This window comes from Butyrivibrio sp. NC2007 (assembly GCF_000421405.1).
In the GTDB taxonomy this organism is placed as follows: Bacteria; Bacillota; Clostridia; order Lachnospirales; family Lachnospiraceae; genus Butyrivibrio.
The window spans coordinates 1-230,686 of the sequence record NZ_ATWY01000002.1; the positions used below are offsets into that span (position 1 = coordinate 1).

The following is a 230,686-nucleotide window of genomic DNA, read 5'->3' on the forward strand; positions in this document are numbered from 1 at the left end:
AATCAGACAATTTGCACTTTCAATTTGAAGAAAATTTGACTAAATCAGCTGAAATCCATCACCTGAGTCACTCAAGCATCATTAGAAGCTCCAAAAAGAGTGACTAACGTAGGAAATTATTGATGGTTTAGTCAAAAATTTAAAATATTCCAATTTATGCCTTATAGAAGAAAAAATATAGCTATAGGGCATACATTTTGGTGCCAGTGAAGGTTTTCCATACGCAATGTATGCCTTTGATAGATAAAACGAGCTACTTAAGGCATACAAATGCAAATCAAAGATCAATAATATTAGAAAAAATATGCCTTCAGAAAACAAAAACACCTTGTTAAGGCATATTTCTAAATTCCGCCCCGCGCTTTGTCATCGTACATAATCCTGGAATTTATATTCGTTACGAGTTCATAAGAAATTCTATCGTCCGTTTACATACATCTGCCATAGTTTCATCTGATGGTAAATGCTTGCTATCTATCTCTATTGTAGTAATCGGTCCAGCAAAGATTTCTCTGGCCTTTCCGAATACTCTGCCTGCCGGAAAAAAGATATCCTTTTCCGACGCGATAATCAGAAGTGGAGCCTTAAACGATATCATTTCGCTCTTCTTATATTCCCTGGGTGGTCTCATTTCCATCTTGTATGAGGACATCATGATATCGAAGAATTCTCTCCATACCGGATCCCCTTTTCCACCCATAGACTCAATCACTGCATCAAGTGTTTTCACGGAAGGCCTAAAATAGTATTTCATAAACGGAACGACCATTTTGCCCATCATAGGCAGTACCGAGCCATGTGCTATTCCTGACGGAACCAGAAGCAATGCGCTTCTGACATTCTCCGGATACATCTTGGCAAATGAAAGAAACATAGCTGAACTGTAGGAAGATACAACAAAGGATATTCGTTCTTCTTTGTAATGATCCAGCACTTCCTTGATCCACTGCCCATACTCATCCTTCTTGCTGCTTATGTTCCTATACGGATCACTTTTCCCTGGCATCCCGATTACATCCGGTGCAATGATACAGTATTCCTCCAGCAACGGAAGAAACAGTTTCAGATTCAACGTTGTGATCCCGTTTCCGCCATGTATTGTACATATCCTTGGCTTTTCAGGATCACCAACGAGAAGGCAATGGGTTTTGCCGAATGATGTATCAAAATAATCTTCCAAATATGGTACATCAAGAGATGCAAGGGTCTTATCGTAGAACCCATGCATCTTCTTCATGCTGTCTTCATTTTTATACACGAACTTTCCAGTCTTCCCATTGCTCATACTGTCCATTCTGTCCAATCTATGTGATTGTACTTCATTACTTCATCAGCCTTTTTCATTCCGATCTTCTCATAAAAACCTACAGCATCCTCATTGGCAATCAGATATACGGCTATATCCTTTTCACCACCGGCAATTTCATGTGCAGTCTTCATGAGCCTTGTGGCGATGCCTTGCCTCTCATAATTCCTGTCTACACCAAGGTCTGTCACATACAACCAATAGCAGAAATCTGTAAGTCCAAACAAAGCCCCAACAATAAGCCCTTCATCATTACGCGCAATCAGACTGATGGAAACATTCTTAACAAGCTTCCTGATTCGTTCTTCAAAACGCTCTTTTGGATATTGTGACCCCAAATCGGTTCTCTTTAAAAAATCAACATATTCTTCAGCAGTAATGCGTTCTTCCGTAATATGAATCTCATCTTTTTTCATTAAATATCTGTTTCCGTCATCACGAAAAACCTTATAGCCAAGCCTTTCATATAATCGAATTGCTTCAGTATTAGATTTTTCAACATGAAAAAGAATATGTTGTATACCAATTTCTTGTGCATAGGCCTCTGCATCGTGGATCAAAGAACTGCCGATACCTTGACTGCGATATTTCTCTGTGACAGATAAATCATCAAGGTAAACATAATCCATTTCATCCTCCCGATGAACTTCCACAGCTAAATATGCAACAACCTCATTATCTTCAGCTACAAAAAGCACATCCTCTCCATTTGTCCAGTATCTGTCCAAATAGCCGGATTCGTAGCCCTCCACATCTTCTGTATGATAAATTGTCTTTAGCATCTCTATAAACAATTCACGAATTCTCTGTTCATCTTCCGGAATTGCTTTCCTGATCCTATACCCCATTTTCCCTCCTGCGATAGTAAGCTTTACTGGATCACCCCAGCAGCATACGCATTAATACTGTTCCTTCATTGTTCTCAAGTTCCTCAAAACCCATCTTCTTGTAAAGAGCATAACCTATGCTCATAACTTCTGGTTTTGTAGTAAATCTAACCTCTTTGAAATGAAGTTTTCTGCATTTATCGAGCATTGCATTAAGCATATGCCTTGCAAATCCATTCCCTCTATATTCGGGTTTTATATACAATCTCTTCGCCTCGGCACTATCATTATCTATCTTCTTAATGGCAATTGTTGCAACAGGCTCATTATCTTCATAGCCCAGTAATAATGCGCCATCTTTATAAAAGCCTTCCAGATCCGATAGCTCTTTATCAAGTGAAACGAAACATGCTTCCGCTCCTTTTATTTTTGAATATTCAAGGATCAGCTCTTTTGCTGCCTCATAATTATCACATTCTCTTATTTCAATCATCTCTCCACCTTCTATTAAAACCGGATAATTCATTATTTAAAGTTCATGATAATAAGGACAGATATTCTCATAATGTCCATCCTTCATTCGAAAACCTCCCGGTATGGTTCCGAGCTGCAAAAAGCCCAGGCGCTCATACAGGTGCCTTGCATGGATATTACTTTCAACGACTGCATTAAATTGAAGGATACGAAATCCAAGTTCTTTTCCTTTCTTCAGGCAGTCCAAAACCAATTGCTCTCCAATATGTCTGCCACGTGCATCTGACGATACAGCATAGCTTGCATTACAAATATGCCCACATCTGCCAACATTATTCGGATGCAGTATATATAAGCCAACTATCCGGCCATCATCTTCTGTTACACCGGTATAGCTCTGTGAGTCAAAGAACTCTTTTCCTGAGGCAGAATCAAGGAATTCTTCCTGTGGAAATGCTATTCCATCTTCGACAACCTCATTCCAGATGTCTATCATCTGCTGAAGGTCTTTTTCATCATATTTCCGAATTATCATTTAAATGCACCTCGTTAGTATTTGTTCAATTTATCGTTCTATCCTTTTCCCCTTCAGGAAATCCATTCTGACAAAAGCCTTTCCATTAGGAAGCGGAATCCTTGCTTGAAATTTGGCAAATTTGCAAAAATGACTAGAATAGAGTATTTTGCATGCTTTAGTCACTTGAATCAGTCTTTTTTCAACTTCAAACTAATGAAAAAATGACTAAGTCAACCGAAACCTATCACTATAGTCACTTAAGCATCATAAGAATGTTCAAAAAGAGTGACTAAATAGCAGAATCATCGATGGTTTAGTCAAAATATTGTTCACGAACTCAGTAATATGCATTTCTGTATCGTTCATATGATAGAATACCCTTCAGCCTCCAATATACTTAACGCCCTGTCAAAGTTTTCTTCTTTTACCAGAACATAATCGGTGTTGTAAGTTGATACAGCAAAAATGCTAATCTTATGGTCTGCAAGGATCCCGGATATTTTAGCCAGTATACCAACCAGTGAAAAATCCAGTGTTCCCTGAATGCGAAATCCTCTCCATCCATCATCGCGTTCTATCGTATCTGACGGAGTATTTTCCGTAACGCACACCAGCGACAGTTCTTCATCTGTCTTACCGATGAAATAGATCTCTGCATCCATATCTATGTCAGATATATCTTTCACTTTACAAACAGTTAATCTATGCGGAATTTTCTTGAGTTCCATTTTCTTCCCCCATCAGCTTCATTGGTTCTTTAAGCGCCAAATCACTTCCCAACCTCTTTTTTAGCCCTTTCCATGGCCTCTATAACTTTGTCGCAAAAGAGGTCGAATTCAGGATCTTCCTCATATTCATCAGGATGTGCAAGAACATAGTCAAGAGCCATGCGAACGCCTTTGTGGAAAGGAATATTTGTTGTCATCTGAGGTACGAGCCTTTTCAGCTTCGAATTATCAAAGACGACAGAGACTGCCTTATCGCCAAGGAGTCCACCTCTGAAATCATATCCAAAGCCCTCTCCCACATCGCTCAAAAACTCTGAAGACACATGATAGGGTTTAAGCTCTACGCCCAGAGCATCAGCAATTGTCTTGTATATTTGATCCCATGTCAGTATCTCATCTCCGGTGATTTGGAATGCTTCACCGATTGCATGCCTGTTACCCATAAGGCCTGTAAAGCCGATGGCAAAGTCGCTGTTAAATGTGAGCGCCCAAAGAGATGATCCGTCGCCCTGAATAATGACAGGTTTTCCTTCCTGCATACGTCTTATTACCTGGTAGAAGCCTTTGTTGCCATGAACTCCCAGCGGAATGTGTCTCTCATCATAGGTATGGCTGGGCCTTACTATGGTTACAGGAAAACCTTCTTCTCGATATTTCTTTAAAAGAAATTCTTCACAGGCGATCTTGTTTCTCGAATACTCCCAGTATGGATTAGCAAGGGTAGTCCCTTCTGTTATCACATAAGAAGCCGCCGGTTTATTGTATGCCGAAGCTGAACTTATGAAGATATACTGATCTGTCTTTTTGTTGAAAAGTCTGTAATCGCGCTCCACTGCTGCCACATCAAATGCAATAAAGTCGCTCACAACATCAAATGTCATGCCCTCAAGTTTACGGCTTACATCTTCTTCATCATTTATGTCCGCAGTTATCTGCTTAACCGACGCAGGAACTTCGCTCTTCCTGTTTCCCCTGTTTAAAAGATATACCTCCCACTGAGGATCCTGTGCCAGTCTCTTAACTATTCCCATGCTTATTGTGCCTGTTCCGCCGATAAAAAGAGCTCTCATGTTATTCCCTCCGTTTGCTTTAATTAACTATACCCACTAGCATTCCTGCTAAAACACAACCTGAACCAAAAACATGTATAACACTGTTCCGACAACTACGCTTAAGATGGAATTTCTTTTCCACAAATACGACCCAATTACAACAGCCATAGCTATGATCTCAGGAAGTGCATGTGGCGCTGAGGTAAAAGAAATATCCCTAAGGCAATACACAATAAGAAGCCCCATGGCCGTGTACGGTACTGTCCTTCCCAAGTACATGATGTAATCAGGAACCTTCTCTCCTCTCCCGAATATAAGCACAGGAACTATCCTTGTAGCCAGGGTTACAAGTCCCATGATCACGATAATTATCAATGCATGTCTGTAATCAACCATTGTGCACCTCCTCCGGCTCAATCTTCCCCCTTGCCAGTGTCAGTGTTCCAATGATTATGATCATCGCCGGAATCAGGAAAATATCTGTTCCAAATATTATCCTGCAAAGAAGTGTAGCCCCAAGTCCCAGTATTGCCGGAATGTGGTTCTTGGCATCAAGCCACTGCTGAACAAATACTGTTGTGAAAAGAGCTGTCATCGAAAAATCAATTCCCGTCGAATCAAAGTTTAAATATGTTCCCATCACTCCGCCAAGGAAAGAACCAATAACCCATGATGACTGATCAAAAAGTGTAACAAGAAGTCTGTGTCCGCTTCTGTTAACGCCTTCAGGACATGCATCGCTGCTAAGCATCGCATAAGTCTCATCACAGAGCGCATAGTATAAATACCATTTTCTTTTTCCTTCCCTACGGTATCTTCCAATCATAGATATGCTGAAAAAGGCATGTCTTGCAGATACCATAAAAGCTGTTAACGCAGCCATGATAAAAGAGCCTGCGCCAAGCACTGATACGCTTACGAACTGAACGGTTCCACTGAATATGACAATGCCCGACAGCACAGACCACAGAGGTCCGAAGCCGTGCTTTTCCATGAGTATCCCATATCCGCTTCCCAGCACCAGGAAGGTTACCATTATGGGAAAAGAGGTCTTCAGCGCTGCCTTAACTTCCTTCCCCGTTATTCTAAATTCCTCAGTTTCCATGTGATCATTCACTCTCCGATTTCATTCTCTTTTATAAACTGATCAAGAATTTCAGCAGCATCTCCTATGATTTCCGGACATGGACGTTTCTTGTAGTACTCTGCTGTCCTTGCTTCCGGAACAGGTACGTCGTGTCGCACATTAAGCCCCAAAAGTTCTCTGCACACAATCGATCCGTGTTGCTCCTCAAATCTATGAGCAAGCTCCTGTATCCTCGCGTAGTGATCTGCTTTCACCTGTCCTGTCTCCGGTCCATCATAACCGTATAACAATCCTGCCACCATGAACATTCCGCTGACAGATCCGCAAACCTCTCTCAGTCTTCCCATTCCGCCGCCGAAGGATGACGACATTTTCAAAAGACTTTTCTCATCAATATCAAGCAAATCCGCAAAAGCCAAAACAATTGACTGCGAGCAGTTATATCCCTTCATGAAATTAGCCATTGCTGCTTCTCTTCTTGTCATACCAAAATCTCCTGAATAAACCCTGTATTTACTGCTTTCCATAAAAAAACAGCTTACTTCATTATACACAATCTAAATTGACATTGTACCGCCTATTTGGTACAACAAAGCAATAGGGTATATACAGGAGAAAAGTATGAAAAAAAGAAGCGCCAGCTTAAGACGCATACTAATAACCCCGGAACGTTTCATTCCGGTGAGTTTTCTTATAACGATCATCATAGGAACACTTCTTCTCATGCTTCCTATATCAAGTGCTTCAGGAAAAGAGACAGGTGTTTTGACTGCACTGTTTACCGCGACAACATCCGTTTGTGTCACGGGACTTGTAGTTGTTGACACTTACGCGCATTGGAGTTTCTTCGGCCAGCTTGTAATTCTTTTACTTGTTCAGATTGGAGGACTTGGAGTAGTATCTGTAGGCTCCATGCTTCTTCTTGTAAGTAAAAAGAAATTCTCCCTTGGCGACAGGGTTCTTTTGGGCGATGCTCTCAATGTAGATCTGAATCATGGTCTTTTAGGCTTCCTTATCCGAATATTCAAAGGAGTCTTTACCGTAGAAGGTATCGCTGCAGTTCTTTACGCAGTCATGTTCATTCCCAGATACGGCTTTGGAAAAGGTCTCTGGTCCGCAATATTCCAGTCAGTTTCAGCCTTCTGTAACGCAGGTATGGATGTTGTCGGTCCAAACAGCATGATAGAATTCAGGGACTCCTATTTCCTGATGAGTCTCACAATGCTGCTTATCATACTTGGTGGACTTGGCTTCGTTGTATGGTTTGACGTTATCGACGGCATCAAAAAGGGAATCAAAAATCATCTCAGTCCTATTGTGACCTTAAGACATCTGCCCGAGCACACAAAACTGGTGCTGTGGGCGACCATAATCCTTATACTGACAGGAACCGGCGTTGTTCTGGCTGCTGAATACAACAATCCCGAAACCATAGGCAACATGAGCCTGTCTTACAAGATTTTGAACAGTATGTTCCAGTCAGTCACCTTCAGAACCGCAGGATTTGCATCCGTGCCTCAGGAGAGCCTGACAGAAATCTCCTGTTCCATCGGCTACATCCTCATGTTCATAGGTGGCTCACCTGTCGGAACAGCAGGCGGTGTAAAGACCGTTACAGCTTTCCTTGTTCTTATGAACGCCTTCTCTTACATAGGTGGCAAACAAGAAACAGTCGTATTCCACAGAAAAGTCTCAACTGAGCTTATGCGAAAGGCTGCTGCAATCGTAACCGTCAGTTTATCATTTGTAATCCTTATGACGCTGCTGCTTCTTGCCTGCGAAGACATTCCGCTGACTGATGCTCTGTACGAGATCACAAGTGCCCTCGGAACAGTAGGACTTACAAGAGGCTTAACGCCGCACCTTGGCGACTACTCAAGAATAATCGTTATCATTTCAATGTATCTTGGAAGGATCGGTCCTATCTCAATGGCATTTTTCTTTGCCAGAGAGGCAGGGATCAAAAATAGGATCAGTCATTCCGAAGGAATGTTTTACGTAGGTTAGGAGGAATAATCATGGGAAAATCAGTTGCAGTACTTGGACTTGGAAAATACGGAAAAAGCCTTGCAGAAAATCTTTATATGATGGGCGCCGATGTGCTTGCCGTTGATAAAGATAAAGAGCTTATCAATGAATTTGCAGGAAAATGCACTTCCGCAGTGTGTGCAAACCTTGAGAACGAAGACGAGGTGGAAGCCCTGGGCCTTAAGAACATGGATATAGTTGTCTGTGCCACAGGTAACCTTGCTGCTGCCATTATGAGCGTTGCAGTTGCAAAAGAAAAAGGCGTTCCCCTTATAGTTGCAAAAACCTCCTCAGACAGGATGTCATCTATTCTACTTAAGATCGGTGTAGATAAGATTCTTGATCCCGAGGGAGAAGGTGGTATGCGCTCTGCTCGTATCCTGCTTTCAAAGTCCTTTAAGGATTTCCTTGAAATCGACAGCAACATGTATATTGTTGAGATGTATGTAAAAGATGAGTGGGTTGGCAAAAACCTGATTGAACTGGGACTTCGCCAAAAGCACAGGATGAATGTCATTGCTGTTCGCAAAAAGGACCAGAAATGGGGCTTCAGCTCACCCGACGAACCACTTGAAAGAGATATGGTTCTCCTTATCGCCATGGAGAAAAAGGATGTAAATAAGTGGCACTGATCATATCAGTTGCCACTTTTTTCTTACTCTTCATCCCTGATCTTATCAAGTGCATCGCCTATAATCTTATCGTCATGTAAAAAAACAAGCCTTGTTCCCACCCAGGTACCGGCATAGATAATGACATAGATCACGGAAGTTAAGATAAATCCGAAGGTTCCGCGATACCAGTAAAAGAGATATCCAAATCCCATAATAAGCGCATATAGCAAGATGAAATGCGCTATGAGCTTAATATAGTATTTAACCGGTGCCCCATCTTTATCATCACCTGCATCAGACAAAAGAAATACTGTTACCAGGCTGCAAAAGAAGCTCGCAAGCACGATAGATCCCGGAATGTACCATGGAAATCCCGTATCTGTACCTCTGAAGGCCAAAAGCCCCAGAACACTTATATAACACAGGACCATGAAGCTGACCATCATTGTCTGTTCAAAAATAAGCTTTAGTTTATTCATACTTATAACCCCAATTTCTTCTTAAGTTCTTTTACATAACTCCTTGAGATGACCACCACTTCTCCGTTAAGAAGCTCGGCACGCATCCTGGCGTTGCTCTCCGTCTTAACGCTTCTTATCTTACGGAGATTGCAGATCATTGACTTGGAGCACCGAAAGAACCTGAAGTCAAGATTCTGCTCGATCTCATAGAGTCTGCACCTCATATCAAGGCACGCATCCTTGGTATAAGCAAAACACTTGTCATCAACGCTTTCAAAATAATAGATCTGGGATAATCTGCAAGGAACTTTCTCACCATCCCGGTAGCCTACTAATATCTGTTCCCCGTTTTCCAAAAGTCCTATTGCAGTGTCGATGGAAGATGTGCGCTCGTATGCATTTATTACTGCACCTTCGCTCTCCTCCTGCGAAATCTTATTGAATGTTACCCTCAAAACTTTTCCCCTTTACTTTCTGCCAAAAATAGCAGGATATACCACTCTCAAAACCCCAATAAATATGACTGTACTAATTATCACGTAAATCCAGGTCAGATTCAATGTCCAAATTTCACCACCTACTACAGTGTTATATGAAAAAATATCAATCATAGCTTTCATGAAAGCGCCATTATCAAGTCCGCCGATGCACTCGTCCATGTGACGAAGGATCCCACCTGTGAGGTAGTTTCTGATAAGTACTGTGATTCCTGTTGCAGGAACAAGATTGCATACATTCTGAATTCCCTTGTTAAACTGTGAAAGAGGCATGTAAGCTCCGATCACAAAACCTGATACTGCTGATAAGATTCCCATGAAAGCACCGCAGGTACCCATGCTCTTAAAGAACATCATAACTACCATGAATACAGATGTTGATGATACTGTTCCAAGGAAAACTGCGCCAACAAGCTTAGCAATATCAAGTGCTGTCAGATACATATCTCCGCTCATGCTAAGGATTCCGATTCCAACTGCCAGAACTACCATTGCCTGCATGAAAGCTGAAATAACTGCTGCGCAGAAGTAAGAAAGAATAATCACAAATCTCTTAACAGGTGTTGAAAGCATATCCAGATCAACTCTGTCCTCTCTGTCCCTGACTATGATCTCAAGTGCATTGTAAGGAATGGTTATAAGAGCTGAGCTGATGATACCTGTAAGAAGAAGTCCGTTAACAAACTGCTCCATGTCTTTTGCTGCTACCAGGTTCTCAAGCCCTGTTGCTGCATCCTTAAGGGATGACAGAAGGCTGTTCTTTAAGAAAAGAATGTAAAGAAGAAGTATGATCATTGGTGTGAGCATTGAGAAAAACAGTGTTCCTTTATCTGTAAAGAATACCAGCATATTTCTTTTTGTAAGTCCTAAGAATCCTCTAAGTTTAGCCATTTACGTTCACCATTTCCTTTCCTGTAAGTGTTAAGAATACGTCGTCCATTGTGCCTTTTATAATTTCAAAATCCTTGATAATTCCTTTGTTCTTCCAGATAAATTCTGTAATACCTTCGTTCATGGAGATGTTGTAGTGATCAACTTCATATCTGAACTTTGAGCTTCCTGCATGCTGTATCAGCTTGCTGCTCTCTTCACTCTCATCGGTGTACCATATAAGCTTTTTGCTTGTGTATCTGCTCTTAAGCTCTGCCGGTGTTCCCTCTGCAATTATGTTCCCCTTGTCCATGATCACCACGTTTTCTGCTTCCGCTGTCTCCTCCATGTAATGTGTTGTGAGGAAGATTGTGAGGTTATCATGTTTTCTCAGGTAATTGATGTAGTCCCAGACCATCTTTCTTGACATCGGATCCAGTCCGGTAGTGGGCTCATCCAGGAACAGAATGCTCGGTTTGTGTAAAAGAGCTCTCGCAATATCTATTCGTCTCTTCTGACCACCTGAGAGCTTCTCGTATTTCCTGTTCCAGATATCTCCAAGATTGAACTCTTCCCAAAGACCTTCAAGCCTTTTCATGATCTCTTTCTTGTCGTATCCGTAATATGCTCCTCTGGTCATGAGATTCTGTTTAACTGTAAGCTTTCCGTCCAGTACTGAGTTCTGAAATACGATTCCGATCTCTTTCCTTATATTGTCATCATCCTTTCCAAGTTCATGTCCCATCACGTATGCGTTTCCGCTTGTCTTTGGAAGGATGGTGCTCAGCATATTTATTGTTGTTGACTTTCCAGCTCCGTTCTCTCCAAGGAATGCGAAGAGCTCGCCCTGATTAACTGAGAAGGATATATTATTTACTGCTGTGAAGTCACCATATTTCTTTTGGAGGTTATTTACTTCGATTGCCTTTTTCATTTCGTTCCCCTTTTCTTTATTTGTTGTTTCCTTGCTTCTGAACTGATAATACATGATCTTTCGCACAAAAAAAGCGCAACTGCGGTGAGTTGCACTTTTCATTCGGTGAAATGCAAAAGCTATTCAATTTTTATATCAGCCGTAGTGTTTGGTGGAACGACTATGTCATATTTGTACTTGCCATCTTCCTGAAGGCTCCATGCGCATGACACAGTTCCGTATATGCTGTCATAGCTAAAGGATGCTCGTGTGAAATGTCCTCCGGGCCTTGGTGCAATGACAAAATGATTTTCTCCATCCACCTTAACGCCGCACATCTCAGAGAATATCCATTCGCAGACTGCTCCCTTTGAATAGTGATTAAGAGATGCTATTCCGCCGCCAAGTCCATTGTCAGATGTGGGTCCGTTCCAGTCTTCCCAGATAGTGGTTGCTCCGATCTTCGGCATATAGAGCCATCCCGGTTTTTCTTCATTTTCCAGAAGCTTATATGCGAAGCTTAAATCAATCTGCTGAAGAACATACAGAATAAGGGGCGTTGATAAAAAGCCTGTTCCGACTCTCCAGCCGTATTCATCAAGGGCCTTTATTAGTCTTCTCTTAGCATACCCTTTCTGGGTCTCATTCAAAAGATCAAAGTACAGCGGGCGAACAAGGCGAGCCTGTCTGTTTGTATCAAGAGAGAACTCACTGTTTTCAATCAGCTCCTGATAAGCTCTCTTGCAGCCTTCAGAATACTCCTGATACTCCTTTGCATCCTGCTCTTTTCCAAGAGCCTTTGCAATCTCACTCATAAGCCCTAAAACATAACTTGTGTATGCTGTTGCTTCTTCAGGTTTGGATTTTGAAAAGTCTTTAAAAGACGATTTGTGAACATCGGAAGGCTCTGCCCATTCGCCGTAATGTTGTCCTACATTGTAGAGATATTTACTGTTTTCCTTTGATATCTTGACTTTCTCAGACATAAGAGCTGAGCGCTTACCAAGGCGTCCGATAGCGAATGATGCGTACTTTTTCATGTTGTCATAGTACTTTTCAATAAAAGAAATATCGCCGTATTTCTTCCACAGTCTGTAGGGGATCATGACACCCGCATCAGCCCAGCCTACAGAACCGTCCATGGATTTCATGTAAAAGTCCGTTCCGCCCTCAGGTGCTATCTGTGTAAAAGCGCCGTTCTTACGCTGAAGGTCACAAAGATCTTTTTCATACTTATCAGCAAAAGGTGCATAGTTCACCATATAGCTTGCTGTATTTACAAATATCTGAGCATCTCCGGACCAGCCATGACGCTCTCTTGTAGGGCAGTCTGTAGGAAGATCGGCAGAGTTGTTCTTAAGAGACCAAAGAGTATTCTCAACGAACTTATTAAGAAGTTCATTTGAACTGTCAAAAGAGAATGTGGTCTCAAAATCGGAATAAACAGCAATAGCTGTAATATCCTCCGGACGTATCTCCACATCACCTTCAACAAGGATATATTGGAATCCGAAAATTGCAAATCTGGTCTTGTAATAGTTATCTCCATCTTTACAGAAATACTCAATCTGCTGAAGCGGAGTCACAAAGTCCTTCTTTACACACTGGATATTAGCCTGGGTAAACTCTCCGTTCTCATCGAGCTTTTCTCCAAATCTCATAAAGATTCTCTGGCCAGCTTTTGCGTTCACTTTAAACTCGATATATCCGGCAATATTTTGTCCGAAGTCAAAGACCTTTTTGCCCCCGGGAGTAATGATGAGTTTTGGGTTTGTAAATCTTTCATGCTCAGTAAGAGCAAAGTTGTCTGAAGCGGTTGGAATCACATTATGCTTTGCAGCCTTTGCTTTTTTCCACACCGCTTTCGAAAAGTCTTCTCTTGTGGCATCGAAAATCTCACCGTCTTTGTTGTCGGCAAATCTGATTGGGCCGTCATTTGTCCATTCAAATTTTTCATCAGAGCAGAGTCTCTTTTTGCTTCCATCAGAAAAATAGACCTCAATCTGTACAAGAAGTTTTGTCTCATTGCCATAGAAGTTCTTTAGTCCCCAGGCTCCGACACTTCCTCTGTACCATCCATCAGCCAGCATAAAAAACAGATCATTGATGCCGGTCCTTATCATAGAGGTAATATCAACTGTCTGGTACTGAACTCTTTTTCTGTAATCTGTGTGTCCCGGTGCAAGGCAGAAGTTTCCGATCTTTTTACCATTTAACTGACCTTCATACAGACCACAGGCAGACATATACGCTCTGGCCTTTTTTACCTCTTTTCCGGATTCCACATTAAAGCTCATTCTGAAGCAGTCTACAGGGTATCTCATCTTTCTTTTTACAAAATAATTACCTGTAATCCATGTAGCCTTCCAGTCGCTCTCATCAATAAGCCCAAGCTCAAAAGTAGCTTCTTCGCTTGGCTCTCCCTTATTGCCTTCTTCATCCCAAAGCTCAACGCTCCAGTTTATTCTCTGTCTGCTCTTTAAGTCTTCTCCACCCCAGGGAATAAGATGCATCCTTGAGGAATCTGTCTTCTCTGAGTCCCATACAACATTTCCGTCATCATCTTTTGCTATGATCCTGTATGCTGTCTGCTCTTTGCCACCCTCGCAGACCCAGCTAAGTCTTGGTCTTGTGTAATCTATTCCGATAGGATTGGTTAAGTACTCTGTTTTTAGTCTGATTGCTTTCATAGCTTACCTTCACTCTGCACTATAGAATTCATCGATAGTTCTTATCAGTCTGCTTGCGTTAATTTCAAGCTGTTTTCTTGAAAGTGTGCCATCCTTAAGTGCTGTAAGAACTCTCTCATAGTCTTTCTTTGTTCCCGGCATAAACAGCTCTCCGCCGGCCTTAGCTACTTCATTAGAAAGAGCGTTGCGATAAACAGACTTTTTACTTGTCATAACCTCCATTACCCAGTCTGTCATCACTATTCCCTTAAATCCGAATTCAGCTCTGAGGACATCCTCTATAAGTCCTCTGTGCTCGGAAGTATGTGTGCCATTGAGCAGGTTGTAGCTGGTCATGACTGCCTTGGGCTGAGATTTCCTGACGCAGATATCAAAGCCCCTGAGGTATATCTCTCTCATTGCTCTTTCGCTCACCTGAGAGTTATTGCAGTAGCGATTAGTCTCTGCATTATTGGCAGCGTAGTGTTTTATTGTAGTACCGCATCCCTTGTGCTTTTGCACGCCTCTGGTTATGGCTGCTGCCACTTCACCTGATACAAGCGGATCTTCCGAATAGTATTCAAAGTTTCTTCCGCAAAGGATGCTTCTGTGGATGTTAAGAGCAGGTGCAAGCCAGAGATGTACTCCAAACCTCTCCATCTCCTCTCCGACAATATCTCCAAGTGCCTCTGCCAGTTCTGTATTAAAGCTCTGAGCGATAGCTGTACCGATAGGGATCATGGTTGCCGAATGCTCTTTAATAACGGCATTCTTTGGAACTTTCTTTCCGCCCACGATCAGCTTAGCTATAAAAGCTGTTACCGGCCCCATCATCTCAAGCATGCTCTCAGGCATCATACCGTTATTTCCGGCAGAATACTGATTTCCGCCATCTTCGTAATACTTAAGTGAAATCCTGATCCCCGCAGGGCCATCGGCCATGATAAGAGGCTTTATTCCTTTACTCACAAGTTGTGATGTTGTTTCACCCGCAGCTCCTGCAAGATGTGTCGCAGCATTGCCGATAATACTGAGTCCTTTTGCATTCGGATCAAAGTTTCCAATCTGCATGTAAGAAAGCTCTTCATCCGTCAGGTTCTTTATCCTTGGGTCTACAGGTGCCTCGTTGTCAAAAGAGACTTCTCTTTTCTCAAAGTCATCGGCAGTAAGTGTGATGGCTGTGATACCTTCAGGAATTGATTCCGGCTTAAAATGCTCAGACTTTATGTCTGTAAAGTCAGGCTTTCCAAGACAATTCCTGGTCTTTAGAGTTGTAACCGTTTCTTCCAAAGTAGCAACTGCAGCAATTTTTGTATCCACTGAGCTGTTGCCTACCCTGATCACATATCTGCCCTTCTCAAGAACATAGCTTTCAGATTCCTCATCATAGGAAGCAAAATCAGAAAGCCTGAATGATATCTCAAGCTTACATTCTGATCCGCTATCAAGAAGCGAAGTCTTAGCATAGCCTACTAGCTGCTGATATGGCTGATCAAGCTTATCCTCAGGGACTGAGAGATAAAGCTGCACAACCTCTTTTCCGGCGCAGCTTCCTGTATTCTTGACAAGCACCTCACATGTAAAGGTATCCTTCTTAGCCTTTACGCCCAATACCTTAGTCTCAAATGTTGTATAAGACAGCCCAAATCCAAACGGGAACAGAGATGTCTTTTTAAAGGTATCAAAGTAGCGATAGCCCACATAAATACCCTCTTTGTAGCGATTATCATTCCAGTCGCCAAAGGTTCCCTCCGCCGAATACTCTTTAAATTCCGCCCAGGTTGTTGTGAGCTTACCTGAAGGATTCTGTTTTCCAAGAAGGATATCCGCAAGTATAGCTCCGCAGTCAGTTCCAAGCTGGGATAAAAGGAGGATGTCTTTTACCTCCATTACAGGTGAAAGATCTACTACACCTCCGACATTTAAAACAAGTATGAACCTGTCATACATTTTATTCAGAAGAAGGATGTCACGGATCTCAGACTTTGACAGCTTTACATCGCCTTCTAAAACCTCTCTGTCGCTTCCCTCTCCGGAATTTCTGCTGACAACATATACGGCTGTATCGCATACCTTTGTGATCTCAAGATTGTGGTCAGGCTCCTTCATGGTCTTACCCATGGAATACATGATCGCATTCTCATGCTTTGCCTTTGCCTGCGCCTTAAGTTCCTTAAAGAACTGCTTTTTTGCCTGCTTTCTTACCTCATCATAGGCATCAAGCCAGCTCTTTGAAGCGATAATGAATCCTGCCCGTTCAAGTCCCTGCTCTATTGTGAAAGTCTCTTTTGAATTAACCTCTCCCGAACCTGTACCGCCCTTTATGGTGTAGCGAAGTCCGGCGCCGTAAGCTGCAATCTTACCTGATTTTTCTAAAGGAAACTGTCCGCTCTTTTTAAGAAGAACTGTGCACTCCGCTGCATTACTGAGTACAAATGATAATCTGCCTTCGCCTTTTCTTTCCATAGTTATCTCCTTACTTTCTTGCAGCTATCTCTTTCTGAATTTCGGGAAGTCTTTTTTCCAGATCAAATCGCATAGCAAAAGCAAACAATACGATGAACAGAATAAGAGGAATATAGATGCTGAATGTATATATAGCCTGAATAACAGCAGGTGAAACAGTTGTTGCAAGCCCGTCGTAAGCTGCAAGGCCAAGGCACCATCCAATTATTGAAGCGCCGATACCCGATCCAACCTTATTACCAAAGCTGCATGCGCTCTGGGCTGTAGCAACCATTCTTCTGCCATACTTATATTCATTATAATCAATAGCCATGGCAGACATAACCCCCATGAGGCACATCATTGGAATGTTTGCGAAAGTGCCAAAACATGAAAGAGTGGTGTTATAAATAAAATGAGTAGGGTTAAAGAGTCTTAAAGCTGTGCCGATTGCTCCGATCAGGAATGAAACTCTGAGTGTCTTTGTAACTCCGAGTTTTTTAGACATCGGACCAACAGCTACAAAACCAAGGATAGTAGGTATCATGCCGATTGCGCCCTGAATAGCAACCAGGTTATCGTCACCGTATATCCACTTGCAGTAATATGTTCCTGACGCACCACTTATTCCATAAGAGATATTAGCGCAGAAATTCATGATCAGGATCATTACCCAGTACTTGTTTCCAAAAAGAGATTTGAGCGCTTCTCCAAAAGGTACCGGAATCTCATCATCATGTATATCTTCAGCCTGTACTCCCTCGCCGACTGCTGTTTCTTTTGCCTTCAGGTAACAAATGATAAGAGCAAGTGCAATAAACAGTCCGAAGACAGCGCCCATCTTGATCCATGCACTCTGATTACCGCCAAGAGCATTGGTGATAGGAATTACAGCTACTGCAATTATCATGCCCGATACATATCCGGAAGCTGCTCTCCATATTCCCATGGTTCCTCGCTCTTCCTGGCTGTTGGTTCTGACAACCAGTATAGATGAATACGGTATGCATATGGCTGTATAAATAACTGCTGAGAGCAAAACATTTGTTATAAGCAGGTATCCAATCTGCATTGTCTCTCCCCAGCCTTTTGGAACCGTAAAGAGAGAAATGATAACAAGAGCAGCAGGTATTGCCATCCTCAGTATCCATGGTCTGTACTTCTCTTTTCCGGGGGCTGTATGATCAACAATGTTCCCCATAAAAATATCTGTAAATGCATCGATCACCTTACAAATAAGAAGCATTGTTGCTATTGCACCGGCAGCAATTCCCACCTTATCTGTGTAAAAGTATGTGAGCTGACCAACAAGTCCGGAAATAATGTTCAGCGAAAACTGTCCCAAACTATCAGCAAAATAGTCACCGGTACGCATAACTTTCTGTACACCATATTTGTCCAACCCTAATGGTTTCTTTGACATAATTTTTTCCTCCGTTTTACATAAATAGCTCTTATGTTGACATTATAAGATTGGAGATAATAGAATTATTGTAGATATGTGAATATTATTGTAACTATGTTGCAAATTTGATTGTGCGGTAAATATATGAAAAACAATATCAAATACGTTATAAACACATTGCAGATAATCTATAACTCCACATTTATGCCGATCCACTTATTTGAGAACGGTAAGTGCATCAGCTCAATGCCGGTTTCCGAACTTCCTGAGGATTTTATAATCACATACAGAAACAGTCTCGTTCTGGGCAAAAAATCTTTACATTATTTTTCTACAAAAGAATTCTTACTTGTGGGAATTATAAAAAGTGATACAAATGATCTGGATATCGTTATGGGTCCTGTATCCACTACAGCTTTGTCTGAAGCAGACATTGACTCGCTGATAGCAAGCTACTCTCTGCCGGTTGATTACAAAGAACAGATTCGGGATTTTTACGACAGGACTCCTCGTTTTACCATGTCGCAGTTTCTGAATATAATGACTCTTATCAATAAAGAATTAAATGGAAATATAATCGATGTTTTCGAGTATTTTGGTTTTACCGATAAGGCAAAAAAACAGAGCGTCGGAAAACATCATTCCCACGCTCTCATAGAAAACAAAGAACAGTCGCAGTTCCACGACACCTATTTTTTTGAGCAGCAATACTATGGCTACATAGAAAGAGGAGACCTTGACGGTCTTCAGCATTTCATTCAGCAAGTACCCTCTTTTACAGAAGGACGTACCTCAAACGATTCACTGCGTCAGGCAAAAAACATTTTCATTTCGACCACTGCAATAATAACCCGTCGGGCAATAGCCGGCGGTCTTGATATCGAAACAGCTTATCAGCTTTCCGATTCCTATATCCAGGAGGCTGAAAAAATGTCCGATCAGGCTTCAATCCTGGCTCTAAACGCAACTGCTGCAATTGACTTTACAAGCCGCGTGGCAGAAGCCAGGATACCAAAAGGCATGCCCGAGGACATCTATCTCGCAATCCAGTTTATTGCAAACCACGTTAATCAAAACATTTCAGTTGAAGATATTGCTAAGCATTTAAACATGGACAGAACCACCCTGTCCAAAAAGTTTAAAAGAGCACTTGGCTTTAATATCAGCTCTTACATCATGCGACGTAAACTGGAAGAAGCAAAGAGTCTTCTCACCTACACTGACAAGACCATCAGCGAGATCAGTGAGTATCTATGCTTCTCTACACAGAGTTACTTTCAGAACGTTTTTAAAGCCAAATACGGCATGACGCCAAAGGAATACAGGAAGAATCAGAAGAAATAATTCCGCTCATAACAGCTTATCTTCTCGCGCTTGCTGCCATACGGTGATAGGTATGACGTATGCCACGTATACTGATGCTGTAGGCCATGATGTTCTTAGGCGCAGCAATACCGGGATGACCGCTGTCTCCAATGTGGTGAATATCGGTTCCTGTCTGTTTGCACATAAGAGCAATCTGTTTGATGGTCTCCTCGTCAGTGCCCTCCTGGCTGGTTCCGATGGCAGTCATGGAGAGTCTACCCTTTTTGTGGATGTAGCTTACTCTCTCCCTTGCCCATTCCACAGTGATTCCCGGAACAGTTCCGGGCGCAGGAAGAAGAATTATATCCGCACCTGCCTCAGCAAAGGCATCGATGTCTTCCATAGTCAGGATTGCATCGGCACCCTCTGTGATGATGCCTGCAGCATGCATCTTGCCGGAGGCGATGATAATATCATCTCCGACAGCTTCTTTTATCTCTCTGATGGCATTAAGAATTCCCTCGTTGGTTACACCGATACCCGGGTTACCGGTTATGAGGATCATGTTGACTCCCATGTCTCTTGCACGAACAGCATTCTCCGCATTTGCTATGCGCCCTTTTGTAAGAGCCCAGGGGTTGTCAGAGCCTTCAATGATCTTGCCCGGCTCCAGATTGATAGCAAGCGGAAGTCCGGTCAGCTCTTTTATCAGGCGCGCCGTATCCTGGGGCTCATGCTCAGGAATCCCCTTAACATCAGGGTTCCAGACATCAAAGATATTGCAGAGAATAAAGTCTGAACCAAAAGCTGCACAGAGCTCGGCATTGGATACGTCCTCGCACTGAGGTGTAAACATGCCGATACACTCGGTCATAAGAGTCCTTCCCTCACTCTCAGCTATAGCGCTAAGGAGATCTTTTTTACCCATCTTCTCAAAATCACTTGCAAAGCTGTTTAAGATTCTTTTACCCATAATCCATACCCTCACGAATCGCTTATCTGGTCAGATCTTTGACCCATTTATATTTCCTTAGTCTTATCATAACCCACGGAATCTTGCCCACTTCATCAAGGCAGGTGCAGGCGTAAACGGCAAGTGGTGACCAGTGGAATACAAATGCTCCGCACAGCGCCAGAGGAATAGCTATCATCCACATGCTCACTATAAGACTGTAGAGGTCAAATATTGTATCTCCTCCGCCATCAAGAACTCCGTTGATAGTAACTGTGTTGACACATCTTCCGATCATGTAAAAAGACATGATGACCATCATCCAGACAAGATATCCACGGGCTTTGTCAGTAAGAATAACCCCATTAACAACAAGAGGCGTTACGGCCAGGACTATTCCCATGGAAATAAAGCCTATAACAAAAGAAATCTTCGTGAGCCTGATTCCGTATTTTTTGCCCTGTTCAAGGCGACCGGCGCCAAGCTCGTTACCTACAATGATCCCCGCTGCGCTTCCTATACCGTTGCACATGCAGCACACAAGGTCTCTTACTACTGCAGCCACAGAATTGGCAGCTGCTGCGTCAACTCCCATGTGTCCCATGATTGCCGTATATGATGTAAAGCCTACTCCCCAGCACAGGCCACCACCCATAAGAGGCAGACACTGCCTGAAGAAGTCCTTCACAAGCCCACTCGATATACTGAACATACGGCCAAGTGCCGGCCTTATATAGGTATTCTTCGTAGATACTAAAAGACATATAGCCAGCTCTATCACTCTGGCTATTGTGGTCGCAAGCGCTGCTCCCTTGGCTTCCATTGCAGGAATGCCAAAGAGTCCAAAGATGAGAATTGCATTAAATATGATGTTAATTACAACCGCTGCTGAACTGATAAGTGCTCCGGCCTTTACATTCTCGGTGACCTTCATGATAGTAAGATAACACTGGGAAACTCCGGTTATAAGGTACGACCAGCCGGCTATCCTAAGATATGAACTACCGATGGCAATAAGTTCCTTATCTCCTGCAAATATTGACATCAGCATCCCGGGACAAAACTCGCAAAAGGCAAAGAACAGAACTGATACCATTCCGCAGAACATCAGCATCAGGTCAAATATATCTTCCAGTGTCCTCTTATTGCCCTTGCCCCAGTACTGCGCTCCCAGAATTGCTCCTGCTGCCGTTGCTGCTGAGAGGAACATATTCTGGACAAACTGGATCTGCGTCGCAAGAGAAACTGCCGTCATCTGCGCCTGGGCAACTCGTCCAAGCATAAGGGCATCACAAGCTGCCACCAGCGCCAGCATCAGACTCTGAAGGGCAATTGGCAACGATATTCTTATTAGATTTCTGTAAAATGATCTATTGTCATTCATACTAGCTTTATTCCCATCATAGAGCATATCCGATGAGAAGGCGAAGCACGTTCTCAGCACCGTCCCTGTGGCTTCTCTCATAGCCGTGAGAAGCATAAACACCTGCTCCGATAAGGCCGTGCTTAAGATCAACTCCGGATCTTAAGGTTGCCTCAACGTCACTTCCGTAGTGAGGGTAGATGTCAACCGCATAGTCGGCACCGCTCTCTTTGGCAGCTGTCACAAGACCTTTTACGATGTCGTAGCTGTAAGGGCCACCACTGTCCTTAGCGCAGATTGATACCTGCTTCTCAGTACATGTAAGTCCATCCCCTACACATCCCATATCTACTGAGATTGCCTCAGTGCAGCCTTCCGGAACGCTTCCGCTTCCGCCATGTCCAACCTCTTCAAATACTGTGATATGAGCATAAAGAGCTCTCTTTGGAGTGACCTTTTTATCCTTGATATATTTGGCAAGTCCAAGAAGAATTCCTACGCTGAGCTTGTCATCCAGGAATCTTGATTTGATATATCCTGACTTAGTTACTCTCACATTTGGCTCAAAGCATACGATATCGCCAACGGAGATTCCAAGCTTCTCCGTATCCTCTTTCTTCTTCACATCTTCATCAAGAACAACCTCACAGTTCTCCCAGGTTCTCTTGGTATCATCATACTCGCCGTTTACATGAATCGAGGCGTTATTTAGCTGGAATGTGCCCTCGTAGATTCCGTCAAACTTGGTAACAACCCTGACATTCTCTGTCTCTGCATTGTTGGGGTTCATTCCGCCAAGATTGGTAAGCTGAAGCCTTCCGTTATCTTTGATGGTAGCAACCATTCCGCCAAGGGTATCTGTATGAGCTTCAAGGAGAAGTCCGTTCTTTTTATCCTTCCCTGTAAGGTCAACTATAATGCCTCCCTTATTTGTGGTCTTTGTCTTAAATCCAAGGCTCTCGAATTCCTTTTTTACCCAGGCTGCAGCTTCCTTAGTGTACCCTGTAGGTGAGTCGATATTTAACAGCTCTGTTGTCTTGTCAACAATAAAATCCGTATATTTGTTAAGCACTATCTTTTTCATTTCAATTCTCCGTTTCATTTATACTTTGATCAAATGTTTGATCATACGTCACGTAAGTACATTCTACACCAGTTTGGTGCTAATATAGAATAAGAATATTTCATTTAGGAGGGTCATATGGGAAGAAATCACGAAGTCGTTACAAGTCATCCGCTTTTGGACTCTCAGGGCGAACTTACAGAGCCCGGCTGGTCCAGATCTCTTTTGCAAAAATATGACAGATCGGCTATAAAAGCCCCTAAGTGGCGCATCAAAGAATGGGACTACTATCTGGTCCTCTCCGATAAATTCGCCGGAGCATTCACTATCTCCGATGACGGATACATCGGTCTTCAGTCCGTGTCTCTCCTTACATTTGGAGATAAGCCCAAGGAGCACACCGAGACCATCCTAAATACTTTCCCCATGGGAAAGCTTTCTCTTCCGTCGTCCTCGGAAAGCGGCATTACGGAATATAAAGATGACCGCCTGCAGATGAAGTTTGAAGCACTTGACGGCAAAAGGCATATCACTTGCCACTTCGATAACTTCTATAAGGGAAACGCCTTTGAGTGCAATATATATCTCGAGCAGCCAAAGATGGATTCAATGGTAATCGCAACACCCTGGGATAAAAAACACTGTTTAACTACAATCAGAAGATCAATTGCATGAGAGCCTCGGGCTATATGAGCTATGGCGGCCATAGATATACCTTCAACCCGGCCACGGATTTTGGAACTCTGGACTGGGGCCGTGGCGTCTGGACCTATGACAACACCTGGAACTGGGGTTCAGGTAACTGCGATGTAAACGGAAAAGCTTTTGGTTTTAATATAGGTTATGGTTTCGGCAACACAAAAGCCGCCACAGAAAACATCATTTTCTATGACGGCGTTGCTCATAAACTGGATGATATCACTTTCCATATCCCGGAAAGCTCATATATGGATCCCTGGAAGTTCACATCTTCCGACGGTCGTTTTGAGATGGATTTCGTTCCCGTCCTGGACAGGGCTGCATGTCTTGACTATAAGGTAATAGTCTCAGACCAGCATCAGGTATTCGGAAGACTGACCGGTACAGCAATCCTTGATAACGGCGAAAAAATCCATGTAAAAGACATGATGTGCTTCGCAGAGAAAGTCCACAACAGATATTAATACTCTCATGCCTTAACAGCCCATCTGAGCTTGGTGGATTTACTCCTGGGGTTTATCCTCTGCTCTTCGGCTGAAGGTCTTGTGACGTCCTCTGAGATCTCGCTGTATATTCCTTCTTTGTAAAGTGCCTTAAAAGACTTCTTGACCAGCCTGTCCTCTCCCGAGTGGAATGTCAGGATGGCTACTCTTGCGCCGGGATTTAGAATACCCGGAAGCTTTTCAAGGAATGAATAGAGCACCTCAAATTCGCTGTTTACATCTATTCTGAGGGCCTGGAAAACTCTCGCACAGCTCTTTTTGACAGCGTCCTTTTTCTCCTCCTTAGGGACCTTCCAAAGGGCAGATTCTATAGCTCCTCTCAGGGCTGTTGTCGTATCCATGGCATCGCCCTTTTTCATTAGTGAAAAGACCTTGTCGGCAATCTCTTCAGCATAGGGCTCGTCAGAGTTTTCTATAAGCATACCAACAAACTCATCCCTGGTGATATTGTGAAGTCTCTCTGCAGCAGACTCTCCGTGCTCAGGATCAAGCCGAAGATCAAGAGGGCCATCAATCTTATATGAAAAGCCCCTCTTGGGATCATCTATCTGCATAGAAGAAACGCCAAGGTCAGCCAGAACAAAGTCAAATTTGCCGGTCTCTTCGCAAACTTTATCTATATTGGCGAAATTGATGAGCCTGAACTTAAATATGTCCTCATCAAAGCCTGCATCCCTAAGTCTCTCCACAGTCTTTTTAGACTCTATCGGATCCACGTCAAGGCCATATACACAACCGCTTCCCTTAAGTTCTTCAAGCATCTTCCTGGTATGTCCGCCATAACCAAGAGTACAGTCAAGCCCCTGCTCACCGGGCTCAATCTTAAGAACCTCCAGGATCTCTTTTACCATAATGGAAATGTGCATTCCTGCAGGAGTTGAGCCCTTGGAAATAACATGTGCCACTGTATCGGCATACTTCTCAGGGTTCTGCTCTTTATACTTTTCTTCAAATTTTTTCGGGTACTTCCCCGAGTAATGAACTCTTCTTTTATGCTTTTCTTCCATTGTCCCATTCATCCAAAAAGCCCCCTTGGTTATCTGCCAAGGAGGCCTTATTCTCTATTATTCGTTTCCAAACAGATCTCTTGTATAAACCTTGTCCACAACATCCTTAAGCTCATCTGTGAGGCGATTTGCGATGATGAAATCACACTCTTTCTTGAACTTATCAAGGTCTCTTTCTACTTTTGAATTGAAGAAATCGTCATCCTTAAGAGTTGGCTCATAAACCACACACTCGATGCCTCTTGACTTGATTCGCTTCATGATGCCCTGGATGGCTGACTGTCTGAAGTTATCAGAGCCGGCCTTCATGGTAAGCCTGTATACTCCAACCTTATTGGGGTGAAGGGCCCAGACTCTGTCGGCGATGAAGTCTTTCCTTGTCCTGTTGGCATCAACGATGGCTGTAATGAGGTTGTTGGGAACATCCTCATAGTTGGCAAGGAGCTGTTTGGTATCCTTGGGCAGGCAATATCCGCCATATCCAAAGGATGGATTGTTATAAAAGTCTCCTACTCTCGGGTCAAGACATACACCCTGGATGATGTTCCTGGTGTTAAGGCCTCTGACCTCAGCGTAGGTATCAAGCTCATTAAAGAAGGATACACGGAGCGCTAAATAAGTATTGGCAAAGAGCTTAACGGACTCAGCCTCAGTGCTGTTCATAAAAAGAACATCCACCTTCTCTTTAAGTGCTCCCTGCTTAAGAAGGTCTGCAAACATGTGAGCCTTCTCATCAGCTTCCTCGCTCTGTGTGTTGTATCCCACAATTATCCTTGATGGATAAAGGTTATCATACAGTGCATGTCCCTCTCTTAAAAACTCGGGAGAGAACATGATGTGATTTGTGTGATAGGTCTCTGCGAGTTCCTCTGTATATCCTACAGGTATAGTAGACTTGATTATGATGTAAGCATCAGGATTCTCTTTTCTGACCTGATCAACTACGCTTAAAACCGAAGAGGTATCAAAGTAGTTGAGTTTCTCATCGTAGTTGGTAGGAGTTGAAATGATTACAAAGTCTGCATCCTCATAGGCTTCTGAAGCATTGAGTGTCGCATGGAGTCTTAAATCCTTGGTTGAGAGATACTCCTCAATCTCCTTATCTACGATCGGAGAAATCCTTTTGTTGATCATGTCGACCTTCTCAGGTATGACATCTACTGCAGTTACATCATTAAACTGCGATAAAAGAACTGAATTGGACATTCCTACATATCCGGTTCCCACTACTGCTATTTTCATGAATTATTTTCCTGTTCCTTTAACTGGTCTTCTACGGTCTCATAGACCTCAATTCTCATCTTGTCTGAGTCAGGCATTCCGATAAATATTCCGCCGTACTGGAAAACATCGTCAACCTTGGCAGCTCTGACAATCTGGACAAACACATGAAGAACTTCCTTAGTCCAAAGAGTAAGGTTAGCCTCATAGTTATTGCCAATAGTAAGCTGGGCATCAGTCGAAAATCCCAGACCGTCTCTCGAACAGTCATGGATCTCAATCTGCGCTGTCTGTGCCTCGTCGTTACCTCCGAGTTTTTTTAGAATGATCTCACCTGTAAGCTGACGTCTTCTGTGTTTTCTCTTTTCTTCCATTGTGCACCCCCGTGGTTTGAAGAATTGATAGTAACCTAGCTTCTTTTATTTTATCACAATTATGGCTCTAATGCTCTTTATCATAGAAAAAGCAAGCGTCACCAAAGGAAAAGAATCTGTATCTCTCCTTTATTGCTTCCTCATATGCTGAAAGTACGTGCTCTCTGCCTGCCAGTGCTGAAACCAGCATAACAAGTGTAGACTCGGGAAGATGGAAATTGGTGATAAGGCAGTCTGTAACCTTAAACTTATATCCCGGGTAGATAAAGATTGAGGTATCATCGGACTTTTCTGTAAGTTTTCCGTTCTCATCCGCAGCACTCTCAATGGTTCTGCAGCTGGTGGTGCCAACACAGATAACTCTGTGGCCGGACTCTTTTGCCCTGTTGATCTTCTCTGCAGCTTCTGCAGTTACCTGATACCACTCGGAATGCATTATGTGTTCTTTGACATTGGTAACCTTAACGGGTCTGAAGGTGCCAAGACCTACGTGAAGAGTTACAAATGCAAGATCTACACCCTTATCCTGAATCTTCTGAAGGAGCTCATTTGTAAAATGAAGTCCTGCTGTAGGAGCTGCTGCCGAGCCGTCATACTTGGCATAGACAGTCTGGTACATGTTCTTGTCCTGAAGCTTGTGTGTGATATATGGAGGAAGTGGCATCTCGCCAAGTTTATCCAAGACCTCTTCCCATATTCCTTCGTAAAAGAACTTTACCAGTCGGTTACCGTCTTCCACAACCTCAGTTATCTCAGCTGTGAGGATACCGTCGCCAAAACTTACTCTTGCTCCCGGACGGAGCTTTTTGCCCGGCTTAACAAGGCACTCCCAGAGATCTGCTCCCCTTCTCTTAAGAAGCAGTATCTCCACTGCAGCACCTGTCTCTTCCTTTACACCAAGGAGCCTTGCAGGGATAACCTTGGTATTATTAAGTACAAGGCAGTCCCCGGGCTCTAAATAGTTTATTATCTCACTGAACACATGGTGCTCTACTTCTCCGGTCTTTTTGTCCACTGTAAGAAGCCTGCACTCATCTCTTCTTAAAAGAGGATCCTGTGCTATAAGCTCCTGTGGAAGGTCGAAGTAGTAGTCCGCTGTGCTCAGTCCAATTTCTTTGTTTTCACTCATTATTTTCTATATTACTCGTTTCTAAAATCAATGTTCTGAAGGAATGATACATATCCTCTGTATGCTTCGTAAAGGTCAGCCTTGCTGATTGCCTCCCATGGTGCGTGCATGTTGAGAACTGCAACACCGGCATCAATAACGTTCATGCCATAGAGAGCAAGGATGTAAGCGATGGTTCCGCCTCCGCCGACATCAACCTTACCAAGCTCAGCTGTCTGATAAACGATCTTGTCCTTCTCGTAAGCCTTTCTGATCTCTGCGATGAACTCAGCGTTTGCATCGTTAGAACCTGACTTACCGCGGGATCCTGTGAACTTGCTAAATACCAGTCCGCCTCCGAGGTAAGAAGCATTCTTTTTCTCAAAGCATGATGCGTAGCTTGGATCAAAGCCTGCGTTAACATCAGATGAAAGCATGCATGAGTTTGCAAGACATCTTCTGAGTGCAAGGTCATTGTAACCTTCTTTTGTAAGGTTCATAAGCTCAGCAACAGCGTTCTCAAAGAATCTTGATCTCATACCTGTTGCGCCGACAGATCCGATCTCCTCCTTGTCAACAAGGATGCAGCAGGATGTTCTCTTTACATTTTTTACATCAAGGATGGCTCTCATTGAAGGATAAGCACATACTCTGTCATCATGGCCATAGCCAAGGATCATTGATCTGTCAAATCCCGCATCTCTAGCCTTTCCTGCAGGAACGATCTCGAGCTCTGCTGAGATGAAATCATCCTCTGTGATTCCGTAAAGGTCGTTGAGGATTGCTACGATTCCGCGCTTAACTGCACCTGAAACCTTACCGCTCTCTTCTTTTTCAGCCTTCTCTGCATCGATTGCATACTGCTCGCCTGCTGAAAGCTTGGTATTCTTCTTGGCTGCCTTTTCCTTCTCGTCCTTCTCGATAACAAATGGTCTGTTACCTACGATAAGGTCAAGAGCTTCACCTTCGATAACGTTGGAAGCCTTCTTTGCCATCTGGTCCTGTGCAAGGTGAATAAGAAGATCTGAAACGAAAAATACAGGATCATCCTCATCCTCACCGACATTAAGCTGAACAGTTGTACCGTCAGTCTTAACGATAACGCCGTGGATTGCGAGAGGCATTGCAACATACTGATATTTCTTGATGCCACCATAGTAGTGTGTATCAAGGTAAGCAATACTGCTGTCCTCATAAAGAGGATTCTGTTTAACATCAAGTCTTGGTGAATCGATGTGAGCACCAAGGATGTTCATACCTGCTTCCATTGGATCTGATCCGATCTGGAACATGGCGATTGACTTGTTCATCCATACGGAGTAAACCTTATCGCCTTTCTTAAGTTTGGTCTTTCCACCGATGAGAGTATTCAGTTCTCTGTAGCCTGCTGCCTCGATCTCATTGACGATGGTATCGATAGCTTCTCTCTCAGTCTTGGAATTATCAAGGAATACCTTGTACTGGTCGGCAAACTTATCAACAGCCTTGAGCTGAGTAGCATTATAAGTTGTCCATGCGTTTATTCTATTCATAAAAACTCCTTTCGAATTAAAAATAGTCATTGCTAACTAGAGCAATGACTATTTTAACACCTGTTTTAGTTTCAATCAAATCAGGTACGGATTTCAATTCCCATGGTGAATGAAAGCTTTCTGAGCATCTTATCAACATAGCCGTTAATAGCCTCATCTGTAAGCTCTTCATCCTTAGGAGTGAAAGTAATTGTGAAGGCCATACTCTTCTTGGTAGGAGGAATTGGAAGTCCCTCATATACGTCAAAGAGCTTAACGTCTGTCACATACTTGCATGAGACGTAGATAGCATCCTCAACCTCTCCGCAGGTAACTGTCTTATCCATGATAAGAGCAAGGTCACGCTTAACGGTAGCAAACTTTGAAAGTGGCTCAAATACAGGGGTCTTGCCATAATACTTGTCAAGGAGTGAGAGATCGATCTCACAGATATAAGCAGGAATTCTCATATCAGTCTCATCCTGGATCTCGTAAGTGATCTGGCCAAGGTATCCAACCTCTTCTCCCTCGCAAAGGATCTTTGCAGTTCTGTATGGATGAAGGAATGTCTTTGTAGCCTGCTCATACTTAAAGCTTATGTGAAGAGTATTGGCAACATTCTCAGCAAGGCCCTTTAATGTGAAGATATCCTCTCCCTCTCCGAAGATACCAATGCAAAGTGTAGCCTTCTCATCGGGATATTCTGTAAGTGGAAGTGACTTTGGAACAAATTTGTTACCAAGCTCAAACAGTCTTCCCTCAAGAGTACCCTTCTTCTGGTTTCTTGCTATAGCGTGGATCATCTGAGCTGCAAGAGTTGTTCTCATGATTGAGAGATCTTCATTTATAGGATTAAGGATCCTGATGGCATTTCTCTCAGGTGCATTTTCTTCAAATCCAAGAAGATCAAGGTCGCTTGGTGAGAAGAATGAGTAGTGCATGCACTCATATGCTCCCTGAGCACAAAGAGCTCTCTTGATCCTGAGCTCAGTCTTCTGTCTTAAGTTTCTGCCACCTACTGTAACATTACAATCCTTAAGGAATGTAGCCTTAACGTGGTCATATCCATACATACGGATAAGCTCTTCTGCGATATCCGGATAATCTTCCATATCCTCACGATATGCAGGAATCTTGATAGTGAGCTCATCTCCGTTAATAACAGGCTCAAAGCTTAAGTTTGTAAGGATTCTCTTGATCTCATCAGTAGGGACTTCAATACCGAGAACTCCGTTTACTTTTGCGATGGAAGCCTTCATCTCTTTCTTCTCAAGGCTGTTTCCGGTATTGATATCAACGTGAGTCTTGGATACCTTACCTGCTCCAAGCTGTTCAATAAGGTGAAGAGCTCTCTTCATTGCGATAACAGTTGTATATTCGTAAACGCCCTTTGCAAAAGCAGCTGATGAATCAGAAGACTGACCCAGTGCCCTAGAGCTCTTACGGATATTGTCACGCATAAACTTGGCAGCCTCAAAAGTAACTGTAGTTGTTGTATCACGGATCTCTGAGTTAAGACCTCCCATGATACCTGCAAGAGCTACAGGCTTAGCACCGTCGCATATTACAAGATTGTCAGTTGTGAGCTCAAACTCGTTCTCATCAAGAGTTACAATCTTCTCACCCTGCTTAGCACGTCTTACAACGATCTTATTTCCCTCAAGGAAGTTACCGTCAAAAGCATGCATAGGCTGTCCAAGCTCTCTCATAATATAGTTTGTAATATCAACGATATTATTGATCGCGTTATTGCCTACCATGGCAAGTCTTCTCTTCATCCAAAGAGGGCTATCGCCAAGTTTTACATCATATACATAGTGTCCGATATATCTTGGGCAAAGATCGGGATCTTCTACGGTTACGCTAAATCCCTCATTTTCTACGTCTGTCTCTGTGTAAGATAGGTCAATCTCTTTTAAAGGCTTATCAAGTGCTGCAGCAACTTCTCTTGCAAGACCGTAGATACTCTGACAGTCAGGTCTGTTTGCTGTGATTGAAACGTCAAAGATCCAGTCATCAAGGCCAAGGATAGGCTTAACATCAGCGCCAACCTCTGTATCCTCAGGGAAAACAAGAAGTCCGTTGTAGCCGGCTCCGGGATACATATCCTCGTTAACGCCGAGCTCAACGCCTGAGCAGAGCATACCCTCTGAATCGTAGCCGCGAAGTTTGCCCTTCTTAATTGTAGCAACACCGATAACTGTCACATGGTCTCTCTCGGTCTCAATAACTGTAGCACCAACAAGAGCCAGAGGATACTTTCCTCCTGCCTGAACGTTGTCTGCTCCGCAGCATACCTGGAAAGTTCCATGCTCACCTGCATTTACTGTACATACATGAAGATGAGTCTCGGGAATAGGCTCGCAGGTCTCTACCTGTCCAACTACAACCTTGGATATGTCTTTTCCTACTTCCCAGCACTCTTCAACCTCGAATCCACAGTCGAAAAGCTTCTTCTCAAGTTCTTTTGGTTCAATATCTATATCAACAAAATCTTTAAGCCAACTTAAAGGTACTAACATTTTCGGTTTCCTCCTAAATTATTCGTAGTGATCAATCTGCTTAAGGACATCAAGGTCTGACTCATATAAAAGCTTGATGTTGTTGATGCCGTATTTGAGCATTGTTGCACGCTCGATACCGATACCGAAAGCAAATCCGCTGTACTCTTCTGAATCAATTCCGCAGTTTTCCAAAACCTTCTTGTTAACTACGCCGGCTCCGAGAACCTCGATCCAGCCTGTACCCTTACAGAGGTTACATCCCTTACCGCCACATGCAAAGCAGCTGCAGTCAACCTCAACAGACGGCTCTGTAAATGGGAAGTATGAAGGACGAAGTCTTGTTGTTGTTCCCTCACCGAAAATCTTCTGAGCAAAGGTCTCCAAAGCACCCTTAAGGTCACAGAGTGTAACATTCTTGTCTACTACAAGGCCTTCCATCTGTGAGAACATAGGTGAATGAGTTGCATCATCATCTGAACGGAAAACCTTACCGGGAGATAATATCTTGATCGGAGGCTTCTTGTTCTCCATAACATGGATCTGACCTGATGAAGTCTGTGTTCTTAAGAGGAACTCAGGGCTTAAGTAGAATGTATCCTGCATATCTCTTGCAGGGTGATCGGCAGGTGTATTAAGAGCTGTGAAATTGTAATAGTCATTCTCAATCTCAGTACCCTCATAAATTTCAAACCCCATTCCTGCAAATATGTCGATGAGAGTCTCTCTCATCTGTGTTACAGGATGAAGATTGCCCTGATAACGCATCTTGGCAGGCATTGTTACGTCCTGCTTCTCTCTCTCATATCTTGCCTTAAGCTCTTTCTCTTTCATCTTCTTGTCAAGCTCATCGAACTGAGCAAGAGCCCACTGCTTAAGTTCATTAACGTTTTTGCCGTATTCTGCACGATCCTCTGCGGCAATATTCTTCATCTCCTTCATAAGAGCTGAGATCTTACCGGTCTTGTTGTCCAAAAAGCTCTTTCTAAGCTCATATACAAGCTTGGAGCTGTCCAGCTTTTCGGAATTAGCCTTGATTTCTTCACGAATCGCTTCAATTTGCTGTTGTAATGCGCTGTTTTCCAAATTTCCTTCCTCCTGAAAAATAATGTACACTCTACACAAAAGAAAATCCCTTGTGTAGCGTAAATCTACACAAGGGACGAATTGATCGCGGTACCACCCTTATTCCTGACTAAAAGTCAGACACTCATTTTAAAGGTATGCTCCGGTGCGAAATTTCCAATATATCCTGATCTTATGGAGCTTCCAGCCGATGACTCCAATTCTCTGTAAGAAGAATATATCTTCTCGGGCTATCGCCCACACCTTCATTGCATATAAATATTTAACTTAAACTATTTTATTTTGCAAAAGAGTTTTTGTCAATCCTTCTTACTTTTCTTGCTAGATATCCCACAATAATGTTATTATAAGCTAGATGTTAACATTCATTCGGAGGAGTAACTTACTATGGATTACGTTTTAAGCTGTTGTTCTACTGCTGATCTTACAGCAGAGCATTTTAAAGAAAGAGATATCAGCTACGTCTGCTTCCATTTCAATATCGACGGAAAAGATTATCCTGATGACTTGGGCGTATCTTATCCCTTCAAGGATTTCTATGATGCCATGGCCAAGGGTGCAATGACCAAGACTTCACAGGTTAGTGTTGGCGAATATGTAGACTACTTCGAGGAAATCCTCAAGCAGGGAAAAGACATACTTCACCTCACTTTAAGCTCAGGAATATCCGGAACTCTTAACTCAGCAACTATTGCAAGAGACCAGCTCAGAGAAAAGTATCCCGACAGAAAGCTCTATGTTGTGGATTCTCTCGCAGCATCAGCTGGATACGGACTTGTAATGAACAAGCTCGCAGACCTTCGTGATAGCGGAATGAACATTGATGAACTCTATGAGTGGATCATCGAGCACAGACTTGAATGCCAGCACTGGTTCTTTGTTACAGATCTTACCTATCTCGTAAGAGGCGGTCGTGTTTCCAAGGCAGCCGGCCTTATCGGCGGAGCCCTTAAGATATGTCCTCTTCTCAACGTTGATTATCAGGGAAGACTTATCGTTCGTTCCAAACTTCGTGGAATCAACGCAGTCATGAAGGCTCAGGTAGCCAAGATGGAAGAACTTGCCGAGAACGGCCTTGACTATGATGGAGACTGCTACATTTCAAACTCAGATTGCTACGAAGAAGCAAGAGCTGTTGCAGACCTTATTGAGTCCAAGTTCCACAACTTAAAGGGCAAGGTTAAGATTGTGAGCATCGGAACCACAATCGGAAGCCATACAGGTCCCGGAACAGTTGCACTGTTCTTCTGGGGCAGCAAGAGAGTCGACTGACGAATAGCAAAATAAAACGCTGACTGATAGTTTTCAGTCAGCGTTATTTTTATTCATCATATACGCCCTTTTGAAGTCTCTTTTCAAAGTCCTTTTTGGGCATCGGGTTGTCGTATAAGAATCCCTGAACCACATGACAGCCTATATTCTTAAGGAGCTGGGTCTGATCAGGTCTCTCCACTCCCTCTGTCACCACATCTATTCCAAGTTCATTGGCCATGGTAACAATATTCCTAAGGACTATCTCATCACTGGAATTAAGCTCTTCATTGTTGATAAAAGACCTGTCGATCTTAATCACAGATACAGGGAAATCCCTTAGAGTCGACAGAGATGAATAGCCTGTTCCGAAATCATCGATAGCAGTTGCTATTTCGCCCTCTTTGAGCCTTGAAAGGAAGTTCGTCATAAGAACTCGCTCATCCTCACTGGCAGTCTCTGTGACCTCAATTTCGATATATTTCCTGTCTATACCATAGCTGTCAATGGTATCCATGATCTCTTTTGCCAGATCCTTAAAGCCAAGGTCTCTTCTGGAAAAATTAACAGAGATAGGCACCGGTGATATTCCATTGTCCTGCCACTCTTTAATGTACTCACAAGTCTTTTTCAGAACGTAGAGGTCAAGAGATGCTACCATGCCCTCCTGTTCCAAAATAGGCACAAATTCTGTCGGATAAAGAACTATTCCGTTGCAGAACCATCTTGCCAAAGACTCGGCTCCCACAATCCTGCCGGTCTCTGTATCAACCTTGGGCTGAAGATAGATTCTGAACTCATCGTTGGCAAGAGCTTCCTCATATCTGTCCTCAATCTGCTTCTGACGGTATATTCTGGTACTCATTGCCTTATTTACAAATACATAGGGTTTATTAGCCACATTCTTGGCATAATTGCAGGCCATGCTGGCTCTTGATATTACCTGGCCGGGGCCCTTCATTGATTCATCAATGGCATATACTCCGGTGACTGCAGAGATGTTAATCTCATCTTCTCTGTCGTTTTTAATTCCAATAACCGGAATTGATGAAACATACTTCAAAAAGCTCTTGGTTCTATCTTTCTTGATAAGAGCAGTAAAATTATCTCCTCCGAAATGAGCGATTATCTCGCCGGGCTCTATAAACTCATTGAGCTTCTTCGCATAGCGCTTCATGATTTCATCGCCCTCTTGTATTCCGTATCTCCTGCTTATAAGGCCAAAGCTCTTGAGATTGAGGAAAAATGCGTCATACTGAAGGATCTCTCCTGAGGCAAACTTTTCTCCGACAAAGGCAAGAAAGCCTCCGGAATTGGGAAGCCCTGTCAGATACTGAGTAAATGCGCTGTTCTTAACAATGCTTATTAAAAGAAATCTCTCCATGTGGAAAGACAAGACGTCCATTATCAGCGAAAAATTCTTGTATTCCGCGTCATTAAGTCTCCTGCCGCCTGAAAGATAGACATAATAAGTAACTGTCCTATCTCCTGCCATACTGCTCTTGAACATATAGTCAGGCTCTTCTTTTTCAATTGTAGGGCCAAATAACGGGATGACGGTGTCAGGCTCTCCGGCCTTATCCGAAGTGGGCTTAAAAGAAACAACGGAAACAATAGAACGAAGTGAGTATTCCTTAGACAAATCAGCCAGCGCGCTGGGAGTTATTTCAGGAGTCACTTCTTCCTCAGATAGTATTTGAACAAAATTTTCAAAGCTTTTTTCAAATGACATCAGATTGTCCCGCCCAATAGAGAATATATACACATAATAACACAAAAAAAAAAGACTGTGCAATAATGCACAGCCTTTTTCGTATAGTAAAAATTATTTCTTGTTAACAAGATCCTTAAGAGCCTTACCAGCCTTGAACTTAGGTGCTACAGAAGCAGGAATCTTGATAGCAGCGCCAGTCTGAGGATTCTTACCTGTTCTAGCAGCTCTCTTAGTTGTCTCGAATGTGCCGAAGCCAACAAGCTGAACCTTACCCTTTTTCTTGAGCTCCTTTGTTACAGTGTCTGTGAAAGCGTTCAGTGCTGCAGCCGCATCCTTCTTAGAAAGTCCAGCTTCCTTTGCGATTGCATCGATAAGTTCTGTCTTATTCATTTGGTTTCCCTCCAAAAAAGAAATTATTTACTACATTGCCTATTCTACTATAGTTTTGTACACATAACAAGTTTTTATGTGATTTTGTTCAGAAAAATCAAGTAATTCAGCTTACAGAATGTCCTGGAAGCCAGGTCTGTAGAGGTGTCTCGGAATACCATCAACCATAATAGGTCCTACATCACCCTGAATAAGCGGTCTTACATAGGTAATAAACTCGTTAGTTACATATGTGCCGTCCTTGTTGATCCAATCTCTCGGAACTGTTCTCTCGTCGTTAGCGATCTTGTGAACATCCTTAACCTCAGTTCCTGCCTGATAAGGATCATCTGAAAGTCTCTCGATAACAACCATCTTGCCGCTGTCGCCTTCGTCAGCTGCCTTCATAGCTGCACCACCGACCTCATAAGCCTCAAGGATATCTACACGTGAAGCACAGTGGCTTGCTGCTCTCTGAAGTGTTGAAAGCTCGATAGGACGAGTCTTGCATCCGCACTCCTTGGAAACAACTTCGCAGAGGTATCTTGCTGTACCTGTAAGCTGCTTGTGTCCGAAAGCATCAACATAATCAATGCTGTTTCCGAGCTCACTTACATACTTGCCGTCCTTAGTTCTGATACCCTCAGATACTGCTACAACAACAGATGCCTTGCTCTTTAAGAGACCTTTGATCTTCTTGATGAACGCATCCATATCAAATGGCAGCTCAGGAAGATAGATTGCATCAGGTCCGTCACAGTCCTCGCCCTTTGCAAGAGCTGTAGCGCCTGTAAGCCATCCTGCGTTTCTTCCCATAACCTCAACGATGATAACCTGTCCACTGGTTGTCTCAAGTGACCAGCTGTCTCTGATGATCTCTTTTACAGAAGTACCGATGTACTTAGCTGCTGAGCCGTATCCGGGTGTGTGGTCTGTAAGAGCCAGATCGTTATCAATTGTCTTAGGGCAGCCTACAAATCTGATGTTAGATCCTGAAATGATGGCATAATCTGAAAGCTTCTTGATGGTATCCATTGAATCGTTACCACCGATGTAGATGAAGCAGTCAATCTGAAGCTTATCGAGAATCTCAAATATCTTCTCGTAGATCTCTTTGCTCTCAAAAATCTCAGGAAGCTTAAATCTGCATGATCCAAGATATGCTGAAGGTGTTCTCTTCAAAAGCTCAATATCAAGACCTGACTGAATATGATCAGAAAGATCAACATATCTGCCTTCCATAAGCCCCTGAACACCGTGGATCATTCCATATACCTTCTTGTATCCACGGTCAATCGCAGTCCTGTATACTCCTGCCAGCGATGAATTGATTGCCGCTGTAGGGCCTCCCGACTGTCCAACGATTACGTTACGTTTTGCCTTGTGTACCATTAACTCCTGTCCCCTTTCAAAATATAGTTGCTAAAAAACCTTATCTAATATTATATTCGATTAAACGTTTACTGTCACGAAAAATCAGCGAAGTTTGAAGTCCATTACCACAGGATTATGATCACTGCATACAAACCCGAGATCATCTGTGTAAACCTGCTCTACTTCAATGTTTTTCGAGACGATATAACCGTCAATCACATAATATTGGAATTCACTGTAATCCTTGCTCGGTGCATCAGCAAGTACCTTGTCCAGCGATCTGCATGTAGGCACGCCGGAATCGGTCAGAAACTTAAAATCATCCCCATACTCTGAAACATCTATAGATCCGGCCTGCCAGACTCCATCAAGAGCAGCATACTTGCTTATATCCACATTTGAAAAAGTCTGATTAAAGTCACCGCCGGCTATAACGTAGTTACCCTTCTCCACTTCATCCATAAGGACCTGTTTAAGACGCTTTGTCTGGGCAATCTTACCTTCTCCTGAATCATAGGCCTCCAGATGAAGATTTATCAAAACCAGCTCCTTGTCACTTCCCTCCACCGGGAATCTCATAACTTCAAGGCCTCTCTTTAAATTAAAGGTCCTGAGCGGCCATTTGAACGGACAAGGAAGTGCAAGACGATCAGCCTCAGCCATCTGGAACTTACTAAATGCCACAAGTCCGCTGTGGACCTTGCCTATAGGCGGCATTGGAAGTGGAACAAAACTAACCTTAAAGTTATAGGCAAAAATATTATTCCCGCCAAACACATCTGCTGATGAATGTTCCATCAGATACTGTGGCTCATTTATAAAATACGATCTTGCTGCACTGAGGTCAGTTTCCTGGGTTATTAAGATATCGGGTGCTATCTTATCCACTTCAGCTGCGATATCATCCAGATTCTTTTTTACCCTCTCCTCGTCGGCAGAATATACCATCTTACCGCCATCCATAAAAAAATCTGCATTGTCACCAAGAGCTCCGTACCCCACATTCCAGCTCATAACACGAATGCTCTTTCCCTTTGTAGGATGCGCTGTAGCCTCTCCGGCTACTTCCAGAGGCTCTACCTCACCCGGCCTGTACTCATCAACGGTAAGATAAGCCACCACTGTAACTGCAACAAGCGCTACCAGCAAAAGAATAATTCCAATGGCCTTTAATACCTTCTTCATAATTTTCTCCATACATAAAAGGAGCTTCTTATCGAAGCTCCCGGTTCTTTAGTGGTTTTTTTAGAAATCCTCTTCTTCGATAGCAAGTTTCCTGCCCTGGGACTTACCAATGCTGTATGCGATTGAAGCTATTACTATCACTGATACTGTAGCTACAACGCAGCCAATAAAGAGTTTTCTCTTTCCATCATCAAGGCCTTCCCAGAAGTCCATCACTTTGTCTATCTTTTCCTTGGCAAATTCAATTGCACCATCGATAAAATTCATTACATAGTCCATAATATACCCCCTTTATTGATTCAATATGTAGTAATCCCATATACGTTCTCTACAATTTATTGTACCGCTTTGCCTGTCTCTGCTCAAGTTTTTTTATAACAAAATCTTTCCAGGTAAAATCAATAATTGCCGCAAAAGGAATAGCTAAAAGAATACCGCCAACACCAAAGAGTCTTCCGCCTAGTACGATGGCTATCAGTATCATAAGAGCCGATACGCCGAGACTTCCGCCAAAGAGCTTGGGCTTTATTATGTATCCGTCCAGAGTCTGAAGTATTACGGTAAATATCAAAAACCACAGCGCATACCATGGTTCTACCAGTACCAGAACAAAGGCGCCGATAAGAGCTCCGACGATAGGACCAAAAGTTGGTGCCAGGTTAGTAACTCCTACAATCACAGAAATAAGAGCTGCATAAGGCATTCTCATTATCACCATAAACAGGAAGTTTACTACTCCAACGATGAGACCGTCTATAACATCAACACTGATATATCTGATAAGGATGACATTGCATCTGTCCAAAAACTCCGTTGCCTTGGTAAAGGATTCCGGCTTCATGATCAGAGCCATAAACCTTCCAACCCCGCCTGTGATTCTGCGCTTATCCAAAAGGAAATAAACCGCAAGAATGAAGGCAATCACCAGATCAAATACACCTCTTCCGACATTTGCCGTACCACCTACAAAGGATTCCATGTTGTCCGAGAAGTATGAGCTTATCTTTTCAAGGATGCGATCACCAAAATTAGCCAAAGATGCAAAATCGAGGCCGAAAAATCCCTTGGATCCTGACTCAAACCTTCTTAGGAACTCCTGAAGTGTACTTACATAGGTATCCATATTTGAAACCAGCGTTGCAACGCTGTCCACAAGCTGAGGAATAAGTGCCACAAACAATAGAACGATGCAGAGCACAAGCACTATCAGTGCACAGATACAGGACAGCGACCATCTTGTCTTCTCACTCTTTAATTTATGGAAAACCTTCCTGTCAAAAAAGTTCGCCAGTGGATTGATGACATACGCAACTATAATTCCGGAGATAATAGGTCTGAGGAAAGAAAAGAAAGACCCCAGTGCGCCAAACAGATCTCCCAGATGTGCGAGTATCATAAACAGAATCACCGCACTACAGGTAGCAACCGTGTATGCAAACCACTTTTTCTTTTTCCACTTTCCAAACTTCATTATGCCGTCTCCTTTTTTAGCCAAACTCGTTGTATTTTCTTGGTTTACGAAGCTGTCTTGTGCTCTTTTTCTTAGCCTTCTCCCTGACTTTCCTCTGGTGATGATCATCATATAAAACCTTCACCGCCGGATGGAAGAATCTGTTTATAAAAGCCCCTATAAGAAAGATCGAGATACAGAAGTACAGCCAGATCATCATGATCAGCGGAGTTGCAATACTTCCGTAAACCGAGAAGTATCCTGACATATTTACATATATTGAGAAGAGCCATGAAAAGAGATACCACACCACAGCCGAAAATATAGCTCCCGGAAGCTGATAAACAAAGGTCATCTTGGCACTGGGAACAAAGGTGTAGATCAGGGCAAAGAAAAAGGTCGACACTGCGATAACCACTAAAAATTTGAGATACGACGATAATGAAATAACAAACATTATGCTTGGGAAGTGGCTTACTGCAATGTTTCTCACAACTCTCTCAAATACCATTATAAGCAGCATAACAAGCATGATCGCTATCATTGCCAGTGTATAAAGTGCTGCGATAAATCTGAGGTGGAAATAGTTTCTGCGCTCCTCTACATCGTAGATACAGTTAAGTCCTCTTATGATGGAGAGCATACCAAGGGCACCTGACCAGATGGTAGCAAGAGCTGATATAGAAAAAACTGCCACTGACTGTTCATAGGCTTCATCAATGAGCTTAAGAATAATACCATCCGCAAAATCAGGAGTTATGTCTGTAAGCGCCTTGACAAGATCCGCCTCAGTAACAGCGGTATATGGCAGTGTGGAAGAAATCAGAATGAGCAGGGGAACGATGGAGATGATAAAGAAATACGCACAGCTTCCGGCGAAGGCAGCGATATTCTTTTTTTGCATCTTGTACGCAAAATCTTTTCCCAAAGATATAAGCGCAGCCTTTACATCCATACACTTTCCCTCACGATAGTAGCCACATTGAAAAAGCAGCCACCGAAATGACTGCTTTTATAGTCTAAAGCATTCCCAAAATGCCGTTTCCTGTTATTTGACTCCTAGCTAACGCCAGGTGGGTTACCGCAACCTGAATTCCTGCCTTCCTCTCCCGTAGCTTGTCTGCGTATACGCAGGGCCGAAGGCGTGGCAATCAAACAGGTAATGTAGGAGTCCCGTTTAAAGTAACTGTAGGTTCAAATTACACAGGAGGTGTCGGACATCCCAGGAGAGCTTATAGCTTTGCTCTAACTTTATTATACGCCCAAGGCGCTTATTTTCAAGGGATTTGGCGTTTTTTTACACTCTTTTTACAATTAAATTTCCCTTGTTGCTTCCCTGAGCCAGTTGAGGATTTTAGGGTCTTTTATAAGGGGACTTACTCTCTTGTAAACCTCTGCATGATAGTCATTAAAGGCCTTGATGTCTCTTGGCTCCATGTACTTTTTATCAATAGCTTCACGGTCGATAGGCACATAAGTAAGATGTGCAAAATGAAGGAACTGTCCGTACTCATTTGCATCTCCCTTAACTACTTCCAGAATGTTCTCAATTCTGATGCCGTACTTGCCCTCAATATAAACACCGGGCTCATCGGACACGATCATTCCGGGAAGAAGAGGAGCTTCATTCTGTCCGGGTGTAAATCTCCATCTGATGTTCTGAGGTCCTTCATGAACATTTAAGATATAACCGATTCCGTGGCCTGTGCCATGCTTGTAATCGATTCCCATATCCCAGAGGCACTGACGGGCAAGAATATCTACGTTCTTACCGGAGCATCCTTCCAGGAAGTTGGCATTTGCAAGACGGAGCATTCCTACTACTGTTGCAGTATAGGTGCGCTTTATCTCATCGCTGATCTCTCCCACAACAATGGTCCTTGTTACATCGGTTGTTCCTCCCATGTAGGTTCCGCCTGAATCAACAAGAAGCATTCCTTCAGGATTTACAACTGCGTAGTTGTCTTCTGTAGCCTCATAGTGGGCCATTGCTGCATTTGCATTGTATGCGCTGATAGTAGGGAAAGAGAGCTCAATAAAGCCCGGAAGCTCTGCTCTCATGGAATCGAGCTTCATAGCTGCTGAGTACTCAGTGATCTCTGTTTTGCCTACATTTGCCTTTACCCAGTAGATGAATTCAGTGAGTTTTGCGCTATCGCGAACATATACCTCTCTGATATTCTTTATCTCTGTATCATTCTTGCAGGCCTTTAAAAGTTCTGTGGGATCCTTTTCGTTTTTGAGGACAACCTTAGCTTCTTCAGCCTTTTTGACCAGAGTCTTGTATGTAAGGAAGTTGGTATTTCTTTTGTCAAATAATACGTTTCCCGGCATGGAAGTCTTGTCAACTTCGTCGATAAGGCTGTGGTAGTCCTTGAGGATAATACCTTCCTTGTCGCAGTAAGCCTTTACGCCGTCCGTGATCTCTTTTTCCTGAACAAAAAGAGTAAACTCATTCTCTGTGATTATTGCGTAGGAAAGAGCTACCGGATTGCACTCAACGTCATTGCCGCGAAGATTTGTAAGCCACATGATATCATCGAGCTTACTGAGCAGATAGAACTTACAGCCTTTCTCTGCCATCTTCTCTCTTACAACAGAGAGTTTCTCCTTAAAGCTCATTCCACAGAGGTCATCGGGAAGCACATACATATCGTGGCAAGGAAGAGCCGGTCTTTCTACCCATACATACTCAGCCAGATCCTTATCAAACTTAAGGGTCACGTTCTTTTCAGAGAGCTTTTTCTCAAGACTCTCACCGATACTGGTTGATACAACTCGTCCGTCAAAGCCAAGGACCTGTCCCTCTTTCATATTCTCCATGAGATACTCTGTAATGGTTGGCACGCCGGGCTCAAGCATCTTAAAAAGAACTACTCCTGTTCCCTTCATCTGGTTCTCAGCCTGGATAAAATATCTTCCGTCGGTCCACATTCCTGCTTCATCCTGACTCACAACCAGAGTTCCGTTGGAGCCGTCAAATCCGCAGAAATACTCTCTTACCTTAAAGAAATCTGCGCTGTACTCTGAGTTGTGAAAGTCAGAGGTCGGCATCATGTAGTAGTCGATCCCCTCTTCTTTCATTTTATTTCGAAGGCGAAGGAGCCTGTCTTTTATCACTGTATTCTCAGCTGGCATTGTTGTTTCCTCCTACATGTTTCTTTTTAACACAGTATAGTTTATAATATTTGTGCTACAAAAAGCAATTTTCATTTTATTGACAAGGAGATAATTCTAACATGGAAGAAAAGGATATTCTTAAACTCATTGATCACACACAGCTTCAGCCCAACGCAACATGGGAAGATATTGTTTCACTTTGTGACGAGGCAGTTAAGTACGGTACTGCAACTGTTTGCATCCCTGCCACATATCTTAAGAGAGTACATGATAAGTATGGTGATAACTTAAAGCTCTGCACAGTTATCGGATTCCCTCTCGGATACAACAGCGCAAACTCCAAGGTTACAGAAGCCAAGGACGCTATAGCTGATGGCGCATCAGAGATTGATACTGTTGTTAACATCAGTGATGTTAAGAATCACAGATATGACGAAGTTAAGAAAGAGCTTGAGATGATCAGAGAAGCTTGCGGAGATAAGCTCCTTAAGGTTATCATCGAGACCTGCTACCTCACAGAGGATGAGAAGGTAGAGCTCTGCAAGATCGTTACAGATGTTAAGGCTGATTACATCAAGACATCTACAGGCTTTGGAACAGCAGGTGCTACTCTTGCTGACATCGAGCTCTTCAAGAAGAACATCGGTCCTGACGTTAAGATCAAGGCAGCCGGTGGAATCCGCACAATCGAAGATGCTCTTGCTTATGCTGAGGCAGGATGCAGCCGTATTGGTTCATCTAAGGTTGCTCCTCTTATCGCAGCCAAGTACGGACTTTAATCCGTAAATAAAGCATTTAAAAGCCCCCGACCACATGGCCGGGGGCTTATTCTGACTAAAATGAATTATCTGTCATCCATCTTTACATATTCTTTTCTCGGTTCTATTGCCATGTATGCAGGACGGATGATCTTACCGTTGTTGGCAAGCTCTTCCATTCTGTGAGCACTCCATCCGACTATCCTTGCGATGGCAAAGATTGTAGGATAAAGCTCTTCCGGAAGATCAAGCATTCTGTAAACAAAGCCCGAATAGAAATCGACATTGGCTGATACACCCTTGTACATGGTGCGCTCGCCGGCAATAAGTTCAGGTGCAAGTCTCTCTACCAGCTCGTAAAGAGCAAGTTCATCTTCCATTCCCTTCTCAGCTGCAAGCTTCTGTACAAAGCTCTTAAGGATAACAGCTCTCGGGTCAGATTTTGAATAGATAGCATGTCCGATTCCGTAGATAAGTCCTGCCTTATCAAAGGCCTGCTTGTTCAGGATCTTATCAAGGTATGCCTTAACCTCTTCCTCATCCTTCCAGTCCTTAACATTGGCCTCAATGTCATCAAACATATGAACAACCTTGATGTTAGCACCACCGTGTCTTGGTCCCTTTAAGGAACCGATGGCAGCAGCGATTACCGAGTAAGTGTCGGTCATACTCGAGCTCACAACATGAGTTGTGAAGGATGAATTGTTACCACCACCATGCTCCATGTGAAGCACAAGACAAATATCAAGGAGCTTGGCCTCAAGCTCAGTGTACTGGCTGTCAGGACGCAGCAAGTAAAGGATAGTCTCTGCTGTAGAGAGCTCCTCCTTGGGCGGATGGATAATGAGGGAATTACCCTCGTGGTAGTGGTTGTATGCATGATACCCGTAAATAGCCAGAAGCGGGAACATACTTATAAGCTGCAGTGACTGTCTCAGAACATTAGGAAGTGAAACATCATCTGCAAGATCATCGTAGGAATAAAGAGTCAGTACACTCCGTGCCAGAGTGTTCATCATGTCACGGCTCGGAGCCTTCATGATAACATCTCTTACAAAGCTGGGCGGAAGTGACTTATAGATTCCAAGGAGCTTCTCGAACTCAAAAAGCTCTTTTCCCGTAGGAAGCTTATCAAACAGGAGAAGATAAGCACATTCCTCAAAGGCAAATCTGTTCTCGGTAACAGCAGACTCTACCAGCTTGTGTACATCATATCCTCTGAAATATATCTCACCGTCTGCAGGAACTTCCTTGCCATCTACTGTCTTTTTGGCAATGATCTCTGAAATTCTGGTGAGTCCGGTAAGTACGCCCTTACCGTTAAGGTCTCTTAAACCTCTTTTAACATCGTATTTAACAAATAGCTCATTTTCAATGAGATCTGCTTCCCTTGAAAGCTTGGAAAGCTCAATAATCTCGGGTGTGTTTTCTGAGTAATACCCCTTGCCTAGATCCATACGCACCTCCGTTATTTATTAAATCAGATTCCAAGAAAGGCCTTAACTGCTCCCTCCATTTCTGTTCTGTCGACAACAGTCTTGTGTCTTATCTCTGCATTTCTGATGCTTGATACTGCTGCAGGAATTTCAACTCCTGAAACTTCAGAAAGCTCATCAGCAAGTTCAAAATCATCCTTGCTCTCATCGTTTCTTCCAAGAGCGCTCATTACGCTTCTTGTAAACTTGTAAGGGCTTGCTGTTGAAGCAATGACTGTAACAGTCTTATCGCCTGTTTCGCTCTTATACTTATTATACACCGAAGCAGCTACTGCTGTGTGTGTATCAATGAGATATCCTGATTTTTCAAAAAGATCTTTTATTGTAGCGAAGGTCTCTTCTTCTGTTGCAAATCCGCCGTAAAAGTCAGAGAGCTTTTCTTTCATAGCATCTGTTATCTCATACTTGCCTTCTTTGGTGAGTTTCTCCATGTATGCAGCGTCTGCTTCAGAGTTATCACCTGCGATGTGGTAGATAAGTCTCTCAAGGTTTGATGAGATAAGAATATCCATTGAAGGTGAGCTTGTAAGTACAAACTCACGGTTTCTGTCGTACTCACCTGTCTGGAAGAAGTCGAACAGTACCTTGTTTGAGTTTGATGCGCAGATCAGCTTGGCGATCGGCACACCCATCTTGCTCGCATAGTAAGCAGCAAGAATGTTACCGAAGTTACCTGTTGGAACAACTACATTTATAGCGTCATCGTCTGCAATTCTGCCCTCCTTAAGAAGTCTTGAATATGCATATACGTAGTAAACGATCTGAGGAACCAGTCTTCCGATGTTGATGGAATTGGCTGATGAGAACTGGAAGCCCTTGGAATCCATAACGCTTCTGAGTTCTGCGTCTGTAAAGATCTTCTTAACACCGTTCTGGGCATCGTCGAAGTTACCTTCAATACCGATTACACAGGTGTTGTCACCCTTCTGAGTAACCATCTGCTGTTCCTGGATGGGGCTTACACCGTGTTTAGGGTAAAAGACAATGATCCTTGTGCCGGGTACATCTGCAAAGCCTGCAAGTGCAGCCTTTCCTGTATCTCCACTGGTCGCTGTCAAAATAACAATCTCATTCTTAACTGCATTCTTCTTGGCAGCTGTTGTCATGAGATATGGAAGGATTGAAAGAGCCATATCCTTGAAAGCGATTGTTGATCCGTGGTAGAGCTCTAAGAAGTATGCTCCGCCAGCCTCTGATAAGGGAGCGATCTCCTCTGTATCAAACTTAGAATCATAGGCGTGAGAAATGCAGTACTTAAGCTCTTCTTCAGTGTAATCAGTAAGAAGCAGTTTCATTACTTCATAAGCTGTTTCCTGATATGAAAGGGATGCAATCTCCCTGAGTGATTTCTCAAGATGTGGGATGTGATTTGGAACGTAGAGTCCACCGTCAGGCGCAAGACCGCGCAGAATAGCTTCTGATGCCTTTATACTCCACTTATCTCCTCTGGTGCTTGAATACAAAACTTCCTTGGGCATTGGTTCTCCTCCATTTTGACACGTAGATATAAATTCATATAAAATGAATGTATAAAAACAAATTTTCACTAAAGTATACCATAATACTGCATCATTTGGGGAGTAAAATGAGCAAAAAAAATTATATTGGTGTATATTCGACTTTTCTAAAAGACGGAACTCCTTCCTACAGAGCTTCCATAACCTATTTCGGCAAGCATATCTCCCTCGGAAGCTACAGCAAGATCACAAAAGCTTCAAGAGCTTATAAGGAGGCTGCTGCCGTTCTTGAAAACAGCGCCTTAGGTATTTCCTCCTACAAAAAAGATATGGCACTAAGCTTCGACAAATTCGTATCCCTTATAAACTACAGAGATAAGGGTATGTATATATCAAATCCCATTTACCTTGAAAAGAAATATTTCCTGTATTACTTATCACCAACTCAGGTTCTTAAGTTCGATATCGACGACCTCTTCTACTACTCATCCCACAAGATCATGCAAAGAGGGACTCATCTGTTTGTGGCAGATTACGGAAGCCAGTTGTCAATCCGTGAGCGCTACGGCATAAAGAGCTATGCAGTGGAAGGCAGAGACTACCGCTTTGCCAACGACGATCCCTGTGATTTTCGTTACGAGAACATCATCATCCTGAACAGGTATCGTGGAGTCAGACAGTTTGCGGAAAAAGGCTTTATAAAGTACAAAGCAGTAATTCATGTTAAGAGCAACTACGTTGTCGGTAAGTACAACACTGAGTCAGAGGCGGCAATTGCCTATAATAAAGCCGCTGATATCCTGATAAAAAACGGCGTTAAAAAAGCTTTCCAGCTAAACTACGTGGAGGATTTATCCCCCTCACAATACGCAGATATCTATATGAACACAAAGATTTCTCCAAAGATATATGAAATAAAGCGTTGAAGACGTAAAAGTTGTATACTTATACTATGAAAAGAACAGATACCAGAAAACTGAAAATGATGCTCAGAAAAGATGCTGTAAGGCTCGTTGTAGTCCTTTTAGCTGCTTTTCTTATGGCCATGAATATCAATTCCTTTGTAAACGCCGGAGGACTTTACCCCGGAGGAGCTACGGGAATTGCTATTATCATTCAGCGTATTGCTCTTAAATACTGGGGCTTATCAATTCCTTACACCCCTGTAACAGTTCTTTTAAACGCAATACCCGTATACATTGGTTTTAAATATATCGGAAAGAGGTTCACCCTCTTCTCCCTGGTCATGGTAGTAACAAACGGTTTCTTCGTCGATTTACTACCGGATTACGCTGTAACTCAGGATCCGCTTCTTGTCGCAGTATTCGGCGGACTTTTAAACGCCATTGCAATAACCATGTGCCTGGAAGTTGATGCAACCAGCGGCGGAACAGACTTTATTTCCATATTTCTGTCCCAGAAAAAGGGCGTCGATGCCTTTCCCTACATACTGGCCGGAAACGTCGTGATCCTCAGTATTGCAGGCGTTTTGTTCGGTCTTGATAAAGCTCTTTATTCAATGATATTCCAGTATGTTACAACTACAGCCCTCCATGCGCTATACAGAACTTATCAGCAAAGGACACTTTTTATCATCACCGATATGCCCGACAGAGTCTGTTCAATGATCTATTCCGTCTGCGGACACGGAGCGACGCTGATAGACGGCGAAGGCTCTTTTGCCCACAAGAATAAAAAGATCGTGTACTCCATCGTAAGTGCAGCGGACACCAGAAAAATAATCCCAAAGATACGCGAAATTGATCCGAATGCTTTTATCAATTCCATACGAACTGAGGAGATCACCGGTAACTTCTATATGAGACCAAGAGACTAATAAAAAAAGAGATGCTTCCATCACGGAAACATCTCTTTTATTATGGATTATTTGTTTACTTTTTCTTCCTGTTTCTTTTTATGCTTAGCATACATCTCTCTTCCGGCTTCACCAAAGAGTGCTATGAGAAGCAGCCACCACAGTCCCATCTTTTCTTCCTTGATATTATCTTCCAGAATACCCTTGGCTGATGCTTCATCCTCGATATTTACATATGCCTGATTCTCATCCTCTGTGAATTCTCCGGTCTCTGTTTCCACTGTCTCTGCAAGAGCAGTTGCGCCATCTTCGATAGTAGTCGTCTCACCGGTTGCAGCTACTTCTCCGGCTCCTTCTGCAACATCTCCGGTTACTGTCTCTTCTGTGCCTGCTGCCAATGCATTCTCGGAAGCCTGACGGGCTGCACGTCTCTGATCAACTGCCGCAGGTGCTGCTTCCTGTACAGGGGTTTCTGCCGCAGCTTCTGCTACAGTGGCTGCAGGTGCTACAGGTGCTATTGGTGTTCTGCTTGCTGCTTCGCTTGTTATCACAGCCTCAGCTACCGCTCCGGCTACTCCGTCTGAAATCGTGACAGACACAGGGCGTCTCGGGTTAAGACGAAGAAGTGTGTTATCAAGATCCGTCTTAGCCTGGCCAAAGCCTTCTTTAATCTTATCAAGATTCTTCTGCGCTGTCTCAACCTTCGCATTGGACTCTTCAAGCATGCCATCCAACTCGGTAAGTACCTCTCTCACGGTCATCTTGTTGAGCTCATCTGCCTTCTCCGCGCTGACTTCAATCCCAAAGTATGATGCTACATCATCAACTCCAAGAGCCTTAGTCGCAAGTACAGACCTCTTCTTCTGGCTCTTTAGATCATTTATTGCTTCGCTCAAGGTATCAGCCTCATACTGAGCTATCTGCACAGCCTGCTGTGCTTTTGCTGTCGCATTCTCAAATCCCGCATACTTACCGGCAAGTTCTGCTGCATTGCCGGCAGCTGTGGCATTTCCATTGATAAATGCATTTAGAGCCTGACTTTCCTTGACAAGCTGTTCCACCTTATCAATTCCGAGTCGATTCATTGTTGCCTTTGCATAATTGTTCTTGTCATTGGTTGTATAGTTAATGACATTATGATCAGCACCAACAACCAGACAGTCAGCATTGTGAAACAGATTGTTCTGGTTCTGAGAAATCTTATCCACTGTCGCTCCGGAATCCTTGAGAGTCATGGTACCGTCGCTATTTACTACAACTTCGCCGGATGCGATCATCTCATTTATTTCAGCTGTAACCTTATAGACTCGCTCACCGTCCAGATTAAATGCATAGACATCAAGGATGCCATCTTTGGTTTTCTCTTTTATTTCACTTGTTTTGCCTATCAAACCAGGATATTTTTGTGTGAGATACTTGTTGGCCGCAATCTCATCTTCGGTCTTTTCATATACAACGATTACATTTCCGTTACTAGCTCTTGCTCCATCTTGCCAGTTATCATTAACAAATGATTTCTCGGCGCTATCCCAGTTGAAGTACTTTTTACCCTGAACTATCTCACCGTCATCGTTTCTGTAGTAGAATGTAACCTTAGCTGCATTACACTCCTGTTTATCAAAGGACTTGATCTTCTCATCATTGTCATTTCCGTCCTTCATGTACTGCCACTTGATCTCGTATCCTTCGCCCCTTACCACATCAATTCCAAGTCTCTTTGTAAGGTAATAGTTCTCAACAACCTGCTCCATTACAGAACGGTTCTTCTTGATGTCACCACCTATCTTGCCTGCCCAGTTATCGCCACTTGCCTGTTTAAGAGCATCAGCATCAATTGCATCATCAAGCTTATCCCCCACAAGTTCAAGAGCTCCTGCCAGATTATCGACTTTCTGCTGTGCAGCATCGATATCCTTCTGAGCCTCAGCAGTCTTATCTTCAGCGCTCTTAATCTTGTCGCCGAATTCCTTCTCAGCCTGCTCCATTTTTTCTTCAGCGGCCTTAAGGTTTGCTGATGCAGCTTCGTACTGCTTTGTGAGGTTATCATAGAACTCTTTCATTGCATCAAGAGTTGACTTTGTATCCTGCACAAGCTTGTCGAGATCTTCATATGCCTTATTTGCTTCTTCAGGTGTCTGAGCTTCTTTTATGGATTCAATGAGAACATCAGCTTTTTCCTGTGTCTCGATGGAATCCTGAACCATATGCTCAGCCTTCTCTGTAGCATACTTAACATCTTCGAATGCAGCCTTAGCTTCATTCTCCATATCCTGTTCATAAACAGAAGCCTGCTTGTCAGCTGCGCCGGCGTCGTTAAGATTCTGCTTAACCTCTGTGGCTTTTTCAGATGCAGCATCAAGAGAAGACAGTGCTGAAGGATCATTCTCACCATCGTTAACTACTGCATTTGCAGCTTCTATAACCTTGTCTATTGCTTTATCTGCTTCCGTTTTCTTTGTTGCATCTATTCCGGCTGCTTCTCCGGCAACAGCTGCGTTTTCAGAAGAAAGAATCTCTTCTACTGCAGCACCGGCTTCTATCTTAGCACTCTGAAGTTCGTCTTCGGATGCTTCTGTAGCTTCTCCTGCAGCTGCATCCGCAACTACCTGAGCCTGTTCTTCTGCTTCCTGCGTAACTGCAGGAGCTTCCGCCTCAGTAGAAGCGACGTCACTCTCAGTTGTTGTATCCGGAAATTCTTCAGGTGGAGCTGTAGCCTCGCCGTTTGCATACGCAGTAACCGGCGTTGCAAGAGCCATCATCGCCGAGATTCCGACCGTAAGAGCAGAAACCAACTTTTTGTTTTTGAGATCTTTCTTCATCATAGTAATTTACCTCACCCCTAAAAAACTGTTATTCCTCTGAATCTGCATCAACTCCGATTTGCTCGAACAAATACTCAAGTACATCAGATGTGAACTTTTTAGCCTTGAAGGCAACAGACTTCTTACTTCCTACTTCCTGATCTTCTCTGACTGCCTCTGAGTACATGATCATTGTCTCTGTAACTACGATCATGTCTCTTCCTACAAGATTAGGTACTCGCTTATCGATCGTGATAGCGATTCCCAGAGGACTGACGTTCTTAACCTGTCCGTAAAACTTCTCCAGAGTCTGCCTGTCAACGATAACACTGTTTGCCAAAAATTCAATTCTGTTGATACTTCTGCGTTCTTCCATGTTTCCCCCCTGTTATCCAGTATTATTTTTATTTGTCTTTAGTGAAATAAAAAAGGGACGCATATGCATCCCTTAATTTTAGAATTATCAGCCCCCCGAAGATATGCGCCCTACTTTGTCGGCGTATTTGATACTGTAAATTCTTCTGAGGGATTCATTGATTCTCTCTTCGCTGATGTTACCGTCCTGAACCTCTGCCAGTAAGCCAGCGTATGCCTCTTCAAAATTTTCAGGAATGTATATCATATCTGCTCCAGCCTTAACGGCTGCTATAGCAGCATCTTTCGATGTGTAATACTCAGTAACTGCTTTTTCATTCAAAGGAGCTGTTATAACAATTCCGTTAAATCCAAGCGCTCCTCTAAGTTCATCCTCCACGATCTTATCTGAAAGACAAGCCGGTGTATTGTCTCCGGTAAGCTCCGGGAGTGAAATGTTTGATACCATCATTGCTCCGATTCCGGAATCAATGGCGTTTTTGAAGACCTCATACTCGCCTATGACAAGATCTTCTCTTGTTGCTTCGCTTGTAGCCATGCCCGAAGCCGTATCACCTTTTAGCGGGAAAAGATATCCGCAGGAAGTAACTCCCGCATCCTGCATGCCTGTCATATAGGCGCTTGTCAGCTCTTTTACCGTATCTATGTCAGCTCCGAACAATGCTTCTTCCGAAACTTCCATATCAGGCGTTATCGCAAAATTGAAACCGTTCTTAAACAGTTCAGCCCCTGCTTTATTGCCTGCATTTATCGATGTTTCCGCATCGGTTATCTCTGCATCGGGTCCTGTTCCCAAAGTGGTCTTAACCGAATCCGCCGCAGCCGATTGCTCCGAAAGGATGGTGAATATCGGATACTTACTCATCGTAGCTGTGGTCTCCAGCATCTCTTTTATCTGATCTGTAGACTTGATATTCTTGGGAGCATATATTACTCCGCCAACAGCGTAAGATGCAAGTGCTTCCTGCGTACCGGTTCCTGCCTTGACGGCTGTATCAACTCCCGTAAGCTGCTCCGGCGTAACCAGGAAAAGACCTGCCACCTTATCCTCTAATGTCATCTCTGAGAGGATGCTTCCGAGAACCTCATCCATCAGTTCTTCTTCGGTATATTCCTGAACTTCTTCCGTTTCCTCAGGAGTTTCTATTACAGCAGGCTCAGAAGATACCTCTTCTGTTGCCTCCACTGTAGCCTCTTCTGCAGCAGGCTTGCTGCCCAAAGCTTTCCTCAGCATGTGAATACCGAATATCAGGAGTCCTAATACTACTACAACGATCACACCCAAGGTTATATATGCAGCCATCTGGCTCTTTTTTCTACGCGCTCTGCGAGCCAGTCGCTTCTCATCAAAGTCCTGTTCGTCAAATCGTGCCATCTGTTTCCCCATTCAAACTTTTTTCTAGTATATATGATAGCACAAATTTAGCACTGCGCATATATAAAGCAAGCACGACGCTTTTTTTGACTTTTGATCCCTATATGCGCACAAAAATCGAGGGCAGAAGCTTCATCCATATTACCTGCTTCTGCCCTTATGCCGAGTACTCATCAAATTCAATTGTTATTACGTCCAACGGACTAATCCTCCAATTCTCAGCCTCATCGTTCCATTAACTTTTGCATTCATATGCTGTGGTTGCAAGGTGGAGATATTGTCATAACCACTAATCATGTACTTGAAGTGCTGTAGTTCTGATACTTACTTTCTTTCTAACTAAATACTTCTAAAAACTATTTTATAAAACTAACTTAGTATGCTGGTGGAGTGTACCATCCTTTCCTTGAATATTTTAATTACCTATCCCTTTGGAGTGTACCTGCCTTTCTTTCTCCCCGGCTCTGTTTGTTCTATATACCTGGGGCGAAGTATTTTCGATATCTTATAAGTATCTCTTGATGGTTTTATTATATTCACCGCCTTCTAATTTGTCAATACATTTTTAAATTTTCTGTTGATTATTTAGAAACTATCGTTTAAATTGTAGTATTTTCTGTTATTTATTCTAATTGTATATTCATTTTATACAATTCTGCAAATAAAAGAACTGCTACATCAAAGCCTTGATATAGCAGTTCAAATATTATGTCAATTCAGATTTGATAAATTAGTCAAGGGGATATTTGTCAGTCAATTTTTTAATAATTGCTCTTGCTTCGTCATTCTTCTCACCCTTGTTCTTGATAACAATTGAGATAGCCTCTGCGATCTGATCCATATCCTCAGTGTTCATGCCTCTTGTTGTTACAGCAGGTGTTCCGAGTCTTATTCCACTGGTAACGAATGGAGACTGCTGCTCGTTAGGAATTGTGTTCTTGTTGGCTGTGATATGTGCATCGTCAAGCCAGGCTTCAACTTCTTTTCCTGTAAGGCCAAAGTTTGTGAGGTCGATGAGCATAAGGTGGTTATCTGTTCCACCTGATACGATCTTGATTCCACGGCTCATAAGTCCGTTGCAAAGAGCCTTTGCATTATCGATGATGTTCTGAGCGTACTGTTTGAATTCAGGTGAAAGAGCTTCTTTGAAGCAGATAGCCTTAGCTGCTACAACATGCTCAAGTGGTCCGCCCTGGATGCCCGGGAATACAGCCTTGTTGAACTTGTACTTATCCTGAGCTTCCTGATTCCAAAGAATAAGTCCTCCTCTTGGTCCACGAAGAGTCTTGTGAGTTGTTGTAGTTACAACATCTGCGTATGGGAATGGACTTGGATGAAGTCCTGCTGCAACAAGTCCTGCGATGTGAGCCATATCTACCATGAGAACTGCTCCGCAGGCATCTGCTGCTTCTCTGAATTTCTTAAAGTCAATTGTTCTGCAGTAAGCTGAAGCACCTGCGATGATGAGCTTGGGCTTATGCTCTACTGCAAGCTTGTACATATTGTCATAATCAAGAATTCCGTTGTCATCTACACCATAAGGAACGATATTGTAATATGTTCCGGAAATATTGGCGCTGCTTCCGTGGGTAAGATGTCCACCCTGCTCAAGGTCCATACCCATGATAGTATCGCCAGGCTTAAGGAGAGCAAACTGAACAGCCAGATTTGCCTGAGCTCCTGAGTGAGGCTGAACGTTAACATAATCGCAGTGGAACAGCTCTTTTGCCCTTTCTCTTGCTATGTTCTCAACCTTATCTACAACATAGCAGCCGCCGTAGTATCTTTTCCCCGGGAGACCCTCGGCGTATTTGTTTGTAAGCGGACTTCCCATAGCTGACATAACAGCCTTGCTGGTCCAGTTCTCTGATGCGATCAGCTCGATGTGGTCATTCTGGCGAGCTACTTCTTCCTCGATCAGGGAAGCAATTTCCGGGTCTACCTTCCTAACTTCTTCCAATGAATACATTTACCAAATCCTCCTGAATCTTTACATAAGACTTTACGCATTTACAGTTTAATGCGTTAAAGCAACATCCCCGTTATAGTATCATACTCTCTCTAAAAATTCTATAGTTTTTATGCTACAATTTAATACGAAAATATTTCGATTGGGGGATGATCATGTATTACTGCATAGTTAACCCTTCTGCCAGATCAGGCAAAGGAAAAGATATCTGGGAATTACTTGAAAAGAAATTCATAGAAAAAGGTCTGGAGTACAGAGCTGTATTTACCAAGGGGCCGGGACATGCAACAAAACTCGCAAACAGCCTTACCGAGCCCAAATCATCAGACAGTGACGCAGATTCACCGATCAAGCTCATTGTCCTTGGCGGAGACGGGACTTTAAACGAAGTCATAAATGGAATACAGGATTTTGAGAAAACTCTTGTTGGCTATATCCCCATCGGCTCAAGCAATGATTTTGCAAGGGATCTGTCTTTTCCAAAAAAGCTTGATGACCTGATCGCGCAGATCCTCAAGGCTGAAAACGTAAGAACGCTGGATCTTGGCAAGCTCACCTATAACACAATGTCCAGGGAGACTTCCAGGCTTCACGAGGATCGCATAGCAGTCACAAGGCTCTTTGATGTCAGCGCAGGAATCGGTTTCGATGCAGCAGTATGCGAGCAGGCTCTCTCATCAAATACCAAGAATTTCCTCAACAAGATCGGTCTTGGCAAACTCACCTACGGCTCCATAGCCTTAAGACAGCTCTTTGGCGCCGAGAAAGTAGCCTGTGAGATAACTCTTGATGATAAAAAGACAATTCGCTTAAACCGCTTTATCTTTATAGCAGCCATGGTTCATCACTACGAGGGCGGAGGCTTTAAGTTTGCTCCGGGTGCGGATCTCACCGACGGAAAGTTTGACCTTGTCTATGCCGGTGATATGCCATCAGCCAAGATGCTCCTTGCGCTTCCTTTATCCTTTATCGGTCACTACTTCTGGATAAAAGGCATCGGACATCACGTTGTTCAGAAGGTATCAATAAAGACACAAAAGCCGCTGTGGGTTCATACGGACGGCGAAGTATCAGTCAAGTCAGACCATATAACTTTCGAGTGTCTTAAGCAAAAACTCAGAATGATGAATTAATAAAAAAGCTCCCTGCTTGATACTAAGCAGGGAGTTTTAATTTAATCCAGGTTATATCGAACTGCCACTCTCTCTTCCTGCCTTGAACAGAAGTTCTCGAGAAATGGTGAGTGATAAAATACCATATAGAATATTGTTGCCATGATGAAAGCAGTGATCACATCATATACAGAATGCTGTTTGATAAACATTGTAGAGAGAATAATTGAAATGCCAATAAAATCACTTACTATCTTGGCTGTCTTATTGCATCTCTTGCAATGATGAACAGCAATCATTGTTCCGAGTGAGTTATATACATGGATGCTGGGCCAAAGGTTAGCCGATGAATCCGTGTTGTATATTATCTGCACAAGGTGTGTAAAAACATTGTCCCTTGGCATCACTACAGGTCTTAAGTGATGCATATTCGGAAACAGTGTTGATACAACAAGGAACACTGTCATTCCGGTAGCCAGGAAAATGAAGTTCTTGTAATAGTCCTCAACTTCAAACGAGAACAGGAAAAACAAGAGTGTCAATGATACATACAAAAACCATGTATAGTAGGGTAAAACAAAAACCTCTACAAATGGGATCATGTCATCCACAGCTGTATGTATGATTGAATAGTGTGTAAATGTGTGCTTCTCGATGGCAATAAACCAGATCATATAGATGGGCGCATAAATCAGGATAGGCAGGGCAAGATGTAAAATATCGGTCATCCATGCCTTATCTACCGTCCTTCCGGTCCACTTTTCGTATTTCTTTTTCATAATATTCCTCAATAACAATTCAAGCTAAACACAATGATGAAGTTTATTCTAGCACTTTATATGGTGATGTAAATCATCAGAATCACCATAAAATGTGCTAAATAACGTTAAGTTTTAGGAAAATTATCCATTAGTTGAAATGGAAAATCTTCTGTAATAACTTATATCCGGCCAGTGTGATCTTTCTTCCTCCCTTGCCGGGCAGATAGATGTAAGTACCCTCAATACTGTATCTGATCTTGGTATAGAGCAGGAAATTCTTCTGTTTAATGTAGTCAAGGAGCTCCTGTCTCTTGGCCAGATTCTCTTTTGTGTCCTCTGTGATCAAAAGTACTGACGAAATAGCTGTTATTATCTCGAGATAATTAAACATATACTTATGGCGCTCTTTCTGTGAACGAATCATGCCATAGTTCTCTACATAATAATCAACCATGAGCTTGTTGACCTTGAGCTGCTGATCTATACGGGAGAGCATGATCTGCTGATTAACCGACTGATCTTCTCTACCGATGTAGTAATAGTAGAAATTCACATCAAGGTAGTACATGTTCTTAACAAAAGGAAGCGGATTGAACACGTAAATATTATCTACATAGAAGGTATGCTCAGGGAGCTTAAGTCCACACTGTCTGAGGAGCTTGGTCCTGTAAATAACAGAGTGCATAAGAAGGTAATGTCCCTTTGGAGTTCTCTTTACATCCTTCCAGGTAAAGAGCTGTTCAATGGGGAACATTGACTTGTAGCGCATAACCTTGTGGCGCTTCTCCCCTACTTTGTTATATACAAAGTTACTGATAAGAAGATCAAGCTGCTTATCACCACCTGCAAGCTCAGCAAGGGTGCTGAGTATCTTTCTGTACGCAATCTCTTTTACCCAGTCATCTGAGTCCACAACCTTAAAGAAAAGTCCTGTGGCATTCTCAATACCGGTATTAACGGCTGAACCGTGTCCGCCGTTGGGTTTGTGGATAGCTCTGCAGATTGTGGGATACTTAGCCTCATACTGGTCTGCTATCTCTGCTGTTCTGTCCTTGGAACCGTCATCAACAATGAGGATCTCAACCTCTTCTCCGCCAACAAGCAGTGAATCGATGCACTTCTCCATATAATCCTGTGAATTGTAACAAGGTACTGCAATTGATAATAACTTCATTGATTAACTCCTTAATCTGGTACTCTCAAATTTCTCCATGGTTGTAAGGCAGGTGCGAAGGTCATTGTATCTGTCATACACATCTCCCTCATTGACCACAACTCCGACTGACAGGGCCATGATATCAATCATATCATTTGTTATTATTGGCCTTAATTTGGCTAAAATGTCGTTCTTCTCAGATGCCAGATCCGCATCCATAAACTGGATGACCAGCGGATCAAGGTTCAGCTCCTGAGCTTCCTCATCCACACTCTTTTCCATGATAACGGATTTCTCGGTGGGCTTGAAGTTGAACATAGGCTTTTTTATCGGTTCTTTTTCAGTTTCTTTTTCCGGCTCTTTTACAGGCTGTGGCGTAACCACCCTCTCAGATACGTCATCCGAGGGAGTTACCTTTTCAAACCTCATCTTCTGTTTGACATCCGGATACTTGTCTCTGTCAACCTCCGACATGAACATATCTAGAGGTCTTACATAAACCTTATAATCTCCGTACAAGGCCTGATACACTACCATCTCTTCTCTTGTCTCGGAATGAATCGCGATGGTAAGGACCTGGTACATATTGCCCTTAAAATGTCTGTAAATCTCTTGTGGTCTTGGTCTGTCTGCCATAAACACCCCTCTTTGTGGCCCCCGGCCACACGTTTATATAGTATAATTCAACATTTGCACATTTTCAAATATCTTTTATCCGGCACTTCTCTTGGAAGTGGAGCCTATGATCACCATTTCCACACTGATGATGTAATCCAGTTTGCCGGTCTTTACCGCTTCATCGTTGGATGCACATAATTCAAGCGCATCCTTAAGCTGCTTGTATGAATAGCTCCTGGCCCAGTTCTGATACTTGCCAACCAGGAATGGTGCCAGCTTAAGCGCTGATGCTATCTGTCCCTTATCCCTCCGGTTGTCCGTCATCTCTTTTACCTGAAGCATCAGATTAAACTGCCTTGTGATAAGGGAAAGTATCTTGGCCGGTGGTTCCTTGAGGGCCAGAAGATCATAGTAGAGTTCCATGGCTCTCTTCTGGTCCTGAGCAGAAATAGCATCTGTCATGGCAAAAATCCTGCTGGTAAGATAGTTTGCGCATACACTCTCTATGTCTGCTTCGGTTATCTCATTTCTGTCTATACAGTAGCAAACAAGCTTTTCAATTTCAGTTGCTATGTTTGACATGTCAGTACCTACGCGGTCTATAAACACTGCCTGAGCTCTAGGAGATATGGTCTTTCCATCCTGTGCGAACTTAGACTTTATCCACCGCATCAACGTCTCATCGCTCTGTACATCACAGTCTATCTCAAATCCGAGTTTGCTTACTGCCTTGTAGATGTCTTTTCTCTTATCTACTTCCTTCTCTACAAAGATAAATAGCGTGGTATCGGACGGTTCCTTAAGATACTCAGCAAGCTCCGGACATCCGTTTTTAAAAAAGCCGCTGTCCTGGACGAGAATGACTCTCTTATCAGCAAGAAACGGCATAGTCTGCGCCATATCTATGATCTGTCCCGGTACGTTGCCATCTCCCTCATACCTGTTAAAGTTCATGGAAGACTCGTCGCACCCAAGTGCCTTTAAGAGCTTATCCCTGTTCTGAAGACGAAGATAAGCTTCTTCACCATATATAAGGTAGCAGGGTTTAAAATTCCCACTGGCAATATCATCATTTAATTGTTTTTGTTTAGCCGGAAAATCCGTAGTTTTTGCTGCCATCTAAAAACACACCTCGTTTTCTATGTTAACATAATTGGCTTTTTTTTGATATACTAGATGAGCGCATAATTTTCTTTTAATAAGTTGAGGAAACACTATATGTTGATACATGGCCTTCAAAAAATGACACTTCTTGATTATCCGGAGAATGTCGCCTGTACCGTATTTTTTGGCGGATGTGATCTAAGGTGTCCATATTGTCACAACTTTGAGCTTGTAGACGGCACAGCGGAGCCGATCATGGATGACGAAGAGTTCTTTTCCTTCCTAAAGAAAAGAGTTGGACTCCTTGACGGTGTTGCCATTACAGGAGGAGAGCCCCTTCTTCGCAAGGATTTGCCTGAGTTTATAAGAAGGATCAAGGAACTTGGCTTTAAGGTCAAACTTGATACCAACGGAAACCATCCGAATGAGCTTAAGGCTCTTTTAGACGAAGGGCTTATTGATTATGTGGCCATGGATATCAAGAATTCTCTTCCAAAATATGCCGTGACAATTGGTCTTCCTGATTTTGATACCTCAAATATCGAAAAGAGCATCGAAATCATTATGCACAGCGGCGTTTCATACGAGTTTAGAACCACTGTGGTAAAAGAACTTCACGACGATTCTTCGTTTGAAGCTATCGGAAAAATGATTAGTGGTGCCACTCATTATTACCTACAAGCATTTGTGTCAAGAGAAACTGTTCCAAATAAAAATCTCTCCTCTCCCGATCCCGAAGATATGGACAGGTATCTGAAGATCGCTCAAAAATATGTGCCGGACGCACAGCTGCGCGGAATGTGATTTTCGACTTCAAACCACAATATATTGTGTTTATGTTTTTTCGTTTATCTATATATTGACAGAAGGATTTCATTGTGCTATCCTTGTTTTATCGAAAGTGCCAAGGCAATTGGCACTTTTAATTTCAGAAAATCTTATGGTTAGTTTTGTTTAAGGGGGTTTCTTATGTATCAGGTTGTAAAAAGAGACGGAACAGTTGCGGAATTTAATATATCCAAGATTTCAGCTGCTATAACCAAGGCCTTTGTGGCTCTTGAGAAGGATTATCACTCAAGCGTGATCGATCTCATCGCCCTCAGAGTTGCTTCAGACTTCGAGAGCAAGGTAAAAGACGGAAAGATCACCGTAGAAGAAATTCAGGACAGCGTTGAGAAAGTCCTTTCAGAGGCAGGCTATTCAGATGTATCCAAGGCATACATCCTCTATCGTAAGCAGCGTGAAAAGGTTCGTAACGTTAACTCTGCCCTCCTTAACTATAAAGATCTCGTTGATGATTATCTCAAGATCAACGACTGGAGAGTTAAAGAGAATTCAACAGTTACATATTCTGTAGGAGGACTTATCCTCTCTAATTCAGGTGCGATCACAGCTAATTACTGGCTTTCAGAAGTTTATGATGAAGAGATTGCAAACGCTCACAGAAGCGCTGCCATCCACATCCATGACCTCTCAATGCTCACAGGTTACTGCGCAGGCTGGAGCCTTAAGCAGCTCATTCAGGAAGGCCTCGGCGGAGTTCCCGGCAAGATCACATCTTCACCTGCAAGCCATCTCTCTACCCTCTGCAACCAGATGGTCAACTTCCTTGGAATCATGCAGAATGAATGGGCAGGCGCTCAGGCATTCTCATCATTTGATACATACCTTGCACCTTTTGTTAAGGTGGACAACCTCTCTCAGAAAGAGGTTAAACAGTGCATCCAGTCCTTCGTATATGGTGTAAATACACCTTCACGCTGGGGAACACAGGCTCCTTTCTCAAATATCACACTTGACTGGACCGTTCCTAATGACCTTAAGAACCTCAACTGTATCGTAGGCGGAAAAGAGCTCGACTTCACATACGGTGATTGTCAGCACGAAATGGATATGGTAAACAAGGCATTCATCGAGATCATGATCGAGGGAGATGCCAACGGACGTGGATTCCAGTATCCTATCCCTACATATTCAATAACACGCGATTTCGATTGGAGCGAGACAGAGAACAACAAGCTCCTGTTTGAAATGACAGCCAAGTATGGTACTCCATACTTCTCAAATTACATCAACTCAGACATGGAGCCTTCAGATGTTCGTTCCATGTGCTGCAGACTTCGTCTCGACCTCAGAGAGCTTCGTAAGAAATCCGGCGGATTCTTCGGTTCAGGTGAGTCAACAGGTTCTATCGGCGTTGTTACCATCGATATGCCTCGTATTGCTTATCTTTCAAAGGACGCTGATGAGTTCTACAAGAGACTTGATCACCTTATGGATGTTGCAGCTCGAAGCCTCCACACCAAGAGACAGGTTATCACCAAGCTCCTCGATCAGGGTCTTTACCCTTATACAAAGAGATACCTCGGATCCTTCTCAAACCACTTCTCAACCATCGGCCTTATCGGCATGAATGAAGTTGGACTTAATGCAAAGTGGATCCAGGCAGATATGACAGACAAGAGAACTCAGGAATTCTCCAAGGATGTCCTTAACCACATGAGAGAGCGTCTTGGTGAGTATCAGGTAATGTATGACGGAGAGCTCTTTAACTTAGAAGCTACTCCTGCTGAGTCAACAACTTACCGCTTTGCTAAGCATGACAAAGAGCTTTATCCTGACATCATCACAGCTAATATGAACGGAACTCCTTACTACACCAACTCATCTCACCTTCCTGTTGGTTACACTGAGGATATCTTCTCCGCTCTTGATATTCAGGATGAGCTTCAGACACTCTATACATCAGGAACCGTATTCCATGCATTCCTGGGCGAGAAGCTTCCTGACTGGAAGGCAGCTGCTACATTAGTAAGAAAGATTGCTGAGAACTACAAGCTTCCGTACTACACAATGTCACCTACATATTCAGTATGTAAGGAGCATGGCTACCTTGCCGGCGAGCAGGCAGTTTGTCCTCACTGCGGAGCCAAGACAGAAGTATACAGCCGTATCACAGGCTACTACCGCCCTGTTGCTAACTGGAACGATGGTAAGGCTCAGGAGTACAAAGATCGTAAGGTTTATAACATCGGTCACTCCAAGCTCACACATACAGGCCCTAAGCAGGCAAGCTTTGTAGAGGCTGCTGTTAAGAAGTCAAATACAGAATCAGGAAGCAGCGCCGCAAATCTCGATGAGCAGACAGTAATGCTCTTCAAGACACAGACCTGCCCTAACTGTAAGATCGCAGGTTCACTTCTTGATAAAGCAGGTATTAAGTACAGCACACTTGATGCAAACGAGCACCCTGATCTTGTTGAGAAATTCGGAATCATGCAGGCACCTACACTTGTAGTTAAGTCAGGTGATGATTTCCAGAAGGTTCTTGGAGTTTCAGACATTAAGAGCTGGATTGCAGACAGTCAGGTATCATAAAGAAAACAAGCATAAATAATGGGACAGGCTAAAACAGCCTGTCCCGTTTTTATTGCAATTTTTTGTTTATTTATCAGCACAGATTCTTGACTACGCCCACAGATACATAGTTATCTAAAACTGCTCCGTAATCCGTATCATCTTCATGTACAGGGCTGTAGATGCCGTCCACCATAAGGCTCACACCACCGTTTTCAAGGTCAGCCGTCTTTTTGTATCTGTCTGTATAGAACGGAGTTCTTGAAACCGTTCTGTCTCTTAATACTCCCTTGCACTCTGAAAGCTTGCATCCGGGGAAGTTTATACTATCAACATATCCCGGCACATATTCTCTCTGTAGCATTTCTTCCATAAGCTCTTTTAAATAATGATCTGTTACCTCATGGATTCCATTGTTGGACTCTGAAAACGCTATTGAATGATAGCCCTGGAACTCTCCCTCAAAGGCAGCTCCAAGTGTGGCTGAATACTGTATGTCTGAAGAGACATTATAGCCATAGTTAATTCCGGACATTACTACGTCAGGTTTCTTAGGCATCAGATAAAGGCTTCCTACTCTCACACAGTCACTGGGTGTTCCTGAGCAGGTATAGGCTCTTACGCCCTCTATTCCGAAGTCATAAGGATAGCAGTCCACGCTATGACGAAGTGTCAGCGAATGGGAAGCTGCGCTTCTCTCACTCTCAGGAGCAACCACTGTAACCTCTCCAAACAAAAGGGCACACTCTACCAGCCTCCTAAGGCCGTCAGATTTTATTCCGTCATCGTTGGTTATCAGAATTTGTCTTTTCCCCAAAGCATTCTCCTCGCATTCATAATAATCTGTTGTTACATGGATATGATACCAAGTACATTAAGGATTGCGCTGACAAGAATTATCAACACAAACAGAGGGCACAAAAACCTGATCATAAATGAAAAGATGTGCTTTCTCTGGAACGGATGTCCATCCTGTTCTACCTCCATGGTAAGCTTCTCCATGCCCATATATCTTGTGATAAGAAGACATGTTGCAAGCGCTGCCATCGGCATCATTACTGAATTGGTAATAAAGTCAAAGAAATCCAAAAACTGCATTCCGATGATTGTCACGCCTGAAAGTGGACCGTTACCAAGAGATGAAAGACTTCCGAGAACTATCATAACAAAGGCCATTATAAGAGTTCCGTTTCTCCTGCTCCAGCCAAATTCATCAGAGAAGGTGGAAACAGCGCTCTCTGTCAGAGCAATCGCACTTGTAAGCGCTGCAAATAATACCAGCGCAAAGAACAAGAAACCGATGATCCTTCCAAATCCCATGCTGGCAAAGATCTTGGGCATAGTGATAAACATCAGTGAAGGTCCTGCCTTAAGCATTGACTGATCTCCGTTATAAAAAGAGAAAACCGCAGGAATTATCATAAGGCTCGCAAGAATGGCGATAGCTGTATCAAAGAACTCCACCTGTCTTGTGGACTCGTCGATGCTGACTTCCTTCTTAACATACGATCCGAAAGTGATCAGGATTCCCATGGCAATAGAGAGTGAGTAAAACATCTGTCCCATGGCTGTTACCAGCGTCATTATTGAGAAGTTCTGAACATTTGGGATAAAGAGGAATTTAACTCCCCCCAAAGCGCCGGGCCTTGTTACCGAATAGACGCAGATGATCAGCGCCAGTACCACAAGTACAGGCATCATGAGCTTGGACACACGCTCTATTCCGTTTTCAACGCCCATGAAAATAACACCAAGAACAAGGACTGCAAATACTATGAACCAAAACTCAGACTTTGAACCGTCTGAAATAAAATCCACAAAGAAACTGTCCGACGCAACGGTAGCAGCATCACTTCTTATGTATTCAAACAGGTATTTGCATACCCAGCCACCTATAACTGAGTAGTAAGGCACGATCAGGATCGGGATGATAGCATTTATCCATCCGCCTACAGACATAAATTTGTTGTTACTAAGAGTGTTAAATGCACCTACAGGGCTCTTTTTGGTGTTTCTTCCTATTGCTGTCTCAGCCACGATCATAGTGTAGCCAAAAGTAAGAGCCAATATGATATAAACAAATAAAAAGATTCCTCCGCCATACTTGGCACACAGATACGGGAATCTCCATATATTTCCAAGCCCTACCGATGCTCCGGCAGCTGAAAGTACAAAGCCGATCTTTCCGGAAAAAGACCCGCGGTTATCATTCTTCAAAACATTTTCCTCCGATATCATTTTTCGCACAGTGTTTAGTATAGCACAAAATTTTAAAAGCTTAAAAATTAACCGGGCAATATGCAGTTACTTTTCCGCCATTAACCTCCACTGTGACCATGCCACATTCATCTGTACGATAGACTGCCGTTCCAATGTTTTCAAGCCTTTGGAGCACCTCATCGTGAGGATGACCATAGCTGTTGCCTGCTCCGCAGGAAATGAGGGAAAGCCTTGGCCTTGTCAGATCCAGGAATTCTTTATCCGTAGTGTATTTTGAACCGTGATGAGCAACCTTTAAAAGTGTTATGCCATCAGGATACTCATCCTCTGCGCTTAGCCATAGATTTTTCAGAGCCTCCTTCACATTCGTAAGTCCCTCATTTTCCACATCCCCTGTAAAAAGAGCTGTGAACTCCCCATACATCAAATAAAGCACCATTGAATAGGCATTGGGTTCCTCTGTTATCATGCCTCTTTCAGGATTAAGGCAGGTAAAAGTTGCGCCCGATAAAGAAAATGATTCACCGGTGTTTATGTAGTCGATAGGGATCCTGAGCTCATCAGCTCTTTTCTCTAAAAAATCATAGTTTTCTCCCTGAGAGGATGTGGAAACCTCCGGAAGAAGAAGCCTGTCGATCCATATTCCGCCCTTCTCCATATCATCCATTATGTCGAGGATCCCACTGACGTGGTCCTCATCTTCATGGGTCATCACCACCGCATCCAGCCTTCCTATTCCCTTGTATTTCAGAAACGGAATAATTCTGTACTTTCCGACATTTTTAGTCGAGGTACTTCCTCCATCGATGAGCATGTGCCTTCCTCCGCAAGAGATCACTATCCCGTCGCCCTGACCCACATCAACCATATCGATTTCAAGATCCGGCTTAACATGAAAAGTAAGGGCAAAAACCGCCATCGCAAGAATCAAGACTCGTGTCACGCTCATCTTAAGTGGCGGCAGATAATCCTTATCCGAAAGCCATACAAAGGCAGCAACCAGACCTAAATAGATCAGCACCTGCCACTTCTGAGAATGTCCCATATACCAGGTACTGCCCCTGATAATGCCCTCCGATGAGCCAAGAAACCTGTACAGAGACAAAATGATATGAACGAACATCCCGGGTATTACCCCAAATGCGCCTCCGAATATCGCAAGGAACATAGTTATGATCCCAAGCAGCATCAAGATGCCCATAAGCGGAATGACTGCAAGATTAAGCAAAATGGAATGCAGAGGGTATGTGTAATAAAAGCTTGCATAGACAGGAAGCGTTGCCAAGAAGATGCTTAGTCCACTTGTAAGACCGCTTGATAGCTTCATCAGGATCTCTTTTGCAAAAGAAATCTCGTCATCCGCAAACTTCATCTTCCCGGATGTCACACCTTCAAAAGCAGCATCAAAAGAGAGCGCCGGGCGGATCACAGTCATACCGATCACCGCGCCAAAAGAAAACAAGAATCCACTGTTATACATATACAGAGGCTGATCCAGCAAAAGAAGTATCTCAGCAAGAGAAAGCCCCGTTAAAACATCGTAGGTTCTTCCCACCACAGGTGCAAAGAGCCTTAGCGCAAACATGCAGATTGCTCTGAAGGAGGATGTTCCCATTCCGCACATGATTCCGTAGGAATACATGAACGCTATTGGAAAAAGCATTGTCATCACCTTATTAAGGCCCAGCTTTCTAAGGAGCTCATAAAGCCCCATTCCGATCAGGGAGATATGAAGACCACTTACCGCCAATATGTGCATGATTCCATTGTCCTTGTACATATCTTTAGTCTCTTCATCCATAAAAGCCTTATCTCCCAGAAGCATAGCCTTCATTATGGCTGAATCCTGCTCTGACAAAGCTCTGTCCAAAGAGCTCTCCAAAAAGCGCCTTATCTTATAAAGCGTTTCTCTGTACCTGTTCGGCTCTCCACCGGTCTTTAGAATTTTAACCCCTGTTAGCCTGTATGAAATTTTCAGTGTTGAATAATATAACCGGCTGTCGAATTCTCCGGGATTTGTAGGCGCAGAAAAGGTCTTTACCTTACCTGAAACCTGAATATATTCTCCAATTGCTGGAAGAGCCTCATCTCCCGACTCCAGATAACACTGGATCAGCTTTGAATGTATGTTTATTTGCTCAGTTGGAACAATGTAGATTACCGGAAGAAATTCGCCCTGATAGCTTCTTCTGACCTCCTTGGACTGAACCCGTCCAATTACAGTCTGATAAGAGCCATCCGGGGCTGCGTTCATATTCCCGGTAATGTCAGACAAAAACACTTCAAGATAAATACAGACAGCCGCACTCAGCAGAATCGCCAAAAGACATAACGGCCGTTTCAAAGAAAAATACTCCTAACAAATAATCTTTATTCCATAAGATCAAGATTTCTCTCGTATGGTCCTGTAATTGAGAAATCCATAAATGTAAAATTAGCTTCTCCGTTTACAGAGAAAGCAACCTTATTTACGTTAGTAAGCTCTACGATGCTGTTTACCAGAGAATAAATAGCAACCTCAGCAGTTACGTTATAAGGCTCTGTCAAAAAAGAAGAATCAAAATCAACATAACAGACACCGTCTTTAACGTTAACGCTGTTGATCTTGGTGTCCTTGGATATGGTCGGATAACAGATATCAGTCTTGGGGCCTGTGATTATCTGCTCTACAGCCAGTCTCTCCATGGAAATATTACTGTTATAAACTACAGAGCGATAAACCGGAACCAGCCTATCTCCTGCTTCATTTGCAAAATAGAGCTTAAGCTCAACCCTCTCATAGGTGTTGATCTCATTTCCGACATTAAAGATAAATGTATCCGCTGACATATTGCCGATAATATTGCCATAGTGGTCAGCTAGAGGCGTTCCCTCTACCTGGAAGGATACATACTCAATCTCATCAAGCTGCGTAAAGGTTCTTACAATTGCCGCTCTGTCCAGGATCTCCACAGTTCTTCCGATATCTGCATACTTGATATCAAAATTAAGGGTCAGAACCTTATCGTTTAAAGAATACCCAAGAAGTGTTACTTCTCCCGTCAGCGGAGCTTCGTACTGAAGTCTTTCGGGCATTGTGCCAAGCTGTCCAATCAGTTCACGAATTACTGCATCCGTATCCTGCAGAGAGCTTTTAATATCATAGTTTACTGCTACAATACCGGTCTCACTGTTATTGACGTAAAAGAGCTTGAAGCTATCCGGATCGACTGCTTCTTTTCTGCCACATCCCGCCATTAAAACTGCCATACACACAATAAGGACAGCACATGTTATTCTGTTTTTCAAAAAAATAATTCTCTTCATATGACAATCCAATTGTTATTTTGCCGTAGTATTAACAGTCGCAGCTGTAAGCGGAATTGATATTGTAAAGGTTGTTCCTTCATCCAGTTTACTCTGCACATCGATACTTCCCCTGTGCATCAGAACCGCGTTCCTTGCTATTGACAGGCCAAGTCCGGTTCCGCCAATCTCACGTGATCTTGACTTATCGACCCTGTAAAATCTCTCATAAATATGGTCAAGGGATTCCTCGGGAATACCGTAGCCCGAATCCATAACTTTGACATAGAAATTCTGATGATCAGCATCAAGCTCAACCTTAACCCAACCCTCGTCCCTGTTGTATTTGATAGCATTTTCAACAAGATTCATGATAGCGAGTGATATCTTAACTTCGTCTATCTCCGCTACGATAGCTCTTTTACTCTCAAGTGTGAGTTCAATATTGTGTCTTCTGGCTATAGGTCTAAGTCTCTTAAGGATCACCTCTGTGAGGCTCACAACATCTACTGAGGTAATGGTAAGTCCCGATGCCTTCTTGTCCATCTTGACCAGGGACAAAAGGTCGTTGATGATCTTATCCTCTCTGTCGATCTCGGCACCGATATCTGTCATGAACTCCCTGTAAACCTCATTGGGAACATCCTCCTGGGCAAGAAGCGAATCTGCCAGAACCTTCATGGAGGTAATAGGAGTCTTAAGCTCATGAGAGACGTTGGATACAAACTCCTGCCTTGAGTCATCCAGAACCTTCATTCGCTTAAGAAGCGCATTGAAAGCCTTGATGATCTGCTCTGTCTCAAGGTAGTTAGGTCCGGTGATAGGCTCATCAGTATAGCCTGCCTTAACATCATTGATGGCTGCGGTAATTCTATCGAAGGGTTTTAGCAGCGTATGCGATACCCAGGCTGCAAAAGCAAGGATGAAGAGGATTATAACAACCTCAAGGCTCTGGGCTCTTCTGCTGAGGATATTCAGCGTAGTTGCAATAGTGTCGGTAGATACACTGGTCAAAAGAACTCCACGCACCACTTCACTGCTCTTGCCAATTGCAGATACATCCTCCTCCTGAATGAGATCACTCTCAATGATGGGAGTAACAATTTCAATGTATCCGTTGGCCTGGTCATACTTTGAAACCGTTCCCTTGGATCCGGTCTTTAGGCAGTTTACCACCTCTTCTGAGATGATGGTCTTGCCCTGACTTATGTTATAAGTGTCTTTTACCACCTTAAGATCATCGTTGATAACGATAACACGGCCATCATAAAGATTGGCTAGCATATCCAGCTCGGCATTAATTACTTCTGATGATGTATCAAGAAGGTAGTTGGAAACAATGAGGTGATTGGCGAGAATTCGCAGCTGTGTCTGTACCTCGGTCGATCTTACATTGACAGCACGATCCTCATAACTGGTCAGAATGACAGAATGCATAACGAGGCATGAAACAAGCCCCGTTATAAATACAATTATGAAGAATCGCACTCTTAGACTCTTAAGAATGTCTCTGAATTTAAACTTACTTTTATCCATAAGTTATGCCTGGAAGTAATATCCGGCGCCCCACTTAGTTCTTACGTATCTAGGCTCGCTTGGGTTAGACTCAAGCTTCTCACGAAGTCTTCTGATATGAACATCCACTGTTCTCTCATCACCTGGATAATCTGTTCCCCAGATGGTCTCAAGAAGTTCTTCTCTGGTATAGGTCTTACCGGGAGTGGATGCCAAAAGCTCCAGCAGCTCATACTCTCTGCTGGTAACATTGATCTCTCTGTCTCCCACAAATACTCTTCTGTACTCTTCGTTGAGCTTAAGGTCACCAAAGGTCATAACCTGATTCGTATCGGCAGTTCTTCCGGTTCTGCGGATAATAGCTTTGATTCTGGCCTTCACCTCGAGGATGTTGAAAGGCTTTGTAATGTAATCGTCTGCACCGTACTCAAGACCAAGGATCTTGTCCATGTCGTCGCCCTTGGCTGTGAGCATGATAATGGGAACATCAGAAAATTCCCTTATCTGCTGGCAAACCTCAAAACCTGTGAGCTTAGGAAGCATTACGTCGAGAAGGATAATATCATAATTGCCGGCCTTAGCCTTATCAAGGGCTTCCTGTCCGTCATATGCGCAGTCAACAACAATGTCGTCCTGCTCCAGAGAGAACTTTATTCCCTTTACAATTGCCTTTTCGTCGTCTACTACAAGCGCTTTCTTGCTCATTTCTTCACCATTCCTATAAATCAGACAGTTATTTGATCTTTTATCTTAGAGAACAGCTTATCCTTGATCCCTGATACCTTCATGATATCTTCAATACTTTTAAAAGAGCCGTTCTCGTCTCTGTATTTTATTATCTTGCCGGCTATTCCCTCTCCGATTCCCGGAAGCGTAGCCAGTTCCGTTTGCGAAGCGGTATTAATATTGATAAGGCCGCCTCCAGCTGATGCACCGGACTTAGAACCGTTATCTTCTATGTCAAAAGAATCTATGCCTTTTGCAACAGCTTCATCAGAAGTCTCTGATATTGTCGGTATCTGCAGCTTAGAGCCGTCACTTATCCTGGCGGCCAGATTGACATAAGTCCTGTCGGCATCCTCAGAAAAACCGCCGGCAGCGGTAACTGCATCATCGATCCTGCTTCCTTCAGAAAGCTCATATACTCCGGGATTTACCACTGCTCCACAGACATATACCACAACACTAACAGGAATCTCTTCATCTAAAGTCTCCGGTGTTTCTATCTCTTTTCCGGAATCTTCCTGCGAGCTAAAAGCCTCAGCTTCCAAGGTATTATTAGCAGTGTTATCGGATAAGATTATCTCTTTGCTTGCAGATGTGCATCCGGTCAGAAACATCAGCATAAGTGCTGATATTGGTAATAATTTTCGCATGTTTCCTCCTAAATAAGAGGACCCCACCATGCTTTTTTATTCTATGCGATTGAAAGAAATAATTCAATCATTATCTTCACTATCTTCTGTAAGTCCTGCAGTTATCGCATCATCATCAGGATCAGGTAGTGCCTCTGCAGTATAAGGGGTACCTGTAACCTGAGTCATAATGCTCTCGCTAACGTTTTTGAGGGTTGAATTACAGTCCTCTCCGTTCCAGATCTTGGTAAAAGCGATCTCGAGCTCCATCCAGAGGTTGCTGGTCTCAATTGTCTTGGGCATTGGAACCGAATCGGCATAAACACCTACAAAGGTTGCAAGGTTGGCATTGTCATACTTAACGCCGTAATGAGCTGCCACCTTTCCGCCAAGCTTGTAGATATCTCCGGAATTGTCAGAGCACAAAAATCTGGCCACTTCATTGGCTTCTTCCGGATTTTCGGAGAGTCCGTTGACAACGATACAATCTGTCACTGACATGGTTCTTGACCCGAAATCTGCTGTAAGTCCCGGCATATCAGCTACTGCAAACTCAAAATTGCACTCACCTGATGCCTTGGCATCGTCAATCTTCTTGATGATATCTGTAGTAGCAATGGTAAATACAACCTTACCATCGATAAAGTCCTGAACCACCTTGTCATAGTCAATTGAATCGGCATCGATAGCAAAGAACTGATTAAGCTGCTGGTAAATCTTCATGCAGCTGATAGTGTCTGTATTATAAATATCGATCTGGCTGACATCATCTCCTGCCTGTCCGCCAACGTTCATGTAATTACCAACGAAGAAGTAATTGTAGAAAATATCGGTAACGTCCCACTGGAACACCGCCTCAACCTGCTCAGGAGCATTGTAGCTCTCGGCAAACTTCAGGATATCAGAGATATTAAGAGGAAGGCTCTCAGCAACAACTTCATCGATCATGCCCTGAGTGATCTCAGGGTTTACATCTTCTGATGTAACCTCGTCTTCTTCTGAAAGTTCTCCTTCTTCCTCAGCTTTTTCGGTCTCTTCCTGGGCAGCCTCTCCCTCAGCAGTATCTATCTCTGTCTGCATGGTCTCAACAGCCATGTTCTCAAGGTAGGTCTTGTTGTAGATAAGAGAGCTGGTCTCAAAGTAGAAGGGATATGCTATCTTTTTCCCTTTATAGGTAACGGAATCAATAGCAGCTTCAGGGAAAATTCCCTTTGAAAGGAATTCATCTCCACCTTCAATCTCTGTTGCAAGGCCTGCTAAATAGGCCTTCTCGAGAGAATCATTTGTTATTATATACAGATCCGGGTAATTGTCTTCATCCACGGAGGCCTTGTTGATGGCCTCCAGGTATTCAAGACCAGAAACAAGCACAGGCTCGATTCGAACCTTGCTGTTAGACTCAGAGTAGGCAACAGCCTTACTCTGGAGATATGGAGTCAGGGTATCATCCGTATACCACAGCCTCACGGTAGTTTTATTTCTTGCAAAAAGAGAATAATCCTCAAATATGCTCCTGTCAGAGCGGGCGTAAACGTAAGTGCCCAGCAGTGCGCAGGCAACAAGTATTATTGATATTATTCTAATTCTAATTCTCATAAAGACTCCAGACATGAATCCAATATCTCGATCATGTCATCTACATTCTCCTTAGTTATAACCAGCGGAGGAACAAATCTGATTATCTCTGTTCCTGCATTTATAAGGATAAGTCCCTTTTCAAGTGCCTTATTAATTACTTCACCTACAGGTCTGTTAAATACCAGTCCCTGCATAAGACCTGCACCACGCCTGTCTGTAATGAAATCATACTTATCCTTAAGCTCATCAAGGCGCTTCTCCAAATAAGGAGCCACCTCATTCACATTCTCTATTATATTGTCCTGCTTAAATAAATCAAGGACTTTGTTTATGGCAGCGCAGGCAAAAGGATTGCCACCATAAGTGGTTCCGTGGTCTCCTGCAACCAGTGAGTTCTGACCTACTTTTTCAGTCATGAGGAATGCTCCAACCGGTACTCCGCATCCAAGGGCTTTGGCAGTTGTCATGATGTCAGGCTTTATTCCGTACTTCTGCCATGCAAACATATATCCTGTTCTTCCCATTCCGCACTGGATCTCGTCCAGGATAAGAAGGATGTCTTTTTCGTCGCAAAGAGCTCTTACCTTGGTCAAAAACTCTTCGGTTGCCGGATATATTCCGCCCTCTCCCTGAACGGTCTCAAGGATTATAGCGCAGGTCTTGTCACTTACGCACTTAAGAACTGAGTCAAAGTCATTCAGATCAGCGAACTTGATATTGCCGATCATAGGCTCAAAGGCCTCTCTGTAATGAGGATTTCCTGTTACTGAAAGAGCACCGAAGGTTCTTCCGTGGAAGGAATGAGTCATGGCGATGATCTCATGATCATTTTTGCCATCCTTAAGGAAAGCATACTTCCTTGCAGCCTTCAAAGCACCCTCAATAGCCTCTGCTCCGCTGTTTGTAAAGAATACCCTGTCCATTCCGGATACTTCTTTTATCTTCTTGGCAGCCTCAATTGCCGGAACATTGTAATAGTAATTAGAGGTGTGCAGAAGCTTATCAATCTGGTTCTTGAGCGCATCATTGTATTCTTTATTGTTATAGCCGAGGGCAAATACAGCAATACCCGACACGAAATCCAGATATTTCTTGCCATCTATGTCATAGAGATAAACTCCGTCACCTTTGTCCAAAACGATCTGATATCTGTTATATGTGTGTAAAAGAGCTTTCTCCGCCTCTTCAATGTACTTCTGCATCATCTCACTCATTTTAATATCTCCTGTTATTAAGCATTTGCTGCTGTTTTCTCGTGGTCTGGCATAAACATGGTTCCGATACCCTTGTTGGTAAAGATCTCAAGAAGAAGACAATGAGGAATTCTTCCATCCAGAATATGCACTCTGTTAACGCCGCCTCTAACTGCATCTGTACAGTTGCCAAGCTTTGGAAGCATGCCTCCGCCGATATTACCGCTGGCGATAAGAGCATCTGCCTCAGAGCAGGTAAGTCTTGAGATAAAGGACTCCGGATCCTTGATATCCTTATAAACTCCCTCAATATCTGTAAGGAATGCCAGCTTGTCAGCTCCCACTGCCTTGGCAATGGCACATGCAGCATCATCGGCATTTATATTGTAGGTATCGAAGTTATCATCAAGTCCGATAGGTGCAACGATAGGCAGATAGTCGTTGTCGAGAAGGTCATATAAAACCTTGGGATCTACGCTGTCAATTTCGCCCACATATCCGATGTCCTTGCCATCGGAATACTTCTTGGTAACGTGAAGGAGACCTGAATCCTTACCACTTATACCGATAGCCTTGACGCCCAGCTCCTGAACCATGGTCACAAGCTGCTTATTGACTCTTCCAAGAACCATCTCGGCAATCTCCATGGTCTCTGAATCTGTAACCCTGAGTCCGTTTACAAATTCCGCCTCTTTGCCGACCTTTGACACCCAGGAGCTGATGGCCTTTCCGCCGCCGTGAACGATGATTGGCTTAAATCCAACCAGTTTTAAAAGAGTAACATCTGTTATTACATTCTTTTGCAGCTCTTCGTTGCTCATGGCGCTTCCGCCGTATTTAACAACTATGATCTTCCTGTTGAATTTCTGAATATATGGAAGCGCTTCTACCAGCACCTCCGCTTTCTTAAGTACATCCTGCATCCCCTGATCCATGACTCTCTCCTTTAGCTTCTGTAATCTGCATTTATCTTGACATAGTCGTATGTGAGATCGCATCCCCAGGCTGTAGCCTCTTCGCTTCCCTCATGCATATCGACAAATACTGTTACTGCATCTGCCTTCATGATCTTAAGGGCTTCATCCTCATCAAATACAATAGGAGTTCCCTTATCAAATACCTTCAGTCTTCCGTTTGCGCTCTCAAAGAACAGCTCCACATCATTCTGATCAAAGTCTGCTCCGGAATATCCCATAGCACAAAGGAATCTTCCAAAGTTGGCATCACACCCGAAGATCGCAGCCTTTGAAAGGTTTGATCCAACGATTGCCCTTGAGAGTGTTCTTGCATCCTCCTTGGACTTTGCGTTTACTACCTTTGCTTCAAAGAGCTTACTTGCTCCCTCGCCGTCTGCTGCCATCTTCTTGGCAAGGAAGGTGCATACAAAGCTAAGCGCTTCCTTAAAGGTATCGTAGTTATCAGATTTATCCTTAATAGTCTCATTGCCCGCTTCGCCGTTAGCCATAACGAGAAGCGTATCGTTTGTAGAGGTATCTCCGTCAACGGTTATCATGTTAAAAGAGTCTTTTACCACCTCTGAAACTGCTTCCTGTAAAAGAGATTTCTCAATGCTCAAATCTGTTGTGAGGAAAGCAAGCATAGTGCACATGTTGGGATGGATCATGCCTGAGCCCTTACTCATTCCGCCGAGGGTTATCTCTTTTCCGTCAATTTCGAAAGTAACTGCCACCTCTTTGTTGACGGTATCTGTAGTCATGATAGCCTTGGAGGCTGCTGTTCCGGCGCTTATGCTATCATCTAAGGTCTTGCTCATAGCTTCAACTCCGGCCACTAATTTATCAACCGGAAGTTGCATTCCAATAACACCTGTAGATGCCACTGCAACTGATGAATATGGAACTCCTAAGGCCTTCTCTACAGCCTTTGCTGTAGCTTCGCAGGCATCAAAGCCCTCTTTCCCCGTGCAGGCATTTGCAATTCCTGAGTTGATGACAACTCCATGCATTGGCTCACCGGAATATACAATCTTCTGATCCCACTGAACACAGGCTGCCTTTACCACGTTTGATGTAAATGTACCTGCACTGGTACATGGCGTTTTGGAAAAGACAAAGGCCATATCCGTTCTGTTCTTATACTTGATACCGGCTTCGCAGCTTGTGGCACTAAAGCCCTTTGCTGCTGTTACTCCGCCTTCTGTTACCTTCATAATGCCTCCTCATTTATTAAACACTGTAAGATTGTTGTCATTAAGTACAAAGTCGTAATAGTTCATATCATCTCTGAGGGTCCAGCCCATCTTCTGCCAGAACTTGTTCCCTACCTCATTGGTGACAAAAGCGTTCAGGCATACCTTGTTGATACCCTCTTTTTTGAGCGCTTCGCAGCAGAACTCAACCATTTTCCTTCCAATGCCGTGCTTTCTGTACTCCTCACTTACACATACGTGGTAAAAACATGCTCTTCTTCCGTCATTGCCACATAAAATAGCACCGACTATTTTTCCGTCCTGCTCATACACTGCGCTTGTTTCAGGATTTCTTTTGATAAATCTCTCTATTCCCTCCCTGGAATCATCCATGGTCCTTATACCGAATCCATGAATGGACATCCACAGCGCATATACCTTGTCGTAATCTTCTATTGTCATCTTGCGAACCATATCAGTTTTCTCCCCAGATCTGTCAGTAATTACGGGAAACTGGGAACAAGCTCAAGTCCCTTGGCCTCATCAAGTCCAAACATGATGTTCATGTTCTGGACCGCCTGTCCTGCTGCTCCCTTTACCAGGTTATCAATTGCTCCCATCATGATAACTCTTCCGGTTCTCTCATCGATCTTAAAGCCGATATCTACAAAGTTGCTGCCCTCTACCCATCTGGTCTCGGGACATACACCGTCATCTAAGAGCCTTATGAATTTCTCATCCTTATAATACTTCTCATAAGCAGCTCTTATATCGGAAGAAGTAGGAAGCTTGCCGTCCTTCTTTATAAGAGTAGCGTATTCTGTAGCAAGAATTCCTCTGTTCATTGGGACAAGGTGAGGTGTAAAGTTTATCACCATCTCTTTTCCCGCTGCGTAGCCAAGCTGTTCCTCAATCTCAGGAGTGTGTCTGTGAGTGGCAACTCCGTAAGGCTTGGCAGATTCGTTGACTTCGCAGTAGAGGTTGGCAACCTTGGCTCCTCTTCCTGCTCCGGACACTCCAGAGAGAGCATCAACGATAAGTGTATCTACATCTATAAGATCTTCCTTAACAAGAGGATAAGCTGTAAGGATTGAGCAGGTGGTATAGCATCCGGGATTTGCAACAAGCCTTGCACTCTTTACCTTATCTCTGTTGATCTCACAGAGTCCGTAAACTGCTTCTTCTATATACTGAGGCGCCTTGTGCTCTATCTTGTACCACTTCTCATATACAGAAACATCTTTTAATCTGAAGTCTGCTGACAGATCGATTATCTTTACTTTATTAAGAATATCTTCATTAACAAGTGATGCGCACAGTCCCTGTGGAGTCGCCGTGAAGATGACATCCACCTGTGATGCAAGCTCTTCCATGTTGTCATCCATGCACTTTGCATCAACCAGTTTAAAGAAGTTTCCATATATATTACTGTACTTCTCATCGATAAAACTTCTGGATCCGTACCACACAACCTCTGCATCGGGATGACCCTGGATGAGTCTTACGATTTCAGCTCCCGCGTAGCCTGTAGCACCGATAATTCCTACTTTGATCATAATGGTTTTCACCTCTCATATATGTATAAACTTTTTTAAGTATACGACCCATGCATGAATAATGCAATAGAAATTTAAATATTTATGCAGAATTGGAAAGATTTTTAAATATTTATGCATTTTGGTGTTGCATTTTATGCATCGAGGGTTTATATTTATATCCAACGAGCAACAATAATTATAACATACGAAGAAAGTTGAGGAGTGTTTCAATGGCAAAAGAAAAGGTTATTCTCGCATACTCAGGCGGACTTGATACTACTGCTATCATCCCGTGGCTTAAAGAAAACTTTGATTACGAAGTTGTTTGTGTCTGCATCGACTGCGGACAGGAAGAGGAACTTGACGGTCTTGAGGAAAGAGCTATCAGCTGTGGAGCCAGCAAACTCTATGTTCTTGACGTTGTAGATGAATTCTGTGATGAATATATCGTTCCCTGCGTAATGGCTCACGCTGTTTACGAGAACAAGTACCTGCTTGGTACATCAATGGCTCGTCCACTGATCGCCAAGAAGCTTGTTGAGATTGCAAGAAAAGAAGGCGCTGTTGCAATCTGCCACGGTGCTACAGGTAAGGGTAACGACCAGATCCGTTTCGAGCTTGGTATCAAGGCTCTTGCTCCTGACATCAAGATAATCGCTGCATGGAGAAATGATAAGTGGACAATGGATTCACGTGAATCTGAGATTGCATACTGCAAGGCTCATGGCATCAATCTTCCATTCTCTGCAGACTCCAGCTACAGCCGTGACAGAAACCTCTGGCACATCTCTCACGAGGGACTTGAGCTTGAGGATCCTTCACTTGAGCCTAACTACAAGCATCTCCTTGTTCTTGGTAAGACACCTGAGGATGCACCCGATACACCTACAACCGTTACCATGACTTTCGAGGGCGGAGTTCCCAAGTCAGTTAACGGAAAAGAGATGAAGGTCTCCGATATCATCCGCACCCTCAATAAGCTTGGCGGCGAGAACGGCATCGGTATCGTAGATATCGTTGAGAACCGTGTAGTTGGAATGAAGTCCCGCGGCGTATACGAGACACCCGGTGGAACCATTCTCTACGAGGCTCATCAGCAGCTTGAAGAGTTGATTTTGGATCGCGATACCTATACAATGAAGAAAGATATGGGCAACAAGTTTGCCGATCTAGTATATGAAGGGAAATGGTTCACTCCTCTTCGCGAGGCCGAGCAGGCATTCATTGAGTCAACTCAGAAGTATGTAACCGGAGAAGTTACATTCAAGCTCTACAAGGGCAACATCATCAAGGCTGGTACAAAGTCACCTTACTCTCTCTACAACGAGAGCATCGCTTCCTTCAAGACAGGTGATCTTTACGACCACCACGATGCAGAGGGCTTCATCAATCTCTTTGGCTTATCATGCAAGGTTCGTGCTATGAAGATGCAGGAAGTTGAAAAGAACAAATAATTAATGAAGACCATCTTTATTCTTGGAATATATCTGCTAATACTTAACATATTAGGGTTCGCTTTCATGGGAATCGATAAAAGGCGCGCGATACGCAGCGCCTTTCGTATCCCGGAAGCGACCCTTTTTGCTATCGCAATTCTTGGAGGAAGTATCGGAAGTATCCTAGGTATGCACCTTTTCAGGCACAAGACCAAGCATTGGTATTTTCTCTTCGGAATGCCTATAATACTTATATTACAGATTGCACTTGTAGTTCTTCTTTATTTTAGTCCGATAGAATTTAACTTTATGTAAAAGAGGTATCCTATGCATTTAGCCGTTTGTGATGACAATATAGCTGACAGAAAGCAGACAGAGCGCCTTTTGGGGCGCCAGTCCGACAGATACTTTAAGGAAACCGGTGAGAGAATCTGGATCGATTCCTACGGTAACGTTGAGGCCTTCATGCAAAATCCGAAGATGTATCAGGGTCTTTTTGTCGATATGCACGATGATGAGTGCAACGGCTTTAATATCCTGAAGATGCTTCTCTATGCAGGTATCGAGAGTCCCATCGTAATGTGCTCTTCCACCATCGACTACAAAGCCCTGGTGGAAAAAGAAGGCATCACAGCTTCTAACATCATGTTTCTTGAAAAGCCTATCAAAGTGGCTGAAATCACTGCCATCGTTGATAAGATTGCAGAGCTTGCTGTAAACGGCGAGCCTTCCATAGAACTTCGCGGTAAAGATGAGACCATCTATGCCCATGGGGACGATATCATCTGTGTCAAAAGAGTCCGCTCCGAGCTTGAAGTTCATCTCACAGGAAACCGCGTAGCCTGCGTTCTCGATGACATAGTCAATTTCTATGATCAGTGCAATATCTTCCCGCAGATCTGCCCTGTAAATGACAACGGACTTGTAAATGTCAACCATGTAAAAAAGACGTCCTTTGGTAAGGTCACCATGGACAACGACATGACTCTTCCTGTTTCCTTTACCTACAGAAACGCCATAAGTAAGGCAAGGCAATATGCCAAGGAAAGCGGGAATTTAAGTAATTAATTCTTTTGGGGGATTTAAAAAGATTTGATAGCACTAAAGATTAAGCAGCAGAAAAACTTCATGGCCAAGCTTCTGACAACTGAGCTGTTCGACAGCTTTCTTGTGGAGGAAGTCACCATCGATACCTTTAATACCTTTACCATAGACGGAAGGATTCATAAGGAATTCTACAAAGACTCAGAAGAGTCTGAAGCAGCTCTAAGTAATGAATTCTCAAATTGGGCCAAGATCCGTCCCATAGCTCTTATCCTTATAAAGGGCAAGCAGACACCACTTGGTTTCAAGTTCATATTGCACCTTAGCGATTCTGATAAACTCACGCTCTTACAAAATGCTGATATGGATATCTCCCCGGATCAGATATCTCTTGGCATAAATCTGAGATTCTCCCAGGGCGAAGTTATCATCACCACAGGCGTAAGCTACAACATCTTTACCCTGGATAAAAGCGCAGAAAAAGCCTGGGACGAATACATCCCAAGCTTTTTAGAATCAAACGGTATTGAGGCAGATCTTCTATGATCTGCTTTTTTTATGCCTGATACTTTTGCAAAATACCTATCAGTGCATCATACTTCGGCTTTATCTGGTCGTACTTTTCCTGATAACCATCCATAGAACCGGCTCTTAATATCTCAGTAAGCTCGCATACCGGAGTAAGGAAGCCTTTAAGTCCAAGGTTTGCTCCTACGCCCTTAAGGGTATGAACAGCTTTAAATGCCTCTGAAACGTTACCTTCATCTAAATACTTCGTAAGGTCATTCATGCTCTGGTCATTTAAAAACTTGAACATGAACTTGGCAATGAGGTCCTCATTGCCCATGAATCGGTCCAATATCTCGTTCCAGTCAACGCCCCATTCAATTAGTTCTGTCTTAAATCCAGCGTCCATATGCCTCCATAGGTGTAGCCATACTGACAAACATACGATGTAACATATAATAATTTTACAACATTTGGTTTTTTACATCAACGAAAAGGCTCATTTTTATGTAATTTTAATTATTCTTCCACTGAAGCAAGCTTCTCTGCCTGATCCGCAGCGATAAGGCTGTCAATAATCTCGTCCAGATCTCCGTCCATGATCTGATCTATCTTGTAAAGAGTAAGTCCGATCCTGTGATCGGTTACTCTTCCCTGATGGAAGTTGTAGGTTCTTATCTTCTCTGACCTGTCTCCGCTTCCAACCTGGCTCTTACGCAGCTGCGCCTCATCATTGTGCTTTCTCTCCTGCTCCATCTCATAGAGCTTGGCTCTAAGCACCTTTAAGGCCTTGGCTTTATTCTGCTGCTGGCTCTTCTCATCCTGGCAGGAGATTACGATACCTGTAGGAAGGTGAGTAAGTCTTACGGCTGAATCTGTGGTATTTACGCACTGTCCGCCGTTTCCTGAAGCCCTGAAAACATCGAACTTACAGTCGTTCATGTCGATCTCGACTTCTACATCCTCAACTTCCGGCATGATTGCCACGGTTATAGCTGAGGTATGGATCCTTCCGCCTGACTCTGTCGTAGGTATTCTCTGAACTCTGTGAACACCGCTCTCAAACTTAAGTCTTGAGTATGCTCCGTCACCCTTTATCATAAAGCTGACGGTCTTGATACCACCGATACCTATATCTTCTACGCTCATGGTCTCTATTTTCCATGCGCGTCTCTCTGCATATCTTGTATAGAGTCTGAACATATCGGCAGCAAACAGCGCAGCCTCATCTCCTCCGACACCTGCTCTTATCTCAACAATTACGTTCTTCTCATCATTAGGGTCCTTAGGAAGAAGCAGTATCTTAAGCTTCTCCTCAAGCTCAGGGATCTTATCCTTGGCATCGGAGAGCTCTTCTCTTAGCATTTCCTTCATCTCAGGATCGCTCTCTTCATCAAGAAGCTGCAGTGAATCCTCAATGGTCTGCCTGGTGTCCTTATATTCTTTGTAACATTCAACCAGAGTCTCGAGGGACTTCTGCTCCTTCATAAGGCTTCTGAATTTCTCCTGATCTGAAACAACTGAAGGGTCGCCCAGCATCATGGTTATATCTTCATATCTTCTGATAATATCTTCTAATCTGTCAAACATATTCATCTCTCCCGATAACAATCATAGTCTCAGTTTCCAGAATATGCCCCGCTAATAAAAGCAGGCCTTCACAACTCTGTCGTTTCCGGAGAAATCCTTAACCACTTCTATATCATGGTACTTACCATTTTCCTTCAAAAGACCTGTTACCGCCTCTGCCTGATCATAGCCTATCTCAAGTATGAGATATCCGCTTGAGAAGAGATACTCTCCTGCCTTATCGGCAATCCTTCTGTAGAATAAAAGGCCATCCTCATCTCCATCCAGTGCAAGGCGCGGCTCATGGTCCTTAACTTCAGGCGCAAGGCTCTCTATTACTTTAGTTGCTATATATGGCGGATTTGATACCACGATATCATATTTATCATTCTTCTTAGGGAAAAGATCTGTCTGCTCAAATTCACACCTGTCGGATAACCCCAGGCTATCCGCATTTTCTTTTGCCACTAAAAGAGCAGCCTCTGAAATGTCAGTACAGTGCGCACTTGTTCCATTAGTGTAGTTAAGGATACTAAGACCGATACAGCCCGAACCCGTACACAGGTCAAGGACCTTCATACCGTCTTCGCAGTGCCTTAGAGCTTCCTCAACCAAAAACTCGCTGTCCTGCTCAGGGATAAGGACGTTACTGTTTACCGTAAACTCTAGTCCCATAAAATCCCATTTGCCAAGGATATAGGCAACAGGCTCTCTGTTTGCTCTTCTGTCTAAGTAAGAGGTATATAAGGACTCTTCATCCTCCGTAAGCTCTTTATCCGGGTGGGCAAGGAGCGTACTGTGGTCAGTAGAACATACACATTCTAAAAGGAGCCGGGCATCAAGTGCATACTCGTCTACTCCGGCTCTCATAAGCTTTTCTTTTCCGTTTTCAAAAGAATTTAGATAGTTCATAATAATTTACTCAGCTGCCTGATCTGCCTTATCATCATCAGCAATCCAGCTCTCATCAATCTCGTATCCAAAGGAATCAGAAAGGAATTCCTTCCAGTCAAATACTGCCTCAACAGACTTGATGGCAACTTCTATCATGTCATCATCAGGCTCCTTGGTTGTAAGTCTCTGAAGCCAGAGTCCCGGAGCAGAGATCATTTTAACCAGGAAGAAGTTTGTTCTTCCGGCAAGTCTTATGATCTCATAGGATATTCCGGAAATAACCGGGATCAGAAGTATCCTTATTACCACGCGCCAAACATAGGAATCAACCCTGATAAAGAAGAACAGGATGATACTGATAAGCATAACAAACAGCATGAAGCTGCTTCCGCATCTCTTGTGAAGTCTTGAACTCTTTCTTACATTGCTCACTGTAAGAGGTCTGCCCTTTTCGATACAGTTGATGCACTTATGCTCTGCTCCGTGGTACATGAAAAGTCTCTTTATATCTCTGATCCTCGATATTATAAGGATATAAAGTACAAAGATAAAGATCCTGAGAACGCCCTCAACGATTGCTACTAAAGAATCATTTCTCGCATACTTAGAGATAATCTCTGAAATCGCATAAGGAAGGATCATAAACAGCGCGATAGCGAACGCAAATGATAAAAGCGTTGTAAATACCATAAGGAACGTATCCTCATGTCCGCTTGATACCTTATCGATCTCCTCGTCGAGCTTGGTAGGCTTCTCATTGGTCTCTTCATAGAATGAAGATGAGTAATTAAGGGATTTAAGTCCAAGGATAAGGGAATCAATAAATACAAAGATTCCTCTTACGAAAGGAATGCTAAGGAGCTTGCTGCCGTATCCAACGCCGTGGTACTCATCATGCTCAACCACTATCTCACCGTTTGGCTTTCTGACAGCAACAGCGTACATATCCTTATTTTTCATCATTACACCTTCAAGAACAGCCTGTCCGCCTATTCCCGAATAGTGTCTAATCTTTCTCTTACGTCTCTTCATCTTAGTTTACCGCCTGTTAAAGAAAAAGAGGCCAAGGCGTAAATGCCTGGGCCTCACTTGTTTCTTGATCTCAAATTGTATATTACTTGTTGTCCATGCCGTATTTCTTGTTGAACTTATCAATACGTCCACGAGCAGCAGTAGCCTTCTGAGTTCCTGTGTAGAAAGGATGGCACTTTGAGCAAATTTCTACGTGGATTTCGCTCTTTGTTGATCCTACTGTAAATGTGTTACCGCAGTTGCAAGTAACTGTTGCCTGATGGAATTCTGGCTGGATGTCCTGTCTCATTTCTTATCACCTCACTATATCTGAATACTTCATCTGTTTCCGACAGACGTTGTCAGCGCTTAAAGCACCTGACATCAATGTGTTCACGTTTACTGTTTTACAACAGCTATATAAATATAGCACACTAATGAGTATATGGCAAGGATTTTTTATTTACTTGCTTTTTTGAAAAAAGACTAAAGATTCTAATAATATATGACGATAAATGATATGGAAGGTTATGCAACTCTGAAAAGGATTTTCAGCCACGTGCATCAAGGAGGATGCGTATGAGTATTAGCATAAACGCCAATCAAATATACACTTCCATCAGAGACAGGGGCCAGACGCAGGCAGATGCCTGGGCAGGTCAGGCTCGTGGTTTTGGTGCGCAAAATAATAAGCCCGCTTCAAATAAATCTTCAGGCTCTTCCACTTCTGTCAGATCACTTGAATATCAGCAGCGTACCCAGCAAAAGAAAGACAATTCAATAATAGGCCAGAGTCAGAGCTACGCTGATTCCTTAAGGGCATCAAGAGCCAAAGCCAAGGAAACCAATCTGGAAAAGAAAAAGCTCCAGTACAGCTATAAAAAGATATCCTCCCAGATCGTAACAAGCAAAACTTCCGTAAGTGCAAGGAAAGCAGCATCTGCAGCAAGACGCGAAGTTCAGCGCCTAAAAAGGCTGCGAAACAGCGGTGAATATGACGAAGAAGAGCTTCAGATTTCCATCGAGCACGCCAAATCCATGGAGAGAATAGCCAAAAAGAAAGTCGCACACCTTCAGCAGGAAGAGATGATCGAGCGCGGTCAGAACGGCGCCATGGCAGCTCTTGAGGAAAAGGAAGAAGAACGCGAAGAGGAAAAAGATCTTGAGGAAGAGCCTATAGAGGAAGAAATCCCTGAGGATCAGGCATACACCGAGCAGGATTATGCCGAAGAAATGCAGCTTATGATGTCCGATATGCAGGAAGAGGCGGCTGCTAGAATGGAAGAGCTCTCAGAAGAGATGGAGCTCGCCATTGCGGAAGTAATGGAAAACAATAAGGATTCCATGGAGGAAATGACCTCTGAAATGATGAAGATGGTTCAGGATGCCATGGAAGAAATGGATGAGGTTTTGGATCTGGATGAACTGGCAAATACCATGGCAGCTCCCGATCCAAACATGTCGGAAGACGACCTCAAGATGCTGAAATTAAAGCATCGCACCAAGGAAATGAAAGATATCGCCAAAGCTGACGGTGATTATCTTAAGGCAATCATGGATAAATACGAAAAAAAGGGCATCGCCGGTACCGGACTATCCGGAGCTGCAACCTCTGCTCCTGCCTTTGGCGGAGCTGCAGCCATATCAAGCTCTCCTACGCCGATAACCGTATCGGTTCCCTCAGCCTACGGCTCAGGTGGCGGATCAATGAGCTTTGATGCCTTTGCTTAACCCTTCTTTTTAAGATATTTCTTTAGTTTATTACGAATTCTCTGCATTGCGTTGTCAGTGGACTTCTCATCCCTGCCGAGCACTGCAGAGATTTCTTTTACACTCATGCCTGTAACGTAGAGGTCCAAAACCTGGCGCTCCAAGTCGCTGAGTTCTCTGTCTATCTCACCCTCAAGATCCTGAAGATTCTCCTGGTCGATTACGTACTGCTCCGGAATAAGGTTTGCATCGGATTCCAGTACTTCCTCCAATATGGATTCGCTTCCCTGCTCTGCATCCTCTCTGCTGGCATAAATCGATATGTAGCTGTTAAGGGGAGCATGTTTTTTCCTGGAAAGGGATTTGATGGCAGAATACATCTGCCTTGAAATACAGAGCTCTGCAAAAGTGGCAAAGCTTGCATCTCTTCCGCAGTCATAATCCCTGACCGCCTTGAAAAGACCTATCATACCTTCCTGGATAAGATCGTCCTTATCTGCGCCAAGGATGTACATGGAAGCAGCCTTTTTACGGACCAGGTTCTTATATTTGTTCATGATGTAATCGGTTATATCGTCCTGACCTCCGTCATGTATGCGGACGATAAGCTGCTCATCATCAATATCGCTGTACTTTCCCTTGCTCATCTGATGACCTCACGAAAGTCTTTGTCTTACAACCTCAAAAGCAAGTACACCTGCTGCAACAGATGCGTTAAGTGAATCTATATCACCCTTCATGGGGATAGATGCGATCATGTCGCACTTCTCTTTTACAAGTCTTGATACTCCGCTGCCTTCATTGCCGATAACAAGTCCGATGGCACCCTTTAAATTGAGCTTATACATGGTGGTACCGTCCATATCGGCACAGGCAAACCAAAGGCCACGTTTTTTAAGGTCTTCGATGGTCTGAGCTATGTTGGTGACCTTAACAACGGGAGTGTAGTTTAATGCTCCTGCTGAGGCCTTGGCAACTGTAGCTGTAAGACCTACTGCCCTGTTCTTGGGAATGATAACTCCGTGTGCACCGGAGAGATTGGCTGTTCTGATGATAGCTCCGAGATTATGAGGATCCTCAATTCCATCCAGGACAAATACAAATGGATCTTCGTTTCTTGCCTCTGCAAGCTCGAAAATATCCTCCATCTCAGAGTACTTATAAGCTGCAGCTATAGCTATTACGCCCTGATGCTTGCCGGTTTCGGATATCTGGTCAAGCCTCTCCCTGCTGACAAACTTTATTAGTGAGCCCTGTTTCTTGGCTTCTCTTCTGATGGTGGATACCGGTCCGTCCTGGCATCCGTCAAGAATATAGATCTTGTCTATGGTCTTTCCTGATCTATAGGCCTCTATTACGGCATTTCTGCCCTCGATTTTCTCCTCGTTGGGAGTCAGTATTTCTTTTTCCATTTAAATTCCTCAAATATTGATCACAGCTCCAGGTTATTACGCTCAAGCCCAAGCCTTATAAGGTTTAGAGCTCTGTCCATGTCGCCTTTAAGATATAAGAAGCCGACAACCGCCTCAAGTCCTGTAGCCTCAAGGTACTCTATTGTAGATGCGTTCTTGGCTTTTGTGTGGGGCTTGGAATTCCTGCCTCTTCTGTAGATGTCTTTTTCCTCATCGGTAAGATCATCCATAATGGAAGCTGCAATCGCTGCCTGGGCGGGTGCTTTTACAATAGCACTTGCTCTTTTATGGAGATTGTTGACCGCAGTATTGCCCCTGTTTACAAGAACTGACCTTACTATCAGGTCATAGACCGCATCACCGATATACGCCAGAGTTAAGGGCGAATATGTCCTTATGTCCTTGGAGGTGATATCGAATTTCTCGTTTATATAATCATTTAAACCAGCTGCCATTTAACTCCCTCACGGGTATCCTTGATCTCAACGCCTCTTTCCAAAAGCTCATTTCTTATGGCATCAGCAGTTGCAAAGTCCTTGGCCTTCTTGGCTTCTGCTCTCTTCTGTATCTGCTCGTTGATGTACTCAAGAAGCTCAGGATCTACATCCGGGCCTGCGTTTTCCAAAAGGCTCTTTGCATGTCCGATAAGATCAAGAGAAAGAACCTTGTCAAAGCTCTCAACAAGAGCAAGCTTAGTAGCATCGTTTGTATCTGCCTTAAGAGCATCATAGAGGATCGTGATAGCCATTGAAGTATTCAGATCGTCTGAAATAGCCTCCCTGAACTTATCCTCAAACTCCTTCTTAACATTCTCATCAACTGCGCCGTCAGCCTTAAGCTCAGAAACTCTCTTGACGAGCTTGTTGTAAGTTCCAACATTGCTGTCAAGAACATCAAATGAGAACTCAAGAGGCTTACGATAGTGAGACTGGAGGCAGAAGAATCTGTAAACCAGCGGATCATAGCCTTTTTCCTTAAGAACTGAAACTGTAAGAACAGCTCCCTTGGACTTACTCATCTTGCCGGCTCTGTCATTTAAGTGATTGCTGTGGAACCAGTAGTTGCACCACTTGTGTCCCAAATAGCTCTCAGACTGGGCAATCTCATTTGTGTGGTGAGGGAACATGTTATCAACACCACCGCAGTGAATATCAAGTCTCTCACCCAGGTGCTTCATGGAAATGCATGAGCACTCGATGTGCCATCCGGGATATCCAACGCCCCATGGGCTCTCCCACTTAAGGGCCTGATCTTCAAACTTGGACTTGGTAAACCACAGAACAAAGTCAGTCTTGTTCTTCTTGTTTGAATCCTCTTCTACATCGTCTCTTACACCGATCTGAAGTGCTTCCTTCTCGATTGCTGATGAGAAAACGTAGTAATCATCGAGCTTACTGGTATCGAAGTAGATATTTCCGCCTGCCTGATATGCATAACCCTTCTCAAGAAGAACTTCAACCATGTGAATAAACTCGGGAATGCAGTTTGTAGCAGGTTCAATAACATCAGGTTTCTTATTTCCAACCGCATCAAAATCCTTGAAGAATGCATCTGTATAGAACTTGGCAATCTCCATTACGCTCTTGTGCTCTCTCTTGGCACCTGCGAGCATCTTGTCCTCTCCGGTATCTGCATCGGATGAAAGATGTCCTACATCGGTGATGTTCATGACACGCTTAACATCATATCCTGCGTATTCCAGTGCCTTGACCAAAACATCCTGCATGATATAGGTTCTGATATTTCCGATATGTGCATAGTGGTAAACGGTAGGTCCACAGGTGTACATTGACACCTTTCCTTCTTCATTTGGAACGAACTCGTCCACTTTTCTTGTGAGTGAATTGTAAAATCTGAAATCGTTACTCATTGCTGTGCTCCTTGCAGGTATAGATTTTATTTGTTAAAAGACATATCGCCTGAGATGAAATTCCTTCTCCGGTTCCTGTAAAGCCAAGCCCCTCTTCAGTTGTCGCCTTGACGTTAACCTGTGACATCTCAATTCGAAGAGCATGTGCTATATTAATTCTCATCTCATCTATGTGTGGTCTCATCTTGGGTGCCTGAGCTATTATTGTGGCATCGATGTTCTCTACTACATAGTCATTTTTATCAAGGAGCTTGTAAACCTCTTTTAGAAGATCCAAAGAATCAGCTCCCTTGTATTTAGGATCAGTATCCGGGAAGTGTTTCCCGATATCTCCAAGAGCTGCTGCTCCAAGAAGTGCATCCATTATAGCATGAAGAAGAACGTCTGCATCAGAGTGTCCCAGAAGCCCCTTCTCATAGGGAATCTTAACTCCGCCAATTATTAGATCTCTTCCTTCTACAAGCTTATGAACATCGTATCCCATTCCAACTCGCATAGCAATATCCCTTTCATTATAAAAAATCAATTATCAGTGCAAAAAAAGCTCTACTATAAAGGCCGCTGCACAGGAAAATGCCGCAACGGTAAGAAGGCTCTTTTTATTGAAGGCAAGAACAAGTGCCACGACAAATCCGATAACAGATGAAATAACATAATCAGTTGCACTAAGAATTGCCGGGAACGTCATTGCTGCCAGTGTAGCATAGGGAACATAGTACAGAAATGACTTTATGAACCTGCTCTTTATTTCTTTTCTGATAAGGGTAAGAGGAAGTGCTCTTATCAGATAAGTAACTACAGCCATTAGTATGATATAAAGATATACTCTGCTCATTCCTTATCACCTCCGTTCTCATCCGAAACAGGTGCAAGAAATGCAGCAGCTGCAGCAACAACAACTGTTATTATAATGATCCTGAAGCCTGATGAAATGGCTGTTCCAAGGACAGGCGCATAAGTAAATACCGTGCTGAGCGCCATAGCTGAAAGAACAACAGCCATAACAGCCTTGCTGGTTCTGGTATCAGGAATGATTATCGCAATAAACATACCGTATATGGCAAGTCCGAGACAGCTTATAAGCCTCTCCGGCATGATCTGCCCGGAAAAAGCTCCAAGTGATGTTCCAAGAACCCAGCCAAATACTGATGTAACTATAAGTCCATAGGAATACGCAGGATATAGTCTTCCTTTTCTAAGAACACTCACACCAAATATCTCATCGGTCACACCATAGGAGATTCCCATTCTGTGACCCGTTCCCAGCTCGGGATCGAGCTTCTGTGAAAGAGCACAGCTCATAAGCATATATCTGAGATTGATGATAAACTGCAGAATTGCCAGCTCTATAAAGCTTCCGTTTCTGGCTATGATCTCCAGTGCGGAGAACTGACCGGCACTGGTCACATTAAGAAGTGACGTCATAGCGGCCTGAAATACACTCATTCCTATTTTTGAAGCTTCAATTCCGAAGGCAAAAGACACAGCCATATATCCGAGACAGATTGGCAAAGCATCTCTGCATCCTTCCTTGAAGTCCTTAAAAGTCCCAACTTTCATACTCATTCCCCTGATTCACCCTGACGATAAGCCTTCAGAATGACTCACATTTTTTAATAACATCCGCTACATTTACAGAGCCCATGCTGCCTTGAACCATAGCGCTGCTTCCACCGCCCTTGGCACCGAACTCTTCTCTTAGCATGTTCTGAAGGGCTTTTAGATCCTTTCCTTCACCCTTTGTAGCGATTATGTATTTATAACCCGCATTGTCATCTCCGGAGAATACTCCGCAATAACCGCTGCGAGTTTCGATCAGCGCATTGGCAACCTTTCTCATAAGGTTTCCGTCAAGCCCTGCCTCTTTCTTTAAAAAGACATTTTCTTTGTTTTTATCTATGCTGTCAAGTTCATAACCTATGAGCTTTTCTCTGCAATCTGAGAGTTTGCCCTTCAAAGCGTAGTTTTCATCCGATAGCTTTTTTACTGAAGACACAATACGATCATAACCGGTTGTTAAAAGACCTGTGAGCTGCCCTACAACCTGAAGCTGATCATTTATGTATTCAAGAGCTCTTTTCCCGCAAAGAATGCTTACACGAACTCCGCCTTTGTAATTCTGACAGCTGACAACCTTTAAAAGTCCGATTTCTCCTGTTCTTGCAACGTGAGGTGCACAGCAGGCGCAGGTATCGTATCCAACCACAGTGACAATTCTCACATCGCCGGTAAGTTCCTTCTTACTTCTGTACTGAAGGCCATCCAGGATCTCTTTTGCCGGGAATTCGCACTTAACTTCCACGTTCTCCCAGATTGCCCTGTTTACCAAAAACTCAACATCATGGATATCCTCATCGGTAAGGACTCCGTTGTAGTCCATGGTGACCTCTGAGTCACTAAGATGAAAGCCAACGTTGTCATAGCCGTATTTTGAATTAACGATTCCGGAGAAGATATGCTCTCCTGTGTGCTGCTGCATATTGCTGAATCTGTGGTCAAAGTCAATAATTCCCTTTACGCACTCTCCCACAGGCAGCTCCCTGTCTGTGACATGAGTTATTATCCCGTCTGTAATACTGACGTGAGTAACTACGGCATCAGAAATAGACCCGATGTCAGAGCTCTGTCCTCCCTGCTCAGGGAAGAAGGCAGTTCTGTCAAGCACCACTAAAAAGGAATCGCCCTTTCCTTTTTCACAGGATAAGACCTTCCCTTCAAACTCCTTCAAATATGCATCCTGATAATAAAGTTCCTCTGTTTTAACCATAGAACACATTGTAACACATTTGCCCTGCCTTGCCCATAAACATGCAAAAAAAAGAGACTGCATTATGCAGTCTCAAGCGGTAACTGTGAAAGCTCTTCAAAAACTCTTTTCTTTATGTCATCCTTCTCAACTTTAAGTGAGAACGCTAATTCCGTATACAAAAGTTTTTCAGCAATGCTTAAGTATCTCTCGTTAAGTGAAGCAAATTTCTTGCCTTCTGAAAGTCGAATGGCTTTGATCTTGTGAAGGGTCTTAACAAGACTCATCATCTCATCTACCATGTTGCGTTTAATAACTTCGGAAATAACCGGCTCAGCCTTTTTACCTTCAGGAAGCTCAATTTCAGGAGCATATTCAATCTCATCAATGAGCTCTTCTGCACCATCTGCGCTTATCACATCACGGATCTTGCTCTCAGCACCTTCGACAGGAACATACAGCACACTTCCCGCATCTACCGCTGAAACCATCTGGTAATACTCCTTCTCCTTCCCTCTCTCAAGGAAAGACGGAACAAGAATATCACGTACGCTGCATAAACCATGGCTGCCATAAATAACGCACTCTCCAATATTTAACATCGTGTTCCTCCTTGTTTTTTTCAGACCGCATACTGTAAGCGTTTTCACGCCGCCAGTACGTAAATTATAGCACAATATTACGTTTTTTGTAATATTTAAATCTGAATTAATTATGTTTTTTTTGTGACTTATAACCTGATTCCCAGCTATCCCTTGTCAGACAATTGATACACTCAACACGGGTCTCGCCAAGCATGATGACACGGGACTTTGCATTGGTATGGTGGTATATAAAACCGCATTTTTCCTGAACTCTTTTTGACCTGTTGTTGCCAATAAAATACCCTGCGTAGATCCGATCAAGTCCAAGGTCTGCAAAGCCTCTTTTTATAAGTATTTCAGCAGCCTCAGGAGCTATTCCCATGCCCCAGAAGGGAACTCCGACCCAGTATCCAAGCTCAGCCGCCCCTTCCTCCAGGGGTCTTTCGGGACTTCCCACTAAAGTCAGTCCAATACTGCCAATGGGCTCGTTGTTCCTCTCTTTAAGGCAGATGGCATAGGTCTCATCCCCTGAGAGAATAGTCCTAATCACAGCCCTTGAATAGGCCTCATCCTTATGGGGAAGCCAACCGGCAACAGGACCTACCCTGTCATCTTTTGCATAATTAAAGAGGCTGGGAGCATCTTCATCTCTCCAGCCTCTAAGTATCAAACGCTTTGTTTCCAGTACCATAACTATCCCTGTTACAGACTCAAATAATTAAAGCCTGTCCTGTTCATAAACTGGTCGAGTTTTTTCTTAAAGAATATGAAGTACGCCTCTTCTTTGTGTTTTGCCTCAGGCTTAAGATAAAAGATAACCTGTCCGCTCTTGATGTCCCATTCTATATCGTTTGTGGGATCAAGGGCGTCGATATCCTTGAAGGAAAGCCCGAATTTCTCCCTGCAGTAGGCATCTCTGTTATCAAGATCCATGGACTCCTCGATTGCCTTACCCTTGGTCCTGATAAGGTCATCAAGCTGTTCAAGCATGATCTGATGAACAATGTTAAATGAATTCAGCTCATATCCGACCAGCTTCATATCCGATATGATCCTGTCAAAATCCACATAGCATTTGGCAAATGGGTCAACCTTGTTTTCACCGTAACAAAAAACTGCATCGTATAGGGCTTCGTTCATAGCCTGTCTCCTTTCTGTGCCTTCAGAAACTCAATGTACTCATTTTCGGGTAAAGGTCTCGAATAGTAGAATCCCTGTAAATATTCTACACCTTTTTCTATTAAAGTTTTAGCCTGATCTATGGTTTCTACACCCTCGGCAAGAACGTGGAGTCCATAGTCCTTCAAGAAATTTATGGAGTATTCAAGCATCCTCATATTCTCAGGCTTATCAAGGTCCATACAATTCCAGATAAACTCTTTGTCCATCTTGACCATGACGTAATCCATTTTCAGAAGCTCCAAAAGATTGGAATAGCCTGAACCAAAGTCGTCCATGGAGAATGTACTTCCCAGTTCTTTAAGCTTTTGAACATTATGCTTGAATGCATCATCATTGTTGATATAGGCGGTTTCAGTGATCTCGAAGTTTATCATCTTTGCAGGTATATGGTATTTTTCCATCTTACCGATAAGCCTTGCATAGGTCTTTCTGTCAACCACTTCATTTCCGGAGAGATTGACCTCAACCTTCCTGATTCCGTAGCTTGACAGGTTTTCCTTTGCGATAAATGAACATACCTTCTCAAATACCAGATCATCAATTTCCTGTATCAGTCCGCATTTCTCGGCAATGGGAATGAAATCCTCGGGAGATATGTAGTTTTCGCTGTCAGCTCTTTTAAGTCTTACAAGCGCTTCTGTCGAGATAAATTTGCCTTCCTTAACACTCAGGATCGGCTGATAGTAGACTTCAAAGGCCTTATCCTTAACTGCTGCTCTGACAACATCTTCGATGGTATTCCTGTAAACCATCTTGTCGATGATCTTATTATCGATTACCAGATTCGGTGAATAGTGAGTATATATGTATTCGCCTGATACGTAGCGCAGGATCTGTAGCGATTCATCAGCCTTTTTTGTGTGTTTAGGGACTTCAAGCACTGCGTATGTCAGTTTATAGTTGCCACTGTCATCCTTGTAGTTGTTTATCAGTGACATCAATTTCTCTACGCTTTCCGGATTCTCAATAATGTAAGAGAGAGTATTCCAGCTTGATAAGTACGAGCTCTCTTTTGTAGCTTCCTCAGCCATCTTGGCTATTTCTCCCTGAAGAGAGTAGAGTTTCTTTCTGTCTTCTCCGTTAAGGATCATAGTCTTTCCTGTAAATATGACCGATACTATAAAAAAGCTCTTGCTAAGTCCAAATCTCTCTGTAATGACCAGATCAAAAGCATCTTCATTCTTTACACCGGGAATATCCTTTTCATAGTACTCTCTCGGGTTTTCGCTTGATAGAAACAGTATCAGAGCCATCAGCATTATAGCTATGGATGATACCTGATATCCATGGAACTTGAACTGGAAGAATGCAAGCATCGCCCATGCCAAAAGGCCTGCGGTAATAGCCAATGCATCGTCTTTCCTGAGCCTGTCCCTGAATGTGATCGACAGGAGCATGGTTCCGAATATATAAAGAAATCCTATGAAATAACAAAGGAGTACAACAAATCCAACGTTGTAATATTGCCCGGATTCGGTGACGGTATAATTAACTCTGCCAAATAAAAGCGAAATAAGTCCTATGACTCCCGGAGCTGCGATCAGTCCGATAACGATGGGTGATGCCTTTTTACCATGCAGTATTTTGGCATAGACATAAAGTGCCATGACAAAAGCGCATATTATAAGGGTCCCGACATAGATAATCTGGGAAATGCCTCTCAGCGAAGAAAAGGTGTTATCAAGATAATCAAAGACAGCGCTCTGAATGATATCCCCAAGAACATTTAAGTACGCCACCACCAAAAAGATGAAAAAAACGCGCGTAGAAAATACCCGAGGCATGTTCCGCCTCAGGTATACAATGATCAATATGGATAATACCAAAATTGCAACAATAGGTGTACGCATTTCCATAAATTGATTATAATACAGTTCCATTTGCAAGTGCAAGTTGCACGTAGTAGCCGGTTATTGGCAAAAAGCTCTGAGCAAAATTCTTGGTTGGTCCGCTTCCAACAATGACCGCGTCCTCTATGATCTTCTTACCTCCGACTGAGGCCGGCGAAACAACAATAGCTCTTTCAAAGGTCTTTTTACCATAATCAAGATATCTCTTATCCTGCGTAAGCTCATACCCTATGGCCATAGCCTCCAAAAGAAGTGTGTTTGTGCCGTTTCGTGAAAGGCTGGGCAGCTCTTTGTAGTAGAAAAGCCCCTGGGGTGTCATAAAGTTTTCCGTCAGATCATCTATGGCATCCAGCATCATCTTCTTTAATTCTTCAGACGGGAACACCCTGTAATAGCGCATTAGAGAGCCAAGGGCAACGGAAATCATAAATCCCACTCTTATGGTGGTGTTGTCCGTATAAGGCGCGAGCCACTTGCCATATCTGTCGTTCCAGGCAGCAAATTGGGATACTATCCACTCGCATTTATCTACCCACTTCTTATCACCCGTCTCGATGAAAAGAGCTGTCAAAGTTCTCAAGGCCCATCCGGTCTCTCTGGCACTTGCTTCACCCGGAACCTGGTACATAGGCGTATCCAGAAGTCTTAATACATTCTCGCCAATACCAAGAGCAGTGTTTACCGCCCTCTCATCGCCGGTAAAGTGATAGAAGTCAAGAAGTCCCTCAACCCATTCATGGCTGCAGACCATCTCTCCCTTGCAGCCCCTGCCTTCTTCCGAGCCTCCGGTGTGCTTTCTTGTGTGTTCCCACTGTCCGCCCATTCTAAGAGGATCCGAGCTGTAATGGCAAACATCGACATCCATCCAGTGAGCTGCTGCTACATTGGCATAGTCCAGGAATCTTCGAATGCCAGTCCTTGCATACATCATATACATTGAATGGGGATAGTCGTACTCATTGTTTGTCCAGACAAGATTTCCATCGCCTCTTCCCTGCGCAGTGTAGTTTGGATCAGGCGCATCGCCGAAATTAAGCATCCCATAGGACCTTGCATGGGAATCCGCCTTCTCAATAAGGGCTATCTCAACATCATCGTTTTGTTTATCCCTTGGTAAAAAGACCTTTGGAAATACCTCTGCTTTCTCGAACTCATCAGGTGAAATATAAGGTCTGTCAGGCATCTGGTAGATAAGGCTCCTGTTATCAAGCTCGTATATTGGCTCCTTAGCATCATGGAAGTGTAAAAGAAATCTCGTCTCCCTTGCCATTCCTGAAGTAAATATCACAGGCTCCGCCTTGGAAACTTTGTTATTCTCGTTCTGATCCGGAATGATATATACCACAACGCCGTTTTTATCAGCCTTAACAGCCTTAGGGAAATTCTGGAACGCCTGAAAAACTGTTGCACAGACTCCCACATCCTTTGACTTATCCGTATAGTCGGAAAAAAACGTTCCGTAGAGAACTTCTGCGAAATGCTCATTAGCCTCTTTTTCCAGCATTTCAGCAATAATTGTATTCTCCACCTGCGCTGCGGAGGTAGAAATCTTAAACTCGGTTCTGTAATTGGATTTTCCGGCAATGGTCCTTACAGCTTCACTCTGCAAGGAGCCTTCTGCTCCGAAGTCATATTTGGGAAGTTCCTTAATTCCGGTTGTTGTAACGATATCACCCGATACAGAAGTTTTCTTTGTATCGCCACAGCCGGTGGAATCAACGATATAATTGCCAATGCCAGGACTTGAAAGATCAATATCCGCTCCTGTAGATGACTTTATTGCAAATACAATATCATCCGGTTTTATATTTCCATCGGTGCAGTTTATGAACCTGAAGCCTGCATCAATCCATGGTTTTCCGGCAGTTATGGACAGCCTCATCTCGAAATGTAATCCCTCTCCGGAAAAGGTCTTTTCATCTGCCGTCAGGCACCTTCCACTAGCTTCTATAACTGAGAAGAGCTTGCCTTTCTTGGCAACTGTCCATTTATCAAATACAGTTTTTAACCTCTCACCTGATATGGTTACGAAAGGGCCTACAAACTGCTCTTTGTCAAAAGACCTATCGGAGTATTCAAATTCTTCAAAGAGTTTTTCGGAATTGTTCTTGACGCAAAACTTTATTACTCCGTTTGAAACGCTTATATCTTCGGGATTTTCAATAATATCAACCGTTTCCGAATACTCCCGACTGACGTCGGAGTCTGTTACCAGTTCGAATTCTTTTTTATCATTTCCCGGAAGATCAGCGAGAAAATAAAGATATACAAAACGAACAGACCCATCATCCCATTTTGAGGTCACTTCAGCCTGAACGGGAAGGGGTCTGTCTCCATCTAAGATTGTCAGCGCATCTGCATCAGACGCTTTTAATAAGCCTTTTTCAAAAGGCACACAAAGACCGCATAGTTCCTTTTTTCTGTCATCCTTGTAAAGCTTGTCAAAATATATTTTCATTATTTTATTCCCCGCAGTTTAATAGTTGTCAGCTATAGGAATATTGTACAATAATGCACTTTTCTGAAACTATGGATTCTTATCATGTGTAAACTGTAAATTATGATTTCATGTTAAATTTGAAGAAGATACGAAGTGCAGCCGGGGATCTCAAGCCCTCCTCCAAAGTCAATCATTTCTCCGGTTATAAGGTCTGTTGCTCTTCCGGCTCTGGCGTCAAAATGCGCAACAAACGGCTGATCATCAGCATTAATGGCAACGATAACTCTGTCATCTTCAGTTTCTCTTTCAAATACGCACTGTCTGTTGGTGAGCACCAATGACTTAAACCCGCCGTAGTTAAGGGCCTTTGACCCTTTCTGCCCCTTGCAAAGTGCTGCTATGTGATCTGTAAGTTCTGTCCACTTTGGGCTTTCAAAGCACGGACGAAGCGCCAGATCACCCTGGGATTTATCCGCCTTCTCTCCCCACTCACTGCCGTAGTAGATGGTTGGGATTCCGGGCATTCCAAACATAAGGGTGTAGATGAGCTTAAGGTGCGCAGGATTGTTTAAAGTGCTTGCGATCCTTGATACATCGTGATTATCCACAAAGGATAACATGTGCTTTCCTTTGTAAAGAGTCCAGTTCTCCGGGCCAAACTGACGAAGCAGCGAATGAATTATCTCAAACATGTTCATACTGTTAAAGGATGAAAACATGCCCTTGTAACACTCATAATTTGTAGCACTGTGGCACAGATCATCACCCATGATGCGATTGTAATCTCCGCCTATCATCTCTCCCATCAGGAAGAAATCCTCTTTCCAGTTGCCGGTCTCATATCGAAGGCGCCTTAAGAAATCGCTCTCAACGCAGTAAGCCACGTCCAGTCTTAGTCCGTCTATGTCGAACTCATCTATCCAGTATTTTACGCTCTCCAATAAATAGTCTGTGACCGCCGGATTACGCAGGTTGAGCTTTACAAGATCAAAGTTGCCTTCCCAGCCTTCGTACCAAAGGCCGTCATTGTAGCCGTTATTGCCGTCAAAACTGATATGGAACCAGTCCTTGTAGGGTGAGTCCCATCTCTTTTCCAAAACATCCTGAAAGCCAAAGAAGCCACGCCCTGCATGGTTAAATACACCATCGAGCACAATCTTTATGCCCTTTTTGTGAAGTACCTTGCAGACCTTCTTAAAGTCCTCATTGGTTCCGAGCCTTGTGTCAATCTTCCGATAATCCCTTGTGTTGTATCCGTGGGTGTCGGATTCAAAGACAGGGTTAAAAAGAACTGCACCTACTCCGAGCTTTTCAAGATGAGGTATCCAGTCAAGGACCTTTAGTATCCTGTGCTCTAATTTTCCGTCATTCTCAAAAGGTGCTCCGCAAAATCCTAAAGTGTAGATCTGGTAAAAGCTGGTCTCATAAGCCCACATATCTTTTTCTCCTTATCATTACCAAAACTGCGAAGCCCTAGGCTCCGCAGCTGCTTGATCATATATATAATTATATCAGAATTATTGAACTTAACTAAAAAAAGTTTAATTATTAATGTTGACAACTCCCCCACTTAAGAGGTATATTATTCTAGTCGCTTGTGATTGACGAGCGAACATATGGCGAGGTAGCTCAGCTGGCTAGAGCACGCGGTTCATACCCGCGGTGTCGAGGGTTCAAGTCCCCCTCTCGCTACTAAAAAGGAAGCGTTTATCGCTTCCTTTTTTTGTGTCTTCTGGCGTTGCTAATTTGCATCACAGCTTGCTCGTCACCCCCGCAATCTCTTCCGCCGGCGTCACTTGGAAATATTTCCTGGAAAAAGAAAAATATTACTTTGTTCCCATCATTTTGAGATAAACAGTACTCCCAATGTTCCTGGACCACAATGAGATGAAACAACGCTTCCTACGCGGGTTTCAAGGATTTCTTTAAACATGCCGAGGCCGCTAAGATACTCTCTTACAGCTTCAACAACTTCCCTGTCGCATCCTGAATGAGTTATGAACACACGCTCAGGTCTGGCATTCTCTAGATCAGCCTCCATATCTTTGACATAATCAAGCGCCTCTGTTCTCTTCTTTCTTGATTTCCAAAGTCTCAGGAAATTCCAACTTCTCGGCGCTTTCTATATTTTCTTTTGCATAGTTTTCGTATGCTTTTCTATAGTGCTTCTGGCGAGCCCAGATATCATCTGCTACAGGTCCCCACTCTTTTGAATAATTATCACACTTTGCGCAGAGGTGTTCAACGCTTTCCTCTGATTCTTCATTGGTACCATGGGCTCCGGATCTTGCCACCATCTCACGAAGAAGCTCAGGATTTTCAAGCATTGGGCATGGTCTTAAATGGTTCTTATTGAAAGGCTGTCCCTTGTGATATTCCATGAAAAGAGGGCTCTGAAGCATCTCAAGTATTGAATGAGTATGAATATTAGTGTTGGAGAAGTGGATAAATACGCAGGGCTCTGCATCTCCACTTGAATTGATGTGGAAGTAGTTTCTTCCGCCAGCGATACAGCCACCAACTGCCTCTCCATCATTCTGGAAATCCATAGGGAAGAACCCTATATCGCACTTGTCACTTCTAAGGTATCTGATTTGATCTACCATCTTTCTTCTCTGCTCTACAGTAGGCATAAGCTCTGGTACCGCGTTATTTCCTACTGGCATATAGTGGAAAAAGAATCCGAATCTTGCGCCTTTTTCAGCTATGAACTCGATGAACTTAGGGTCAGTTACTGCCTCGATATTATTTCTTGTATAGCAGATGGAAGTTCCATAGACAATTCCGTATTTCTTAAACAGGTCCATGGCTTTCATTACAGCGTCATAATGACCAATTCCACGTCTCGCATCATTTGTTTCAGGAGTACCCTCGATAGAAAGCTGGAACGTGATATTTCCAAGTCTTACAACTTCCTTACAGAAGTCCTCATCAATTAAAGTGGAGTTGTCAAAAATTGAGAACTCAACATCATTGTGCTTTTCAGCAAGACGCAGTACATCCTTTTTTCTTACAAGAGGCTCCCCGCCTGTCATCATGTATAGGTAAACACCAAGCTCTTTTCCCTGGGTAACGATCTTATCCATGTCTTCAAAAGACAGGTTGTGCTTAGGGCCATAAGTACCGGACCAACAGCCCTGGCAATGCATGTTGCAGGCACTTGTAGGATCAAAGAGAATAAGCCATGGGATATTGCATCCGTACTTTTCCCTGTTTGCCCTGATCATCTTGGTACCTCTGAAAAAGGCCTCATAACCAAGGTTGAGCATTGTCATCTTGGCAACGTGAGGATCTGTCTCATCAACTACTTTATTTATAAACTTGACCCATCTATTGTCAGGGTCCTTGAAAGCTGCTCTTACCTGATCAAGCTTGTCCTTTCTTGCTCCGTCTTTCCCCCAGAATTTCTCTGCCTGATCTACGAGTTTTAAATACGTTTCTGTTCTGTTCTCAGCTTTGTCGAGATTTGCAAGAAATCTATCGATCAATAGGCTAAATGCCTGTCTCTGCGCTTTGTGAGATAAGTTTTCTACTAATTCCATACTTGTTATTCCTCCCCTTTAAGTGTTACAATCGTTTTGATGTTACAAGTGTAATGCCGCAGGAGATGCAATACAATGGCTCTACTCTCGGACATGACAGTAGAAGTGTCAATTGGCGCGACGTGACATAATCACTTATTTTGTAACAACAGGGGAAAAGAAATATGAAAGCCACTAAAGAGCCTTTGACAGAAATGCAGAAAAAAGAAGTTCTGCGAATGAATAACAAAGAGTCTAACCAGCTGACCAGAGAATGCCTTCAGCTTGCGCTTATGCACCTAATGGGCGAACACCCGTATGAAAAGATCACTGTCAGTGAGATCGTGCGTCGTGCTGGAGTTTCACGTACTGCCTTCTACCGCAACTATACTGACAAGGAAGATATTTTGCATGAACTCGGTAACAGACTGATAAAAAGCATAACAGAAATTTGTGAAAAACCAGAACTGCATGAGAATCCTCATCAGTGGTTTGAAGATGTTTTCCGTACCATCCGCGAGGATAAAGAAACCATTGCCCTGTTTGATCAGGCAGGTATATTGAAACGTGAGCTCTTTTCCGGCAGGTCCATATCAGAACTTCTGTATCCTACAACAGATACAGAAATCAAATACATCAAGCTTGCTACAGAAGCAGCTTTTTTCCAGATACTTATCAGCTGGTTCAGAGAAGGGATGCAGGAAAGCGAACAGCGCATGGCTGATATATGCGTAGAAATGTTTGATAACACATTGAAAAAACTGTCATAAAACAAATGTTGATGATAATTTGATGATTGTCATCAGATGACGAAGCCGCAGGCCTTGTATTTATGCAAGTTTTAGAGGTGCGACAATGGTTCAAGTCCCCCCTCTCGCTACTAAAAAAGGAAAGCATTTGTTGCTTTCCTTTTTTGTTGCTCAAAATGAGCCCTGGGGACGGAGTCAAGGGCTCATTTTCAAAGTGATCAATCTCCTTCCGACTGATTCCCGTTTTCTCCATCGGACTGATCGGATGAATTTCCTTCGGTCCCTTCTGTGCTGCTCTGACCACTTTCATCCTTTTCAGATCCCTCTTTCTCTTTTTCGGCCTCTTCTTCAGCTTTCTTTTTTGCTTCCTCTTCAGCCTTCTTTCTTTCTTCCTCTTCTTCGGCCTTCTTTCGCTCTTCCTCTTCTTCGGCCTTCTTTTTCGCTTCCTCTTCTTCGGCCTTCTTTTTTGCTTCCTCTTCTTCAGCCTTCTTTTTTGCTTCCTCTTCCTCGGCTTTCTTTTTTTCTTCCTCTTCAGCTTTCTTTTTCGCTTCCTCTTCTTCGGCTTTCTTTCGCTCTTCCTCTTCTTCGGCTTTCTTTCGCTCTTCCTCTTCTTCGGCCTTCTTTCGCTCTTCCTCTTCTTCAAGCAGTTCTTCTTCCGTTTTCTCGTTTTGAGTGTCGGTATCTGAGACATTCTGATTTTCCGGATTTCCAATCATCATGTCCATAAGATCCTGTAGCTTACTTTCGTCAATTCCTGACTCATTATCCATCGTAACCTTGATCCTGTTTGGATCGGGCTTGATATACTTAACTACATATTCACCCTCATCAGATATTTGAGGTACTGGATGCTCTACTATGTACCTGAATATCGCTTCGCACCCTTTTCCCGAATAATGAAGTCCGTCACCGCCGTTATACTCAGACTTAACCTGTCCGTCAGATCCTTTTAGGATTTCGGTGATGTCGAGATAGAAAATGTGTTTTTCCTTTGCTGTTTCCAGTAGGAAATCATTGTATTTATCTATCCATGCGTTTTGAACACTGTTTTTATAAATTCCGTTATCATCTACAGGACCTATCGCCACAAGTACAAGATTGGAATTAGGCGCCATCTCAGCCACACTGTCTATAAGAGTCAGAAATGTATTCTTATAATGCGTCTCACTTGGATCATTAATCCCGTTAACACCCAGAAGAATATAGATAACCGGAGCCTGATGAGACCCCAGATAGGATTTTAATGTATATTCCTTACCGGCATTGTTAATGAATTTATTGGATGCAAATGCCGGATGCGAAATACCAATCTGCGCCAAAGCAGCATCATCGTTGAAAAAGCCATAGTTAACCATCGCAACCGTTCTGGAATCGCCGAGGAATACACATCTGTTAAGGTATCCTTCCTTTGCGCCGTCTTTTTTTGCAAGTACAGTTGTATCCGGAGTTGATTCGGCTTTAGTCCCTTCGGTTGCTGTCTCGACTACAGGCATATTTTCCCCGGCTGCATCTTGAGTTTCACCTTCAGCAGTTGTTTTCTCCCAGCTGACTTCATGTAAAGCATTGTCCAGGGAACCTGTTTTTAATACAAAAAGCACAATGATTGCAAGGATAGCTGCGAGCATGATCAATAAGCTGATGATCAGCTCCCTTTTACCAAGGCCCTCCATCATCTTCTCAAACAGGTTACTTATTGTCCCTTTCTTTTTACCGCTCATCTCTTCGCCTCTCATATATTGTACATACTTATTATATCAGATATTTATTCTTACATTTTGTGACATACACATGAGCTTATGTATTAGGCGCAACAAAAAAGGAAAGCATTGCTGCTTTCCTTTTCAATTTATCATCTGGTCATTGGAACATCATCTGCGATATGCTCCATATCGTCAGTCCACATTATGGTGCTTGCATCAACAATCTTAATGCTTCCGGTTCCATCTGAATAAATCGTCTCATCTGTATCAACTTCACCGTTTTCATTTAGTGTGTACTCATGCTTAACGCAATCGCTGTAAGTGATGGTATCAGTGCCGTCATATTTGCCGTGCATAACCCATTCACCGTGCTGCGCTGCATTGATTCCCCACCATACCTCGATAAGGTAACCACCATCTTCCTGCTTAAGGATACTAAGGTTTCCATCTCCGGCATAATACTGTCCTTCAAAATCAGATGCCTGGGCTTGATCAGCAGACTGTGGAATCTGTGTCTCTACAATTTCAGCTGTATCGGCCTCAGCAGGTTTCTCAGTCTCCTGAGCCACTTCGGTTTCAGCAACATTCTCAGCTTCCGGTACCTCTGCGCTTGCAACATCAGCTTCTCCACATGCTACAATCTGAAGTGCCATAAAGGACACCATAACAATACTTAAAAACTTCTTTTTCATAACATCTCCTCCTCATATGCGATTAGCACAACATATTGATTATAGTCCCGGAGATGTACCATATGTGTAAAAAAAGCATTAAGCTTTTATAAACTAATTTTCAAAAATCAGTTTCCCGTTCACTCTTTCAATCATGAATCGTTATACTTCACAAAACCTTAAGTCTGACCTTCATTGCAATCTGTCTTGGGGTAGCCATTCCATCAAATTGAACCAGATAGCTTTCTTCATCAAGGTTGATATCGAGAATGGTCCCTGCTCCGAGAATTGCATGCTCGACTCTCTGGCCCTTCTCAAGCAGGTTAAGCTTTTGTGCTCCCTTTAGATGCCTGCTTTCGTTCTCAATATATTTCCTGACCATGGTTATCATCTTATCCGATGGTTCCTCAGTATATTCAAGACAATCCCTGTCGATATCAAGAATAAATCTGGAAGGATACCTTGGTATTCCTTCAAAAGTCTGACCTCCTGCCTCTGAAATGAACAGCCTTTTTTTCGCTCTGGTCATTGCAACAAACGCAAGCCTTCTTTCTTCCTCCATTCCTTCTAGAGTATGGATTTTCCTGGAGGGGAAGATTCCTTCGTTCATGCCACATAGAAAGACATAGGGAAACTCAAGGCCCTTGGCTGCATGAACAGTCATGAGTCTGACCTTGTCGCTGCCCTCCGTGTCTGAATCGGCATTGGTAAAGAGCGCAATATGTCTTAAATAGTCTTCGAGTCCCACTTCTTCTCCGCAGGTAGTCTCATATTCAAATACAGACTGCTTGAGCTCCGCCAGATTATCAAGCCTGTCCTGAGCTCCCTCTGTGCGCAGCATCTGTTCATATCCGGTGTCCTCAAGGACTTTGGTCAGAAGCTCTGATACAGGAATGCCCTCGTAATTACCTGCGTATTTTTCAATGACATCAACAAACTCTTTTGCCCTGGTTCCGCGAAGCGTCTCATTTTCAAGATTCTCACTAAGTGCCATGTACAAAGAGCAGCTGTTATCCCTTGCGTACTGCTCCAAAAATGCCATGCGCCTTTTACCAAGATTTCGCTTGGGCACGTTGCAAATCCTTCTAAAAGAGACATCATCCCTATAAAGGATCATTCGAAGATAGCAAAGCGCATCCTTTATTTCCATTCGCCCATAGAACTGTACGCCAGAATAGATGGTATACGGAATCTTCTCATCTATAAGGCCTGTCTCTATTGTTCTGGTTACATAGTGGGCTCTGTAAAGAACTGCCATGTCCTTGTATGGCACGCCCATTCCCTTAAGAACAAGCATCTGTCCTGTTATCCAGTCTGCTTCATCTGCTGTATTGGGAGCAAGATGGCATAGAACACTCTCACCGGGCTCGCCAACGGAAACCAGATCTTTTTTCAATCGCTGCGTATTCTTATCGATAAGGCTGTTACATGCGGCTATGATCTGCGGAGTTGATCTGTAATTGTCATTCATGTAGATTGTCTTTACATCAGGATAGTTCTTATCAAAGTTCAGAAGGTATCCCACACTGGCGCCTCTCCAGGTATAAATGGTCTGATCCGGATCTCCTACAATGAAAAGATTCTTATGATAAGCAGTAAGAACATCCATGAGTTCATACTGAAGTCCATCTATATCCTGGAACTCATCGATCATTACATATTCCAGGCGTTTCTGCCACTTGAGCTTTATATCTTCATGCTCGCTAAACATGTACAGCGTAAATTTGATCAGATCATTATAATCAAGGCCGAAGCATTTCTTCTCCTGATACAAATAGCCATAGAACAAGATATCATCTACAGAAGATGCCATGTCATACTTCTCCTTGAGCGCATCGACAGACATGTTCAGCATATCCAGATAATACTCCGGTTCATCCTTGCACTTACGTATTTCAAACATATCTCTTGCTGCACTAAAAGTCTTATCCCTAAGTGAAAGCCCTCTTTCTTCATAAATGATCTTCAGGATATCATCTATGTCAGAATTATCCAGGACCAGAAAGCTCTTAGGGTACTGGAGTGCATGCGAATCCTCCTGCAGCACAGAGACGCAAAAGCCATGGAACGTATTGATATAGCCGGTATCATTATCTCCGGTTAAAAGATGTATTCTCTGCCTCATCTCATTCGCAGATTTGTTGGTGAATGTAACGCAAAGAATATGCCCCGGCATAATTCCCAGCGCATTGACAAGATATGCAAATCGATATGAAAGCGCCCTTGTCTTACCGCTTCCGGCTCCGGCCACAACCCTGATATAGCCTTCAGTACTGGTTACAGCCTCTTTCTGCGCTTCATTTAGCTCTTCTAAAAGTTCTAACATAAACTCTCCAATTCAACGCAAACATACATTCGATACTTACGAATACATTATAGCAAACATAGGTTTGTTTTTCTTCTTTTTTTAGCAAAAACTATAAAGTTCGAAAGCCCTAAGCCGATATTAATAATAACTAAAGAAAGGAGGAGGATACATGAGAAACAATCTTCCTAAAAGATAAAGCACCTTCACTGAGGCAGGATCCCGGTGGAGGTGCTTTTTTTATACCGAAATATTCAGAAGCAGGTACAGCCCAATACAGATAACAGCTGCGCCAAGGAGCATAAGCAAATATGAAACAGCCCACTTGCCATTTCTGTTAAAGCCATAAAAATCATCCCAGCGCTTTCCTTCCGGAGCGCGGAATATCTTATAGTAGTACAGCGGAGCATACAGTGCGACCGGGAGCATCCCAATAAATGCAACCGTAAAGTCTATACCTCGCCTTTCAAAAAAGAACAACGAAACAATCGCCATAAGCGGAGTCAGCAGATGCATGAAAAGATCTGATCCCTTAAACATATGCTGATACCCATACGTCGGTCCGAGGAACAACAGAACAGTCAGCATCGTTACAGTCACTCCGGCAGTCCCAATGATCTTCAAATAATATGTCCACTCCGCGTTAGGAAACAGCAGCATTAAAAGAGCTGCCAGCGCGCACAGTGCATTACTCTGTACCGTAAAATACTTAAAGGCATTTCTGGCCCGCTGCGGACACCATTTGCCGTCTTTTCTAAAGTATAAGATTATCAGCACAGTGGTCACGGCAAATATTATGAAGTTCAGGGCAAAAGAAATAACAGAATTAGTATTTTCCATATCTGAAATAAAAAAACGGCCTTTTGGCCGATAACTTTTGGGAGGATGAGCTGCCGGCTTCCGCCGACAGCTCGTTATGAAAAAGAAGTTTTACTTACTAGTTTTCTGTTTCGATATAAATATGTTACTTAATAAATTTATCCTCTCCTTAAACAAAATGTGAATGAATTGTAACTGAACCCTAATAAATTTATAAAACCTGTATTTCAAAGTGTTTCACCTCTCCCGGCATTTAACAGTTCCTGGGAGACATCTTTTTAAAAATCCATTATTGCGCTATAATATAATCACAATATAGTACGCGAGGGATAGCAGTTGAAACTTTTAGAAACCGGCTATAATGAAAATTTCAATCAAACAATACATGAATGGGCTGTCGAGTTTGGAAGCAATTCCCGGTCTGTCCTTTTTCATGTCTATGTTCCCTTCAACAAGCCACAAGAGCTTGAGAATCTTAAATTCGTTCGCAAGGTTTTAAAAGAAGAGTTCCCTGATGCACAGGTTGTAGGATGCAGCGCAACAGGCATGATCCTTAACGGCAAGGTACAAAATGATGCCATTACTGTCTCCGCCATGATCTTTGAAGATGACACCACCACTGTCATTGTTCGCACGTCTTACGATAAGCAAGGAAGCATGGACCCTCAAAAGCTTTTGGAATTTGTAATAAGTTTTCCTGATCTTAAAGGAATAGAAGTCCTTACTGCTGCTCCATATCAGCCCTTATTGGATACCAGTTCTGTCATTGATACCATTCCCGAAAATATTGAAATATTTGGAGCAGTAGCTGTTGGAGATGATACGAATCCATCTTTTGTGTTTGCAGACGATCAGGAACTTGGATATGGAAGAACAGCTCTTGTTTTCTACGCCGGCAAAAACCTTCATCTTCTGACAAACAGAATGTTTGGCTGGAGTCCGATAGGATATCCTCTTGAAGTCACAAAGTCAGAAGGGACTGTTGTCCATGAATTGGATAACAAACCGGCTTACGATGTCTATCATCATTATCTTCACATCAAAAAAGACAATAACTTCTTTTATGATGCCTTGGACTTTCCATGGGAAGTTAAAGCTGACGAGAACACATATTACATAAGGCATGCCAAATCTGTGAATTCTGATGGTTCAATTGTCATGTCTTCTAACATTCCTCAAGGAAGTAAGATACGACTAACATACGGTGATCCCAGAAGGATCATGAAGCATACAAAACAGACCATTTCAGAGATATTTGATTTTGAGCCCGAGGTAGTAAACATATTCAATTGTTTTGGGCGCATGCTCTTTTGGAGTGGCAGGGAAAATATCGAAATTCAGGAGATATCAGATTATCAGCAGACAACCGGGTTCAGTGCCCTCGGGGAAATCATGCGGCATAAGGGAAATTCCGTCTTAAACAATCTCTCCATTGTAACAATCGCAATGCGTGAAGGAGAACATGGCCATCATGTCTCTGTAAGTCCCACGGATATTGAAGACAAGATAACTATTCCTGTCACTGCAAGACTAGCCATATTTATAAACACAATCACAGAAGAGCTGATGCAAAAGAATGACCAGCTCAATGAAATGCTATATAAGGCATCTCATGATGCGCTGACAGGTATCTTAAATCGCGGAGCCATTGAACGCGCTATTTACGAAAAATGCAATCAAAGTGAAGGAGTTGAATTAGCAAGACATCTTATTATGTTTGACGTGGATGACTTTAAGCAGATTAACGATACCTTTGGTCACGCCATCGGAGATAAGATCTTAATCAGTATTTCAACTATTGTGGGCGATTATCTCAACACGATTCCCGGCGCTGTATTTGGGCGTTGGGGCGGTGAAGAATTCATGATATTCATATATGGTCAATCCGATGATCTGGCAAAAGACATTGCTGACAACATCTTAAACAAAGTCAAAAATGAAGTTCTCCATGAAAGAGAAGTCACAGTAAGTATCGGCGTTACCAAACACTACCCTCTTGAAAGCGTAATGCAGACACTAACAAGGGCCGATGAACTTTTGTACAGTTCAAAGAGCAACGGTAAAGCCCGGGTCACATGCGATTTCTGACATAAAAAAGCTCTGAAACCAAGCGTTTCAGAGCTTTTAATATTATTTTGAAATCTCTTCCATCTCCGCAATAGCCTCACCAAATACTGCAAGTGCAGAATCGATAGGCTCTCTTGTTGTAAGGTCAACACCCGCAATCTTAAGAAGACTTACAGGATCCTGTGTGCATCCGCTTGAGAGGAACTCCTTGTACTTTTTAACTGCGCTCTCTCCTTCTTTGAGGATCTTGTCTGCAATAGCAACAGCTGCTGCAAAGCTTGTAGCATACTGATACACATAGAAGTTGTAGTAGAAGTGTGGAATTCTGCTCCACTCCCAGCCAATGAGGGGATCGGAGATCATGTCTTTTCCGAAGTACTCTTTGTTGAGGTTATAGTAAACATCATAAAGAGTCTCAGCTGTAAGCGGAGTTCCCTCTTCGGCCATCTCACAGGTCTTTCTCTCGAACTCCTCGAACATGGTCTGACGGAACATGGTGCTCTTGAAGCTCTCAAGGAAATGGTTGATGATAAACGCCTTCTCTTCCTTGCTCTTTGCGTCATTCTTCATGTAGTGGTACAGAAGAACTTCATTGGTGGTTGAAGCAACCTCAGCAACAAAGATCTTGTAATCGGAATCAACGATAGTCTGCGCCCTGTTGGTGTACCAGGTGTGCATGGAATGTCCCATCTCATGAACAAGAGTGAACACATCATTAAGAGTGTCATTGTAATTAAGAAGCATGTAAGGGTGTACATCATAAACGCCGCCTGAGTACGCACCTCCTCGCTTTCCTTCACTCTCTACAACGTCGATCCATCTGTTCTCGTAAGCTTCCTTCACAACAGCAAGATAGTCTTCACCAAGAGGTGCAAGAGCTTTAAGAGAAATCTCCTTAGCCTCTTCGTAGGATACCTTCATCTCAAACTCAGGGATCATGTCCACATATACGTCATACATGTGAAGCTCATCAACTCCAAGGAGCTTTTTACGAAGTGATACGTATCTATGCATCTTGTCCATGTTGTCGTGAATTGAGGAAAAGAGATTGTCGCAAACTGCAGGGGAGACATTGTTTCCGTCAACTGCTGCCTCGAATGCAGAGTTATATTTTCTGGCCTTAGCGTTAAAAATACGTCCCTTAACCTCTCCGTCGTACATGGAAGCCCAGGTGTTCTTAAACTCCTCATATCTTCCATAGAAAGCCTCAAAGCTTGCCTTTCTGAGCTCTCTGTCCTTGGACATCTGTGTGGGAACAAATCTTCCGTTTGAGAGCTGAACCTCTTCCCCCTTGGAATCCTTAACCGAAGGGAATTTAAGATCAGCATTGTTCAGCATTCCAAAGCTCTTCTGGGATGCTCCCAGAACCTCTGAAACACTTGCAAGAAGCTGCTCTTTCTCAGCATCAAGCATGTGATCCTTAAGTCTTCTGATCTCTCCAATCATCCTCTTGTAGCGGTCAAGCTCCGGCACAGCACTGTAGAACTCATTCAGCTTCTCATCTGAGAGTGTAAGTATCTCAGGATCGATAAAAGCTGTCTTTTCTGATGTACCAACAATTGCAGACATTCCGCGCTGCTTAAGAGCCTGATACTTGGAATTGCCGGTATCCTGGTCCTCTCTCATGTGAGCATAGCCATAAACTCTGTCCAGTAAAAGACTGAGCTCTTCATAGAGCTTAAGCACTTCAAGAAGCTTCTCTCCGCTCTCTGAAAGCTTGCCCTCATAAGCAGCCATCTTGTCAGCAACTTCAACTGCGCGCTTGCATTCCTCTTCCCATTTAGCTTCATCGTCATAGATATCCTCAAGGCGCCATGTAAGGTCCAGGGATACCTCATCTCTTTTTGGTAATTTGTTTTGCATATAAAAACTTCTCCTTTATATCCTGCTTACTCCATCATCTGTATAGAGCTCGTATGAAGCAGCATCTGAATCATAACATATATACTTCATTTCTGCATTATTCAGATTGCACTCCATGCCCTTGGATGGCTCAGCAAGTGGAAGAACGTGGCCCTTTCTTATGAACACCAATATCTCGTTAAGATCTGCCTTAACATAGTGTTCTCCGGCTCCCAGAGCCTCCTCGTCATAGTCATCAAAGGCTCTGAATCTGATAAGTTTCATGTTCTCCGGAAGATATACGTATCTTCCTGTCGCATTCTGTGTATATACAGGTGCGATCATGATGCTCTCACCAACAAGAAGCTGATCCTCAACCTGAGCACTTCTTTCATCATCGTACTCAAAGCAAAGAGGCTTAAAGAGCATCTTATTGCCAAGAGCAGCCTTCATAAACTCAGAGTACAGATAAGGAATAAGTGCATATCTGAGATTAATGATATTTCTGAAGGTATCTACATTTTCAAATCTATACAGCTCCTGATGCCTCATTCCCAGCGCGCAGTGATTTCTAAACAGCGGTGTGAATATACCAAAGGCAGTCCATCTCAGCACCAGATCTTCCGTAGTGTCACTTCCGAATCCGCCTATATCCGCGCCGGTATATAGGAATCCGCACATGTTGACTGCAGGCATCTGCTGGATGTTAAGAAGCAGATGTGACCACCAGGAGTGATTGTCGCCGTGCCATATTCCGCCGTAGCGATGTGCTCCGATATATGAGGACCTTGAGAACATAAGAATCCTCTTATCGGGAGATATTCTCTCAAAGGCCTCTCCTGCAGCTCTTGTCATGTTGTAGCCAAAGATATTGTGAACCTTGTCGTGTCTGATCTTCTGCCCCTTATATTCATGATAAAAGCGCTTATAATCCTCGGGATAATTGGAAATTGTTCCAACCAGGTCCCTGAATTCAAAGAAAGCCTTAACATCAAGGTTCTTGCCCTTGTACTCTTCTATCTGCTCAAAAACCTCATCCAAATGATCCTGAGTATAGAATATAGCCGGCTCATTCATATCGTTCCAAAAGCCGTCGATTCCCTGGTCAATGAGAACCTTGTACTTGTTTCCAAACCATGCTCTTGCATCATCGTTTAAGAAATCAGGGAAATGCACCAGCCCCGGCCATACAGCAGCCAGAAGGTTTTCGCCGTTTTCTTTTTTAACAAAGTATCCCTTCTCTACGCCTTCGTCATATACGTCATACCCCTCTTCGACCTTGACACCGGCATCAATGATAGGCACAAGACGAATCCCCCTTGCCTTCATCTCCTCTACGAACTTAGGAAACTCGGGAAAAGAGCTCTCGTCAACCGTAAAGTCCTTGTACCTCTCCATGTAATCGATATCCATATAGATCATATCGAGAGGAATTCCGGCTTCCTGATATTTATCCGCAACTTCTCTGATTTCGTCCGCAGTCATATAACTCCATCTGCTCTGACCAAAGCCAAAGGCCCACTTCGGAGGTATATAGCTGCGTCCTATAATACCTCTGAACTGCGATACAATGTCAAGGACACTCTCGCCCTCAACGATATAGATATCCGCATCGAAGTCCTCAAATATTACGCGCAGCTTATCAAGCTTGGTATAACCTATATCAAAGCTGACCTTCCCGGGTGTATCAACGTAAACACCAAACTGATCTTCCTTGGAAAAGACAACGAAGAAGTTATGAGAAGCATAGAGAGAGTTCTTGTTCTCTGTGTGATTGGGGTCGTCGGAGTTATTGCTGGTATAAAGCCAGCCCCTCTTATTCATACCCCTTACAGTCTCTCCAAGGCCGTACACTCTGTCATTTTTCTTTAGTAAAAGAGTCAGTTCCTTCTTCTCATCATTTCTGTCAAAATAAGGAATAGTCCCCTCTGACAGCACAATTTCTTTTACCACTGAATCTGTGGGAATCGGATTTCCAATCCTATACTTTCTAATCATGTATAAACCCTCCTGCCTATAAATCTTATCACAAAAAGGGAACTGATAGACAGTTCCCTTTCAAATTACATATTTCCTTGTTCAGCCTTCACAGATGTCATATAATTCCTCAAATTTGTCCAGATTGTAATCAGCCCTTCCGCTGGCTGTTGCCGTTCCTATCGCAGCAACGTCCATTCCGGCTGCATGAGCTGCTGTAACTCCTGCATCAGCATCCTCTACCACAAGGCAATCAGATGGGCTTTCCGATAAAAGCTCTGCTGCCTTTAAGAATACCTCAGGGTCGGGTTTGGACCTTGTTATCATTGTTCCGTCAGATACCGCATCAAAGGCATCTGTAAGCTCAGTCCTCTCAAGGATATATGCGGTATTTTTGCTGGATGAGCCGATAGCAAGCTTGTAGCCTGCATCACGTAGCTTCTTAAGTGTTTCTCTTACTTCTTTTGCCACATCGACCCTTGTCATTTCGCCAAGGCTCTTTCTGTAAATATCGTTCTTTTCCTCCAGGTACTCTTTTTTCTGTTCCGGAGAAATAGGATCGCCCTGGTACTTCTCAAGGATGATGTTAAGACTCTCCTCGCGGCTTACTCCGCGCAGCCTGTCGTTGTCCTTTTCGGTAAACTCTATTCCCAGCTTATCCGCAAGCTTTTTCCAGGCCAGATAGTGATATTTATCAGTAAAGACCAGCACTCCGTCAAGATCAAATATTACTGCTTTATATTGCATTTTTCGCCTCCGGTAAGCTTATATGTTTCTGCTGCATGGACAAATTCCACTTCCTTACCACTAAGAAGCTCAACTGTCACTTCGTTTTCACCCACTGTGACCTTAATAAGGTTTCCTCTGTACTTAAACTTAAAGGAATATCCCTTAAGTCCCTTTGGAAGGAACGGGTTGATGGAAAGACCGTCTTCACCTATCCTTACTCCTCCAAAGCCATAGATAAATGCCATGTAGGAGCCGCCCATATTTGCTGTATGTACGCCGTCAGAGCTGTTTCCGTGAAGATTTAAAAGGTCAAGCTTGGCAGAATCTCCAAGGTATGAAACAGCCTCGTCGTGCAGTCCAAGACGCGAAGCCTGCATTGAGAATACGCAGGTTGAGAGGGATGAATCGTGAGTCGTTATCTTCTCGTAGTACCTAAAGCTCTTTTCCTGAGTGATGGCATCTGCGCTATCAGGGAAAAGAAAATGTGCCAGAACCGTATCTGCCTGCTTGCAGACCTGGTATCTGTAAAGGTGCAGCGGATGGTAATGAAGAAGGAGAGGGAACTCTTCCTTAGGAGTATTTGCAATATCCCATACAGGTTTCTGAAGGAACGAATCATCCTGAGGGTTTATTCCAAGCTCCTCATCGTAAGGAAGATAGATGTTCTCTGCAGCCCTTGTAATCTCCCTGATCTCTATATCAGTAAGGCAGAGCCTCTGCTTAAGAGATATGATCTCGGGAGTGTTTGCAAACATCTCAAGGAACCTGACCATCCATTTCATGCCGTGGGCAGCTGCACAGTTGGTGTAGAAGTTGTTGTCCACCATGCAGGTATACTCGTCAGGTCCGGTCACTTCATTTATCACAAAGCGCCCTTTTCTGTCGTAGTTTCCTGTATCAAGCCAAAGTCGGGCTATCTCTATCATGATCTCTGCGCCTTCCTTCAGGATGAATTTCTCATCTCCTGTTGCAAGGAAGTACTGAACAATGGCGTAGGATACGGCGCCGTTGATATGATAAGCTGCTGTTCCGCTGGGGAAGTATCCCGAGCACTCTTCACCTGTAATGGTGCGCCATGGATATAAAGCGCCTTTTTTATGTCCGAGAAGAGCAGCATTTTCTCTGGCTTTCTGAAGTGTCCTGTATCTAAAATGAAGTATATTTTTTGCAAGTGTTTCATCAGTCAGTGTAAAGAAAGGAAGCGCATACATCTCTGTATCCCAGAAATAATGGCCCTCATAGCCTTCTCCTGTAAGGCCCTTGGCAGCCATGCTGTAGCCGGGCATTCTCGGAGCTGAGCAGAACAGCTGATACATGTTAAAGCTCATGGCAAGATCAAGGTCGTTATCACCTATGATCTCCATTCCTGACTGATCCCAGAATTCCTTAAGGATTTCTGTCTGTCTATTGTATAAGTGCGAAAGGCCGCTCCCATCAGTCTTAACTTCCTCCAGAGCATCCTGAAGGACCGCTAAAGCGTCTTTTCCCGGATCTTCACTCTTCAACGAATCGGAAAAAGTCGAGAACTTTACGAGGCGTATTTCCTGTCCCTCTGAAATATGCGCCTTAACATAGGTGCATACCCGCCTATCATCGGTATTGTCATACACATCGATAAAATCGTCCTCTCCTATCAGGATGTTGGAAGTGGCAGATGCAATACTGATGTCACTGACACCGGTACTGCTCACACAAAGTGTGGAGTTGTCAATGGCCTGCGCACAATTGACCGTAAGATATGAGGGACTTTCTGCAGCAAGTCTCGGATCTGTCGGATCCGAGTAGTTCTTAACATCCCCAATGTGCCAGGAATCAAAAACTATCTCGCCGTCAAAGTCCATGGATTTAACGCTGTACTCAATGGTAAAGAGCTGAGGAATCGCAAGATGTGTCATCCTCTTTGTAACGATCTTTACCGTGTTTCCAAGCGGGCTCTTCCAAAGAACCTCCCTGGAAGTATATCCTTCGTCCATGTTGAGGATTCTCTTGTTAGAGATGAGTTCTCCCGTTCCCATATCGAAGCGCTCTCCGCAGATATACAGATCGATTGACTGTGTGTCTGCAACGTTGAGCATGGTCTGCTTCTTCTCAATAAGATTGCAGAGGCTCTCAGCCTGCTTCATTGGAATGATCTCATAAACTCCTGCAAGATACATTCCTCGCATGGTCGAAAAGTCAGCGGGCACACCTTCTTCAAGTGTGCCCCTAACTCCAATGTACCCATTGGCATTTGAAAACAATGTTTCGTTTAATCTAAGTGTTTTGTTGTCGTAGTTCTCGTCTCGTATAATGACACGATTACTGTTGTGCATAATATGCCTCTACTGCTTTCTGAAGTGTATCTACAAACTGATCTGTATCCTTGATTGAACCCTTAGCAAAATCCTGGAAGATTACGGAAGAAACGTTCTGTGCAAGACCTGCCTTCCATCCCTGCCAGTGCCATGCAGATGTCTTGCCTGCTGCTGTGTAATCAGCGATTGTCTTAGCATAAGGATCTGCAGGTGCATACTGTGATGATACGAAAGGTGATACGCATCCGCACTTCTCAGCAAGGATCTGCTGTCCGCCGTCGTTCTGTGAGCACCACTGAATGAATGCCTTAGCTGCGTCTACGTTGCCGTCCTTGTAAAGTCCCCACCAGTTAGGTGAATTGGTCTGAATTGTATCCTGGCCCTCGATGAATGCATAAGGAATCATGCCTACTTCGAAGTTGCCTGCTGCTGCGTACTGATCAGCATAAGTTGTTGTCATTGATGCGCCGATCCATGATCCCTGTGATACGAATGCGTACTTGCCGCTTGCAAAGCCAAGAACCTGATCGTCATATGATCCTGAAATTCCCTGAGGATCTGTGTACTCGTTAAAGAGCTCTACCATCTCTGCGAAAGCCTTGATACGCTCAGGATCAAGCTTACCGCCGTCGTTGATAAGATCAAGGTAAGTTGTATCATTTCTTGCAAGACCGGAATCAAGATATGTTCCGAAGAGATGCTGTCCTGCTGTCCACCAGAGGTTAGCTGACTCTGTGTAGTAACCGATAACTGCTGTAAGTCCAAGCTCATCCTTCATTGAATCGATCTTCTCGAAAGCTGCTCTCATGCTCTCAGGACCTGTGATTGAAGCGGGATCGATGCCTGCCTTGTCAAGAATTGACTTGTTGTATGAAAGGCCGATAGCCTCTGTTGTTGTAGGGAAGCCGTAAACGTGTCCATCAGGTCCAACGTACTCAGCCTCTGTATCGCTTGTCCAAGCCTCGTCTGAAAGATCTGCAAGAAGATCCTTCCATGTCTCATAGTGTGTGTCACCCTCGAATACGAAGATGTCAGGCATATCGCCGGCCTGGTAGTAGTTCTTAAGAATAGCCTGTGTATCCTGTCCGCCACCGATTGTATCGATGGAAACTGTAACACCTGTCTGTTCCTTGTAAGTATCTGCAAGAATTGCAAGACCTTCCTGGATCTCTGCCTTGTTGTTGACCAGCTTGATGGTTGTTCCTTCTGCGCTGTCTGTTGCAGCAGGAGCCTCAGTCTCTGCTGTAGCTGCAGGTGCTTCAGCTGCTGTCTGATCAGTTGTAGCTGCAGGTGCTTCTGTTGTACCTGTTGTTCCACATCCTGTCAGTGCAAATGTGAGTGTGGTTGTTGCTGCCAGTAGCAGTGTCAGTGCTTTCTTTTTCATGTTATCCTCCTTTTTATATGAACCATATTGAGTTCGCTCTTGATACCTATATGCTAAGCTATTTACCGAAAAACGTGCAATATCGCTTGTTTTTTTTGGTTGTTTGACACAAAAAAAGACCTTCCACATGTCATTTTCACACATGAAAGGCCTCCTAATTTACTAAAGAATAATTAATTTTACTAAAATAACTGCGGATTTTACTAAAATTTAGTAAAATATCAGTTTTACTTATGACTTTTGGCTGCTGTTCTTCTCCATTTTACCCTGGCTCCGATCCTGTAAGTGTCAAAATCTCCTGTTCCGTCCAGAATATTTAAAAGAGCCTGTCCAGCCAAAAATCCTCTCTCGTAATCCGGCACACTCACCGTAGTAAGCCCTAAATATCTTGAGATAATGATGTCATCAAATCCGCACACCGATATATCCTCAGGCACTCTTATTCCGTTCTCCTGAAAGTGCCTTATTGCACCGATGGCCATCATGTCGTTGGCACACACCAAAACCTCAGGCATTCTGTCCCTTAGCATGATAAGCCTTGCTGCCTGAGTTCCGCTCTTTTCTCTCCAGTCCCCCTCATAGAGATCATTCCTGTGAAAAGAGATATCGTTTTCCCTGAGCACGTCCCTAAGAGCCGTGTACCTCTCCTTATTGTCGGCAGTATCCTGCCCCGAGAGATAGGCAAAAGACTTAAAGCCTGCATCCACAAGCTTTTGCATGAGCTGCCTCTCACCCTCGTAGTTACTTACGATCATAGGTTTTATCATCGGGTGCTTGAGCTCACGGTCCAAAGTTATAACAGGCATTCCCTTATCAGCCACAGCAAGGACCTGAGAATCCAGTATCTGTGAGCTTAGGATAATACATCCGCAAACCTCATCAGGATCGGAATAGTGAGCCAGATCATCACCGTTACAGATAAGGATGTGATATCCCTGTCTGCTGACGTAATCGCTTATCCCATGCAGTATATCCAGGTAAAAGAGTGTGTCGAAGTCGCTAAAGCTGACGATGATGGTGCGTCTCTTACCGTCTATACCACTTTGCTCTTTATGGCTGTAGCCCAGCTCCTGAGCGATAGAGAGTACCTTTTCACGGGTCTTTGCCCCGACGTTCTTCTTTTTATTTAGAACGTTTGATACCGTGGTTATGGAAACACCGGCTCTTTCTGCTATCTCCTTAATACCTGCCATAGTTTTATCCCCTAAATACCTTCTATTACACTACCTTGTGTATCCACTTGCCTCTAAGAAATCTTACTGTAAATATTATACCCCTAATACCCCAGTCACTGAACATACCAATCCAAACTCCCATAGGTCCCATGTGCGCCACTCTTATGAGGTAGGTTGCAAGAGTAACCCTGCAAAGCCACATGGTTAAGGTTGATATGAGCATTGAAAACTTCACATCACCTGCTGCTCTAAGGCTGTACGCCGTGATAAATGACGGTGACCACAGAATCGGCTTAACGATAGTTATCCATCCCAGCATGTAGAGGCAAAGAGCCGCGCTCTCTTTTTCCATTCCTGCAAGGGTTGTTACAGGTCTTGCTATCGCATAGGTGAAAAGACAGCTGACCGTGATTGCAACATATCCCCAGCCTATCATCTTCTTGGTGTAGTAGATGGCCTCGTCCTTTCTTCCGGCGCCAAGGCACTGACCTATCACGGTCATAAGACCAATTCCGACGCCACAACCTGCGACACCGTTTACATTCTCAAAGATATTGGCCATGGCCTGAGCTGCTATGGCTGTTGTACCAAGGAGTGAAACTGATGACTGAATGGCCAGTTTACCAAACTGAAACATGGAGTTCTCGATTCCGTTGGGAATACCCATGGAAAGGATCCTCTTGATCTTGTCAAAGTCAGGTCTTATCTTGTGATAGCTGATCACTCTGATCTCCTGGTTCTTCCTTCCAAGGAGAATAAGAAGTACTGCTGCGGAAAAGAGCCTTGAGATGAGCGTAGCAAGTGCTGCACCAAAAACTCCCATGTGAAATACAAAGATAAAGAGTGCATTTCCTGCCACATTTAGGATATTTGAAATTATGGCCACGTTCATTGGAAGCCTGGTATTTGACTGTGCTCTGAAAACTGCTGCTCCGGCAGCCGACATAGCTATTCCCGGATATGAAAGGATGCTCAGAAGAAAATACGTACTTGCTGCCTTCATAACATCGGCGTCTATGGTGCCGAATATCAAAGAAAGAAGGCTTCCTCTGAAGATAAGGCAGATAAGCATGATAAAGGCGGACAGAAAAGCTGACACAAGAAGAACCTGTGCAGCTGCGTCGTTAGCTCTTTTAATATCCCTCTGACCTATGTAGGTGGAACAGATGATGACTCCGCCGGTGGCCATGGCAGCAAAAGCCTGGACTACTAGGTTGTTAATAGAGTCAACCAGCGACACTCCCGAAAGCGCTGCTGCTCCGACGTTACTTACCATCATGGAGTCAGCCATACCCATCAGGGAGTTCAGGAATTGTTCAGCTATAATTGGAATCAGCAACAGGAGAAGTTTCCTGTTGCTGAAAATGTGTTTATCGTTCATATTACATTCTTTCGGGTGCGTCAAAACCTAACAGATCAATTCCTGTCTCAAGCACTTTCAGTGTTATGGAAAGAAGTGCAATATAGCTCTCCTTCTTGTTCTGATCAGGCTCTGAGAGGATCTTGGTTCCGTGATAAAAACTGTTGAAGCTGTTACTAAGTTCATAGATGTATGCGCAGATCCTGTTAGGAGCAAGGTCTCTTGCTGCGCTCTCTACAGCATCTGCAAATCTTGTAAGTCCAAGCATGAGATCCTTCATTGCAGGATTCTCAGGGTTATCAAGCTTTGCATCCTTGACGCTTCCGCCCTCTGCCTCATATTTCTTGAGGATGGACTTGATGCGGACGATGGTGTAAAGGATGTATGGGCCTGTATCTCCCTCGAAGGAAGTGAACTTATCAATATCAAAGATGTAGTCCTTGGATGGCTGGTTTGAAAGATCGCCATACTTAAGGGCTGAAAGAGCTACCTTCTTAGCAGTGCTTCTTGCTTCTGCTTCATCAATGTCAGGGTTGCTCTCCTTGATCCTGTTATACATCTTCTCGTTGATCTCCTGAACCAGACTCTCGAGGTGCATAACGCCGCCCTCTCTTGTCTTGAATGGCTTACCGTCAGGACCATTCATGGTTCCGTTACCAACGAATCTAAGGTCAGTCTCAGGCAGCGCCAGCTTAGTCTTTTTAGCTGCACGGAATACCTGCTCAAAGTGAAGTGACTGTCTCTTGTCTGTAAAGTAGTAAATAGCATCAGGGCGATACTCTTTCATACGCTCCTGGATTGTTGCAAGGTCTGTTGTTGCATAAAGAGCTGCTCCGTCTGACTTAAGGATCATGCAAGGAGGCATCTCTTTTGTATCGGATTCCTCAGCGACATCAACTACCAGCGCACCCTGGCTCTCGTGAGCATAGTCGTGCTGCTTCATATAGTCAACCATACCGGGGATAAGGTCATGTACGTCTGACTCTCCCTTCCAGAGATCAAAGTGGACATTGAGGCTGTCATAGTTCTTCTTAAGATCAGGTATGGATACGTTCATGATATGGTGCCAGATAGCTCTGTAAGCCTTATCTCCATCCTGCATGCGCTTTGTTGCCTCAAGGGCCTCAGCCTTATACTCAGCTGCTGCCTTCTTCTCTTCCTCTGATGCATCATCGGAAACCTTGGTCTTGCCACTTGCAACAGGGTAGATATCAGCCAGTTCCTGAATGGTAAAAGGAGGCTCTTTTGGGAAAGGACCTGTATGCTCAGGATCAAAGTATGGAAGCTCAGGGTGACGAGCCTTAAGCTCTGTGATGATAAGACCCATCTGAAGGCCCCAGTCTCCCATATGGATATCGCCGATAACGTTGTTTCCGGCGTACTTAAGTATTCTCTTTACTGCCTCACCGATGATGGCGGGACGAAGATGTCCTACGTGAAGAGGCTTAGCTACATTTGCTCCGCCGTAGTCAAGAATGATTGTAGGCGCATGTCCGGGCATTGTTACACCCATGTGCTTCTCATGAAGCATTCTTACAACATACTCTCTTACAAAATCACCGCTGACAGTGATATTTAAAAATCCGGGTTTAACAGAGTCAACCTTTTCAAACATTGCATTGCCCTGAAGTCTTGCAGCAACATCATCAGCAATGATAAAAGGTGCCTTTCCGTATTTCTTGGCACCAGCCATGGCGCCGTTGCACTGATACTCGCACAGGTCGGGTCTGTTGGATATGGTTACCTTTCCAAGCTCCCTCTCATAGCCTGCTGCCTCAAATGCATCTCCTACTTCCTTTGAAATCAGTTCAAGTACTTTCTCCAAAATTATTCCTTCTTTCCTTATAAATTATTCAAGTCCAAAATATTCCGACAGTGCAACCATCCATATTACCATGGACTGCTCGGTAAACAATCCGTATTCTCCTGCTGAAGAATACTGTGTCTTACCGTTATTTAAAGTAACTTCCTGTGTATTATAGTCGATCATCCACGTCTGTGTCTGACCGTTTACTTCCATCTCATAGTAGTATTTGTTGGGATTTTCGCTTGTAAAGCCGCCTTTGTTCATTACAGCTCCTGAGTCTCTAAACTCAGCTGCAACCAAAAGACAATACTTCATGACGGTCTCAAAAGTTTCATCATCCGGAACAAGAAGAGGATCGATCATATGAATTGAGATCAGCTTGTAGAGCATATCTCTGTTCATTGGGCGATTTCCGCCAAACACATCGCTGTCAACGTAATCGCAAAAGCCGCCCAGAGTCTTACCGTTCCAGATCACTGTGTCGTCGTTAACAGTTCCGTTTGGATCAATGAGAACCGCATCTTCATTGACGTAAACATCTGCATAACCATAGGTCACAGCGCTTTCATGAAGGTCTCCGAATATTTCTTCAATCGTCCCACCTGTGCTACCGGAACCAAATCCATCTGCTCCTGTTCCGGGGTCTGTATCGCCTTCAAGATAGTCTTCAAACTCGTCCTCAATAGCATCCAGATCGCCGTCTGTCAGATCTTCATAATAATCATAAGCATCATAATCATCCGGGTCGTCAATATAAGGAACATCTGCAAGTCCGTTATCGATCATATAGTTTCTGACTGCGTGATAAGCTCTGTAAGCCAATACGCCTCCGAGAACGGAAAGGCAAAGTATAACAGCCAGGATTATAACAACTATAAGCGCTGTCTTTTTCTTCTTGGGCTGAGCCTGAGACTGAACCGGTGGCACAAAGCCCTTTACGTTTACATCTGCTGCATTCACCGGAGTTCCGCACTTATTACAGAACTTCTGCCCGGGCTCTACAGGTGCCCCACAATTTGTACAAAACATCTTTTAGTTTCCTCTCTAATGGTTTTTCATTATATACTAGGTGCAGCGCTTTTTTCAAGCTCCCTCTGAGCCTTGGAAAAGCTGCATCCGCAGAAGTCCTGCCTGTATAGTCCATACTCTTTGGACAGTTCAATTGACCTCTTATAACCTTCCTTTTTCTTAAAGTCAGAGGGGAGGAACCTTGCGCCGATTTCTCTTGCTGCAATCTCCCCGACTTCATTTAATACATCCGCATTCTTAAGTGGGCTGATAGTCAGCGTTGTTGTGAAGAAATCAAAGCCTTTTTCCTTAGCGATCCTCGCCGTCTCGGAGAGTCTGAGTTCAAAGCACTTTCTGCACCTGTCGCCTCCCTCTTTGCAGTCCTCATATCCTCTTACTGCATCAAAAAAATCCGCAGGCTTGTACTCGCCCTCAATAATTTCTATCTTCCTGCCTTCTTTTTTGTTGTACTCACCAATAAGTCTTTTTTCTTCCTGCACCCTCTTGTGGTACTCGGCATCCTCAGTGATATTGGGATTGTAAAAAAAGACTGTGACATCGAAGTAGTTTCTCAAAAACTCAAGGCAGTAGGAAGAACACGGCGCGCAGCATGCATGAAGCAGCAGCTTTGGGTACTCGCCCTTCTTCTGAAAATCCTCTATATAAGCATCAAGCTCTTTTGAATAATTTCTCTTGTTCATAAACCCAGTTCATTTATAATCTCGCTGACTATTTCCTCAGGAGTTTTACCATCTGTTTCTATTATCAGATCCGCAGCTTCATCGTATACAGCACTGCGCCTATCTAAAAGCTCTTTTATCCTGGCAAGAGGATCTGCGCTCTGAAGAAGTGGCCTAGTGGTATCGCCTTTAACTCTCTCATAGATAGTCTCGGGACTTGCCTTTAAATAAACAACCTTTCCCGACTCCTTAAGAAGCTTTCTGTTCTCCTCACGAACCGGCATACCTCCTCCAAGGGAGATTACCATATCTCTTAAGTGGTCCTCAGCGATCATAGTAAGAAGTTCGGTCTCCATATCCCTGAAGGCCTCTTCTCCGTCTTCCTCAAAGATACTGCTGATACTGCGCCCTTCCGTCTGCTCTATGCAGGCATCGGTATCCATAAGCTCAAGAGAAAGCTTGTCTGATAAAAGCTCTGAAACAGTACTCTTACCGCTTCCCATAAAGCCCTCTAAGATGATGTTCCTTGCGCCTACAACCTCAAGAGACAATGACTTATAAACTTCATCAGCCATCTCCTTGGTGATCTTGACCCCAAGGTCTGCGTTCCACAGCTCATAGGCATCAATTCCCTGATAGAGGAGCATCTTAAGTCCTGAGAAGGTCTTAGCTCCCGCCTGCCTTGCGAGCTTTAAGAACTTGGTATCGAGTGGTTTGTAAACTACATCCAGAGCAGCGTGAACATGCTTATAGAACTCAGCATCCTCAATAACCGCACTGTTTACATCAGGGAAAAGACCTACCGACGTACACTGAATTGCAAAGAAGCTCTCTTCTCTAAGAAGCACTTCCTTGTAGTCTGCAATGTCCATAGCAACAACTCTGTCGTCCGAAAGCTCCTCGGCAATAGCCTCTGCCTTCTCCAAAGTGCGGTTCAGAATATAGACTTTTTTTGCACCCTTATTTACGCACAAATGAGCAGTTGGCCTTGCTACGCCACCTGCTCCTAAAATAACAACTGTTTCTCCGCTAAGCTCTATGCCCTCTTCCTGCATGGCACGGTAAAGCCCGGTCATATCGGTATTGTATCCGCGAAAGCCCTTAAGTGCCTCATCCCTTACAAGAGTATTTACGGCACCGATGTTCTCAGCAAGAGGATCCACGTACTTAAGATACTGGAGCACATCGCTCTTATAGGGAACCGTCACGTTAAGTCCCCTAAGTCCCAGTTCATAAGCTCCTCGTACTGCATATTTAAGCCCTGACTCTTCTACCTCGAAAGGTACATAGACAAGATTTACATCCAGCATATCGGAAAGGGTATTGTGGATAAGCGGAGATAATGTGTGCCTTACAGGGTTTCCGATTATTCCACATACATAGGTGTTGCCATCAGTATAGTTAAACATTTTTCTTTAACCTTATCCTTGTAATTACATCCATAACTACAGCAAAAACTACCAGGCAAATAGCCAGCATCTGTGATACAGGAAGTCCTGTTGTATGCATGATGAGCTGATCTGTTCTAAGACCTTCAATCCATGCTCTTCCGAGGCCATAGCCTCCAAGATACAAAAGAACTATCTCTCCGTCGAACTTCTTGTGCTTGCAATACAGGAAAAGAATAATCAGAAGGCCAATATTCCACATGCTCTCATAAAGGAATGTGGGGCTCACCTGAACGTAATTGGTGGCATCAGACATGTGTGCCTTCATCAGTTCTGTGATCTCTCCGCTTCTTACCATCTCTACAGGAAGTCTCATGGCAAAGAGTCCGTCGGTATATTCTCCAAAGGCCTCTCTGTTGGTAAAGTTCCCCCATCTTCCCATGATCTGTCCGAAAACAAGGCCAAACATCACTGTGTCTGCCATCAGGAGAAAGCTCTTTTTCTTGATCCTGGTGTAAATGAAGATTGTGGCAAAGCCCGCCAGGACTCCGCCGTAAATTGCAAGTCCGCCGTTTCTTATATTAAATACGCTGATCGGATTGTCCTTGTAATAATCCCAGGCAAAGAATACGTAATATATTCTTGCGCCGATTATTGAAAATATAATTACATATATAGCCATATCCCAGTAATCATCAGGGTTCTGGTCTGTCCACTTTGCAACTCTCGCAATTATCAAAAGAGCTAACAGAAAGCCAAGGCCTATGATGACACCGTAAAGTGCTATGGTAAATCCAAATATTGTAAAGTTCTTGGGAACATCTTTTAAATATAATCCGAGGTTCGGAAAAGCGATGTCCATTCTCCCCATTATGTCAGGCATAATATCCTCCCAAATCTATCAGACGTTGAATCTAAAGAGAATTACATCTCCGTCCTGAACAACGTACTCTTTTCCTTCCATACGTACAAGGCCCTTCTCCTTGGCTGCTGCAATTGAACCTTCTCTTAAAAGGTCCTCATAGTTGATTACCTCAGCCTTGATAAAGCCTCTCTCAAAATCGGTGTGGATCTTACCTGCTGCCTGAGGTGCCTTGGTTCCGATCTTGATGGTCCATGCTCTTGTCTCATCCTCACCTGAAGTAAGGAAGCTCATAAGTCCAAGGGTTTTGTAGCTTGCTGCGATAAGCTTATCAAGACCTGACTCAGATAGCCCCAGGCTCTCAAGGAATTCTGCCTTCTCATCCTCGTCAAGCTCAGAGATCTCAGCTTCGATCTGAGCGCTGATAACAAATACTTCGCTGCCTGACTTCGCTGCCAGTTCTCTTACTGCTGCAACATACTGGTTGGATGCTCCGTCATCAGCAAGGTCGTCATCCTTAACGTTAGCAGCGTAAATTACAGGCTTCCATGTAAGAAGGTCAAGGCTGTTTACAAATGCCTTATCCTCCTCATCGTCAAGCTCAAGCTCACTTGCCATCTTGTTATCTTCAAGGGTAGCCTTGATCTTCTCTAATATCTCAAGCTCTTTTGCTGCCGCCTTATCCATACGTGCAAGCTTGGCAACCTTGGCAATCCTTCTCTCAAGAACCTCAAGGTCTGCAAAAATAAGCTCAAGGTTGATTGTCTCAATATCTCTTGCAGGATCAACAGATCCGTCTACGTGTACAACATTAGGATCCTCAAAGCATCTTACAACGTGAACAATAGCATCTGTCTCACGGATGTTGGCAAGGAACTGGTTTCCAAGACCCTCACCCTTAGATGCGCCCTTAACAAGTCCTGCGATATCAACGAACTCGATGGTTGCAGGTGTAACCTTCTTGGAGTGGTAAAGATCTCCGAGGAGCTTCAGTCTCTTATCAGGTACTGCTACAACGCCCACATTGGGATCTATTGTCGCAAAGGGGTAGTTTGCTGCAAGTGCCCCTGCGTTTGTAAGTGAATTAAAAAGTGTGCTCTTTCCTACGTTAGGAAGTCCAACGATTCCGAGTTTCATGGTATATATCTCCTTTAAAACAATTATTTTCGTAAAAATAGCCCTAACACGGCGAATATATATTACCATGTCAGGACCATTTTGTAAAAAATAGGTTGGGGAGTCAAGGGGAGTCACAGGGACGGTATTACATTATTTCAGCCTCTGCGCCTGATCATATATCCCCTTCAGCAGAATATCAAACTCATCAAATTTCTCCACCGCTGTCCTTGCTCCCTCTTCGCCCATACTGGACAAAGATGCCACCTGCTCACTTGTGGCGGCGAGGCTCGCAATATTATTATTGATCTCCGTTGCACTTCTTCCTATAGCTTCTATGGAAGTACCGATATCATTAAATCTTCCTATAAGGTTTCCAACGTTCTCCCCGATCTCTTCAAAAGTATCTGCGGTCTCTCTGATAAGAATGTCCTGAGCCTTGACAGACTCAGCTGCCGCATTGGTAGAGTCTACCGCATTCTGAACATCAGCGGAAAGCTCCTGCATGATGCTGGTGATCTGATTTGAAGCACTGCTGGTCTGCTCCGACAGCTGCCTTATCTCATCGGCAACCACAACGAAACCTTTCCCGGCTTCTCCCGCACGCGCTGCCTCAATTGAAGCATTGAGCGCAAGAAGATTGGTCTGCTTTGATATCGATATGATGGAACCGACAATCTTCTCAACCTTTTCGACCTTCTCAGTGACAGCTTCTGTGGATGCCACCGTCTTATCACTCATCTCAACAACATTTGCGGTCTTGTCCTTGAGCTGGTCGATGACCTTAGTCCCATCAATAACGGCTTTCTGCGTGCTCTCGGACATCTCAACCATCTGATTTCTCTTGGCATCAGCCACTTCCGTCTGCTCATGGATATCTGCTATCTGATGTGACTGCTCTGTCACGGCAGCTGCGGTATGTCCTGTGCTGCCCGCGATTTCCCTCATGCCATCGTGGTTTCTTCCTATGATGCTCTTTAACTCATCGACTTCCCCATGGGCCTCATCAAACAGCCCCGTAATTTCCTTGGCGATCTCCACCATCTGGATACGGGTCTTTTCCTGGGTCTCCTGCCCTTGCTTGATGGCCTCGTCGTCCTCTCTTACCAGGGTCCGCCTCATCTTAAGCGACTCTATTCCGGCAATTCCCGCAAGAATGATTATGAAACTGGCCACAAAATGGTCTCTGGGTATCGAACCTGTAGCAATAAGATTTCTGACCAGGACAATAAGTCCGCCTATGGTCATAGTCATCTGTCCCACCACATAGAGCCTTAAGTCCAGATAAAGAATACACGACAGCATTACCGGTATCGCGAATGCATAAAAAATCATTTCATTTTGTATTATCATGATAATGATATAGTAAAGAGTCGGACCTCCAAGAATGACCACTGCGCCAAACCTGGTCTCTCTGAATTTGATAAATCCAACCGTCATCTGCAGCACACCTGCCAGGACAGCGACAATCTCGATGACAAGCCCCAGGCTCATTCCGTGTGTTGCAGCATCCAGCACTACCATTAAAAGCGCAGTAAAGGCAATAATAAGGTTGATCTGAAATACTTTTTTGTTTGATCTTGCATACTGGTCAGGGGTCATATAATTTTCTCCTTTAGCCATGAAAACAGAATTTAACTGTACAATAACTTACAAGAATAATTATACAATATTTCGTTGTGAATAATTATTAGATTACGCTAAAATCAATCTTGCATCCGGTTATGAAGTCAGATAGTCGGAATGTGTATTAACTCCAACTCTGTTCTGTGGTGCGTATGAGGCATGGGCTACCAGTGGGTAGTATTTGACAGAATCCGTATCGGCCGATTCACCGGAAGCTGAGTAATCTGAATAAACACACAGCTCACCATTAGTCGACGCCCCCGAATAGGCATCGGCAGAATCTGACCCCGAATAAGTTGCAGCAACAATTTTACAGGACTCTCCCATATCTCTCGATGAGCTGAAATACTCCGGTACCGTTCCGGCTTTAATATTTTTTGCGTACAAAAGCTCATTATGTCCGTAATCTCCATTCTGGTTTCAACTGTGACCTCAGAGCCATATTTTGACTCCATCTGCTCTTTTACATCATTTGCAAGATTTTCCTTAAACTCTTCGTAATTCATCATGTATCTCCTATGAATTGAATAATGGTCGTGCCCGATTTTGGGCGTAGAAAAAAAGCAGTCATTCTCTTTAAGAACAACTGCCCTTTATGTAAAATCCATATTCAAATATCCTGCGTGATGATGTCCGGTTAACAGTATCTACACCAGCGCTACACCAGGCCTACACCAACTGCCATTTTCTAATGTGAATTTATGTAGCGAAACGTGTAATTTTAGTTTCCAAACAATCGCGAAATAATGGTTCGCGTGACCTTATGTAATTATACGTGATTAAGGAGAAGTCTTTCATTTCCCAGCTTCATGGTAATATATCTCCTTTAATAACAATTATTTACATAAAAATAGCCCTAACACGGCGAATATATATTACCATGTTAGAGCGAATTTGTAAAAAGATGAAGCACCATCCCATTTTCATGTAAATTGCCCGCGTCTTAAATCCACGTTATAATTATGATATAACGCAACCGGAAAGCAGAGAGGTAAACCTATGGCTTCTAAAAATCAGGTACTGGAAAAACTCTTCTTCAAACTTCTTCCCGTTCAGATCTTAATATTTGGAATGAATTCCATAAATTCCATCGTCGACGGAACCATTGCCGGTCGCTATATAGATGGAAAGACTGTTGGTGTAATCGGTCTGTTTTTTGCCATAGTCGGAATTGTTTCAGCTATCAGTTCCGTTATACTCGGCGGAGGAACGGTCTTAAGCGGCCGCTATATCGGAGCCGGAAACCTTGAAAAGACCAGAGGCGTCTTTTCCCTGTGCCTGACACTTGCCTTTGTCATAGGCTCTTTGATATCGATCATATGCTTTGTTTTCCCGGGTGAAGTTGCTGTTTTCTGTGGCGCCGATGAATCCTTAAAGGCGAGCGTAATGCAATACTCAAGGGGCTATTCCTTCGGTATCATTCCCATGTTCCTCTCTCAGCAACTTGCTTCCTATCTTCAGCTCGAAACTCAGAGCAGGAGAAACTATATCGGTGTCGGTGCCATGATCTTTTTCAACATCACCCTCGATATACTCTTTGTAACGGTTCTTAAGCTCGACGTACTCGGCCTTGCCTATGCGACCAGCGCCTGCAACTGGATCTATTTCCTTGTACTTGTTCCCTACTTCATCTCAGGCAAGGCTCAGATGAACTTCAGCATCAGTAATATCCTTTGGGAAAAGACCTTTGACCTGATAAAGATAGGTAGTCCGGGAGCCCTTCTTCAGTTCTGTCTTGCCATGAGAGACTTGACCCTCAACAGAGTCATTCTTCGTTACGGAGGAGAGGTCGGACTTTCCTCAAGAGCTTCAATGGGTATGGTCGGAGGGTTCTTTGTAGCCCTTGGCGTAGGCGGAGGAACAGTCATAAGGATGCTTGCCAGTGTCTATGTAGGTGAAGAGGACAAGGATTCAATAAAAAGTCTTATAAAGCTTGCGCTTACCAAGATGATGGCTATGATGTGTGCACTGATGGTATTTATGGTACTGATCGCAGGTCCAATGGCCACCATATTCTTCCCGGACAAAGCCTCTGAAGTTTACTTGCTCACCAAGCAGCAGTTCATGATCTACGCTCTGGCTCTTCCACTGATCCTTGTGGTGCAGATCCAGACCAATTACCTACAGGCAACAGGAAACAATATAGCAGTGCATATTTCTTCCGTTGTCGATGGATATTTTAGCGTAGTTATCCCGTCACTTATTCTTGCACCTGTCATGGGCGCTCTCGGTGTATGGTGGGCAACTCCCATAGGTATCGTGATAACAGCACTGGTTTACCCCATCTACGCCTGCTTTTATTGGAAACATATTCCTAAGAATGTTGATGAATGGCTACTGTTCAAAGACAGCTTTGGAGTAAAAGATGAAGATAGACTTTGTATTAACGTAAACAGTATGGATGATGTAATCGGATCCTCAGAGCAGATCCAGGAATTTGTTACAGCTAAGGGATATGCAAAAAGAACTGCCTACTTCTCTTCACTTGCAATGGAAGAGATGTCGGGCAATATCGTAAATCACGGATTTAATGCAGATAATAAAGACCACAATATGGATGTAAGGGTTGTCTCAAAGAAAGACGGAATCATGCTCAGAATAAAGGATGACTGCAAGCCTTTTGATCCCGTTGGAATGAACAAGCTTCTCAATCCGGAAGATCCTTCCAAAAACATCGGTATCCGGATGGTATCAAAGATTGCAGATGAATTCTCATATCAGAATATGCTGGGGCTTAATGTCCTGACAATTAAGATTAAATAAGAATAGTAAAAAACAAGCCCTAACACGGTGTTTACCATGTTAGGGCTGTATTAATGCTCTTTAGCTTTTTCATCAGTCTCGATGTCGGTATCGTTTGTCTTGCTCTCTACATCTCCTAAAAGAAGTGGTGCGCAAACTTCTCCTCCAACAGTTATAACCCATGTCTTAGTATTCATTTTTCTTACCTCCTCACACATAAAAAACGTACATTAAAAATAGTACACCATTTGGTGTACTATTTTTATTAAAAAACTATTAAATAATCTTATACGTTTATAAACTTCCTTGTACTGTCACTCAGCTTACTTGTTACCTGGTTGTTGTTATCCATAGCCTCGCCGATCTCCTGGATCTCTCCAACAATCTCTGTGGAGTTGGAAGCTGAAAGGCTGATGGCCTGTGTGGACTCCTCAACGGAATCGGTAATTGTAAGGATGGAGTCTGCCATGCTGTGCATTGTGTTATCAAGAGAGTCTGCCTTCTCGGTGAAGCCTTCAAGGATCTCGTTCATGATACCTGCTGTGCTCTCGTATTTCTCTCCTGTTTCAACGAATGCTTCATAATCTGCGATAACCGTGTTGTTGATGAAGTCTACAACCTCGATGGCGTTGTTTGAAAGCTCTTTAACTGCCTGTGTAACGTTCTCACTGATGGTCTGAATATTTCCGGCTGTCTGTCTGCTGTTATCAGCCAGTGCGCTGATCTCCTGAGCAACTACCGCAAAGCCCTTACCTGCTTCACCTGCTCTTGCAGCCTCAATGCTGGCATTAAGTGCAAGAAGGTTTGTCTGGGATGCAATATCAAGGATAACCTTGGTAAGTTCGCCGATCTGATTAACCTGTTCACTTTCTTTTACTGACTCATCAAGGGTCTTACTGAGTGCCTCAACTCTGGCACCTGTATTCTCTTTCTTCTGCATTGCCTCATTCTTGATTGTATCTGCTTCCTTCTGGATCTCGCCTGCACGCTCTTTTCCTGAAGCAACCTCGTCGTTGATGCTCTCAACCGCATCTCTTACGTCATTAAGCTGTTCCTTGATTTGAGAAGCTGTAGTTGACACATTGTCCATACTTGCTGAGAGCTCCTCAAGAGCAGCGGATGTATTGGTGATATTATCGTTAGCCAGTGCGATCTGTGAGGTCATCTTATCTGCGGAATCTGTAAGAATAAGTGTTCCGTTCTTAACATCCTTCATTACACCCTGTAGAGTTTCAATGAACTCATTTACACCGTCTCTGATAAATACAAGCTCATTTCCTGTCTTAACATTTATTCTTGCTGTAAGGTCGCCTTTTCCATCGTTTATATCGTTTATGATTCCCTGAACAGAATCGGAAATCTTAATGATAACTTTTGTGATCAGAACAAATGATACATATAAGTTCAAGAGGAGACATACGATAAATACAGCCATTCCGATCACATTCATGACTGTGATCTTACTTCTTGCCTGTGCCATATATCCGACAACGCTTTCCCGAAGGGAATCCACGGATGCATCCAGAGTAGCCATACCTGACTTAACGCCTTCCATGTTGGTGACATATTCACCTGTGAGAATTCCTGATGCAGTAAGTCCATCACCTGTGGTCATCATGATGTTATATACTTCATCAACATTTGCCATAAGCGCTGCAGCAGAAGTTTCAAGCTGCTTTGTTGCATTGGCATCACCATACATGGCAAATTCATCACCAATTTCCTTTACCAGAGTATTTACTTCTGTCTCATAAGCTTTAAGATTGGTTCCGACATTCTGTTTTTCAGCATCTCCGTAATACTGCCAAAGTCCTATTGCGCTCTGAATAGTTCCGTCAATCTTGGCAAGATCTTCCTTAACTGTTCCTTCTTTATGAACCAGCTCGGTTACACCTGCAATGATGCTCTGAGCGCTGTCAGACATTGATGATATACCATCATTTACAACGTAGCTGACCACATTAAATATTACCAGCATCAGAATGTTAAAGAATAAAATCTGAACCGGAATTGATTTAAAGAACTTTACCTTGTTTTTCTTGTTAGCAGACCCTGACATAATAATTCTCCTTTCTGGATAAGCGTATATCTAGCCGTATATACATTATACAACTAATTTATTGTCTTTTTTGCGTTTAATATTTTTTTAATAAAAAAGCAGGTAGCCCGGTTGTTTGACAGCCTAACTACATAAAAACCCCCACGAACCTTTCGATGCGCGGGGGCGGGTTGTTTTCTATAATGGTTTAACCGATAATCTTAGCCTTGGTGCACTGCTGGGTTATGAATTCCCATACAAATTCGAAATCTTCGTCAGCAGCGTAGATCTGGTTCTTTTCCATCAGCTCGTTGACCTTGATACAGTGAAAGTTCTTTTCCTTTATTACTTTCCTGACAAATTCAAAGTTGGTGCTGGAGGTGTTCTTGCTTGCTGCCAGGATTCCGGATCCGGCTGTGGTAAAGTTTCCTGTGGCAAGACCTGCCATTGCTGTGAGCCAAGCCAGGCCCTGGGCCTTTTCAAACTGCTTTGGCATCTGGATGTGGTAGACACCGTGATGATCCATCTCAAACAGGACTATGTACTGCCAGCCATAGATAAAGCCGATGATCACGTAGGAAATCAGAGAAAGTGTAAACAATATTCCGGGAACAATAAGGAATCCCGGGGTGAGAAGATACTCAGTAAACCATGTACTTATATTTCCCTCAAAGACCTCCAGTAAAAATGAAAGCACGATCTGAACCAGGATAAGAATTCCGAAGATCTTCCAAATGGTCATTAGTATCACGGGGTTCTTAAGCATATTCAGTTCATAGATCCATCTGTACTTTCCGTCAGGACAATAATAGATATTCTCAGTAACCTTCTGGCCTTCAATCTGTTCCATACGCTGCATTCCTTCCTAAATGTCTTTTACATTTTGTGTGAAATAGAATGCCTATACTAATATAATATCGTATATTTTGTATCATTCCCTCCGTGACAAGAATGTGTCATTGACAAATTGAACTGTCACATATACTCTGTTATAATTCTCAATAGGCAGTTTATTTATAAACGTTTGGAGGATTATTATGCTGACAGAAAGACTGAACGAACTGCTTGAAAGAATAGATGCCACCGGTGCAGAGATCGCCAAGAAAGTGGGCTTTGACAGGACCAATATAAGCCGTATCAAGAGCGGAAAAAGGATCCCACATCCTGACAGTGTCACGGCAGAAAAGCTGATAAACGGAATATATCTTTTCGCAGACAACAAGAACAACCTGGGGAAGCTCTGTGAAGTTGTGGGGACAGATTCCAAAGCTTCCGCAAAAGAGATAAAGGCTGCCCTTAAGAGCTGGCTCTACGAGGGATATGATCCTGAAATGTCAGGCGGTCAAAATGGCACCTCCGGGAAAAAGAATTCTCAGGAGGCAGGTGCTTCACGGCATTTTGCCCAGAGACTCAACTCCTCCATGATCTTGGCGGAGCTTTCAAACGTGCTCCTTAGTAAGCTGATTCACGCAGATGCCTCTCTCATAAGCAGATACAGGAGCGGCGTTAGGACTCCTGTTCCAAACTCTGCTCTTTCCCTCCAGCTTAGCTCTGTTCTTTTCGACCGCATCCTCAAAAATGGGAAGGAAGCTGAGCTCTGTGATTTCATGCGCATCCCTGTTGGCGACCTTGAGGAGGAACTGTTTACTTACTGGCTCTACGGAAAGGACGAGCAGGAAGACAACGTTCACGCAGCGGAAAACATCCTTGGAATCTTCGACTCCATGCCCTCCGGAAGCGCTTTAAAACTCCCGGATGTAAAAGACGTTCTTGTAGCGGACACTCCAGGCGAAACAATCTATTACGGCGTCGAGGGTCTTAGAAGCGCTGTTCTTCGCTTCCTCTCCACAGCTGTAGAAAACCATGTTCCAACCATGTGCCTTTACTCAGATATGGATCAGGGCTGGATGACTCAGGACGTCACATTCCTGCTTAAATGGGCTTCTTTGATGTTTGCATCCGTAAAAAACGAGACCCAGATAAGCATCATCCACAACCTGGACCGAAGCCTTGATGAGATGAGTGACGCCATAAGAAGCTGGCTTCCCCTTTATATGTCCGGAAGGATCCAGTCCTTCTACTGCAGAAAGCAAAGGAATCCAAGGTTTACTCACACCATGTTCCTGATCCCGGGAGTTGCCTGCATCAGAGCATTCCAGGTTTCTCCTACAGATTCCGACGCAATCTATCACTACTACACCGACGATAAGAGCCTTGATATTATTCAAAAAGAGTATGAGGCGCTCCTTAAGAGCTCTTCTCCTCTTATCCATCCGCTGCCCAAGGAGTCATACCCTGTTGTTTCGGATGTTATTATCATCCAAAACGGGCTTTCTCTGGCTACTATGCCCGAGGAGCTGGTAAAGAGCTTTGACGATGCGGAGCTCTATGAAAACTGGCAGGTCAATAACTCCCTGCTGATAAAAAAGCTCGAGACGAATTCTTTGTATGAATGCATCCCTCTGGCAGATGAGGAGGCACTTTCAGCAGGACATGTTGCCATCACCCCGGCTTTTTCCACCACGCCACATTTCTACACTGCCGAGCAGTACTCCATGCACCTTAGAAATATCATTGCTCTTTCCATGGAGTACGAAAGCTATAGGTTTTATCCGATTCCGGAGACACCCTTTAGCAACATAGATCTGCTCATCTCCGACAACACAACAAAAATAACCCCCACCTCAAGACAGGGGTTATCCTTTGCGCTGAATCATCCTTCAATGTGTGTTGCTTTTCAGGCCTATGCAAAGACCCTGATGGAGCAGAGTAAGACTGACAGGAATTCTCTGCGGAAGATGCTGGAGGCAAGGTGCAGGTAAGCAGCTAAAAGCTCTTTTCCCATTAGACCTTATGCACATCTACTGAGCCCTCAAGCTTACGAAGCGTATCATCCAGGATTTCAAGATTATCATCCAGTCTGTCTCTGTAATCCGGAAATGTTGAAGGATCCGGACCTGGATCGTTGAATATAGCATTCATCCAGTAGAAGCAGAAGTTATAGAGCATCTCGAAAAGAGCTTTCAGGTTCTTTACAATGTCTATCTTTATGGAATAACCAAACCATACTACCGTTATAGAAGTGAGATCCACTTTGACGGAAGACACACCATTGGTCAGCTGAGCAACCTTGTATACGTTTTCAGGCTTAAGGCCCAAAAGAGCCAAAAGCTTAGTTATCGCCTCCACCGTAATATCTTCAAGGCTGCCACCCAAGGCATCTGCATCCTCAGGGTCTTCTTCAAGTACACCATAAAGAAAATAGTTGCAGATTGCAGCCAGGGATATGTTAGCGACTTTCGTAATGGCATCCGCTGTCGTTTCGTCGGTGTAGTACAAGAACATCTCCATTGCCTTTTTTGCATTATCCTGAGCAAATTCTTTTGAAGTTTTGGCAAGGGCATACTCCGTATATCCTATGCCGCCTTCTATCTGGGACCTGATTCCCTTCTCAAATGCCTTGTCTCCGGCGGCTTTCATGGCCTTCTGAGTTATACCACCAAAGAATCCATCAAGCTTTTTGGCAACCCACTCACCAAACTCCTTCAGCTTTAATCCCTTCAGAGTTTCCTCAACCTGCTCTGAAAGCCAGGACTTGAAATATGTAAGAGAAAGATCACCTACTGCTGCAAGAACAGAACGGTATACATCACCTTTTACCTTGTCGCTGCCATAGTAATAATGATTCGCAAAGGAATACATCAGGTATGCAGCCACCACGTAGCCCATCACTTCGGGATCTGGCTTTTTCTCTCCTGTCAAGACCTCTCCAATAGCATCTCTGACAGCTCCTGTAGCAACCTTAAAGAACGGATCAACGTCAATATCCGATCCGGGTTCAGCACCAAGTCCAATGTACTGGCCAATATACTCACAAAGCATATTCTTAAACGGATTGATAATGGCTGCTGCTATCTTGCCGTTGGCTCCGAATTTGACCTCCAGGATAACCTGAACAGCATAATCACCTGCTTTAACCAGCGCACTTGATACAACAACGTATTTGTCGCAGAGATCACCAAACTCAACATTGACCCTGGACTCTTCACTATAGAAGCGGACGCCCAAAAGAAGGACGTAGTTTTTTACAAACCTTATATCAGATGCAGAGTAATACTCTATATTGCTGAGCATGATCTTAAGGCTTTCACTACTGCCCACTCCATATTCCTGTATAGCTTTCTTAAGGAGTTTAAGCTCCTCTTCCCTTCTTGTAGCCTCGCTTGGCGGCTTAGGAATCTCACCCCAGAACTGAATAGGCAGTTCGCCCTCAAAGCGCGTGCCACCTTTGCCGTTGTAAGTGAGTTTCATCTTAGCATCATAGGGCTTACCAAACATCGGAAGAGTACACTTAGGATAGAAATCGTAGCCTCCTGATGTGGTGTAGTCGATCCAATATTCAAAATTCTCTTTGAAGGTATTGCCGTACCTGCCTTCATCATCAGGCTTCTCGCACCTGATACTTGGGTTCCTGAATATCTTGGTTTCCGCAGTAAAGGAATCCACATAGCATACAAGAACATCAAAGCTTGATGGCATGATGGAGATTTCACCGGGTTTAGGATCATCCTCTGCCACTGTAATAACCTGGAAGATGTCATCCTTAAAGTACTTAGTATTCGGCACAACTGATAACCCTTCAGGATATAGCTCCACATAGAATTCACTGTTTGTTATTGTTCCATCCTTAAACTCAGCTTCAACACTTATTGTCTTTGTGACCACATCAGCAATAATGCCATTTGCTTTTTCTATCTCCGGACTGCAGTTTTCCACAACCGCATAATAACCACACTTGTAAGCAGCTTCCTTTTCATAAGAAACATTAAAGTCAGGCCCGCCGTCAAACCTTATGTCTATAGGCTCTTCCACCGCGTCTTTTATGTAGAACATGATTTTTTCTTCGCCGCCCTTGCCCGCAATAAATACAGCTTCTCCGGGCTGAGTGCTATCCAGCCAGCTTGTTCCGTCGTCAGCAAGCTTTGGGAACACGATTGAAGGATTTTCACCCACGATATTAAACACTACGTTTCTGGTATAAATTCCGCCTTCTCCGGCAAACATAAAGGATACCGTGCCCTTGGCATAATTTCCTTCCTTAGGCACAGTGACCAGGGCAGCCTTGTAGCCGTTTGAAGTCATTCCCGCATCGGAGACGTTAAGCGCCGCATCATGAGAAGCTACTATAATCTTCTCTGTCAGCTTATCATTGTTAAAGACTCTTTTATCCCAGGTTGTCTCCTCTATCCTGGCATAGACATACTTAGGCTCATCTCCGCGTTTTAAGGTATCTCCGAAATCCTTGTAAACATACATCTTGTATGTGGATTTATCCTTCTTCTCTTTCTTATCCCGATCCTTTCCGTTCTTTTTCTTCTTTTTGTCCTTGTCTTTTTTCCCGCCGGTCAAAGCCCCTATAGCTCCGCCTGCAAATAATGCTCCACCTCCGCCGATGAGAATATTCCTGCCCACTTCATCATCGTCATATTCATAATCCGGATAATCAAATATATTTGGTGCACTCGGTTCATCCTGATAATCTGAATCATCTTCATATCCAAAGTCTTCACCTTCAACAAGCTCCTGGGAAATATTGGTTCCCTGGTCCTCTCCTTCGGTATCCTCGGCAGCGGTAGTATCTGATTCCACAAGATTATTGACATTATCCAGATTTATGATCTTATAACGATAGTTGATCTTAGCATTTACCACTTCTCCGGTAAACTTGTTGTCAAACCTGATCTCTGCAAGGCTGTCGGCATAAACAACGTCATCCTCAGGAGCAATTGTATACGCTAGACCTGAAAGATACGCATCTCCATATTGGGAAGGCCAAGAGTAGTTTTCAGCATTTTCCACTGCTTTTCCATTTTGTCTTGCAGGGTGGATATTTGTGTAAAAACCAAAAACCTCATTAGGTTCAATATCCCATTCCGGATTGTAGTCCGGATCATTTTTCATAAGCAGCCTTCTATTACCTTTTGTTGTAACTGCATTAGCTGTACCGGAAAGAGGACTACTGGAATAAACCTGCATAGTGTCTCCGGTTCGGGCATTTATCTGATAGGTTATATTGACTACATTTCCATTGGTTTTCTCTTCAATCCTCGAAATGTTCCAGTCATCATCGGAATATATTCGGAACACAAAGGTCACCTGCTGTCCACGATAACCGAGCTCCCCATCTAAAGCTCTCTTGTTAGGAGCATATCCCGAATAGTACATGTCCGTGAAGGCCCATACAGTATTTCTCCCATTTTGCGGCGCATCAAGCTTAGTACCTCCGGCTTCGTTATGCCAATAGGCATCAAAGGGCTTGTCGGCCCAGAAATCATTATCGAAACCGGCTATAACATCGTAATAAGTATTCCCGCTACTGTCTGTATATGGAACATCCATGAATTCGTGTGGATCATCGGTAGTATTTACCTGCTTTGCCATGGAAGGAATGGCAGCGTAAATAAACAGGACAAATCCTGCTGCCACTCCAGCCAATATCCTTTTAGTGATCAAAAGCTCTTTTCTCATAGCAATATCCTCAGACAGTATGCAGACACCCTCCGTCAGGTATCTTTACCCACATAATGATAAGTAACCTCTTTTGCGCTATCCAACTCGTTTAACGTCTTATCCAGAATGCTTGTATCACAGGGCATATTGTCCCTATAATCCGGTGCATTATTGAAATCACGCGGTTCATCGCTAAACAGGCACATGATGCTCTCAGTAATGTATTTGAAGAACATATCAAAGAACACCTTGAAATTATTGTAAACATCAAATTCCATCCGGATGTCATCAATACCGATTACAAGGTTGCCCTCTTCGTTTACGTACAGAGCATTAAAACCAATGGTGTATTCAGATACCTTATATACATTCTCAGGCTTTATTCCGTATTTTGACATAAAGTAATCCAACAGGATTTCCATCGGATCAGCGCTTGTTATATCATTGGGGTTACTGCCATACAGAATATAATTCAAAACAGCACCTACCGACAGTTTCATTGATTCACTAGTTATGTTAAAAACTGAACTTGAAGTATAATCAAGAACCTGATTCTGCATCTCTTCTGTAATCTTACCTACTGCATCTTTGGCATTAAGTGCAGCCTTAGCAGCATCAAATGTTGATGATCCATTCTTCACCGAATCTTTCAGTACATTACTAAAGGTCTGCTTTTGAGCTGCTTCCACGGCCTTCTGCGCTGCCTCACCATAGATAGCCTTGAACTTATCCCCAAACCATTTGGCAACCTTTTCCATTAGCCCTTTGCTATGATCTTCAATCCAGTTCGAAAGAGTTTCTTTTAATTTGACCAGTGTAAGATCTCCTAAAGCAGCAAGAACGGATCTGTATACATCTCCTTTCTCTTTTCCATCTCCATTGAAATAATGCCTCATATAACAGCTCATCAGATACATTGAGACTAGGGCACCCATTTCTTCAGGAGTAGGTTTTTCTTTCCCGGTCATCAATTCCGTCATCGCTCCTTCGAACGATTCCTGAACTGTCTTAACAAACTGCAATTCCGGATTGCCTCCGGGAGAATAGTACTCTGATATCTGGTGTCCTAAATATTGCGCCAAAAGATTTTTGAAAGGATTAAGGACTGCAGCAGCTACTTTTCCGGCAGGTCCAAACCACCTTTCCATGGCAAAAGAAAATGCATAGTCCCCGGATTTCATCAGTGCACTGCATGTGACAATATATTTGTCGCACAGTTGAACCATCCTAATCTCTGCTCTGGATTCTTCAGCATAGAAATGTACCCCCAGAAGAATGACGTAGCCTCTTACAAACCTTATATCAGATGCGGAGTAATACTCTATGTTACTGAGCATGATCTTAAGGTTAGGATTATTATCTATTCCAAATTCACGTATGGTCCTTCTAAGGTGCTTCAGCTCCTCTTCTCTTCTTGTGGCCTCACTTGGTGGCTGCGGGATTTCACCCCAGAACTGAATTGGAAGATCACCATCAAAACGCGTACCGTTTTTGCCTTTGTATATTAGCTTCATCTTGGCATCATAGGGTTTGCCAAACATTGGAAGCGTACACTTAGGATAGAAATCATACCCTCCTGCTGTTGTGTAGTCGATCCGGTACTCGAAATTTTCCTTAAAGGTATTCCCGTATCTGCCTTCATCATCAGGTTTTTGGCATGAAAGGCTTGGATTCTTAAATATCTTGGCTTCTCCGGTTCCAGAATCCACATAGCAGACAAGAACATCAAAGCTAGATGGCATGATAGGGATTTCACCGGGTTTTGGATTATCCTCTGCCACAGTAATAACCTGGAAAATGTCATCCTTAAAGTACTTAGTGTTCGGCACTACTGATAAGCCGTCAGGATACAGTTGCACATAGAATTCACTGTTTGTTATGGTGCCATCCTTAAACTCTGATTCTATACTGATTGTTTTGGTGACTGCGTCAGCAATTATGTCATTCGCTTTTTCTATTTCCGGACTGCAATTTTCCACAACCGCATAATAGCCGCACTTATAGGCAGCTTCTTTTTCATAAGACACATTAAAATCAGGCCCGCCGTCAAACCTTATATCTATAGGCTCTTCCACCGCGTCCTTTATGTAGAACATAACTTTTTCTGTTCCACCCTTGCCCGCAATAAATACTGCTTCACCCGGCTGACTGCTATCAAGCCAGTTAACACCGTCGTCAGCAAGCTTTGGATAGATAATATGAGGGTTTTCGCCAACGATGTTGAACACAACATTTCTTGTGAAACTGCCGCCCACTCCCGTGAACTGGAAAGTAACTGTGCCCTTGTTCTTATTACCCTCCTTGGGAACCACAACCTCGGCAGCTTTATAGCTGTTAACTGTCATACCTCCATCTGATACGATCAGAGCATCTGTAGGGGACGAAACGCTTATCTGGCTGGTAAGCTCCTCGTTAGTAAATACTCTTTTATCCCAGGTTGTCTCCTCGATTCGGGCATAAACATACTTAGCCTCATCCCCGCGTTTGAGAGTATCTCCAAAGTCCTTATATACATACATTTTGTATGTGGATCTCTTATCTTCTTTTTCTTCTTCCTTTTCCTTATCTTTCTTCTTAGATTTCTTTTTCCCTGTTTTCTTTCCTATCGCTCCTGCTGCGCCTACTGCTCCTGCTGCCACTGCGGCTCCTGCTGCTCCGGTACCAACCACCCTTGGAAGCTCATCATCATCTTTATCAAGCTCATCGAAGGGGTCCTCAAAATTTCCCGATTGGGACGAATCCTCTGATGACAAGAAATCATCATCAGATTCTTCTTCATACTGAGAATTACCGCCTTCAACGATGTCATTATCAATATCAGTGCCTTCATCTTCTCCGGCCTCATTATCAGCAAGCGTTTCTTTTTTCTGAGCAATCGGACCTGAATTGTCAGCATATATTTTTACTACCATTGCAGCCGGCCAATCTGCGCCAATATATAATTCCGTATAATCTGCTATATCCGGTATAGTAATAGTTTTTTCTACACTCTCTCCCCCATACACGGTCGTCGTTCCATAATCAGGAATGTAGTATCCCTTTTGTTCACTCCAATAGAAATAATCAGCACAAACACTGCACCTTTGCTGTAATGCCTCTTCATATGACAAAAACTGGCTATAACTGACATATGTTGGTGGTGCTTTTGTACTGACTCTTACCGTTATCTGATCTCCCTTTTGGGCATACATTACAGCTTCGCCAAAATACTTGTCATACCAGGTATCAGGTTCTGTATAATAGCCAGTATATTTAACATATTCCCAAAACCCCTGAGACTTAATCTCCTCCTTACTAATCTGCAGATTGCTCTCGCCTGTACTCTCAATCTCAATTTTTATGTCTGCATATTCTATTGTGGCAGTCCTTCCTTTACGTGTCACGGTTGCAATGTCTGATGCGGAAACTGTCACAGGGAAGAGACCTGCAGCAAAAATAAACAGCACCAGTCCTGCTGCCACTCCTGCCAGTATCCTTTTTGTGATCAAAAGCTCTTTTCTCATATCAGTTTCCTCAGACAGTAAGTTGTCGTTGCCTTAGACCTTACGCACCTTCACTGAGTCTTCAACCTTATGAAGCGTATCATCCAGGATTTCAAGATTTTCATCCAGTCTGTCTCTGTAATCCGGTAATGTGGAAGGATCAGGTCCGGGATTTTCGAATATCGCATTCAACCAGCCAAATGTAAAGTGATAGAACAAATCCCAAATTGCTGACAAGTTCTTCACATAGTCCACCTCTATAGCATAGCCAAGCCATACCACCGTCATGGTAGGGTAATCAATTTTGAAGGAAGAAAAGCCTGTAGCAAGTCCATAGAATTTATATACGTTTTCAGGCGTCAGGCCAATCTTACCCAAAAGCTTAGTTACTAATTCAACAGTAACATCTTCTAAAGTACCGCCCAAAGCATCTGCATCCTCAGGGTCATCAAGCACGCCGTAAAGGAAATAATTGCAGACTGCTGCCAGAGAAATGTTGGCGAGTTTCTCAATGGCATCCGGGGCAGTTTTGTCAGCATAGTACACAAACATCTCCATTATATTTTTGGCATTATCCTGCGCCAGTTCCTTTGAACTCTTTGCAAGAGCATACTCTGCCCATCCTATGCCTCCTTCTATCTGCGACCTGATACCCTTTTCAAAGGCCTTATCTCCAGCGGCTTTCATAGCCTGCTGGGTTATACCGCTAAAGAATCCCTCAAGCTTTTTAGCACACCACTCTCCAAACTCCTGAAGTTTTACTCCTTTCAGCCATTTTTCGACTTCATCTGATAGCCATGACTTGAATAAGGTAAGTGACAGATCTCCGGTTGCTGCCAAAACAGATCTGTACACATCACCCTTTACCTCTTTCTTTCCATGGAAATAATGATTTGAGAATGCATACAACATATATGCAGCTACTACATATCCCATAGCTTCAGGTTCAGGCTTTTTCTTGCCTGTCATATACTCTCCCAAAGCGTCTCTTACAGCACCAGTTAAAACCTTCCAGAACGAATCTACTTCAATATCTGTTCCGGGTTCAGCTCCCAGACCAATGTACTGGCCGACATATTCACAGAGCATATTCTTAAACGGGTTGATAAAGGCCGCTGCTATCTTGCCATTCGCTCCAAATTTAACCTCCAGAATAACCTGAACAGCATAATCACCAGCTTTAACCAGGGCACTTGATACCACAACGTATTTATCGCAGAGATTGCCGAAATCAGTATTGACTCTGGACTCTTCCCTATAGAATTGGACACCCAGAAGCAGGACATAGCTTCTTACAAACCTTATGTCAGATGCAGAGTAATACTCTATATTGCTGAGCATGATCTTAAGGTTAGGGTTATTATCTAATCCAAATTCTTGTATAGCTTTCTTAAGGCTCTTCAGCTCCTCTTCTCTGATGGTGGCCTCACTTGCAGGCTTTGGTCTCTCACCCCAGAACTGAATTGGAATATCACCGTCAAAGTTTGTACCATCTTTGCCTTTGTAAATGAGCTTCATCTTAGCTTCATAGGGCTTGCCAAACATTGGAAGAGTACACTTTGGATAGAAGAAATATCCACCTGAAGTGGTGTAATCTATCCAGTACTCAAAGTTCTCCTTGAAGGTATTTCCATACTTACCCTCATCATCAGGATCCTGGCAAGAAAGGCTTGGATTCTTAAATATCTTGGCTTCTCCTGTTCTTGAATCTGCATAGCAGACAAGGACTTCAAAGCTCGATGGCATGATTGGAATATCACCGGGCTTTGGATTATCCTCTGCCACGGTGCTGACCTGGAAGAAGTCATCCTTAAAGTATTTGGTGTTGGGCACAACCGAAAGTCCATCAGGATACAGCTCCACATAGAATTCACTGTTTGTTACGGAGCCATCCTTAAACTTAGCTGACACACCTATTGTCTTTATGACCTTATCCGCAATAATGCCATTACCCTTTTCCATCTCATTTGAGAGGTTCCGGATAACTGCATAATAGCCGCACTTGTACTTCTCTTCCTTCTGATAGGTCACGTCAAATTCAGGTCCGGCATCAAAGTCTATGTCTATAGGATCTTCCACCGCGTCCTTAATGTAGAACATGACTTTTTCTTCGCCGCCCGCACCTGCGATAAATACAGCCTCACCGGGCTGGTTGCTTTCAAGCCAGCTTGAACCATCATCACCAAGCTTCGGATAGATAATATAAGGCTTTTCACCCACAATGTTGAATACAACATTTCTTGTGAAAACGCCGCCTTCTCCCGTGAACTGGAAGGTTACTGTGCCCTTGCTCTTTTCAACTTCCTTTGGCGCCACAACACTGGCAGCCTCATAACCGTTAACGGTCATGCCTGCATCCGATACGATAAGTGCATCAGTCATGGACGAAACGCTTATCTGGCTGGTAAGCTTCTCGTTGGTAAAGACTCTTTTATCCCAGGTTGTCTCCTCAATTCGTGCATAAACAAACTTTTCTTCATCTCCGCGCTTGAGAGTGTCACCAAAGTCTTTATATACATACATTTTGTATGTAGATCTCTTGTCTTCTTTCTTTTCTTCCTTCTTTTTCTCTTTCTTCTGAGATTTCTTTTTTCCTGAGCCCTTGGCTGCTGCCCCTGCAGCGCCAACTGCTCCTGCTGCCACTGCAGCCCCTGCTGCTCCTGTTCCAACTGCCCTTGGAAGCTCCTCATCTATTTCAAGCTCCTCGAAGGGATTTTCAAAATCCTCAGGGAACCATGAATCATCGGATAACCAGGAATCATCATCCTCTGTAGATGGTGTAAAGTCATCGCCTTCCACAATGTCAGTTGAAATGTCTGTACCCTCATCCTCACCGGCTGTGCTAAGGGCATTGGATGTTTCAGCCTCCATGGCATTGTTAACTTTATCAATGTTGATAACCTTAAACCGGTAGTATATCTTGGCATTTACCACTGTCTCGGTATATTTGTTGTCAAATCTCATCTTAGCCAGAGCATCAGCATAGATCACATCATCATCTTCGGTGATTGTGTATATCATTCCCGAGCAGGAGCCATCACTAAACTCTTCAGGCCATGAATATTTTTCGCATCCATCAATCCACTTTTCGTTTTGCCTTGCAGGATGAACATTAGTATAAAAAGCTACAGTCTCACTAGTCTCAACAGCCCATTGCGGGTCATACTCCGGGTCATTCATGCAAAGACACCCCTTATTTCCACGTGGTCCTATCGTCATATAACTCAACGAGGAAATACTGACTGTATCTCCGGTATGGGCATTAAGCTGATATACAACCGTAACTACATCGCCTTCAGTCTTTTCTTCAAGCCTGGTAATCTGCCATTCATCATCCGTATAGAGCTTGAATCCCATAAGAAGCCTGGGGCTAAAGGACCCTTGTACTTTACGGGGTGTTTCCGATCTTCCTTCACCGGAGTAGTATTGATCCATACAAATCCAATTCCGATTTCTGTCATGAATCGGTTCATCAAGCTCATACATTCCCTCATTGTGCCAATAGGCATCAAAAGGCAGATAAGCCCAGAAGTCATTATTAAGACCGCCCAGCTCCAAGTAAGATGTTTCTCCACTTGAACTGGTGTATTCCACATCCAGAATTGTTCTGGGATCATCTTCAGTATTTACCTGCTTTGCCATGGAAGGAATGGCAGCGTAAATAAACAGGACAAGTCCTGCTGCCACTCCTGCAAGTATTCTTTTTGCAATCAAAAGCTCTTTTCTCATCAGATGCCCTCATATGCTCCGGTTATGGTGTAGCTCTTATCATCATTACCTTGCCGATCTCGGTGTCGCCGTTATAAACCGGGCCAATGGCATAGTCAAAACCATTCTTTGAAACAAACTTGTTGATCTTACAGTTAAGATCAGAATTGAGACTGTAGACATCCATGGAGGTTTGCTCCTCGTCCCAGTCCCCCTCAAAGGTCATGGTCACCTGAGAGTTGTCTAAAAGCTCCATCTGGTCACGAGCATCTCCCGGATACTGGTACCTTGCCTTTGTATTTAAAAGAACTGTCAGCTTATATCCCATGTACTGGACATCTGCATCAGAAATGACTATCCTGCACATCTCTTTACCGTCTACAGGGGTTTGGGCATAAAGTAATGATTTCCACTTTCCGCCAAGGCCCCAAAGTTCCTTGTAGGGTGTTCCGTCCTCAGGGAAGCCATCGTCGTAGAACCAGTCAAAGTCCTGAATAACTACATCCTGGTCCGGACCGGTAATACTGGGAGTAATAGAGCCAGATGCAGTCTGGGAGTAGTCTCCGGCAGTATCTTCGCTTGCCTGTGCTGCAGTGCTCTGATCAGCCGTTTGAGCAGGGCTCTCAGTAGCTTCCTGGGCCTGGGTTTCTGCTGCCGTCTCAGTTGCTGCGGTAGTATCAGCTGCCTGCTGCTGCGCATTTTCAGGCATTACTTCTGAGGACGCTTCAGTTATCTGATTATCATCCTTGTCTGACTTTCCACCGATAAGGCCTGCCTTTTTCGCAGCAATTCCCACAATCACAATTATGGCAACCGCCAGAACTCCGGCTGCAGCCATGATTATGGTCTTTGTATTACCAGACATCCCTGAACCTCCTGATGTTCCGGCAGGTGCTGCACTTTCCTGCTGTGCCTGGTAATTTGTATTTGGTGTTGGAGGTGTCGGAGGAATTGGTGCACTCTGTACCTGGGGCGCAGGTGGAATGCGATTTCCCTGAATGTTTGGCTCCGGAGGTATAGGCTTAGCTGAAGGCTCCGGGACTCTTGGAATAATCTTTGGCCCGGAATTTCCTGCTCCTTTACCTTCTCCTGCTGCGGGCGCTATCTTTGCTCCGCATTCTTCGCAGAAGGTGCTTCCATTAGGTATTCTTGCTCCACAACTTTCACAAAACATAGGCACTCCTTTTTATGCGATAAATATGATCGTTACTATTGCAAAACCAAGTGCAACTCCTCCAAGAAGGCTTGTTATCTTCCCATCCTGTGAGGTTCTAATTCCATTTATCTTCTTAGCTGTCAGGGACTGAGCTATCCTGTATATCCAGCCATCCTTTTGTCCCACTGCCTGAAGAGCCACAACTGCTCCAGCTATTCCTGCCATGGAAGTAATGGCGGAAACATTATTGATTCCGGCAAAGGCAATATAACCAAGACCTCCAAGAAGGATACCTACAATGAAAAGAGGTATGCTCTTCCTGTCATCAGACTTCTTGAATATACCTGCTGCCCCTTTAAAAGTGTTTGGGATTCCTCCGGAAAGAAGCGATGAAAGCATTACGGCCACAGTGCCCTTTCCTGCTAGACCACCGATAACGCCAAGACCATCTCTGTCATATCCTCCCTCTCCAAAGGTCAGGAAGGATAAAAGATTCGTCACCGAATCATCCGAATTCCTGTTAATGCCACAGACAATCCAGACTGCTCCAAGGGCAATGGCCAGTATCAGATTTTTAGGTTTTATCAGAGTTCCGAATATTCCACCCACGAAAGACAATAGACTCTTAAATATGGTGTCAAAGGGCGAAGTTACGGCCTCTACTATATCTTCTGCAGCGCTTGTGGCTGCTCCGATAACCTGACTCGCCCCCTGAACAGGGGCCATGTCAATTAGTTCCCACTCTCCTGAGGTTGTAGGGGCTGTAAAATCCCCAAGCTTCAGGACATCTGCAGCACTCTTAATTGTCTGACCAATATTCGGAGCCTGCATCAGGGCAGGCGCAGGAGCACTGCGTTGCTGAGCCGGACTATTCATTTGCGTCTGCACAGGTGCACTCTGAGGTGCTCCCTCATTTTGTACATTTGCATTTTCTGTGAATGTTTCCAGCTTAGTCCCGCACTGTCTGCAGAACTTAACTCCCGGATTTAGCTGTGCCCCGCACTCAGGGCAGAATTTCAATTGTTGCGCCATAAAAACCTCCTGGATTCATCAACAAATCATGTTACTTCTTGTAAAAAATCACATTTAAAGGCCCTTCGTCAGTTCTGAAGTACATGGGTATTCTTTCGGGGGTAACGGTATTTATTCCAAGGGTTACCGAACCATCCTCATGAACCAGGGCCATATCCACCACTACTGAAGCATCTTCAGTGCTGAGCCTGAGTTCATGGGCCGCATCATATCGCACTTCAACGCTGCCTCCGGGTGGAAGAGGTCCTGAAAGGAAGACATATGTAAGCTCCTGCTTGCCTTCAGGAAGACCCAGAAGCTCGGCCAGTTCGCTGTCAAAATCTGCAATTACAGTCTTGTCATCTCCATTAAATTCCATAGTGCCGTGGTCGGAGACAAATACCCCATTATGGGGATCAGGAGCAGGTGTATCAGGCTCATAGGGCATGTTAGGTGAACCTGCCCCCACACATCCGGTCAACATTGTCACGGCTAAAAGTAATGACATTACTAATGCAATACCATTTCGTCTGCTTAAAGTTCTTTTCATAAATGCGATCCTCCATAGTCATTTCATTCCATCGTGTAGGTATCCGTGCATCCAAGGCCGGAAACGATAAGGGTCTTTTGGTCCTCCGAAACAGACATCAAAAGTCCCGTATAGAAATCATCCTTGTACTCCAGCAGATAGGTGCTGTTCCCGAGAGGCATCACGTTGTATTCCTCTTTCGAGCCAAAGCTGTAGGTCAGCGTTGCCTTGGCATAGGTAGCGTCATCTGAATAATTGATGATATCGATGGTCATCACCGTTCCATCGCCGTAGGGCTTTCCGCTAAGGGGCTCCACATCGTCCTTCCGCTGCTTCTTGCTTCTGTCCCAATAGCCCTTTTCACCTACCCAAAAGCCGTCTGCGGTGTAATTGTTCTTCATAAGGCAACCGGTGAAATCCACGTAGTAGTACATGCCGTCGTCCTCAACCCATACATTCTTTGCCTGATTCCCGTCAGCCAGGGTATAGATCTTCTCGCCGGACTCCAGGATATCCCATGTTCCTCCGGATATTGCGTAAGTTGCCGGATTATACTCGCTATCGGAAGCCTGCCCATCATCTCCCATCAGGAAAAGAGCTGCATCCGCCCCGGTAGTCATTTCCGAAACTCCGGAAGTACTCTGATCCCCGGAAGTGGCATCTGCGGTGCTGTCCGCCAAAGAAGCTTCCGCTGCTGCCTCTTGTTCTTTCTCTGCACCAGTCTCAGCCGCTGTTTCCTGGGCTGTTCCTGTCTCGTTAGTTTCTTCAGAAACCGTGGTTTCCTGAGGATCCTGAGGTTCCTCCGATTTTTCTTTTCCCGCAAGCGAAGAAGAGCATCCTCCCAATATCAGGATGATGCTCAGAGAAATGGCTATAACTCGAACCTTTCCCTGGAATGATGACCTACCATGCATAGCAAAACCTCCTATGTCGAATTAAATCCCCATTATTAAACTGATTATTCTTTACTGCACCTTTCTGGTGAGGGCAATTGTGCCGTGATAGTCCATGTTATCTGAGCCCGGATCGTATGCACCTATGGCATGCTGCTCAGAGCCTGCAGTCAAAAAGTTATTAGCACTGATCTGATGGCCATTGCCGTCGTCCAGCTTAAGGAACATTCCGTCCGGATAGTAAACTCCCGTAAGTACTGCTTTAGTGCCATCGTTCACCGGAGTCCAGTTGCCGTTCGTATCCTGGTATCCGACCAGAATGAGCGTTGCTGTTGCATCAACGGTTGGGTCCAGGTTGTTAAGGGCATCAATAAGCTTATCCGTTGAGCCATCACCCTGAACTCCCGCATTCTTGGCTTCGTCGCTGTCCTTGAATGCCTCGTTTGCATAAAAGTCCGCAGCCAGCTGTGTGTCCACATCGCCGTACTGCCCAAGCATTCCGCCGTTGTCCTTACGTTCTATGCTAAGATTCATCCAATAGACTTCCTTGACTTCCGAAGAATAGTTGCCCTGTATACGCCAGGTGCAAACCTCCCAGATACCCTCAGCAGCATAAGGATCGCTAAAGGGAACCTCTACGCTCTTATCGTAGTCAGCGGTCTTAAAATACCAGTAAAAGTCATCAACTGACGCTGTTCCAGGAGCTGTAAAGCCGGCATCAGACTTCTGCATCACAAAAGCCTTCCCGGGTCCGATTTTCTTGGAACCGCAGCCTGCAAGGAGGACAACCGCTAACATTACTGTCAACACCAATTTGATAGTCTTTTTCATCATAGCTTCGCTTTCCTTTCGCGATGTTCTCCCCAATAATACTTTTGAAAAAAGTAACGCCAAATCATACACTTATTAATATTTTATCAACACTTATGTACCAAAAAGGTGTGACACCCTCTTTGTCATTGACAAAGAAAATGTCACACCTTAGGCTTCCCATTCAGCTACCTGCACAAAATCTTATCGTTATATTTATGCTATGGCATCCTTCATACTCTTTACGTATTCTCCCACATACTTTGGAGAATCCTTACCGTACTTCTCGATGATCTTGATTATTGCGCTTCCGACTATGGCTCCGTCTGAAATACCGGCCATCTTCTGAGCCTGTTCAGGTTTTGAGATTCCAAAGCCGATGGCACAGGGAACATTGGTGTTCTCCCTGATAGCTTTGACAATGCTCTCAAGGTCTGTTTTGATCTCGGTCCTGGTTCCTGTAACTCCGAGGCTTGATACAACGTATATAAAGCCTTCCGCGTCCTTTGCTATCTGAGCTATTCTGTTCTCCGATGTGGGAGCAATCAGCGATATAAGATCTACGCCGTACTTCACGCACACAGGATGGAACTCCTCCTTCTCCTCGTAGGGGAGATCGGGAAGGATAATACCGTCAATTCCAATCTCGCTGCAGGTCTTGATGAAACGCTCCGCTCCGTAGGAAAAGACAACGTTGGCATAGGTCATAAATACCATGGGAATCGTAACGTCTTTCCTCAGCTCTTTTACCATGTCAAAGATCTTGTCTGTGGTAACGCCTCCTGTCAGCGCACGGAGATTGGCTCCCTGAATCGTAGGACCTTCTGCTGTTGGATCGGAAAAAGGAATACCCAGTTCTATAAGGTCAGCGCCGTTTTTCACTGCTTCTTTTACAACTTCAACTGTAGTATCAAGGTCAGGATCTCCACAGGTTATAAATGCGATAAATGCTTTTTTATTTTCAAATGCTTTTCCTATATTACTCATTGATATTCTCCCCTCTGTACCTTGCAATGGCTGCGCAGTCCTTGTCGCCTCTTCCGGATATTGTTATTACGATTATCTTGTCCTTGTCCATAGTTGGCGCTATCTTCATGGCGTGTGCCAAAGCGTGGGATGACTCTATTGCAGGGATGATTCCCTCTGTTCTTGAAAGATACTCAAAAGCATTAACTGCCTCGTCGTCAGTTACAGGTACATACTGAGCTCTTCCGATATCGTTCAGATATGCATGCTCAGGTCCTATTCCGGGATAATCAAGTCCTGCCGATATGGAGTAAACAGGGGCAATCTGGCCGTACTCATCCTGGCAGAAATAAGACTTCATTCCGTGGAAGATGCCAAGCTTACCTGTTGCTATGGTAGCTGCTGTCTCGAAGGTATCTACTCCTCTTCCGGCAGCTTCGCAGCCGATCAGCTGAACCTCTTTATCCTCAATGAAGTTATAGAAGGTTCCGATGGCATTAGATCCACCTCCGACACATGCCATAACGACATCGGGAAGTCGTCCTTCCTTCTCAAGGATCTGCTCCTTTATCTCTTTTGAAATAACAGCCTGGAAGTCTCTTACGATAGTGGGAAATGGATGTGGTCCCATAACAGATCCCAGACAGTAATGAGTATCGCTTATCCTTGAAGTCCACTCTCTCATGGCCTCAGAAACTGCATCCTTAAGTGTTGCAGTTCCTGTTGTTACAGGTACAACCTCTGCTCCGAGAAGCTTCATCTTATACACGTTGAGTGCCTGTCTCTTGGTGTCCTCTTCTCCCATGAAGACAACACACTCCATGCCCATAAGCGCTGCTGCTGTAGCTGTTGCAACGCCGTGCTGGCCCGCTCCTGTCTCGGCAATAAGTCTTGTCTTACCCATCTTCTTGGCAAGAAGAGCCTGTCCGAGAACGTTGTTGATCTTGTGAGCACCAGTGTGATTGAGGTCCTCTCTCTTAAGGTATATCTTGGCTCCGCCCAGGTCCTTTGTCATCTTCTCTGCATAGTAGAGTCTTGATGGTCTTCCGGCATATTCATTGAACAAAGTCTCAAGCTCTTTATTAAATTCCGGATCATTCTTGTAATGGTTGTAGGCCTCTTCCAGCTCTATAACCGCATTCATCAGCGTCTCCGGTATATACTGTCCACCATGAATTCCAAATCTTCCATTCTGATTGCTCATAATATTTCTCCCATAAACTGTCTCATCTTTTCAGGGTCTTTTACCCCGTTTGACTCAATTCCCGAACTGACATCCACTGCAAATGGATGAAGCACCTTTAGTGCCTCAGCCACATTTTCTACTCCAAGGCCGCCTGCTAAAAAGAACGGCTTATCAAACCCTGCTTCCTTTATCAGCTCCCAGTTAAATGTCTGCCCCGTGCCTTTTCCGGAATCCAGAAGAAGGTAATCGGCACTGCTCTTTTTAGCTCTTTCCAGGTCCTCTTTGCTCTTAACAACAAACGCTTTGATGATAGGCGCTCCGCCTGAAAGTTCCCGAAGCCTTGCGATATATCCCTCATCCTCACTTCCGTGGAGCTGGGCTATATCAATGACCTTGTCCTTTAAAAGAGTTGCAACCTTCTCCGGCTCTTCATCCACAAACACACCGACCTTTTCAATCTCAGGTAAAAGAGCTTGTCCCAGCTTTTTTGCATCGTCTCCAGATACATTCCTGCTGCTCTTTTCCCAGAATACAAAGCCCGCAAAATCAGGTTTTAGCTCATTGGCCGCCTCGATGTCCTCTATCCTTTTCAGTCCGCAAAATTTGATCCTTGTTTTTCTCACAAAAGACTCTTAAGCTCCTTTAACTTCTGGTTCTTATCCGCAGCTCTCATAAGTGTTTCTCCAACTAAAGCTGCATCAGCTCCCATGTCCTTTATTTCCTTTATATCTTCCGGTCCCTTAACTCCCGACTCAGATACAAACAAAACATCATTTGGTATCAGAGCGCGAAGCTTCTTGCTGTTATTAGTATCAACGGAGAAGTCTTTTAAGTTTCTGTTGTTTACTCCGATGATCCTGGCTCCGGCTTCAATGGCCATATTTACTTCCGCTTCGTCATGAGCCTCAACCAATGCCGAGAGCCCAAGTTCGTCGCAGATGCCGATATATCTTTTTATCTCGCTTACAGATAGTATCGAGCAGATAAGAAGTACCGCTGATGCTCCAAGGACTGCTGCCTCATAGATCATGTACTCATCCACAACGAAGTCTTTTCTGAGGCATGGAATACTTACCTTAGAGGCTATCTCTGACAGATACTCATCCCTTCCAAGAAACCATTTAGGTTCTGTCAGAACGGATATAGCATCAGCTCCTGCCTTCTCATAAGAAAGAGCAATGTCCAGATAGGGAAAGTCCTCTGCGATTATGCCCTTTGAAGGAGATGCTTTCTTGCACTCACAGATAAAAGATATCCCGTCTTTCTTTAAGGCTTTCTCAAAAGCGAAGTCTTTTTTGGGAAGCGAAAGAGCCTTCGCTTTTACTTCATCAAGACTTTTTATCTCTTTTTGTTTCTCTACTCTTTCTCTTGCGTATTCTGCAATCTCATCCAGAATCGTCATCTGTTGCTAACCTCGATTATCTTCTCAAGTGTGCTTGTTGCTGCTCCTGATTTAATAAGCTCTTTTGCAAGCTCAACTCCTGCCTTAAATGACTCTGCCTTACCTGCGATGTAAAGGGATGCTCCTGCGTTTAACAAAACTGCATTTGTCTTTGGTCCCTCTGCTCCTGCAAGGATGTCTCTTGTTATCTTGGCGTTTTCCTCAGGTGTTCCGCCAACCAGATCGTCCTTGGTGCAGCGCTCAAAGCCGAAGTCCTCAGGCTTTACAACGTAGGTCTTATACCATCCGTCCTTGATCTCGCAGATCTTGGTGTCGCAGCTCATTGAAATCTCATCAAGCTTGTCCATTCCATATACAACCATTCCTCTCTCAACACCGAGGCTTACAAGAACCTGAGCCAAAGGCTCAACCAGGTACTCATCATATACTCCAAGGAGCTGCATCTTGGGAGATCCCGGATTTGTAAGTGGTCCAAGGATATTGAACACTGTTCTAAAGCCCAGCTCTTTTCTGATGGCTCCTACATACTTCATTGAAGTGTGATATTTCTGAGCAAAGAAGAAGCACATTCCGGCTTCGTTAAGGAGCTCGATACATTTATCGGGATCCTGCTGGATGTTAACTCCGAGAGCCTCAAGGCAGTCAGCTGTTCCGCACTTACTTGAAGCTGCTCTGTTGCCGTGCTTGGCAACCTTAACTCCGCCTGCTGCAGCAACAATGGCGGATGTTGTTGAGATGTTGAAGCTGTGTGCGTTATCTCCTCCGGTTCCTACGATCTCAAAGATATCCATTCCGGTATCAACCTTGGTGGCGTGATCTCTCATGGCAGCTGCGCAGCCTGCGATCTCGTCTGTAGTCTCTGCCCTTGCACTCTTTGTTGAAAGAGCTGCCAGGAAAGCTGCGTTCTGAGTGGGACTTGTCTCTCCGCTCATGATCTCATTCATTACCTGATAAGCTTCGTCATAGGTGAGGTCTTCTTTGTTTACGATTTTTACGATTGCTTCTTTGATCATTTGGTCATCCTCCTTATTGGTCTGCCAAAGATCTTTTTGTAAACAAAAAGTCCCTGACAGAAACTCTAATGTTCTGTCAAGGACGAATATACTTTATCCGCGGTGCCACCTTGATTTCTCGGGTTGTCCCAAGCGCTTTGAAGGATACTGACATATCCCCGGCAACTGACGTATGCCTTCACGTCGCAGAATACTAAGATGCATATCTTTTCACTGCGCCCTCTGTGGTCCATTTGATAACTTGTTTCCTACCCGTTCTCAGCAATCCGGGCTCTCTGTGTGGTCATGATTACCTTTATCTCCACTTCATCGGTTTGAAGTATTAAATTATAGAAATAATAGCATTGCATAATTATGCTGTCAATATATTTTTACATTCTCATTGCAACTTCATATGCACGCCATATTACGGTCCTTAAATTACCTACCTGCTTGCAGTCTCCGATGAAATCCATGTTGCTGGTTCTGACATCGTCGCTGATGACAGGATTGGGAACATAGCCTGCTGAACTGATGACTGAGTCGCACTCTATGCGAATCTCTTTTCCGTCTTTATCTGTGCAGATGATAGCTCCATCCAGAACCTCTTTGAGCTTTGTCTCAAGGTAAACAGGAATATTGTGAAGCGCAAAGTACTCCCTGAGGTATGAGCTGTTGGCAAGGCATACACCCTTCTGGGATACCAGGTCATCTTTCATCTCAACGATGATGGGTTCCTTCCCCCAGAGTGCGAGCTCATAGGCAATCTCACTTCCCGTAAGGCCTCCGCCGATAACTGCCACCTTCTGACCAACCTCTTTTCCAAGAAGGAAGTCACAGGCTTCTATCATCTTCTCATGTCCCGGAACGCCACTAAGAATCCTTGGCTTTGATCCGGTTGCAATTATGATGTCGCTCTTTCTTCCGAACTTCATAGGATCGGTTATCTCAGTGTTAAGATGAACTTCGATTCCCAGAACATCCATCTGCCTTCTGTACCATCTAAGAAGGTCCCTGAGCTTGCCTTTATAGGACTCTGAGCTTGCTGCTATGAAGGTTCCGCCGAGGACATTGCTCTTTTCATAAATGACGGGGTTGTGTCCCCTTAGCTTAAGTACTCTTGCAGCCTCCATTCCGCCGATTCCGCCGCCAACGATATGAATGGTCTTGGGGTGCTTGGCAGGTTTGATAAAGTGCTTGTCGGTCTGCATGGTCTCTGCATTTACGGCACATCTTGCCAAATGCAGGGAATCAGCAAGATCCTGATCATTGGGAACACCCTTGTAGTGGCACATGTTAAAGCATCCGTTGTGACACAGAATACAAGGCCTTATATCATCTTCCTTGTCGTTCATGAGCTTGGTAACCCACTCGGTATCTGCAAGGAAAGGTCTTGCAAAGCCTGCTCCGTCCAGCTCTCCGCTTGCAACTGCATCGGCAGCAACTCTCGGGTCAAGTCTTCCTGCACAGACAACAGGTATATCAACGAACTTCTTAAGGTTCATAACGTCTTCAAGGTTACAGTTCTCCGGCATGTAGATCGGAGGATGAGCCCAGTACCACGCATCGTAGGTTCCGTTGTCGCAGTTGAGCATATCGTATCCGGCATCCTGAAGGTACTTCGCTGCCTTTTTGGACTCCTCAAAGTCTCTTCCGACTTCCGTATAGTCTTCTCCGGGAAGAGCTCCCTGACGCATTCCCTTGGTCTTTGATATCACGCTGTAGCGAAGGGAAACAGGGAAGTCTGCTCCGCATTGTTTCTTGATCTCCTGAACTATCTCTACCGCAAAGCGATATCTGTTTTCAAAAGAGCCGCCGTACTCATCTGTCCTCTTGTTGACGTAAGGAAGCGTAAACTGGTCAAGAAGATATCCCTCGTGAACAGCATGGACCTCAACTCCGTCAACTCCTGCTTCCTTTAAAAGCCTGGCACTCTTTCCAAAGGCAACTACAAACTCTTTTATCTCCTCTTTGGTCATCTCCCTTGAAGGAAGCTTGTCAGACCATCTGTTGGGAGATGGACTTGCGGAAGCTGTGATCTTATCAAGATCCATAAAGGGCTTACTCAGTACTCTCAGCGCCGGATTGTTGTAGAGCTTCTCCATCATGGCACTTACGGTAAAAGACCTGCCGAAGCCCGCCGTAAGCTGTACAAAGAGCTTGGCTCCCGTCTTGTGAAACTCAGGCATCCAGGCTGCAAGGTCCTGATACATCTGCTTGTTGGTATAGAGCCACTGTCCGAACATCGGATTGTAAACGGGCTGACATCCCGGAAGCACAAGGCCTGCGTTGTTCTTAGCTACGTTTAAGATAAAGTTCGCACCTTCCTTATCGAAGTGGTTCTTCTCCATCCAGCCAAACAGATCCGTTCCTCCCATAGAGGTAAGAACGATCCTGTTCTTGATCTCACAATTTCCTATTTTCCATGGTGTAAACAGAGGTTTTAATCTCTCATCCATTTTTATGATCTCCCGGTTTATTCAAAAAACTCTTTTATAGCCTGTACTTTTCCCATTCCGGCTCTTCGCCCAAGCTGATAGACTCTCTCAAGTTCGTTTTCATCCTTTTCCACTGGGCTTATGTTTAAAGGTTCTTTTGGTCTTACAACAAGAATTTCTCCGCTTTTTTCTTTTTCCCTGATGTATCTCTTTTCTTCATTGTACATCAGATGGCGCTTTTCCATACACTCAATCATTCTGGGATATTTTCTGAGCATAACCCTTACAAGAGGCATGAACTTCTGCTGGCCCTTAACATAGTCCCCGGGCTGAGTCTCAATGACAAGGATCCTGTCATAGCCCTTATCTTCCATGAACTTAAGGGGGATTGAATCCGATGGTCCGCCGTCAAGATAAACACTGTCTCCAATATGTACAGGTCTTGAAACAAGAGGCATTGAGGCAGATGCCTGAATCCATTTAAGATCCTCTTTGCCCCCGTCTGTACATTTGTGATATGCAGGCTTACCTGTTGTTATGTCAGTAGCCACACAGTAGAATTCCATTGGGTTTTCTTTAAAGGTCTTTACATCCCATATATCAAGCTTATAAGGAAGCTCATCGTAGCAAAAAGGAACGTTGTAGATATCTCCTGTAAGAAGGAGTGATCTTATGCTGTGGTATCTTTTGTCGTTGCAGTATTTCTTGTTGTACCTGACAGCTCTTCCGATCTGCTTTGACTTATAGTTTATTCCAAAGGTTGCGCCGGCTGAAACTCCGACTGCTCCGTCAAAATCAATTCCGTTCTCCATAAGGACATCGATGACTCCGCAGGTAAACATCCCGCGCATCGCGCCGCCCTCCATAACCAGTCCTTTCTTCATACAGTGCCTGTTCCTCTCAAAATCGTTATCTTATATTATATTACAAATTGCAGCAAAAAAGCGAGCCATTAAGCTCGCCGTAATACTTATCATTAAATCTCTCATGCAGCATTCTTAGAAAGCGTGCGTGCGACATACCTCTTGCAGAAATATGATATAGGCTCAATAAATCTGTTAAGCACGATGGCTGCTCTCATGATACTAAGCTCGTTGTTGTCATAGGACATATGACCATTCTCAAGCTTGTAGATCAGTTTTTTACTCTCTTGTCGTCGGCTCTGCTGATTCCGCTTGCTTCAAGATCGTTTAAGTACCTTACCACCTTGTTCCTCTGCCTCTTGTTCATCATAACCGCAAAGGTCCTCGGGTAATTCTCCTGTAGTCTGAATAAACCTGTTGTAAGCATGAAATTCTCCTCCCCATAATCCGAAAAATATTATCATATATTTTTGTGAATAAACTGTGAAAAATCATGCCTGAAATACAAAAAAATAAGCCGGGGCGAATTGCCCCGGCATAAAGCCTAAAATTCAAAGATCTTCAGCCATTGAATGGTTGCTGACTGTTGTGTAAGTGATGATCATATCGTCGTAGTCACCGGCTCTTGTTCCGATGATCTGTGAGTTTGTGCTTCCGCCGTGGAATGTGATTCCTGCGTCCGCGATATTTACTGTATCAAAAGCAACTGCTCTGCCGTTCTTCATGAATACGCTTCTTACTCCTACGCTCTGGATATCAAACTTAGAGAAATTTGTAGCGCTTACTTCAACGCAGTCGCCGATATCCTTTGTATCAAGTGAAACGGATGTGTATGCGCATCTGTCAGTAGGATTTATTGAGTACTCATACTCATAAGCTCTTGCATTTGCAATCTCTTTGTTTAAGAACTGTCCGTAAAGGATGAACTGCTGACCTTTCTTGACCGCATCAGAATAATCGTTTACCTTCTTAAGAACGTTTCCTGATCCGTCCTTGGCAACAAAGTCTGCACTGATTGAGATATCGGAATTCGTGTTGTTGGTTGCAACTACGACATAATATGTGCACCAGCCGATACTGTCGGGGATCAGATATTCATCATCAATAGTGACAACGCCCTCATTTTCTACAGTTTCAGCAGCATATGAAATTTCAGCGGGAATAAGATTGGAGTTATGGCCTGATAAAAGAATTATTGTCATCCCCAATGTTAAAATACAAGAAAAAATCCTTTTCATCATAACCTTCCCTCCGAGAACTTTTTTAGATAACAGGTCTTACCTGTCATGCTATTATTATCGCCGAAAACATGCGCGTTCGCTATAAGCGCAGGCGTTATTTAATTCTCTTTTTAGAAAGGTCTTATTCTCTTTAGAAACTATTTGTATACCACAAAGTACCCGCCAAAATCATCTACATTATAGGCGCTTAAATCGCCAAAAAGTTGCAGCTCGCTACTTGCCACAACGAAGATATCATCTTCATATTTTTCATCCGTCACATCCTCCGGAAGCTCAAAGATAAAGTTGCCAAAGGACTTCGCAATCCTGAATTCCGCATAAGGGTCTTTATACTCTACAGTCTGATAGAAGGTATAAGGATCGTAATTTGTGTAATAAAGCGCCAGCATAAATGGCGATGAAAGGCCTTCGTAAGTCGAATGGATCATTCTCTTATCCTCCGACACCTCATAGGCTCTTTCAATGGCATCACCATAACCGGGCATATAGATACTAAGAGCATAATAGCTGTAATCCGCAAAGTAATCCTTTGTAAAAGACAGCGCTCCTATCAGCAAAAGACCTGCAACTGCCACAAAAAGGCTCTTTGCATGCTCCAAGATAAATCCCGCACCAACGACAAAGAAGAATATGCAGGGAATAAACAGACAAACCAATCTGTTTATGTCAGGAATAATCATAACATCGAGTACGACAGAACCGATCACAGCTGAAATAAAGAGCATACTTCCGATTTTGTACTGAGGCGTAAGCTCACCCGATTTGTCTTTCCCCGTAATAAGGTGCTTAACACTTATGAAAAGACCTATGAAGGTAATCGGGAACGTGAACTCAAACAGTGATGCATATCCGGGATAAAAATGCGCAAGAGTAAACTTATCAGACCCAATGGAAACTCCCAAAATCATAAGCTTTAAGTTGTTTAAAGCTTTACCGAAAAACGCTCCGTCAAATGATATGAACGCTTCTCCCGTTCTTGCGGCAGTAAACTTGTTAAAGCAGATAAAGTCTGTGACTATTTCGGGAAGCCCAAGGTAATTAACTGCATAAAACAGAAGGAGTGGCGCGAAAACCACCAGGAAAGTCACAAAGGAAGCAATGACATCTCTCCAGGTAAGTATCTTTGTCTTTAAGCTATATGCGCACAGGCAAAGAAGAAGAATCGGAACTACGATTGTAGCAGCTCCGTAGCTGTACATGCAGACAGCAAAAGCTGCTGCGCTAAGGCAATAGAACAAGCCCTTTTTCTTCTTGACTCCCAGCATGAACAGCCAGAAGGAAAGCATCATGTTAAAGGGCATAATGTTACAGTCAAGACTCCATCTTGAGAGGATCACATGCCATGGACAGATTGCAAGGAAAGCTGCTCCAAGGAGTGAAAACTCATTCCTATATCTCCTGCCCTCCAGGGTGATCCTTAAGACTGCATAGAAAAGAGCTACCGTAAGAATTCCACATACTGCCGGGATCATTCTCAGGTTCCTGATTGATGGTCCAAACAAAGAAATAGAAATGACATTCAGATAAATAAGAAGAGGACTTCCACCGCCGCATCCCCAGGTTATAGGGTAAATGGGCCAGTGATATCCGTTCCTGTCGATGCCAAAGGTTGCAAGTGTATAAGCATCGTAGCCGATAGACGCCTCATCCTGCTGAAGCCCAAGGGGAATCTCTCCGAGTTTGTACAATCTGATGACAGCTGCAACTATCATGATCAGCAAAAAGATAATACCGGATGCCTTGTCAGAGATACCCAGCCTCTCATTCTTCCTGCCCCTGAAGTACAAAAATACAGCTGCCACACCCATAAGGATGTAGGCAGCTGTAGCTATATAGTTGTAATAATCGATTACTCGCATTATGATACTTCCTTTTTATCTGGCATGCATAGCAGCGTTCCAGTCAGAGATACCCATATAGGATGCAGCTCTGCCAATGTAAGCACCGGCATTTCCGCCATTCATCTGCTGGAAGAACTCCCAGGAAAGCTTACGTGATCCGTCCGGCCTTGTAAGGCCAAGTGACAAGCCCTGTGCCATCTCCACAGGATAGTCCGTCTGTCTGTTGAAGGTTATAAGCTTGATGTACTGATTGGTAACGCATCTCTGATAAGCATATACAATGGCTGCTGCCTGCGCTTCCTCTCCCTGAGTTGAAGAATATCCAACCTCAGTTAAAAGGATCGGTCTCACAGCGCCCTTACTGTTTCTGAAAGCCGGCTGACACATATAATCTGTAAGCTGCTCTATATTTTCCATCGAAATGAAAGGAGTGTCAATACTGTGGGTGATCATCGCCGGGTTCTTGGGTGTCCAGAAGCTCGTCCAGTTCATGGGATAATTGTATGGGTGCTCAGCAAGACACCAGTCGATATTGCCCTGTGCTGTGATGCATGCGTTGAAGGCATCAAGCATGCTTCTTGCTGAAAAGTAAGATCCGTTGTGGATCCTGGTCCAGTTCTGATCAAGACTGATGCATACGTAAGCGTTGGCATTTCTGCTCTTGATTGCATTGTAGCAGACTCTTACAGAATCTGCATAGAGCTGCGCATAGGTCATCTGATCGGTAACGCTTGAATAGTTCCAGGCGTTCTTAGCATTTATCTCATTGGCAATAACCCAGTTATCAACCTGTCCGCAACCATTCTTGCCGTTATATCTGCTGGCAAGGAAGGAAACCACAGCCTCGAGATACTCAAGTCCGTTATCCTCTGAGGTATTCATGAGATAGTAAGGTGCTCTGCCGATACCTCCCCTTGCTGTGGGTGATATCATGAACTCTTCACCGCGTGAATAGGGATTGAGAAGAACCATGGTCATGCCCATTCCCTGGTTTGTACTGGTCCTTACGCAGTGGTCATACTGACTCATATAAGAGGAATCAAAGTAATAGGTCTTACCGTTATATCCATACTGAATACCGCCGTTTCCACCTATGACATCAGTGAGATTTATGTTGTAAGCTCCCTGCTGAACGCCGAGCTGAACAACTTCCGTATTACCGTTTCCGATCTTGGCTCCGTCAAGGATAAGGCCCTTCTTGCCGTTGTTCTTCCTTGCCTGTGAGCTTCCTCCTGCAAGGGCTTCGGGATTGGTTATATACTTGGCTCCTGCCACAGCAACAAATGCTCCGCCCTGCTTTACAGCAACCTGGAACTTGTCATAGAGTCTGCAGCTTGTGGTCTGATAGCCCAGTGGCACAGAAAAAACTGCGCTTCCCGAAATCGGAAGTGATGCTATAGGAGCTCCTGCCGGTGCGCCCTGATACGGCTTTTCTGCAAAGAGATAGAAAGCTCCGTCGTCACTGTCAGGAAGGTCCGACGCAGAAACATTAACTATTACACTCTCTCCGGAAATAGAAACTGAATTGATGGTAACTGCACCTTTTCCTGCAGCCTCTGCCTTAACAGGCACAGAAGAAAAGACACTTAGAGCAAGGACAGCCGTTGCGACTGCCATGGAAAGTGACGAAAAGATTTTCTTATTCATGTAACCCCTCATTTCGAATTTTTTAAATTCTACAGTATTTTAATGATACCGAAAAATAGCCGAAATATCAACAACCCCGGCTCCAAAGAGCCGGGGCTGGGGGTGTTATCAATAATCAACTTTCATCATACAAAGTCCCTGAGGAGGGGCTGTGGGACCGGACCTTTGACGGTCGCAGGCATTTAAGATCTCTTCCATTTCCTCGGGTTTTATGTTCCCATAACCAACCTCTAAGAGAGTTCCTGTCAGGATCCTTACCATGTTCTGCAAAAATCCGTTGCCGTGGAAGTAGAATCTTATATAGTTTCCGCTCTCCTCAATGTTGATGGTATCCACGCATCTGACAGTGGATTTCTTCATCTTGGTATTTCCGCAAAAACTCTTAAAGTCATGAGTTCCCACAAGAACTTCTGCTGCCTTTCTCATGGCTTCTATATCGGGCTTTTTATCAAGTATGGTCACATACTTTCTGTCAAAGACCGGCTTACTCTTTCCGTACCAGCAGGTGTATCTGTAGGTCTTTCCAAGGGCATTGTATCTTGCATGGAACCTATCCGAACATGCCTTAACCTCATTTACACTGATATCATCCGGAAGATACTCATTCATGTAACTTTGAATCTCTTCCTCTGCCATATCAGTATCAAGAACAGCATTGGCTGTCATGGCCCTGGCATGAACACCTGCGTCGGTTCTTCCGGCGCCGATGACATTTACAGGTTTATCGGCCGGAGCATCAGTCATCCTGGAGAGCACCGACTCAAGCTTACCCTGGATCGTCATATCTTTCCCGGGTTGTCTCTCCCAGCCATAAAATCTGGTTCCGTCATAACTTATGATAAATTTGTAATTGCGTTTCATACTAAGAACCTCAATCTAAGATTTATTATCTGATTTCAATCTTAACACAAACGCTTACTGCCTTGCCATCTCTTATAGCTACCGCATCATCACCCGAAACTGTGCTTCCCTGGAAAGTCTTGGTATCACCGTTTGCAAACTCTACAGATATTTCCTTGATCTCGTAATGTCCCGGGATCACATCGCTCTTTGCATCAATCTCATAAGTGATATTTGTATCTGCTAAAAGAGTACTCTCTACAGTGTACTTGCCTGCCTCGTCCTTAATAAGATATTCAGGAATTGCAGGAGTTGGAGCAAATACCAGCTTGCCATCCTCGCACTTAAAGATGTTCTTACCAAAGAACATGAGCTTCCACATGCTGATAAACTCAATGGTTGAACCTGAAAGTCTGGCAACAAAGCCTTTTCCATGGATAGCCTTGTTGGGGTTCATGCTGCTGGCAATAAATGATGAATTCTCAAGTGTGCTTCTTCCGTAAACTTCCTTATCAAGGAATGGAATTGCCTGCATCTTAAAGTCCTCAAAGAACTCGCTGTAGAGTCCGCTCCTTAAGAGCTCAAGCAGATACTTGTACTCCATGTGAAGCCAGATTGACTCATTCTCAAGCCATCCGGGTGTGAAGGACTTACATCTTCCATACTCAAAACTTGCGTTCTCAAGTGAAGCGTTAACCTTGTACATGGAGAGCTTCTTATCAAAGAGGTCACTGCCTTTAATTCTGTCGTAGATCTTTTTCTTCTCATCGTAAGTATTCTCAAGCTTAAAGAATCTTACAGGTCCTTCAAGGAAGTAAGGAACGTTCTGAACCTTGAAGCTCTTTGGATAGATTCCGTCTTCCTTCTTGTCGTACTCAGAAGCTTCGAAGGTGAAGTATCCCGGAGCAATTCCCTTGCCGAGGTCAAAGGCCTTGGATACACCCTTTTCAAGTCTCTTTTCCATCAGGCTAAGGATCTCTGCAGCTTCCTTTGAAGAAATAGTCTTCTCTTCATCAAAGAGCTTGCCATAGACCTCTCCTCTATAGCTTTCAAGTACAGCATTTCTGTTATCCCACAGATCAAAATCAGAGGTAAATCTTGTTTCAATATCCTTAAGACTCTCGATGAATTCAATACTGTCAGTAGGAAGTGTGATCTCAGCATCAAACTTTGAAATTGCATCCTTAGTAAATCTGATCATTCTAAGGAGCTCATAACTCTCATTCATGGATGAGCCAAACATTCCCGGCATACCGTTAAGAGCATCGTACCAGCCGGGCTTTCCGCCCTCCATCATAACGCCCATACCTTCAGGATCAAGGGCTGCAAACTTGCAGGCTGATAAAAGGACAAGCTTGGACAAAAGACTCATCTCTATATCCCTGCCCTCTGCATAGGTCTCAAAGCTGCCTTCCTTCTTGGCATTATCTCTTTTTGCCAGATAGTAGTACTGACGAAGACCATTCTCAGTCTCCTCATATTTCTTATGTCTTGGAAGGATCTCTACCTTTGCCTCAAAGGCTTTAACCCTTGTATCTACCAAAAGCTCTTTTTCCTTGTCAGGATAAACCTCAAGGAAGTCCTCAATAAGGTCGAGGTTGTAAGTCCAGTGATCTGACCAGTAGCCCTCACCGAAGTCGCCGTTGATGGTCTCTGTAGCCTTCTCCATTACCTTGGAAAAGAGCTCTTCGCACTCCCTGTCGGAGATTCCCTTCATGGAATCCTTGATTGCAGAAACCAGCTCGCCCGGTGTAAATGGCTGCTTAAGCCCAACTTCGCCAAGGACATTCGGGTTTACCGTGAACCTGAGCTGCTCGATCTTAAGCGGATTGTAGCCATCCATCTGAATAAGTGAGTAAAATCTCTTTATGTTCTCATCACCGACTATGCGGCTGAAGAATGTATCGCATCTTCTGTTCTGGTTGACGTCTCTGAAGTTACCGTTGCCCTGTGAATAGAACTCAGGTGACATTGAGAAGTAGTTGTAATCTCTCTCAAGATCGCCGTGCTTTCTGGAATATACATAGAAAGTATGTCCTCCGGGAAGTGAGATTGGCTTACCTCCTCTGAGAACGTTATCCATGTAGTTGTATCTTGTGTAGTCATCAAAAGCCTTGTTTGCAGTTGATGTTGCAACATCTGCTGTAAGCTCGTCTGTGAGTCTCTCAGCCTCTTCAAACTTCTCTTCAAAATACTTTGGATCAATATCTCTTTTAAGGAAATCATCAAAGATATCCTTGTTTCTTACCTGTCCGATGAGCTCGTAAAGAGTCATGCTCTCTCCGCTGCCAAGAGTTTTCTTCTTAGCAAAGAAGCATGTCGGGAACTCGTTTGATACGTTCTGCTCTTTGGTCACAAGCTCGTCAAATGAAGTCTCTGCAAAGCCTACAGCCTCTGAAAGAGAAAGGTCATAAGCAAATACAAGTCCGGGATCAACGATTGTGTGAAGATCATTTCCATCTTCATCAACAGCAAAACCGAAGTTTCCGCCGGGAACCTTCTTAACAACGGCAGAGTCTTCCATGGAGAATCTTACCCTGAAGAAAGGTCTCTTCTTGTCGGCATCCTCAACCTGCATGTATGCCTTGGTGGTCTGTACCATGTTCTTCATTACATCCATCATGCAGCCGTAAGGAATAAGCGCAGGCATTCCGTCAAGGACTTCAAGCTCGCGGCTCTCAGCGCCTGTGTTGGTGATGGTCACCATTCTCATAAGAGCTCCGATCTCCTCGCCCGGAAGAGTTGCATACTTAACCTTTACATCAAAGCCGTGTTCCCTGTCATCATCCTCGATGGTAAGGGTGTTCATATGGATCTCCATATCGGCATTTGCTGTGTTTTTTACAAAGGGCTCATAGACCATCCCGTTTGTCTTAATGAAGGTTCTAAAGCCTGTTCTTGATACATTCTGATAAGCTGTATGTGCAGGGTAGAACTCCATGATGCTGTGATCCTTATCCTGCACGCCAAAGCTTACTACAGCCTGTCCCCTGTTTACGTAGTAGCACCAGATAGGCGTTCCCTTGATTCCGGCAATTCCCGGAAGAAAGCTGGCGAAGGGACTCTTCTTGCCATAGCCCTTCATTACGTCCTTAACTTCATTCATGTTTTTCATCAACACACTCCTCATAAATATTATAAGTAAACTTCAATTGTATGCTTTCCATCAGAAAGGCTGTCGATTTCTGCTGCAGTAAGTACAGCTCTCTTTCCGTCTTCCACTGCCATGTCTTTGCCATCGACTGTGGCCTTGCTCACCTGATAATCACCAACTTCCTTCTTGCCGGAGTTGATATATCTTACCTCGAACTCTTTTCCTCTGAACGGAAGTGTTATTGCAGCAATTCCGTTATCGTCAAACTGCTCTGCCAAAAGAGCCGGCTGCATGCATAAATCTCCTGCCTCTCCCCTTACACCAAAACTCTGGGTAACAACAGTCATCATCATCCAGCTTGCAGCACCTGTGAGGTAGTTATAAAGGCCTCTTCCCTCTGCGTTAAAGTACTCCGGAACGCCGGGATAGATCCTGCTGACTTCAAAGTTTGAAGAAGCCTTATACAATGAGTTAAGCGCCTTGTAGCCTTCCTTTGCAAAGCCCCTCTTGTACAGCGCATTTCCGAACATAACTGCCATATGGGAAAAGACAGCTCCGTTCTCCTTATCGCCGTAGGAGAAGCCGAACATTCTTCCAAGATCTGTTCTAAGGGCCTTAAAATCTGTATTTAAGCGATATCCGCCGATGCCTTCTTTGTAGAGGTACTTATCGGCACTCTTTATGATCTCTTTTACGTTTTCTTCCTTGGCAGTACCTGACATTACAGAGAAAACCTGGCCTGTGAGCATCATTCTCACATTCTTGCCATCAGGAGTATCAAACTCTCCCTCTACTCTCTTGCCGTTGTCGTCATAATATCCGTTGAACCAGCCGTTTCCTTCAGAGTCTGTTACCCACTCCTTGTCCCTGATCTGGTTCATCATAAACTCAGCCTTGGCTTCAAGTGCCTTAGCGATATCTTCTAATGAGATTTCCTCTTTATCTCCTGAAACTGCATGGGATACCTTGTCCATGTAGCTCATAAGAAGCTCTCTCTTCTTCTCAGGTGATGAAAGAAGGTCTGCGCCGTCAGCAAAGATAAGCTCTTTAAGTTCAGCTGCAACAGGCGCTGTAGTCTTGCCTGATCTATCAGCGTAGAGCCTTATATACTTCGCAATATCAACAAGATTTCCTGCATATCCACATGTGAAAGCAACGCTCTCACCCTTGTGTGTTGCCATATCAAGAGCATCGTTCCAGTCAGCGCCGCGAAGTCTTATCTCGCCGTTATCTCCGACATCATAGATTGCAGATACATTCTCAATAAGTATGTGCTCAAGAACGCTGCCCTGATACTCTGCGCCGTTTTTATCCTTTTGAACAACGCCGTAATCTTCGCCGTACTCAGCGTCTCTCTTCTCAGCTCTGCAAACAAGTGCATCCTTAAAGTAAGTAGCATTCTCACCCAGGATCTCGATGTCTCCTGTCTGGTCCATGTAGAGCTTAAGTGTAAGGAATGGCCAGAAACCGTGATCCATCCACACACGTGGAATTCCGTTTCTGTCTGCCTTGAACTCGCCGGGCTTATCACCGATGATGGTGGCATTGGTGCCATCAAATCTTACACCCTTAAAGTTGTCGATGATCATCTTCCTTACGCCGTCGGGATCCGTAAGAAGGAGTGCAAGGCAGTCCTGCCATAAGTCTCTCCATCCTCTTCCGCCTCTTCCGTAGTCGTGATGAGGAAGGAATGAGCAGCCATAGATCCTTCTCAGCTGTGGCTGGAAGGTGATCCATTCCATATAGTTATCAAAGCCTGCATCCCCGGTTTTTACGTGGATGTTTGTCAGGTTGTTCCAGTAGTCTTTTGTTTCCTCGAATATTTTGTCTGTATCTTCCGCTTTTGTAATAGCCAAAAGAGCGTTTGCAATGTCTTTTTCCGGATCTGTTGTTGCGCCGATCGCCAGCCTGAAGGATACGGACTCGCCCTTCTTAAGAGTTACTCTCTCAAACTTAAGGGCTCCGATCATCTCTTTTCCATCTACGTTAAACGGTGCCTTCTTCCAGGAAGAAGATGTAATATCAAGAACGGTTCTGGGGCGTAAAAATGTTCCGCCCTCACCGATAAATAAATCCACATCAGCTATGAATTCTACAGGCTTTGCTCCGTTTGCTCCCGATCCGAGAACAAAGTATGTGGTGTCGTTTATCTGATGACCTCTCTCATCAAAGGACAAAGTGGGCTTAACCACTACGCCGTCCTCACATACCTTAGCCCTGTTTAAAAGAGCTGTTACATGCCTGTGGTCTCTTAAGTTATCTGCACTTCTTCCGTAGATCGGGATCGCAGCCACAGGGGTAAAGGTGGTCTCAGTGTCAGAATCATTGGTGATCTTAACGGTCATGACCTCAGAAGGAGTATCAAGGAGTGAGAAGATTGTAATCTCAGCGGTAATGTTTCTCTTCTTGTCTGTCCTTGTGACCTTCTGCCACATGCGTCCGCCTTCAAGAACCACCTTGTCCTCAGCATCGGTAAATCTCTCTGCTTCCTGCATAGCAGATGCTCCGCATGCTGACCAGATCCCATCCTCATAGGCGCAGAAGAAGTTTCTTGTATCTCTGTCGCTGTGAAGGTTGGAAATGCTCTTTGGTGCTATAAGGAAGTGGTTCTGATCAAGCTTGGCATCTCCGCCAAAATCAGGTGAAACCGCACTTCTAAGGCCGGTGTTGCCGGCAACGGGAATGTAAAGTCCACTGCTGTGCTGTGGATCCTCCATCCTGAAGTCTCCGCCTTTACCGGTAAATGTGTATCCGCTCATGTTAGTTGTCCTTTCAAGCAAGTGTTAGTCAAATTTTAAAATAGTGGTCAGGATGCGCTTTGCACAAGGCTCGATATCTGCTCTTGTAATAGCACCCATCTCCATAGCTTTCTTAACTCTGTCAGGGAATCCACAGGCCATCTTAAGGTCGTTCCCTGCCTTGATCTCCTTGTAGTGCTCTCCTCTTGTCCACCAGTCGGAAGTTACCATTCCTTTATATCCCCACTCATCGCGAAGGATTCCTGTAAGGAGGTCTCTGTTCTCAGAGGCTCTGTGTCCGTTGATGGCATTGTAGGAAGACATGATGGTATAAGGCTCAGCCTCTTTTACTATAATCTCAAAGGCCTTCAGATATATCTCTCTGAGTGCTCTCTCTGAAACTCTTGAATCGCTGTGCTTTCTGTTGGTCTCTTTATTGTTGCAGGCAAAGTGCTTAACACTTGCGCCTACGTTGTTACTCTGGATTCCTCTTACCATGGCTGCTGCCATTCTTCCTGTGAGGTAAGGGTCTTCTGAGTAGTACTCGAAGTTACGTCCGCACATAGGATTTCTGTGGATGTTGATGGCAGGTGTAAGCCATACGCAGAGGTTGTTCTCTTTAAGTTCCTCTCCGCCTGCGCAGCCTATCTGCTCAGCAATCTCACGGTTCCATGTGCATGCAATAAGTGTTGAGCATGGGAAAGCTGTTGTAAGAACTCCGGTCTCGGGAGCAATACGAACACCGGCAGGGCCGTCTGCTGTCTGAGCATTCGGAACACCGTACTCAGGAAGGTTGCCCATACCAAATACGTTTCCTACACCGGTGTTTGGCTGTCCACCAACCAGATGAATAAGGTCTTCATCTGAAAGCTGTGCCATGAACTCATCTATAGTCACCTTGCCCTCAGCCACATCAAAGAAGGTCTTAGCGCCCTCCTTAAAAGGCCTTGTGAGGTAGTGCATCTCTCTGCTTCGTACAAATGGAGTAAGGGCCTCTTCTGTGCCGGGCTCCATCTTTTCAAATACACATTCATTTATATCTCTGGCTGCGCCCAGAGGAAGTTCCTCGTAGCTGCCATCGGATATCATCCTCTTCTTAAGAGATACGGGACCTGCCTTGTGGCTGAGCCTCTCTACTGTGATATCCTCAGCATTCTCCCAGGTAAAGTCAGTATTCTTCGCATCTCTTACGCTGTTTCCGATAAAGAACTCGTAGCTTCCCTTCTCAAGAACGTAACATGCATCTGCTACCTTGCCGAGATCATCGTAAGAAGCTATTGCTTTCTTTGTTACTGTAAGAGTTATGTCCTGACTCTCGCCGGCTGAAAGCTCTTTTGTCTTGACGAAGTCGCCCAGTGCTCTCTCAGGCTTACCGAGCTTGCCCTGTGGTGCCTTGTAGTAGAGCTGAACAACTTCCTTACCTGAGGCTTTTCCTGTGTTTGTAACCTTTACATCAAAACTGAAGCTATCCTCAAGCTCTTTTGCCCCGGTAACTGTGATGTCAAAGGTTGTGTATGAAAGACCGTATCCGAAGGGATAGATAACCTTATCCCTCGCTCCGGGAATGGTCTCGAAATATCTGTATCCGACATAGACGTCCTCTGTGTACTCTACGTAGTCAAAGGACTCGTGGAAGTTCTCTGTTGAAGGATAGTCCTCAAGTCTTGCAGCAAAGGTATCTGCAAGCTTACCTGAAGGATTAACCTCTCCAAGGATGATGTCAGCTGCTGCATCTCCGCCTTCCATTCCGCCCTGGTTCATGTACAGAGCAGCATTTATGGCATCGTCTCCTGCAATAAAGCTGCAATCGATGATTCCGCCCACGTTGAGGACAGCGATGACATTTTTGAAGTTCTCCTTGGCTGCCTTTATCATCTCTTTCTCCCCGGCGTTAAGATAAAAATCTCCGTCAGGGAAGATCTCTGATGAGAAGGAAGGCATGCTTCTGCTCTGAGGCCAAGGATTAAACTCCTGATTGCACTCAATGCTGCTGCGATCCCAGCCCTCGCCGGAAAATCTGCATATCATAACAATAGCAGTATCTGAAAATGCTGCTGCATCCTTAAGTATATCCGCAGGAACAGGAACTTCTTCAGTCATTCCGGGAACTCTTCCGGAATCATACTGCTTTTTCATTTCTTCCTTATATAGATCGATCAGGGGTTCATAGACTGAGACGCCCTTAGACTTTAGGCCGTAGTACAAAGAATGTATATAGGCACAGTAAACATCGCCTGAACCGCCGCCACCTTTTACGTAGTCAACGGCCGCCTTGCCCATAAGGACAAGCTTTTTATCTGAGCTAAGAGGAAGTGTACCGTCGTTCTTTAAAAGAACCATTCCCTCCTGTGCTGCCTTTCTGGAAACTGCAATATGCTCACTACTACCGGTTACTCTCCTGTCTCCTCTAAGTGGAAGAGCAGGCTGAAAATTAAGTCTTGCCCATTTTTGCATCAAAAAAACACCTCCATAGAATATAGCCACATTTTACCATTTTTATATGGTATGAAAAGAGCTTTTTTTCTATGAAGGTGTGAAATTTCTATAAATGAGCAGAACTATAAGCCGGGTTATGTCGTGAATGATCATCTATCTAGGACTGCTGTCACCAACAGCCTCAAGCGACCCACCTGAGAGCGAACCGGGCCGGCTCATGGCTCTCTTTTCGGTCTTGCTTCGGATGGGGTTTACATGGCTACTGATGTTACCACCAGCACGGTAGTCTCTTACACTGCCTTTCCACCCTTACGCCGCACACTTGCGTGTGCACAGGGAATGCAAGCATTCCTACGCGGTGTCTCTCTGTTGCACTATCCTGGGAGTTGCCTCCACCAGACGTTATCTGGCATCCTGCCCTGCGAAGCCCGGACTTTCCTCTCCCGCACCCTTTCGTCTGTGCGGCAGCGATCATCCATCCTGCTCATTAGGAGTCACATTATATCATCTTTTTCTTTTTATAACAAATATTATTATTGCAGTCAGGACAAATGCAGCTATAAGTACTGTTACAACCACTGATCCTATCGGACGACCGGAGCCTAGTATAGGTAGCTCATCTTCTGCGCTAACTACAGGTGCTGCTGCCGGCTCAAGAGCTTCTGTCTGCTCCGGAACATTTACCTGCGCTGAATCCTCTGCCTTCACGGGAGCTTCATCTTTATTTGAATATGAAGGTTCTGCTGCTGTTTCGGCAGCTTCGTTCTCCATAACCGGCGCTTCTGCTGCCTCTTCCATAGCTGGTGCTTCAGATGCTGCCTCTTCCATGGCCGGGGCTTCGGATGCTGCATCCATAGCAGGCTCATAGAGTGACGTTGAGCTGCTTGTGTTTGTGATGCCGCCGGTAACCTGCGAAACCGCATAGCTTCCAAGCAGTAAAACTGCAAAGGTTGCTGCTATTGCTGCGTATCTCCTAAAAGGTACAACCTTAGACTTAGATATGTCGACTTCCTTTGGAGCTTCCTCCAGTTGCTTCTCAACATTCTGAAGGATGCGCTTTTTCATTTCGTCGTCGACTTTAATATGATCCATTACTTCTTGATACTTACTCAAAATCGTACGCCTCCTTCAAAATATTTTTAAGCTGTGTCCTTGCTCTTAAAAGGTCTGATCTGACAGTCGCCTCCTTACGGTCAAGAATTTTTGAAATTTCTCCTGTCGAGTAACCTTCCTGATAAAAGAGATGGACCACCTCTCTGTACTTAACAGGAAGCTGCTTAACAGCCTCCCATACAAAAGCAAGATCCTGCTCTTCTCTTCCAACAAGCTCCTCCGAGAGTTCATCTGCCTCCCTTACCTTGTTATATTTGATCTTATTCTTGCTGAGGTTCGATGCCACGGTGATAAGCCAGGCCTTCTCGTGCTCAGGCCCACTAAAATCAGGACTGCTCTGCATATACTTGATCAGTGTATCCTGAAGGATATCCTCCGCATCTTCCATATTATGAAGGTATGAATAAGCAACACGAAGAATCCTGTCCCCATACTTGTCCATAACTTCTACCACACTCTCCGGCGGTGGTCCTCCGCAAAATAAGCTTAAAAACCTGAATACAAATCGAAACATATCTATCTCCCCGAGGATATTGCACCCTCGGGAGATAGTATAACATATCAGCTTCTCTTTGCCATCATTCTTACAAGATCGTAGAATTCTTCTCTGTAATCATCGGTATAATCAAGCTCTTTGTATGCTTTCATAATGTCTTTAAACTCGATGGTTCCTGAGTAATCACTCTCTGAAAGAAGCATTGCAAACTCTGATACAAGACCTGCAAAAGCAAGGTTGTCACTGGGCTTTTCTGTGAACTTCTCTTTATCTGCAACGAAGGTAAGAAGCTGTGATTTGTCCTCATCAGGCTCTTTGTAACGGATCTTGATGGTTGCAAAGTCATCGGAACCTGTATCTACTGCACTTGATTCAACCTGCTGATACTTAAGGTCGATTGCTGACTGCGCACCTACAGGAATGATCTCATAAAGAGCTACTACTGTGTGACCTGAACCAACTTCTCCGCCGTCCTTCTTGTCGTTATTGAAATCTACAGCGTCCATGACTCTGTTCTCATAACCGATAAGTCTGTATGCATTAACAACTGCGGGATTGAACTCAACCTGGAACTTAACGTCTTTTGCTACAGTTACAAGAGTTGAACTCATCTCATCAACAAGCACCTTGTGTGCCTCTGCTTCACAGTCGATGTATGAATAATTTCCGTTGCCGTAATCGGCAAGTGACTGAAGTGCATCGTCCTTGTAATTGCCATCTCCAAAGCCAAGAACTGAGAGGTAAATGCCATCATCCTTTTTTGCCTTGATAAATCTCTCAAGATCATCGGGATCAGAGATACCTACATTGAGGTCACCGTCGGTTGCCATGATAACGCGGTTGTTTCCACCTTCGATGAAGTTATCCTTTGCAATCCTGTATGCCATTTCCATGCCTGCTTCGCCTGCTGTTGATCCGCCTGCATCAAGATTACTTATGGCATTCTTAATTGTCTTTTTATCAGCCATGCTGACACCGTCGAGGATTACAGCCTCTCTGCTGGCATAGGTTACGATTGAAACTGTTCCTTCATCAGGAAGATTGTCAACAAGATCCCTGAATGCCTTCTGAAGAAGAGGGAGCTTATTCTTGGAATCCATAGAGCCTGATACGTCTATAAGGAAAACCAGGTTACTCTTTGGAATCTCACCGTCAAGTTTATCTTCTGCCTTTACGCCGACAAACATGAGCTGATGTTCTTCATTCCATGGGCAGGTTGCAACTTCTGTAGTTACCCCAAACTTCTCTCCCTTCTTTGGGCCGTTTAAGTCATAGGAGAAATAGTTGATGAATTCCTCGGGTCTTACTGCTGCGGGACTGATGTCAGATGAGCCATATCCCGACTCGATCATTCTTCTAATGTTTGCGTAGGATGCTGTATCCACATCTGCTGCAAAGGTTGAAAGAGGCTGTCCCTGTGTAATGAAGAATCCGTTCTCATCAGGCTTGTCATAGGATTCTGTGTTGTACTCGGGAACAACGGTAATATCAGGATAATCCGGCGCCGTGTAAGAATATGTAGATTCACTCGCATTGTCAGATGAGCTGAATACATCAAATATTCCTTTTCTCTCTGCGCCTAACAAAGGCTCTTCACAGACCGGAGCTGCTTCGCTTTCATAAGCTGAAGCCGGGCTTTCATAAACCTCCGCTGATGTATCGGTATAAACCTGCGGAGAAGTCTGAGTAGCCGATGACTGCCCACACCCTGCAAGAGTTCCTGCCATCATACCTGCTGTTAATAGTAACGATAATGACCTGTTGTAATTCTTTTTCATAATTTTTCCCTCCGATTTATGGCAAGTTTTTTGCCCTTCTAACCTATACACAAATGTGGGTGGAGGAATGTTGCAAAGATTTGAAAAATTTTTTAGAAATTTTTGGGTCTTAAATTTGTTTTGTCGGCCTGACTCAAATTTATCTTCATCTAGGCCAACACCCCTATATCGGAGATTTGATAATCATCGTATTAGTGTGCTAATGACGGAAGCAAACAAATAATACTATGTTTGCTGTATAATGATTTATTATGAAGAGAATACTTGGGATAGTTATGGGGCTTGTGCTTGTTGCTGCGGCTTTTGCAGGCGTTTGGTCCCAGAAAGAGAATAATGGAAATTTTGAGAATCAGACTGAAATGGTTGATGCGATTGATATAAAGAAGCTTTGCGTTTCTGTAAGCTGTGGTGAACACTATGGCTGCGGGACTATCTATGATAGTGACGATAGCTCTTTTATCATAGTTACTGCAATGCATGTGCTTGAGGATTACTATGGTGGAGTTTCAGATGAGATTGTGGTGACATTTGATGATCAGGAGTCATGCGAAGCAACTATTCTAAAAGACTCTGCTACTCTTGATATTGTCTTTTTGAGCGTAGATAAGGGTACTGTATCTGATGATCACTATTCTATTTTCGACTATACATCAGACAAAAACATTTCTTCTGAATCAAGTAACAATGTCAAATCCGATAATACTTTACTTCCGGGCCAGACCATCTACTTTGTAGATGCTAATACCGGTGATATCTATGCAGGAAGCATAGCTTCCCCTTCTGTTTATGCTGAAGATTTCGGTATGGAAATGATCTACTGCTACTGCGCTGTTACTCCGGGAATGTCAGGTACAGGCATGTTTGATGAGGACGGCCACTATCTTGGTATACTGCTTGGAGGTTCTGATGAGGCAGAGGCTGTGTGCCTGGATGCAGGTTCTATACGGGATGCTTATCTTAATTAAGATATTGAAATGTCATCAGGAATGTAAATCCTTACTGGAAATGCTGTAATTTCAACAAGTAAGCGTGTTTTTGCCGGAAAGAAACTGTGATTTCTGACATTTTAGTAATTTGACTTGTCCGACTGCATCACAACAGTAGCCATATGAGCTCCATGGTATGATTCGATTTTTGAAAAGCATCACAAAAATCCTCCATATGAAAAATAGTTGGAAATTACAAAAGCTATTCATGGGCCAAGTTCATAAATACTTCATGCCTAACGTTTTCCCTGCATCACAACTACCGGCCTACGGATGCCATGTGATGTAGTTTTGGGTAAATACTATTGCCTGACCACAAAACCATTTTTGCAATTTCCAACTAATTTTCAAATAGAAGAAAATTGTGGGGTGGTCGAAATTCAGTTTCCAACCAACGTACATATATAGGCGCGGTGTGATGTAATACAAAAAGGCTGAACCCTCACGGATTCAGCCTTTCTTAATGCATGCAGCATATCTGCACATCTACACTTATACTATATCAAATCAAAACCATCTGAATATCCTGCTAATAGCCTTCGCCACTGAAGCAAGCACTCTAGTAACAGTCTTCACAACAGCAACTATAGTCTTCACAACAGGAATCACAATAACAGGCTCATCAGTTCCGGGCTTATCGGGATCCTCCTGAGGATCTTCCGGATTCTGAGGCTCTACCTGAGGATCTTCCGGATTTGTAGGATCTTCCGGCTCATCAATATTTCCCGGATCATCAGGGTTCCCAGGATCATCCGGATTCTCAGGATCTTCAGGTTCTACCGCCTCTACATCACCTGTCCTGTAGAGATAGAAATCATCCCATGCTCCCCAGGCACCTGCCTGTGCCTTTACACTGACTCCAATAACGACCTCCGTGCCATCCTCGGAAACCTTAATTTCTGTAACTTCAGGATTAGCCCAGTTCTGCCAGCCTGTTACACCGGTCTGAACTGAATACTCTTCGCCGCCATTAACCTTGGCATAAACCACAAACTCTGCAGCATCACCTGCATCTCCGCCCTCGATATAAGTTCCGAGCTTGTAGATACCTGCATCAAGAGTAACTGTCTGCTCTGCTGTGTAATCAATATCAGCATCGTCCCAGAACTTGAGGCAGTATGAACCTGTGCGAACGTTGCTTGAATCAGCCTGTCTTCCAACACAGGAATTAGCATCTGTAATAGTCCACATGGTCATGTCAGAATCCTCAAATCCCGGATTCTTAACATTGTTAACAGGGTTTATTGTAAGAGCACACTTAACTTCGCTGCTCTCCTCATCATCAAGAGCTACGCTTCCACTGATCTCATAAGAGCCAACACCTGCAGTAACAGCTGCATCCAACTCATCTGTATTCCAGGTTACCGGAAGCTCTTTAGTAGTTCCATCTGAATAAGAAACGGTAGCAACTTCAGGAAGTACAACATCCTGTCCGATCTCTACAGTAACAGAATCCACCTTAACAGAAGACACAACGATAGGAGCTGTAGCACCTGTTCTGATGTAGTTGAATATCCTTGCTGTATCAAGAGGATGTCCTGTGAAATCAAACCATGCCTCGTTATCAACTGCTGATCCGCCGTACCAGTCAGCTGCGTCCTTGTCATATGCTCCTGAATAAGAGCTTGCCCAGCCGCTTCCGTATGTCTCCCAGATCTGCTTGTTCTGAGCAAGAATCTCTGCTGCATTATCAGCATCCTCGTCATATACCTGAACCGGAATCCATGCAGGCTCCCAGTAAAATACACCGATGCCGTTCTTTACATTTGCAACTGTGTTAACAACTGCTCTTACAGAGTTTGCCTGGCCCTGAACTGAAACATCATAGTTTAAAGCATCTCCGGACTTGCCTTCATACTCTGTATTTCCATGACCGTCGCCATCCTCAAGAGTGTATACATATGAGGTCTCAGCAACCATCACCATCTTGTCATAAGTATTTGCAATATCTGAAAGAACTGAATTCAGATTGTCCAAAGTTCCATGCCAGTATGGATAATATGAAGAAGCAAATACATCATAATCAACTTCATACTTCTCAAGATTTGCAGCATAACCTGCGTATCTTCCGCTGGTCTCAGGATTTGTGAAATGAACTGCAACAAGGATCTGCTTGTCCTTCTTAGAAGCAACAGTCCTTACACCCTTACTTCCTGCAGAGAATACCTTGGCCATGTTCGCCCAGGTCTTTTCTCCTGCAACGCCGTTGTTGGTCTCGTTACCGATCTGAACCATGCCAACATTTACGCCGCTATCGATAAGGCTCTCAAGACTCGTAGTTGTAAACTCCTCAATTGCCTCTGCCTTCTCATCAACGCTCATAGATGCCATTGACTTAGGAGCATTCTGCTTGCCGGGATCTGCCCAGAAATCTGAATAGTGGAAATCAATAAGAACCTTCATGCCGGCATTTGAAGCCCACACGCCAATCTTTCTTGCAACTTCCAGGTCACAGTTTCCTCCGCCGTAGGAGTTTCCGTTTCCATCAGTCGGATCATTCCAAACACGGATTCTTACATAGTTAACGCCACACTCAGCAAGGAAATTAAAGAATCCCTGATCTGATAATTCATTGCCATCGTAGTCATAGAACTTAACGCCGCTGTTCTTCTCTGAAACATATGAACTTACATCAACTCCTGTAATAAAGTCCACGTCAGCTGCTGACACCTTCTCAACATATATAGGAGCTTCCACCGAAGTATCCTCTTCCTTTGCAGAAAGAGTAAGAAGGCTCACATTATCAAGATCTCCCCAGTATGATCCGGGAACATCACCTGCAATCGTAAGCTTAACATCGCCATCTTCTGCTATCTCAAACTCATCACTCTCCAGACTGTACCAGTTGTTCCAACCTTTTGTGGCACCAAGCGCTACAGTTGCAAGCTCCTGTCCCTGACTATCCTCTGCCTTAAGTGTTAGCCCTGTCTCTGCCTCTGCTCCCTCGAGAGAGATTGACAACTTGTAAGTTCCTGCAGGAACGGAAGTAAGAGTCTGACTCAGCAAAAGAGCTTTACTCTCCGAAGCGTTATTCCAGTAATTAAAGAAATTGGTAGCATTTCCTGTTGCATACTGATCAGCCTTAACCAATGTTCCAACGCTGTTGCCGTCAGCATCTGCCATCTCCACATCCCAGGAAGAAGCATCACCGCTCTCGAAATCGCCGTTAGAAACAAGAGTAGTAGCTTTCCACTCTGTTTCTTCACTATTTGCATCACCGGTGTTGTCACTGCCTGTGTTATCATCACCGGTATTTTCATCATCATTATCATCCTCGTCAGAAGTGCCTTCAGCCTTCTTAACAAGCTTAACGCTGTTCAAATATCCCCAGCCATCCTTAGCCACATCAAATGTAGCCTTTACTGTAATTGACTTACTCTCTTCTACAGTAAAATCAAGCTCTGCTGTGAGCCAGTTGTTATAGCCGGTCAGAGATGTCTTTTCACCATCAGTGTCATCTGCTGATACATAGAAATCTGCACCCTCGCCCATAGCCTCGGCTGTAAGAGTGTAGTCACCTGCCTCAAGCTCTGCATCCTGCGCGAAAGTAAGAACTCCGTCACCACTTCCAAACCAGAAATTCACTCCGCTGTCTGACCCATCTGAGGGTCCATTCATCCACTCATCCGATGAGTACGCGAATGACTTGATGCTGGCTCCGGTTGCATCCCAGTCATCCACAGCTACTGTCCAGCCGGCATCATCGCCCCATATGTCAAAAGACATATCGGAGTTGACTAAAGTCACTTCATCGCTGCCGGTTTCACCTGTCTCAGCAAAGACCGTTACACCTGATACATTACTAAGCACCATAGCCGCTGTCATCACTGCTGACAACGATCTTTTGAACGTTTTCCCCTTCATATTGTTCCTCCCGATTATTGTTTGTATAGTTCTCTGCCATACCCTTTTGCGCAACCAATTGCGCAAAAAATAAAATCTCGAGCAACCATAGATTTTAACGTAAAAAAGAGAACCCATAGACTATCCTAGTCTATAGGTCCCCTTAATTCAATTCACCGCAAAGTACAATTTATGTCCGAAAAAATTGTAAATTTTCTATAAAGTCCGCATGTTTACTGAAGCGCAACCAAGCGCAACTTTTCGCGATTTTATTGGTAATTTTGACGATTTGTAATTAGAACCAACGTCTAAGGATTGAAGTAAGTGCCTTTGCTACTGTCTTAACTACAGAAGTAACAACCTTGGTAACTACCTTAACAACCTGTCTTACTACTACAACTACAGGAGGAACTACAGGCTTATCATCTGAAGGAGTGTTTCCGCCTTCTTCACCTGAGCCGCCTTCGTTGCCTGATCCACCTTCATTGCCTGAGCCGCCTTCGTTGCCTGATCCACCTTCGTTGCCCTGGCCGCCTTCGTTTCCTGTGCCGCCTTCATCGCCCTGGCCGCCTTCGTTTCCTGTGCCGCCTTCGTTGCCTGAGCCGCCTTCGTTGTCGCCGGTCTCTGTGCCGTTTCCATTTCCTGTATCAACGTCAAAGTTGTCATCGCCAACTGCCTCGGCATCGTTTGATCCTGCTCCGCCTTCAGAAGTCTTAACAAGATCGATCTTAGCGTTCTTGAAGCTGAATGCAAGATCGCCTACTGCTGCGCTGTTACCGAAACCGAAGTTGAGGTGAACAGCATCAACTGTTGTATGTGCAGTAAATACTCTCTCATAGCTGTTGAACTCACCAAGTGAAGGATCATATGTTACAGTCTTTTCACTTCCGTCAAATACTGTCCAGCTTCCGCCGTTTTCCTGTACGATGTACTGGAATGTATTATTGGATGTTCCTGTAAGCTTATAGTCAAAGCTGAGCTTATAAGTCTGTCCTGCTACAAGCTTGAAGTCGCTACTTGCAAGCTGAGGTGTGTACCATGTTCCACCACTTACAATGTTAGCCATGGTAACAACGCCGTCCTGTGTCTGAAGTGCGATCTCACCGCCATTGCCGTTGTCTCCTCTGTATGTTGACTCACCGTTAAGAGGATACTCGTCTACAAATGATGCCTGGTTCTCGCCTCTCATATATACGTTGTCGAGCTGAACATTTGCGCCTTTACCGAATGAAAGAACAAGAGCTGCATTTTCTGCATCTTCTTTTGTTGCAAATACAAGTGTGTATGATCTTACACCGCTGTCCTTGCTGTAAGAAGCTGCTGCTGAGCCAAGCTCTTTTCCAAGAGCAACCTCGTCGCCGTTCATCTCAAGTGAATAAACAGAAGCCTTAACAACTGTGTCCTCTGCGCTGTAAAGATCAAATTTTACAGTGTAGTTATCAGCCTTAAGGTTAAGTCCCGGCTGGTAAACAGCGGGTGACTTGCCGTTTGTTGAACTGATCTGTGCACGTCTCTCATAGAACTTAACACCATCTGCAATGTTCTCATAGTTTGACTTTGAAGCTACATCTACTACAGCCTTGTCGCCGTCCTTAAGAGCCTGTGTTGTATATCTTGGAACAACTATTGTTGTGCCGTTTGTTGCATTCCAGTATCCCAGATGGAGGTCTCCCTGATCAAAGGATCCGTTGTAAATGATGTTACCGTTTGCAAGAGGTGTTCTTGGTCCGTCGCCTGTGCTTCCGATTTCTTCGGGATCAACGATCTCAACCTTTACATTTGATACGTAAACATCACCTGTTCCTCTTGCGCCGAGGTTAAACTCGATTCTGCATCTGTCAAAGTCTTCTGTCTGCTGGAATACATAAGAATACTTTGAAGGTGTATCTGTAAGCTTAAAGGTCTGGATGCCGTATGCACTCCATCCTTTCCATTCCTTGGCATCGCAGTTAACTTCCTTGCCAAGGATAGAACCTGTACCGTAAGCATCGAAGGAAACCTTGTAAACGTAGCCCTTCTTTGCATTGTAATGACCGATCAGCTGAACTGAGTAGTCGTTTGCACCGGCAGAGTTAACTGTAACCTTAGCCCAGTCTTTGCCGTCTGCATCCTTGTAAGGAGCAATCTTTGCATCAGTTGCATCGCTCTGGTATGAGAGATACCACTTATCCATCTCAGCAGCTGCATCATCCATTCCGCCGCCAACACAAGTTTCAATATTGTCAGCCTTGATCTCTGTGATCTGGTTGATTCCTGCAAGGTCAGCCCAGTTGTCATTACCTGCAGCTGAAGCTGCTCTTGTTACGCTATCAGCGTATCCGTCTGACTTCTGATATACACGTACATAGTCAACGTACATGTTGATGTCATCCTGGAAAGCTGCACTGTTAACTCCGCCGCCAAACTGTCCGCTATCTACAGCGAGGTTAAGAAGCATATGGAAAGGCATATCAAATGGTGCATCGAATCCAAGAGATGAAGATGCTCCTGAGATTGCGCTCTCCCATGTGCTGAGTGTATTGATTGCTTCGCCGTCGTAGTACCATGTTATCTCACCCGGCTTCCAGTCAATAGCATAGGTATGGAAGTATGTGTAAGGTGAGAAGAGATCAACATATCCGCTTCCCTTGTAAGTGTGGCTTGGAACGCCCCAGTGAAGTGTTCCGCAAGCGATATTGTCTTTCTCATTTTTAAATGCACCGCAGGTCTCCATGATATCGATCTCACCTGATACAGGCCAGTTGCCATAGATATCATTGCTCTGTGGAAGCATCCAGAATGCAGGCCATGCTCCTGCTGTCTGAGGAAGTGAAATCCTAGCCTCTACATATCCGTATGTTGTGCTAAAGAGTGCCTCTGTTCCCTTTGTAGTACGAAGTCTTGCTGATGTGTAGTTCTTAGCGCCCTCACCTGCATAAACATATCCGGGCTCGTAAGCTGCTGTAATTCTAAGAACGCCATCGCCTACGCCGTCACCTGAAAGATCTTCGTTTACACCAACGTTCTTGCTGTTGCCTGTGTAGCACTGAAGCTCTCTATTGCCCCATCCGGGATTGCCACAGTCAGTTGAGCCATCGCCCCACTGAGGATACCAGTTATCAAGGTTAAGTCCTGTGGCGCTGTCTACATTTGCTCCCTCATAATTACCGTCAAACTCATCTGCCCAGATCAGATCATAGCCATCTTTTGATGTGCCGGGATCTGCATAGTTGTAGAGTGCGTTATCAGGATTGTTGAAATCATATTCGTTGCCCTTTACGGGTGAACCGCCGGCTGCATTACCATTTGCCTTAAGGGTCATATTTGTAACTGAGATAGTCTTGCCTGCATTTCCTGACCCATTACCAAACATAAGAGCAAGCTTGCCTTTAGTTACAAAGTTAGCTGTTGCAGGAGCTGTCACAAGTTTAATATGAGTTGTCTCGCCACCTTTTATCTCAACTGTGTAAGGGCTTGGATCAAGGATTGATGCCCAACTCGTCTGCTCCTGAAGGTTTACAAATACCTTTGCATCATCTGCACTGTAGAAGTCACCTTCAAGGGTATATGTCTCACCCTCTGTAAGGAAAAGCTCATGTGTGTACTGAACTGCATAGTTCTGACTACCTTCTGCGTATACTTCGATATCAGCATCGCCATTACCCTTATCGGTAAGGTTTCCTGCTCCGCCTTCTCCTGTCCAGAAATCCCATCCGTCTGCTGTAAGGAGATTATCACCTGATACTCCTGATTCTACAGCATCAGTATCGATCAGAGCCAGATTTGCGATGGTTACAGTCTTGCCTGCATTGCCTGTTCCGTTTCCGAACATAAGAGCAATCTTACCTTTTGTCTCAAAGTTAGCACCTGCTGCTGAAGTTGTAACGTTTAAATGTGTTACTTCTCCGCCCTTGAGCTCAAGCTTGTATGGATTACCTTCAATTATAGAATTCCAACCAAGGGTCTCCTGAATGTTAATGAGAACTACAGCATCATCTTCACTGTAGAAATCACCTGAAAGCTTGTATGTCTTACCTTCTGTAAGATTGAGCATCTGTGGCAGCTGAACTGACCACTGCTGACTTCCTTCAGCATCAATCTTTACAACGCCTGCTCCATCATCATTGTAGCTAAATGTTCCTGCTCCGCCTTCGCCTGCCCAGAAGTCCCAAGCATTCTTTGTCAGTTCGTTGTTTTCATTATCAAGCGCAAAAGCAGCTTCCATAGACCCCGGAAGTTCAGGGGTCTCTTCTGTTCCTTCGCTGCCTTCGCCGTTATCAACGTTTTCAGGCTCTACATAAGCGCCATAAAGGCTCATGTTTGAAACAGTGATTGTCTTACCTGCATTGTCAGTTCCATTACCGAACATAAGAGCAAGTTTGCCGTTCTGTACAAAGTTTGCACCGGCTGCACTTGTTGTAATGTCAAGGTGAGTTGTTTCTCCTGCCTTGATTTCAAGCCTGCACTGACTCTCATCAAGTATTGAAGTCCAGCCTAAGCTTTCCTGTACGTTTATGAATACAACGGCATCCTGATCGCAATAGAAATCACCTGTAAGATGATAGGTCTCACCCTCTACGAGATTCAGATTATGTGTATACTGAACCGCATAGTTCTGCCATCCGGTTGCATCAACTCTGATTTCAGCATCGCCATTACCCTTATCGGTAATGTTTCCCGCTCCGCCTTCTCCTGTCCAGAAATCCCATTTTCCCTTTTCAAGAACATTAAGCTTCTGAACCTGTTCTCCTTCGCCGGTTTCGCCCTCTCCGGTATTTCCACCCTCTACGGGCTCTTCCTGTCCGGATCCGCTTGAAGCAGCATCACCTGCAACAGTTACTGTAGCTGTGCATGCATTTGACAGCTCATCGCCTTTCTGTCCCTGAAGCTCAATGAGGTATTCCCCTGCATCATAGCTGTCAGGATACCAGTGATATCCTAAGGTCTGATCAGTATATACCTCTTCATAGCCATTTGCTTCGCATGAGATTGTCACAGTGTAATGTTCGTATCCGGCAGCTCCCCATACGAGTCCTATGCCCTGCTCTGCATTGTAATCAGGCACCAGGCCGAAGGGTGTAGTCAATTCTGCATTGACCGGTACCTGTGCTGCATAGGCCTGCACGCCTGTCAGCGCAGGTGACGAAAGTGACAAAGTGAGTGCGAATGCCAATGCCATGGCCATCCTTGTCTTATGCTTCCGCTTCATCGTGGACGACAAATTTTTCTTCATTAAAACACCTCCCTATAGAATGTCCCCAAATGTTATCACCATTGTCGCATAATCCCCGATAACGTTTAAGGTCTCATTTTTTAGAGAGGTGTTATAATTTTATAGATTTTTTATACTATTTTCCGACTGCAGCATTAGCTGTCAGCGCCCATATTTTTCCTGTATTCACTGGGCGATACGCCAACTATTGCCTTAAAGCTCTTCATGAAATGTTTCTCATTATCATATCCAACTCTTGCGGATATTTCGTTTACTTTAAGAGGTGTTGTAGCAAGGAGCTTTTTCGCTTCTCCGATTCTCAGATCTCTTACAAATCCCACAAAATTGGTTCCGGTATAATTCTTAAATGCCGACGAGAACAGCGAATAATTCATTGATACTTCGTTGGATACCACTGCCATGTTGATGTCGGTCTTATAATTTTCCTTGATATAATTTATTGCTTCCTGAATCTTAAGTCTTGTCTGATCTGCGCCATCAGGCTGCTGGTGCTCTGCTGATGCCCTTCTCGCAAAATCCATAAAGCACTGTCTGTAGTCCTCGATGGTCAGAAATGAAAACGGCATAAGCAGCTCCGAGTCAACTTCCTTCTGATATACCTTAAGATATTCAGCTGCAAACTCATCCATGGCAGACCTGAAATCCTCAGGAATTATCTGGCCTCTCTGAACTGATGTAAAGAAAGCGTTCCACTCTTTTTCAAGGTCATCACTTCTGCTGGTTCCAATCAGCTGGACCCTTGCTGCGACTGCCTCTTTCTCGCACAGCTTTTTCCCGCTCTCCAAAAGAGACTGCGCAACACTAGTGTTTCTGTCTTCGCTAAAGAGCGCTACCTTCCTGCAAAATGCATTTTCCCTGCGTAAAAGGGCTTCTTTATAGGCTCTCTTTAGCTCTTTTGAATCCGAGCACACATCGCTTAATCCGGCAAAAGAGCTTGTTCCTTCTATAGACTTAAGTTCCTCCACCTTCTCTTTTCCCAGAATAAAAATGTCCATTCCATCGGGTCCGGATATGGCACTCTGATCGTCAAGATAAGGCATAAGAGTATCTGACCCTGCTGCGATCATGCAGTAAAAAGTATCACCTGCCGTGTCCTTGATATTCTTGCTGATCAGCTCAAGCTCATTCTCCGAAGCCTCGTCATCCATGAGAAGATACTTTATCAGCTGCCTTCCGGCGTGCTCAGTTTTTTTTTCATCCTCGAGCTTCTGACTTATCTCTTCGTCGAGCTTCTCCATGATGGCTTTTAACTTATCTCTCTCAACGGGTTTAAGGATGTATTCACGAACGCCCTGTCTCATCATCTCGACAGCGTAGGTGAAATCATCATATCCGCTCACAGCCACGGACAAAGGCGGATTGCCAAACTCCTTCATGGCCTTAACCAGCTCGATGCCGTTCATCTTGGGCATTCTGATGTCGGTGAACATGACGTCGATGGTCTGCTCCTTAAGAACCTCCAGGGCCTGGAGACCGTTGGCGCACTCTATAACTTCCTCCACCGGAACTCCGCACCTCTTTATCATGGTGGCGATTCCCTGCCTTATGAGTTTTTCATCTTCTACTACCAAAACCTTGCGCATAAAAAGGCTCCTTTAATCTTTTGATATACTTACTCTTTTCATAGGTATGCGCACGCACACCTTGGTGTAGCATCCTTCCATGGCTGCCACTTCTATTCCGTACTGCTCGCCGAACTCCATGTGGATCCTGTCCTGAACATTCTTAAGTCCAATGCCGTTGCTGGATCCGCCTTTGGTCTCAATCTCGCCGGATATCTTTTTCCTAAGGACCTCAAGTTCCTCGTCATTCATGCCTCTGCCATTGTCGGTAATCTCTATGGTGCAGCTCTCACCCTCAGGAATTCCCTTAACATAAATGGTAGTGTCATCGGCCAGTTCCTCAACACCGTGAATGATGGCGTTTTCAATTATCGGCTGCAGACTCATCTTAGGAATGCTCTGCTTCATTACCTCTTCGGGTACGTTGAGAGAAAGGTAAATCTCATAGTCAAATCTGAGGTTAATAAGGGCCATGTAATCCTTGATATACTCAAGTTCCTCTGATACAAGGACCGTCTTGGAAGTCCATCTCATACTGTAGCGAAGGAGCTTACCCAGGCTTGTGATGGCATCTGAAATATCGTACTCTTCCTGCATCTCAGCCATCATCTTGATTGATTCAAGAACGTTGTATATAAAGTGTGCATTGATCTGGTTCTGCAGTGCACGGAGCTGAGAGTCTTTTACCAAAACCTCTCTCTGAATGTTCTCATTCATAAGAGACTGGATGTTGTCCAGCATTCGGTTAACCTGGTGCGCAAGCTCTCCCATTTCATCGTTTCGTCCATCCTCAGGAGTTCTGATGTCAAGATTTCCGCCTCTGACTGCCCTAATTGTTGAGAGAACTTCGTAGAACTTCTTCAGTACATGATTGACCAGAAGGTTAATGATAAACGCCATCATGAGAAGGATCAGGATCATGCCGATGATGTAATTGTTCCTGAGCTGATATACCTGTGAGAGGCTCTCTGAAATGTCATTTACCGACACCAGCGTTCCGCCAAGTTCCGAGATGTACATACCGGAGATAACACTCTTTTTCTCTTTGTCATAAAAAGTTGTTATACCGGGAGCTTCGCCTTCCTGAACAATATCTCTCATCTGCTGTGAAATAGCCGTAGCTATCGGTGTGACCGAGGTATCTTCATTACTTCCGAATATGATATTCTCTGTGTCTGTCACAAAACAGCTGGTCTCACCCGGCACATTCTCGTACATGGACGGGAACATAGTCTTCATGGCCATGTTGGCTTCAATGGTTCCAATGTTTCCGTACTGCCTGTTCACAACAGGAGTTATCAGCGCCAGCATCGGTGTTGTGTCCGAGTTGTCAAAGAGCTTGTCGGTGTAATTAAATATCCATCCACCGCTCTCTGCCATTACTGCCCATTCCTGCCTTAAGAGTCTGTCGTGGTTATAAAGAACTGGCATCATCTCCTGCACATTGTCTGTGACAGCATAGTATCTGACGCCGCCAAGCACCGGGTTTGTGTTTATAAGTCTCTCAAGAGCAGCAACATCGCTCTTGTAGATATCAAGCCACTCTTTGGTGCTGTGCTTGTTGCCAACCCTGGCGTCGATGAGAACAGAATTGAGTTTCTCATTGGATAAGAAGAACTGCGTGGACATATTGATAGAATCAACGTTGTTGGTGATACTGTCACGCCTTCTCTCCATGGTAGCCTGAGTAAAGCTCACGTTCTCCCTGATGGTAGACTGCTCCATATTGTAAAAGACAATTCCACCCAGGATAGCTACCGGAATGATAACAAACAAAAGCACAATTCCGGTAAGTCTGATATTCAGTTTTTGGCTGTTAATAAAGCCCCAGCTTTTCCTTGGCTTCAATGACATACCTGTACTTTTTCTCCATTAAATCCCTGTAGCCCAGGGCATCTCTCTTTAGCTTAAACTTCGCCAAAGCAGTGTCAAATTCATCGTCACTTTCGGCAAGAAGCAGCTCTTTTAACGTGCTGCCCCATAACCTGTCTATTATCTCTTCCGTATATTCTTCATCACTGCCTACCGGGAAGCTGACATCATACTGTCCCGTGTATGCGGAGTACTTATAGGTCCACTCCTCCAGCTGAGCTGTCGGGCCTTCATTCTTCTGGCGCCACTTCTGTTGCATTACGTTGTCCTGGAACATCCAGTAGGCATCATCTGCGCCGTAGAGTTCGTCATAGGCTGCCCTGTCTGTGTTTAAGAGTTCCAGCACATCAGGCCTTACCACTTCTTTCCCATCGATAACATCGTAGGTCACACCCTCAATTCCGAGATATACCATCTTCTGGCCTTCCTCGGATATAAGATAATCAATGAACTCGATGGCCCTGTCCGGATTCTGACAGTTTTTGGACACCATGGTTATGGTCCAGCCGTTAACTGTGTTAGTCGGAAGAACGTGCTCATCCCCGTTCTCATTCTTGGGCCCGTCAACCGCTATATAAATGCTGTCAGGGTCTTTTGAATAAAGAGTCTTCTGCTGGGCTGACATATCTGTGTACTGATACAGCATGCAGAAATACCTGCCCTGAGCAATCTTCTCCTCCATCTGAGTTCTCTGATCTATGAATACGTCTGTGGAAAGATACCCTTCTCTTGAAAGGCGGTTGAACATCTTAAGCCATTCTAGATACTCCGGATCAGTATCCCTGTCATAAAGCTTGCCGTCCTTCTCATAGGGAACAGCTAAAAAGTTCTGCAGATACTGGTCAAAAGACACGTTACCTATATCGTCAAAGTAATGCGCTCCGATAGGAATAATGGGCTTACCATCGATTGTTGGAAATTCCTTTGCAGCCTTTTTTACCGCATTCTCAAAGCCCTCAATGGTAGTCATATCGGGAGAGCCGATTGCTTCATAAATGTCTTTTCTCACAAGGAATGTCTGATTGGAACCGATGTTGTTATCGGTGTTTATGACATCATCCGGAGTTACTGATGAACATGGATATCCATAGATATTTCCATCGTCCTGGGTATACCAGCTCACAGCCTGATCATCGGTCACTGTCCAAAAATAAGGATCATACTTATCTGCCAGTTCGTTGAGGGCATAGACCATGTCCTTTTGGATGATCTCATTGACCTGTGGTTCCCACCATCCAAGGGTTATAAGGTCAGGAAGAGATCCGGATGCTATGAGCGCGTTAAGCTTCTCCTCCTCGTTTCCCTGGGGAGTGATGAAATTTATATTTACCCCTGTCTTCTCTGTAATAGCCTTGGATACAGCATTCTGTCCCCACTTGGTGTTAAACCAGGAGTAGTTGATGTACCAGTCAAAGGTCACCAGGTCTTTGGCAGAGCCCGGAGTATCTACTGTAGCGGCCGGCAAACTCACTTCGCCGTTTCCTGTGGCGGGCGATGAACAGCCGCCAAGTACAAGGCTTACAAGAAGCACAGATATTAGGTTTGTTTTCAAAAGTTTCGTTAGTTTCATAGTCCATATTATACCCCATGATAAAGACTGACGCATTAAAACAATGCGTCAGCCTAGGGGTAAAAATTATTCTTTTACACTTCCTGCGGAAATACTGCTTATGATGTATTTCGAGAAGAAGCAGAAAGCAATGATTATAGGTATAACTGAAATTGCAACTCCTAAATATATAGCGCCCTGATTCTTTTGCAGATCTGTTGCTGCATTAAGTGTAGAAATCATAACCGGGAGGGTCATTTTCTTTGGTGTGTTAAGGAGGATCAAGGGTACCAGATAGGAATTCCAGTTACCTATAAATGTTCCGATTGACATTGTTGCTATACCCGGTGCCATGATGGGAAGCACTATCCTGTGGAAGATATGGATCTCACTTGCTCCGTCGATCCTGGCTGCTTCCATAAGTGATTTTGAAAGCGTAGCCTTTGTGTACTGCCTCAGGAAGAATACGATTCCCGGTGAAGCTATGGCCGGTATAATAAGCGTAATGTAAGAATCGATCAGGTGCAGCTTCTGACAGAGGTTGTAAAAACCAATCAGTGAAAGCTGTGCCGGGATCATCATAAATACTACTATTACTCTAAAAAGAACGTTATTCCCTTTCCAATTGTACATAGCCATACCAAAAGCTGTGATAGCTGAGAAGTAGGCTGTTAGGAGAGTTGCCGGAACAGCAACCTTGAAACTATTAAGAAGTCCCAAAAAGAGATTCACATAGTCAAAGAGAACTTTCCAGTTGTCTTTTAGACTGTGTCCCGGCAGAAATGAAAAGGAATGCGTTATTTCAACGCCTGACCTTGTTGAATTTACCATCATCAGCCAAAAGGGAAGAAGGCACATCAGACCAAGTATTATGAGCGCTATGTAAAGAATTGCTCTTTTAATTTTGGTTGCCATGCTTTAATCCTCCTTTCCACCGATGAATTTAAATTCCATGATTGATACAAATAAAATGATAAAGAACAATGTGTATGCTATTGCTGAAGCAAAGCCCACCTGATGAGTTTCAAATCCAAACTTGAACAGATACATAACAACTGTCTGCAGTGTTCCGCCGGGTTCTCCTGCTGTTGAAGGTCCGCCGGTTCCGTTCATAAGGAATGGCAGGTCAAAGAGCTGAAGACCACCGATAAGTGATGTTACAGCAACATATAGAAGAATTGGTCTAAGGAGCGGAAGTGTTATACTTCCGAATACCTTCCATCTACCTGCACCGTCAATAGCTGCTGCTTCAAAATAATCAGTAGGTATACCCTGCACTCCCGCCATCAGAATGATGAAGGAATTTCCAAACCACATCCAAGCCTGTATGACACCGATAACCGCCCAGGCTGTTGATCTCTGTCCCAGCCAGTTGATCTGCTGATCAACAATACCTGTAGCCAGAAGAATCTGGTTAAATGTTCCGTACTTCCAGTCAAGAAGTGTCTTGAACAGGAAAGCTACAGATGTTGCAGCGATCAGGTTTGGCAGATAGTACACTGCCCTGAATATTGCAAGGCCGCGAAGCTTGTACTTTATATCACTGAATATGATAGTCAAAAGAAACGCCATGCCCAGCTGAAGGACGATGTTGAGTGACCACATCTTAACAGTGTTACGAAGAGCTCTCCAGAAGAACTTATCCTTAAGCACTCTGGTGTAATTGGCAAGCCCGTTAAAGACGGGCTCGCCATATCCCTTATATTCTGTAAAACTCAGGAACAATGTCCTTAAAACGGGGTAAACACTGAATATCAGAAATACTATTACAAATGGCAGCACAAACAGATATGCAGCATTTTCCCTATTCTTTTTCCTCATTGATGCTCTTTTCTTCATAAAAGTTATCTCTTAATTATCTGTTTATTGTAATTTCAGGATATGTTGACTCAACTACATCATAGAACTCGCTGATAGCTGCTTCCTTATCCATCTCACCTGTCTTAACTGCTGTGCAAGCTGCGCCCCAAGCATCGTTGATGATCTTGTCGAAACGTGTAACCTTTGAGTAGTCGATACCTGCTGCCTGCTCCTGCCAGAATGAGTAGAGGTGCTCACCGCCGTAAACTTCGTTAGCATCATCTTTGTGCTTCTCAAGAACAGATACAAGTGAAACTGTGTCGCCTTCTGACTTCTCGATCCACCACTCAGCTGTGCTCTCGTCAAGTGTTACCCACTTAAGGAAATCCCATGCAAGATCTTTGTGCTCTGACATAGCTGAGATACCGATGAATGTACCACCACCGAATCCGTATGAAGGACCTGAGCAAACGCCCCAGCTTCCTGATGTCTCGCCTACGTTGTCTCTAAGTGTGAGAACGCCCCAGCTAGGAAGACCAAATGCGAATACCTGTGTCTTATCAAGGTCCTTAGTTGCCTCTGCGAATCCTTCTGCATCCCATACGTTGATAGAATCATCAGCGTAGCTCTGAACTGCTGCTGTAAGGATTGGAACCTCACCGGCCATAGCCTGGTACCAAGGTGTTGACCACTGGTTTGCATAAGCTGTAAGGTCGTTCTGGTAAAGATCTGTAACAAGATCCATGTAATCAAGTCTTGCCTGATCTACGTTAAGAGTATCGTTTACTACCCAAGCTGTATCTCCTGAGAAATAGCCGATCTCAGCATCTGATGCGAAGATACGATATCCTGCGCTCTTAAGCTTCTCAGCTGTATCAAGAATTGTAGGATAATCTTTGAAGAGCTTTCCGATCTCATCGGGATCATCTGTTCCGAATACATCCTTAGCGATGTCTCTTCTGTAGTAGATACCTGCAGGAGTGATCTGGTAAGAGATTGCTCTCTGGATACCATCTTTATCCTGACCAACTTCCCAAACGTAATCAACGATCTGTCCCTTGTAGTCCTGAGCGTTGTAAGGAGCTTGGTTAAGATCCTCGAAGTAACCTGCATCATAGAAGTCCTCAAGCATCTGAGGCTCACCTACGATAATATCAGGTGTTGTCTGTCCGCCGTTAAGAGCTGTCTGAACCTTTGTTACATAGTCAGCAGGCTCGATAACTACTGTCTCGATCTGTACGTTGTGATCTTCTACATACTTCTCAGCGAAGGTCTGAAGGTCTTTTGCCAGTGTCCAGATAACGAGTTTCTCGCCGTCTGTTCCGGCTGTCTCTGTGTTTGTGTTCTCAGCTGCCTCTGCTGCAGGAGCTTCCTCAGAAGTAGCTGAATCTGTAGAAGCAGACTCTGTTCCTGTAGCTGACTGTCCGCATGCTGCAAGTGAAAGCGTCATAACACCTGCAAGCAAAGTTGCCATTATCTTTCTAAATTTCATATTCTTTCCTCCCAATAGTGAAATTAGATTTATGATGTTTTTGATTATAGAGAGGAAAAGGGCAACAAAAAATCACACTTTTTTTATTTAAGTGTGATTTTTTTAAAACGTTTTTATTCTTGTGGAAAGTAAAGGGTGAGTCAGTGGGGACGTTTCAGTTTGACTCATTTTGTCTTGCAAAATGAGTCAAACTGAAACGTCCCCACTGACTCACCCAAAAATCATACCTTGAAGCAGCTTCCGCCCACGAATTCTCTGCAAATAGAATTCTTCGGAAGGAATGAACTGTCTACGCTTACGAAGTAGTCGAGGAACTTAAGAAGTCTCTTGGCTTCGTAGTACTCAGGCTCGTCCTTGCCTATGTTGAAAAGTAGCGGCTCTGCGTACTGCTTGATGATAGCCAGCTCGTAGATCTGAGCTGAGTTGAACATCTCATCGGCCTCTTCCTGGAATGGGAAGATGTTGGCTTCCTCGCCGGCTCTTACCGAAGCCCACATGCTGATGGTCTTCTTGGCAGATGCGCCACGGGTTCTTGCATCCCTGACCATCCTTCGAAGGAGTCTGCCGTCGGTTGTTGCAATTCGGTTGTGATTGTCAATGTTAAGAGTTGTAAGTGCGCTGATGTAGATCTTGAACTTGGACTCTGCCGGAAGTGCATAACTCATCTTCTCATTAAGTCCGTGGATTCCCTCGATTACGAGGACGTCGTTCTTACCAAGCTGGAGGAAATCGCCATTCATCTCACGCTTTCCTGTCACGAAATTAAACTCGGGCATCTCGACTCTTTCGCCCTTTAAAAGTCTTGTCATGTCCTGATTAAATCTCTCAACATCAAGAGCTTCGAGACACTCAAAGTTGTAGCTTCCATCCTCGTTAAGAGGAGTGTCATCTCTGTTTACAAAGTAATTATCAAGACTTATCGGGTGAGGAGTAAGTCCGTAGGTACGAAGCTGAATAGATAGCCTGTTGGCAAAGCTGGTCTTACCTGAAGAACTCGGTCCTGCTATCATTACGAACTTGACGTCAACTCTCTGGAATATCTTTCTTGCAATGTCTGCGATCCTGCTCTCCTGAAGAGCTTCGTTTACCAGGATCATCTCATTTATCCTGCCCTCGCAGATCATGTTGTTAAGGTCACCTACGTTCTCGATTCCCATCATTGCTCCCCAGTCGGTTGAGAGCGACATGGTGTTAAACAGCTTCTCCCTGGGTTCAGAAACCACGAGTTTCTCAGGTGCTCCCTTGGTGGGAAGAGTAAGCATCATTCCGTCATGATACTTATCAAGCTGGAATAACTCAATATAAGAAGTGTTCGGCAGCATATAACCGTAGTAATAATCATAGAAATCACCGAGTCTGTAGACGTTGATCTCAGAGCTTCTTCTGTATTTAAGAAGAGACACCTTATCATCCATCCCCTGCTTGGTGAACAGCTCTATCGCCTCATCCAGCGGATAAACCTTCTTGACGACAGGCATTGCATCGGCAGCCAGTTCCTTCATTCTGTCCGATACTTTTTTTACAAATTCATCTGTAACCGGAATGCCTCTCAGAGTGCAGTAGATCCCGTTACCCAGAGCAAACTCCACCTTGGTGGGCGATTTCTTCTTGGTGCCGGCCACATCATTTATGGCCTTAAGGAGCATCATAACGGCAGTCCTTCTCATGGTCTTAAAGCCGATGGTATCAGCAAATGTGACAAAAGTCAGGTTGCCGTCCTTTTTAAGTGTTTTCATCAGCTCGCGGATTTTGCCGTTAAAAATGACACAGGCAATCCTATGCTCATAATCCTTCTGAAAATCCTTGGCTATTTCTTCAAATGTTGTTCCCTTGTCGTATTCTTTTTGAATTCCGTTAACAGTAATTACAGGCATATGCTCACCTCACTTTTGGTCTTAATCAAAAAGCGCAAGAACAGCACTTATTATATCCAGGCTGTTTTTTACATCGAGATATCTCTTTGAATGTTCCCTTTCATCAAGTCCCTTAAGAATGGACTCATCTACTTCTCTGCCATGGAGAAGGAAGTCTTTTAGTAGCGGATCTCTCCTTAGAATATTGTGCTCACCATAGAGATTGCAGGCCTTAAGCGCCATGTCGGGATCACATATTCCGGTGAAAAGAGCTATCGCTTTCTCAAGTTCAGAAAATGAGCCACTGACTCCGTCCCTGGGGCTCACTTTTATGGGGAAGTAGTATTTGCCTTCGTCGAGGATGATGCGCTCGTCGATTATGGCAAAGTCCTTTTCCCTCAGGTACTCTCTAAAGAGGCAGATATCTGACTGAGGCTGTAGAACAGCTGTCTTAATTCCAAGTCCCACAAGGTCCTTTTTCTCAAGGATGCTGATCATGAGTTTCCCGCCCATTCCAGCGATCACGAGAGAGTCTGCTTCAGCTTCATGAAGCTCTGTAAGGCCGTCTGAAAGCCTTGTCTGTATATCTTTTTCCAGGGAATATTCTCGTATATTACTCTCTGCCATGGCAAGGGGGCCCTTGCGGACGTCCATTGCTATGGCAGATTCTGAAATCTTATTTTGAACAAGATAGATAGATACGTAGCCGTGGTCACATCCCACATCGGCAGTGCACTTATGGGCACCATCGCCCCTTAGCATATCAGCCACTGTCCGAAGGCGAAGGGACATTTTCACAGCTACATCATCGAGTGATTTTTTTTCATTCATATCAGTCAAGATAATCCTTGAGCTTACGGCTTCTGCTTGGATGACGGAGCTTACGGAGAGCCTTAGCCTCGATCTGACGGATACGCTCACGGGTTACGTTGAACTCTTTTCCTACTTCCTCAAGAGTTCTTGCTCTTCCGTCATCAAGACCGAATCTGAGCCTAAGTACCTTCTGCTCACGCTCTGTAAGAGTATCAAGAACCTCAACCAGCTGCTCCTTAAGGAGTGTGAATGCTGCTGCATCAGCAGGTACAGGAACGTTGTCGTCCTGAATGAAATCACCAAGATGTGAATCTTCCTCTTCACCGATAGGTGTCTCTAAGGATACAGGCTCCTGAGAAATCTTTAGGATCTCACGAACACGCTCTACAGGGAGGTTCATCTCCTTTGCAACTTCCTCGGGAAGTGGCTCACGGCCGAGTTCCTGAAGGAGCTGTCTGCTTACACGGATGAGCTTGTTGATGGTCTCAACCATATGTACAGGGATACGGATAGTTCTGGCCTGATCGGCGATAGCTCTTGTGATGGCCTGTCTGATCCACCATGTAGCATATGTTGAGAACTTGAATCCCTTTCTGAAATCGAACTTCTCAACAGCCTTGATAAGACCCAGGTTACCTTCCTGAATAAGGTCAAGGAAGAGCATTCCTCTTCCGACATATCTCTTGGCAATACTTACAACGAGACGGAGGTTAGCTTCTGCAAGGCGCTTCTTAGCCTCATTTCCCTCGTATATGATCTGGTTAAGCTCTTTCTTCTTGGCATCAGAGAGCTTGTTCTTGCCCTCATCCTCTGCAAGAGTCTTCTCTGCGTCAAGACCTGCTTCCATGGCCTTGGCAAGATCGATCTCCTGCTCAGCTGTAAGAAGCGGAACCTTACCGATTTCCTTAAGGTACATTCTTACAGGATCCTCGATGCTGATTCCATCAGGAACTGACAGGTCGATATTCTCCATATCAACCTCGTCCTCCTCTGAGATGATCATGTCATCATCATCGGGAAGATCATCTACATCATCGGAAACACGAAGAACGTCGATTCCTGAGTTCTCAAGGACCTCAAGAACGTTATCGAGCTGCTCCTCGTTAAGTCCCATGTCTGCAAAGAAATCGCTGATCTCTGCATACTCAAGGACATTTTTCTTCTTCTTGGCAAGAGCAAGGATCTCTTTTATCTTCTGGGAAAAGAGCTCCTTGGTTGCATCGTCAAGTTCACCATCAGCCGCAGCATTAACTTCAGGCTCAGCAGCCTTAGCTGCCTTACTCTTCTTGGTCTCCTTAACGCCCTCCTCAGCTGCTGCCTTCTTGGAAGTCTTCTTGGCTGTCTCCTTCTTGGCAGGAGCTTCCTTGGCTGCTTTCTCCTTCTTAGCGGGAGCTTCCTTAACTGCCTTTTCTTCCTTAACAGCCTTTTCCTTTTTAGCAGTCTCTTTCTTGGCTGTTTCCTTCTTAGCAGGAGCTTCCTTGGCAGCTGCCTTGGTGCTCTTTGCTGCTGCCTTAGTCTTCTTCTCTGTTTCCTTTGTTGTCTCTTTCTTAGTTGCCATTTTATTCTTCCTTTTCTTTTAGATAGATTTTTTCATTTCAGTCATCCGGGGAAATGTCGGCATGAGCCAGCTTCTCCAGATCTTTCTTGCCCTGGATGGTCTTCATAAGGTACTGAGGATCATCGGGCTTAAGCATCTTTTTTTGCCTCTCATATCCCGCCTGCTTGACGGCGTAGATAATGTCGTGAAAAGCCTTGCGCCTTTGATCAGGTGTCTCGATATCCACAAGATTGGTGTTGAACATTTCGGCCACCTGCCGATGTTCCTCTTCATCGCCAAACCTGTCAATGACTGCTGCCGGTGAAAAGTTCCCACTCTGCATTCCGGCAAAAAGCTCTTCTGCAACGCTTCTATATAGATCATCTGAGAAATCCTCAGGCGTTACCCATTTGGTTACCTTGGGAAGAATCCCCGGCTCATCGGTAAGCCAGGTAAGAAGGAGTCTTTGATTCTTCCTTGCGCTGTCCTCGGGAGTCTTCTTAACGGCTGCCCCGGACTTCGGAGTATTGTCAGTCCGCACGGGCACTCCCTTGGCTGCAGTGGCGCTTACAAGCTTTCGAAGGTCATCCACTGCTATGTTATATCTGGCTGCTGTCGCTTCGATGTAATTCTCTCTCTCAACAGCCTCCTCGAATTCGCAGAGCATAGCTGCAAGCTTTCTGTGGAACTCGGTCTTGGATACCGGGTCAGACATGTCATGCCTTGACTCCTCCACTCTTGCCTCAAAGAAAAACGGATTCTCTGCGTTCTTAACTCTTTGTTCGAATTCGTCCTTGCCCAGGTTCTTGATGAACTCGTCAGGATCCTTGTAAGGCCTTAGATCTAAGACCTTGCCCTTAAGTCCGACTTCCTTAAGGATTCCGATGCCTCTCATGGCCGCCTTGGTTCCGGCTTCGTCACTGTCATAGGAGAGGACTACGGTGTCGGTGTATCTCTTAAGGATCATGGCCTGTCCCATGGTAAAAGCTGTTCCCAGGGAAGCCACTGCCATGTCAAAGCCCGCCTGATGCATGGCTATTACATCCATATATCCCTCGCAGATTATCATGTAACCTGCTTTTGAACTCTTGGCATAATTAAGTCCAAAGAGATTTCGGCTCTTGTCAAATATCGGAGTCTCCGGAGAGTTAAGGTACTTGGGCTTGCCATCTCCCATTACTCGTCCGCCAAAGCCTATGACCTTGCCCTGAGCATCTGATATCGGGAACATTACTCTGTTCCAGAACTTATCATGAGTTCCTCTCTGCTCATCAAAGGATGCAAGTCCGGCCTCGATTATCAGCTTGTCCTCAAAGCCCATCTGCCGAAGGTACTTGACCAAATCATCCGAAGTCATATTGGCAAATCCAAGGCCAAAGTGCTTCATGGTTTCATCGGTAAGCTGTCTCTGCTTAAAGTACTGCATGCCCTTTTCGCCGCTCTTGGCCCTTAGGTTTCTGTAGTAGTACTTGGCAGCTTCTCTGTTGATATCAAGAAGCATCTGCCTCTTATCTCTCATGGCCCTTGCCTGCGGTGAATCGTCCGCTTCCGGGAGCCTCACTCCCGCTCTCTCAGCCAGCTGCTGCAGAGCTTCTGTAAATGTTAAGTTGTCATATTTCATCAAAAAGCTGATCACGTTACCACCGGCTCCGCAGCCGAAGCAGTGAAATATCTGCTTACTCTGTGATACGGAAAAAGAGCCGGATTTCTCATTGTGGAAGGGACAAAGGCCAAAGTAGTTGGCTCCCTTTTTCTGCAGGTGGACGTACTGTCCGACCACATCCACAATGTCGTTTCGCGATCTGACTTCTTCTATGATGTCATCTGAATATCGCAATTGTTTCTCCCCACTGTTGTCAAAGTACTGCCCAGGAGTGCGGTACGAATACCTCCTCAAATACTGCAACCGCATATCTGTCAGTCATGGAGCTGACGTAGTCGCAGACTATTCTCTCCCCGGTAGCCTCTCCCCTGTCTTTCATATTTTTCAGATACTCAGGTAAAAGATCCTGATGATCAATATAGTACTGATAGAGGAATTTGATCATGTCCTCTACCTTGCCTTCCTGCCCCTTGGCTATCGGGTTGGTATAAACCCTGTCAAACATGAATCTGCGGAGCTTGTGGAAAGCATCATATACCTCATCAGACATCCTGATGTCGTCTTTATCCATACTGGTGGCTATTATGTCGTGGATGAAGGTATCCAGCCACTCTCCGTTGGTATGGCCGATCACTTTTGCCAGATCCTCCGGAACATCCTTCTCGGTGATGATACCTCCTCTTATTGCATCGTCCATATCGTGATGCATATAAGCAATCTTGTCAGAAAGACGGACAACCTTGCCCTCAAGTGTTCCCGGAGTAAGGTCCATCTCATGATTCACGATACCGTCCCTGACTTCCCAGGTAAGATTGAGTCCCTTGCCATAGTTCTCAAGCTTCTCAACTATGCGAAGGCTCTGTTCATTGTGCTTAAACCCATCGGGACTCACAGCATTAAGAGCCCTCTCGCCCGCATGGCCGAAAGGTGTATGACCGAGGTCGTGCCCCAAGGCAATAGCCTCTGCCAGGTCCTCATTGAGCATAAGCGCCTTGGCAATGGTCCTTGCATTCTGAGATACCTCAAGGGTGTGGGTCATTCTGGTCCTGTAGTGATCCCCGTCAGGCGACAAAAAGACCTGGGTCTTGTCCTTGAGCCTTCTGAATGACTTGGAATAAAGAATCCTGTCACGGTCTCTTTGGAAGCAAGGCCTGATATCACAATCCTTTTCTTCTTTTTCACGTCCCTTGGAATTCATGCTGAGAGTAGCATGCTTGCTTAAGATTCTAGTCTCTCTGTCTTCAAGTTTTTCGCGAATTTTCAATGTTTTCTTCTTTCTGAATATTGGATTTATGTGGGCCTGTCAGAAAAAAAGACCCCACATCATAAATATTCGACGTGGGATCTTAAAATCCTTTTTTTCTAAATTAAATTTTTCAAAATTTAGTACATTTACCTGTTCCACTCTCCAAGACGGCTTGTATACTGGTCATTTATCCACTTAACAGCCTCTTCAAGCCCTTCCTGAGAAACTTCAAAGTGCTCGTTTGTCATAAGTGACGGATCCGTCTTGCCGTAAGCATTTGGCTCAGGCCATACGGTTGCCATAAGTGTAGCCGGTCCTCTCTGATCAACGGGAGTAAACTTAACGTTTTCAAGAGGGTCTCTTGCCAGGCGATATCTCATGCCCTTGTGGCTTCCAAAATATGCCTCTCCGTACTCGTAGTGGCTCAGATTAAAAAATGATGAAACTTCTATTTCCATGTTACATATCTCCAAAATCCCGGCTTACCTGAATTTATTAAAGAAATTTGCCATAGGGCCGACTGTATCCTGGAGGTCCTTTATCGCCTTATTAAGGCCGTCAAAATCAACGTTTGACATGTTGGTGACTGCCTCGGTAAGAGCTTCGGAATTGTCCCCCACAAGCTGGTTAAGATTCTTGCTGGCATCGGTCATCTCAAGGACCATGGTATCAACATTGGCAATCGCCTCTTCTGCATCCTTTGCAACCTTGTTGATATTGCCAAGAGTAGTCGTAACCTGTGGTACCAGGATCATTGCCACCAAAAGAACTACAAGGAATGTAGCCACTACCGCCAGAGCCGACAGCCTCTGCCAGAAGAGATGTTTTTTGTCGACCTTAAGCATCTCAGCATTGCCGTTTACAGTAATGTTTGTGTTCTCGCCTGTTCCTTCCATAATCCCCTCCTTGTCAAAAGAAATCTAACCTAAGTATACACCTTTTTTACTCCCTTTTAGTCAAGGGATTTGTGATACTCCTGGAGTGAACTGATATTGCCGGCGCCGTTCTCTTTTACCTGGCGAACGCCCTCTGCAGCGGCCTTAGCAGCAGCAACGGTGGTGATATAAGGAATCCTTGCCTTGATGGCAGCTCTTCTGAGGTATCCGTCGTCGTGCTGAGTGTACTTGCCGATTGGAGAGTTGATGACCAGCTGAACATCGCCGTTCTTGATGATGTCCTCTACGTTTGGTCTTCCGCCCTCGAAGTTCTTGTTTATCCTTGTAGCCTCAATTCCGGCTTCTATAATGGTCTCGTAGGTCTTGCCTGTTGCGTATATCTTAAAGCCTTCCTCTGCAAAGCTCTTTGCAATGCTTGCTGCCTCAGGCTTATCCTCTCTGTTCAGTGAAATAAGTACTGCTCCGCTAAGAGGAAGTGCTCCGCCTGCTGCCTCGTATGCCTTAAAGAAAGCTTCTCCGGGAGTCTTAGCAAGTCCGAGGACTTCTCCGGTTGATCTCATCTCAGGTCCGAGAACAGGGTCAACCTCAGGGAACATATTGAACGGGAATACAGCCTCTTTTACTCCGTAGTACGGAGGCTCATCCTTCTTCTTGCCATCGATCAGTCCCTGAACAGGTGAAGGTCTGCCGGTGAGCTGTGATGTGATGATGTCTGTTGCAACAGGAACCATCTTGATTCCGCAAACCTTTGAAACCAGCGGAACTGTACGGGATGCTCTGGGATTAGCCTCAAGAACATATACAGTGTCATCCTCGATGGCGTACTGCATGTTCATAAGACCTACAACATTCATCTCAACAGCGATCTTTCTGGTGTACTCCTCGATTGTCTTAAGGTTCTTTTCCGAAATGTGCTTGGAAGGTATGATGCAGGCTGAATCACCGGAGTGGATTCCGGCAAGCTCAATGTGCTCCATAACCGCAGGGACAAAGGCTGCCTTGCCATCGCTTATAGCATCTGCCTCGCACTCAAGTGCGTTGTGAAGGAATCTGTCGATAAGGATAGGTCTGTCAGGCGTAACACCTACAGCGGCTTTCATGTAGCCTTCCATTGAATCCTCATCCCTTACGATCTCCATTCCGCGTCCGCCAAGAACGAAGGAAGGACGAACCATAACAGGATACCCAATCCTTGCTGCTATTGTCTTGGCCTCTTCTACGTTTGAAGCCATTCCCGACTCTGCCATAGGGATTCCAAGCTTGTCCATCATCATGCGGAACTGGTCTCTGTCCTCAGCAAGGTCGATTACTTCAGGTGTTGTTCCGAGGATATTTACGCCCTCTTCCTTGAGCTTGGCTGCAAGGTTAAGAGGTGTCTGTCCGCCGAACTGAGCGATTACGCCAAGTGGCTTTTCCTTGCGGTAGATCTGAAGTACATCCTCAAGAGTAAGTGGCTCAAAGTAAAGCTTGTCTGAGGTGTCATAGTCTGTTGATACAGTCTCAGGGTTGCAGTTTACGATGATTGTCTCAAAGCCGAGCTTCTTAAGTGCAAGGCTTGCATGTACGCAGCAGTAGTCAAACTCAATACCCTGACCGATCCTGTTAGGGCCTCCGCCCAGGATCATGATCTTCTTATTCTCAGCGCCCTCTGAGAGCTTCATAGGATTCTCAAGTGCGCTTTCTTTCTGATAGGTTGAGTAGTAATAAGCACTTCCGTCGGTGCCGTATACGTGAACGCCGTCCCAGTTCTCTGTAAGGCCTGCGCCTTCTCTTCCTGCTCTGATGTCATCCTCGGATACAGAGAGAACCTTAGCCAGGTACTTATCTGAGAAGCCGTCTTCCTTGGCTTTAATAAGGTCTGCGCTTTCCGGAACCTTACCGTTATATTTGGTCAAAAGAGCTGTCTCCTCATCCACAAGCTCTTTCATCTGGCTTACGAAGTACTCTTTGACTTTTGTAATGTCGCAGAGTTCCTCTACTGTAACGCCCTTCTTCATAGCTTCATACATAAGGAAGTATCTCTCTGAGGAAGCATCCTTAAGGCGTCGCAGGAGCTCTTTTACCGGCATCTCTTCAAACTTCTCTATGCAGCCAAGACCGAAGCGGTCCTTCTCAAGAGATCTGATGGCCTTCTGGAAGGCTTCCTTGAAGTTCTTGCCGATACTCATTACTTCTCCAACGGCTCTCATCTGGGTTCCCAGCTTGTCCTCTACGCCGTGGAATTTCTCAAATGCCCAGCGGGCGAACTTAACAACAACGTAGTCGCCGTTTGGCACGTATTTATCAAGTGTTCCGAACTTAGAATCAGGGAGTTCCGATAATGTAAGTCCTGTTGCGAGCTTGGCTGATACAAGGGCGATAGGGAAGCCTGTAGCCTTGCTGGCAAGGGCTGATGAACGGGAAGTTCTGGGGTTGATCTCGATAACAACGATTCTTCCGGTCTTGGGATCATGGGCAAACTGTACGTTGGTACCACCGATAACTCCGATGTGTTCTACAATCTTGTAAGCCTGTCTCTGGAGCTCTTTCTGAAGGTCCTCGGAAATTGTGAGCATTGGTGCAGTACAGAAGGAATCACCTGTGTGAACACCGACAGGATCTACGTTTTCAATAAAGCATACCGTGATCATGTTGTTATCTTTGTCGCGGACAACCTCAAGCTCAAGCTCCTCCCAACCAAGGATTGATTCCTCAACAAGAACCTGATGGATGATGGATGCCTGCAGACCACGTGAGCAGACTGTCTGAAGCTCTTCTTTATTATAGACAAGTCCGCCGCCTGCTCCGCCCATGGTATACGCAGGACGAAGTACAACCGGATATCCAAGCTCATCGGCTTCTGCGAGAGCTTCTTCTATGCTATAGCATGCCTTGGATCTTGCCATCTCAATACCAAGCATGTCCATTGTCTTTTTAAATTCTGTTCTGTCTTCGCCACGCTCAATAGCGTCAACCTGAACACCTATAACTTTTACGTTGAATTTGTCGAGAATACCGGCCTTATATAACTCAGAACATAGATTAAGGCCTGACTGACCACCAAGATTAGGTAGAAGAGCATCCGGCCTTTCTTTTTCAATAACTGCAGCAACACGGTCCACATTAAGAGGCTCAATATAAGTCTTATCAGCCATCTCCGGATCCGTCATGATAGTTGCGGGATTTGAATTAACGAGGACTATTTCGTACCCCAGGCTCCTAAGTGCCTTGCATGCCTGCGTTCCGGAATAGTCAAACTCACACGCCTGTCCAATAACAATCGGTCCCGAGCCGATTATCAGTACTTTGTGTATATCAGTTCTCTGTGCCATGATCTTCCTCCCCTATTCGATTTCATTCTTATACATTCTATATTCCAAAGGGGGTTTGCACAAGATGTAAATTTATGTTTTTTTAACGGAAGAAGGGAAGCGACAAAAGCGCGCTTTTTGTGCTTCCTAGTCCCCGTAGGGGAAACCCTCAGGGGGGAGAGGACTCTCCCCCTTTGAAACGAAAAAACCCCCGATGCCACAGGCATCGGGGGTGCTTCGTTTCAAATGCGGAAGAAGGGACTTGAACCCTCATGTTGTTGCCAACACATGGACCTGAACCATGCGCGTCTGCCATTCCGCCACTTCCGCAAGCGACAAAGATAATGATACCCATTTTAAAGCTTTATGTCAAGAGTCTCTCATTCTTGAGCTTTTTGTCGGCGTACATGGCATCATCGGCCTCAATTATCAGTTTCTCAATTTTGATGTTATCATCAATAATCGTAGATGCACTGCCTACGCTGGCGGTTATTGCATACTCCTTTTTCGAAATGTCTTTTCTCTGTGCAAGGAAGCTTGCGATGCGACTTCTGAAGGTGTCCGCCGATAAATTGACAGGCATCTCGGATATCATTGCGCACGCAAATTCATCGCCGCCAAAGCGCGCACTGATTCCATTGCGCGAAGCTATGTGCTGTACAGCCTCTGCGATGCATTGTATCGCAAAGTCACCCTCAGCATGGCCATAGTAATCGTTGATGTGCTTAAGCCCATCCATATCAACGGAAAAGATTGTGAGGAACTTGCCCTGGTTGTACGGCATATTGATGAGCGTATCAAGCTCGCCAAAGAACCCTCGCCTGTTAAAGATTCCGGTCAGATAATCCCTGACGGAAACCTTCTCAATCTCTTTATGCATACGGATGAGGTTTCTGTTTACATCCACAACATTAATAGCTGTCGAGAGGAGCATTCCGAATTCTTCGCACCTTCTCACTGCCCTGTCATTTACATTTTCCATTCCTTCAACCAGATAGCCAAAGATTCTGCCACCGGAATGAAGGAGTTTTACAAACATTATGCTGATATTGCTCTTTGCTGCGATGGTATCAAAATCAGGAAACAGAATATCCTCGCTAAAAGTATCCCCTATTCCTGATGAGTCGCCGTCCATAAAGCTAAAGAACGTCGTGTATTTTCCCTTTCCAAAGACGCAGTTCTCTTCGCGAAGAAGGTCGGAGTTAAGCGCAACGAACTGAAAATCTCTTTTCCAGAGCCAGAGCGTCTCCTGCGTAACTCTTGAAAGGTCCGTGAGCGTCTCAAGCATCGCTGCCTGTGCGAACAGGCTATTTATATTGGTTACAGCCCAGTTGACATCATCGTAGTACTCAGAAAGCGAACTGACATCGTCAATAGAAAGAGTATCCTCTGGCCTGTTGCAGCCACAGGATCCTCTGAGCCTCAGGTTAAAGCCAACCTTTTCATCAGCCCCAGCCAAAGGTTTTCCTTCATTATTCATTATCATCTTGACTATCTGTCTCGCTTCGCTCTGATAGTCAGGCTCAACCGTGGAAATAGACGGAGATTTGAAAAGACATTTTCTCTCCCCGTCAAAACCTGTAACGATCACGTCCTCCGGAATCCTGTATCCGGCTTTTTGAAGCTCATCACTTACAGCAATGGCCATATTGTCATTGGCGCATACAATTGCCTCAGGGAGATTACCCTCTTTTAAAAGTGCTTTTGTCACTTCTCTTGCAGGTTTATCCCAAAACTGTCCATAGCCAATTCTCTTTTCATTGATGGTAATTCCGTTCTCTGTAAGGACCTGCTTGTAAGCCTCTATTCTCTCCTCAGAAAAATGATCGCCTTCAATTCCAGCCATCATGTAGATATCTCTGCAGCCATGAGCCTGTACAACGTGCCTTACCATCTCGGCAAAGCCGTTTTTATAATTCATGGAAATATTCATGCAGTCAGGAAGCGTGCGCTCCATGGCAATGAAAGGGATCTTTTTCCTGGCTGCAAGCCTCCTGAAGGCATCTATAAGATAGTCGTTCTTTATAAACTCAAGCTGAACGATGATCGCTTTTAGGTCAAGAAAACCAGCCATCTGAGTAAGTTTCATCTCGCAGTTGTTTCTGTCCTGATCACTGAATGTGGTCTCAGAAAAACCGAAGACGATCATCAGATAGCCGCGCTTTCTGCATTCTTCTTCCATCGAACGGATGAAGTAGCAGTTCTTTTCTTCGTCGATCATTCCGCCCATAAAGGCGATAAGCTTTTTGGAATTTTCCATAATTTACCGCTTGATGAGTCATTGGGGACGTTTCAGTTTGACTCATCTGTTGCTTGTCCTTCTGTCTATACCGCTTGTTGCATAATACCTGGCCTTAGCCCGGTACATCTCATCATCAGCCTTCTTCTCAAGCCCTACAATATCAAGGCTCTCGTTATCTGCATGTGTTGCATATCCAATGGATATAGAAAGCTTTTCCGAATACTGTCCGGACCACTTATCAACATAGCTTTCAATATCTCTTTTAACTGCTTCAGGATCCCCGGTATGCAGGATTGCTGCAAATTCGTCACCACCTATTCGGTAAACCTTGCCCTTACTTGCAATCCCCAGTAAAAGACATTCCGCAGCCCCCTTAAGGAGCTCATCGCCACCGGCATGTCCCATGGTGTCGTTTACTCTCTTCAGGCCGTTAACGTCCGCTGATAAAATGACAAAGTCTTTATCAAGACCGTTTTTCTCGCACTCGTCAAGGTCCTCTTCATAGCTTCGGCGATTGAAGAGCCTTGTCAGTTCATCCGTCATAGCAATTCTGACAAGACGTTCTTCACGCTGTCTCTCGTCATCAACATTTCTTGTAGTGAATACAACCTGCGTCGGCATGCCTTCATCGTCAACTTCCACCGGGATGTACTGGGCTCTGAACCATCCGTCTACCACATCAATGAAATCTTCACTGAGAAGTCTTTTTCCAACAAGTCTTTCTCTGACGGTACTGATATCCGTAAAAGCTATGAAGTCATCGAGCTGATCAGGCATGACCTTCTCTCTTATCTTCGTGCTCATAACAGTATGTTTATGAACGCTAAGGTCGAGATTGTATTTGACGTGATCCTTGTCTCTTACCGACATCTCAGTATTCTCGATAAAATCAATAAGATTTACCTTATCGTAAATATCAGCTATAGACTGAAGGATGTTCATCTTGTCCTGTATTTCAGAGTTCTTGGACTTTTCAAGCTTGATAGTAGCTTCAGAGGTATTTCTCAAGGAATGAAAGCGCATTCCCATTCCGATGGCTGAAACCAGAACCAGTATTGAATAGTTTATGGTATTGATCCCGGCGCCTCCGTCTGCCTTGAGAATGACAGAATAAAGGACAACATAGGTATAGAGAGTCATCAAGGTGCTTGTCCAGGGTTTCAGGACTATAAAACATACCAGCATCACTTCACAGGCGTAGAAAGTGAGTATCTGCTCGCCGCGCTCATACCTGCGATACGACCCCCACATAGACCACAAAGACATTAGTATATAGTAGATAATCTGCATAAGCTCAACCTTTAGATGATCGAGCTCATCTTTTGAAAGCATATATCTTGTGACAAAAAATACGCTTAAGCATGTGATGATACAGAACATAACGCTTCCGATACTAAGCCACTCTTGGTGCCCAAAGCTCTTTCTGGACAGCACAAAGAGAAGCAGCGTCAAGGTTTCAAAAACGGCCACTACAAGTGATACGTTTTTAATATTCCTTGTGCAGGTCTGATCCATCAGTTCTCTGACGTCTTTATCAATCGTGGGAAAGAAATAGTTTTTAATCGCCTTTATCATAGCGTCACCTGTTCGTATTCTATCTCACTTTATATGATATCATCAATATATTATACATTTATAAACGTTTAATAAGCAAACTGTAAAAAATCACCCTTTCAGGCTCAAGGCCCAAAAGGGTGGTATCCGGATTCTTTTCTTTCACGCTTATTTTCATACATGAGCTTATCCGCTCGCCTCATAACATCGGTAACTGTACTGTCCCTCTCCGGATCATAAACAGCAAAACCCTTTGATATACATACGTAATCCCATGGTTCCACGGCTGCTGATGCATTGGTAGTCTCTGAAGCAATGTCAAACTGCTTACTAAGCGTATCCAGGTTAAGATAATCATCCTTCCTCAGAATTACAGCGAATTCATCTCCACCTATTCTGAACACGGGACTGTGCTTGAAAACATTACTTATGGTATTGCAGGCTGCTTTAAGATATGCATCTCCCTTATCATGTCCGTACTTGTCATTGATTATCTTAAGGCTGTCACAGTCAAAAGCGCCGATTGCAAACTCCGGCTTTACTGCTCCGCCATCTATCTGGTCCTGTAGCTCTTTTGCCATCTTCTCGAAGGCACCCTTGTTCTTGACATGTGTAAGTGCATCAACAAATACCTGCTCATTCAGATCGCTGATGTGAGCCTCCATGTTGTCCGAGAGCTTTTTAAAAGACCTTGTAAGTCTGCCAAGCTCATCGTCTGCGTCATAGGTAAGATCTGAGTCGTAGTTTCCCTTCTCTATCCGCTCGGTTGCCTCAGTCAGCTCCTCAAGGGGCTTTGTTATGCGCCTGGTATATACCATAAGAAACAGGCTTGATATTAGCAGCACTAATATAGCTCCCAAAGAGATGTTCTGAATAAGACCTATCCATTCTCCCTTAGTCTCCGATTCAGGGACGGAAACAATAAGGCGCATGCCATTGCTCAAAGGGACCCAGGCTGCCTCTTTTTCCTCGCCGTTATATTTATATCGCACAAAAGAGCTATCGCCTGACATATCAAAGGGTATCTCATACTTGGTCGCTCCGGCTGAATCTGTAACATTTATGCGTGGATGGTAAAAGAGCTTGCCGTCTGCGCCACAAAGATATGCGTATCCGTTATCGTAAAACTGTATGCTGTCGACTTCCTCAGCCATCGTTGTGTAGTCAACTTCTATGCCGACAACACCGATAAACTCTCCCTTATAATAAACCGGGGCATCGTAGGAAATAACGCGTACATCCAGATTGTCAGTTATGTACGGTGGAAGCCAGATGGATTTTCCTTCATGCTTGGGGACAGTAAACCACACCAGCTTCGACGTATCATTCACATCATACTGGGTGATATCGGTAACTTCGTGCTCTTCAAAGCCGTCGCCTGTAAGATTGATGTACCAGAAGCCCTTCTCTTTGGTGGAGATGGACGGATCGATACGATAGTAATATGTAAGAACTCCTTTTGTCTCGGACGCCATCATTCCAAAATAATCTCTGGCACGCTCCATGTGCTCGCTTAACTCTTCATCACTCGTGCCTTCCAGATCCTCTTCCACAAAGGCAGCTACACTTTCAACCGAATTCTGAACACTGTCGAAATAATAATCAAGGCTCTTTTCCCCGTTCTTGCACAGCATAAGAAGGAGCTGATCAGTCTTGCGACTCTCAGTCCTTCTTATGAAGATTGCACTCAGGAGCGTGGTGAAAAGCAGAGCCACAAATATCACGCAGAGCATTGTAACTGTAATTCTTGTTCTAAGCGAACGCATCAATCTATCTCCTCAGGTATATCCTGCTCAGAATAGCCGAATATGTATAATATACTAGATTAATTGTACATCACATAAACGGTTTTGCGTTCATTTTAGAAAAATATAACATTTGTGAGTCACCGGGGACGTTTCACTTTGACTCATTTTGAGTCACCGGGGACGTTTCACTTTGACTCATTTTTACAGTTTCTTTACCGGTACAAGTTCTATGTAGCCGCGCTCTCCAATAGGCTCAAGCTGAATTCTTGGATTCATATCGTCCCACTCATATCCGATGAACTCCGGATTATATTTCTTCTCTGCGTCCCATATTTCGCCAATTGCCTCTACGTAATTATCGGGATCAAACGGTTCACCTCTAAACAGAAGGTATGTGGATGCCGGTAAATCAATAGTTTCAAACCCTTCGGGAATTACGCCGGAGTAATCAGGCTCTACTTCTACTCCCTGGACATATTCGTTCGTTACCGGCTTTCTTAAATGTTTTGGCAACCACAAGCATACCGGTTCTCCACTGATAGACTTAATGCTTGTTAAAAGGCCCCAAACATCGCAGCCTACTTCCTCGCAATACGACCAGTATTCATCGGCCTTTATTCCGCGCTTGATAATTACTTTTCTAGCAGGCTTTTCAATCACCTGAATAAAGACATTTCTTGTTTCACTCATAGTATCTTTCTTCCTTTCTTTAACTTCTACAAGGTAAGGAGTGAATAGCCAGATCGGTACAGGACTGTTCGAATACTCTTTTGGATTACAGCCAAACTCACGTCTGAAAGCACGCTGATATCCATCCACACTTCCAAAGCCCATTTCCATTGCCACATCCAGAATCTGACAATTCTCATCGCGCAGCTTAAGCGCTGACTTCGACAGTTTAAGGCGCCTTATATAAACCGCCGGTGTCATTCCCAGATGCTTTATGAAGATTTTTCTGGCATATGATGCTGAATACGAGATCTCTTTTGCAATAGTATCAATTGAAATATCTTCATTGATATGGTCTTTGATGTAATCCTGCATCATGCGTACAACTTGTAATTGATGATCCATCGGCTTAACTCCTTGTGAATTAAGAATAGCTAAGAAGCCTGCCATAATTCTCGACTATTTTTACCCTTTTGAGTCACTGGGGACGTTTCACTTTGACTCATTTTGAGACACCGGGGACGTTTCACTTTGTCTCATTTTGAGTCAACGGGGACGTTTCACTTTGACTCATCCACATTCACTTAGCTCTCTGTATAGTACTACGATTTATACCCGTAAGCCTTTCAATCTGCCGAATTGACAATCCCCGTTCCTTAAGCCTGCTAAGAGCATTATCTCTATCTATCCTACAATATTTCTGTAAAACTGTCCCCGAAGAAATACTCAGGCACTTTTTCAATTCCTCTTTTGCCCACTCATCATCATGTTTGGCCTTAACATAATCCAAGCACTGCTCATCACTTTCACATGCGACAAATTCCCGGTAGTGTTCATAATCACCCAGCATTAACTTTATCAGGGACAAATCTATAAACTCCGGCGGATCGTTATACAAGCTGTAACTGCTCCATCGGTACTCTGAACTCTTGCATATTTTCGCTCTCTCAGGGTTTTGAAGAATATATCGAAACACTGCAAGAAAATACTTTTCCGATTCAATTTTCTCACTTAAGTACCTATTTTGAAAAAGGTGCCCTACTCGATCATACTTTTTATTGTAGTATTCCGAATAACTTACACCCATCTTTTTCATTAAAAGAATTGTTGATGATGATCCACCATGAACCAATAAGTGAACGTGATTATCCATGAGACAATACGCACAGATTTTCACTTCTGTCTCTAGGCAAAAACGTTCAAGTCTGTTTAAAAAGTGTTTGAAGTCCTGCCTATCTTCAAATAGTATTTGTTTTCCAATTCCGCGCACAACAATATGCATGTACCCGGATTCACTCATGCTCCGCGCACGACGTGCCATAGTACTCCTCCTGTAACTAAATATATTTATTAGGGAAATCAATCAGATGTATTTCTGATTGTTGTCCTGATATAGGACTGATTTTTGATAAAAGAGATTCTATCATCCAAAGAATTTGTTGTAAAGCCCAAAACAAAAATGAGTCAAAGTGAAACGTCCCCAATGACTCAAAATGAGTCAAACTGAAACGTCCCCAATGACTCAAAATGAGTCAAACTGAAACGTCCCCGGTGACTCACCTGGGGAAAAGAAAAAGGACCAACTCTTTCGAGTTGATCCTCTTTTTCAGTGCGGAAGATGGGACTTGAACCCACACGATGTAAGCATCACAAGATCCTTAGTCTTGCTCGTCTGCCAATTCCGACACTTCCGCGAACCGTTCGTCTGAAGCGTTAACCGCTCGCGACGACTTTTATATAATAACAAGTTCTGGCCAAAACGTCAACAAAAATTTATAAACTTTTTTACGATTATTGTCAGCGCCTCAACCCCAGTATTTATGCGCATCTCACACCAGATTTAGAATCTCCAACGGATCATTTACAAAAAAATTATCCTTAACCCCGGCAGAAATTAATTCATCTTTTGTTCTAAATCCCCACAAACAGGAGATACATTTCAGCCCTGTATTAACAGCCGTCTTGAAATCAACATCGGAATCGCCCACATAGATGCACTCTTCCTTCGTAACACCAAGCTCATCCATGGCAAAAAGACATTCATCCGGATATGGCTTTCTGCGCAGCTTATCAGTCACCCCGATGGCGACCGGCACGTACTCGCCGAAATAAATCTTATTGAGCTCACGAACCGCTCCCATAGGCTTATTTGAAACAATTGCCAGCTTATGGCCGCGCGCCGAAAGTTCCTTTAGCAGCTCAGGAATATTCTTGTAAGGCCCGGTCTTGATGTTGCAGTGCTGCTCATAATAAGCCTCGTACTCCGCCAGGATCTGCTCAAACAGCGGATGCGCTTCACCCTCCGGAATCGCCTTGTCCATCAGGACCCTTGCGCCGTTCCCGACAAAGTGCTTAACCTCATCAACCGAACGCAGCGGAATCTCATACTTCCCCAATATATAATTTACCGAATCCGTGATGTCCTCGATGGTATTAAGCACGGTTCCGTCCATATCAAATATAACTGCCTTGTACTTCATCTTCCTAACCTCTAATTCCAATTACTTCCCCAGACGCTGTTACATATATCTACGCACTGCTGCCTGGTAAAAGAGCTATCCTGCTCCCTTATGGCATTCAAATCCGCCAGTTCATCAGTATAGTCCGATAGTGGATAAACTGCAACTCCGTTATGCCCGTGGGTCACATGGCAGACAAGCGCCTTAACGCCGCTATCAACAATCCTGACTTCACCCAATATATCTTTTGCCAGAGTGACCTGCGCCATTCCGCCAACCATGCGATCGCAAGTCCCAGCTCCCGTCCCTGAAGTCCAGTTCACGAAATTCCCAAGGGAGTAGTAAACAAGCATATCTCCGCCGCCATGGTTATTGCCATGCCCCGGGACATCATCTTCAATAAATTCCACAGGCTCTATCACATGCGGATGAGTTCCTATCACAAGGTCAGCTCCGCCGGCCCTAAAAACTTCCGTCCACTTCTTCTGGCTCCCATCAATGCCGTGCAGATACTCCGTCCCCCAGTGAGGGCAGACAATAGTGAAATCCGCGTTAGCCTCTGCATACTCGAGATCTCTTTTCACCTTATCTTCGTCCAGCATATCCACTGCAAAAGACATATCAGACGGCGCCGAAATCCCGTTAGTCCCATAAGTATAATTCAAAATCGCAATCCTGATGCCATTCTTCTCAACAATATCCACCGCATCCTTCTGCTCCTGCGATCCGTTTATCCCCACCACTGTCATCTCCGGATGAGCGCTCTGCCAGTACCCAAGCGTGTTAACCACACCTCGTTTTCCCTTATCGAGAGCATGGTTCGTAGCATGGCAAACCACGTCAAATCCCGCCTCCGACAACGCATCGCCTATCTCGTAAGGCGCATTAAAAGCCGGGTATCCCGAGACGCCCAGCTCCTTACCGCCGATTATGACCTCCTGATTGACCATGGCCAGATCGGCAGCCCCTATATAATCCTTAGTTTTGGAAAAGATAAAGTCGAAGTTGTAGTTTCCACCTACATCCGCAGCACTTTCCTCCACGGGAGTATGAAGGAGTATGTCGCCGACCATCACCACAGAAACATTATCCGGCGCCGAAACGCCGGATACAATAGCAATAGATGCAATTAAAGAAAGAACAAGATTTAAACCGTTCATATCACTTCACAGTCAGCTTGTCGATATAGATACACAGCTGCTTTACCACCTTGACCAGTGTCCTGTATTTAAGCCCGATGTACGCTGCTGCAAGAGCCATAACCGCCGCGCAGGTAAAGTTTCCGATAAAGAAATTTCCAAAAGCTGCAGCCAGGAAAATGCATGCACAAACAATAAGCGCCATCATTGGGATAAGGAGCCTCATCATCTCCTGATGGATCTCCGTGAGCTTAAGCTCAAGCCCCTCGCGCTCTTCCCATATTTCTTCCTCTGAGATAACGTCAAAATCAAGCTTTTCAAGATGCCTTAAGTAATCTCTGAATCTCTTTTCCATATCCCCTCCAAACGCATAGTTTATAGTAAAAGACACTTCTATGATATCACATTCATCGCAATTCCGTCACCAAATCGTCCAAATACTGTATCATCTTCAAATTAAACTCATCATTTCCCGCAATCGCCTTCGAAATATCGCACCCCTCCTGGTCCGGCGTGCACTCTCCGCAGATATCAACCCCGATGATATCTCTGTCAAAGCATTTCTTCTCAGTGATAAAAAGAGCTCTCACAAACCCAAACAGATCATCCACTGAAAGCTCTCCCTGATCCCAGTTGGTCACGATCTCGCCCCTCTTAAGGACATCCTTATCAATCGAGAGATAAACCGGATGCTCAGTCTTAGGAAGGCTTATCCCCGTATCCCCCAAAAAGACATCTTCAAGATCATAAAATTTAGCCTTTTTAGCGCCATTTTCATCGAGCTCGTCTATCAGTCCCCTGTCGGCACCAATGATATGAATATCCCTCACAAACGGATTATTTTGGATAACATCCAGCACCCATCCGCCGCAGGAGAGAATGTCAAACATGGGCCTTTGCATGTCAGGGTGATGATCCAGCACAACCAGCGAGAAAGGCTCTTTTACCAGGCTCGTATACAGCGCTGAGATGTAATGATAGTTGCCATTATCTATGAAATGTATGCCCCGGGCAAAAGACCTGCCATCGTCCTCAAGGTCACCGGAAATGCGCCCCAGAATCTCCTCCCGCGCACTATCATCGCAATATGCATTTGTCCCCGAAATGTCCTTCATATCAACAAAACGAGAGCTTTTATCCTGAAGATAAAAGCTCTCATGATCATAGATTCCTGAAAAATTTAGTATCGTAACATTTTTGTTCATATCACTTTGCCAGATCTGCCAGATGTATAATGGCATCTTCCTTCATGATGCATTCGCCGTGCTCCTCGATGAACATTGCCTCGGGTGAATTCACTGTCAGCATCTCGGAGTACTCAACTCCTGCTCTTCTCATATCGTAGATCACACTCTCCTCAGAGGACATAAGTCCCGCAATGAGATAGAACGTATCTTTGTGCTTGTAAAGAGTAGAATCAACAATTGGAAGCTTCTGAACAACCTTTGAGAATCTCTCGATGTCCTCAAGGTTCTTAAACTCCATCATATATTTAGCGTACTCGGAAAGAGGCTGGTAGCTGTAATCGCTCTCCTCAGGCTCTTTGGGCAGTGTGCCTTCAAAGTCTCTTGCATAAATCCTGTTTATGGTATCGGTAACGTTGGTGATGACCTCGTTGAGAGCAACTCCCTTGTCTCTTCCGGTCTTCTTCTTGACCTCATCCACCCTCTCCTGAGTCAGGGTCTTAAGGATGGTCTCAGCTGCTCCGCGGATTCTGTCAGCTGCTTTCTGAATGTCGTCGTTACTCATCTTAACTGCAAATATGCGGACGCTTCCGTCCATCATCATGTTCTTGCTCATCATCATGACCTCTGTCTCAGGGTCATAATCAAGCTGCGCCCCAACTTCCTTGTTGAGCTGTGCAAAGAAGGATGTGGTGTTCTCTGCACCATTTACAACCGCTTCGGGAGTCAGGCCGATCTCATGGAGTTCTGATGCTGCGATACTGCATTCTACTGTTGTTTCATTCATTTTTACTATGATCACTTTGCATCATCTCCTTTCTGAAATAAGGCTTCTTCCTCAAGTTAATTATATTACTACGCCCAGGTACAGTCCACAATAGAGGGGTAAAATTTCTATTAAAAAAGCATCTGCCACGGAACTTTTTCTCCTATAGCAGATGCTAATAATCTTAATTCTGTTTTCTGATGTGCTTGCTCTCTTCTGCTGCTTTTATAACGTCGGGCTCAGTTCCGGTTTCGCTGACTTCTCCGGTTGCTTCGCACCTTACAGTCACACGGTTCGAGCCTCCCACGGTACAGGTAAACATGGTAAAATCCCACTCTCCTGCTTCCATCTCCTCCACATCATAAGCACCTAAAGTCTCGATGTTGGCAACCTTATAGTGGAAGCTGATCCCGTTCATATCCGTCACGATAACCTCTTCACCGGTCTTAAGCTCGGGAAGTGTGCCGAAATGTTCCACGTAATTGTGACCACAGACGATCAGGTCGTTATCGTAAGCAGAGCCCTTGTATCTGCACACAGAAACCTTGGCATTGTCCTTACTCCACTCATCCTGAATAGGTAGTAAAAGACCTAATGACGGAATCTGCACTGTTCCGATAAAACTTCTGCCTTCCACATCCACAATGGGCATTGGCCCATTAAAATCACTTGGAAGCACCGTGTCAGGCATCTGCTGTATAACGCCAAGCAGGAGATTGTCAGATGAGGCTCCTGCCTGGGCGTTCTCGTCAAAGTTATGTTTGACGATGTAAGCAGCAATACATATTAGAATTACGCCAATGGCGATGTAGATATATCCTTGAATTTTTTTCATGCGTTCTTACTGTTCTTCCTGATGCCTTTGATGATCAAAAATACGCCGGTGATAACAAGAATAGGAAGTGGCCACCAAAGCTGGCCTGTCTGAGGAAGTCTTCTGGCTCCGAGAACCTGTGGAAGATTCCTTATTGCGCCAAGCACGTCAGGAAGATCCGGTGTTCCCGGGGGATTATCTCCCGGAGGGGTGTCACCCGGCGGAGGCGGATTATCCCCCGGCGGATTGGAGGGCGTATAGCTGTTTGTAATGGTGTAAACCACAACTCCACCGTCTCCAAATACAGGGCCTGAAATGCTTACATTATATGAAACATCTCCGGTATAGGACTCCTCAAATGACCATGTATAACCCGGCTTGTCCTCCCAGGAATAGCTCCATCCCGTATCCTGGCTGAGTGTAACAGTATCATACGCTTCTCCGTCACGCTTTATCACAACAGTGATAGATTGTGGTCTGTACTGTTCACCTCCTGCATCAGCCCATCTCTTGTAGAGAGAAAACTTAGCTTTTTCAACAAGGAATCTCTCACACTTGGCAAAAGCCTCTGCAACATAATATGTATCATCGTAGATCCATTCGTCAGTCTCTTCATCAAGCTGTGGAACAGATACTAAAAAGCTTGAGAAAACATATGTGCAGTCATCCTCTTCTACCACTGCACTCTTTACCAGATATATACCAAGGTCCAGGTTTTCAAAAACAGCTTTTCCGTCTTCATCTGTCACACCGGTAATTGCATCAGCAGAGTGGTTGGTGATCGCCTCGGACTCTACAGCTCTTAAAACCTTGCTCCATGTATCAGCTGCAGTGTCTTTATCGGTAATGGTGCTAAGATCAATATCTGTCAGCGTATTATATGGAGAGTCCAGTTCAAAAGAAAAACCATCCTCCAAAACAGATGCGATCTTGTATATTGAAACTTCTATCCCCTTAAAGTTCTGATAGGAATCTGTTCCATCCTCTTTGAATCTGTATGTTATGGTGAGCTTGCCCTTTTTGCCTTTGTCTATCGGCTCTCTTGCATAGGAGGTAAAAGACATTCCGCCCACCACCAGGAGCATCGCCATAACAAAAGCCAGTATTCTGCTGATCCTGTTCATAAACTTATTCATAAATCGGTTTCCTCAATTAAAAAGCTCAACGTTCCTTCCCGGGTCTTCTGGTTCTTATCAGGAAGATGATAAATGCTAAAAGAAGCATCGGCGCACCTATAAACGGCGCCATATAAATTGAATTGTACCTGGTCGCATCTGCCGGTACCAAAAGTCTCGTCTCTTCGTTATAATCAACACGCTTTGCCCGCACCAAAAGTCTGTGGGTGTTTACGCCGTAAGGCGTACACGTTACCAGCGTGACATATTCTTTTCCATCAAATATTCCAAGTCCCCCTGTATCTTCCGGAAGCACAATATTGATGCTGTCCACCTGATAAGCAAAGGTCTTGTCCAGTATATGTAATAAAAATGTATCCCCAACTATCATCTGATCAAGGTCAGTAAAAAGCTTCGCAGACGGAAGTCCCCTGTGCCCCGACAAAATAGTGTGGGTTGAAGTAGTTCCCGTTGGAAAAGAAGAACCTTCAAGATGTCCTATTCCAACCTGCAGAACCGATTCCTCGGTTCCATGATATATCGGAAGGTTAACTCCGATATTCTCAATCTCAATTGTTCCTATAATTCCTGTACCGGTGGGATCAAAGGTATCATAATACCTGTCCTTCATCTCACCCTCAAGCCTTAAAAATGTACTTGCCTGCGCATCCGCAAGCTCCTCATTAAATTTGTAGGCCTCTTCCCAAAACTTACTGTAATCTTCTTTGGTCAGATTGGCAACAGCCTCATCATAATTTGACACTGCCCTGCTCTGATGCTTGGAATTGATATAGTTACTCACAGATGGATAAAGAAATATCCCAAGCCCAACCAGAAAAATAAGTCCGAATATTATGTTGGGAAGCTGCTTTTTGAAAACCTTTTTAGCCATATACATTTGCTACCTTTGAATCGATTCTGCATTTCCGGTCAAAAGCTGCAGCCCCTGACCGGAAACACAGTAAGTTTCATATAAGAAACAAGATTCAAATTATATATTTAACTTTTTCACACCCTTAAAAAATCACTCAGCATCTGCCTTTCTGCGAACGATGAAGTAAGCAACTCCGGCAACGATGAGAAGTCCGCCAACGATGTAGAAGATTGTTGTACCGATTCCACCGGTTGAAGGAAGGAGTGTACCAGTTTTATTAACAACAGAAAGTTCTGTAAATGTTGCACCTTTACTTGTTTTTGATACCTCTATCTTTGTCTGAGAAGTATTGTTATCGCCCTGTGCTGAATCAGTGTTTGAATCAATTACAAAAGTAACAGGTTCTGCAAGAAGATTGAATCCCTCAGGAGCTTTTGTCTCAGTAAGCGAGTAAGTGTCAGCATCCAGACCGGAAATATAAAGTTTACCGGATTTTGGTGTTACTAACTTAGTTGTTGATTTTTCATCAGCACTTGTTGCGACCCTGTAAGTTGCTGCATCTTTATCATTGCCAGCGCTTATCTGTACAAGACTAATCAAACTATTTGCACTTGACGTAAGTGAAAGTGTAAACTCAGCTCCTTCAAGTGGTTTATCAGACTCGTCAACCTTTATGATGTCCACAGGATATGTATAGGTTCTTGTCCAATCCCATTCTGTTTCACCTGCGTTACCATAGGTTATTTTTGAATGGTTATCATTACCGCCGCCATATTTATTACTTGATTCCTTATCATAAACTACAGCGTTTGAATTAAGTGTTGCTGAATAAGTGATCGTGATCGTTGTTGCCTCTGTAAGAGTCTCAGTATAGCTGTTCTTAAATACAACCTGGAATGTATCTGTACCTATATTACTTGTTTCTAAAGTATATTGCTCTGAGCCAAGGGTTGTTTCTCCATTTTTTACGACAACTGACTTTGAATCAAAAGTAAGACCTGAAGTCATTGCATCGTGAAAAACTACATTGGTTGATCCACCGGCAGGAATTGTCACTGTAGACTTGTAATTAACTACCTGCCCAATATTGGCATCATTTTTATCACCGAAAGAACGTGCTGAATCCTCTTCAACTTTCTTCTCTGATGTAGGAATTTCATTTTTTTCATTTATGGTTACTGAACTGTTAACAGTATCAATACCAACAAGAGCACCAACAGAGGAGCTTACCATGTAATAACCATAGTCTAATTCAGAAAAAGATGCCCCCTCTTCATCGGCAGTTGTCTCAGCATCAGCTGAAACAGGTGATCCCTCCTTAACAGCATATGCCTGTGCTGCCTTAGCAAAAGCAGCGATAGCTGTTTTATCGTTTCCTGTAGTACTATCAGAGGTATCAGTATTACTCCATTTAACATAATACTTTGTTTCTGAACCGGTTACCTTTGTTAATTCCAGATATTTAGTCTGTGAACTTACAAATCCGTACCACTTACTTGTTGAATCAATAGTATATACACCACTTTCCCCGCTAATACCAGCAGCCTCAAAGTCAAAAATTTTATAAAGCTTGTATTTCTCACCTTTAACTGCCTTATTTACCGTAATCGATCCTTTAGCTGCAGTGCCATTCTGTGTATTTGCACTCTGTTCTGTTCCAGCTCCATCTACAATTGAAGTGTTTTCTCCTGCAAATGCAGTAACACTCATTCCCATGACCATTGTTGCTGCCAGGATTCCGGTTAATAGTTTCTTAATTCCTTTCATTTTGTTTCCTCTCCTTTGAATCTTGTTATGTTTTTTAATGCCTTTGCATTTAAACCTTACTTATGCAGGAACTTTGTCCTTCTTTTTCCTGTTTCTTGTGTAGGTAAATATTCCACCTACCAAAGCAAATCCAATAAATCCGATTCCTGCTGTCTTTATTGGTCCTTCACCTATTCCACCGGTTTTAGGCAGAGTATAAGGTGTTGTATGATTCCTTGTATTTGTGATTGTGATAGTACCTGAAGCTATTCCTCCCTGATCGTCGCTGTATGAGTCATCATAGTAATAACTTCTTACCTCCTTGGCAAAATACAACCATTTGTACTTTGTATATGTACCATCATCTTTTTTCACATACTCATACTTGGGAAGGTCTACAGTCTTACCCTCAGAGTTCACCATTGTATCAACTGTCCTTGTCCAATCCGGGCCTGTAAGAGTTACTGCTTCAGAAAAACTGTCATCCTCTTTACCTGTTAAGGATCCGGTAGTACTTGCCGCGTCAGGCGATGAAATGCTATATGTTACCATTGATTCATCACCGGTTCCAACGCTGTATATCAGATTGATCTCAGTGTTTTCAGTTATCGTTGTACTCCATGAAACTCTCTGAATCATATCAGCCACAACCATTTTTTCTGAAAAATTAACTGCATCGCCATTTATATAGAGATCAGGAATTTGCTTTGTCCATTGACCATTCCATACTGAAAACTCAAATGTAAGGACTGAACCATTCTCAACTGAAGGAAGTCCGATACTCTGAACACTCTTGCCACCGTTGCTGGAATCTCTTCTAACTATATTTACATTCCAGTATCTGGATGAGTCATCGTTCACCAATGAACCATATCGTCTTCCAAGGACAACTTCTACAGAGTCAGGCTGAACCGAGTTGTCAGTATTGTCTTCATATACCCAGTCCTTATGCAGAGTAATTGATGTCCCTTCTTTTTCATTCTCAAAGAGAACATCAGATCCGCCGGATAAATACTTTCCTCCCAGATCTTCGAAGTTTTTTGGAACTGAGTAAGCTGTTTGTTCTCCTTCATCATTCATGATGCAGAAATACAGTTTTTTATTACTCTTAATGTATCCTTCCGGCTCTTTGATCTCTTCCAGATAATAAGCTGTGTTATAATCCAAATCCGAAATAGATACATGGCCATCCATGGCTGTTCCAAGCTCTGTTCCCGTGCCCGTTGTGAATGTAAGCTTGGTATCTTTGAAGTCATCGGCGTCCGCATCATATTTATACAATGCAAAGCTTGCTCCGCTCAGATAAATATTGTAGTTATCTGCATCAACCTTATATAACTCAATTCCCTTGGCATTGAGATGACCTTCAGCATCCTGCAGCCAAAGTGCTTTATCAACGCTTACAGTATTCTTTTCAATGGCAATTCCATCCAGTGTCGCTGTATTTGTTGTGTATATATTGGCGTTCTTCTGACCGGAGAAATAGTAGTCATATGCTACGACAATGTGCATATTGTCAGGTATTGTAAGTTCCAAATTATTGATTACGCTATATAGATCTCCATTCCATTCATTTTCAGTAAGAAGCTCAGGATTTGTACTGCTGAGCTTATATGAATACTTTGAAGAATCCAGTTCAACTCTCTCCAGATCAGTGCCATCCTCAGCCTTAGGAACGTAGTATACCTTAAGAGAACCTTCAACCAGCTTGACACTGACATGGTTTGCACCATCCTTCACAGTGTATCTGGTCTCCATAGAATCCCTAAGCGTGATCTCATCACCTTTTTCAAAAAGATCTGCTGCACCAGGATTAACATCAAGTTCATACTCAAGAGTATTTATCTTCCCTTCGACTGTATTTCCTTTCTTGGAAAGTGCAGTCTCAGTTTTTGTTATTGTCTGACCCTGGGTATCAAATCCCAATTTATTATCTTTCTCATTATGAAGATAAACGGTATTGTTAAAATAACCTGTATTGTTATTGGCACCCCAGTCATAATCAGACTTAATCTTTGCTCTTACTCTAAAGTAGTAAGTCTTTCCAAGAGCATTCTGCGTGTCAAAACTTATGACAATATTCCCCTCACTGTTAAAAGCTTTAGTGAATGACACTGAGCCCAGGGATGCACTTCCATCCGAAAGATTCTCAGCATTATTGAAACTGTCATTGTCAGCCACTTCAAGTCCGTAAACCGTCTCCCCCTTAACAACAGTTTCTGTTATAAGTTCAACGTCTTTTGGGAGAATCTCAGTTATCTTTAAGGTTTCATAATCAGTGAGAGTAGGAACCGAAACTTTTATCTTCCATGTCAGAATTCCACTCCGATAAAGTGTATCGGTATAGTACTCATATTTTGAGTCATCCGCATTTCCCTGACCATCATATTTCATGAGCATAGGCTCGTATGTGGTCTTGTCTGTTGCTTTATAGTTCTTAGAGAAGACATAAGCAGTATTCTCAAATGTCTTTTTTGAAAAGCCATCGCCAATATACCCCTTTGTGTCATACTCTACCTCAAAATCATTATCTTTAAGATCTGCCTTGACAACTATACTGTAATTCTTGTAGCCGGTGACAGAATCTCCTATGGTACATTGATCTCCTTTTGTAAGAACAACTTTGTCTTTTCCAAACCTGGCAGCAAATAGGTTATATACCCTTTCCAACTCACTTTCTTCAATCACTTCATTGCTGTCGGCTATCTCATCATAAAATGTCCAATACTCTTTGTTATCAGCACCTTCATTCCTGACTATTGGAGCTTTTAAGGTCACTTTCCAAGAAACAGCTACAGTTCCATCGCCATTAACAGACAGACCATTATTCTTTTTATCTATAACAGTCACATCTTGTCCAAGATAGTCGGACTCTGCTTTTACAGTATTACCACTGTCCGGCTTATCAGGATCTAATCTTATAGATGCCTCATTGATCAATTTACCGTATACCAAGTCAAGATCAGAATAATTATATTTATAGGTTATCTTGTAGGTGTTGTAATCATCCTCCTCAAACTTATAAACGCCATCTGTTATATTCTTTTTGAAACTCGTTCCATCAGTAAGAGAAGTAAATGTCATCTCTCCTGAAAATGGAGTCAATACATCATTATTACCATCCGAAGCTTTTGTGTAGATAATATCCTTTAGTGTATATCCCTTCAGATTCTTATTATTTTCATTAAGTATAATTGTCCATGTTACTTCATGGTTGTCATAATCAGTTGCCTTTTTACTGATATAAGGCTGATTTCCTTCTATATCAGTCGTTATAGTAGATGTCTTCTCTATTGTTTCATCAGATTTAACTGACGCCTTATTTTCAAGTATCTTTTTTTGGCTCTGATTCTTTAGTGTATCGGGAAGTTTATATGTATACTCAACAATGTAGTATTCTTCTTCGCCTAACTTCTCCAGGGACATGGCAAAGGTATTGTCATTCCTGGTTACAGAAACATTCTTGCTTGTTGCCGTACCATCTTTTGAATATTTTGTGACCGTAAACGTGCTTATATTTGTGGTTTTCAAGGCACTTGTCAATTCATTATCACCCTGAACAGACATAACATCATTTAGTTTAATGATGTCGCCGGATCCATTTTTGGAACTGACTTTTATTCTGTATGCAATCGTTCCGTTACTCTCGTTGTATCCGCCTTTATTGTCATCAACGATCTTATCTACCGAAATATCCGAATTGTCTCCTGTAATGACATTTACCTTGAAGGTTACATCATCAGAAAGCTTATACACTACCTCATCTTCGCTTTCCTTTTTGTTATCCTTCACAGAAGCGTTAAAAGTAAAATCGCCTGTCATAGGAAGAGTTTCATTTAGTTTTGCAAATTCAGGATTAATAGTAAAATTAACCTTTGCGTTACTGCCATCAGCATCTCTGGAAATCTCAAAAGTTCCAATCTGTACTCCATCTCTGTATACTTTCCCATTGGGATGTGACCAGCTTGGAATTATACCGTATTGTGAAAGGTCATAACTAAATGTATTATTTGTACTGCTGATAGTCCCTACTCCAAGAACGAAGTCAGCATTAAATTTCACCTCGTCATTTTCATCGGCTTCAATTTTTTGAATATTTGAATCAGTGCTTTTATATGTAACCCCGTTTACAATCATTTCTGCATAGGTTACAGTCATACCCGGTGAACTGGTGTCTGTTCCACTGTTCGCTGTTCCCTCAGTAACTATCTGGCCGTCTGCTGCATAAACCTTCAGCGGAGCAAACAGGTTAAAAAAACTCCCAAAAGCCGATGCTTGGAACCCACTCTCTTTTGCTTCATCGATGATTTCCTGTTTAACCTCTTCGTTAAACTCGATCTTTATGCCACCCTCGTCTGTGAGCTCAGCATTTCCCGAGCCATCCAGCATGGTAGTCTTCTCAATATCTACAAAATCAAGTTCCTCAGGAATTTCCAGCTTTATATCATCACTAAGCTTAGCTTCATCCGGAAGATCATAATTATATGTGATCCTGATATAATCACCTTTTACGACATCTTCCTTTGCAATTACTTCCCAGGTTCCATCCTCCAGTCTTCTCTCTATAACTGTGGATGTAACATAATCTGCCACGTTAACACTGTCCGGAATATCAAGTCCAAGATCAGAAGCCGTTTTCTCTGTATTCTCTGTATTCTCTGTATTTTCTTTTTCTTCCTTATTTGCCTCTTCAGTAATAGGTGTTTTTTCCTCAGCCACCTCCTGCTGTACTTCTGACGTGGCAACATCAGGCTCTGAAGCATCAACTACATCAGTATTCTCACCATCCCCGCTCATAGTCTCTTCGATAAGCTGCTGCTCATATTCAGCATCTGCCGTCTCCAGGATGAGTCCGACAGACTCAGCTCCTTCCTCAGTCATAGCAGTAGCGGGCTTGTTCAGAATATAAAGTGTGATTGTTCCTGTTAAAAGAGACAGGCAAAGAACGAATGCCAACCACTTTTTATAATTTGAATGCTTTCTTATGTAGTTTGCCGCGCGAGACTCATCAATTTTGCGCATTTTTCATACCCCTGTTTACCTGAAAACCTGTGGTTTTCTGTGAATTTTGTGTGAAACTCGTTAAATCTTTATAAACTCTGCAGTTTTAATCATGAAACAAATTGCATTTTACAAAATTAAATATTTAATATGATGTATCGAAAACGTTTAAGTAGACATCCCACAAAAGGGCAAAAAAATATATGCAGCTCAGAAGTCTTACATTCCGCCAAAGACATCAAAGGGATAAACCCTGAAAAATATCTTTCCTATGAGCTGTTCTTTTGTGACGCATCCTACAACACTTGATCTTGAATCAATGGATGCGCTTCTGTGATCGCCTAAAACAAAATATCTGTTCTCCGGAACCTGATACGGAAACTCGATGTCCGTTGGTTCAAGGCTCCTGTCTGAAACATAGTCCTCTGGAAGTTCAACTCCGTTGACCGATACCACTCCGTTTTCATCAATGTTTATCCAGTCTCCCGGGGAGCCTAAAACTCTTTTAACCAAAACCTTGTTGTTGTAGTAGAACGCCAGCAGATCTCCGGGTTCAAAAGTGCTTTGATTCTGAGCTATGACTATCTCTCCGGTCCGGAGGGTCGGTGTCATGGAATCTCCCGTAACCTTAAGTCCTGTCACAAAAAAACTTGAAATCAGGACCGACAGTGCTGCCACCGTTATTACAACGATCAGAGTATTTCGCAGAACCCTTCGGTATTCTTTTTTGCTGTTTACCCTCTTAAGCTCTTTTCTCAGATCTTCAACAGAAGGCTTAATGTTCTGTTCTTCACTCATCCGTTTTTGCCTTGTCCTTAATCGTCTTTAAGTAGATATCTGCTGCCTTCTGAGCTGATTCCAGGATTCCTCCGATCAGGAGCGATGCCTCTGCGAGGTTTCCGGATTTTTCTATTTTTGACAATGAATCATCAACCTGAAGTTGAAGTTCACTTTTTTCTTTTTCAAGTCTGGCCTTGAGTCCTTCAATGTCTTTCTCATACTTCTCTTGCAGCTGAGCTTTTTGTTCAGCAAACTTAGCTCTCATCTCAGCCTTTTCTTCATCGAAGCTCTTAAGAAGTGCGGCTCTTTCCTCTGCCATCTGCTGTTGCATTGCCAGCTTTTCCCGCTCGAGTTCTTCCCTGTATTCCTGTTCGTGTTTCTTAGCTTCCTCAGCTTCCTCCGAGAACTTGATCATCATCTCAAGTAGGTCTGCTCTGCTAAGTTTCTTAAGATTAACTTCTGCCATCTTGGCCTTCCAAATCTGTTATTTAGTGCTCTGCACAAAAAAAAGGTACCATGCCCGAACTAATCCGCATGATACCTATAATTGCAAAAATTGCACAAAAATAAGGCATACGCAAAATAGTCCGATCGTACGTAGGACATTACTAGTACTAAAATTCCAAAAAAATAGACCAACCGTTTACCCTAAACAGCCCTGGTCATTTTCTATGGCACCGTTTCCTCCAGCACCAGCAACTGGCTGTCTTGTCACTTGTTATATGTGTTAAGACCCTTTAGCTTTGCGTCACCATCTCACGATGGCTTTGCCTTTATCCTGCCAAGAAAAACTCAGCTCAAGAAAATAGAACTACCCTACACACAATTACTTTTAATCACGTTTCCCCTTATCGCGTGAGTTCACTATATAACAATTTTTTTGATTTGACAATACGTTTTTTCACAAAATGTTCACAGTTTCCAAAACGAAAGAGCCGGAATTCACTCCGGCTCTGCGATAATTAATTTTAAAAAATTTTAAATAAAATTCGGTTTCCGTTTTCAACGTTTTATCGCTTTAGTCCTTTAAGTATCTGCAGCATCTCATCAGATGTTGTGATAACTCTGCTGTTTGCCTGGAAGCCACGCTGTGTGGTGATCATGTCAGTGAACTCTTTTGCAAGATCGATGTTACTTCCCTCAAGTACTCCGCTGTTCATGTAACCGCCGTCCTTGGTGATATCCTGGATCATGGCTGCACCTGAGTTAAGGGATGCCTGGTAGAGATTATCTCCGACCTTCTCAAGACCCATGGCATTTGAGAACTCAGCTACTGCAATCTGAGCCTTCTTGATGGTCTGACCGTTTGAGTAGGTTCCGTAAACCGATCCGTCGGTTCCGAAGGAAAGACCTGTGAGTTCTCCGCGAGGGAAGCCCTTCTGAAGTCCCTTAGTATCACCTTTGTATGCATAGATAGTAGATGCGTGACTTGTTGAACCACCGGCAAAGTTTGTAGTATTGGAAAGATCCAGTTCAAAGGATCCAACGCCCTCAACATTCATGGTCAGGGATCCGCTGGGAACTACCTTACCCTTCTCATTTTTTGAATAAGTAATTGTTGAGCCATCCTTTGTTGCTGAAGAGATGATACCTGTGTGCTTATCATAAGCAAGTTCTATCTCGTTTGTGTCTTTTCCGCCGACAGGATTGCCGTATTCATCAGCAACCGATGCAAGCTTCATGTTAAAGGTGCTGATGTCATCATCGCCACTATCAGTG

Annotated in this window: 181 protein-coding genes, 3 tRNA genes, 2 other RNA genes, 1 pseudogene and 1 riboswitch (1 of these 188 cut by a window edge); of the genes and pseudogenes, 22 read left to right on the plus strand and 165 right to left on the minus strand. The window is 43.9% G+C overall.

The features are described 5' to 3' along the window. Positions 1–397 precede the first annotated feature (397 nt). The 9 genes from G632_RS0101765 to G632_RS0101805 all read right to left on the minus strand — a co-directional run bounded on the left by G632_RS0101765 (position 398) and on the right by G632_RS0101805 (position 6,476). On the minus strand, positions 398–1,285 hold the full coding sequence (locus G632_RS0101765; RefSeq protein WP_022767315.1) for an alpha/beta fold hydrolase: 888 nt from the start codon (positions 1,283–1,285) through the stop codon (positions 398–400). Further along, positions 1,282–2,154, minus strand: a complete 873-nt coding sequence (locus tag G632_RS21630; protein ID WP_022767316.1) for a GNAT family N-acetyltransferase — start codon at positions 2,152–2,154, stop codon at positions 1,282–1,284. The genes G632_RS0101765 and G632_RS21630 overlap by 4 nt, the downstream gene beginning before the upstream one ends. A 31-nt stretch (positions 2,155–2,185) precedes the next feature. Beyond that, on the minus strand, positions 2,186–2,626 hold the full coding sequence (locus G632_RS0101775; protein WP_022767317.1) for a GNAT family N-acetyltransferase: 441 nt from the start codon (positions 2,624–2,626) through the stop codon (positions 2,186–2,188). A gap of 36 nt (positions 2,627–2,662) precedes the next feature. Continuing rightward, a complete protein-coding gene (locus G632_RS0101780) occupies positions 2,663–3,142 on the minus strand; it encodes a GNAT family N-acetyltransferase (RefSeq protein ID WP_022767318.1) in 480 nt (159 codons plus the stop codon). 344 nt (positions 3,143–3,486) lie between these two features. Next, positions 3,487–3,852 (minus strand): ACT domain-containing protein, encoded by a 366-nt coding sequence (locus G632_RS0101785; protein ID WP_022767319.1) that lies wholly within the window; start codon positions 3,850–3,852, stop codon positions 3,487–3,489. 41 nt (positions 3,853–3,893) lie between these two features. Further along, on the minus strand, positions 3,894–4,922 hold the full coding sequence (locus G632_RS0101790) for an NAD-dependent epimerase/dehydratase family protein (protein WP_022767320.1): 1,029 nt from the start codon (positions 4,920–4,922) through the stop codon (positions 3,894–3,896). A 48-nt stretch (positions 4,923–4,970) separates the two neighbouring features. After that, complete coding sequence (locus G632_RS0101795; protein WP_022767321.1) at positions 4,971–5,300, minus strand: branched-chain amino acid transporter permease; 330 nt, start codon at positions 5,298–5,300, stop codon at positions 4,971–4,973. After that, entirely contained in the window at positions 5,293–6,009 is a 717-nt protein-coding gene (locus G632_RS0101800) for an AzlC family ABC transporter permease (protein ID WP_022767322.1), read from the minus strand. The genes G632_RS0101795 and G632_RS0101800 overlap by 8 nt, the downstream gene beginning before the upstream one ends. A gap of 8 nt (positions 6,010–6,017) precedes the next feature. Further along, positions 6,018–6,476 (minus strand): C-GCAxxG-C-C family protein, encoded by a 459-nt coding sequence (locus G632_RS0101805; protein WP_022767323.1) that lies wholly within the window; start codon positions 6,474–6,476, stop codon positions 6,018–6,020. Between the two features lie 136 nt (positions 6,477–6,612). Here G632_RS0101805 and G632_RS0101810 point away from each other — a divergent pair, with 136 nt between their 5' ends. Both G632_RS0101810 and G632_RS0101815 read left to right on the plus strand, forming a co-directional pair. Next, positions 6,613–7,998, plus strand: a complete 1,386-nt coding sequence (locus G632_RS0101810; protein ID WP_022767324.1) for a TrkH family potassium uptake protein — start codon at positions 6,613–6,615, stop codon at positions 7,996–7,998. 11 nt (positions 7,999–8,009) lie between these two features. Next, positions 8,010–8,651: a potassium channel family protein gene (locus G632_RS0101815; RefSeq protein WP_022767325.1), complete on the plus strand. Its 642-nt coding sequence runs from the start codon at positions 8,010–8,012 to the stop codon at positions 8,649–8,651. 23 nt (positions 8,652–8,674) lie between these two features. Here G632_RS0101815 and G632_RS0101820 read toward each other — a convergent pair whose 3' ends face one another. The 7 genes from G632_RS0101820 to G632_RS0101850 all read right to left on the minus strand — a co-directional run bounded on the left by G632_RS0101820 (position 8,675) and on the right by G632_RS0101850 (position 17,911). Next, positions 8,675–9,112: a hypothetical protein gene (locus G632_RS0101820; protein ID WP_022767326.1), complete on the minus strand. Its 438-nt coding sequence runs from the start codon at positions 9,110–9,112 to the stop codon at positions 8,675–8,677. Between the two features lie 2 nt (positions 9,113–9,114). Then, on the minus strand, positions 9,115–9,549 hold the full coding sequence (locus G632_RS0101825; protein ID WP_022767327.1) for a LytTR family DNA-binding domain-containing protein: 435 nt from the start codon (positions 9,547–9,549) through the stop codon (positions 9,115–9,117). 12 nt (positions 9,550–9,561) lie between these two features. Continuing rightward, positions 9,562–10,482, minus strand: a complete 921-nt coding sequence (locus tag G632_RS0101830) for an ABC transporter permease (RefSeq protein WP_022767328.1) — start codon at positions 10,480–10,482, stop codon at positions 9,562–9,564. Then, positions 10,475–11,395 (minus strand): ABC transporter ATP-binding protein, encoded by a 921-nt coding sequence (locus G632_RS0101835; protein WP_026512323.1) that lies wholly within the window; start codon positions 11,393–11,395, stop codon positions 10,475–10,477. The genes G632_RS0101830 and G632_RS0101835 overlap by 8 nt, the downstream gene beginning before the upstream one ends. Before the next feature lie 119 nt (positions 11,396–11,514). Beyond that, positions 11,515–14,064, minus strand: coding sequence for an alpha-L-rhamnosidase (locus tag G632_RS18535; RefSeq protein WP_022767330.1), 2,550 nt, complete (start codon positions 14,062–14,064; stop codon positions 11,515–11,517). 9 nt (positions 14,065–14,073) lie between these two features. Beyond that, complete coding sequence (locus tag G632_RS0101845) at positions 14,074–16,509, minus strand: glycoside hydrolase family 3 protein (RefSeq protein WP_022767331.1); 2,436 nt, start codon at positions 16,507–16,509, stop codon at positions 14,074–14,076. Positions 16,510–16,519: 10 nt separating this feature from the next. Next, complete coding sequence (locus tag G632_RS0101850) at positions 16,520–17,911, minus strand: MFS transporter (protein WP_022767332.1); 1,392 nt, start codon at positions 17,909–17,911, stop codon at positions 16,520–16,522. 126 nt (positions 17,912–18,037) lie between these two features. On the opposite strand from G632_RS0101850, the gene G632_RS0101855 reads away from it, so the two are divergent. Next, positions 18,038–19,237, plus strand: coding sequence for a helix-turn-helix domain-containing protein (locus G632_RS0101855; RefSeq protein ID WP_022767333.1), 1,200 nt, complete (start codon positions 18,038–18,040; stop codon positions 19,235–19,237). Between the two features lie 16 nt (positions 19,238–19,253). On the opposite strand, the gene G632_RS0101860 is transcribed toward G632_RS0101855, so the two are convergent. The 3 genes from G632_RS0101860 to G632_RS0101870 are packed head-to-tail and all read right to left on the minus strand — an operon-like array spanning position 19,254 to position 22,597. After that, positions 19,254–20,171: a DUF7916 family protein gene (locus G632_RS0101860; protein ID WP_022767334.1), complete on the minus strand. Its 918-nt coding sequence runs from the start codon at positions 20,169–20,171 to the stop codon at positions 19,254–19,256. A gap of 22 nt (positions 20,172–20,193) precedes the next feature. After that, positions 20,194–21,534 (minus strand): MATE family efflux transporter, encoded by a 1,341-nt coding sequence (locus tag G632_RS0101865; protein WP_022767335.1) that lies wholly within the window; start codon positions 21,532–21,534, stop codon positions 20,194–20,196. A 16-nt stretch (positions 21,535–21,550) separates the two neighbouring features. Beyond that, positions 21,551–22,597: a M42 family metallopeptidase gene (locus G632_RS0101870; RefSeq protein WP_022767336.1), complete on the minus strand. Its 1,047-nt coding sequence runs from the start codon at positions 22,595–22,597 to the stop codon at positions 21,551–21,553. Between the two features lie 117 nt (positions 22,598–22,714). Between G632_RS0101870 and G632_RS22635 the strand changes: the two are divergent. Next, a pseudogene (locus tag G632_RS22635) lies at positions 22,715–23,739 on the plus strand (DUF2804 domain-containing protein). A 5-nt stretch (positions 23,740–23,744) separates the two neighbouring features. Here G632_RS22635 and rsmH read toward each other — a convergent pair. From rsmH to pheS, 7 genes are all read right to left on the minus strand, one after another. Next, positions 23,745–24,797, minus strand: coding sequence for a 16S rRNA (cytosine(1402)-N(4))-methyltransferase RsmH (gene rsmH / locus G632_RS0101880; protein ID WP_022767337.1), 1,053 nt, complete (start codon positions 24,795–24,797; stop codon positions 23,745–23,747). A gap of 45 nt (positions 24,798–24,842) precedes the next feature. Continuing rightward, positions 24,843–26,027 (minus strand): nucleotide sugar dehydrogenase, encoded by a 1,185-nt coding sequence (locus G632_RS0101885; protein ID WP_022767338.1) that lies wholly within the window; start codon positions 26,025–26,027, stop codon positions 24,843–24,845. Beyond that, on the minus strand, positions 26,024–26,380 hold the full coding sequence (locus G632_RS18545) for a PilZ domain-containing protein (protein ID WP_022767339.1): 357 nt from the start codon (positions 26,378–26,380) through the stop codon (positions 26,024–26,026). Before G632_RS18545 ends, G632_RS0101885 begins: the two co-directional genes overlap by 4 nt. Before the next feature lie 67 nt (positions 26,381–26,447). Next, positions 26,448–27,509 carry a tRNA preQ1(34) S-adenosylmethionine ribosyltransferase-isomerase QueA gene (gene queA / locus G632_RS0101895; RefSeq protein ID WP_022767340.1) on the minus strand — a complete coding sequence of 354 codons (1,062 nt, stop codon included), beginning with the start codon at positions 27,507–27,509 and terminating at the stop codon, positions 26,448–26,450. A gap of 11 nt (positions 27,510–27,520) precedes the next feature. After that, the gene (locus tag G632_RS0101900; RefSeq protein ID WP_022767341.1) at positions 27,521–29,020 is read right to left on the minus strand and encodes an aminopeptidase; all 1,500 of its coding nucleotides are present in this window, start codon (positions 29,018–29,020) and stop codon (positions 27,521–27,523) included. Between the two features lie 80 nt (positions 29,021–29,100). Then, positions 29,101–31,521, minus strand: a complete 2,421-nt coding sequence (gene pheT, locus G632_RS0101905; protein WP_022767342.1) for a phenylalanine--tRNA ligase subunit beta — start codon at positions 31,519–31,521, stop codon at positions 29,101–29,103. An 18-nt stretch (positions 31,522–31,539) separates the two neighbouring features. Then, the gene (pheS, locus tag G632_RS0101910; protein ID WP_022767343.1) at positions 31,540–32,586 is read right to left on the minus strand and encodes a phenylalanine--tRNA ligase subunit alpha; all 1,047 of its coding nucleotides are present in this window, start codon (positions 32,584–32,586) and stop codon (positions 31,540–31,542) included. A gap of 387 nt (positions 32,587–32,973) precedes the next feature. Between pheS and G632_RS0101915 the strand changes: the two genes are divergently transcribed. Beyond that, positions 32,974–33,858: a DegV family protein gene (locus tag G632_RS0101915; protein WP_022767344.1), complete on the plus strand. Its 885-nt coding sequence runs from the start codon at positions 32,974–32,976 to the stop codon at positions 33,856–33,858. Positions 33,859–33,907: 49 nt separating this feature from the next. Here the strand turns inward: G632_RS0101915 and G632_RS0101920 are convergent, their stop codons facing one another. The 9 genes from G632_RS0101920 to G632_RS0101955 all read right to left on the minus strand — a co-directional run bounded on the left by G632_RS0101920 (position 33,908) and on the right by G632_RS0101955 (position 43,067). Next, positions 33,908–35,569, minus strand: a complete 1,662-nt coding sequence (locus G632_RS0101920; protein ID WP_022767345.1) for a putative bifunctional diguanylate cyclase/phosphodiesterase — start codon at positions 35,567–35,569, stop codon at positions 33,908–33,910. Between the two features lie 93 nt (positions 35,570–35,662). Next, a complete protein-coding gene (locus G632_RS0101925) occupies positions 35,663–35,941 on the minus strand; it encodes an HU family DNA-binding protein (RefSeq protein WP_013280467.1) in 279 nt (92 codons plus the stop codon). Between the two features lie 111 nt (positions 35,942–36,052). Then, entirely contained in the window at positions 36,053–37,312 is a 1,260-nt protein-coding gene (locus G632_RS0101930) for a 6-phosphofructokinase (RefSeq protein ID WP_022767346.1), read from the minus strand. An 84-nt stretch (positions 37,313–37,396) separates the two neighbouring features. Then, positions 37,397–38,479: an endonuclease/exonuclease/phosphatase family protein gene (locus G632_RS0101935; protein WP_242826699.1), complete on the minus strand. Its 1,083-nt coding sequence runs from the start codon at positions 38,477–38,479 to the stop codon at positions 37,397–37,399. Positions 38,480–38,539: 60 nt separating this feature from the next. Then, positions 38,540–38,758, minus strand: a complete 219-nt coding sequence (locus tag G632_RS0101940) for a hypothetical protein (RefSeq protein ID WP_022767348.1) — start codon at positions 38,756–38,758, stop codon at positions 38,540–38,542. 49 nt (positions 38,759–38,807) lie between these two features. Next, entirely contained in the window at positions 38,808–39,950 is a 1,143-nt protein-coding gene (locus G632_RS0101945; RefSeq protein WP_022767349.1) for an AI-2E family transporter, read from the minus strand. A gap of 16 nt (positions 39,951–39,966) precedes the next feature. Further along, complete coding sequence (locus G632_RS0101950) at positions 39,967–40,884, minus strand: YihY/virulence factor BrkB family protein (protein WP_022767350.1); 918 nt, start codon at positions 40,882–40,884, stop codon at positions 39,967–39,969. A gap of 68 nt (positions 40,885–40,952) precedes the next feature. Continuing rightward, positions 40,953–41,161, minus strand: a non-coding RNA gene (gene ssrS / locus G632_RS21635) — 6S RNA. An 82-nt stretch (positions 41,162–41,243) separates the two neighbouring features. After that, positions 41,244–43,067 (minus strand): aminopeptidase P family protein, encoded by a 1,824-nt coding sequence (locus G632_RS0101955; RefSeq protein ID WP_022767351.1) that lies wholly within the window; start codon positions 43,065–43,067, stop codon positions 41,244–41,246. 101 nt (positions 43,068–43,168) lie between these two features. Here G632_RS0101955 and deoC point away from each other — a divergent pair, with 101 nt between their 5' ends. Next, positions 43,169–43,828 (plus strand): deoxyribose-phosphate aldolase, encoded by a 660-nt coding sequence (deoC, locus tag G632_RS0101960; RefSeq protein ID WP_022767352.1) that lies wholly within the window; start codon positions 43,169–43,171, stop codon positions 43,826–43,828. Positions 43,829–43,893: 65 nt separating this feature from the next. Here deoC and G632_RS0101965 read toward each other — a convergent pair whose 3' ends face one another. Together G632_RS0101965 and thrC are read right to left on the minus strand one after the other, a co-directional pair. Further along, on the minus strand, positions 43,894–45,264 hold the full coding sequence (locus tag G632_RS0101965; protein ID WP_022767353.1) for a citrate/2-methylcitrate synthase: 1,371 nt from the start codon (positions 45,262–45,264) through the stop codon (positions 43,894–43,896). A 23-nt stretch (positions 45,265–45,287) separates the two neighbouring features. Continuing rightward, positions 45,288–46,781 (minus strand): threonine synthase, encoded by a 1,494-nt coding sequence (thrC, locus tag G632_RS0101970; protein WP_022767354.1) that lies wholly within the window; start codon positions 46,779–46,781, stop codon positions 45,288–45,290. Between the two features lie 107 nt (positions 46,782–46,888). Between thrC and G632_RS0101975 the strand changes: the two genes are divergently transcribed. Further along, positions 46,889–47,686, plus strand: coding sequence for a hypothetical protein (locus tag G632_RS0101975; protein WP_022767355.1), 798 nt, complete (start codon positions 46,889–46,891; stop codon positions 47,684–47,686). Positions 47,687–47,712: 26 nt separating this feature from the next. Further along, complete coding sequence (locus G632_RS0101980; RefSeq protein WP_242826700.1) at positions 47,713–48,597, plus strand: YitT family protein; 885 nt, start codon at positions 47,713–47,715, stop codon at positions 48,595–48,597. Positions 48,598–48,644: 47 nt separating this feature from the next. Here the strand turns inward: G632_RS0101980 and G632_RS0101985 are convergent, their stop codons facing one another. The 4 genes from G632_RS0101985 to glyA form a co-directional block, all read right to left on the minus strand. Then, the gene (locus tag G632_RS0101985) at positions 48,645–51,398 is read right to left on the minus strand and encodes a hypothetical protein (protein ID WP_022767357.1); all 2,754 of its coding nucleotides are present in this window, start codon (positions 51,396–51,398) and stop codon (positions 48,645–48,647) included. 28 nt (positions 51,399–51,426) lie between these two features. Next, positions 51,427–51,753, minus strand: coding sequence for a hypothetical protein (locus G632_RS0101990; RefSeq protein WP_022767358.1), 327 nt, complete (start codon positions 51,751–51,753; stop codon positions 51,427–51,429). Positions 51,754–51,840: 87 nt separating this feature from the next. Continuing rightward, entirely contained in the window at positions 51,841–53,127 is a 1,287-nt protein-coding gene (locus tag G632_RS18550; protein WP_022767359.1) for a glycoside hydrolase family 3 N-terminal domain-containing protein, read from the minus strand. Between the two features lie 730 nt (positions 53,128–53,857). Beyond that, entirely contained in the window at positions 53,858–55,096 is a 1,239-nt protein-coding gene (gene glyA / locus G632_RS0102000) for a serine hydroxymethyltransferase (RefSeq protein ID WP_022767360.1), read from the minus strand. A 155-nt stretch (positions 55,097–55,251) separates the two neighbouring features. Here glyA and G632_RS0102005 point away from each other — a divergent pair, with 155 nt between their 5' ends. Then, on the plus strand, positions 55,252–56,229 hold the full coding sequence (locus G632_RS0102005; protein ID WP_026512329.1) for a diacylglycerol/lipid kinase family protein: 978 nt from the start codon (positions 55,252–55,254) through the stop codon (positions 56,227–56,229). Between the two features lie 41 nt (positions 56,230–56,270). Here the strand turns inward: G632_RS0102005 and G632_RS0102010 are convergent, their stop codons facing one another. From G632_RS0102010 to holA, 4 genes are all read right to left on the minus strand, one after another. After that, the gene (locus tag G632_RS0102010; protein WP_022767362.1) at positions 56,271–56,987 is read right to left on the minus strand and encodes a Ser/Thr and Tyr protein phosphatase; all 717 of its coding nucleotides are present in this window, start codon (positions 56,985–56,987) and stop codon (positions 56,271–56,273) included. A gap of 130 nt (positions 56,988–57,117) precedes the next feature. Next, positions 57,118–58,143: a glycosyltransferase family 2 protein gene (locus tag G632_RS0102015; RefSeq protein ID WP_022767363.1), complete on the minus strand. Its 1,026-nt coding sequence runs from the start codon at positions 58,141–58,143 to the stop codon at positions 57,118–57,120. 3 nt (positions 58,144–58,146) lie between these two features. Beyond that, complete coding sequence (locus tag G632_RS0102020; RefSeq protein WP_022767364.1) at positions 58,147–58,761, minus strand: DUF1653 domain-containing protein; 615 nt, start codon at positions 58,759–58,761, stop codon at positions 58,147–58,149. A 75-nt stretch (positions 58,762–58,836) separates the two neighbouring features. Further along, a complete protein-coding gene (gene holA, locus G632_RS0102025) occupies positions 58,837–59,862 on the minus strand; it encodes a DNA polymerase III subunit delta (protein ID WP_022767365.1) in 1,026 nt (341 codons plus the stop codon). Between the two features lie 99 nt (positions 59,863–59,961). Between holA and G632_RS0102030 the strand changes: the two genes are divergently transcribed. Continuing rightward, on the plus strand, positions 59,962–60,651 hold the full coding sequence (locus tag G632_RS0102030; RefSeq protein ID WP_022767366.1) for an anaerobic ribonucleoside-triphosphate reductase activating protein: 690 nt from the start codon (positions 59,962–59,964) through the stop codon (positions 60,649–60,651). A gap of 165 nt (positions 60,652–60,816) precedes the next feature. Then, entirely contained in the window at positions 60,817–63,225 is a 2,409-nt protein-coding gene (locus G632_RS0102035) for a ribonucleoside triphosphate reductase (protein WP_022767367.1), read from the plus strand. A gap of 73 nt (positions 63,226–63,298) precedes the next feature. Here the strand turns inward: G632_RS0102035 and surE are convergent, their stop codons facing one another. The 13 genes from surE to argC all read right to left on the minus strand — a co-directional run bounded on the left by surE (position 63,299) and on the right by argC (position 78,055). Beyond that, positions 63,299–64,021, minus strand: a complete 723-nt coding sequence (gene surE / locus G632_RS0102040) for a 5'/3'-nucleotidase SurE (protein ID WP_022767368.1) — start codon at positions 64,019–64,021, stop codon at positions 63,299–63,301. Positions 64,022–64,053: 32 nt separating this feature from the next. Beyond that, positions 64,054–65,442 carry a sodium-dependent transporter gene (locus G632_RS0102045; RefSeq protein ID WP_051154846.1) on the minus strand — a complete coding sequence of 463 codons (1,389 nt, stop codon included), beginning with the start codon at positions 65,440–65,442 and terminating at the stop codon, positions 64,054–64,056. Positions 65,443–65,482: 40 nt separating this feature from the next. Continuing rightward, entirely contained in the window at positions 65,483–67,768 is a 2,286-nt protein-coding gene (locus G632_RS0102050) for a DNA internalization-related competence protein ComEC/Rec2 (protein WP_081647041.1), read from the minus strand. Between the two features lie 26 nt (positions 67,769–67,794). After that, positions 67,795–68,712 carry a GerMN domain-containing protein gene (locus G632_RS0102055; RefSeq protein WP_022767371.1) on the minus strand — a complete coding sequence of 306 codons (918 nt, stop codon included), beginning with the start codon at positions 68,710–68,712 and terminating at the stop codon, positions 67,795–67,797. Between the two features lie 33 nt (positions 68,713–68,745). Beyond that, positions 68,746–70,245: a sensor histidine kinase gene (locus G632_RS0102060; RefSeq protein WP_022767372.1), complete on the minus strand. Its 1,500-nt coding sequence runs from the start codon at positions 70,243–70,245 to the stop codon at positions 68,746–68,748. 3 nt (positions 70,246–70,248) lie between these two features. Next, the gene (locus G632_RS0102065; RefSeq protein WP_022767373.1) at positions 70,249–70,929 is read right to left on the minus strand and encodes a response regulator transcription factor; all 681 of its coding nucleotides are present in this window, start codon (positions 70,927–70,929) and stop codon (positions 70,249–70,251) included. A 20-nt stretch (positions 70,930–70,949) separates the two neighbouring features. Next, on the minus strand, positions 70,950–71,600 hold the full coding sequence (locus G632_RS0102070) for a helix-hairpin-helix domain-containing protein (RefSeq protein WP_026512332.1): 651 nt from the start codon (positions 71,598–71,600) through the stop codon (positions 70,950–70,952). 63 nt (positions 71,601–71,663) lie between these two features. Further along, entirely contained in the window at positions 71,664–73,175 is a 1,512-nt protein-coding gene (locus G632_RS0102075) for a sugar ABC transporter substrate-binding protein (RefSeq protein ID WP_026512333.1), read from the minus strand. After that, positions 73,172–74,371, minus strand: coding sequence for an acetylornithine/succinylornithine family transaminase (locus G632_RS0102080; RefSeq protein ID WP_022767376.1), 1,200 nt, complete (start codon positions 74,369–74,371; stop codon positions 73,172–73,174). The genes G632_RS0102075 and G632_RS0102080 overlap by 4 nt, the downstream gene beginning before the upstream one ends. A 17-nt stretch (positions 74,372–74,388) precedes the next feature. Next, positions 74,389–75,285, minus strand: coding sequence for an acetylglutamate kinase (argB, locus tag G632_RS0102085; protein WP_022767377.1), 897 nt, complete (start codon positions 75,283–75,285; stop codon positions 74,389–74,391). Between the two features lie 11 nt (positions 75,286–75,296). Then, positions 75,297–76,520 carry a bifunctional glutamate N-acetyltransferase/amino-acid acetyltransferase ArgJ gene (argJ, locus tag G632_RS0102090; RefSeq protein WP_022767378.1) on the minus strand — a complete coding sequence of 408 codons (1,224 nt, stop codon included), beginning with the start codon at positions 76,518–76,520 and terminating at the stop codon, positions 75,297–75,299. 9 nt (positions 76,521–76,529) lie between these two features. Further along, positions 76,530–76,973, minus strand: coding sequence for a GNAT family N-acetyltransferase (locus G632_RS0102095; RefSeq protein ID WP_022767379.1), 444 nt, complete (start codon positions 76,971–76,973; stop codon positions 76,530–76,532). A gap of 29 nt (positions 76,974–77,002) precedes the next feature. Continuing rightward, the gene (argC, locus tag G632_RS0102100; RefSeq protein ID WP_022767380.1) at positions 77,003–78,055 is read right to left on the minus strand and encodes an N-acetyl-gamma-glutamyl-phosphate reductase; all 1,053 of its coding nucleotides are present in this window, start codon (positions 78,053–78,055) and stop codon (positions 77,003–77,005) included. Positions 78,056–78,267: 212 nt separating this feature from the next. Here argC and G632_RS0102105 point away from each other — a divergent pair, with 212 nt between their 5' ends. The 4 genes from G632_RS0102105 to G632_RS0102120 are packed head-to-tail and all read left to right on the plus strand — an operon-like array spanning position 78,268 to position 81,063. Next, positions 78,268–79,491, plus strand: a complete 1,224-nt coding sequence (locus G632_RS0102105; protein ID WP_022767381.1) for an argininosuccinate synthase — start codon at positions 78,268–78,270, stop codon at positions 79,489–79,491. Positions 79,492–79,494: 3 nt separating this feature from the next. Then, positions 79,495–79,788, plus strand: a complete 294-nt coding sequence (locus tag G632_RS0102110) for a DUF1294 domain-containing protein (protein WP_022767382.1) — start codon at positions 79,495–79,497, stop codon at positions 79,786–79,788. 12 nt (positions 79,789–79,800) lie between these two features. Next, entirely contained in the window at positions 79,801–80,541 is a 741-nt protein-coding gene (locus tag G632_RS0102115; protein WP_022767383.1) for a response regulator, read from the plus strand. Between the two features lie 24 nt (positions 80,542–80,565). Beyond that, the gene (locus G632_RS0102120) at positions 80,566–81,063 is read left to right on the plus strand and encodes a DUF5721 family protein (protein ID WP_022767384.1); all 498 of its coding nucleotides are present in this window, start codon (positions 80,566–80,568) and stop codon (positions 81,061–81,063) included. A 10-nt stretch (positions 81,064–81,073) separates the two neighbouring features. Here the strand turns inward: G632_RS0102120 and G632_RS18555 are convergent, their stop codons facing one another. The 5 genes from G632_RS18555 to rpmE form a co-directional block, all read right to left on the minus strand. Continuing rightward, a complete protein-coding gene (locus tag G632_RS18555) occupies positions 81,074–81,433 on the minus strand; it encodes an Hpt domain-containing protein (RefSeq protein ID WP_022767385.1) in 360 nt (119 codons plus the stop codon). Positions 81,434–81,543: 110 nt separating this feature from the next. Next, the gene (gene prfA, locus G632_RS0102130; protein WP_022767386.1) at positions 81,544–82,614 is read right to left on the minus strand and encodes a peptide chain release factor 1; all 1,071 of its coding nucleotides are present in this window, start codon (positions 82,612–82,614) and stop codon (positions 81,544–81,546) included. A gap of 51 nt (positions 82,615–82,665) precedes the next feature. Further along, positions 82,666–83,505 carry a peptide chain release factor N(5)-glutamine methyltransferase gene (gene prmC, locus G632_RS0102135; RefSeq protein WP_022767387.1) on the minus strand — a complete coding sequence of 280 codons (840 nt, stop codon included), beginning with the start codon at positions 83,503–83,505 and terminating at the stop codon, positions 82,666–82,668. Between the two features lie 6 nt (positions 83,506–83,511). Next, positions 83,512–84,519 carry a DUF1385 domain-containing protein gene (locus G632_RS18560; RefSeq protein ID WP_022767388.1) on the minus strand — a complete coding sequence of 336 codons (1,008 nt, stop codon included), beginning with the start codon at positions 84,517–84,519 and terminating at the stop codon, positions 83,512–83,514. Between the two features lie 82 nt (positions 84,520–84,601). Beyond that, positions 84,602–84,808, minus strand: coding sequence for a 50S ribosomal protein L31 (rpmE, locus tag G632_RS0102145; protein ID WP_022765874.1), 207 nt, complete (start codon positions 84,806–84,808; stop codon positions 84,602–84,604). A gap of 269 nt (positions 84,809–85,077) precedes the next feature. Between rpmE and G632_RS0102150 the strand changes: the two genes are divergently transcribed. Further along, positions 85,078–86,229 (plus strand): hypothetical protein, encoded by a 1,152-nt coding sequence (locus tag G632_RS0102150; RefSeq protein WP_022767389.1) that lies wholly within the window; start codon positions 85,078–85,080, stop codon positions 86,227–86,229. On the opposite strand, the gene sigH is transcribed toward G632_RS0102150, so the two are convergent. From sigH to G632_RS0102220, 14 genes are all read right to left on the minus strand, one after another. Then, complete coding sequence (sigH, locus tag G632_RS0102155) at positions 86,226–86,855, minus strand: RNA polymerase sporulation sigma factor SigH (protein ID WP_022767390.1); 630 nt, start codon at positions 86,853–86,855, stop codon at positions 86,226–86,228. The genes G632_RS0102150 and sigH overlap by 4 nt on opposite strands. A gap of 9 nt (positions 86,856–86,864) precedes the next feature. Beyond that, positions 86,865–87,620 carry a 23S rRNA (guanosine(2251)-2'-O)-methyltransferase RlmB gene (gene rlmB, locus G632_RS0102160; RefSeq protein WP_022767391.1) on the minus strand — a complete coding sequence of 252 codons (756 nt, stop codon included), beginning with the start codon at positions 87,618–87,620 and terminating at the stop codon, positions 86,865–86,867. 20 nt (positions 87,621–87,640) lie between these two features. After that, positions 87,641–88,075, minus strand: coding sequence for a Mini-ribonuclease 3 (locus G632_RS0102165; RefSeq protein WP_022767392.1), 435 nt, complete (start codon positions 88,073–88,075; stop codon positions 87,641–87,643). Continuing rightward, a complete protein-coding gene (gene cysS, locus G632_RS0102170; protein ID WP_022767393.1) occupies positions 88,060–89,490 on the minus strand; it encodes a cysteine--tRNA ligase in 1,431 nt (476 codons plus the stop codon). The genes G632_RS0102165 and cysS overlap by 16 nt, the downstream gene beginning before the upstream one ends. Then, positions 89,483–89,986 (minus strand): 2-C-methyl-D-erythritol 2,4-cyclodiphosphate synthase, encoded by a 504-nt coding sequence (gene ispF, locus G632_RS18565; RefSeq protein ID WP_022767394.1) that lies wholly within the window; start codon positions 89,984–89,986, stop codon positions 89,483–89,485. The genes cysS and ispF overlap by 8 nt, the downstream gene beginning before the upstream one ends. A 33-nt stretch (positions 89,987–90,019) precedes the next feature. After that, positions 90,020–90,325: an AzlD domain-containing protein gene (locus G632_RS0102180; protein WP_022767395.1), complete on the minus strand. Its 306-nt coding sequence runs from the start codon at positions 90,323–90,325 to the stop codon at positions 90,020–90,022. Next, entirely contained in the window at positions 90,322–91,050 is a 729-nt protein-coding gene (locus tag G632_RS0102185) for an AzlC family ABC transporter permease (RefSeq protein WP_022767396.1), read from the minus strand. The genes G632_RS0102180 and G632_RS0102185 overlap by 4 nt, the downstream gene beginning before the upstream one ends. A gap of 34 nt (positions 91,051–91,084) precedes the next feature. Beyond that, on the minus strand, positions 91,085–92,257 hold the full coding sequence (locus G632_RS0102190; protein WP_035781916.1) for an alanyl-tRNA editing protein: 1,173 nt from the start codon (positions 92,255–92,257) through the stop codon (positions 91,085–91,087). Positions 92,258–92,319: 62 nt separating this feature from the next. Continuing rightward, on the minus strand, positions 92,320–92,838 hold the full coding sequence (locus G632_RS0102195) for a CarD family transcriptional regulator (protein ID WP_022767398.1): 519 nt from the start codon (positions 92,836–92,838) through the stop codon (positions 92,320–92,322). A 106-nt stretch (positions 92,839–92,944) separates the two neighbouring features. After that, the gene (locus G632_RS0102200) at positions 92,945–93,511 is read right to left on the minus strand and encodes a GNAT family N-acetyltransferase (RefSeq protein ID WP_022767399.1); all 567 of its coding nucleotides are present in this window, start codon (positions 93,509–93,511) and stop codon (positions 92,945–92,947) included. Between the two features lie 11 nt (positions 93,512–93,522). Continuing rightward, entirely contained in the window at positions 93,523–93,960 is a 438-nt protein-coding gene (locus G632_RS0102205; RefSeq protein ID WP_022767400.1) for a hypothetical protein, read from the minus strand. Continuing rightward, positions 93,957–95,786, minus strand: a complete 1,830-nt coding sequence (locus tag G632_RS0102210) for an EAL domain-containing protein (protein WP_022767401.1) — start codon at positions 95,784–95,786, stop codon at positions 93,957–93,959. The genes G632_RS0102205 and G632_RS0102210 overlap by 4 nt, the downstream gene beginning before the upstream one ends. A gap of 79 nt (positions 95,787–95,865) precedes the next feature. Continuing rightward, positions 95,866–98,310 (minus strand): hypothetical protein, encoded by a 2,445-nt coding sequence (locus tag G632_RS0102215; RefSeq protein WP_022767402.1) that lies wholly within the window; start codon positions 98,308–98,310, stop codon positions 95,866–95,868. Between the two features lie 113 nt (positions 98,311–98,423). Then, positions 98,424–99,728: an alpha-amylase family glycosyl hydrolase gene (locus G632_RS0102220; protein WP_022767403.1), complete on the minus strand. Its 1,305-nt coding sequence runs from the start codon at positions 99,726–99,728 to the stop codon at positions 98,424–98,426. 182 nt (positions 99,729–99,910) lie between these two features. Between G632_RS0102220 and G632_RS0102225 the strand changes: the two genes are divergently transcribed. Next, a tRNA-Met gene (locus tag G632_RS0102225) sits at positions 99,911–99,984 on the plus strand. A gap of 148 nt (positions 99,985–100,132) precedes the next feature. On the opposite strand, the gene G632_RS0102230 is transcribed toward G632_RS0102225, so the two are convergent. After that, the gene (locus G632_RS0102230; RefSeq protein ID WP_022767404.1) at positions 100,133–100,333 is read right to left on the minus strand and encodes a DegV family protein; all 201 of its coding nucleotides are present in this window, start codon (positions 100,331–100,333) and stop codon (positions 100,133–100,135) included. Positions 100,334–100,346: 13 nt separating this feature from the next. Next, positions 100,347–101,834 (minus strand): radical SAM protein, encoded by a 1,488-nt coding sequence (locus G632_RS18570; RefSeq protein WP_022767405.1) that lies wholly within the window; start codon positions 101,832–101,834, stop codon positions 100,347–100,349. A 164-nt stretch (positions 101,835–101,998) separates the two neighbouring features. Between G632_RS18570 and G632_RS0102240 the strand changes: the two genes are divergently transcribed. Next, entirely contained in the window at positions 101,999–102,583 is a 585-nt protein-coding gene (locus G632_RS0102240) for a TetR/AcrR family transcriptional regulator (protein WP_022767406.1), read from the plus strand. Between the two features lie 197 nt (positions 102,584–102,780). On the opposite strand, the gene G632_RS20860 is transcribed toward G632_RS0102240, so the two are convergent. From G632_RS20860 to G632_RS20865, 4 genes are all read right to left on the minus strand, one after another. Further along, positions 102,781–104,280 (minus strand): GDSL-type esterase/lipase family protein, encoded by a 1,500-nt coding sequence (locus tag G632_RS20860; RefSeq protein ID WP_022767407.1) that lies wholly within the window; start codon positions 104,278–104,280, stop codon positions 102,781–102,783. A gap of 131 nt (positions 104,281–104,411) precedes the next feature. Continuing rightward, positions 104,412–104,954: a hypothetical protein gene (locus G632_RS0102250; RefSeq protein ID WP_022767408.1), complete on the minus strand. Its 543-nt coding sequence runs from the start codon at positions 104,952–104,954 to the stop codon at positions 104,412–104,414. Positions 104,955–105,102: 148 nt separating this feature from the next. Then, complete coding sequence (locus G632_RS0102255; RefSeq protein WP_022767409.1) at positions 105,103–107,259, minus strand: ATP-dependent helicase; 2,157 nt, start codon at positions 107,257–107,259, stop codon at positions 105,103–105,105. A 219-nt stretch (positions 107,260–107,478) separates the two neighbouring features. Further along, entirely contained in the window at positions 107,479–108,078 is a 600-nt protein-coding gene (locus G632_RS20865; protein ID WP_022767410.1) for a hypothetical protein, read from the minus strand. A gap of 315 nt (positions 108,079–108,393) precedes the next feature. Here G632_RS20865 and G632_RS0102265 point away from each other — a divergent pair, with 315 nt between their 5' ends. After that, positions 108,394–110,145, plus strand: a complete 1,752-nt coding sequence (locus tag G632_RS0102265) for a sensor domain-containing diguanylate cyclase (protein ID WP_022767411.1) — start codon at positions 108,394–108,396, stop codon at positions 110,143–110,145. A 42-nt stretch (positions 110,146–110,187) separates the two neighbouring features. On the opposite strand, the gene pepF is transcribed toward G632_RS0102265, so the two are convergent. The 15 genes from pepF to G632_RS0102340 all read right to left on the minus strand — a co-directional run bounded on the left by pepF (position 110,188) and on the right by G632_RS0102340 (position 129,759). After that, entirely contained in the window at positions 110,188–111,987 is a 1,800-nt protein-coding gene (pepF, locus tag G632_RS0102270; protein WP_022767412.1) for an oligoendopeptidase F, read from the minus strand. A 15-nt stretch (positions 111,988–112,002) separates the two neighbouring features. Beyond that, the gene (locus G632_RS0102275) at positions 112,003–113,964 is read right to left on the minus strand and encodes a glycoside hydrolase family 31 protein (RefSeq protein WP_022767413.1); all 1,962 of its coding nucleotides are present in this window, start codon (positions 113,962–113,964) and stop codon (positions 112,003–112,005) included. Between the two features lie 81 nt (positions 113,965–114,045). Next, positions 114,046–114,690, minus strand: a complete 645-nt coding sequence (pgmB, locus tag G632_RS0102280) for a beta-phosphoglucomutase (RefSeq protein WP_022767414.1) — start codon at positions 114,688–114,690, stop codon at positions 114,046–114,048. Beyond that, complete coding sequence (locus G632_RS18585) at positions 114,672–116,984, minus strand: glycoside hydrolase family 65 protein (RefSeq protein WP_022767415.1); 2,313 nt, start codon at positions 116,982–116,984, stop codon at positions 114,672–114,674. Before G632_RS18585 ends, pgmB begins: the two co-directional genes overlap by 19 nt. Further along, a complete protein-coding gene (locus G632_RS0102290) occupies positions 116,971–118,350 on the minus strand; it encodes an ABC transporter substrate-binding protein (RefSeq protein ID WP_022767416.1) in 1,380 nt (459 codons plus the stop codon). Before G632_RS0102290 ends, G632_RS18585 begins: the two co-directional genes overlap by 14 nt. A gap of 227 nt (positions 118,351–118,577) precedes the next feature. Further along, the gene (locus G632_RS0102295; RefSeq protein WP_022767417.1) at positions 118,578–119,543 is read right to left on the minus strand and encodes a LacI family DNA-binding transcriptional regulator; all 966 of its coding nucleotides are present in this window, start codon (positions 119,541–119,543) and stop codon (positions 118,578–118,580) included. A gap of 25 nt (positions 119,544–119,568) precedes the next feature. Further along, positions 119,569–120,906 carry an MATE family efflux transporter gene (locus G632_RS0102300; protein WP_022767418.1) on the minus strand — a complete coding sequence of 446 codons (1,338 nt, stop codon included), beginning with the start codon at positions 120,904–120,906 and terminating at the stop codon, positions 119,569–119,571. 1 nt (position 120,907) lies between these two features. Beyond that, positions 120,908–122,710 (minus strand): arginine--tRNA ligase, encoded by a 1,803-nt coding sequence (gene argS, locus G632_RS0102305; RefSeq protein WP_022767419.1) that lies wholly within the window; start codon positions 122,708–122,710, stop codon positions 120,908–120,910. A gap of 24 nt (positions 122,711–122,734) precedes the next feature. Beyond that, on the minus strand, positions 122,735–123,721 hold the full coding sequence (locus G632_RS0102310; RefSeq protein ID WP_022767420.1) for a zinc-ribbon domain-containing protein: 987 nt from the start codon (positions 123,719–123,721) through the stop codon (positions 122,735–122,737). A gap of 29 nt (positions 123,722–123,750) precedes the next feature. Beyond that, complete coding sequence (locus G632_RS0102315) at positions 123,751–124,401, minus strand: epoxyqueuosine reductase QueH (RefSeq protein WP_022767421.1); 651 nt, start codon at positions 124,399–124,401, stop codon at positions 123,751–123,753. Then, the gene (aroE, locus tag G632_RS21640; protein ID WP_022767422.1) at positions 124,398–125,789 is read right to left on the minus strand and encodes a shikimate dehydrogenase; all 1,392 of its coding nucleotides are present in this window, start codon (positions 125,787–125,789) and stop codon (positions 124,398–124,400) included. Before aroE ends, G632_RS0102315 begins: the two co-directional genes overlap by 4 nt. Then, entirely contained in the window at positions 125,782–126,651 is an 870-nt protein-coding gene (gene lgt / locus G632_RS0102325) for a prolipoprotein diacylglyceryl transferase (protein WP_022767423.1), read from the minus strand. The genes aroE and lgt overlap by 8 nt, the downstream gene beginning before the upstream one ends. A gap of 18 nt (positions 126,652–126,669) precedes the next feature. Then, positions 126,670–127,767: a redox-regulated ATPase YchF gene (gene ychF, locus G632_RS0102330; protein ID WP_022767424.1), complete on the minus strand. Its 1,098-nt coding sequence runs from the start codon at positions 127,765–127,767 to the stop codon at positions 126,670–126,672. Between the two features lie 132 nt (positions 127,768–127,899). Further along, the gene (locus G632_RS0102335) at positions 127,900–129,348 is read right to left on the minus strand and encodes a methyl-accepting chemotaxis protein (RefSeq protein WP_022767425.1); all 1,449 of its coding nucleotides are present in this window, start codon (positions 129,346–129,348) and stop codon (positions 127,900–127,902) included. A gap of 120 nt (positions 129,349–129,468) precedes the next feature. Next, positions 129,469–129,759 (minus strand): hypothetical protein, encoded by a 291-nt coding sequence (locus tag G632_RS0102340; protein ID WP_155828827.1) that lies wholly within the window; start codon positions 129,757–129,759, stop codon positions 129,469–129,471. A gap of 612 nt (positions 129,760–130,371) precedes the next feature. Here G632_RS0102340 and G632_RS0102345 point away from each other — a divergent pair. Next, positions 130,372–132,135, plus strand: coding sequence for an MATE family efflux transporter (locus G632_RS0102345; RefSeq protein WP_022767427.1), 1,764 nt, complete (start codon positions 130,372–130,374; stop codon positions 132,133–132,135). Positions 132,136–132,185: 50 nt separating this feature from the next. Here G632_RS0102345 and G632_RS22405 read toward each other — a convergent pair whose 3' ends face one another. The 3 genes from G632_RS22405 to G632_RS0102360 form a co-directional block, all read right to left on the minus strand. After that, positions 132,186–132,311, minus strand: a complete 126-nt coding sequence (locus G632_RS22405) for a hypothetical protein (protein ID WP_022767428.1) — start codon at positions 132,309–132,311, stop codon at positions 132,186–132,188. A gap of 89 nt (positions 132,312–132,400) precedes the next feature. Continuing rightward, entirely contained in the window at positions 132,401–134,173 is a 1,773-nt protein-coding gene (locus G632_RS0102355; protein ID WP_022767429.1) for a methyl-accepting chemotaxis protein, read from the minus strand. Positions 134,174–134,360: 187 nt separating this feature from the next. Next, complete coding sequence (locus G632_RS0102360; RefSeq protein WP_022767430.1) at positions 134,361–135,002, minus strand: hypothetical protein; 642 nt, start codon at positions 135,000–135,002, stop codon at positions 134,361–134,363. Between the two features lie 187 nt (positions 135,003–135,189). On the opposite strand from G632_RS0102360, the gene G632_RS0102365 reads away from it, so the two are divergent. Further along, the gene (locus G632_RS0102365; protein ID WP_022767431.1) at positions 135,190–136,974 is read left to right on the plus strand and encodes a helix-turn-helix domain-containing protein; all 1,785 of its coding nucleotides are present in this window, start codon (positions 135,190–135,192) and stop codon (positions 136,972–136,974) included. A 22-nt stretch (positions 136,975–136,996) separates the two neighbouring features. On the opposite strand, the gene G632_RS0102370 is transcribed toward G632_RS0102365, so the two are convergent. The 28 genes from G632_RS0102370 to G632_RS0102500 form a co-directional block, all read right to left on the minus strand. Beyond that, positions 136,997–140,680 (minus strand): hypothetical protein, encoded by a 3,684-nt coding sequence (locus tag G632_RS0102370; protein WP_022767432.1) that lies wholly within the window; start codon positions 140,678–140,680, stop codon positions 136,997–136,999. A 35-nt stretch (positions 140,681–140,715) separates the two neighbouring features. Continuing rightward, positions 140,716–144,165, minus strand: coding sequence for a hypothetical protein (locus G632_RS0102375; RefSeq protein WP_022767433.1), 3,450 nt, complete (start codon positions 144,163–144,165; stop codon positions 140,716–140,718). A gap of 33 nt (positions 144,166–144,198) precedes the next feature. Next, on the minus strand, positions 144,199–147,873 hold the full coding sequence (locus tag G632_RS0102380) for a hypothetical protein (protein WP_022767434.1): 3,675 nt from the start codon (positions 147,871–147,873) through the stop codon (positions 144,199–144,201). A gap of 22 nt (positions 147,874–147,895) precedes the next feature. Further along, a complete protein-coding gene (locus G632_RS0102385; RefSeq protein WP_022767435.1) occupies positions 147,896–149,026 on the minus strand; it encodes a zinc ribbon domain-containing protein in 1,131 nt (376 codons plus the stop codon). Positions 149,027–149,038: 12 nt separating this feature from the next. Then, on the minus strand, positions 149,039–150,040 hold the full coding sequence (locus tag G632_RS0102390) for a zinc-ribbon domain-containing protein (RefSeq protein WP_035781905.1): 1,002 nt from the start codon (positions 150,038–150,040) through the stop codon (positions 149,039–149,041). A gap of 31 nt (positions 150,041–150,071) precedes the next feature. Continuing rightward, positions 150,072–150,569 carry a hypothetical protein gene (locus tag G632_RS0102395; RefSeq protein WP_155828828.1) on the minus strand — a complete coding sequence of 166 codons (498 nt, stop codon included), beginning with the start codon at positions 150,567–150,569 and terminating at the stop codon, positions 150,072–150,074. A gap of 23 nt (positions 150,570–150,592) precedes the next feature. After that, positions 150,593–151,462 (minus strand): hypothetical protein, encoded by an 870-nt coding sequence (locus G632_RS0102400; protein WP_022767438.1) that lies wholly within the window; start codon positions 151,460–151,462, stop codon positions 150,593–150,595. Between the two features lie 51 nt (positions 151,463–151,513). Then, the gene (locus G632_RS0102405; protein WP_022767439.1) at positions 151,514–152,275 is read right to left on the minus strand and encodes an LptM family lipoprotein; all 762 of its coding nucleotides are present in this window, start codon (positions 152,273–152,275) and stop codon (positions 151,514–151,516) included. Positions 152,276–152,467: 192 nt separating this feature from the next. Beyond that, positions 152,468–153,238 (minus strand): tryptophan synthase subunit alpha, encoded by a 771-nt coding sequence (gene trpA / locus G632_RS0102410; protein WP_022767440.1) that lies wholly within the window; start codon positions 153,236–153,238, stop codon positions 152,468–152,470. Continuing rightward, the gene (gene trpB / locus G632_RS0102415; protein WP_026512338.1) at positions 153,231–154,421 is read right to left on the minus strand and encodes a tryptophan synthase subunit beta; all 1,191 of its coding nucleotides are present in this window, start codon (positions 154,419–154,421) and stop codon (positions 153,231–153,233) included. Before trpB ends, trpA begins: the two co-directional genes overlap by 8 nt. Next, positions 154,418–155,026 (minus strand): phosphoribosylanthranilate isomerase, encoded by a 609-nt coding sequence (locus tag G632_RS0102420; protein WP_026512339.1) that lies wholly within the window; start codon positions 155,024–155,026, stop codon positions 154,418–154,420. Before G632_RS0102420 ends, trpB begins: the two co-directional genes overlap by 4 nt. Further along, positions 155,023–155,805 (minus strand): indole-3-glycerol phosphate synthase TrpC, encoded by a 783-nt coding sequence (gene trpC, locus G632_RS0102425; RefSeq protein ID WP_022767441.1) that lies wholly within the window; start codon positions 155,803–155,805, stop codon positions 155,023–155,025. The genes G632_RS0102420 and trpC overlap by 4 nt, the downstream gene beginning before the upstream one ends. Then, positions 155,802–156,818, minus strand: coding sequence for an anthranilate phosphoribosyltransferase (gene trpD / locus G632_RS0102430; RefSeq protein ID WP_022767442.1), 1,017 nt, complete (start codon positions 156,816–156,818; stop codon positions 155,802–155,804). Before trpD ends, trpC begins: the two co-directional genes overlap by 4 nt. A gap of 371 nt (positions 156,819–157,189) precedes the next feature. Continuing rightward, a complete protein-coding gene (locus G632_RS0102435; protein ID WP_022767443.1) occupies positions 157,190–159,256 on the minus strand; it encodes an oxidoreductase in 2,067 nt (688 codons plus the stop codon). A gap of 17 nt (positions 159,257–159,273) precedes the next feature. Next, entirely contained in the window at positions 159,274–160,119 is an 846-nt protein-coding gene (locus G632_RS0102440) for a patatin-like phospholipase family protein (protein ID WP_022767444.1), read from the minus strand. Between the two features lie 101 nt (positions 160,120–160,220). Next, positions 160,221–160,346, minus strand: coding sequence for a hypothetical protein (locus G632_RS22410; RefSeq protein ID WP_022767445.1), 126 nt, complete (start codon positions 160,344–160,346; stop codon positions 160,221–160,223). Positions 160,347–160,369: 23 nt separating this feature from the next. Continuing rightward, positions 160,370–160,525, minus strand: a complete 156-nt coding sequence (locus G632_RS21875) for a hypothetical protein (RefSeq protein WP_022767446.1) — start codon at positions 160,523–160,525, stop codon at positions 160,370–160,372. 124 nt (positions 160,526–160,649) lie between these two features. Further along, positions 160,650–161,339, minus strand: coding sequence for a hypothetical protein (locus G632_RS0102455; RefSeq protein WP_022767447.1), 690 nt, complete (start codon positions 161,337–161,339; stop codon positions 160,650–160,652). A gap of 137 nt (positions 161,340–161,476) precedes the next feature. Continuing rightward, a complete protein-coding gene (locus G632_RS0102460) occupies positions 161,477–163,198 on the minus strand; it encodes an ArnT family glycosyltransferase (RefSeq protein ID WP_022767448.1) in 1,722 nt (573 codons plus the stop codon). 15 nt (positions 163,199–163,213) lie between these two features. Continuing rightward, entirely contained in the window at positions 163,214–164,827 is a 1,614-nt protein-coding gene (locus G632_RS0102465) for a DUF5722 domain-containing protein (RefSeq protein ID WP_022767449.1), read from the minus strand. 108 nt (positions 164,828–164,935) lie between these two features. After that, positions 164,936–165,688 (minus strand): tRNA pseudouridine(38-40) synthase TruA, encoded by a 753-nt coding sequence (truA, locus tag G632_RS0102470; RefSeq protein WP_022767450.1) that lies wholly within the window; start codon positions 165,686–165,688, stop codon positions 164,936–164,938. Between the two features lie 25 nt (positions 165,689–165,713). Next, positions 165,714–168,782: a hypothetical protein gene (locus tag G632_RS0102475; RefSeq protein WP_022767451.1), complete on the minus strand. Its 3,069-nt coding sequence runs from the start codon at positions 168,780–168,782 to the stop codon at positions 165,714–165,716. 20 nt (positions 168,783–168,802) lie between these two features. Further along, complete coding sequence (locus G632_RS0102480; protein WP_022767452.1) at positions 168,803–171,520, minus strand: GH36-type glycosyl hydrolase domain-containing protein; 2,718 nt, start codon at positions 171,518–171,520, stop codon at positions 168,803–168,805. A 24-nt stretch (positions 171,521–171,544) separates the two neighbouring features. Beyond that, on the minus strand, positions 171,545–173,953 hold the full coding sequence (locus tag G632_RS0102485) for a glycoside hydrolase family 3 protein (protein WP_022767453.1): 2,409 nt from the start codon (positions 173,951–173,953) through the stop codon (positions 171,545–171,547). Between the two features lie 91 nt (positions 173,954–174,044). Beyond that, an RNA gene (gene rnpB / locus G632_RS20900) (RNase P RNA component class A) lies at positions 174,045–174,422 on the minus strand. Between the two features lie 17 nt (positions 174,423–174,439). Beyond that, positions 174,440–175,048 carry a hypothetical protein gene (locus G632_RS0102490; protein ID WP_022767454.1) on the minus strand — a complete coding sequence of 203 codons (609 nt, stop codon included), beginning with the start codon at positions 175,046–175,048 and terminating at the stop codon, positions 174,440–174,442. Beyond that, positions 175,041–175,562 carry an RNA polymerase sigma factor gene (locus G632_RS0102495; RefSeq protein WP_022767455.1) on the minus strand — a complete coding sequence of 174 codons (522 nt, stop codon included), beginning with the start codon at positions 175,560–175,562 and terminating at the stop codon, positions 175,041–175,043. The genes G632_RS0102490 and G632_RS0102495 overlap by 8 nt, the downstream gene beginning before the upstream one ends. 47 nt (positions 175,563–175,609) lie before the next feature. Continuing rightward, positions 175,610–177,322, minus strand: coding sequence for a vWA domain-containing protein (locus tag G632_RS0102500; protein WP_022767456.1), 1,713 nt, complete (start codon positions 177,320–177,322; stop codon positions 175,610–175,612). Between the two features lie 251 nt (positions 177,323–177,573). On the opposite strand from G632_RS0102500, the gene G632_RS0102505 reads away from it, so the two are divergent. Further along, positions 177,574–178,287 (plus strand): S1 family peptidase, encoded by a 714-nt coding sequence (locus G632_RS0102505; protein ID WP_081647046.1) that lies wholly within the window; start codon positions 177,574–177,576, stop codon positions 178,285–178,287. Positions 178,288–178,815: 528 nt separating this feature from the next. Here G632_RS0102505 and G632_RS18590 read toward each other — a convergent pair. The 36 genes from G632_RS18590 to G632_RS20890 all read right to left on the minus strand — a co-directional run. Next, positions 178,816–182,172, minus strand: coding sequence for a glycosyl hydrolase 53 family protein (locus tag G632_RS18590; protein WP_022767458.1), 3,357 nt, complete (start codon positions 182,170–182,172; stop codon positions 178,816–178,818). Between the two features lie 274 nt (positions 182,173–182,446). Next, positions 182,447–187,363: a glycoside hydrolase family 16 protein gene (locus G632_RS0102515; RefSeq protein ID WP_081647047.1), complete on the minus strand. Its 4,917-nt coding sequence runs from the start codon at positions 187,361–187,363 to the stop codon at positions 182,447–182,449. Between the two features lie 134 nt (positions 187,364–187,497). Then, a complete protein-coding gene (locus G632_RS0102520) occupies positions 187,498–188,946 on the minus strand; it encodes a response regulator transcription factor (RefSeq protein ID WP_022767460.1) in 1,449 nt (482 codons plus the stop codon). A 12-nt stretch (positions 188,947–188,958) separates the two neighbouring features. Beyond that, positions 188,959–190,779 (minus strand): sensor histidine kinase, encoded by a 1,821-nt coding sequence (locus G632_RS0102525; RefSeq protein WP_022767461.1) that lies wholly within the window; start codon positions 190,777–190,779, stop codon positions 188,959–188,961. After that, complete coding sequence (locus G632_RS0102530; RefSeq protein ID WP_035781908.1) at positions 190,742–192,367, minus strand: extracellular solute-binding protein; 1,626 nt, start codon at positions 192,365–192,367, stop codon at positions 190,742–190,744. The genes G632_RS0102525 and G632_RS0102530 overlap by 38 nt, the downstream gene beginning before the upstream one ends. A 66-nt stretch (positions 192,368–192,433) precedes the next feature. After that, complete coding sequence (locus G632_RS0102535; RefSeq protein WP_022767463.1) at positions 192,434–193,261, minus strand: carbohydrate ABC transporter permease; 828 nt, start codon at positions 193,259–193,261, stop codon at positions 192,434–192,436. A 3-nt stretch (positions 193,262–193,264) separates the two neighbouring features. Further along, on the minus strand, positions 193,265–194,185 hold the full coding sequence (locus G632_RS0102540) for a carbohydrate ABC transporter permease (RefSeq protein ID WP_022767464.1): 921 nt from the start codon (positions 194,183–194,185) through the stop codon (positions 193,265–193,267). A 16-nt stretch (positions 194,186–194,201) separates the two neighbouring features. After that, a complete protein-coding gene (locus tag G632_RS0102545) occupies positions 194,202–195,638 on the minus strand; it encodes an ABC transporter substrate-binding protein (RefSeq protein WP_022767465.1) in 1,437 nt (478 codons plus the stop codon). A 221-nt stretch (positions 195,639–195,859) separates the two neighbouring features. Continuing rightward, complete coding sequence (locus G632_RS0102550) at positions 195,860–197,512, minus strand: TGS domain-containing protein (RefSeq protein ID WP_022767466.1); 1,653 nt, start codon at positions 197,510–197,512, stop codon at positions 195,860–195,862. A gap of 21 nt (positions 197,513–197,533) precedes the next feature. Further along, positions 197,534–198,322 carry a class I SAM-dependent methyltransferase gene (locus G632_RS20875; RefSeq protein ID WP_022767467.1) on the minus strand — a complete coding sequence of 263 codons (789 nt, stop codon included), beginning with the start codon at positions 198,320–198,322 and terminating at the stop codon, positions 197,534–197,536. A gap of 1 nt (position 198,323) precedes the next feature. After that, the gene (gene rpoD / locus G632_RS0102560) at positions 198,324–199,496 is read right to left on the minus strand and encodes an RNA polymerase sigma factor RpoD (RefSeq protein ID WP_026512342.1); all 1,173 of its coding nucleotides are present in this window, start codon (positions 199,494–199,496) and stop codon (positions 198,324–198,326) included. A gap of 403 nt (positions 199,497–199,899) precedes the next feature. Then, positions 199,900–201,678, minus strand: coding sequence for a DNA primase (gene dnaG, locus G632_RS0102565; RefSeq protein WP_022767469.1), 1,779 nt, complete (start codon positions 201,676–201,678; stop codon positions 199,900–199,902). A 19-nt stretch (positions 201,679–201,697) separates the two neighbouring features. Further along, positions 201,698–202,708, minus strand: coding sequence for a deoxyguanosinetriphosphate triphosphohydrolase (locus G632_RS0102570; RefSeq protein ID WP_022767470.1), 1,011 nt, complete (start codon positions 202,706–202,708; stop codon positions 201,698–201,700). Positions 202,709–202,836: 128 nt separating this feature from the next. Further along, positions 202,837–203,148, minus strand: a complete 312-nt coding sequence (locus tag G632_RS0102575; protein ID WP_022767471.1) for a hypothetical protein — start codon at positions 203,146–203,148, stop codon at positions 202,837–202,839. Positions 203,149–203,172: 24 nt separating this feature from the next. Further along, complete coding sequence (locus G632_RS0102580; protein WP_022767472.1) at positions 203,173–203,586, minus strand: hypothetical protein; 414 nt, start codon at positions 203,584–203,586, stop codon at positions 203,173–203,175. Positions 203,587–203,642: 56 nt separating this feature from the next. Further along, complete coding sequence (gene carB, locus G632_RS0102585) at positions 203,643–206,897, minus strand: carbamoyl-phosphate synthase large subunit (protein ID WP_022767473.1); 3,255 nt, start codon at positions 206,895–206,897, stop codon at positions 203,643–203,645. Positions 206,898–207,123: 226 nt separating this feature from the next. After that, a tRNA-Leu gene (locus G632_RS0102590) sits at positions 207,124–207,206 on the minus strand. Between the two features lie 34 nt (positions 207,207–207,240). Then, positions 207,241–209,136: a diguanylate cyclase gene (locus G632_RS0102595; RefSeq protein ID WP_022767474.1), complete on the minus strand. Its 1,896-nt coding sequence runs from the start codon at positions 209,134–209,136 to the stop codon at positions 207,241–207,243. A 42-nt stretch (positions 209,137–209,178) separates the two neighbouring features. Then, positions 209,179–210,693 carry a GGDEF domain-containing protein gene (locus G632_RS20880; RefSeq protein WP_022767475.1) on the minus strand — a complete coding sequence of 505 codons (1,515 nt, stop codon included), beginning with the start codon at positions 210,691–210,693 and terminating at the stop codon, positions 209,179–209,181. Between the two features lie 104 nt (positions 210,694–210,797). Continuing rightward, positions 210,798–212,438, minus strand: coding sequence for a sensor domain-containing diguanylate cyclase (locus tag G632_RS0102605; RefSeq protein ID WP_022767476.1), 1,641 nt, complete (start codon positions 212,436–212,438; stop codon positions 210,798–210,800). A 183-nt stretch (positions 212,439–212,621) separates the two neighbouring features. After that, positions 212,622–213,494, minus strand: coding sequence for an AraC family transcriptional regulator (locus G632_RS0102610; protein ID WP_022767477.1), 873 nt, complete (start codon positions 213,492–213,494; stop codon positions 212,622–212,624). 175 nt (positions 213,495–213,669) lie between these two features. Beyond that, a complete protein-coding gene (locus G632_RS0102615) occupies positions 213,670–214,410 on the minus strand; it encodes a transposase (RefSeq protein ID WP_022767478.1) in 741 nt (246 codons plus the stop codon). 289 nt (positions 214,411–214,699) lie between these two features. After that, positions 214,700–214,783, minus strand: a tRNA-Leu gene (locus tag G632_RS0102620). A 135-nt stretch (positions 214,784–214,918) separates the two neighbouring features. Continuing rightward, complete coding sequence (locus G632_RS0102625) at positions 214,919–215,590, minus strand: HAD family hydrolase (RefSeq protein ID WP_242826701.1); 672 nt, start codon at positions 215,588–215,590, stop codon at positions 214,919–214,921. Beyond that, a complete protein-coding gene (locus G632_RS18605) occupies positions 215,581–216,708 on the minus strand; it encodes a CapA family protein (RefSeq protein ID WP_022767480.1) in 1,128 nt (375 codons plus the stop codon). The genes G632_RS0102625 and G632_RS18605 overlap by 10 nt, the downstream gene beginning before the upstream one ends. A gap of 1 nt (position 216,709) precedes the next feature. Beyond that, entirely contained in the window at positions 216,710–217,042 is a 333-nt protein-coding gene (locus G632_RS0102635; protein WP_022767481.1) for a hypothetical protein, read from the minus strand. 52 nt (positions 217,043–217,094) lie between these two features. Next, complete coding sequence (locus tag G632_RS18610) at positions 217,095–217,928, minus strand: arginase (protein ID WP_022767482.1); 834 nt, start codon at positions 217,926–217,928, stop codon at positions 217,095–217,097. Then, the gene (locus G632_RS0102645) at positions 217,894–218,673 is read right to left on the minus strand and encodes an adaptor protein MecA (protein WP_022767483.1); all 780 of its coding nucleotides are present in this window, start codon (positions 218,671–218,673) and stop codon (positions 217,894–217,896) included. The genes G632_RS18610 and G632_RS0102645 overlap by 35 nt, the downstream gene beginning before the upstream one ends. A gap of 148 nt (positions 218,674–218,821) precedes the next feature. After that, a complete protein-coding gene (locus G632_RS20885; protein ID WP_022767484.1) occupies positions 218,822–219,472 on the minus strand; it encodes a sortase in 651 nt (216 codons plus the stop codon). Then, complete coding sequence (locus tag G632_RS0102655) at positions 219,469–220,587, minus strand: Cna B-type domain-containing protein (protein ID WP_022767485.1); 1,119 nt, start codon at positions 220,585–220,587, stop codon at positions 219,469–219,471. Before G632_RS0102655 ends, G632_RS20885 begins: the two co-directional genes overlap by 4 nt. A gap of 25 nt (positions 220,588–220,612) precedes the next feature. Continuing rightward, on the minus strand, positions 220,613–221,458 hold the full coding sequence (locus G632_RS0102660) for a class C sortase (RefSeq protein ID WP_051154850.1): 846 nt from the start codon (positions 221,456–221,458) through the stop codon (positions 220,613–220,615). Between the two features lie 132 nt (positions 221,459–221,590). Next, positions 221,591–223,207, minus strand: coding sequence for a SpaH/EbpB family LPXTG-anchored major pilin (locus tag G632_RS0102665; protein ID WP_022767487.1), 1,617 nt, complete (start codon positions 223,205–223,207; stop codon positions 221,591–221,593). 60 nt (positions 223,208–223,267) lie between these two features. Beyond that, positions 223,268–228,208 (minus strand): LPXTG cell wall anchor domain-containing protein, encoded by a 4,941-nt coding sequence (locus G632_RS0102670; protein WP_022767488.1) that lies wholly within the window; start codon positions 228,206–228,208, stop codon positions 223,268–223,270. 198 nt (positions 228,209–228,406) lie between these two features. After that, positions 228,407–228,985, minus strand: a complete 579-nt coding sequence (gene lepB / locus G632_RS0102675; protein ID WP_022767489.1) for a signal peptidase I — start codon at positions 228,983–228,985, stop codon at positions 228,407–228,409. Beyond that, on the minus strand, positions 228,978–229,433 hold the full coding sequence (locus G632_RS22080) for a hypothetical protein (RefSeq protein ID WP_022767490.1): 456 nt from the start codon (positions 229,431–229,433) through the stop codon (positions 228,978–228,980). The genes lepB and G632_RS22080 overlap by 8 nt, the downstream gene beginning before the upstream one ends. Before the next feature lie 225 nt (positions 229,434–229,658). Then, a riboswitch (cyclic di-GMP riboswitch) is annotated at positions 229,659–229,749 on the minus strand. A 228-nt stretch (positions 229,750–229,977) separates the two neighbouring features. Then, a protein-coding gene (locus G632_RS20890) for a flagellar hook protein FlgE (protein ID WP_022767491.1) crosses the window boundary here: on the minus strand, positions 229,978–230,686 show its 3' portion. 674 nt of this gene lie beyond the right edge of the window; the window shows 709 of its 1,383 coding nt (coding positions 675–1,383); its start codon lies beyond the right edge, outside the window; its stop codon occupies positions 229,978–229,980.

Coding starts and splice junctions, on each gene's coding strand:
- G632_RS0101775 (WP_022767317.1), bottom strand. CDS start 2,626: ATGATTGAAATAAGAGAATGTGATAATTATGAGGCAGCAAAAGAGCTG.
- G632_RS0101935 (WP_242826699.1), bottom strand. CDS start 38,479: ATGAAGAAGGTATTAAAGGCCATTGGAATTATTCTTTTGCTGGTAGCG.
- G632_RS0101885 (WP_022767338.1), bottom strand. CDS start 26,027: ATGAAAATAGCAGTAGTGGGAACCGGATATGTAGGAATGTCCAATTCA.
- G632_RS0102455 (WP_022767447.1), bottom strand. CDS start 161,339: ATGATGAAAAGGATTTTTTCTTGTATTTTAACATTGGGGATGACAATA.
- G632_RS0102190 (WP_035781916.1), bottom strand. CDS start 92,257: ATGGTTAAAACAGAGGAACTTTATTATCAGGATGCATATTTGAAGGAG.
- aroE (WP_022767422.1), bottom strand. CDS start 125,789: ATGTTTAACTATACTGATGGCAACACCTATGTATGTGGAATAATCGGA.
- G632_RS0102545 (WP_022767465.1), bottom strand. CDS start 195,638: ATGAAATTTAGAAAGATAATGGCAACTTTGCTTGCAGGTGTTATGACG.
- thrC (WP_022767354.1), bottom strand. CDS start 46,781: ATGCCCAAGGAAGTTTTGTATTCAAGCACCAGAGGAGATAAGTGGAGT.
- G632_RS18550 (WP_022767359.1), bottom strand. CDS start 53,127: ATGGCACGATTTGACGAACAGGACTTTGATGAGAAGCGACTGGCTCGC.
- G632_RS0102575 (WP_022767471.1), bottom strand. CDS start 203,148: ATGGAAATAGAAGTTTCATCATTTTTTAATCTGAGCCACTACGAGTAC.
- G632_RS0101800 (WP_022767322.1), bottom strand. CDS start 6,009: ATGGAAACTGAGGAATTTAGAATAACGGGGAAGGAAGTTAAGGCAGCG.
- trpA (WP_022767440.1), bottom strand. CDS start 153,238: ATGAGTAATATAGGAAAAGCATTTGAAAATAAAAAAGCATTTATCGCA.
- G632_RS18610 (WP_022767482.1), bottom strand. CDS start 217,928: ATGCCATTATACATCTGGCAGATCTGGCAAAGTGATATGAACAAAAAT.
- G632_RS0102380 (WP_022767434.1), bottom strand. CDS start 147,873: ATGAGAAAAGAGCTTTTGATTGCAAAAAGAATACTTGCAGGAGTGGCA.
- G632_RS0102015 (WP_022767363.1), bottom strand. CDS start 58,143: ATGAAGTTATTATCAATTGCAGTACCTTGTTACAATTCACAGGATTAT.
- G632_RS0102070 (WP_026512332.1), bottom strand. CDS start 71,600: ATGCGAAAATTATTACCAATATCAGCACTTATGCTGATGTTTCTGACC.
- G632_RS0102310 (WP_022767420.1), bottom strand. CDS start 123,721: ATGTTTTGTACAAATTGTGGGGCACCTGTAGAGCCCGGGCAGAAGTTC.
- G632_RS0101925 (WP_013280467.1), bottom strand. CDS start 35,941: ATGAATAAGACAGAACTTATCGATGCAATCGCAAAGGAAGCTGGACTT.
- pgmB (WP_022767414.1), bottom strand. CDS start 114,690: ATGCAATATAAAGCAGTAATATTTGATCTTGACGGAGTGCTGGTCTTT.
- G632_RS0102670 (WP_022767488.1), bottom strand. CDS start 228,208: ATGCGCAAAATTGATGAGTCTCGCGCGGCAAACTACATAAGAAAGCAT.
- G632_RS0101830 (WP_022767328.1), bottom strand. CDS start 10,482: ATGGCTAAACTTAGAGGATTCTTAGGACTTACAAAAAGAAATATGCTG.
- G632_RS0101860 (WP_022767334.1), bottom strand. CDS start 20,171: ATGGGTAAAAGAATCTTAAACAGCTTTGCAAGTGATTTTGAGAAGATG.
- G632_RS0102520 (WP_022767460.1), bottom strand. CDS start 188,946: ATGCGCAAGGTTTTGGTAGTAGAAGATGAAAAACTCATAAGGCAGGGA.
- G632_RS0102525 (WP_022767461.1), bottom strand. CDS start 190,779: ATGTCATTGAAGCCAAGGAAAAGCTGGGGCTTTATTAACAGCCAAAAA.
- G632_RS0102465 (WP_022767449.1), bottom strand. CDS start 164,827: ATGAATAAGAAAATCTTTTCGTCACTTTCCATGGCAGTCGCAACGGCT.
- G632_RS0102215 (WP_022767402.1), bottom strand. CDS start 98,310: ATGAAAATATATTTTGACAAGCTTTACAAGGATGACAGAAAAAAGGAA.
- G632_RS21630 (WP_022767316.1), bottom strand. CDS start 2,154: ATGGGGTATAGGATCAGGAAAGCAATTCCGGAAGATGAACAGAGAATT.
- argJ (WP_022767378.1), bottom strand. CDS start 76,520: ATGAAGGTAACAGAAGGCGGAGTAACAGCAGCAAAGGGCTTTAGTGCC.
- ispF (WP_022767394.1), bottom strand. CDS start 89,986: ATGCGAGTTGGAATGGGATACGATGTTCATAAGCTTGTAGAAGGAAGA.
- G632_RS0102660 (WP_051154850.1), bottom strand. CDS start 221,458: ATGGCTAAAAAGGTTTTCAAAAAGCAGCTTCCCAACATAATATTCGGA.
- G632_RS0102365 (WP_022767431.1), top strand. CDS start 135,190: ATGCTGACAGAAAGACTGAACGAACTGCTTGAAAGAATAGATGCCACC.
- G632_RS0101915 (WP_022767344.1), top strand. CDS start 32,974: ATGGATTACGTTTTAAGCTGTTGTTCTACTGCTGATCTTACAGCAGAG.
- G632_RS0101815 (WP_022767325.1), top strand. CDS start 8,010: ATGGGAAAATCAGTTGCAGTACTTGGACTTGGAAAATACGGAAAAAGC.
- G632_RS0102075 (WP_026512333.1), bottom strand. CDS start 73,175: ATGAGAATTAGAATTAGAATAATATCAATAATACTTGTTGCCTGCGCA.
- G632_RS0101780 (WP_022767318.1), bottom strand. CDS start 3,142: ATGATAATTCGGAAATATGATGAAAAAGACCTTCAGCAGATGATAGAC.
- G632_RS18570 (WP_022767405.1), bottom strand. CDS start 101,834: ATGGAATTAGTAGAAAACTTATCTCACAAAGCGCAGAGACAGGCATTT.
- G632_RS0101930 (WP_022767346.1), bottom strand. CDS start 37,312: ATGGTACACAAGGCAAAACGTAACGTAATCGTTGGACAGTCGGGAGGC.
- G632_RS0102200 (WP_022767399.1), bottom strand. CDS start 93,511: ATGGTACTGGAAACAAAGCGTTTGATACTTAGAGGCTGGAGAGATGAA.
- G632_RS0102275 (WP_022767413.1), bottom strand. CDS start 113,964: ATGATTAGAAAGTATAGGATTGGAAATCCGATTCCCACAGATTCAGTG.
- G632_RS0102605 (WP_022767476.1), bottom strand. CDS start 212,438: ATGCGTTCGCTTAGAACAAGAATTACAGTTACAATGCTCTGCGTGATA.
- G632_RS0102655 (WP_022767485.1), bottom strand. CDS start 220,587: ATGAATAAGTTTATGAACAGGATCAGCAGAATACTGGCTTTTGTTATG.
- G632_RS0102405 (WP_022767439.1), bottom strand. CDS start 152,275: ATGATGAAAAAGACTATCAAATTGGTGTTGACAGTAATGTTAGCGGTT.
- G632_RS0102400 (WP_022767438.1), bottom strand. CDS start 151,462: ATGCATGGTAGGTCATCATTCCAGGGAAAGGTTCGAGTTATAGCCATT.
- queA (WP_022767340.1), bottom strand. CDS start 27,509: ATGAGTGAAAACAAAGAAATTGGACTGAGCACAGCGGACTACTACTTC.
- G632_RS0101855 (WP_022767333.1), top strand. CDS start 18,038: ATGAAAAACAATATCAAATACGTTATAAACACATTGCAGATAATCTAT.
- G632_RS0102255 (WP_022767409.1), bottom strand. CDS start 107,259: ATGTTAGAACTTTTAGAAGAGCTAAATGAAGCGCAGAAAGAGGCTGTA.
- G632_RS0102530 (WP_035781908.1), bottom strand. CDS start 192,367: ATGAAACTAACGAAACTTTTGAAAACAAACCTAATATCTGTGCTTCTT.
- G632_RS0102290 (WP_022767416.1), bottom strand. CDS start 118,350: ATGAAAAAGAAAGCACTGACACTGCTACTGGCAGCAACAACCACACTC.
- G632_RS0102515 (WP_081647047.1), bottom strand. CDS start 187,363: ATGAAGAAAAATTTGTCGTCCACGATGAAGCGGAAGCATAAGACAAGG.
- ychF (WP_022767424.1), bottom strand. CDS start 127,767: ATGAAACTCGGAATCGTTGGACTTCCTAACGTAGGAAAGAGCACACTT.
- rsmH (WP_022767337.1), bottom strand. CDS start 24,797: ATGAATGGGACAATGGAAGAAAAGCATAAAAGAAGAGTTCATTACTCG.
- G632_RS0101820 (WP_022767326.1), bottom strand. CDS start 9,112: ATGAATAAACTAAAGCTTATTTTTGAACAGACAATGATGGTCAGCTTC.
- G632_RS20860 (WP_022767407.1), bottom strand. CDS start 104,280: ATGAGCGGTAAAAAGAAAGGGACAATAAGTAACCTGTTTGAGAAGATG.
- G632_RS0102385 (WP_022767435.1), bottom strand. CDS start 149,026: ATGTTTTGTGAAAGTTGTGGAGCAAGAATACCTAATGGAAGCACCTTC.
- G632_RS0101955 (WP_022767351.1), bottom strand. CDS start 43,067: ATGCCAGCTGAGAATACAGTGATAAAAGACAGGCTCCTTCGCCTTCGA.
- G632_RS0102115 (WP_022767383.1), top strand. CDS start 79,801: ATGCATTTAGCCGTTTGTGATGACAATATAGCTGACAGAAAGCAGACA.
- G632_RS0102010 (WP_022767362.1), bottom strand. CDS start 56,987: ATGAAAAAGAAATACGAAAAGTGGACCGGAAGGACGGTAGATAAGGCA.
- G632_RS0102345 (WP_022767427.1), top strand. CDS start 130,372: ATGGCTTCTAAAAATCAGGTACTGGAAAAACTCTTCTTCAAACTTCTT.
- G632_RS22405 (WP_022767428.1), bottom strand. CDS start 132,311: ATGAATACTAAGACATGGGTTATAACTGTTGGAGGAGAAGTTTGCGCA.
- argB (WP_022767377.1), bottom strand. CDS start 75,285: ATGGATCAGGGGATGCAGGATGTACTTAAGAAAGCGGAGGTGCTGGTA.
- deoC (WP_022767352.1), top strand. CDS start 43,169: ATGGAAGAAAAGGATATTCTTAAACTCATTGATCACACACAGCTTCAG.
- G632_RS0102475 (WP_022767451.1), bottom strand. CDS start 168,782: ATGAAAAACATGAATGAAGTTAAGGACGTAATGAAGGGCTATGGCAAG.
- G632_RS0102500 (WP_022767456.1), bottom strand. CDS start 177,322: ATGAAAAAGAATTACAACAGGTCATTATCGTTACTATTAACAGCAGGT.
- G632_RS0102065 (WP_022767373.1), bottom strand. CDS start 70,929: ATGAGCAAGAAAGCGCTTGTAGTAGACGACGAAAAGGCAATTGTAAAG.
- G632_RS0102615 (WP_022767478.1), bottom strand. CDS start 214,410: ATGGCACGTCGTGCGCGGAGCATGAGTGAATCCGGGTACATGCATATT.
- G632_RS0102005 (WP_026512329.1), top strand. CDS start 55,252: ATGTATTACTGCATAGTTAACCCTTCTGCCAGATCAGGCAAAGGAAAA.
- G632_RS0102250 (WP_022767408.1), bottom strand. CDS start 104,954: ATGAAAAAGAAGTTTTTAAGTATTGTTATGGTGTCCTTTATGGCACTT.
- G632_RS0102195 (WP_022767398.1), bottom strand. CDS start 92,838: ATGTTAAATATTGGAGAGTGCGTTATTTATGGCAGCCATGGTTTATGC.
- G632_RS20865 (WP_022767410.1), bottom strand. CDS start 108,078: ATGGAAAATACTAATTCTGTTATTTCTTTTGCCCTGAACTTCATAATA.
- truA (WP_022767450.1), bottom strand. CDS start 165,688: ATGAAACGCAATTACAAATTTATCATAAGTTATGACGGAACCAGATTT.
- G632_RS0102505 (WP_081647046.1), top strand. CDS start 177,574: ATGAAGAGAATACTTGGGATAGTTATGGGGCTTGTGCTTGTTGCTGCG.
- G632_RS0102105 (WP_022767381.1), top strand. CDS start 78,268: ATGGCAAAAGAAAAGGTTATTCTCGCATACTCAGGCGGACTTGATACT.
- G632_RS0102210 (WP_022767401.1), bottom strand. CDS start 95,786: ATGCCTCGGGTATTTTCTACGCGCGTTTTTTTCATCTTTTTGGTGGTG.
- G632_RS0102390 (WP_035781905.1), bottom strand. CDS start 150,040: ATGGCGCAACAATTGAAATTCTGCCCTGAGTGCGGGGCACAGCTAAAT.
- G632_RS0102185 (WP_022767396.1), bottom strand. CDS start 91,050: ATGAAAGTTGGGACTTTTAAGGACTTCAAGGAAGGATGCAGAGATGCT.
- G632_RS18555 (WP_022767385.1), bottom strand. CDS start 81,433: ATGGACGCTGGATTTAAGACAGAACTAATTGAATGGGGCGTTGACTGG.
- G632_RS0101785 (WP_022767319.1), bottom strand. CDS start 3,852: ATGGAACTCAAGAAAATTCCGCATAGATTAACTGTTTGTAAAGTGAAA.
- G632_RS0102360 (WP_022767430.1), bottom strand. CDS start 135,002: ATGGAACAGATTGAAGGCCAGAAGGTTACTGAGAATATCTATTATTGT.
- G632_RS0102480 (WP_022767452.1), bottom strand. CDS start 171,520: ATGAGCGGATACACATTTACCGGTAAAGGCGGAGACTTCAGGATGGAG.
- lepB (WP_022767489.1), bottom strand. CDS start 228,985: ATGAGTGAAGAACAGAACATTAAGCCTTCTGTTGAAGATCTGAGAAAA.
- cysS (WP_022767393.1), bottom strand. CDS start 89,490: ATGAGTAACGATTTCAGATTTTACAATTCACTCACAAGAAAAGTGGAC.
- G632_RS0102335 (WP_022767425.1), bottom strand. CDS start 129,348: ATGACCCCTGACCAGTATGCAAGATCAAACAAAAAAGTATTTCAGATC.
- G632_RS0102240 (WP_022767406.1), top strand. CDS start 101,999: ATGAAAGCCACTAAAGAGCCTTTGACAGAAATGCAGAAAAAAGAAGTT.
- G632_RS0101965 (WP_022767353.1), bottom strand. CDS start 45,264: ATGGATCTAGGCAAGGGGTATTACTCAGAAAACACACCCGAGATTATT.
- G632_RS0101865 (WP_022767335.1), bottom strand. CDS start 21,534: ATGAATGACAATAGATCATTTTACAGAAATCTAATAAGAATATCGTTG.
- G632_RS0101985 (WP_022767357.1), bottom strand. CDS start 51,398: ATGATGAAGAAAGATCTCAAAAACAAAAAGTTGGTTTCTGCTCTTACG.
- G632_RS0102035 (WP_022767367.1), top strand. CDS start 60,817: ATGTATCAGGTTGTAAAAAGAGACGGAACAGTTGCGGAATTTAATATA.
- G632_RS0102045 (WP_051154846.1), bottom strand. CDS start 65,442: ATGATATCGGAGGAAAATGTTTTGAAGAATGATAACCGCGGGTCTTTT.
- G632_RS22410 (WP_022767445.1), bottom strand. CDS start 160,346: ATGTCCTATGACAACAACGAGCTTAGTATCATGAGAGCAGCCATCGTG.
- G632_RS0101990 (WP_022767358.1), bottom strand. CDS start 51,753: ATGGAAGAACGCAGAAGTATCAACAGAATTGAATTTTTGGCAAACAGT.
- G632_RS21875 (WP_022767446.1), bottom strand. CDS start 160,525: ATGCTTACAACAGGTTTATTCAGACTACAGGAGAATTACCCGAGGACC.
- G632_RS0101975 (WP_022767355.1), top strand. CDS start 46,889: ATGAGCAAAAAAAATTATATTGGTGTATATTCGACTTTTCTAAAAGAC.
- G632_RS0101950 (WP_022767350.1), bottom strand. CDS start 40,884: ATGGATGTAAAGGCTGCGCTTATATCTTTGGGAAAAGATTTTGCGTAC.
- G632_RS0101765 (WP_022767315.1), bottom strand. CDS start 1,285: ATGAGCAATGGGAAGACTGGAAAGTTCGTGTATAAAAATGAAGACAGC.
- carB (WP_022767473.1), bottom strand. CDS start 206,897: ATGGCACAGAGAACTGATATACACAAAGTACTGATAATCGGCTCGGGA.
- G632_RS0102020 (WP_022767364.1), bottom strand. CDS start 58,761: ATGGCAGACAGACCAAGACCACAAGAGATTTACAGACATTTTAAGGGC.
- G632_RS0102535 (WP_022767463.1), bottom strand. CDS start 193,261: ATGGCAACCAAAATTAAAAGAGCAATTCTTTACATAGCGCTCATAATA.
- G632_RS0102030 (WP_022767366.1), top strand. CDS start 59,962: ATGTTGATACATGGCCTTCAAAAAATGACACTTCTTGATTATCCGGAG.
- G632_RS0102060 (WP_022767372.1), bottom strand. CDS start 70,245: ATGGATAAAAGTAAGTTTAAATTCAGAGACATTCTTAAGAGTCTAAGA.
- G632_RS0102110 (WP_022767382.1), top strand. CDS start 79,495: ATGAAGACCATCTTTATTCTTGGAATATATCTGCTAATACTTAACATA.
- G632_RS0101850 (WP_022767332.1), bottom strand. CDS start 17,911: ATGTCAAAGAAACCATTAGGGTTGGACAAATATGGTGTACAGAAAGTT.
- G632_RS0102495 (WP_022767455.1), bottom strand. CDS start 175,562: ATGTTTCGATTTGTATTCAGGTTTTTAAGCTTATTTTGCGGAGGACCA.
- G632_RS18585 (WP_022767415.1), bottom strand. CDS start 116,984: ATGCACAACAGTAATCGTGTCATTATACGAGACGAGAACTACGACAAC.
- G632_RS0101795 (WP_022767321.1), bottom strand. CDS start 5,300: ATGGTTGATTACAGACATGCATTGATAATTATCGTGATCATGGGACTT.
- G632_RS0102370 (WP_022767432.1), bottom strand. CDS start 140,680: ATGAGAAAAGAGCTTTTGATCACTAAAAGGATATTGGCTGGAGTGGCA.
- G632_RS20875 (WP_022767467.1), bottom strand. CDS start 198,322: ATGAATGAAAAAAAATCACTCGATGATGTAGCTGTGAAAATGTCCCTT.
- G632_RS0102580 (WP_022767472.1), bottom strand. CDS start 203,586: ATGGAAGGAACAGGCGAGAACACAAACATTACTGTAAACGGCAATGCT.
- G632_RS0101870 (WP_022767336.1), bottom strand. CDS start 22,597: ATGAAAAAGATAGTGCTTAACAAATATACGGATTTTATTGTTGACAAG.
- rpmE (WP_022765874.1), bottom strand. CDS start 84,808: ATGAGACAGGACATCCAGCCAGAATTCCATCAGGCAACAGTTACTTGC.
- pepF (WP_022767412.1), bottom strand. CDS start 111,987: ATGCAAAACAAATTACCAAAAAGAGATGAGGTATCCCTGGACCTTACA.
- G632_RS18535 (WP_022767330.1), bottom strand. CDS start 14,064: ATGAAAGCAATCAGACTAAAAACAGAGTACTTAACCAATCCTATCGGA.
- G632_RS0102460 (WP_022767448.1), bottom strand. CDS start 163,198: ATGCGAGTAATCGATTATTACAACTATATAGCTACAGCTGCCTACATC.
- G632_RS0102315 (WP_022767421.1), bottom strand. CDS start 124,401: ATGAACAAGAGAAATTATTCAAAAGAGCTTGATGCTTATATAGAGGAT.
- G632_RS0101980 (WP_242826700.1), top strand. CDS start 47,713: ATGAAAAGAACAGATACCAGAAAACTGAAAATGATGCTCAGAAAAGAT.
- holA (WP_022767365.1), bottom strand. CDS start 59,862: ATGGCAGCAAAAACTACGGATTTTCCGGCTAAACAAAAACAATTAAAT.
- G632_RS0101900 (WP_022767341.1), bottom strand. CDS start 29,020: ATGAATAGAATAAACGCATGGACAACTTATAATGCTACTCAGCTCAAG.
- G632_RS0102435 (WP_022767443.1), bottom strand. CDS start 159,256: ATGGATGAGAGATTAAAACCTCTGTTTACACCATGGAAAATAGGAAAT.
- prmC (WP_022767387.1), bottom strand. CDS start 83,505: ATGAACTATCTAAATTCTTTTGAAAACGGAAAAGAAAAGCTTATGAGA.
- G632_RS20885 (WP_022767484.1), bottom strand. CDS start 219,472: ATGAAAAAAATTCAAGGATATATCTACATCGCCATTGGCGTAATTCTA.
- G632_RS0102165 (WP_022767392.1), bottom strand. CDS start 88,075: ATGGCAGCTGGTTTAAATGATTATATAAACGAGAAATTCGATATCACC.
- trpD (WP_022767442.1), bottom strand. CDS start 156,818: ATGATCAAAGAAGCAATCGTAAAAATCGTAAACAAAGAAGACCTCACC.
- G632_RS0102665 (WP_022767487.1), bottom strand. CDS start 223,207: ATGAAAGGAATTAAGAAACTATTAACCGGAATCCTGGCAGCAACAATG.
- G632_RS0102355 (WP_022767429.1), bottom strand. CDS start 134,173: ATGTCAGGGTCTGCTAACAAGAAAAACAAGGTAAAGTTCTTTAAATCA.
- argC (WP_022767380.1), bottom strand. CDS start 78,055: ATGATCAAAGTAGGAATTATCGGTGCTACAGGCTACGCGGGAGCTGAA.
- G632_RS0102180 (WP_022767395.1), bottom strand. CDS start 90,325: ATGAGCAGAGTATATCTTTATATCATACTAATGGCTGTAGTTACTTAT.
- G632_RS0102205 (WP_022767400.1), bottom strand. CDS start 93,960: ATGAACGAAGCCCTATACGATGCAGTTTTTTGTTACGGTGAAAACAAG.
- G632_RS0102550 (WP_022767466.1), bottom strand. CDS start 197,512: ATGCCTGTAATTACTGTTAACGGAATTCAAAAAGAATACGACAAGGGA.
- glyA (WP_022767360.1), bottom strand. CDS start 55,096: ATGTATTCATTGGAAGAAGTTAGGAAGGTAGACCCGGAAATTGCTTCC.
- G632_RS0102150 (WP_022767389.1), top strand. CDS start 85,078: ATGAGTATTAGCATAAACGCCAATCAAATATACACTTCCATCAGAGAC.
- G632_RS22080 (WP_022767490.1), bottom strand. CDS start 229,433: ATGGCAGAAGTTAATCTTAAGAAACTTAGCAGAGCAGACCTACTTGAG.
- G632_RS0102540 (WP_022767464.1), bottom strand. CDS start 194,185: ATGAAGAAAAGAGCATCAATGAGGAAAAAGAATAGGGAAAATGCTGCA.
- G632_RS0102230 (WP_022767404.1), bottom strand. CDS start 100,333: ATGGAGGCTGATCTAGAGAATGCCAGACCTGAGCGTGTGTTCATAACT.
- G632_RS0102375 (WP_022767433.1), bottom strand. CDS start 144,165: ATGAGAAAAGAGCTTTTGATCACAAAAAGGATACTGGCAGGAGTGGCA.
- trpC (WP_022767441.1), bottom strand. CDS start 155,805: ATGACGATTCTGGATGAGATTGCAGAATACGCAAGAGAAAGAGTAGAG.
- G632_RS0101920 (WP_022767345.1), bottom strand. CDS start 35,569: ATGTCATTTGAAAAAAGCTTTGAAAATTTTGTTCAAATACTATCTGAG.
- G632_RS0102485 (WP_022767453.1), bottom strand. CDS start 173,953: ATGCAAAAATGGGCAAGACTTAATTTTCAGCCTGCTCTTCCACTTAGA.
- G632_RS0101845 (WP_022767331.1), bottom strand. CDS start 16,509: ATGGAAAGAAAAGGCGAAGGCAGATTATCATTTGTACTCAGTAATGCA.
- rlmB (WP_022767391.1), bottom strand. CDS start 87,620: ATGGAAAAAGAAATACTGACTCCCAACGAGGAGAAAATCGAGGGCAGA.
- G632_RS0102295 (WP_022767417.1), bottom strand. CDS start 119,543: ATGGCAGGTATTAAGGAGATAGCAGAAAGAGCCGGTGTTTCCATAACC.
- G632_RS18545 (WP_022767339.1), bottom strand. CDS start 26,380: ATGGAAGAAAAGAGAAAACACAGAAGACGTCAGCTTACAGGTGAGATC.
- G632_RS0102635 (WP_022767481.1), bottom strand. CDS start 217,042: ATGGAAAAGAGATTCAGAGATTACTTAAGGCATCTTGAAAAGCTTGAT.
- G632_RS18560 (WP_022767388.1), bottom strand. CDS start 84,519: ATGAAGAGACGTAAGAGAAAGATTAGACACTATTCGGGAATAGGCGGA.
- G632_RS0101940 (WP_022767348.1), bottom strand. CDS start 38,758: ATGGACTATGTAATGAATTTTATCGATGGTGCAATTGAATTTGCCAAG.
- G632_RS0102220 (WP_022767403.1), bottom strand. CDS start 99,728: ATGTGGGCTTATGAGACCAGCTTTTACCAGATCTACACTTTAGGATTT.
- G632_RS0101945 (WP_022767349.1), bottom strand. CDS start 39,950: ATGAAGTTTGGAAAGTGGAAAAAGAAAAAGTGGTTTGCATACACGGTT.
- prfA (WP_022767386.1), bottom strand. CDS start 82,614: ATGTTTGACAGATTAGAAGATATTATCAGAAGATATGAAGATATAACC.
- G632_RS0101810 (WP_022767324.1), top strand. CDS start 6,613: ATGAAAAAAAGAAGCGCCAGCTTAAGACGCATACTAATAACCCCGGAA.
- G632_RS0102440 (WP_022767444.1), bottom strand. CDS start 160,119: ATGAAGAAAGGACTGGTTATGGAGGGCGGCGCGATGCGCGGGATGTTT.
- G632_RS0102595 (WP_022767474.1), bottom strand. CDS start 209,136: ATGGAAAATTCCAAAAAGCTTATCGCCTTTATGGGCGGAATGATCGAC.
- G632_RS0101835 (WP_026512323.1), bottom strand. CDS start 11,395: ATGAAAAAGGCAATCGAAGTAAATAACCTCCAAAAGAAATATGGTGAC.
- G632_RS0101790 (WP_022767320.1), bottom strand. CDS start 4,922: ATGAGAGCTCTTTTTATCGGCGGAACAGGCACAATAAGCATGGGAATA.
- G632_RS0102095 (WP_022767379.1), bottom strand. CDS start 76,973: ATGGTTCGCAAGATGACAATAGAAGATTACGACAAGGTATATGCGCTG.
- G632_RS18605 (WP_022767480.1), bottom strand. CDS start 216,708: ATGAACGGTTTAAATCTTGTTCTTTCTTTAATTGCATCTATTGCTATT.
- G632_RS0101805 (WP_022767323.1), bottom strand. CDS start 6,476: ATGACAAGAAGAGAAGCAGCAATGGCTAATTTCATGAAGGGATATAAC.
- trpB (WP_026512338.1), bottom strand. CDS start 154,421: ATGAGCAATCAGAATGGAAGATTTGGAATTCATGGTGGACAGTATATA.
- pheT (WP_022767342.1), bottom strand. CDS start 31,521: ATGTTAGTACCTTTAAGTTGGCTTAAAGATTTTGTTGATATAGATATT.
- G632_RS0102080 (WP_022767376.1), bottom strand. CDS start 74,371: ATGAGTGAGATGATGCAGAAGTACATTGAAGAGGCGGAGAAAGCTCTT.
- lgt (WP_022767423.1), bottom strand. CDS start 126,651: ATGCCTGACATAATGGGGAGAATGGACATCGCTTTTCCGAACCTCGGA.
- G632_RS0102395 (WP_155828828.1), bottom strand. CDS start 150,569: ATGAAAAGAACTTTAAGCAGACGAAATGGTATTGCATTAGTAATGTCA.
- G632_RS0102300 (WP_022767418.1), bottom strand. CDS start 120,906: ATGAACGATAAACACATTTTCAGCAACAGGAAACTTCTCCTGTTGCTG.
- G632_RS18590 (WP_022767458.1), bottom strand. CDS start 182,172: ATGAAGGGGAAAACGTTCAAAAGATCGTTGTCAGCAGTGATGACAGCG.
- G632_RS20880 (WP_022767475.1), bottom strand. CDS start 210,693: ATGATAAAGGCGATTAAAAACTATTTCTTTCCCACGATTGATAAAGAC.
- sigH (WP_022767390.1), bottom strand. CDS start 86,855: ATGAGCAAGGGAAAGTACAGCGATATTGATGATGAGCAGCTTATCGTC.
- G632_RS0102610 (WP_022767477.1), bottom strand. CDS start 213,494: ATGGATCATCAATTACAAGTTGTACGCATGATGCAGGATTACATCAAA.